Annotated in this window: 217 protein-coding genes, 1 tRNA gene, 3 rRNA genes, 1 other RNA gene, 8 pseudogenes and 1 other annotated feature (1 of these 231 cut by a window edge); of the genes and pseudogenes, 143 read left to right on the forward strand and 87 right to left on the reverse strand. The window is 51.4% G+C overall.

All coding sequences use genetic code 11. The features are described 5' to 3' along the window. Positions 1-23: 23 nt before the first annotated feature. Positions 24-461 (reverse strand): L-alanine exporter AlaE, encoded by a 438-nt coding sequence (gene alaE / locus P2W74_RS05255; protein WP_203360275.1) that lies wholly within the window; start codon positions 459-461, stop codon positions 24-26. A gap of 695 nt (positions 462-1,156) precedes the next feature. Here alaE and stpA point away from each other — a divergent pair. Continuing rightward, a complete protein-coding gene (gene stpA, locus P2W74_RS05260; protein ID WP_276294186.1) occupies positions 1,157-1,558 on the forward strand; it encodes a DNA-binding protein StpA in 402 nt (133 codons plus the stop codon). 95 nt (positions 1,559-1,653) lie between these two features. On the opposite strand, the gene P2W74_RS05265 is transcribed toward stpA, so the two are convergent. After that, the gene (locus P2W74_RS05265; RefSeq protein ID WP_276294187.1) at positions 1,654-2,181 is read right to left on the reverse strand and encodes a rhodanese family protein; all 528 of its coding nucleotides are present in this window, start codon (positions 2,179-2,181) and stop codon (positions 1,654-1,656) included. 9 nt (positions 2,182-2,190) lie between these two features. Continuing rightward, positions 2,191-2,490 carry an ArsR/SmtB family transcription factor gene (locus P2W74_RS05270; RefSeq protein WP_203360278.1) on the reverse strand — a complete coding sequence of 100 codons (300 nt, stop codon included), beginning with the start codon at positions 2,488-2,490 and terminating at the stop codon, positions 2,191-2,193. A gap of 183 nt (positions 2,491-2,673) precedes the next feature. On the opposite strand from P2W74_RS05270, the gene P2W74_RS05275 reads away from it, so the two are divergent. Further along, positions 2,674-2,832 carry a YqaE/Pmp3 family membrane protein gene (locus P2W74_RS05275; RefSeq protein WP_192613185.1) on the forward strand — a complete coding sequence of 53 codons (159 nt, stop codon included), beginning with the start codon at positions 2,674-2,676 and terminating at the stop codon, positions 2,830-2,832. A gap of 26 nt (positions 2,833-2,858) precedes the next feature. On the opposite strand, the gene csiR is transcribed toward P2W74_RS05275, so the two are convergent. From csiR to P2W74_RS05315, 8 genes are all read right to left on the reverse strand, one after another. Next, the gene (csiR, locus tag P2W74_RS05280; RefSeq protein WP_276294188.1) at positions 2,859-3,551 is read right to left on the reverse strand and encodes a DNA-binding transcriptional regulator CsiR; all 693 of its coding nucleotides are present in this window, start codon (positions 3,549-3,551) and stop codon (positions 2,859-2,861) included. 51 nt (positions 3,552-3,602) lie between these two features. Then, positions 3,603-5,003: a GABA permease gene (gene gabP / locus P2W74_RS05285; RefSeq protein ID WP_276294189.1), complete on the reverse strand. Its 1,401-nt coding sequence runs from the start codon at positions 5,001-5,003 to the stop codon at positions 3,603-3,605. 121 nt (positions 5,004-5,124) lie between these two features. Continuing rightward, the gene (gabT, locus tag P2W74_RS05290; protein ID WP_276294190.1) at positions 5,125-6,408 is read right to left on the reverse strand and encodes a 4-aminobutyrate--2-oxoglutarate transaminase; all 1,284 of its coding nucleotides are present in this window, start codon (positions 6,406-6,408) and stop codon (positions 5,125-5,127) included. A 35-nt stretch (positions 6,409-6,443) separates the two neighbouring features. Further along, a complete protein-coding gene (gene gabD, locus P2W74_RS05295; protein ID WP_276294191.1) occupies positions 6,444-7,892 on the reverse strand; it encodes an NADP-dependent succinate-semialdehyde dehydrogenase in 1,449 nt (482 codons plus the stop codon). A gap of 23 nt (positions 7,893-7,915) precedes the next feature. Further along, a complete protein-coding gene (gene lhgO, locus P2W74_RS05300; protein WP_276294192.1) occupies positions 7,916-9,184 on the reverse strand; it encodes an L-2-hydroxyglutarate oxidase in 1,269 nt (422 codons plus the stop codon). Between the two features lie 23 nt (positions 9,185-9,207). Then, a complete protein-coding gene (gene glaH / locus P2W74_RS05305) occupies positions 9,208-10,185 on the reverse strand; it encodes a glutarate dioxygenase GlaH (protein WP_276294193.1) in 978 nt (325 codons plus the stop codon). 305 nt (positions 10,186-10,490) lie between these two features. After that, complete coding sequence (locus P2W74_RS05310) at positions 10,491-11,921, reverse strand: DUF2272 domain-containing protein (protein WP_276294194.1); 1,431 nt, start codon at positions 11,919-11,921, stop codon at positions 10,491-10,493. Between the two features lie 41 nt (positions 11,922-11,962). Continuing rightward, complete coding sequence (locus P2W74_RS05315; protein ID WP_276294195.1) at positions 11,963-12,910, reverse strand: hypothetical protein; 948 nt, start codon at positions 12,908-12,910, stop codon at positions 11,963-11,965. A 542-nt stretch (positions 12,911-13,452) separates the two neighbouring features. On the opposite strand from P2W74_RS05315, the gene P2W74_RS05320 reads away from it, so the two are divergent. Next, positions 13,453-13,854, forward strand: coding sequence for a potassium channel family protein (locus tag P2W74_RS05320; RefSeq protein WP_276294196.1), 402 nt, complete (start codon positions 13,453-13,455; stop codon positions 13,852-13,854). A 112-nt stretch (positions 13,855-13,966) separates the two neighbouring features. Here the strand turns inward: P2W74_RS05320 and P2W74_RS05325 are convergent, their stop codons facing one another. Further along, the gene (locus P2W74_RS05325) at positions 13,967-14,878 is read right to left on the reverse strand and encodes a LysR family transcriptional regulator (RefSeq protein WP_276294197.1); all 912 of its coding nucleotides are present in this window, start codon (positions 14,876-14,878) and stop codon (positions 13,967-13,969) included. Positions 14,879-15,031: 153 nt separating this feature from the next. On the opposite strand from P2W74_RS05325, the gene speB reads away from it, so the two are divergent. From speB to P2W74_RS05380, 12 genes and pseudogenes are all read left to right on the forward strand, one after another. After that, complete coding sequence (speB, locus tag P2W74_RS05330; protein WP_276294198.1) at positions 15,032-16,009, forward strand: agmatinase; 978 nt, start codon at positions 15,032-15,034, stop codon at positions 16,007-16,009. A gap of 90 nt (positions 16,010-16,099) precedes the next feature. Continuing rightward, complete coding sequence (locus P2W74_RS05335) at positions 16,100-17,611, forward strand: aldehyde dehydrogenase family protein (protein ID WP_276294199.1); 1,512 nt, start codon at positions 16,100-16,102, stop codon at positions 17,609-17,611. A gap of 142 nt (positions 17,612-17,753) precedes the next feature. Then, a complete protein-coding gene (locus tag P2W74_RS05340; protein ID WP_276294200.1) occupies positions 17,754-19,295 on the forward strand; it encodes a purine-cytosine permease family protein in 1,542 nt (513 codons plus the stop codon). Between the two features lie 2 nt (positions 19,296-19,297). Continuing rightward, entirely contained in the window at positions 19,298-20,986 is a 1,689-nt protein-coding gene (gene betA, locus P2W74_RS05345; RefSeq protein WP_412767232.1) for a choline dehydrogenase, read from the forward strand. Positions 20,987-21,048: 62 nt separating this feature from the next. Then, a pseudogene (locus tag P2W74_RS05350) lies at positions 21,049-21,243 on the forward strand (myo-inosose-2 dehydratase); the annotation flags it as partial. A gap of 224 nt (positions 21,244-21,467) precedes the next feature. Further along, positions 21,468-21,680: a cold shock protein CspG gene (cspG, locus tag P2W74_RS05355; protein ID WP_192613158.1), complete on the forward strand. Its 213-nt coding sequence runs from the start codon at positions 21,468-21,470 to the stop codon at positions 21,678-21,680. Between the two features lie 10 nt (positions 21,681-21,690). Further along, the gene (ymcF, locus tag P2W74_RS05360; RefSeq protein WP_192614395.1) at positions 21,691-21,879 is read left to right on the forward strand and encodes a cold shock small protein YmcF; all 189 of its coding nucleotides are present in this window, start codon (positions 21,691-21,693) and stop codon (positions 21,877-21,879) included. An 80-nt stretch (positions 21,880-21,959) separates the two neighbouring features. After that, a complete protein-coding gene (locus P2W74_RS05365; RefSeq protein ID WP_276294202.1) occupies positions 21,960-22,187 on the forward strand; it encodes a hypothetical protein in 228 nt (75 codons plus the stop codon). A gap of 116 nt (positions 22,188-22,303) precedes the next feature. Next, positions 22,304-22,390, forward strand: a complete 87-nt coding sequence (locus P2W74_RS23450) for a hypothetical protein (RefSeq protein WP_407649584.1) — start codon at positions 22,304-22,306, stop codon at positions 22,388-22,390. Beyond that, positions 22,380-22,553 carry a GnsA/GnsB family addiction module toxin gene (locus tag P2W74_RS05370; protein ID WP_276294203.1) on the forward strand — a complete coding sequence of 58 codons (174 nt, stop codon included), beginning with the start codon at positions 22,380-22,382 and terminating at the stop codon, positions 22,551-22,553. Before P2W74_RS23450 ends, P2W74_RS05370 begins: the two co-directional genes overlap by 11 nt. 159 nt (positions 22,554-22,712) lie before the next feature. Continuing rightward, positions 22,713-22,865 carry a YnfU family zinc-binding protein gene (locus P2W74_RS05375; RefSeq protein WP_276295129.1) on the forward strand — a complete coding sequence of 51 codons (153 nt, stop codon included), beginning with the start codon at positions 22,713-22,715 and terminating at the stop codon, positions 22,863-22,865. Between the two features lie 190 nt (positions 22,866-23,055). Beyond that, positions 23,056-23,412, forward strand: a complete 357-nt coding sequence (locus P2W74_RS05380) for a DUF1294 domain-containing protein (RefSeq protein ID WP_276295130.1) — start codon at positions 23,056-23,058, stop codon at positions 23,410-23,412. Between the two features lie 36 nt (positions 23,413-23,448). Here the strand turns inward: P2W74_RS05380 and P2W74_RS05385 are convergent, their stop codons facing one another. From P2W74_RS05385 to P2W74_RS05395, 3 genes are all read right to left on the reverse strand, one after another. Continuing rightward, positions 23,449-24,147 carry an RluA family pseudouridine synthase gene (locus P2W74_RS05385; protein ID WP_276294204.1) on the reverse strand — a complete coding sequence of 233 codons (699 nt, stop codon included), beginning with the start codon at positions 24,145-24,147 and terminating at the stop codon, positions 23,449-23,451. Positions 24,148-24,247: 100 nt separating this feature from the next. Continuing rightward, positions 24,248-24,634, reverse strand: a complete 387-nt coding sequence (locus P2W74_RS05390; RefSeq protein ID WP_276294205.1) for a DUF7079 family protein — start codon at positions 24,632-24,634, stop codon at positions 24,248-24,250. Positions 24,635-25,007: 373 nt separating this feature from the next. Continuing rightward, positions 25,008-25,514 carry a hypothetical protein gene (locus P2W74_RS05395; protein WP_276294206.1) on the reverse strand — a complete coding sequence of 169 codons (507 nt, stop codon included), beginning with the start codon at positions 25,512-25,514 and terminating at the stop codon, positions 25,008-25,010. A gap of 1,217 nt (positions 25,515-26,731) precedes the next feature. Here P2W74_RS05395 and P2W74_RS05400 point away from each other — a divergent pair. After that, the gene (locus P2W74_RS05400; protein ID WP_276294207.1) at positions 26,732-29,551 is read left to right on the forward strand and encodes an autotransporter outer membrane beta-barrel domain-containing protein; all 2,820 of its coding nucleotides are present in this window, start codon (positions 26,732-26,734) and stop codon (positions 29,549-29,551) included. A 399-nt stretch (positions 29,552-29,950) separates the two neighbouring features. On the opposite strand, the gene P2W74_RS23455 is transcribed toward P2W74_RS05400, so the two are convergent. The 15 genes and pseudogenes from P2W74_RS23455 to P2W74_RS05470 form a co-directional block, all read right to left on the reverse strand. Then, the gene (locus tag P2W74_RS23455) at positions 29,951-30,067 is read right to left on the reverse strand and encodes a YnaM/YnfT family protein (protein WP_412767216.1); all 117 of its coding nucleotides are present in this window, start codon (positions 30,065-30,067) and stop codon (positions 29,951-29,953) included. Positions 30,068-30,352: 285 nt separating this feature from the next. Next, complete coding sequence (locus P2W74_RS05405) at positions 30,353-31,558, reverse strand: DUF4236 domain-containing protein (protein ID WP_276294208.1); 1,206 nt, start codon at positions 31,556-31,558, stop codon at positions 30,353-30,355. A gap of 184 nt (positions 31,559-31,742) precedes the next feature. After that, positions 31,743-33,118 (reverse strand): annotated as a pseudogene (locus P2W74_RS05410) (IS3 family transposase). Positions 33,119-33,453: 335 nt separating this feature from the next. Continuing rightward, positions 33,454-33,774, reverse strand: coding sequence for a TA system toxin CbtA family protein (locus P2W74_RS05415; protein ID WP_276294209.1), 321 nt, complete (start codon positions 33,772-33,774; stop codon positions 33,454-33,456). A gap of 19 nt (positions 33,775-33,793) precedes the next feature. Continuing rightward, positions 33,794-34,111 carry a type IV toxin-antitoxin system YeeU family antitoxin gene (locus P2W74_RS05420; RefSeq protein ID WP_276294210.1) on the reverse strand — a complete coding sequence of 106 codons (318 nt, stop codon included), beginning with the start codon at positions 34,109-34,111 and terminating at the stop codon, positions 33,794-33,796. A gap of 17 nt (positions 34,112-34,128) precedes the next feature. Beyond that, the gene (locus P2W74_RS05425; RefSeq protein WP_276294211.1) at positions 34,129-34,350 is read right to left on the reverse strand and encodes a DUF987 domain-containing protein; all 222 of its coding nucleotides are present in this window, start codon (positions 34,348-34,350) and stop codon (positions 34,129-34,131) included. Between the two features lie 8 nt (positions 34,351-34,358). After that, positions 34,359-34,835: a JAB domain-containing protein gene (locus P2W74_RS05430; protein WP_276294212.1), complete on the reverse strand. Its 477-nt coding sequence runs from the start codon at positions 34,833-34,835 to the stop codon at positions 34,359-34,361. 15 nt (positions 34,836-34,850) lie between these two features. Then, positions 34,851-35,309 carry an antirestriction protein gene (locus tag P2W74_RS05435; RefSeq protein WP_276294213.1) on the reverse strand — a complete coding sequence of 153 codons (459 nt, stop codon included), beginning with the start codon at positions 35,307-35,309 and terminating at the stop codon, positions 34,851-34,853. Between the two features lie 100 nt (positions 35,310-35,409). After that, entirely contained in the window at positions 35,410-35,649 is a 240-nt protein-coding gene (locus tag P2W74_RS05440; RefSeq protein ID WP_276294214.1) for a DUF905 domain-containing protein, read from the reverse strand. A 99-nt stretch (positions 35,650-35,748) separates the two neighbouring features. After that, entirely contained in the window at positions 35,749-36,657 is a 909-nt protein-coding gene (locus P2W74_RS05445; protein ID WP_276294215.1) for an Ivy family c-type lysozyme inhibitor, read from the reverse strand. A 62-nt stretch (positions 36,658-36,719) separates the two neighbouring features. Continuing rightward, positions 36,720-36,893: pseudogene (locus P2W74_RS05450) on the reverse strand (DUF4339 domain-containing protein); the annotation flags it as partial. A gap of 37 nt (positions 36,894-36,930) precedes the next feature. Further along, a complete protein-coding gene (locus P2W74_RS05455) occupies positions 36,931-37,626 on the reverse strand; it encodes a transcriptional regulator (RefSeq protein ID WP_276294216.1) in 696 nt (231 codons plus the stop codon). 226 nt (positions 37,627-37,852) lie between these two features. Further along, positions 37,853-38,680: a DUF932 domain-containing protein gene (locus P2W74_RS05460; RefSeq protein WP_276294217.1), complete on the reverse strand. Its 828-nt coding sequence runs from the start codon at positions 38,678-38,680 to the stop codon at positions 37,853-37,855. Positions 38,681-38,771: 91 nt separating this feature from the next. Beyond that, positions 38,772-39,635 carry a GTPase family protein gene (locus P2W74_RS05465; protein WP_276294218.1) on the reverse strand — a complete coding sequence of 288 codons (864 nt, stop codon included), beginning with the start codon at positions 39,633-39,635 and terminating at the stop codon, positions 38,772-38,774. A gap of 245 nt (positions 39,636-39,880) precedes the next feature. Then, positions 39,881-41,437, reverse strand: coding sequence for a hypothetical protein (locus tag P2W74_RS05470; RefSeq protein WP_276294219.1), 1,557 nt, complete (start codon positions 41,435-41,437; stop codon positions 39,881-39,883). Positions 41,438-41,829: 392 nt separating this feature from the next. Here P2W74_RS05470 and P2W74_RS05475 point away from each other — a divergent pair. From P2W74_RS05475 to P2W74_RS05495, 5 genes and pseudogenes are all read left to right on the forward strand, one after another. Next, positions 41,830-42,396 (forward strand): annotated as a pseudogene (locus P2W74_RS05475) (tyrosine-type recombinase/integrase). A gap of 339 nt (positions 42,397-42,735) precedes the next feature. After that, on the forward strand, positions 42,736-43,419 hold the full coding sequence (locus tag P2W74_RS05480; protein WP_276294220.1) for a hypothetical protein: 684 nt from the start codon (positions 42,736-42,738) through the stop codon (positions 43,417-43,419). A 566-nt stretch (positions 43,420-43,985) separates the two neighbouring features. After that, positions 43,986-44,585, forward strand: a complete 600-nt coding sequence (locus P2W74_RS05485) for a hypothetical protein (protein WP_276294221.1) — start codon at positions 43,986-43,988, stop codon at positions 44,583-44,585. Further along, the gene (locus P2W74_RS05490; protein WP_276294222.1) at positions 44,582-45,631 is read left to right on the forward strand and encodes a DGQHR domain-containing protein; all 1,050 of its coding nucleotides are present in this window, start codon (positions 44,582-44,584) and stop codon (positions 45,629-45,631) included. Before P2W74_RS05485 ends, P2W74_RS05490 begins: the two co-directional genes overlap by 4 nt. A 595-nt stretch (positions 45,632-46,226) precedes the next feature. After that, positions 46,227-46,618, forward strand: a pseudogene (locus P2W74_RS05495) (phosphotransferase family protein); the annotation flags it as partial. 143 nt (positions 46,619-46,761) lie between these two features. Here the strand turns inward: P2W74_RS05495 and P2W74_RS05500 are convergent. From P2W74_RS05500 to P2W74_RS05520, 5 genes and pseudogenes are all read right to left on the reverse strand, one after another. Continuing rightward, the gene (locus P2W74_RS05500) at positions 46,762-47,301 is read right to left on the reverse strand and encodes a hypothetical protein (protein WP_276294223.1); all 540 of its coding nucleotides are present in this window, start codon (positions 47,299-47,301) and stop codon (positions 46,762-46,764) included. Positions 47,302-48,370: 1,069 nt separating this feature from the next. After that, a pseudogene (locus P2W74_RS05505) lies at positions 48,371-49,487 on the reverse strand (IS3 family transposase). Between the two features lie 247 nt (positions 49,488-49,734). Further along, on the reverse strand, positions 49,735-50,433 hold the full coding sequence (locus P2W74_RS05510; protein WP_276294224.1) for an inovirus Gp2 family protein: 699 nt from the start codon (positions 50,431-50,433) through the stop codon (positions 49,735-49,737). Between the two features lie 243 nt (positions 50,434-50,676). Beyond that, complete coding sequence (locus tag P2W74_RS05515; protein WP_276294225.1) at positions 50,677-52,191, reverse strand: YfjI family protein; 1,515 nt, start codon at positions 52,189-52,191, stop codon at positions 50,677-50,679. Between the two features lie 26 nt (positions 52,192-52,217). Beyond that, a complete protein-coding gene (locus P2W74_RS05520; protein ID WP_032197603.1) occupies positions 52,218-52,430 on the reverse strand; it encodes an AlpA family transcriptional regulator in 213 nt (70 codons plus the stop codon). Between the two features lie 125 nt (positions 52,431-52,555). On the opposite strand from P2W74_RS05520, the gene P2W74_RS05525 reads away from it, so the two are divergent. Further along, positions 52,556-53,437 (forward strand): hypothetical protein, encoded by an 882-nt coding sequence (locus P2W74_RS05525; RefSeq protein WP_276294226.1) that lies wholly within the window; start codon positions 52,556-52,558, stop codon positions 53,435-53,437. A 63-nt stretch (positions 53,438-53,500) separates the two neighbouring features. On the opposite strand, the gene P2W74_RS05530 is transcribed toward P2W74_RS05525, so the two are convergent. From P2W74_RS05530 to P2W74_RS05545, 4 genes are all read right to left on the reverse strand, one after another. Beyond that, entirely contained in the window at positions 53,501-54,742 is a 1,242-nt protein-coding gene (locus tag P2W74_RS05530) for an integrase (RefSeq protein ID WP_276294227.1), read from the reverse strand. Between the two features lie 364 nt (positions 54,743-55,106). Further along, complete coding sequence (locus P2W74_RS05535; RefSeq protein WP_276294228.1) at positions 55,107-56,333, reverse strand: hypothetical protein; 1,227 nt, start codon at positions 56,331-56,333, stop codon at positions 55,107-55,109. Between the two features lie 6 nt (positions 56,334-56,339). Next, positions 56,340-57,356 (reverse strand): site-specific integrase, encoded by a 1,017-nt coding sequence (locus P2W74_RS05540; RefSeq protein ID WP_276294229.1) that lies wholly within the window; start codon positions 57,354-57,356, stop codon positions 56,340-56,342. A gap of 1 nt (position 57,357) precedes the next feature. After that, entirely contained in the window at positions 57,358-57,990 is a 633-nt protein-coding gene (locus P2W74_RS05545) for a phage repressor protein CI (protein WP_276294230.1), read from the reverse strand. 119 nt (positions 57,991-58,109) lie between these two features. Here P2W74_RS05545 and P2W74_RS05550 point away from each other — a divergent pair, with 119 nt between their 5' ends. The 13 genes from P2W74_RS05550 (at position 58,110) to P2W74_RS05610 (ending at position 65,957) form a co-directional block, all read left to right on the forward strand. After that, positions 58,110-58,352, forward strand: coding sequence for a hypothetical protein (locus tag P2W74_RS05550; protein WP_001397669.1), 243 nt, complete (start codon positions 58,110-58,112; stop codon positions 58,350-58,352). A gap of 32 nt (positions 58,353-58,384) precedes the next feature. After that, a complete protein-coding gene (locus P2W74_RS05555) occupies positions 58,385-58,894 on the forward strand; it encodes a phage regulatory CII family protein (RefSeq protein ID WP_276294231.1) in 510 nt (169 codons plus the stop codon). Between the two features lie 7 nt (positions 58,895-58,901). Next, the gene (locus P2W74_RS05560) at positions 58,902-59,102 is read left to right on the forward strand and encodes a phage filamentation protein Fil family protein (protein WP_276294232.1); all 201 of its coding nucleotides are present in this window, start codon (positions 58,902-58,904) and stop codon (positions 59,100-59,102) included. Then, positions 59,066-59,407: a DUF5347 family protein gene (locus tag P2W74_RS05565; RefSeq protein WP_276294233.1), complete on the forward strand. Its 342-nt coding sequence runs from the start codon at positions 59,066-59,068 to the stop codon at positions 59,405-59,407. The genes P2W74_RS05560 and P2W74_RS05565 overlap by 37 nt, the downstream gene beginning before the upstream one ends. A 67-nt stretch (positions 59,408-59,474) precedes the next feature. Further along, positions 59,475-59,708: a DUF2732 family protein gene (locus P2W74_RS05570; RefSeq protein WP_276294234.1), complete on the forward strand. Its 234-nt coding sequence runs from the start codon at positions 59,475-59,477 to the stop codon at positions 59,706-59,708. Continuing rightward, the gene (locus tag P2W74_RS05575; RefSeq protein WP_149382231.1) at positions 59,708-59,935 is read left to right on the forward strand and encodes a TraR/DksA family transcriptional regulator; all 228 of its coding nucleotides are present in this window, start codon (positions 59,708-59,710) and stop codon (positions 59,933-59,935) included. The genes P2W74_RS05570 and P2W74_RS05575 overlap by 1 nt, the downstream gene beginning before the upstream one ends. Then, the gene (locus P2W74_RS05580) at positions 59,932-60,228 is read left to right on the forward strand and encodes a DUF3850 domain-containing protein (protein ID WP_275371146.1); all 297 of its coding nucleotides are present in this window, start codon (positions 59,932-59,934) and stop codon (positions 60,226-60,228) included. Before P2W74_RS05575 ends, P2W74_RS05580 begins: the two co-directional genes overlap by 4 nt. Beyond that, the gene (locus tag P2W74_RS05585) at positions 60,225-61,082 is read left to right on the forward strand and encodes a DNA adenine methylase (RefSeq protein WP_276294235.1); all 858 of its coding nucleotides are present in this window, start codon (positions 60,225-60,227) and stop codon (positions 61,080-61,082) included. The genes P2W74_RS05580 and P2W74_RS05585 overlap by 4 nt, the downstream gene beginning before the upstream one ends. After that, positions 61,073-63,481 carry a replication endonuclease gene (locus tag P2W74_RS05590; protein ID WP_276294236.1) on the forward strand — a complete coding sequence of 803 codons (2,409 nt, stop codon included), beginning with the start codon at positions 61,073-61,075 and terminating at the stop codon, positions 63,479-63,481. The genes P2W74_RS05585 and P2W74_RS05590 overlap by 10 nt, the downstream gene beginning before the upstream one ends. A 161-nt stretch (positions 63,482-63,642) precedes the next feature. Next, positions 63,643-63,831 carry a hypothetical protein gene (locus tag P2W74_RS05595; RefSeq protein WP_097514310.1) on the forward strand — a complete coding sequence of 63 codons (189 nt, stop codon included), beginning with the start codon at positions 63,643-63,645 and terminating at the stop codon, positions 63,829-63,831. A 12-nt stretch (positions 63,832-63,843) separates the two neighbouring features. Beyond that, positions 63,844-64,077 (forward strand): DinI family protein, encoded by a 234-nt coding sequence (locus tag P2W74_RS05600; protein ID WP_097514307.1) that lies wholly within the window; start codon positions 63,844-63,846, stop codon positions 64,075-64,077. Between the two features lie 126 nt (positions 64,078-64,203). Then, complete coding sequence (locus P2W74_RS05605) at positions 64,204-64,923, forward strand: HNH endonuclease (RefSeq protein ID WP_276294237.1); 720 nt, start codon at positions 64,204-64,206, stop codon at positions 64,921-64,923. Positions 64,924-65,252: 329 nt separating this feature from the next. Continuing rightward, a complete protein-coding gene (locus P2W74_RS05610; RefSeq protein WP_276294238.1) occupies positions 65,253-65,957 on the forward strand; it encodes a DUF4145 domain-containing protein in 705 nt (234 codons plus the stop codon). A 3-nt stretch (positions 65,958-65,960) separates the two neighbouring features. Here P2W74_RS05610 and P2W74_RS05615 read toward each other — a convergent pair whose 3' ends face one another. Continuing rightward, positions 65,961-66,995: a phage portal protein gene (locus P2W74_RS05615; protein WP_276294239.1), complete on the reverse strand. Its 1,035-nt coding sequence runs from the start codon at positions 66,993-66,995 to the stop codon at positions 65,961-65,963. After that, entirely contained in the window at positions 66,995-68,761 is a 1,767-nt protein-coding gene (locus P2W74_RS05620) for a terminase ATPase subunit family protein (protein ID WP_276294240.1), read from the reverse strand. The genes P2W74_RS05615 and P2W74_RS05620 overlap by 1 nt, the downstream gene beginning before the upstream one ends. A 142-nt stretch (positions 68,762-68,903) precedes the next feature. On the opposite strand from P2W74_RS05620, the gene P2W74_RS05625 reads away from it, so the two are divergent. The 26 genes from P2W74_RS05625 (at position 68,904) to P2W74_RS05750 (ending at position 86,144) form a co-directional block, all read left to right on the forward strand. Continuing rightward, positions 68,904-69,737: a GPO family capsid scaffolding protein gene (locus tag P2W74_RS05625; RefSeq protein ID WP_276294241.1), complete on the forward strand. Its 834-nt coding sequence runs from the start codon at positions 68,904-68,906 to the stop codon at positions 69,735-69,737. Between the two features lie 16 nt (positions 69,738-69,753). Beyond that, a complete protein-coding gene (locus tag P2W74_RS05630; protein WP_276294242.1) occupies positions 69,754-70,833 on the forward strand; it encodes a phage major capsid protein, P2 family in 1,080 nt (359 codons plus the stop codon). A gap of 3 nt (positions 70,834-70,836) precedes the next feature. Further along, entirely contained in the window at positions 70,837-71,487 is a 651-nt protein-coding gene (locus tag P2W74_RS05635; protein WP_276294243.1) for a phage terminase small subunit, read from the forward strand. Between the two features lie 93 nt (positions 71,488-71,580). After that, positions 71,581-72,045, forward strand: coding sequence for a head completion/stabilization protein (locus tag P2W74_RS05640; RefSeq protein WP_276294244.1), 465 nt, complete (start codon positions 71,581-71,583; stop codon positions 72,043-72,045). Further along, positions 72,045-72,248, forward strand: a complete 204-nt coding sequence (locus P2W74_RS05645) for a tail protein X (protein ID WP_276294245.1) — start codon at positions 72,045-72,047, stop codon at positions 72,246-72,248. Before P2W74_RS05640 ends, P2W74_RS05645 begins: the two co-directional genes overlap by 1 nt. Before the next feature lie 3 nt (positions 72,249-72,251). Next, positions 72,252-72,467: an HP1 family phage holin gene (locus P2W74_RS05650; RefSeq protein WP_276294246.1), complete on the forward strand. Its 216-nt coding sequence runs from the start codon at positions 72,252-72,254 to the stop codon at positions 72,465-72,467. Beyond that, positions 72,448-72,960, forward strand: coding sequence for a lysozyme (locus P2W74_RS05655; RefSeq protein ID WP_276294247.1), 513 nt, complete (start codon positions 72,448-72,450; stop codon positions 72,958-72,960). Before P2W74_RS05650 ends, P2W74_RS05655 begins: the two co-directional genes overlap by 20 nt. 1 nt (position 72,961) lies before the next feature. Then, entirely contained in the window at positions 72,962-73,336 is a 375-nt protein-coding gene (locus P2W74_RS05660) for a DNZ54_00345 family protein (RefSeq protein ID WP_276294248.1), read from the forward strand. After that, the gene (gene lysB, locus P2W74_RS05665; protein WP_276294249.1) at positions 73,333-73,761 is read left to right on the forward strand and encodes an Rz-like lysis system protein LysB; all 429 of its coding nucleotides are present in this window, start codon (positions 73,333-73,335) and stop codon (positions 73,759-73,761) included. The genes P2W74_RS05660 and lysB overlap by 4 nt, the downstream gene beginning before the upstream one ends. Further along, positions 73,646-73,894 (forward strand): Rz1-like lysis system protein LysC, encoded by a 249-nt coding sequence (gene lysC / locus P2W74_RS05670; RefSeq protein WP_276295131.1) that lies wholly within the window; start codon positions 73,646-73,648, stop codon positions 73,892-73,894. Before lysB ends, lysC begins: the two co-directional genes overlap by 116 nt. Further along, complete coding sequence (locus P2W74_RS05675) at positions 73,857-74,288, forward strand: phage tail protein (protein WP_276294250.1); 432 nt, start codon at positions 73,857-73,859, stop codon at positions 74,286-74,288. The genes lysC and P2W74_RS05675 overlap by 38 nt, the downstream gene beginning before the upstream one ends. Next, the gene (locus tag P2W74_RS05680) at positions 74,281-74,727 is read left to right on the forward strand and encodes a phage virion morphogenesis protein (protein WP_276294251.1); all 447 of its coding nucleotides are present in this window, start codon (positions 74,281-74,283) and stop codon (positions 74,725-74,727) included. Before P2W74_RS05675 ends, P2W74_RS05680 begins: the two co-directional genes overlap by 8 nt. 68 nt (positions 74,728-74,795) lie before the next feature. Continuing rightward, positions 74,796-75,374 carry a phage baseplate assembly protein V gene (locus P2W74_RS05685; protein ID WP_276294252.1) on the forward strand — a complete coding sequence of 193 codons (579 nt, stop codon included), beginning with the start codon at positions 74,796-74,798 and terminating at the stop codon, positions 75,372-75,374. Continuing rightward, complete coding sequence (locus tag P2W74_RS05690) at positions 75,371-75,730, forward strand: GPW/gp25 family protein (RefSeq protein ID WP_276294253.1); 360 nt, start codon at positions 75,371-75,373, stop codon at positions 75,728-75,730. Before P2W74_RS05685 ends, P2W74_RS05690 begins: the two co-directional genes overlap by 4 nt. Further along, on the forward strand, positions 75,717-76,625 hold the full coding sequence (locus P2W74_RS05695; RefSeq protein WP_276294254.1) for a baseplate assembly protein: 909 nt from the start codon (positions 75,717-75,719) through the stop codon (positions 76,623-76,625). The genes P2W74_RS05690 and P2W74_RS05695 overlap by 14 nt, the downstream gene beginning before the upstream one ends. Beyond that, a complete protein-coding gene (locus P2W74_RS05700; RefSeq protein ID WP_276294255.1) occupies positions 76,618-77,223 on the forward strand; it encodes a phage tail protein I in 606 nt (201 codons plus the stop codon). Before P2W74_RS05695 ends, P2W74_RS05700 begins: the two co-directional genes overlap by 8 nt. After that, positions 77,220-78,290, forward strand: a complete 1,071-nt coding sequence (locus P2W74_RS05705; RefSeq protein ID WP_276294256.1) for a phage tail protein — start codon at positions 77,220-77,222, stop codon at positions 78,288-78,290. The genes P2W74_RS05700 and P2W74_RS05705 overlap by 4 nt, the downstream gene beginning before the upstream one ends. Further along, positions 78,290-78,889, forward strand: coding sequence for a tail fiber assembly protein (locus P2W74_RS05710; RefSeq protein ID WP_276294257.1), 600 nt, complete (start codon positions 78,290-78,292; stop codon positions 78,887-78,889). The genes P2W74_RS05705 and P2W74_RS05710 overlap by 1 nt, the downstream gene beginning before the upstream one ends. A gap of 139 nt (positions 78,890-79,028) precedes the next feature. After that, complete coding sequence (locus P2W74_RS05715; RefSeq protein ID WP_276294258.1) at positions 79,029-80,201, forward strand: phage tail sheath protein; 1,173 nt, start codon at positions 79,029-79,031, stop codon at positions 80,199-80,201. A 9-nt stretch (positions 80,202-80,210) separates the two neighbouring features. Next, positions 80,211-80,726: a phage major tail tube protein gene (locus P2W74_RS05720; protein ID WP_276294259.1), complete on the forward strand. Its 516-nt coding sequence runs from the start codon at positions 80,211-80,213 to the stop codon at positions 80,724-80,726. A gap of 54 nt (positions 80,727-80,780) precedes the next feature. Then, a complete protein-coding gene (locus P2W74_RS05725; RefSeq protein ID WP_271446060.1) occupies positions 80,781-81,083 on the forward strand; it encodes a phage tail assembly protein in 303 nt (100 codons plus the stop codon). Positions 81,084-81,097: 14 nt separating this feature from the next. Next, on the forward strand, positions 81,098-81,217 hold the full coding sequence (locus P2W74_RS05730; RefSeq protein WP_000763315.1) for a GpE family phage tail protein: 120 nt from the start codon (positions 81,098-81,100) through the stop codon (positions 81,215-81,217). Further along, positions 81,210-84,281: a phage tail tape measure protein gene (locus P2W74_RS05735; RefSeq protein WP_276294260.1), complete on the forward strand. Its 3,072-nt coding sequence runs from the start codon at positions 81,210-81,212 to the stop codon at positions 84,279-84,281. The genes P2W74_RS05730 and P2W74_RS05735 overlap by 8 nt, the downstream gene beginning before the upstream one ends. Next, the gene (locus P2W74_RS05740) at positions 84,278-84,763 is read left to right on the forward strand and encodes a phage tail protein (protein ID WP_276294261.1); all 486 of its coding nucleotides are present in this window, start codon (positions 84,278-84,280) and stop codon (positions 84,761-84,763) included. Before P2W74_RS05735 ends, P2W74_RS05740 begins: the two co-directional genes overlap by 4 nt. Further along, the gene (locus P2W74_RS05745) at positions 84,760-85,860 is read left to right on the forward strand and encodes a phage late control D family protein (protein WP_276294262.1); all 1,101 of its coding nucleotides are present in this window, start codon (positions 84,760-84,762) and stop codon (positions 85,858-85,860) included. Before P2W74_RS05740 ends, P2W74_RS05745 begins: the two co-directional genes overlap by 4 nt. A 68-nt stretch (positions 85,861-85,928) precedes the next feature. Continuing rightward, entirely contained in the window at positions 85,929-86,144 is a 216-nt protein-coding gene (locus P2W74_RS05750; protein ID WP_072133644.1) for an ogr/Delta-like zinc finger family protein, read from the forward strand. A gap of 18 nt (positions 86,145-86,162) precedes the next feature. Here the strand turns inward: P2W74_RS05750 and P2W74_RS05755 are convergent, their stop codons facing one another. From P2W74_RS05755 to smpB, 3 genes are all read right to left on the reverse strand, one after another. After that, complete coding sequence (locus P2W74_RS05755; protein ID WP_162382906.1) at positions 86,163-86,645, reverse strand: BRCT domain-containing protein; 483 nt, start codon at positions 86,643-86,645, stop codon at positions 86,163-86,165. A 124-nt stretch (positions 86,646-86,769) separates the two neighbouring features. Further along, positions 86,770-87,133: a transfer-messenger RNA gene (ssrA, locus tag P2W74_RS05760) on the reverse strand. A gap of 249 nt (positions 87,134-87,382) precedes the next feature. Continuing rightward, a complete protein-coding gene (gene smpB, locus P2W74_RS05765) occupies positions 87,383-87,865 on the reverse strand; it encodes an SsrA-binding protein SmpB (protein ID WP_276294263.1) in 483 nt (160 codons plus the stop codon). Positions 87,866-88,035: 170 nt separating this feature from the next. Here smpB and ratA point away from each other — a divergent pair, with 170 nt between their 5' ends. Both ratA and P2W74_RS05775 read left to right on the forward strand, forming a co-directional pair. Further along, a complete protein-coding gene (gene ratA / locus P2W74_RS05770) occupies positions 88,036-88,473 on the forward strand; it encodes a type II toxin-antitoxin system toxin RatA (protein ID WP_203360302.1) in 438 nt (145 codons plus the stop codon). Further along, positions 88,463-88,753 (forward strand): RnfH family protein, encoded by a 291-nt coding sequence (locus P2W74_RS05775; protein ID WP_276294264.1) that lies wholly within the window; start codon positions 88,463-88,465, stop codon positions 88,751-88,753. Before ratA ends, P2W74_RS05775 begins: the two co-directional genes overlap by 11 nt. Before the next feature lie 63 nt (positions 88,754-88,816). Here P2W74_RS05775 and bamE read toward each other — a convergent pair whose 3' ends face one another. From bamE to nadK, 3 genes are all read right to left on the reverse strand, one after another. Continuing rightward, positions 88,817-89,161, reverse strand: coding sequence for an outer membrane protein assembly factor BamE (gene bamE / locus P2W74_RS05780; RefSeq protein ID WP_192613139.1), 345 nt, complete (start codon positions 89,159-89,161; stop codon positions 88,817-88,819). A gap of 149 nt (positions 89,162-89,310) precedes the next feature. After that, entirely contained in the window at positions 89,311-90,972 is a 1,662-nt protein-coding gene (recN, locus tag P2W74_RS05785; protein WP_276294265.1) for a DNA repair protein RecN, read from the reverse strand. 85 nt (positions 90,973-91,057) lie between these two features. After that, positions 91,058-91,936, reverse strand: coding sequence for an NAD(+) kinase (nadK, locus tag P2W74_RS05790; RefSeq protein ID WP_203360305.1), 879 nt, complete (start codon positions 91,934-91,936; stop codon positions 91,058-91,060). 122 nt (positions 91,937-92,058) lie between these two features. On the opposite strand from nadK, the gene grpE reads away from it, so the two are divergent. Further along, on the forward strand, positions 92,059-92,652 hold the full coding sequence (gene grpE, locus P2W74_RS05795; RefSeq protein WP_276294266.1) for a nucleotide exchange factor GrpE: 594 nt from the start codon (positions 92,059-92,061) through the stop codon (positions 92,650-92,652). Positions 92,653-92,699: 47 nt separating this feature from the next. On the opposite strand, the gene P2W74_RS05800 is transcribed toward grpE, so the two are convergent. Then, the gene (locus P2W74_RS05800) at positions 92,700-93,989 is read right to left on the reverse strand and encodes an HlyC/CorC family transporter (protein ID WP_276295132.1); all 1,290 of its coding nucleotides are present in this window, start codon (positions 93,987-93,989) and stop codon (positions 92,700-92,702) included. A 19-nt stretch (positions 93,990-94,008) separates the two neighbouring features. Next, a complete protein-coding gene (locus P2W74_RS05805; protein WP_271444777.1) occupies positions 94,009-94,800 on the reverse strand; it encodes a cytochrome C assembly family protein in 792 nt (263 codons plus the stop codon). Positions 94,801-94,966: 166 nt separating this feature from the next. Between P2W74_RS05805 and ffh the strand changes: the two genes are divergently transcribed. The 7 genes from ffh (at position 94,967) to P2W74_RS05840 (ending at position 100,564) form a co-directional block, all read left to right on the forward strand. Further along, positions 94,967-96,328, forward strand: a complete 1,362-nt coding sequence (gene ffh, locus P2W74_RS05810; protein WP_276294267.1) for a signal recognition particle protein — start codon at positions 94,967-94,969, stop codon at positions 96,326-96,328. Positions 96,329-96,582: 254 nt separating this feature from the next. Further along, a complete protein-coding gene (gene rpsP / locus P2W74_RS05815; RefSeq protein ID WP_162382693.1) occupies positions 96,583-96,831 on the forward strand; it encodes a 30S ribosomal protein S16 in 249 nt (82 codons plus the stop codon). A gap of 18 nt (positions 96,832-96,849) precedes the next feature. Then, positions 96,850-97,398 (forward strand): ribosome maturation factor RimM, encoded by a 549-nt coding sequence (gene rimM / locus P2W74_RS05820; protein ID WP_192613133.1) that lies wholly within the window; start codon positions 96,850-96,852, stop codon positions 97,396-97,398. 30 nt (positions 97,399-97,428) lie between these two features. Further along, on the forward strand, positions 97,429-98,196 hold the full coding sequence (gene trmD / locus P2W74_RS05825; RefSeq protein ID WP_276294268.1) for a tRNA (guanosine(37)-N1)-methyltransferase TrmD: 768 nt from the start codon (positions 97,429-97,431) through the stop codon (positions 98,194-98,196). Positions 98,197-98,240: 44 nt separating this feature from the next. Continuing rightward, the gene (gene rplS / locus P2W74_RS05830; protein WP_004104634.1) at positions 98,241-98,588 is read left to right on the forward strand and encodes a 50S ribosomal protein L19; all 348 of its coding nucleotides are present in this window, start codon (positions 98,241-98,243) and stop codon (positions 98,586-98,588) included. A gap of 134 nt (positions 98,589-98,722) precedes the next feature. Beyond that, positions 98,723-99,133 (forward strand): DUF2946 domain-containing protein, encoded by a 411-nt coding sequence (locus P2W74_RS05835; protein WP_276294269.1) that lies wholly within the window; start codon positions 98,723-98,725, stop codon positions 99,131-99,133. Between the two features lie 63 nt (positions 99,134-99,196). Next, a complete protein-coding gene (locus P2W74_RS05840) occupies positions 99,197-100,564 on the forward strand; it encodes a PepSY-associated TM helix domain-containing protein (RefSeq protein WP_276294271.1) in 1,368 nt (455 codons plus the stop codon). 4 nt (positions 100,565-100,568) lie between these two features. Here P2W74_RS05840 and P2W74_RS05845 read toward each other — a convergent pair whose 3' ends face one another. From P2W74_RS05845 to P2W74_RS05860, 4 genes are all read right to left on the reverse strand, one after another. After that, the gene (locus tag P2W74_RS05845) at positions 100,569-101,054 is read right to left on the reverse strand and encodes an OmpA family protein (RefSeq protein ID WP_276294272.1); all 486 of its coding nucleotides are present in this window, start codon (positions 101,052-101,054) and stop codon (positions 100,569-100,571) included. Positions 101,055-101,069: 15 nt separating this feature from the next. Next, positions 101,070-102,293: a diguanylate cyclase DgcN gene (dgcN, locus tag P2W74_RS05850; protein ID WP_276294273.1), complete on the reverse strand. Its 1,224-nt coding sequence runs from the start codon at positions 102,291-102,293 to the stop codon at positions 101,070-101,072. Then, positions 102,286-102,804 (reverse strand): YfiR family protein, encoded by a 519-nt coding sequence (locus P2W74_RS05855; RefSeq protein WP_276294274.1) that lies wholly within the window; start codon positions 102,802-102,804, stop codon positions 102,286-102,288. Before P2W74_RS05855 ends, dgcN begins: the two co-directional genes overlap by 8 nt. 158 nt (positions 102,805-102,962) lie before the next feature. Beyond that, positions 102,963-103,337: a DUF2799 domain-containing protein gene (locus P2W74_RS05860; RefSeq protein ID WP_276294275.1), complete on the reverse strand. Its 375-nt coding sequence runs from the start codon at positions 103,335-103,337 to the stop codon at positions 102,963-102,965. Between the two features lie 214 nt (positions 103,338-103,551). Here P2W74_RS05860 and aroF point away from each other — a divergent pair, with 214 nt between their 5' ends. Beyond that, positions 103,552-104,622 carry a 3-deoxy-7-phosphoheptulonate synthase AroF gene (aroF, locus tag P2W74_RS05865; protein WP_276294276.1) on the forward strand — a complete coding sequence of 357 codons (1,071 nt, stop codon included), beginning with the start codon at positions 103,552-103,554 and terminating at the stop codon, positions 104,620-104,622. A gap of 10 nt (positions 104,623-104,632) precedes the next feature. After that, positions 104,633-105,754: a bifunctional chorismate mutase/prephenate dehydrogenase gene (tyrA, locus tag P2W74_RS05870; RefSeq protein WP_276294277.1), complete on the forward strand. Its 1,122-nt coding sequence runs from the start codon at positions 104,633-104,635 to the stop codon at positions 105,752-105,754. Between the two features lie 101 nt (positions 105,755-105,855). On the opposite strand, the gene pheA is transcribed toward tyrA, so the two are convergent. The 4 genes from pheA to bamD form a co-directional block, all read right to left on the reverse strand. Next, positions 105,856-107,016 carry a bifunctional chorismate mutase/prephenate dehydratase gene (pheA, locus tag P2W74_RS05875; RefSeq protein WP_276294278.1) on the reverse strand — a complete coding sequence of 387 codons (1,161 nt, stop codon included), beginning with the start codon at positions 107,014-107,016 and terminating at the stop codon, positions 105,856-105,858. A 22-nt stretch (positions 107,017-107,038) separates the two neighbouring features. Then, positions 107,039-107,164, reverse strand: a sequence feature (Phe leader region). Then, a complete protein-coding gene (pheL, locus tag P2W74_RS05880; RefSeq protein WP_102000890.1) occupies positions 107,116-107,163 on the reverse strand; it encodes a pheA operon leader peptide PheL in 48 nt (15 codons plus the stop codon). (Overlaps the previous feature by 48 nt.) A gap of 102 nt (positions 107,165-107,266) precedes the next feature. Next, positions 107,267-107,605, reverse strand: coding sequence for a ribosome-associated translation inhibitor RaiA (gene raiA / locus P2W74_RS05885; RefSeq protein WP_162382704.1), 339 nt, complete (start codon positions 107,603-107,605; stop codon positions 107,267-107,269). Between the two features lie 274 nt (positions 107,606-107,879). Next, a complete protein-coding gene (gene bamD, locus P2W74_RS05890; protein ID WP_276294279.1) occupies positions 107,880-108,617 on the reverse strand; it encodes an outer membrane protein assembly factor BamD in 738 nt (245 codons plus the stop codon). Between the two features lie 131 nt (positions 108,618-108,748). Between bamD and rluD the strand changes: the two genes are divergently transcribed. The 8 genes from rluD (at position 108,749) to kgtP (ending at position 120,240) form a co-directional block, all read left to right on the forward strand. Further along, complete coding sequence (gene rluD / locus P2W74_RS05895; protein WP_276294280.1) at positions 108,749-109,729, forward strand: 23S rRNA pseudouridine(1911/1915/1917) synthase RluD; 981 nt, start codon at positions 108,749-108,751, stop codon at positions 109,727-109,729. Further along, positions 109,726-110,457 carry a purine nucleoside phosphorylase YfiH gene (gene yfiH / locus P2W74_RS05900; RefSeq protein ID WP_276294281.1) on the forward strand — a complete coding sequence of 244 codons (732 nt, stop codon included), beginning with the start codon at positions 109,726-109,728 and terminating at the stop codon, positions 110,455-110,457. Before rluD ends, yfiH begins: the two co-directional genes overlap by 4 nt. Positions 110,458-110,586: 129 nt before the next feature. After that, positions 110,587-113,160, forward strand: a complete 2,574-nt coding sequence (gene clpB / locus P2W74_RS05905; protein ID WP_276294282.1) for an ATP-dependent chaperone ClpB — start codon at positions 110,587-110,589, stop codon at positions 113,158-113,160. A gap of 453 nt (positions 113,161-113,613) precedes the next feature. Then, positions 113,614-115,162: ribosomal RNA gene (locus P2W74_RS05910) — 16S ribosomal RNA — on the forward strand. An 85-nt stretch (positions 115,163-115,247) separates the two neighbouring features. Further along, positions 115,248-115,323 (forward strand) — tRNA-Glu (locus P2W74_RS05915). Positions 115,324-115,539: 216 nt separating this feature from the next. Further along, positions 115,540-118,457: ribosomal RNA gene (locus P2W74_RS05920) — 23S ribosomal RNA — on the forward strand. A 94-nt stretch (positions 118,458-118,551) separates the two neighbouring features. Next, positions 118,552-118,667 (forward strand): 5S ribosomal RNA (rrf, locus tag P2W74_RS05925). Together the 16S, 23S and 5S rRNA genes with 1 tRNA gene alongside form the textbook arrangement of a ribosomal RNA operon. Before the next feature lie 274 nt (positions 118,668-118,941). Next, positions 118,942-120,240, forward strand: coding sequence for an alpha-ketoglutarate permease (gene kgtP, locus P2W74_RS05930; protein ID WP_276294283.1), 1,299 nt, complete (start codon positions 118,942-118,944; stop codon positions 120,238-120,240). Here kgtP and P2W74_RS05935 read toward each other — a convergent pair. The 5 genes from P2W74_RS05935 to trxC all read right to left on the reverse strand — a co-directional run bounded on the left by P2W74_RS05935 (position 120,237) and on the right by trxC (position 125,958). Next, entirely contained in the window at positions 120,237-120,560 is a 324-nt protein-coding gene (locus P2W74_RS05935; RefSeq protein WP_276294284.1) for a YfiM family lipoprotein, read from the reverse strand. The two genes, kgtP and P2W74_RS05935, sit on opposite strands and share 4 nt — an antisense overlap. 44 nt (positions 120,561-120,604) lie before the next feature. Next, entirely contained in the window at positions 120,605-121,960 is a 1,356-nt protein-coding gene (gene pssA / locus P2W74_RS05940; RefSeq protein WP_276295133.1) for a CDP-diacylglycerol--serine O-phosphatidyltransferase, read from the reverse strand. A 114-nt stretch (positions 121,961-122,074) separates the two neighbouring features. Continuing rightward, entirely contained in the window at positions 122,075-124,735 is a 2,661-nt protein-coding gene (locus tag P2W74_RS05950; RefSeq protein ID WP_276294285.1) for a bifunctional acetate--CoA ligase family protein/GNAT family N-acetyltransferase, read from the reverse strand. A gap of 35 nt (positions 124,736-124,770) precedes the next feature. After that, complete coding sequence (tapT, locus tag P2W74_RS05955) at positions 124,771-125,469, reverse strand: tRNA-uridine aminocarboxypropyltransferase (protein ID WP_276294286.1); 699 nt, start codon at positions 125,467-125,469, stop codon at positions 124,771-124,773. Between the two features lie 69 nt (positions 125,470-125,538). Next, positions 125,539-125,958 (reverse strand): thioredoxin TrxC, encoded by a 420-nt coding sequence (gene trxC / locus P2W74_RS05960; protein ID WP_192613116.1) that lies wholly within the window; start codon positions 125,956-125,958, stop codon positions 125,539-125,541. A 208-nt stretch (positions 125,959-126,166) separates the two neighbouring features. On the opposite strand from trxC, the gene P2W74_RS05965 reads away from it, so the two are divergent. Beyond that, the gene (locus tag P2W74_RS05965) at positions 126,167-127,246 is read left to right on the forward strand and encodes a tRNA/rRNA methyltransferase (RefSeq protein WP_276294287.1); all 1,080 of its coding nucleotides are present in this window, start codon (positions 126,167-126,169) and stop codon (positions 127,244-127,246) included. 96 nt (positions 127,247-127,342) lie between these two features. Here P2W74_RS05965 and ung read toward each other — a convergent pair whose 3' ends face one another. Then, on the reverse strand, positions 127,343-128,032 hold the full coding sequence (ung, locus tag P2W74_RS05970) for a uracil-DNA glycosylase (RefSeq protein ID WP_276294288.1): 690 nt from the start codon (positions 128,030-128,032) through the stop codon (positions 127,343-127,345). 317 nt (positions 128,033-128,349) lie between these two features. Here ung and grcA point away from each other — a divergent pair, with 317 nt between their 5' ends. Continuing rightward, positions 128,350-128,733, forward strand: coding sequence for an autonomous glycyl radical cofactor GrcA (gene grcA / locus P2W74_RS05975; RefSeq protein WP_096756118.1), 384 nt, complete (start codon positions 128,350-128,352; stop codon positions 128,731-128,733). A 271-nt stretch (positions 128,734-129,004) separates the two neighbouring features. On the opposite strand, the gene srmB is transcribed toward grcA, so the two are convergent. Beyond that, positions 129,005-130,339 carry an ATP-dependent RNA helicase SrmB gene (gene srmB, locus P2W74_RS05980; RefSeq protein ID WP_276294289.1) on the reverse strand — a complete coding sequence of 445 codons (1,335 nt, stop codon included), beginning with the start codon at positions 130,337-130,339 and terminating at the stop codon, positions 129,005-129,007. A 131-nt stretch (positions 130,340-130,470) separates the two neighbouring features. Between srmB and trmN the strand changes: the two genes are divergently transcribed. Further along, positions 130,471-131,208 carry a tRNA(1)(Val) (adenine(37)-N(6))-methyltransferase TrmN gene (gene trmN, locus P2W74_RS05985; protein WP_276294290.1) on the forward strand — a complete coding sequence of 246 codons (738 nt, stop codon included), beginning with the start codon at positions 130,471-130,473 and terminating at the stop codon, positions 131,206-131,208. Here trmN and nadB read toward each other — a convergent pair. Next, a complete protein-coding gene (nadB, locus tag P2W74_RS05990; RefSeq protein ID WP_276294291.1) occupies positions 131,193-132,815 on the reverse strand; it encodes an L-aspartate oxidase in 1,623 nt (540 codons plus the stop codon). The genes trmN and nadB overlap by 16 nt on opposite strands. 273 nt (positions 132,816-133,088) lie before the next feature. Between nadB and rseD the strand changes: the two genes are divergently transcribed. From rseD to acpS, 12 genes are all read left to right on the forward strand, one after another. After that, positions 133,089-133,244, forward strand: coding sequence for a rpoE leader peptide RseD (rseD, locus tag P2W74_RS05995; RefSeq protein WP_276294292.1), 156 nt, complete (start codon positions 133,089-133,091; stop codon positions 133,242-133,244). Continuing rightward, positions 133,241-133,816: an RNA polymerase sigma factor RpoE gene (gene rpoE, locus P2W74_RS06000; protein ID WP_000003307.1), complete on the forward strand. Its 576-nt coding sequence runs from the start codon at positions 133,241-133,243 to the stop codon at positions 133,814-133,816. Before rseD ends, rpoE begins: the two co-directional genes overlap by 4 nt. A gap of 31 nt (positions 133,817-133,847) precedes the next feature. Beyond that, positions 133,848-134,498: an anti-sigma-E factor RseA gene (gene rseA, locus P2W74_RS06005; RefSeq protein WP_276294293.1), complete on the forward strand. Its 651-nt coding sequence runs from the start codon at positions 133,848-133,850 to the stop codon at positions 134,496-134,498. Next, complete coding sequence (rseB, locus tag P2W74_RS06010) at positions 134,498-135,451, forward strand: sigma-E factor regulatory protein RseB (protein WP_276294294.1); 954 nt, start codon at positions 134,498-134,500, stop codon at positions 135,449-135,451. Before rseA ends, rseB begins: the two co-directional genes overlap by 1 nt. Further along, positions 135,448-135,927, forward strand: coding sequence for a SoxR-reducing system protein RseC (rseC, locus tag P2W74_RS06015; protein WP_276294295.1), 480 nt, complete (start codon positions 135,448-135,450; stop codon positions 135,925-135,927). Before rseB ends, rseC begins: the two co-directional genes overlap by 4 nt. Positions 135,928-136,122: 195 nt before the next feature. Beyond that, positions 136,123-137,922 (forward strand): translation elongation factor 4, encoded by a 1,800-nt coding sequence (lepA, locus tag P2W74_RS06020; protein WP_276294296.1) that lies wholly within the window; start codon positions 136,123-136,125, stop codon positions 137,920-137,922. 15 nt (positions 137,923-137,937) lie between these two features. Next, complete coding sequence (gene lepB / locus P2W74_RS06025) at positions 137,938-138,912, forward strand: signal peptidase I (RefSeq protein WP_276294297.1); 975 nt, start codon at positions 137,938-137,940, stop codon at positions 138,910-138,912. Between the two features lie 224 nt (positions 138,913-139,136). Next, positions 139,137-139,817: a ribonuclease III gene (gene rnc / locus P2W74_RS06030; RefSeq protein WP_276294298.1), complete on the forward strand. Its 681-nt coding sequence runs from the start codon at positions 139,137-139,139 to the stop codon at positions 139,815-139,817. Beyond that, entirely contained in the window at positions 139,814-140,719 is a 906-nt protein-coding gene (gene era, locus P2W74_RS06035; RefSeq protein ID WP_276294299.1) for a GTPase Era, read from the forward strand. The genes rnc and era overlap by 4 nt, the downstream gene beginning before the upstream one ends. Before the next feature lie 13 nt (positions 140,720-140,732). After that, entirely contained in the window at positions 140,733-141,461 is a 729-nt protein-coding gene (recO, locus tag P2W74_RS06040; protein ID WP_276294300.1) for a DNA repair protein RecO, read from the forward strand. Positions 141,462-141,472: 11 nt separating this feature from the next. Next, a complete protein-coding gene (pdxJ, locus tag P2W74_RS06045; RefSeq protein ID WP_276294301.1) occupies positions 141,473-142,204 on the forward strand; it encodes a pyridoxine 5'-phosphate synthase in 732 nt (243 codons plus the stop codon). Continuing rightward, positions 142,204-142,584 carry a holo-ACP synthase gene (gene acpS / locus P2W74_RS06050; protein ID WP_203360382.1) on the forward strand — a complete coding sequence of 127 codons (381 nt, stop codon included), beginning with the start codon at positions 142,204-142,206 and terminating at the stop codon, positions 142,582-142,584. The genes pdxJ and acpS overlap by 1 nt, the downstream gene beginning before the upstream one ends. A gap of 12 nt (positions 142,585-142,596) precedes the next feature. Here acpS and P2W74_RS06055 read toward each other — a convergent pair whose 3' ends face one another. Next, positions 142,597-142,857 carry a YfhL family 4Fe-4S dicluster ferredoxin gene (locus P2W74_RS06055; RefSeq protein WP_276294302.1) on the reverse strand — a complete coding sequence of 87 codons (261 nt, stop codon included), beginning with the start codon at positions 142,855-142,857 and terminating at the stop codon, positions 142,597-142,599. A 191-nt stretch (positions 142,858-143,048) separates the two neighbouring features. Between P2W74_RS06055 and P2W74_RS23460 the strand changes: the two are divergent. Further along, positions 143,049-143,185 (forward strand): annotated as a pseudogene (locus P2W74_RS23460) (tyrosine-type recombinase/integrase); the annotation flags it as partial. 215 nt (positions 143,186-143,400) lie between these two features. Beyond that, positions 143,401-144,210 carry a CatB-related O-acetyltransferase gene (locus P2W74_RS06060; RefSeq protein ID WP_276294303.1) on the forward strand — a complete coding sequence of 270 codons (810 nt, stop codon included), beginning with the start codon at positions 143,401-143,403 and terminating at the stop codon, positions 144,208-144,210. Between the two features lie 137 nt (positions 144,211-144,347). Here the strand turns inward: P2W74_RS06060 and P2W74_RS06065 are convergent, their stop codons facing one another. Next, a complete protein-coding gene (locus P2W74_RS06065) occupies positions 144,348-145,196 on the reverse strand; it encodes a MurR/RpiR family transcriptional regulator (protein ID WP_276294304.1) in 849 nt (282 codons plus the stop codon). Positions 145,197-145,312: 116 nt separating this feature from the next. On the opposite strand from P2W74_RS06065, the gene murQ reads away from it, so the two are divergent. The 4 genes and pseudogenes from murQ (at position 145,313) to tadA (ending at position 147,580) form a co-directional block, all read left to right on the forward strand. Continuing rightward, positions 145,313-146,206, forward strand: a complete 894-nt coding sequence (gene murQ, locus P2W74_RS06070; RefSeq protein WP_276294305.1) for an N-acetylmuramic acid 6-phosphate etherase — start codon at positions 145,313-145,315, stop codon at positions 146,204-146,206. Between the two features lie 62 nt (positions 146,207-146,268). Continuing rightward, positions 146,269-146,355: pseudogene (locus P2W74_RS06075) on the forward strand (PTS transporter subunit EIIC); the annotation flags it as partial. A 30-nt stretch (positions 146,356-146,385) separates the two neighbouring features. Further along, positions 146,386-147,021, forward strand: coding sequence for a phosphatidylglycerophosphatase C (gene yfhb, locus P2W74_RS06080; protein WP_276294306.1), 636 nt, complete (start codon positions 146,386-146,388; stop codon positions 147,019-147,021). Positions 147,022-147,076: 55 nt separating this feature from the next. Continuing rightward, on the forward strand, positions 147,077-147,580 hold the full coding sequence (tadA, locus tag P2W74_RS06085; protein WP_276294307.1) for a tRNA adenosine(34) deaminase TadA: 504 nt from the start codon (positions 147,077-147,079) through the stop codon (positions 147,578-147,580). Between the two features lie 8 nt (positions 147,581-147,588). Here the strand turns inward: tadA and mltF are convergent, their stop codons facing one another. Then, complete coding sequence (gene mltF, locus P2W74_RS06090; protein ID WP_276294308.1) at positions 147,589-149,136, reverse strand: membrane-bound lytic murein transglycosylase MltF; 1,548 nt, start codon at positions 149,134-149,136, stop codon at positions 147,589-147,591. A gap of 256 nt (positions 149,137-149,392) precedes the next feature. On the opposite strand from mltF, the gene purL reads away from it, so the two are divergent. The 5 genes from purL (at position 149,393) to glnB (ending at position 157,781) form a co-directional block, all read left to right on the forward strand. Further along, a complete protein-coding gene (purL, locus tag P2W74_RS06095; protein ID WP_276294309.1) occupies positions 149,393-153,280 on the forward strand; it encodes a phosphoribosylformylglycinamidine synthase in 3,888 nt (1,295 codons plus the stop codon). Between the two features lie 566 nt (positions 153,281-153,846). Continuing rightward, complete coding sequence (gene qseE / locus P2W74_RS06100) at positions 153,847-155,277, forward strand: two component system sensor histidine kinase QseE/GlrK (protein WP_276294310.1); 1,431 nt, start codon at positions 153,847-153,849, stop codon at positions 155,275-155,277. A gap of 23 nt (positions 155,278-155,300) precedes the next feature. After that, positions 155,301-156,032 carry a two-component system QseEF-associated lipoprotein QseG gene (gene qseG / locus P2W74_RS06105; protein WP_276294311.1) on the forward strand — a complete coding sequence of 244 codons (732 nt, stop codon included), beginning with the start codon at positions 155,301-155,303 and terminating at the stop codon, positions 156,030-156,032. Further along, positions 156,032-157,366, forward strand: coding sequence for a two-component system response regulator GlrR (gene glrR, locus P2W74_RS06110; protein WP_328517918.1), 1,335 nt, complete (start codon positions 156,032-156,034; stop codon positions 157,364-157,366). Before qseG ends, glrR begins: the two co-directional genes overlap by 1 nt. A gap of 76 nt (positions 157,367-157,442) precedes the next feature. Continuing rightward, the gene (gene glnB, locus P2W74_RS06115) at positions 157,443-157,781 is read left to right on the forward strand and encodes a nitrogen regulatory protein P-II (protein WP_002914032.1); all 339 of its coding nucleotides are present in this window, start codon (positions 157,443-157,445) and stop codon (positions 157,779-157,781) included. A 95-nt stretch (positions 157,782-157,876) separates the two neighbouring features. Here the strand turns inward: glnB and hmpA are convergent, their stop codons facing one another. Next, entirely contained in the window at positions 157,877-159,067 is a 1,191-nt protein-coding gene (gene hmpA, locus P2W74_RS06120; RefSeq protein ID WP_276294313.1) for an NO-inducible flavohemoprotein, read from the reverse strand. 325 nt (positions 159,068-159,392) lie between these two features. On the opposite strand from hmpA, the gene glyA reads away from it, so the two are divergent. Next, complete coding sequence (gene glyA, locus P2W74_RS06125) at positions 159,393-160,646, forward strand: serine hydroxymethyltransferase (protein ID WP_192613087.1); 1,254 nt, start codon at positions 159,393-159,395, stop codon at positions 160,644-160,646. 65 nt (positions 160,647-160,711) lie between these two features. On the opposite strand, the gene P2W74_RS06130 is transcribed toward glyA, so the two are convergent. From P2W74_RS06130 to P2W74_RS06150, 5 genes are all read right to left on the reverse strand, one after another. After that, positions 160,712-163,603: an alpha-amylase family protein gene (locus tag P2W74_RS06130; protein WP_276294314.1), complete on the reverse strand. Its 2,892-nt coding sequence runs from the start codon at positions 163,601-163,603 to the stop codon at positions 160,712-160,714. Between the two features lie 72 nt (positions 163,604-163,675). Beyond that, a complete protein-coding gene (locus tag P2W74_RS06135) occupies positions 163,676-165,094 on the reverse strand; it encodes an OprD family outer membrane porin (RefSeq protein WP_276294315.1) in 1,419 nt (472 codons plus the stop codon). 72 nt (positions 165,095-165,166) lie between these two features. Then, positions 165,167-167,365, reverse strand: a complete 2,199-nt coding sequence (locus P2W74_RS06140) for an alpha-galactosidase (RefSeq protein ID WP_276294316.1) — start codon at positions 167,363-167,365, stop codon at positions 165,167-165,169. Beyond that, entirely contained in the window at positions 167,362-168,750 is a 1,389-nt protein-coding gene (locus P2W74_RS06145) for an MFS transporter (RefSeq protein ID WP_276294317.1), read from the reverse strand. The genes P2W74_RS06140 and P2W74_RS06145 overlap by 4 nt, the downstream gene beginning before the upstream one ends. Positions 168,751-168,936: 186 nt before the next feature. Continuing rightward, a complete protein-coding gene (locus P2W74_RS06150) occupies positions 168,937-170,133 on the reverse strand; it encodes an ROK family protein (protein ID WP_276294318.1) in 1,197 nt (398 codons plus the stop codon). Between the two features lie 115 nt (positions 170,134-170,248). Between P2W74_RS06150 and P2W74_RS06155 the strand changes: the two genes are divergently transcribed. The 3 genes from P2W74_RS06155 to P2W74_RS06165 all read left to right on the forward strand — a co-directional run bounded on the left by P2W74_RS06155 (position 170,249) and on the right by P2W74_RS06165 (position 175,622). Next, complete coding sequence (locus tag P2W74_RS06155; protein ID WP_276294319.1) at positions 170,249-173,515, forward strand: DUF5107 domain-containing protein; 3,267 nt, start codon at positions 170,249-170,251, stop codon at positions 173,513-173,515. Between the two features lie 44 nt (positions 173,516-173,559). Further along, positions 173,560-174,384, forward strand: a complete 825-nt coding sequence (locus P2W74_RS06160) for an aldose 1-epimerase (protein WP_276294320.1) — start codon at positions 173,560-173,562, stop codon at positions 174,382-174,384. An 89-nt stretch (positions 174,385-174,473) separates the two neighbouring features. Beyond that, complete coding sequence (locus P2W74_RS06165; RefSeq protein WP_276294321.1) at positions 174,474-175,622, forward strand: 3-phenylpropionate MFS transporter; 1,149 nt, start codon at positions 174,474-174,476, stop codon at positions 175,620-175,622. Here P2W74_RS06165 and csiE read toward each other — a convergent pair. From csiE to P2W74_RS06200, 7 genes are all read right to left on the reverse strand, one after another. Continuing rightward, the gene (csiE, locus tag P2W74_RS06170) at positions 175,617-176,894 is read right to left on the reverse strand and encodes a stationary phase inducible protein CsiE (RefSeq protein WP_276294322.1); all 1,278 of its coding nucleotides are present in this window, start codon (positions 176,892-176,894) and stop codon (positions 175,617-175,619) included. The two genes, P2W74_RS06165 and csiE, sit on opposite strands and share 6 nt — an antisense overlap. A 241-nt stretch (positions 176,895-177,135) precedes the next feature. Further along, a complete protein-coding gene (locus tag P2W74_RS06175; RefSeq protein ID WP_276294323.1) occupies positions 177,136-177,741 on the reverse strand; it encodes a KpsF/GutQ family sugar-phosphate isomerase in 606 nt (201 codons plus the stop codon). Continuing rightward, complete coding sequence (locus tag P2W74_RS06180) at positions 177,738-179,375, reverse strand: FGGY-family carbohydrate kinase (protein WP_203360399.1); 1,638 nt, start codon at positions 179,373-179,375, stop codon at positions 177,738-177,740. Before P2W74_RS06180 ends, P2W74_RS06175 begins: the two co-directional genes overlap by 4 nt. Positions 179,376-179,392: 17 nt before the next feature. Beyond that, positions 179,393-180,346 carry an ABC transporter permease gene (locus P2W74_RS06185; RefSeq protein WP_203360400.1) on the reverse strand — a complete coding sequence of 318 codons (954 nt, stop codon included), beginning with the start codon at positions 180,344-180,346 and terminating at the stop codon, positions 179,393-179,395. Position 180,347: 1 nt separating this feature from the next. Continuing rightward, on the reverse strand, positions 180,348-181,337 hold the full coding sequence (locus P2W74_RS06190) for an ABC transporter permease (protein ID WP_276294324.1): 990 nt from the start codon (positions 181,335-181,337) through the stop codon (positions 180,348-180,350). Continuing rightward, a complete protein-coding gene (locus P2W74_RS06195) occupies positions 181,330-182,838 on the reverse strand; it encodes a sugar ABC transporter ATP-binding protein (RefSeq protein ID WP_276294325.1) in 1,509 nt (502 codons plus the stop codon). Before P2W74_RS06195 ends, P2W74_RS06190 begins: the two co-directional genes overlap by 8 nt. A 102-nt stretch (positions 182,839-182,940) precedes the next feature. Continuing rightward, positions 182,941-183,924, reverse strand: coding sequence for an autoinducer 2 ABC transporter substrate-binding protein (locus P2W74_RS06200; RefSeq protein ID WP_276294326.1), 984 nt, complete (start codon positions 183,922-183,924; stop codon positions 182,941-182,943). Between the two features lie 416 nt (positions 183,925-184,340). Between P2W74_RS06200 and P2W74_RS06205 the strand changes: the two genes are divergently transcribed. Together P2W74_RS06205 and P2W74_RS06210 are read left to right on the forward strand one after the other, a co-directional pair. Beyond that, positions 184,341-184,979 carry a DUF1007 family protein gene (locus P2W74_RS06205; RefSeq protein WP_276294327.1) on the forward strand — a complete coding sequence of 213 codons (639 nt, stop codon included), beginning with the start codon at positions 184,341-184,343 and terminating at the stop codon, positions 184,977-184,979. Beyond that, on the forward strand, positions 184,970-185,950 hold the full coding sequence (locus P2W74_RS06210; protein WP_276294328.1) for a nickel/cobalt transporter: 981 nt from the start codon (positions 184,970-184,972) through the stop codon (positions 185,948-185,950). Before P2W74_RS06205 ends, P2W74_RS06210 begins: the two co-directional genes overlap by 10 nt. 89 nt (positions 185,951-186,039) lie before the next feature. Here P2W74_RS06210 and suhB read toward each other — a convergent pair whose 3' ends face one another. Then, complete coding sequence (suhB, locus tag P2W74_RS06215; protein WP_276294329.1) at positions 186,040-186,843, reverse strand: inositol-1-monophosphatase; 804 nt, start codon at positions 186,841-186,843, stop codon at positions 186,040-186,042. Between the two features lie 118 nt (positions 186,844-186,961). On the opposite strand from suhB, the gene trmJ reads away from it, so the two are divergent. The 11 genes from trmJ (at position 186,962) to sseB (ending at position 195,842) form a co-directional block, all read left to right on the forward strand. Then, positions 186,962-187,693 (forward strand): tRNA (cytosine(32)/uridine(32)-2'-O)-methyltransferase TrmJ, encoded by a 732-nt coding sequence (gene trmJ / locus P2W74_RS06220; protein ID WP_276294330.1) that lies wholly within the window; start codon positions 186,962-186,964, stop codon positions 187,691-187,693. A gap of 194 nt (positions 187,694-187,887) precedes the next feature. Next, on the forward strand, positions 187,888-188,379 hold the full coding sequence (iscR, locus tag P2W74_RS06225; protein ID WP_276294331.1) for a Fe-S cluster assembly transcriptional regulator IscR: 492 nt from the start codon (positions 187,888-187,890) through the stop codon (positions 188,377-188,379). A 232-nt stretch (positions 188,380-188,611) separates the two neighbouring features. Next, positions 188,612-189,826, forward strand: coding sequence for a cysteine desulfurase (iscS, locus tag P2W74_RS06230; RefSeq protein WP_276294332.1), 1,215 nt, complete (start codon positions 188,612-188,614; stop codon positions 189,824-189,826). A gap of 25 nt (positions 189,827-189,851) precedes the next feature. Continuing rightward, positions 189,852-190,238, forward strand: coding sequence for a Fe-S cluster assembly scaffold IscU (gene iscU, locus P2W74_RS06235; protein ID WP_002913991.1), 387 nt, complete (start codon positions 189,852-189,854; stop codon positions 190,236-190,238). A 19-nt stretch (positions 190,239-190,257) separates the two neighbouring features. After that, on the forward strand, positions 190,258-190,581 hold the full coding sequence (iscA, locus tag P2W74_RS06240; RefSeq protein WP_003037681.1) for an iron-sulfur cluster assembly protein IscA: 324 nt from the start codon (positions 190,258-190,260) through the stop codon (positions 190,579-190,581). Positions 190,582-190,673: 92 nt separating this feature from the next. Beyond that, entirely contained in the window at positions 190,674-191,189 is a 516-nt protein-coding gene (hscB, locus tag P2W74_RS06245) for a co-chaperone HscB (protein WP_276294333.1), read from the forward strand. 15 nt (positions 191,190-191,204) lie between these two features. Beyond that, a complete protein-coding gene (hscA, locus tag P2W74_RS06250; RefSeq protein WP_276294334.1) occupies positions 191,205-193,055 on the forward strand; it encodes a Fe-S protein assembly chaperone HscA in 1,851 nt (616 codons plus the stop codon). Position 193,056: 1 nt separating this feature from the next. Beyond that, positions 193,057-193,392 (forward strand): ISC system 2Fe-2S type ferredoxin, encoded by a 336-nt coding sequence (fdx, locus tag P2W74_RS06255; RefSeq protein ID WP_276294335.1) that lies wholly within the window; start codon positions 193,057-193,059, stop codon positions 193,390-193,392. An 11-nt stretch (positions 193,393-193,403) separates the two neighbouring features. Further along, a complete protein-coding gene (iscX, locus tag P2W74_RS06260) occupies positions 193,404-193,604 on the forward strand; it encodes a Fe-S cluster assembly protein IscX (RefSeq protein WP_162379114.1) in 201 nt (66 codons plus the stop codon). A 70-nt stretch (positions 193,605-193,674) separates the two neighbouring features. Next, positions 193,675-194,958: an aminopeptidase PepB gene (pepB, locus tag P2W74_RS06265; protein WP_276294336.1), complete on the forward strand. Its 1,284-nt coding sequence runs from the start codon at positions 193,675-193,677 to the stop codon at positions 194,956-194,958. 107 nt (positions 194,959-195,065) lie between these two features. Continuing rightward, a complete protein-coding gene (gene sseB / locus P2W74_RS06270) occupies positions 195,066-195,842 on the forward strand; it encodes an enhanced serine sensitivity protein SseB (protein ID WP_192613072.1) in 777 nt (258 codons plus the stop codon). A 36-nt stretch (positions 195,843-195,878) separates the two neighbouring features. Here sseB and timP read toward each other — a convergent pair whose 3' ends face one another. Together timP and sseA are read right to left on the reverse strand one after the other, a co-directional pair. Then, entirely contained in the window at positions 195,879-196,007 is a 129-nt protein-coding gene (gene timP, locus P2W74_RS06275) for a small toxic inner membrane protein TimP (RefSeq protein WP_328517879.1), read from the reverse strand. A 340-nt stretch (positions 196,008-196,347) separates the two neighbouring features. Continuing rightward, complete coding sequence (sseA, locus tag P2W74_RS06280) at positions 196,348-197,199, reverse strand: 3-mercaptopyruvate sulfurtransferase (RefSeq protein ID WP_276294338.1); 852 nt, start codon at positions 197,197-197,199, stop codon at positions 196,348-196,350. 209 nt (positions 197,200-197,408) lie between these two features. Here sseA and P2W74_RS06285 point away from each other — a divergent pair, with 209 nt between their 5' ends. From P2W74_RS06285 to P2W74_RS06335, 11 genes are all read left to right on the forward strand, one after another. Then, on the forward strand, positions 197,409-202,376 hold the full coding sequence (locus tag P2W74_RS06285) for an alpha-2-macroglobulin family protein (protein WP_276294339.1): 4,968 nt from the start codon (positions 197,409-197,411) through the stop codon (positions 202,374-202,376). Next, positions 202,377-204,689, forward strand: coding sequence for a peptidoglycan glycosyltransferase PbpC (gene pbpC, locus P2W74_RS06290; RefSeq protein ID WP_276294340.1), 2,313 nt, complete (start codon positions 202,377-202,379; stop codon positions 204,687-204,689). A gap of 174 nt (positions 204,690-204,863) precedes the next feature. Then, on the forward strand, positions 204,864-205,295 hold the full coding sequence (ndk, locus tag P2W74_RS06295) for a nucleoside-diphosphate kinase (RefSeq protein WP_162379108.1): 432 nt from the start codon (positions 204,864-204,866) through the stop codon (positions 205,293-205,295). Between the two features lie 168 nt (positions 205,296-205,463). Beyond that, complete coding sequence (gene rlmN, locus P2W74_RS06300; protein WP_276294341.1) at positions 205,464-206,630, forward strand: dual-specificity RNA methyltransferase RlmN; 1,167 nt, start codon at positions 205,464-205,466, stop codon at positions 206,628-206,630. A gap of 292 nt (positions 206,631-206,922) precedes the next feature. Next, positions 206,923-207,933: a cytoskeleton protein RodZ gene (gene rodZ / locus P2W74_RS06305; RefSeq protein ID WP_276294342.1), complete on the forward strand. Its 1,011-nt coding sequence runs from the start codon at positions 206,923-206,925 to the stop codon at positions 207,931-207,933. Positions 207,934-207,959: 26 nt separating this feature from the next. Next, complete coding sequence (gene ispG, locus P2W74_RS06310) at positions 207,960-209,078, forward strand: flavodoxin-dependent (E)-4-hydroxy-3-methylbut-2-enyl-diphosphate synthase (protein ID WP_276294343.1); 1,119 nt, start codon at positions 207,960-207,962, stop codon at positions 209,076-209,078. A 110-nt stretch (positions 209,079-209,188) separates the two neighbouring features. Further along, a complete protein-coding gene (gene hisS / locus P2W74_RS06315) occupies positions 209,189-210,463 on the forward strand; it encodes a histidine--tRNA ligase (protein WP_276294344.1) in 1,275 nt (424 codons plus the stop codon). A gap of 13 nt (positions 210,464-210,476) precedes the next feature. Further along, the gene (locus tag P2W74_RS06320) at positions 210,477-211,097 is read left to right on the forward strand and encodes a YfgM family protein (RefSeq protein ID WP_276294345.1); all 621 of its coding nucleotides are present in this window, start codon (positions 210,477-210,479) and stop codon (positions 211,095-211,097) included. Positions 211,098-211,107: 10 nt separating this feature from the next. Next, positions 211,108-212,286 carry an outer membrane protein assembly factor BamB gene (gene bamB / locus P2W74_RS06325; RefSeq protein WP_276294346.1) on the forward strand — a complete coding sequence of 393 codons (1,179 nt, stop codon included), beginning with the start codon at positions 211,108-211,110 and terminating at the stop codon, positions 212,284-212,286. A gap of 116 nt (positions 212,287-212,402) precedes the next feature. Next, positions 212,403-213,875, forward strand: coding sequence for a ribosome biogenesis GTPase Der (gene der, locus P2W74_RS06330; RefSeq protein WP_276294347.1), 1,473 nt, complete (start codon positions 212,403-212,405; stop codon positions 213,873-213,875). Between the two features lie 63 nt (positions 213,876-213,938). Beyond that, positions 213,939-214,160 (forward strand): zinc ribbon domain-containing protein, encoded by a 222-nt coding sequence (locus P2W74_RS06335; RefSeq protein WP_276294348.1) that lies wholly within the window; start codon positions 213,939-213,941, stop codon positions 214,158-214,160. A 5-nt stretch (positions 214,161-214,165) separates the two neighbouring features. On the opposite strand, the gene xseA is transcribed toward P2W74_RS06335, so the two are convergent. Further along, a complete protein-coding gene (gene xseA, locus P2W74_RS06340; protein ID WP_276294349.1) occupies positions 214,166-215,545 on the reverse strand; it encodes an exodeoxyribonuclease VII large subunit in 1,380 nt (459 codons plus the stop codon). A 161-nt stretch (positions 215,546-215,706) separates the two neighbouring features. On the opposite strand from xseA, the gene guaB reads away from it, so the two are divergent. From guaB to P2W74_RS06375, 7 genes are all read left to right on the forward strand, one after another. Beyond that, the gene (gene guaB / locus P2W74_RS06345) at positions 215,707-217,173 is read left to right on the forward strand and encodes an IMP dehydrogenase (RefSeq protein ID WP_276294350.1); all 1,467 of its coding nucleotides are present in this window, start codon (positions 215,707-215,709) and stop codon (positions 217,171-217,173) included. Positions 217,174-217,241: 68 nt separating this feature from the next. Then, positions 217,242-218,819, forward strand: coding sequence for a glutamine-hydrolyzing GMP synthase (guaA, locus tag P2W74_RS06350; RefSeq protein ID WP_276294351.1), 1,578 nt, complete (start codon positions 217,242-217,244; stop codon positions 218,817-218,819). Between the two features lie 737 nt (positions 218,820-219,556). Continuing rightward, entirely contained in the window at positions 219,557-220,489 is a 933-nt protein-coding gene (locus tag P2W74_RS06355; RefSeq protein ID WP_276294352.1) for a retron St85 family RNA-directed DNA polymerase, read from the forward strand. Continuing rightward, the gene (gene ptuA, locus P2W74_RS06360; protein ID WP_276294353.1) at positions 220,482-222,122 is read left to right on the forward strand and encodes a retron Ec78 anti-phage system effector ATPase PtuA; all 1,641 of its coding nucleotides are present in this window, start codon (positions 220,482-220,484) and stop codon (positions 222,120-222,122) included. The genes P2W74_RS06355 and ptuA overlap by 8 nt, the downstream gene beginning before the upstream one ends. Before the next feature lie 5 nt (positions 222,123-222,127). Further along, on the forward strand, positions 222,128-222,799 hold the full coding sequence (gene ptuB, locus P2W74_RS06365) for a retron Ec78 anti-phage system effector HNH endonuclease PtuB (protein ID WP_276294354.1): 672 nt from the start codon (positions 222,128-222,130) through the stop codon (positions 222,797-222,799). A 798-nt stretch (positions 222,800-223,597) separates the two neighbouring features. Next, positions 223,598-224,878, forward strand: a complete 1,281-nt coding sequence (locus tag P2W74_RS06370; protein WP_276294355.1) for a DUF262 domain-containing protein — start codon at positions 223,598-223,600, stop codon at positions 224,876-224,878. Next, a complete protein-coding gene (locus P2W74_RS06375) occupies positions 224,875-226,827 on the forward strand; it encodes a DUF262 domain-containing protein (protein WP_276294356.1) in 1,953 nt (650 codons plus the stop codon). The genes P2W74_RS06370 and P2W74_RS06375 overlap by 4 nt, the downstream gene beginning before the upstream one ends. Positions 226,828-227,463: 636 nt before the next feature. Here the strand turns inward: P2W74_RS06375 and P2W74_RS06380 are convergent. Next, complete coding sequence (locus tag P2W74_RS06380; RefSeq protein ID WP_276294357.1) at positions 227,464-228,657, reverse strand: hypothetical protein; 1,194 nt, start codon at positions 228,655-228,657, stop codon at positions 227,464-227,466. Between the two features lie 66 nt (positions 228,658-228,723). Beyond that, complete coding sequence (locus P2W74_RS06385) at positions 228,724-229,023, reverse strand: hypothetical protein (protein ID WP_276294358.1); 300 nt, start codon at positions 229,021-229,023, stop codon at positions 228,724-228,726. Between the two features lie 956 nt (positions 229,024-229,979). On the opposite strand from P2W74_RS06385, the gene P2W74_RS06390 reads away from it, so the two are divergent. Beyond that, positions 229,980-230,686, forward strand: the 5' portion of a protein-coding gene (locus P2W74_RS06390) for a NapC/NirT family cytochrome c (RefSeq protein ID WP_276294359.1). 388 nt of this gene lie beyond the right edge of the window; the window shows 707 of its 1,095 coding nt (coding positions 1-707); it begins with the start codon at positions 229,980-229,982; its stop codon lies beyond the right edge, outside the window.

Genomic DNA, 230,686 nt, shown 5'->3' on the forward strand with positions numbered 1-230,686 from the left:
CGGGGCCAGTCGCACATGATGACTCAGGCGTAACTGCTGACCTTAAACAGGCGACGGCAGTAATCGAGAAAATAACCGTACACTGCCCCCATCAACATCGATACCACGATATTCGAACTCACGGCGGCGGTGATTTGATGCCAGTCAGCGCCAACCGTCAGCAAAATAGCGACATAAACCGGCGACTGGAAGGTCACATAAGCCAGAATATCCGCCAGGTTTTTCACCCATCCTGCAGAACTTGCCTTGCGCGAAACGCGCATGAACAGATCCCGGTACATTCCATACGGCCATGCGATAAGGATGTTAACCGGGATGGCAACCAGTCTGGATGAAAGTGACTGTTCAAAGGTCATTCCGGAGAGGAATATCTCGATCAACATGTTCACGACAGAACAGTAAACAACCATCGCGAACGTGTCAGCGACAGCATGACGCAAGCGTGACTGCGGTGAGAACATGTTAATGCTCCTTGTCAAAGGGGATTAATCGTCGTTAAATACTTCCTTGTAGTGAATTAGCGAAGTCTTTTCGCTTTCGCATAGAGTATATCGCTATATAATAACTAGCAATTAGCGTAAAATTTTTATTTATGCGCTTTTTGTCGATAAAATGCTCTGCGATGGTCTGTTTTTTGTACGTTTCGGGATTTTCGGTGTTCATTCACAAGAAATGTATTTTAAATCAAATCGTTATGACGGCTTGTCTTTTCGGTTTTTTTGAGAATCATTGTGAATGTTGCCAGATTCAACAGAGAACTCGGCGACGCTGGTGATTTTTGTCTTACCAGCATGTTTAATGCTGCATTGGGTTATTTTGCAGCATAAAATTCCGTCTAAATGATGTGACTGATTATTCACTTTTTATAAATCTTTATTCGATAATTTTCAGTGGCGGATGAGTGACATACTCCGCCAGGCACTTATTTCGTGCGGATCGTCTGACATACTGTATGCAAATATATTTTTTTATTTATTCACAAAATGCAATTCGGCTGCAATATATTCACTGGCGGGTGTTTGATAAATAATCATTATAAAGTGACATTTCATAATATTCTTAAACACGCCTGGGTCTGGAAATATCATTAAATATCGAATACACTTCCTTCTGTAATACTGTTTTTGGCTTTCTGCGTTAAAAGGTTTTTATTATTATGAATTTGATGTTACAGAACTTAAATAATATTCGTACGCTGCGTGCAATGGCTCGCGAATTCTCCATTGACGTTCTTGAAGAAATGCTCGAAAAATTCAGGGTTGTCACTAAAGAAAGGCGTGAAGAAGAAGAAGAACAGCAGCGTCAGCGCGCAGAGCAGCAAGAGAAAATTAATACTTTTCTGGAGCTGATGAAAGCGGAGGGCATTAACCCGGAAGAATTACTGGGAATGCAATCGGCAGCACCTCGCGTAACGAAAAAACGTCAGCCGCGTCCGGCGAAATACCGTTTTATCGATTTTAATGGTGAAACGAAAACCTGGACCGGGCAGGGGCGTACGCCTAAGCCTATTGCTCAGGCGCTGGCCGCAGGTAAATCTCTGGATGATTTCCTGATTTAATTCTGGTCGTGATATGCCGGATGGCAGCGATAAACTGCCTCCGGTTTACTGCCGGAAACCGGGCTTCACAGTAAGAGCCTGACCTGCATGGGTCATTAATGTGCGCGACGGTTCCAGGGCATTTTATCGAGCAGACGCGCCATCCCGCAAAAACCGGTGAATCCGGCCAGCATCAGCCCCGCGCCGACAAAACCGCTCAGCAGGAAGAAGCCCTGACTGACGGCGTATCCCAGCACAACCCCGAGTAAAATCAGCCCACCTGCGGCAATCTGCACCTGACGCATTAGCGGCAACGGTTGCGATGTGTCCTTTGCGACGGGTAACGACGCCGCTTTCCAGCCATCAATACCGCCTTCCAGCAGCCAGACTTTTGCTGGCGCAGCAACCGCCTGCAGCCTTGCCGCATTGTTTTGCGTACGCCGCCCCGACTGGCAATGAAAGATAACGTACTCACCGCGAAGATGGTCAGGAAATGCACCCTGTTCAAGCGTAGTGAGCGGAACCAGATGGGCATCAGGAATATGTTCATGCAGATACTCATCGGCATCACGGATATCAATCAGGTTCGCGCCCTGCGCAATGAGCGCCTGCGCCTCACGTGGGGAAATCGTCCCGCTGGTCATAGTGGCTCCTTATGGGCAATACAGGGTTTTCAATGTGGCGATAAGTGAACCTACCGCCTCATTTTTAATGAAGTAATGAATACGCTGGGCATCCCGCTGGCTGTCGATAAGTCCTTCTTCGCGCATCCGCGCCAGATGTTGAGAGGTGGCGGAAGGACTGAGTCCCGTCGCCCGCGCCAGTTCGCCTGCACTGGTGCCCGGCGAGCCGCAGAGCATGCACAAAATCAACAACCGCTTTGGGTTACTCATGGCTTTTAGCAGAGCGGCGGCCTGTTCGGCGCTGGCCTGGAGTTGTTCGAGTTCAGTCATGGTTATTTAAGTATTATCTAAATTAAGGTAATTCTAAAGTAAGGGGCAACAGTATGCCAGCGTCAAGAGCGTAAAAGCAGGTAAACGAAAAGGGGGAAATTGGCAGAGTCGGCCAAACTGACTACGCTTAGAGAGAAAATCTCTTTTTTAAACAATGAGTAATTTTACTTTTTTGGAGTGTGTATGGGTTTCTGGAGAATCGTAATTACCATCCTTCTTCCCCCGCTTGGCGTGCTGCTGGGGAAAGGATTCGGCTGGGCATTTATCCTTAACATCATTTTGACGCTATTGGGCTACATCCCCGGCCTTATCCATGCTTTCTGGATCCAAACTCGCGACTGATTTTTGCTGTACAGCAAGAACAGACCTCAGGTCTGCTCTTGCTGAAGTTTGCCGGACATCGCCTGTTGAATAATCGGGATTGGCGTCAGTAAGTGTTGGCGCATTAACTCGCTGGCGCGTTGTGCATCCCGCGCCAGAATCGCCTCGGTGAGCGTCTGGTGCTGAATGTGTTTGTCCTCCAGCATTTCTACCGACAGGACCGTTTCGCGCAGCCAGATAAACCGATAGCGCGCCGCAAGATCAAAAAGGCGTTCGCGCATTTGCAGCAGATAATGTGAGCCACATCCGGCGACGATGGCGGAATGAAACGCCTGGTGACGCTGATCCCACTCATCCAGCATCCCTTCACTGGCATCGCATGATTCCAGTTTATTCAGCATATGCGCTCTGGCGAGGATCTCGGCTTCCCATGCGTCGTCTCCGCGCTCGATAGCCAGTCGAACCAGCATGGCTTCCGTATTGGCGCGGGCATCAAATATATCGAGCAATTCCTGCCCGGACATGGATGCCACACGGTAGCCTTTCTGATTGACGACGGTCACCAGCCGTTCCGCCACCAGTTGGGAAAGGGCTTCTCGTAACGGCCCCACGCCAAGTTCATAGCGTGAGGTCAGTAAACTCATTCGCAGTTTTTCATCGGGCTGATAAATACCGCGGATGATGTCATTTTTAAGCCAGTGGTATCCATCTATGGCCGTCGGTTGGGAAGTGGCGGTCATGGGTACGACTCCTTAAGAAAATCACTATCCCGGCTTGCGCCGGGAACAGGTCTAACGTGTATTTTGTAACGGTGCCTTTTGCCACGATAGCAGTTTTTTCCAGCGTGACATAATCGGGACCGTACAAATGATCCCCAGGCCCAGAAGCCCTGTGGATATCACCTCAAGCTGCTGTGCAGGTCTGAACAACATGGCGATCAGCACGAAGGCGATAAAGGCAATCACCAGCCAGGTTAACCACGGATAGAGCCACATTCTCAGTTTAATGTCGCTCCCCTGCGCCAACAGAATTTTGCGCATCCGCAATTGAGAGACGGCAATAACCAGATACACCAACAGCGCGATGGCGCCTGAACTGTCGATCAGGAATTTAAACACTTTCGCCGGGGCATAATAATTCACGACAACCGTTAAGAATGCTGCGCCTGTCGAGAGCAGCACCGCCACATAAGGCGTTTTGCTGCGGTTGGTTTTGCCCATAAACGCCGGCGCATCACCGCGATGGCTCAGGGAGTAGAGCATTCTGGAAGACGTATACAGCGCGGAGTTCAGGCAACTGGTGACCGACAGTAAAATGACGCAGTCCATAATCAGTTTGGCATACGGAATATTCAGCAGTTCCAGCACCGAACGATACGACCCCACACTCTTAAGACCCGGCATGTTCCAGGGGATCAGCGCCACTACCACGAAAATTGAGCACAGATAGAAGATAGAAATACGCCAGATCACCGAGTTACTCGCCCGCACGATGTGCTTATCCGGGGTGTCGGATTCCGCGGCGGCGATAGTGACGATTTCCGCCCCCATAAACGAAAACATCGTAATCAGCATGGCGCTCAGTACCGCGCCAAAGCCATTTGGCATAAAGCCGCCATGATCCCATAAGCGGGAAACACCGCCCACGTCGGCATACGGATAAAAACCACTGATCGCCACCGCGCCCAGCGCAATAAACGCCAGAATAGCAACGACTTTGCATAGTGCCAGCCAGAATTCAAATTCGCCGTAGTTTTTGACGCTCAGCAAATTGCTGCCCGTCAGGGCAAGTGTGATCACCAGTGAAAATAACCAGATAGGTATGCCTGGGATCCATGAATTCAAGATGATGGCGGCGATATTGGCTTCCAGCGGAATGACCAACACCCAGAACCACCAGTACAACCAGCCAATGGTATACCCGGCCCACGGACCGATAGCTTTATCCGCATAAGTGGAAAAAGATCCGGTGTCTGGCGTGGCGACAGCCATTTCAGCCAGCATACGCATGATCATCACCACCAGCAGACCGGCGAACAGATAAGCCAGCAGAACAGCAGGCCCGGCTTCAGCAATAGCGACGCTGGAGCCAACAAATAAACTCGCGCCGATAACACCGGCAATAGATAACATGGTGACGTGGCGTGATTTCAGCCCGCCCCCTAAAGCATGTGATTCTGACGATTGCCCCATCTTCTATCCTCTCGAAAGTGTGTCACTTGGGAGAGCACCCCGACATTTCCCGCGTCGGGGCACGCGTATTATTGTTGTATTTACTGCATCGTCATCATTCCGTTAGCAACGAGGTATAGCCTTAGCGTTGTTTAACCTCATCGAAACACTGGGCGATAATCTCCAGCCCCTGGCGGATCTGCGCATCTTCAATGGTCAGCGGTACCAGAATACGCAGCACGTTGTAGTAAGGGCCGCAGGAAAGCAGGATCAGGCCTTTGTCGCGTGCGCGGGCGACGATTTCTGCGGTCAGCTTCGCATCGGGTTTGCTGTGATCGCCGTTTTCAAATAGTTCGATGGCGATCATGGCACCCAGTCCGCGGACATCGCCGATTTCCGGGTGTGTTTCGGCAATGGCCAGCAGTCCTTCACGCAGGGTTTTGCCCAACGTGTTGGCCTTTTGCAGCAGATCTTCCTGCTCGAAGATTTTCAGAACTGCCAGCGCGGCGGCGCAGGCAATCGGGTTACCGGCATAAGTACCGCCCAGCCCACCAGGGGCAACGGCGTCCATCACTTCGGCACGACCAGTCACGCCCGCCAGCGGGAACCCTCCGGCAATGGATTTGGCAAAGGTCGTAATATCCGGGGCGACGCCCATTTGTTCCATAGCGAACAGCGTACCGGTACGACCTGCGCCGCTCTGCACTTCATCGGCAATCAGCATGATGCCGTGCTCGTCGCAGATGGCGCGCAGGCGTTTCATAAAGGACGGGGAGGTGGCATAAAAACCGCCTTCGCCCTGGACAGGCTCGATGACGATGGCGGCAATGTCTTCCGGCGCGGCATCGTTTTTGAAGATGCGCTGAATGCTGGCAATCGCATCGTCATCGCTGATACCGTGCAGCGCGCAAGGGTACAGCGCACGATAAACGTGACCCGGCATCAGTCCCATCCCGGCGGAGTACGGATTCACTTTCCCGGTCAGAGAGAGTGTGTAGTGGGTGCGACCGTGATAAGCACCGCTAAACGCAATGGTGCCGCTGCGTTTGGTGGCGGCGCGGGCGATTTTCACCGCATTCTCAACCGCTTCTGAACCAGTGGTCACCAGCAGGGTCTTCTTGGCAAAATCCCCCGGCACTTTCTGGTTCATGATTTCGCACAGTTCCAGGTACGGTTCATAGGCCAGCACCTGAAAGCAGGTGTGCGACAATTTTTTCAGCTGTTGTTCTACTGCCGAGACGATCCCCGGATGCAGGTGTCCGGTATTCAGCACCGCAATGCCGCCCGCAAAATCAAGAAACTCACGACCTTCAACATCCCAGACGCGGCAGTTTTCTGCGCGATCGGCAAAGATGGGGTGAATCTGCCCAACGCCGCGAGGAACGGCGTTACTGCGGCGCTGCATTAATTCTTTATTGGTGCTCATTCGCTTTCTCCAGTCTTCAATCAGGTAAGGTTTACTTAAAGGCCGATACACATGTATTTGATTTCTAAATAATCTTCGATACCGTATTTGGAACCTTCGCGGCCAAGGCCGGAGGCTTTGATCCCACCAAAGGGAGCGACTTCGTTAGAGATAATGCCGGTGTTGATCCCAACAATGCCGTACTCCAGCGCTTCGCCGACGCGGAATACGCGGCTCAGATCGCGGGCATAGAAATAGGCCGCCAGGCCGAACTCGGTGTCGTTGGCCTGGGCTATCACGTCAGCTTCATCGTGAAAGCGGAACAGCGGGGCGAGCGGGCCGAACGTTTCTTCTTTGGCCACTTTCGCATCACGGGGAACATCCGCCAGAATGGTGGGCTGGAAGAAGTTGCCGCCCAGCGCATGCGCCTGACCGCCCGTGATCACGCGCGCGCCTTTCCCAACGGCATCCGCGATGTGTTCTTTCACTTTGGCGACGGCTTTCTCATCGATCAACGGTCCGGTGGTGACGCCCGCCTGTAAGCCATCGCCGAGATGCAGTTTGTTCACCGCTTGCTGAAGTTTTTCCGCAAAGCGCTCGTAGACGCTGTCCTGCACATACAGGCGGTTGGCGCAGACGCAGGTCTGCCCGGCATTACGGAATTTTGAGGCCAGCGCCCCTTCCACGGCTTTATCCAGATCGGCATCGTCAAAGACGATAAACGGCGCGTTGCCGCCAAGCTCCAGAGAGACTTTTTTGATATCTTTGGCGCACTGTTCCATTAACTGACGGCCAATTTCTGTGGAGCCGGTAAAGGAGAGTTTGCGCACCAGCGGGTTGCCGGTCAGTTCATTGCCGACGGCGCTTGCTGATCCGGTAACGACGTTAAAGACGCCGGCGGGAACTCCGGCGCGATGTGCCAGCTCCGCCAGCGCGAGCGCGGAAAACGGGGTCTGGCTGGCGGGTTTGAGCACCATGGTGCAGCCCGCAGCCAACGCCGGACCGGCCTTACGGGTGATCATTGCCGACGGGAAGTTCCACGGCGTAATGGCGGCCGTGACGCCAATCGGTTGTTTGATGACGATCAGACGCTTGTCTGCCTGATGACCCGGAATGGTATCGCCATAAATACGCTTGCCCTCTTCGGCAAACCATTCAATAAAGGAGGCGGCATAGACGATCTCGCCTTTCGCTTCCGCCAGCGGCTTGCCCTGCTCCAGCGTCATCAGGCGCGCCAGATCGTCCTGGTGTTCCATCATCAGGTTGAACCAGCGACGCAGAATATTGGCCCGCTCTTTGGCGGTCAGCGCACGCCAGGCGGGGAGGGCGCGATTCGCGGCTTCAATGGCTTCGCGGGTTTCGGTGGCCCCCATTTTGGGGACGCTGCCCAGCGGTTGGCCGTTTGCAGGATTGTTCACTGCGATCACGTCGCCGCTGTGGGCATCGCGCCACTGACCTTCAATAAAGGCCTGCTGGCGGAACAAGGTTGGATCGTTAAGTTGCATGATTGCTTCCTGTCTCAAAGTGTTTAACGGGTAAATGCGGCGTGTAAGGTGTCCACGCTACGTGCCGCACGCAGCGTACGTCCGGTATTGTGTTGGCTCTCCAGTAGAGTCTGCACTTTGCTGACGATATGGGCACCGATCGGAATAGCCGATGTCGCTGCGGGAGAGGGGGCGTTACAGGTATGGATAGAGCGCGGTGTGGTCACAAACAGAAAGTCGTCGATAAGCTTTCCGTCTGGCGAAACCGCCTGCGCCCGTACGCCCGCAGGCCACGGCTGGAGATCGTTTAATGTCAGGCTCGGGCAGTATTTTTGTACCAATCGCAGGTAGCCGCTTTTGCACAGCGAGTTTTTCATTTCACTGAGGCCAGAACGCAGATTGTTTTGCAGTACACGACGGATCCCGGACGAACCGAGGATCTCCAGCGTGTCGCTGAAGGAGAAGTCGCGCTTGCGATAGCCTTCGCGTTTGAAGGCGAGCACGGCGTTGGGGCCGACCGTGACGCTGCCGTCGATCATGCGGGTGAGATGTACGCCAAGAAACGGCATCGCCGGATCGGGGATCGGGTAGATCAAATGGTTGACGATGTGATTATGCTCGGGCGCCAGGCGGAAATACTCGCCACGGAACGGGCAGATAATAAAACCGGGATCGACCCCCAGCATTTTGACCAGCCTGTCGGCCATCAGCCCGGAGCAGCTAATCAGCGTCGAGGCTTCAAATTCTTGCCCCTGTCGGGTATGGACGACCACGCCGGTCGCGTGCTCTTTCAGGGCGCTAACCTCGGCGTGATAAACAATGTCGCCGCCTTTCGCCTGGAAGATTTTCGCCATTGCTACGGTGACTTCGCGATAGCTGACAATCCCGCTGGAAGGCACAAAAATGCCGCCCAGTCCGGTAATGTTCGGCTCGCGTTCGCGCAGCGCCCCGGCACTGAGCCACTCGCGCTCAATCCCGTTGGCTGCCGTACGATCCCACAGCGCCCGCATCCGTTCCATTTCCAGTTCGGAGGTGGCGACCAGCATTTTTCCGCACTCGTCGTAGCGAATGCCGTTTTGATCGCAGAAGGCTTTGGTGGCCTTGTTTCCCGCCAGGCAAAACTGCGCTTTCAGGCTGCCAGGGGTGTAGTAAACCCCGGCATGAATTACGCCGCTGTTGTGGCCCGTCTGATGACAGGCCGGTGCAGACTCTTTTTCCAGCACCACAATTTTGGCGTCCGGGTAGACATCAATCAGCTGCATGGCGGTCGACATGCCGATAATGCCGCCGCCAATAATCACAAAATCATACATCCGCTCTGTTCCTCGGGTGGCGCTTATTGGTGCGTCTGGTAGCCGTGAGTGGCGTAGGCGAAATAACCGCGCTGGCGCATCAGTTCACGGCGCAAATCAGGATGCGCGGTAAAACGATCGCGTCCGTGCAGCCAGAACAGGTTGTTAATCAGCAGGAATTTGCCGACCGGAACGGGAACGGAAAGGATGTTTTTACTGGTTTCCAGCGCGTCCGAAAGGTCGCTTAGCCAGGTGCCTTCTTCAAAATCTTTCGGCTGGACGAACTGGTCGATGTAACGCATGACCGGACGGCCCAGTGGGTCGACGTCGAACACCGGGTGAAAGACATCGTGACTGACGTTTTTGCTTGGCGGTGCTGCCCAGCGCATCGCCCGGCGCGCCAGAGGGTGCGAGAAGTACTCGTCCAGATGTTCCCAGTCATCAAGGTGCAGCAGCAGCGAATTACCGCCTTCCATGTTCTGCTCATCGATTTTCATCATCAGCACGTAATCGGTGATTTCTTCGACGAACGTTCCGTCATTGTGCAATTCCAGCACGCGGTGAGGCTGGCGCAGGTAGCTGTCTGAACTGTCGACATTTTTCACCACAAACCGCGCATAGTATTGACCGCTCATCGCGTCATAATTGGAACGCCCAATCAGATGCGCCACGGCGGTGGCCAGTTTGACCATGTCGTCAGCCTGCGCCACGTTGTCGACCCCTTCAGCGCCGATCAACAGAGCGCCTTCGCCCCGCTCCAGCAGCGTTTTAATCAGCAGCGGTTGCAGCTGGTTGCCGCAGAGATCGTCGAGGATCTTGCTCACCTTAAAGCGTAAAAATGATTTGTATTCCAGCGCCTGCACCGGCCATTGCGCAACCTGCTGTAAGAATTGTTGGGTCGTGTCGGAGCTAAACGTCAGTTCCAGTAGTCGCGGTGATTGTGCGGACGGGGCGACGGTGAAACCGGTGTAGTTCCGGGCTGAATCCCCAGCGTTGGGTTTTACGGCAGTCAGTGCATTCATCAGAATCGATCCTCTCGGTAGATTGTCGTGGGAGACATGGCGATGCTCATTTCGTAGCCATAAATTAAAAATATCTACATTTTCAATAAACGCATACAAAACGGCCAATTTGTTTAATTTTTGTGATCAAAAACAACAAATATTTAACAATATGAGTTGTGTGGATAAAGGGGGAAGGGGCAGGGATTTTTCACTAAAGGTAATGTAAAACAATGCATTAATAGAAGGCGACCGCTGGGAGGAGAGCCCAGCGGTGCACCCATAGATCAGTTCCAGTCGGTGATCGTTCTCGTCGACACGCACCCTCAGCCAGCGCGGTAGCCCATAATGGCAAACAGCGTTTCACCGCCTTGCGCGCCTGCGGCCAGAAAACCCTCTGCGTTGAGCGCTAACGGGCGTCGTGTTACCGAGTTCCCGACATTACCGCCGATAATTTCAATTTCATCAGCCCCAACAGAAACCACTAAATCCGTATGGCTGCTGTAATTGCCAAGATGTTGATGATCGTAATCGACGACTTTATCGGGATCCCGATCCCAGCACACCAGATCGCCGACCTGGGGTTTACGCTCATTCAGTCTGTAGCCCCAATACAGCGCATTGGCGTTACCCTGATTTCTGTCGCGGATGGATTTACTGATGTAGGTCGCATGCGAGGCCGAGTAGGCAAACCGATCCCCGGCCCCCGCCTGGCGCATCACCCATGAAATAAATGCCGCTGACCACGGCCAGTCATGATCCCGTCCGTCCAGATCGTCTCGTCCGATCTTCGCCCAATACAGACCGACGCGCTGCCACCAGCCATCTTCACCCTCTTTACGCCCGGTATGGATAATGCCTCCGCTGCGGTTGTAACGCTGATCGCCGAAAAAGCGCCATTCTTCGGTTGCGATTGTCGCCGCACTGGCGGTTAAACCTGTAGCGGAAGAAACCACAAATTGGGGTTCTGACGCGGGTGCTGCTGCTCCGTTTCCACTTGTCGCTTCGTCAATAAACGGCACCGTGCCTTGCTCCGTGAGAGGCGTCGCGACCGGATTTACCGGTATTCCGGTCGCCGGATTCACCGGGATTCCGTGGGCATTAATCGGTACCTGCGAAAGATCCCAATTGCCACGTTCAATTTCGACGCGTAAACATTTTGTCCGGTAGACCGTCGGATGCAGTACCGGGTTACTATGGTTGGCAAGCCATGAATTTCGCACCCTGACATACTCGGAAATCCACGTGCGCTCATTACCTCCGCTGGCCGGAGGAACCTCACGAAACCGGGAACGCAGGAACGGTAAGATGCTGCCGCTATGGACAAAAGAGTCATAGATGACCAGCATGGAAAGGGCTTCTTTAAAGCCAAACGTTTGTGCCCATTTCAGCGCGGGAGTGAAGTAGCGCTCATCAAAAAACAGGTCCTGAACGGTCTTCATTATCGGGTCGTCGCTGCCAGCGCGACGAAGCAGACTCTTGAACTGCTCATGATCAACCAGAGGTGTATTTCCGATTAGAGGAACGAAGGGGGCAAGCTCGGCGCTGAATCGCCCGTTTGCATTGACGTATCGGGCCACCAGATCCTTAAGTTTGCCGTATTCGGTGGTTTGCGAACGGCCATAGGTCACCTGTCGAATCTGGTGCGGGCCATCATGAAATGTCGCAATGGCAGAATAATCACCCTCGGCTGAACCGGTTTCAAAAGCATTCAGGACGCGTTCACAAATACTTTTTTGTACGGGTGTGAGTAGCATAAAATCCCTCCTGTTATCGATAGTGAGTGAATACACATCGCTCATTTTTTCTTACGGGCGGGGTGGTCTGGATCGGAGGGTTTTGGGCCCGTGGAGCGTATCTGCATGACGCGCTGAAGTGTGTCGAACCAGAATTGGCCGCCGAGCGAGACCGCGAAAATGGTGACCAGCAATCCCGCTGCTTTTGCCAGGTATTCCCACACGTTTTGCGGCAAACCTTTCCATCCGAATGAGAGGCCGGTAGCCTGCAAGGCTGATACCGCACGGTCATATTGTGCTGTGGCATCTGTAACCTGATCGGTCGCTTGCTTAACGCTGACGTTTGTCGTTTTGTTATTCGCCTCTTTGGCCTGAGCTTTCGCATTAGTCAGTGTCTGCTGCGCGATATTCACCATTTTTTCGCGTGTTGCAGGATTTGAGGCCAGTACTGTCGCGATATTGATGGAGTCGACATTTCCGCTGAGAACCAGAAGCGCGGCGACGATAAGCGTGATGGTCTGTGTTTTGCGTTTGTACCAACCGGAGGCGCGGTCCATCACCGCATCAAACTGTTTTGCGACGGCCTGGCGAAACTGAGTTGCATCGTTTTCAGTCTGCATCACTACTGTTTCAAGGATCCCTTTTATACGGTTATTTTCCGCCGTCCCCGGCAGCGTATTCACCCCTGCGCAAAGCGTCGCCATGACGCTTTTCCCCACGACTAACGATTCCACAACCTGTCCGACAATTTCTGGGGGAATATAAGAGGGGAGACCGTTTTTGCCTTTGCTGAGGGATTGAATCAAAGGATGCGCATAAAATTGGGTAATAAACTGTTCATTCGGCGCCAGTTCTCCTGAAAATAACTCTTTCAGCGCCATTTCAAGATTTTTGCTGCGGATATTGGTCCAGGCAGAAATGGCTTCAACGATAGCGGTACAGGCAATTCCGAACGTAAAGTATACGGTCATAAGCCCAATCAGTACGTCGAGCGTCTCCAGTCCAAACATGTTGTTTTCCTCACCACCAGGCGTGTTCGGTCAACCGCTGCCGGAAATCGCGTAGATTTCTCCCTGAAAATATGAATCAGATAGCATAAATAATCGTTAATATTTTCGTCGTAATTTGTCGCGCGATATCAATCATTCGTCGCATCCCGCTGGGTTTCCCGTTTAGAAAACAGTGATGATGGTGATGCGTCAGTGAAACTGAATAATTTCTGAAGGGTGAAATGATGAGGTGCACTGGAAGATGGCGAGATGGTTAGCCGCCTGAACGATTAACGTATATTTTACTTTTGCCGCCTTTGTATTAATGATAAATAAATATTTCTGTAAAAAGAGTAAATGGCTTTTGTTGCAAACTTAATTTTATTGCAATGTTAACATCAGAATTACTAAGCGTTGCTTTGTTGATTTAAATACTATTTTTGCATACTGTTTGGGGCGGTCTTTTCGTTAAGCAGACCCAAGGGTAAGGAACTGTTGCTAAATCACAACAGATAAAAGGGAGAATACTATACTGACGTTATATACCTGTTCGAGTATCCACCATGCAACTTTTCAGTATCATCATTCTGTTAACCATTACGGTTATCATTCATTCGCTGTGGATGTTAGGTGTTATTAAATATATTAAATTTAACTATGGCAACGCCTGGCGAGTTGTTTTAGGTAATGTTGCATTTGTTATTTCGATGCTTTTTGCTCATTTGCTTGAGGCCTCTCTTTTTGCCGCGTTTTATCTTTCTGTCAATGCGTTAGACAATTGGGAAACCAGTTTCTACTTTTCGTTAGTGAGCTATGCCACCGTCGGTTACGGCGATGTCACCCTGCCGGGTGAATGGCGGATGGTCGGTGCGGTAGAAGGGCTGATTGGGGCATTGATGGTGGGATGGTCCGTCGCCGTGCTGGTCGCATTGTTGCAGCGGTTGAAGTTTTTAACTGAAAAATAAGGCGTTAACCGGAGTCGATTATTATTCATCATACCCGGGCATCGCCGGGAATTATCGGCGACTGCCCGGCGCACTGTCATTTCCGGCGCTTCTTTTTCCTCAATGTTATCAATCAGGCTGACGCGGAATAAGAATGGCTCATCAGCTCCTCCATAAACAGGCGAAGGATTGCCGGTTGCGTTGCTCCCCGTTTTGTTATCGAAGAAAACGGCCATGTTGAGCCAAATTGCTCAGGCTCTATCTGGCGCATTTGACCTGCGTTGACCCACTGGCGGGCATAATGCCTGGGGAGAAAACCGAGGTACGCGCCGGTCAGAATGAGAATAGCCTGTGCTTCGACATTGTCGACGGTGGCGGCGGCATAGCTTGATTTGAGCAATTGCAGATCGCGTTGTTGCAGAAAGCCGCGCGCGACAATTTGACTCTCACGGATCGCATTGATGAGGGCATCGCCGCCCGGAGGATTATCGAAAAGCGGGTGATAGCGACTGCAATACAGACCATCGGGTTCATCGTACAACTGCGTATAAGAGAGCCCTGCCACCTCAAACGGGAAATGGCCAATGGCGACGTGCAGCCGCCCGTCCAGGACGCGTCCTTCCAGCTCTGCGGGTGTGCCAATGTAGATATCCAGCTGCACATCGTGACCATGTGAAACGAACTGGCGCAACGTACGCGACAAAACGCTGTCGTTGTCGGTGGCGGTATTGTCAATGATGCCCAGATAGAGCTTGCCGGAAATGTGCCGCTTGAGCGCGGAGGTATCCATACAAAACGTATCCACAGCCAGAAATAGCCGCTGCGCCGCCTCGTAAGTGGCGGTGCCGTATTCCGTCAGTCGAAACCCACAACGCCCGCGTTCGCACAATTTGACGCCGAGGCGAGTCTCCAGGCTGGTCATATGTTCGCTGATCGTGGACTGGCTCACATTCAACGCCGCCTGAGCTGCAGAAAAACCGTTACATTTCACAATAGTCATGAAAATTCTGAGTAGCTTCAGGTCAATATTCTGCAGTTGATTCACGTCTCTATCCCCTTATGCGTTACTTCGGAAATGCCGATATGAACATCTGATGTTTTCTATTTTTATCATGCAAATTGTTGTCCATAGTCATTGTTATGGCAAGTGAACCTGTGCTTGGTCATTTCAGAAAATCCACAGATTGGGGGAGAGAGTATGGGGAACAATAACTACGAGTCTGGACGATTGAACCTGCCGTTTGTCGGCCATTGTACTTTTGCTAAAGCGCCGGTATGCCTCAACTGGGAAGAGATTGATGCCGATGTCGCGATCCTTGGCGCGCCCAACGATATGGGGACGCAATGGCGCTCTGGTGCGCGCTTCGGACCCCGCGGCATCCGCGAAGCTTCTACGTTATTTTCGTTTGGTCATGCCGGTGCCTATGACCATGAAGATGATGTGCTGTATCTGACACAAGACCAGGTACGGATGGTTGATGTGGGCGATGCGGACATCGTGCACACCGATATGACCAGCAGTAACGCAAACATTGAACTGGCGGTACGTAAGATCCTGGCTTCCGGCGCGATGCCGGTGGTGCTGGGTGGCGACCATTCCATTCACGCCCCGGTCATTAAGGCCTATGAAGGGCGCGGGCCGATTCACATCGTCCATTTCGATGCCCACCTCGACTTTGTCGATGAGCGCCACGGTGTGCGCTATGGCCATGGCAGCCCGCTGCGCCGCGCGTCAGAAATGAATCACATCACGGGCATGACGCAACTCGGTATTCGCAACGTCTCCTCATCCAACCGCAGCGACTACGACGCGGCGCGTGCGGCGGGTTCCAATATCCTGTCGGTACGCGACGTGCGCCGTTTAGGCGTCGAAGGCGTGCTGGAGCAGATCCCGCAGGGCTGCAACTACTACCTCACCATTGATATCGACGGTTTTGATCCGTCGATTGCCCCGGGCACCGGTACGCCGAGCCACGGTGGTTTCCAGTACTACGAGGTGCTGGAGATTATTCAGGCGCTGGCGAAACGCAGCGGCGGCAACATTATCGGTATGGATTTGGTCGAAGTGGCGCCCGCCTACGATCCCACCGGCGTGACCTCGATTCTGGCAGCCCAACTGCTGATGAATAGCATTGGTTTTATTTTCTACGAGCGTAAGCAATCCCAGGCTCGCTGAGCAACAAGTGGGTGGTTAAACCACCCCTCTGAACCCTACCTGCATAACCCGTGAGTTAAAAATCGGGTGTAAAAAAAAGAGGATCATCAAATGGATGCAGCAGTAACGCACTATCTCAATCGTTACGGTATTTTAGACGCGACACGGCGCTTTCTGAGCAAACCGCAGAAAATGTTTATTGGCGGCGAGTGGGTTGACGGTAGCGAAGGGGAGGTCAGCGCCGTTATCGAGCCTTCCACCCAGGGCGTGCTGACCACGATCCCGCTGGCTACCGCGTCTGACCTCGACCGCGCCGTGGCGGCGGCTCGTCAACAGTTCGACCACGGTGAGTGGCGTCGTCTGAAACCGCTGGAACGCGAGCGTATGCTGCATCGCCTGGCGGATCTGATTGAAGCCAATGCTAGAGAACTTGCCGAGATCGAATCCATTGATATGGGGAAATCGGTGACCCAGGCGCGCGACGTGGATATCCAGGGCACCATCGACACTTTTCGCTACTTCGCGGGCTGGGCTTCAAAGCTGCATGGCCGCACGGTAGAACCTTCGCTGCCGGGCAATTATCTGGCGTATACCCGCAAAGAGCCGATCGGCGTAGTGGCCGCGATTGTGCCGTGGAACTTCCCCCTGCAAACCATGGCGTGGAAACTGGCGGCGGCGCTGGCGGTGGGCTGTACTGCGGTGATTAAACCCGCCGAACTGACCTCATTGTCGACCCTGCGTTTTGCTGAACTGGTCCAGGAAGCGGGTATTCCGGACGGCGTGGTGAATATCGTCACCGGATACGGCAGTGTGATAGGCGCAGCCATGACCGCGCATCCGGGGATCGACAAAGTGACCTTTACCGGTTCGACGCCTGTCGGGCGTTCCGTCGGGCAGACGGCAGTTGAGAACATCAAGCGCGTGACCCTGGAGCTGGGCGGAAAATCCCCGGTTCTGGTGCTGGAAGATGCCGATATCCCTGCCGCCGCACAGGCGGTTGCCAACGGGGTATTTTTTAACTCCGGGCAGGTCTGCGATGCCGGTACCCGCGCCTATATTCACCGCAGTATTTACGACCGCTTCCTGGCCGCGCTTGCAGACTATACCGCCACGCTGAAAATGGCCCCGGGCCTCGATCCGGAATGCTTTATTAGCCCGCTGGTCTCAGCCAAACAGCAGGACACGGTGCTGTCATACATTGACGCTGGCGTGCGCGAAGGGGCGACCGTTTACTATGGCGGACGTTCCCAGGACCGGGAGGGTTTCTTCGTCGAACCGACCATTTTTGCCCACTGCCGCAATGATATGCGCATTGTGCAGGAAGAGATTTTCGGCCCGGTGCTGGTCACCGCGCCGTTCGATACCGTCGAAGAGGCGGTTGAGCTTGCCAACGACTCGCCGTTTGGCCTGGCCGCCGCAATCTATTCGAACGATCTGGCCCGCGTGCATACCCTCATTCCCCAACTACATGCCGGTTCGGTGTATGTGAACGCCCACAGCACCATCGACCCGGCGCTGCCGTTCGGTGGTTTCAAGGAGTCCGGCTTTGGTAAAGATCTCGGCCCCGAGCAGCTTGACTACCTGATGGAAACCAAAACCGTGTGGATCACCTTGCCTTCATAGTCCGGGTTATCGGCCCTTCCGGTGCAGCGTCATGCTGCCCGGAAGCGGCCTGGTACGGCACAACGCACTGAGCTAACGAGCCGGCGACCGCCTGGCTTAATGAATTCTTATTGCTTCACCCTTCTCTACCCTGGGGGACACTATGCAACCAGAATCAACCGCAGTGAAAGGGACAAGCAGTGAACAAAGTCCAATAGAAGGACGCTCGATCGACTTTGTGCCAGAACAGGAACGCACCGATAAACTCTCCAGTCAGGGACCCTTCTGGTTTGTCGGCAATTTTACTTTTTTTACCATGACCATCGGCTTTGTTGGGCCGAGCGTCGGACTTGATGCGCTATGGACCACGATTGCGGGCACCCTGGGCATTATGTTCGGGACCTTGTTCATGGCTTTCCACGGATCGCAGGGACCGCACCTGGGGCTGCCGCAGATGATCCAGTCGCGTGCGCAGTTTGGCTATCGCGGCGTGGTGTTGGTATTACTCGCCACGCTGTTTGTGTTTGCCGGCTTCAATATCGTCAACCTGGTGCTGATGATGCAGGGGTTGAAAACGCTGTTCAGCTGGAACCCGTTCCAGGTCGCGCTGGCCGTGACGGTACCGGCGACCATTCTGGCTATCCTCGGCCACCACTGGATGCACAAAACCTTCAAATGGTCGTTGTTTTTATCGTTGCCGTTGTACGGTCTGGTGACGCTGGCGGTGCTGATGGGCTGGGTTCATGACGCTCCGGTCGTTGAAGGGGCGGCGAAGGCGGCGCCTTTGGGCTTTAACTGGACAGGCTTTGTTGCTCAGTTTGCGGCGGCCGCCAGTTACAACATCGCTTACGCCCCGTATGTGTCCGACTATTCGCGCTATCTGCCGAAAAATACCTCCAGCGGTAAATTGATCGCCGCAGTGTTCCTGGGGGCATCGCTGTCAGGAGCCTGGATGATCTCGGTGGGCGGCTGGCTGGCATCTCATCTGCGCGCGACGGATGTGCTGGTGGCGCTCAATATGGTTGGCGCCAACTTTTCTCCTCATCTGGGAACTGCTGTTGTGGCCATCACTATCCTGGCGTTCCTGCCGGTGATTGCGATGAACATCTACAGCGCCAAACTGACCGCCATTACCAGCGTGGACTCCTTCAGGAAGATAGAGCCGACGACCAAAGCACGCATCGTGGCCATCATCTTTGTGGTGCTCCTGCAACTGGGTGTGGCGATGAGCATCTACAACTCCAGCTCGGGGTTGTCCGTGCTGAACATCTATCTGGTGGTGATGCTGTACTTCCTGGTGCCCTGGACGGCGGTCAACCTGACGGACTATTTCTTTGTGCGCAGAGGACGTTACGCCATCCCGCACTTTTTCCAGCCGCACGGCAACATTTATGGTCGTTGGGGCGCGCGTGGTTTGCTGTCCTACCTCGCGGGCTTTCTCGCGATGGTGCCGTTCTTCTGCATCTTCGACGGCGGTCGCGAGGTGTTTGTCGGGCCGATCGCCCGCGCAATGGGCAGCGTTGATCTGGCCTGGCTGGTGGGGCTTATTGCCTCCAGTATCGTCTACTACGTCTCCTGCCGTTCACTGAACCTGCATCATGAAGAAGCCGTGATTTCGCATATCGAATTACACATGCCGGAGTACACCACGGGTAATAAAGGTGTGCCTGTCGCAATTGTCCAGAACCAAAATGGAGCAAGATAATGATGTCTACTAAACAGTTCGACTACATCATCGTAGGGGCAGGATCGGCAGGTTGCGTGCTGGCAAACCGCCTGACTGAAGATCCGCGCGTGAACGTATTGGTTATCGAGTACGGCGGAAGCGATCGCAACATTATTATCCAGATGCCCAGCGCGTTTTCGATGCCGATGAACACCAAAAAATTTAACTGGCACTACGAAACCGAGCCGGAGCCGCATCTGGATGGGCGTCGTCTGCACTGTCCGCGCGGGAAAGTGCTGGGCGGTTCGTCATCGATCAACGGCCTGGTCTACATCCGGGGTCATGCTTACGACTTCGATGAATGGGAGTCGTTAGGGGCCAAAAACTGGGGTTATCGCAACTGTCTGCCCTATTTCCGTAAAGCTGAGAACTACAAATTTGGCGGCGATGATTATCGCGGTTCAGAAGGTCCGCTGAGCACCAACAACGGCAATAATATGCAGAACCCACTGTATGGCGCATGGGTTGAAGCCGGTGCACAGGCGGGCTACATCAAAACGGATGATACCAACGGCTATATGCAGGAAGGTTTTGGCGCGATGCACATGACGGTCAAGAATGGCGTGCGCTGGTCTACCGCAAATGCTTATCTGCGACCCGCCATGGCGCGACCTAACCTGACCGTCGTCACCAATGCGATGACGCGTAAGCTGGTACTGGCAGGTAAACGCGTTGTTGGCGTCGAATATGAGCAGGGGGGAGAAATTCACACCGTGCGCTGTACGCGAGAGGTGTTGATCTCTTCCGGTCCGATCGGTTCCCCTCACTTGTTGCAGCGCTCCGGTATCGGTCCGGCCGAGGTTCTGCGTAAGGCCGGTATCGAGGTGAAACACGATCTCCCCGGCGTGGGGGAAAACTTGCAGGATCACGCCGAGATTTATATCCAGTTCCAGTGCAAAGAACCGGTCTCGCTGAACAGCAAAATGGGACTGTTTTCGAAAGCGTTAATTGGCCTGCGCTGGCTGCTATTTAAAGATGGTCTGGGGGCGAGCAACCATTTCGAAGCAGGAGGATTCATCCGCTCAGAGAAGGGGCTGCGCTGGCCGGATATTCAGTTCCATTTTTTACCTGCGGCAATGCGCTACGATGGCGATAAACCGTTCAAGGGACACGGTTTTATGGTGCTGACCGGCCCGAACAAACCGAAGAGCCGTGGCTATGTGCGGGTACGTTCTGCCGATCCGTATGAGCATCCGGAAATTCGTTTTAACTACCTGGAGCGCGAAGAAGATCGTGAAGGCTTTCGCCGCTGCGTGCGCCTGACGCGTGAGATCATCGGTCAGCCCGCGATGGACAGTTTTCGTGGCGAGGAGCTGGCTCCTGGCCCGAAAGTGAACACGGACGAGGAGATCGACGCTTTTGTGCGTGCCAACATGGAAAGCACGATGCATCCGTGTGGCTCTTGCCGGATGGGGGAAGATCCGCTGGCGGTCGTCGATTCCGAACTGCGCGTGCATGGTCTGCAAGGGGTTCGCGTGATTGACTCTTCCGTGTTCCCAACGGAACCGAACGGTAACCTGAATGCGCCGACAATCATGCTGGCGGAACGTGCGGCGGATCTGGTTCGGGGTCGCACGATGCTCGCGCCGTCAGAGGTTGAGGTTGGCCTGGCAGACAAGTGGGAAACGCAGCAACGTACCCACGAACCTCGCCGTAAAGTGGCCGTCTGAACACGGTGTCGTAAAGCGTGTGGCGATGTTGATGGCCTCACTGAAAAGCCAGAAAACATCGCGCGGTTCAGCCGCATCTGACGCCACTGCGCGAACTGGGCGCAAAGGTGATGGTTTTCGCCAGGGTGAGCGGTTGTATTCATGGCGAACAGCAGACACCGGTGCGCTTCCCACAGGAGCGTTGGGCGGAGTACCCAACAGAGGGGGCGGCAGTGATTAGGGGCACTGCCGCCCGTTTTTTGGATATACCTTGGTATTGACGAGGAAGGATAAGAATTATTTTTTAGCAAAACTAAAGCTTGCTATGTTTGGTTAACCATGCGTTAATGACTGTGCGGTTTGATACAAAATTATCTGAAGTAGTCATTGTAATATTTCTCATCATGATTCCCTCTTGAGATTCCCTTTAGGTTTTTTTCTCTCTGATAAATTTTCTTTCGGACTATTTTGCCCAAGGGCTAACTCAATAAGGTAATAATTTATGTCTAATAAAATGACTGGTTTAGTAAAATGGTTTAATGCTGATAAGGGTTTTGGTTTTATCACCCCTAAAGATGGCAGCAAAGATGTATTCGTCCATTTTTCTGCAATTCAAAGTAATGATTTCCGGACGCTTAATGAAAATCAGGAAGTTGAATTTTCGGTAGAACAGGGCCCTAAAGGTCCAACGGCAGTCAATGTCGTGGCGCTCTAAGGTAGCTGATATTACTAACCATATTCACTTCCGGTGTCCATGTTGTCATGGTTCACAATACAGAACATCAACTTTTGATGTCACTGAAAGCAATCCCTTCGGCGCAAAATGTATTTTTTGCAAGTCGACAATGATGACATTCGATAATGTCGCGTTGTACGTCCGTTCCGGTCAGGCTCCATTAGATTTCAGAAAATAATGCATATTGGCTCCGCACTGGAGCCATATTTGATTTCAGTATGATAACAGATGGCCTGCAGAGGGCATCACGGTGGGGTTATGAAAAAAGTGATTGTATTTTTTAACACAGAACCTGCTGCTGTCGTTTCCGTCATGAGCGGTATCACGACAATATTACGTGAGTATCCCAACGGTGAGAAAACGCATTTGCCTATCATGTCTGCTGGATTTCCTTCCCTGACGGGCGATCATCAAGTCGTTCATGTTGCCTCCGATCGCGATATTAGCTCGGATGAAATACTGGATGCCGCGAAAAAGTTTCTTTAGCGAAACCGGACATCCCTTCCTCCTTCACTGCCGAGCCTTAAACTGTTTTGCCTAAAGAATGAGCATGGTCAGTTCTTGGGGTTATTGAATGTTTCAGTAGGATAGCTTATAAATATCTGTGCCTTACAGGCAAACTGAAATCATTAACCTTGCTGGCGCGTTGCTGCCTTTACAGACCAGAAGAGGTAAACAGTGAACATTGAAGACTTAAAAAGCAAAACAGAAGCGGATATATCGGAATTTATCACGAAGAAAATAGTAGAGCTGAAAAAGAAGACCGGGAAAGAGGTCTCTGATATTCAGTTTACCGCTCGTGAGAAGATGACCGGTCTTGAAAGTTATGACGTAAAAATTAAATTGATTTAATTCTGTTTTTTACTCTTCCATAGCACTACTTATATAAAACATCACTTTCATTTGAGGTGATGTTTTTTTGTTTTAGGCTGCATACGATTTGACCACCGCGTGATACGATGAAGCTCATTCATTGAAAGGTTAATCATCATGTCATTTTTCGATTACGCAATGAAATTCATTGGTGGTGCTTCTACAACTACCGTCACTTGCCCGGTGTGTGGCCTCAAGTCTTCCCAGTCCGCATCTAAAATTCGCCTGAAGCAGGCGATGCTTTGCCCCGGGTGTAAGGCCCTGTTTATTGCGCCGCGATCAGGCTCGTGATGCGGGTTAAATGACGCAAGACGGGATTTCAGAACCGGTATTTTAACAGGTGGGTGTTCCGAATTAACCGGGTGATTTTTTAGTCAGGGTGATTAGGGACAGTTTGACGATGGGAAATTAACGGGTGAAATGAGGTTCATTCCTGGATTATTCTTCGCATTCGAATTGATGGAGAGTGAAGACCGACAATATGAGAATCAATCAGCTTTGTTATAGTTTGCTGGCGCTTGCGTTGATAGCCAGTTTTTACGTTTCTCATTCGTTTTGGGTGTGGTTGTTACTGGTCAATCTATTCACTTTTCTGCTCTATGGCGCAGATAAATATGCAGCACGCAGCAACTGGCAGCGCGTACCGGAAAAGACGCTTCTGATCTTTGGCCTTGTGGGCGGTTGGCCTGGTGGTGCGATCGCGCAGCAGTTGTTTCGACATAAAACCCAGAAACAACCGTTCAAAACCTGGTTTATATTGAGTGTCGTTGCGAATGTGGTCGTGCTACTCGGTCTGGTGTATCAAAGCGAATTACTTGAACAAATAAGCGCACTGTGAGACTGGTGTCTGTTTCACGCTTAGAGACTAGTGGCTTCAGAACGGGCAGGCATGGCGGGCTGTGATCTTCTCCTGGCTAACGGGATGAACAAAATGCAACTCACTGGCGTGCAGCATCAGCCGTGGCGTCCGCTCGGTGCCCGGCAGTAGACGTCCGCCATACAGGTCGCAGCCCAAAATAGGGTGACCCAGCTGCTGACAGTGAATGCGTAGTTGATGGGTGCGCCCGGTCTCTGGGGTGAGCTGTACCCGCGTCACCGGCAGTAATGTCTGATCTTCCCGTTCGTGGTAAAAGCGCTCAATGACCCGATAGCGGGAGCGAGCGGGCTTGCCGTGGATTGCGCAAATCGACATCAGCGGGAACAGCGCGGGGTCTTTGGCAATCGCCGCGTCTATTACACCTTCATCGTCATCCAGATGTCCGCAAAGCAGTGCGCTGTACACTTTGGTCACTGTACGTTGACTAAACTGCTGGCAGAGTGCGGCATTGATAGCCTTATTGCGGGCAATCACCATCAGCCCGGACGTCCCGAAATCAAGGCGGTGGACCAGGGTGCAGCCGGGGAATAACTGTACCAGCCGATGATGTATCGAATCGATATTTTGCGGATTTTTCCCCGAGAGACTGAGCAACCCTGTGGGTTTATTGATAAGGACCAGATGATCGTCCTGATAGAGTATTTCTATCTGGTCATGGCACAGCGGGGCAATAAAGGAATCGAAAATCGTAGACATCAGGCTGCCCGGATGGAGAGTGAGGGCGGATAATAACGAATTTTTAGCTGACTGGCGAATCTTCAGTTTTATTGGGCGGGCTGACGGAGTATCGGTTTTGTCATGTGCCTTTATCCAGCTCAGCAGTGAGTTTTAGGATTTCATCCTGAATGTATTTTCGCCGCTGTTTAAACAAGAAACGGGAAGGGATAACCCTCTCAATCATGGTTGGTTTTCTGCTGACATATCGCGAGACTAGCTCTTTGATATCGTCCTCTGACCATTCGTCTATAACGGGAGTGGGGTTAAAAAGAAGGTTTGTCTGCAAGGCGGGAGCGACTTCCTCATCCAGAATCGTAAAGATCTCTTCCCGACTTAGCCCGGAGTCCTTCAGCACGTGTGCCATCCATCGGTAGTCATAGTCCTGAAGTTCACGCCAGGTGAAAAGTTCGGATAACGCATACCAGACAGGGGCGCGGGTAATCAGCTCGGCTTCGCTAAGATGCATAGATATTTTTCCCTGTGGTGAAACGTATCGGGTTCCAGTAAATGGAATACCGAACCGGGCGATAATTTAGCGGCTGAAATTATGCCGTGAAAGCAACGGGTTGTCTGATTCAGTGCAATTATAATAGCAGTGGATATCATCACGCCTAAGCATTTTACGTTCGAAGTAGCCTGATCGTGGGTTCTTTTTTACGCTGTTCGGGTTGGGGGTATCCATCGAAAGAATCTCTACAAGGCAGTCTACCGCATCACCGCGTTGTTATGTATAAGGCTTACACGAAATAAAACCCGCCGCCGGGCGGGTTTTATTGCGGCAATAAATCAAGGACTCCCCACTGCATATCAATAGCTCAGGGGGGGAACCAGAGTTCGGCTTACAGTTCGATCTTGCATGCCGTAATGAATTTTTTTACGGCATTTTTGGCAAACGATACAGATCCAGAGCCTGATGAGAGCTGATTTCCTTTACTGTCCATATCACCAATTAAAAAGTCTTTTTTGGAGGTTTGAGCCTGTAACTGCCTCAGGAGAGTCATAATTTTATCTTTTTCAGTGCTCGTAAGAGCTATTGACTCCGGGCTTCTTCTTATCAACGTCGTGTTCAATGCGACAGGCTGGTTATCATCAATCTTGATGAGCGTCTGAAAATTACTTGTTCCTGTGACAGCCGTATTTCTATCCGCTTCAACCTGACTGATCGCTAACTTTCCTTCAGAACAATCAAATACAACCGACTGATTTTCATTTGATATTTCGCCGATGAGTTCAGCTTTTTTGCCAGCAGAGAATATATCGTTCTCGACAACCGTTTTCCATGATGCCTGTGCAACGGGTAAGTATGTAAATGAAAATAAACTTATAAGCACTATTTTTCTTAACATTTAAGACGCCTTTTTTGGTTGTCTGGCGGTTCGTGTAACATGTTTCCGCAGTAGAATAGAGAGTGGTTCTGGTGTTGGGGCTTTCAGACCGGAGACATTCTAATAAATGTATTGGAAATTATTTTGCTTTTAAGTGGCTTACCGAAGCGGGTCGGTTGCTAACCAAACATCGTAGGACCAACGATAAACTCCAGGGTTATAACGGTGCTGGCTGTTACTACTCGTGGGATCTGTTTGTTCAGTTTTAATGTGTGGTGGTACGACGCTATGATCTGTTCCTTATTAAACCAGCATCCATAAGCCAACTCCATGTTGATGACGTTACGTTACAGATGCTTTTTAACGTCTTAACAGTTAAAAGGTATGATTCTGTGTATTGTTGAATCGGGATGTATTATTCAGGTTTGTGATGGATGACTTTGATTTAAAATATTTACTCCATAGATTGTTTTTGCTGGGTTATTAGTATGGTTTAGCGTTTACTAATTAGACGTAATGAAATTGTTCGCGCGTATCGCTAATAAACCCACCTACGTTGTGATTATTATCTTGATCTTCTTTCTGATTTAGCACTGTACTGAATTTGGGCCAGGGTCACAACAGGGGGGAATCGGGCATCAAGAACATTAAGTTGAGTGATATTTGACCGGGCTTGCTCTAATTACCTCCAGAACCCTCTGTAAGCAGTTGGTAAAAATTAAAGTGAAATGCCAATCGTTTTTAACTAATTAATGGAAAAAATTAATAGGCTGTAAAGAGGGAAATTTACATTCGATATTTCTGGACGAGTGAACAGTCGGTGAACACTTCACTCTCAACTATTCACCCTTTAATTTATTGTTTTACTTATATTTTTATACTGGGTGAACAGTAGTGAATAGTTATATGCAAAAAAACAAACAGAGAGAGGGGGGGGCCTGCAACCTTTCTCTGGCCAGCCGGATTTTTAAGGTCTGTTTGTACCAGTCCTGCCACATCTGCAACCAATCGTGTTGTTGTGCCGGGCGGCGCGGACTTATTCATAAGGGCGGGTGTCGGGTTAATAAACTATCAAAAAAAATGATGAAGCTAATCGAAAAATTTGATTGACAGGTTGAGAATTATGCATCTCGTTTTTTTTATAATAAAAAACATTATTTTCGTCTAAGTGTAAATATTTAATTTATTGATTTTAAACTCAGTATGGAAATAAGGCATGTGGGGGGCTATAAAATAAAATGATTATTAAATCATTGCATTTCGTGTCGATGTTAGCGTGTTATGTTCCTCTGGCATATTCTCAGGATTATTCAGGCACAACTATCAATAGCCAATTAACGCTGGATAGTGGAGATACTATTGTCTCGAGTGCTGTGATGGACCAAGGGCGTCTCACACTTAATGGTAATGCACAAAGCAATAATATTACCGTTTCATCTGGCGGTGCATTCGAAGTTAATAAAGACGCAACAGATGATCGCAGCACCATAAAACATGGAGCAATCCAGACTGTTGCTGGCCTTGCATCAAACACAAGAGTGGAAGGCGAGCAAACGGTTTCTGGAAGAACTGAGAATGTTACTGTAGATGGTGGCTACCAGAGCGTTTATGGTTCCGGTGTTTCGGAGGGAACCTCGTTGATAAATGGCGGAACGCAATACGTCATAGGGACTGTCAACAATACTAAAGTTGACTCCAGCACCCAACATATTCAAATCGGTGGGGCGGCTAAAGACACTTATCTTTCTGGTACAGGCATCCAAAACGTTGATGGTAAATCGGAGGGTTCTCATCTTCGGGATAATAGTTCAATCAACATTAATACTGGTGGAAAAGCAAGTAACATTAATGGTAACGATAATTCCGTTATTAATGTCAACTCTCACGGGACTGCAACAGACGTCTATCTCAGCGATAAAAGCACTATCCATATCGATGCAGATGGTGAAGCAAATAATATACAAACTTACGACAATAACATTGTTAATGTTAAATCTAACGGGAGTGCAACAGGCGTCTATCTCCGTAACCAAAGCTCTCTCAATATCGACTCGGGTGGGTCAGTAACTACAGGGGTAGCTTATGACAACAGTGTTATTAATATAAACAATGGCACCGTCACTGGTCTCCTGGCTTATGATAACGGAGCGGTTAACCTTAACTCGGGAAGTATTTCCGATTTTACTGTCTATGACGATGGCAAACTTAGCATCAACAGTGGTAGTGCCACAGATGGTCTTCTTTATAATAATGCCTCTGCCATTGTGGACAAAGGCGGTGTAATTAATGATGTGACGATGTATGACAACAGTACATTAGATGTCAAAACTGGGGGGCGTGTCTCAGATGTGGATATTAGGGATAATAGCATCTTATCTCTGAATGGCGGTTCTGTTGATGGTGCGAATTTTGATGGTGGCACATTTGACGCAAACGCTGGTGAAGTTGTAGGAAACTATTCGGTCAATAAGGGGAATATGAGACTAGGACGTGATGCGGATTCACAACAAGCAAACATAACAGTGGGTTCGCATGGCATTCTTCAACTCGCCAAGGATAACGCGAATGGTGCATATTCGCTCAATAATCTCCATTTGAGTAATGGAACGGTGTCATTTTATGACAAACCGATAAACAAAAACTATGGGTGGAATACGCTTCAAATAGGTGAACTGAGTGGTAATGGCCAATTTTACATGCACACCGACGTTTCCGCCCTTAAAGGCGATTTACTCAATGTAACTGGTCAAGCTTCTGGTTCATTTAACATTTTTGTTGAAGATACGGGCGTCAGTCCAACAACTGACCATAGCTTGGTACTGGTAAAAACCGCCAGTGGCAATGCCACCTTCGCGCTGGGGAATCAGGGTGGTGTGGTGGATCTGGGAACATGGGAATATACGCTGAAGGAGGAGACAAAGGGGTCATGGGCTCTCACGCCTGATTTAACATCAAACCCGAATCCGAATCCAGGCCCGAACCCGACACCGGATCCAAACCCGAATCCAGGCCCGAACCCGACACCGGATCCAAACCCGAATCCGGGCCCAAATCCGACGCCGGATCCAAACCCGAATCCAGGCCCGGGGTTACCACCTGAGCAGAAGCCAGTGGTCCCCCCACAGCCTGAAAATATTAAAAAGCGAATCACGCCTTCAACTGCTGCCGTCCTGAACATGGCTGCCGTTGAACCACTGGTTTTTGATGCAGAACTGGAAAGTGTTCGCGAGCGGCTGGATAACGACACGGCATTTAGCCGGGACGGCGCTGTCTGGGGTACATATTTGAATGCCCGTAACGATGCTTCAACGTCAGCAGGCGCAGGCTTTGATCAAACTCTCAATGGGATGACGCTGGGATTCGATCGTACCTTGCCGCTGGAAAACAGTGCGGTGACGACCGGTGGATTTTTCAGTTACTCCCACTCGAATGTCGGGTTTGATCGTGGTGGTAAAGGCGATGTGGACAGTTATTCACTCGGTGCCTATGCAGGCTGGCAGCATAACAATGGCCTGTATGTTGATGGTATTGTGAAAGTGAACCGCTTTGAAAATGATGTAAAAGGTCGTATGACCAGCGGTGGTGCAGCAAACGGCAACTACAGTGCCTATGGGGCAGGTGCTCACCTGGAAAGTGGGATGCGTTTGTCCAGTGGCAATCTTGCGGTTACGCCTTACGCTGCGTTCACGGGTTTCACCACCGACAGCAATGAGTACACGTTATCCAATGGAATGCGTGCCGACGTGGATAACACCCGTAGCTTACGTGCTGAAGCCGGTCTGAAGACGGACTACAGCGTTAAGCTGGATAACGGGGTTGAACTGCAGCCCTGGCTGAAAGCGTCGGTAAGACAGGAATACGCTGATAACAACGCGGTTAAGGTCAATAACGACGGGCACTTTGTGAACGATCAGTCCGGTACGCGCGGGGTGTATCAGGCCGGTATTCGGGCGAAGTTTACGGAAAATCTCAGCGGTCAACTTAGCGCCAGTTATGGAAACGGTGCCGGTGTTGAATCTCCGTGGAGTGCATCAGCAGGTATAAGCTGGTCCTTCTAAATGTGCTGGCTGACAGTGTTCAGCATCAACGAACACTGTCAGCCTATGCTAAACAGAGCAATCAGCGATCATTAAATTTGTACCCCCACCTATTAAATACACAGGTGGGACAAAACTGAGACACACAAAGCTTTGCTCTGGCTTGCAAGGCTTTGTGCTCTCCGACGCTGAGTGATGGGGCATATATGGGGCAAAGCACATAGCCTGCTCTACGGCGAACTACGATGCTTGATGTTTCAGTCAATTCTAACCGCCTGTTATCTAGTGTGATCTTGGGCGATCTTTGTTGTTTATGAAAAAAGCATGGTCTTATGAGATAGTTGCAGGTGATAAGTGGGGATTTAGTCACAGGGAGCCGCAGTCACGTCGTCTGCAAGAACGTCACTGCGGTTGGAGGGGTTAATTATCATTTCGGTCTGGATTGTTAGACAACCCAACCCCTACTTTTACCGCAGCGTATAACATGATACACAGAGCGGAAATTACTGCAAAAACCAATGAAAGGCTGGTTATCATAACGTTTCTTTATGTTCGATTGATCAATTTATCAGACTACTGAACAGGTAAAAAGTTCCTGAGAATTATTGTGATGGATATTCAAGACGGTATTAACTGCAACCCACCGTTGCAAGATGTAGAATGTGATCTGTTAATAGTTTCACCTCAGTAATTCCCCTGAGCTTCCCCGCTCAGAAAACAGGCATAAAAAAACCAGCCGTAACAGGCTGGTTCTTAGAGGATTTTGGGTCGGCACGAGAGGATTTGAACCTCCGCCCCCCGACACCCCATATTTGCGAGAAGTTAGGCCTGTACCAACGCTTCAGTTTCTGTGAGTGAGGTTTGATAGTGTTTTACTGCCTCAGCAAAGGCTTGCGCGGCATCTGCATTTGATGCCATATATTCTTCAGTTACCCCTGTTTGAGAATGGAAAGTAATATTTCCATAAATGCAAATAGGGATTTGGTAGTTGTCTTTAAATCGACGGTCTGGCGAGCCATTCTTATTCGTTTTCGCCCATGTATACCCATCTATGCTTGAGTCACTGGGAGCACCTTCTTCCTCATGGAATCTTCGATATTCTGAACTGATTTGTAATTCGCGTAAATCAATCAGAGCGAACGCCCCATCAGCTCGTGGTATGACTGCAACTCCAGGATAAAGCAAAATATCGTCGCCATTCACATTTTCAAACCGCATCGCGCGCCCTGTGAATTGAATGAGATCCGTTGAACTGAAATCAAAGGTAACTGGGTGACGATTAACAGAACGGGTTGCTAATGTTCTTTCGGCAAACTGATCTGTAGCTTTATCTGCAGTAATATCCCATTTTTTGACACTTGATTTTAACATATCAAATGCGCGGACCATCGCTGCATATGCGCGCCGTGATGTATCACTGCTCTCGAATGTTATGGCTATTTTTGTGTTGTCTTCCCAGGATACCAGGCGAGATATCTCAGCTTGGGTTAGGGGGAGTACTGTCTCAAGTTCTGCGATGCGTCGTTTGTAAAACCAACGGAATAGACTTGATTTGCGTCGAACCAGCTCGCTCTTTTGTTTTGATTCTTCAGCAAGAGCCTCTTGTAGATCTGCTTTTATCTCTGCCCTTTGTTCTCGCGCTTTAGCAATCAAATCTCGTAAAGGTAAAAGGGAGGTACTTGTCAGGACTTCTACCGAAGCGCTGGATATTTCATTCATGCCAGCCATTGGCATATATATTTTAGCGTTCGATGGTGTGTTACTTGGGGATGCCTCGGGCATTCCCAAATGAGGTTCTGTAGAGGCCGGATTTAATGGATTGGTAACTGAGTGCCCATCATCATAGGGCAGGGTAGGTGTAGTATAAGATAAGCCTGTGCTCGGTAGTCCGACGGTCGCTCTGACCCCTTTTTTTCCAACATTGACAGTTGCTCCAGGCACACCAATGCTTGCGCTTATTCCACGCTTGCCAATGTTGAGCCTAACGCCAGGAAACAGAGTAAAGGTTTGTCTGAAACGAAGAGACATAAAGTTATCCCTATGTAGTTTTGTTCACCAAAGTTCGAAATGTTTTTATATGAACATTGAGCTGATACAAAAGCTTATCCTTAGCTCATCTTCATACTGCCATGATACAGCGGTTTGCTTGCTGGTGAAGAAAAACGAAAAAGCCCGCATAATGGACTGACCCCATAAAGTTGGACAGTTCATGTTAAGCGGCTTTCAGGGCCTGGGTTCGGTATTCTACCGGACTCAGGCCTTTTAATTTCAGGCTTATCCGTTCGTTGTTGTAGTAATGGATATAGTCCTCTATCGCTTTCCTTAGTTCTTTGACACTGCTGAACTGACCCAGATAAAAACACTCCGATTTCAACGTACCGAAGAAGTTCTCCATCACCGCATTATCCAGGCAGTTTCCTTTGCGCGACATACTTTGCGTCATGCCCTGTGCCTTTAACCTGACCTGATAACCAGCCATTCGATAATGCCAGCCCTGATCCCGAGTGCAACAACGGGGTGTCCTTCTGGGCTGAGCTTCGAGAACGCATCGTGCAGCATCGTATAAACCATCTCCATCACCGGCCTTTCCGACAGGCTGTAGGAGATAATCTCCCGGTTAAACGAGATCGAGAACCCGGCGACAGGTACAGTTTTTTACCCTGCACCGAGAACTCTGTAACATCCGTAACCCATTTTTTCGTTGGCTTTTGAGGCACCGAAGTTCCCGACTCAGGATATTGGGCGCTGCCTTGCCCGCTTCCCCTTTCCAGGCTCGATATTTCTTCACCCTTATCAGAGACCGGAGCGACAACGCTGTCATCAGCCGCTGCACTGTTTTATGGTTTACCAGCACCCCCTGTTTCTCTCAGTGAGAGCGTGATCCTGCGGTAGCCATAGCGCCCTTTGTGATAGTGGTAAATCTCTCTGATTTTGTCTTTCAGCCCTGCATGCCTGTCCACTCGCTTCAGCGCATTCATATTGTGATACCACGTACTGCGGGACATATCCGCTGCACGCAGAAGGTCACTGAGCGCATACTCCAGCCTTAGCTCACTGATTATTGCGGCTTTCTGCCGTTTTTCTCGCTTTGAACTAAGGCCTTCAGCTTTTTTAGATAGGCATTCTCTGCTCGCAGGTAACGGAGTTCAGCCCGCAGTTTCTTCGGGAAGATAACTTTTCCAGTGCAGCATCGGTAAGTGGAAGTGTTTTTTTGGGGTTTTGTCATGTCCTTGCTCCGGCCAGGTTTTATGCTCAGAAGTCCTTTCTCACCTGCGTCTTTGTAGACATTCACCCAGTGCCGGACAACGGTTTCATTTGAGATATTAAACCGTGCGGCAGCTTCACGCATTGAAAAGTTCTTCATTGAGAACAGTCCTGGACAACAGCCATCCGGAACGCTGGAGAATGGCGGTTATTTTTCCAGGTTATGCCATCAATACCATGGAGTTGCCAGGCTCTTACCCAGCGTCGCACTGATGTTCTTTCAACACCAAAACGTTCAGCGGTACGATGTGTTCCATCGTTTCCGGCAAGGTAGTGATTGACTACAGCTATTCTGGTTTCGAGGGAATATTTTGGCTTTGCCATAAAAAACTGCACCTTACTCAGTTGGGTGTCCAACTTTTGGGGTACAGTCCATAAGCGGGCTTTTATGTCACTCGGGAGCCGCGGCTCCTTTGCGTATCCTTTTTTGTCCCCTCACCGTCTGGTCGGTGTCCTGCTGAGACTGCTAACTTCCTGTTATTGCTAGCGATGTCCTATCACTGTCCAGCTGGCGGAGTCTGAATTGGTGCTGTATTTATTTGAATTATATGATGTAAATTCTAATTCAACTTTGTGATGGTGCCTAATGTGGTGCCTAAAAATATTTTTACCTATTTTGCCCAGTAAAGAGATGGGTGTGGGAAGAAGGCTGACACAGATTAAGTTCTTGTTTCCCTCATAGTTCGTCTGGCTCTTAAAATGTCTACGGTAGTAATAAAAGGCGACTGTTCTTGCCAGCTAAACCCCTTACGATCGATGCGAACCAGTTCGTACTTTTCCACCAGAAAATTCACGGCATCGACTAAAGAGATACTGGCATCGATATGTTCCTTAATAACAGTTTCATCACTGAACGGCGTGTCGTTCAGTGTCAGGCCATAGTGCTGTTCCAGCAGGCGTGTCAGTAGCATTTGCCAGACAGCTACGGGCGACAGACAGGGCTTCGCCGCCCGCGAAATTGTAGCAGGTAGAGTTTTCATGCTTGCTCTCGTGAATTAGTTAGCGTTGAGTGAGATAAACAGCGATGTATACGTAGCCGCAACTACCAAGGGTATCGGCTTCGCAGGTGAAACCATTGTGGTACAGGTTGACGCAGTGGGCATGTCGGGGATTCAGTTCACCGGTGATCAGCATCAATTCCATCTGGCTGATAAAGTGCGGGAAAGTTTCATCCAGTTTCCGGCATTCGGCGTCACTGAACTTACCGATGATGCTGGCCCGGTCAGCCAGGTAATGCAGCCGGTTCCCCTCCTGCACAAGGCGGGCTCCCAGGCGCTGCGTGATATCCCGCTGCAGGCCCCATGTGGTGTTGCTCATTTATAACCTCTTTATTGTCAGTTCAGGGTGATACTCATCAGGCAGGCATACGGTCCGTTGTGGTCCTGGCGGCGTTGGGCGTATACCGCCAGCACACCGGGAATGTCAGGAACCACCTTACCGGTGTAATGACAGACACTGCCGTGCCACTGATATTTTCCGCTGCAGTAGCGAAAGATTCGGGACTCAGGATGCTGGCGGTATATCGTCATTGCCTGTCGTTTACTAATAATTTTCATGTAATACCTCACAGCAGACCGTGTTCTGCGAACGAATAGATTTGCCTGCCGCCGACAATCAGGTGGTCAGGGACACGGATATCCACCAGTTGAAGTACCTGAACCAGTCGCTGCGTGAGGGTTTTGTCAGCCTGGCTGGGCGTCGTCTCTCCGGAAGGATGGTTATGCGCCAGTATCACCGCCGCCGCGTTGAAGTACAGAGCACGTTTGACCACTTCCCGGGGATGGACCTCGGTGCGGTTAATCGTGCCGCTAAAGAGCGTCTCATGGGCGATAAGCTGGTTCTGGTTATCCAGATACAACACCCGGAACTCTTCCCGCTCAAGTGCGGCCATATGCAGCCGCAACCACTCTCGGACGGCATGAGTGGAGGTGAAAGCTACCCCAGGCTCATGCAGGTGCCGGTCCAGAGCCGTGAGCGCCCGCTGAATGAGACGCCGGTCCTGTGGCGTCATCTCGCCGGGTAAAAAGGAAAGCTGTTTCATCCGTTGTTCCTCCGTTCAGTCGATGATGCGCAGAATGGCGTGGGCTTCAGGATGCTGCAGGGCATAGTCCCGCAGGCGGTAATAGTGCGCGGTCATCGCGTCACACTCAGTACGGCAGGCATGATGGCTGTATTCAATCAGGGAGACAGCGATACCTGTGGCTTCCGCGCTCATTTCCGCACCATTGCCGTTCATGCTGTTGAACAGATGCCATTTATCGTCACTGTCAGCATCAGGGGCCATAAACGCTCCGCCATTGCTGAGTGTGTAAAAGGACCAGATACCGCCGCTGTACTCATCACAGAAGCGGTCCATCCAGGTGAAAATCCGTGGCTCCAGCGTTATCCACTGCGGAATGGAGCTGAAGTGCTGTGGCCAGAAGTTGATACGCTGTTCGTCGGGTACCAGCGTGGCACTGAGGGTGAACTGCGGTTCGTTAGCGGGAACAAACTCGTACTGTGTCTGTGTTGTCACAGGGTTTCTCCGTCAATAAAAAAACGCCAGCGGCGATGGCTGGCGTATGGGATGGGGTAATCAGGGTATGAAATGTATGCAGGTAAATGACTGCAGTCAGTCAGTCGGTGGATAATGCTCTGCAAATGCCATCCTGCCCGATATACCGGTTGAGGGCCGTACCGGCATCCGGTTCAAAGTTCCACGCCCGCCAGACCATCCGGCCTTCGGGGTCGCGAACCACCAGACGGAAGTGGCTGCCCTGGTCGTCTTCAATGGCGATGTTGTGATACCGGCGGGTAACAGCTTCGGCCTGCTGGCGAGTGAAAGGTCCTGGTGGCAACATGTGAGATTCAGGCATTCGGTGTACCTTAAAAGCAAAATCCCCTGTCGCAAAAGCGACAGGGGACTGAAAGAGAGGAAGGAAAAATAGGATATGTTTCGTGTCGTAACGATAACCCTACTGCTTAGCTGCCTGTTTTGCTTTTTCCCAGGATGGTCGGTTTGGGCCAGTGAACTCTTTCACATCTGACCAGTACCCGATCGGATATTGTATTACCGTTTCGTTGCCAACGCCGATGTCAACAGACAGATATTGACCACCTTTAATGGAGCCTTTGCGCACCCAGGCATTTGGACTACAGGTTCCAGTATCTCGCTGTTGCCAGGAACGGTCATCCTTGTCAATGATGTAAAAATCACCTAATGAACACCCACTTGCAGATTTGTGATTTAACACGGCGGCCACGTGTTTGGTATTACCAACAATCACACAACTGTTATGTTTACCGCCGCACATGTTCCACAGAGTGTCACCGTTACCCCCGGTAAATTCCCAGATGGTATTCGCTGGTGGTGCATCATTGGACGTGGTAGTGGCGGTTGGCGTGTGTGCTGGTTCCGCAGTCCCATTGACTAATGCACGTAATACTTTCAGCTCACCATCACTTGGGGTATTAACCCACTGCCCATCTTTACCGTTGCTGTAGAAGCCCACGAAGTTATGGAGGTCAGGCTGGTACAAGAATGTCAGATTGTGGTTACCACAGTTACCGTCTTCACACATAAAACCTTTCAGGTAGACTTTACCGTCAATTTTTACTGGTTCCATCGGACCCGCTGGACCATTCATCTCGTCGAGCATCGCCGGTAAACCATTCTGATTCATGGTCTCATCAAACGACTTTTTGTACGCCGGGTCGGTTTTGTACAGGTCGAAAGGATATGGGCAGGTATTGTTTTCTGACTGACAGTTCCTGGCTTCTACCGCCGTTTTGGCGGTTGCCTGGGCTGCAGTCGGGGCCATCAGTGCGACAGACAATGCCAACCAATTCCATTTCACATTTGCAGAGAAAAATTTTCTTTTCATTATAAGACTCCTTATAAAGCCCCTGATGCGTCAGGGGCTGTGGGCGTATGCTGGCGTATGGCGCTCTGAACTAGCACCGAAGCTAGTGGGGTGGCGGAGACCGGTTGCCACTCCGTCATTCCCTGTCGCCAAACCAGAGTGGCGGCAGTCAGTTCACCGTGAACAATCAGGCCGGTGATGTCGTCTTCGGTCACATTGTCGTGACGTACGCCATTTATCTCGTAATGCCAGGTCATTGTTTTTTCTTGTTAACAGAGGTCATTAAACCAAAGCTCATCCCGATCCCCCGTTATCGGCAGTCTGTGACAAAACTTCACGGATACAGCTGAAGTGAGGAAGTGCCCGGATAAAGCCTGCCTGAGTGGTTAACAGGCTGAGACGTTTTCGCGGGGTAAAAGTGGTGTTCAGGATTGTCACTGCATGGATGGTCGCCAGAGGATGCACGGTTATATGCCCGTTCAGTTCACCAGTGAGGTACCAGCAGCCGTCGAGAAATATCAGACGGTACGGGGCCAGTCCGTCACAACGTTCACCATCCGCGAGCAGCAATACACGCTGGCTGCCGGTGATGGCGCTGACCAGCCGATAAAATACCAGCGGGCTGGTGGCCGTTATCGGCTGTGGTGACTGCCACACCAGGCAGGGGGTTCCATCCGATCCCAGCAGTGCGCCCGCCAGACGCCTGTCCAGCCCCGGAAAGATATCGGCCAGCCCGGCCCGGTATGCAAAAGTCAGCACATCCAGTTCACCCTGCGGACCTGCACCGGTCCGCAGGCGATAGCATCCCTGATGACATTCGAGGTCCAGATACATCAGTCGTTCGCGAAAATCCCGGTACAGGGTACGGACTGACACATCAAACTCGGTCGCCAGTTTTTGCATCTCTAACGTTTCACCCGCCACAAGACGGCTGATAATCAGCGACAGCCTGACCGCCAGCCTGTCGTAGCGGCGCTCTGTCAGTGGCATGGAGGTTCCTCCGCATTGTTAACTGACTGAAAGAAATTAGATTCTAAAGGATAGGGTTGACAGGATATGTCCACGACGGGAATTAATTTGGGAAGCGCATGAAGCCCGTGATTATCAGACCTGCGCGGATTTCTGATTATTTAACCGGCAAGTTCTGTATACCCGAAATGACAGGGGGTGTCATTTATTCACATTTTAATAACCATGCCAGAGGTAAAATGTGAACTCACGCAGGTCGGAAACCACTGAGCATGGCTTCCGCCATCATCCACAGTGCCCGGTTAAGCTTCACATCACCGTCAATGCCGCGCACCGCACGGGTATGCGTTCGTCCGCCTTTCGCACTCCGGCCACTAAGCCCGCCTTTAATCAGGTTCTCCTGAATACGCTGATAGGTAGTCCACAAGTCGTTGCTCTCATCCTGCCAGCGACGTGAGGAGAGGATCTGCGACTCAGTAACCGGTTGGTGGTCTTCACCAAAGCGGTATGTGAGCGCAGCTTTTGCCAGTGCCTGCTGCGCCGGTGGTGGCAACAGCAACGACTGCATCGCATCCCGCTTTTCTTCCACTCGGTCAAAAATTCCCAGTACCTCATACGCTCCTTCTATTACCTGGCTTACCACGTCCCCCTTGTGCGGCACCCGTACCTCGCCAAACGACTCGCCGCAGACAAGACCATTCTGACAAACCGCACGAAATAGTCCCGGCAGCATCTGATACGAACTGGTGCCATCGTGAGAGTTGAGCAGGATAATTTCAGGTACCTGCTTACCGGTAATCTGCCCCTCACGCCGCAGACGCAGCATGTGCTTTGTGTGTTCGCGACGACCAGGGTCACGCACCCGGGTCTGACAGGCAAAGAACGGCTGAAAGCCCTCCCGTTGCAGGCTGTCGAGCAAGGAGATGGTGGGTATATAGGTGTAGCGTTCACTGCGAGATTCGTGTTTGTCCTCGCTGAATACGCTGGGTACCACGCGAAACAGCTCTTCATGGGTTAACGGACGATCACGACGGATAATATTTGCTGCGCCAAAGCGCGAAGCCAGACGGGTCATAAGCAGACTCCTCATAACGGGAAAAACAATAAAAGAAAACCCCGTCGCACAGGCGACAGGGTTAGGGAAATAGCAGGGATGGGTTACATACTCAGAAGAAGAAATTCCAGACGGCGCGGGCCACTGAGACTACGGTGGCGCGCACAGCCTGAATGACGGCCCGCACCGGGGCGGGAATAAGGGGAAAAGAACTGACGGTATCAAGTACCGCACCTACCGTTTCACCAAAATCGCTACGGGCCTGCTCCCGGACTACCGTTGTGCGAAAGGGATGCTGCAGTTGCGACACCACCGGGCTGCTGGCCTCACGCGGCAGGCAACGGATCATGCGCTCTGCCATCACCCGTAGTCCCCACTGCAGACGGACCGATACGGCACACACCGGATGCACGGGCTGGAACAGCTCATGCAACAGGCAGATTTTGCGGCTGATATTTTGCTTCTGCTCTGTGGATAATTGTTCTCCTCTGCTGGAGGGCTCGGCTTTGTCTGACTGGCTGATAACAAACAGCACCTTATGCCGGTATGCCTCTCCAATCACCTGACGGTAAAAATGCTCATCCACCGCCAGTGCCCGGTCATCGGCCTTAATCAGCCACAGTACCAGGTCGAGCCGGGGAAGCTGTTCGCGGTACAGCGCAGCATACTCCGTATCCCGTCGCTCAGTTTCCCCAACGCCGGGTAAATCCACCAGTGTCATATAGCGCTTTCCCACTTGCAGGCGAAAGCGTAAGGGTTCGCGTGTGCAGGCTGCAATATCACTGACCGGTGACACCTCCCCGGCAAACAGGGCATTGCACAAGCTGCTCTTGCCCGCGCCGGTTTTCCCCATAATGCCAATCACCGGCTCATAGTGAGTAAGCTGGTTTATTTGCTTCAGAATACGTTCTGATGCCCACTGTGGCAGGCCAGAAAGCGACCGTTGCAGCGACTGCAAGCCTTCAGATTTTTTCATCACTACTCCTCTGAAATGAAAACAAAAAAGGCAGAACCGTGAGGTTCTGCCTTTAATGAGGTATGTTCAGTTGAATGATATATATCTGAATATTTTTACAATGCTGATAGGCCGTTCTGTGCCAGAAGTGGACGTTTTCTAAATCGGCTTGTCATAATATATGGGGTAAGGGTCACACACTCAAAATTAATCCCAATTATTTATACTTTTTACTCCAACTCTATCATTTGTTTCAATAAAGGAATTCAATCAGGATTCTTTTTGACAAAATCGGTAAATTTCTTGACTATTTCCTTCCTTGCAGCTTTATCGGCCAAAATTTCATTAATAACATTCGGCAAGTCTTTTAAGAACTCATTTGCTCTCTGCTTACAGATTTTTCGACCATTTAGATTTTTGACGAACTTAACAATGTTGGATTCGTTAATGTCTTTAACTTCGGACTTCTTGACTTCATTGCGAAGGTAGGTCCAAAAATTATCGCTCGAAAGCTTGCTTTCGGCAGTCTGGATGTCATCAGCCAAATCATAAAAATCTGGGATAACTATATCGTATAAACTCATATACTTCATAAGACTTTCAAAATCATTACACAAAATTTTATTTAGCAATTTTATCTTTCTGAATACTGGTATTTCATCAGAAACAGCCATATCACAAACTGGCAGGAGATCTAGCATTAACATAATTGCTTCTTGTTCTATGTCTGCTTCAACTAGTTTTCCGTGAGCAACAATATTTCGTATAACAGGGAACTTGAAGGAGTAATATTCAAAATAAATGAAACCATGGATGCTATCTTTCAAAATTCTTAGCTTTTCATTGATTGATGATATATCAAGCCTTGATTCATCAATTCCTAATTCAGTGCATATGTCATGGAATATACCTTCAATTTGCATGGGAAGCATATTAACAACTGACACATAATCTTCATTCTTATAATGACTGATGATGACTGAGAGGACATCGCGCCTTTTTCCTATAATATGACTAGTTAAAAAATAACCTTCTATTTTATCGAGTGCACAGTCAAGTCCTTCAATCTCACCAGAAATGAATCCTTTTGCGAACTCATAAAATTTTTCTTTGTCATTTTTGTAGAGACTATTAATTAGAGTGTATTGAGGTAAAGGTAAATCTAGAAATTTGTTCGACATAACAGTCATTTGTTCAACATCAAATGAATCTAAATTAGAGAACATTATCCCGCGAGAATAGCTATAAGGCATTGGACCAGTAAAAAAACCCAACGTTGGTAGCAACGTATAATGATGTTGACATTTTAATAAGGCATAATCCTCCAGATCTTCTGCTAAAAACTTTAAAATTTCGTCTTTAGCCGATTGATTTTTATCTCTGTAGTACTCATATAAGTTTCTGTCATAACGCTCCTCACCATTTAACCAGCCGGATATTTTCTTTTTTTCCTCAAGCCCCTTAAGGTGAGCATTAATTAGTTTGAGTTGACTGTCGATTTTTTGCAGATCATCACTGGCGTGATAGAATAGGTCTAAAACCATATCGCGAGGTTCTTTCTCTAACCCCACATACCACTTTGCAATATATTTATAAAATTCGTTTTCATCTTCAGTCACATCCTGTATGCCAGACTCATTGATGAAGTTCAGGCGAACCTGAGAGAAATCAATTTTAAATGAATTTAACCCCAAGGTGTAATCAATAAATTGCCTTCCAATCTGCCTCAGTGTCATGCGGCTTTTATTGTGTTTTTCAAATGCATCATACGAAAGATGGTATAGTTCACCAATAGTTATTTCTTTGAGTTTTTTCTTACTCATAACCCCACCATTATATTTATTTCGTCAAATACAAAACTTAACAAAATCATATCACATTTTATGAATATTTATATAACAAATTGAAAAAACTTAATCGTATCATATCGCAACAATGTTTTCGGGATTGATTATTAGTCTATTGGAATGGAGTAATAGCTTCGAAAGAGAAGTAACCTGACGATAGGATAATATGTTATTAACTTTACAATGCACAACTAAATATACCAAAATATTGTCATGACTTAAGTTGCATCATGACCATCCCTGCTGACAGATGCAAATTTTTCGTTGTAATGTCATCATTGTGAATAAGCATCAAAAAGTTGAATGTCTTTTCTTCGCTCATAAGGGACAACCATACTCAAATCTCCCACATTGCAGGAGATTTGAGTATGAACACGTCACCGTGGAACAAAGACCGTATCATCGGCCAAAAAAGACCACTTCAGATATCTCATATTTGGGATATCCGAATCCGGCTTGAACTGGAAGGTAAAACGCGCGATTTAGCTCTGTTCAATATGGCCCTGGACAGTAAGCTTCGAGGCTGTGATCTGGTCAAACTCAAAGTATCTGATGTTGCATATGGTAGCTATGTTTCAAGCAGAGCAACGGTGTTGCAACAGAAAACCGGTAGCCCTGTGCAATTTGAGATAACCAAAGGGACAAGAGAAGCTGTTGCTTCATTGATAAAGCTTGGCAATTTGCATAGTAAAGACTTCTTGTTTCGGTCTCGGGTCGGAACTAATCAGCACATTTCAACCCGGCAATACAACCGAATCTTCCATGGGTGGGTAGAAAAGCTTGGTCTCGAAGATTCGCTTTACAGCACACATTCCATGAGAAGAACAAAACCTTACCTGATCTACAAGAAAACCAAGAACCTCTAGGTGATCCAAACCCTGTTGGGCCATCAGAAACTGGAAAGCACAGTCCGTTATCTGGGCATTGAAGTCTGAGGTTATCAGGGCTGCAACAGCAGCTCTGTGCCAATAGCGGACGCGGAACACCTCTGTTCGGATGCCAAAATTTAATAAACCACTTCAACCAGCCTGAACGGGGAAGTAGGTTGGCAAGAACATTATCGTGACAAGGATTATGTCTTCCTTGGCCGGAATCCTCTCCGGATGGTCAGACAGACCGCGCCGCCGTAAAAACAGCATCTACCGCCTCAACCGCGGCCACGGTGCTCGCTATAGTGCGTACACTGCCTGCCCCCCAAGCGCTGGGTGCGGCCGTTCTGCAACCTCGGATTTAATATCTCAGGAAATTCATCGTTGTATCAGGAGATACAGACCATGCCGTTTGACTGGAAAGATCTTATCACACCCGTCGTGACCGTCACTGCGGTCTGGCTCGGGGCCAGAATCGCATTAAGCAATGATATGCGTAAAAAAGTGATGGATCTGGAAACTACAAGGCTAGAACGGCTAGCACTTGAGTGCGACAGTAGTTTGAATAATCTGCACAAGTACTGCAGTCGGATCGAGAAAATTCTTGAGGATCTATCCGGAGGATATACCAAGAGAATCACCTTGGCGGACGTGACGCAATGTCTGAAAAAATCAGCGGACGCAGGAACCGTAATCGATATCAAATCAGCACAACAGTTTCAGAATACGCTGGAGCTTCACCGTCAGGCCGATTTTGAGGAATGGAAAGCGCTCATCCTTCCATTGCTGGTACACATCAACATAGTACTTGCCTCCCCATCGCTGTCTACCGATGACTGTACGGAAGAGCTAAGCCGTCTGTACTGGAGATCTGAACAGGTAAAAAGTTATAATGAAGCACTGGCTGTGCTGGCTGGTCCGCTGCCTAGTTACCGGCAACAGCTGTTTAAGCGCATCGGCTATGATTACCAAGCATTACTGCACCCCGCTCCCCTGAATGTATGGGTGATTACACGCAAAGTCTGCCACTCGATCCGGGATTTCGTCAAATACAGCCCGTCAGCGTCGCGAAACAATATGCGGCAATGATATCACTTTAGCTGGTAGCGTTTCACTCATGGCCTGCCTGCAATATGACGGTACCGCATGGTTATTTCCCGAAGTATGACCCTGGTGCTCCGGGGGAATTTGCTCCCTATATAAAAGTCAAGTAATCGGTGGTGGTTGATACATCGATGAATAAGCCACAACTGCGAAGTGTTCTGACCATAACTGGCGGTCCGTCCAGTTATGGTCTGAGGGGGGCGAACCTCCTCAGAGTGCCAGAAGCGGACATTGCTTACATCATTGTAAGTTTGTTTATGAAAAAATCACAGCGACCAAATGCCAAAAAAACACGAAATCAGTGATTTGTTAATTACTTAGCTCATGCTATATAAGTTCACAAGCTTACTATAAGGTAGTATTATCATTCTAAATTAAGCAAGCGGTTTTAGGGCCTGGAGACATGAGTCAAGTATCACTTAGTGTTAAAAATGTTGTCTAATTATAACATCGAATTTTTTGATGATTATAATTTCATTGTTTGAATAGGGTAAACGGTTATTAATTGATAGTTACATATTGTCGATAAGTTTAAATAAAGAGTGCATAACATGAGTAAAGACTGGCAAATATTAAAGAAATCCTTTTCCTATCCATTCGATGCGATAAGAAAAAACAAAAGAGAGTTTTTTATTTGGATCGTTTTTACAGTTATTTGCGGGCAAATGGGGATTATTGCAAATATAATCATAAGATATTATTCACATTCAATACCACTAGATCAATCTATTTACATAGAAGGTTCGTCAGGGAGTTTTTACACATTTTCCATTGCATTAATAGCTTCTGCCCTTGGGCCTATGTTTGTAACTTTTTTTAGTTCAAAACTTGAATTTAAAACAATAAAAATCATATCAATAATATTATTGATAATTTTATTGCAATTATCAGGAATAATATACGCTGCCACGCAATCAAAGGATTTAATCCTACCAAATTCTAATGATTTAACATTCGGTCTAACTCAACCTATAATTTATGTTATTTCTATAGTCTTAGTAGGCTATACATTTGGCGTATTAAAACTTAACGCTACTGCACATACAGATATAGATGATGAAAGTTATATAGAAAAAGAAGATGCAACAGTTATAGATCAGACAATGGCAACCAATGAAGTAACTGATGATGGTAAAGGAGTTATGATATGAAGTTGAAATATATTGAAGTTAATCAACCAATCGGTACTTTCTATTTAACATCAATAAGAGCCATTGACTTGCTCGATATAGTTAGAGTTGATCGTCGTAGAGATTTCGAGTTTGGTGTGCAAAGGGATATTTCATCATCAAGAGTTTCAGAAATCGCAAAGTACACTAGTGAGCCAGATGCGACTTTTCCAACGCCGATCATAATTTCCGTCGATGATTCATCCAATTTAAAAATGGATGATACCTATTTTTACTTTGAGTCTGAAGTGGTTATAGGTGATGTTATCGATGGTCAGCACAGATTATGGGGAATTAAAAATTCCTCTAATGCTAAACTTTTTGATCTACCTGTTGTTTTAATGTTTGATCTTACTGATGAAGAAAAAGCCTATGTTTTCTCAATTATTAATAGTAAACAAACTCGTGTAAATCCATCAATTGTATATGATTTATTTTCGCTTGCAGAACGCAGGAGTCCCCAGAAAACATGCCACGAAATCGCGAGAGGAATAAACAGTAATCCTGATTCCCCTTTTTATAAAAAGCTAAAAATGCTTGGAAAAAAGGAAATAAACCAAGATAATGCATCATTATCACAAAGCACTTTCATTAAATATCTTATCCAACATATTTCAAAAAAACCTGATGATGATGCAAGAATGTTAAAAATGGATCTGCCATTAACACCAAATGATCAGTGTATATTCCGCGATTATTTTATCGAAGAAAATGACGCTGTAATTCAAAAAATAATATTGAATTATTTTAATGCTATTAGCAATGTCTATCCAGTTGAGTGGAGTACACCAAGGGAATATTATTTAAGTAAACTCACAGGGTATGCAGCATTAATGAAAGCCTTCCCTGTAATATATTTAAAGGGCATTAAAGAAAAAACATTGAATTATGACTTTATGCTGAGTGAAGTAAGTAAAATAAAAAGAAATCTTGCAGCGAGAGGTATTAATTTTAAAGCGGGTGAATTTGGTACTAATGAATCTGAAATAAATAAGCTTGCGAAAAATATCATTGATTCATGTAGTTAAGCAAGTTACGTGGGCGGGGGAGTTTTTTTCTCCCCCGAACTGTTATTCTCGAATGCAAATCAAAAACTGCCAAGATTTGTAATTTATTGAAATTAATAAAATATTTTAATAAAAGAGAGTTAGCTTGTGATACATCAGATTAGTTGTGCTGTACGATAGAAAATGAGAGAACTCAAGTCCGCATTGTGAATGGTTTTTGAGCTGAAAACATCGCTAAGACCATGAAAAGTATTGGAGAAGCAGATTTTAATGTCCGTTCCTCGCTCAGAGCGGACCTTCTGCTCAGTGAGTTAGTCCGCTCCGTGCCAGAAGCGGAAGTAGCCTGCCTGACAATATGGGAATCACACTGCCTGCGAAACGAGCACTTGGCAGTACACTCAAAACCAGAGTAAATAATCCGCGACTACTGAAGAGATAAGCATGTCTGCCAGGGAATTATCCAAAATGGGCGCTGCGAAAGTGGCGCTAAAACAAGTAACTGCGGCCATTCTGTTATAGGAAAAGGGCTCGTTGGAGAGGTGGAGTACTGTTTTTATCACGACACCGCGGCGACGCTTAATCCGGCAGGTATTGCAACCTCCAAAGCTGTTGTTCGCGGATGTTTCAGAAGTGCAATGATGTTTTGTTTCGTTACCACATCTTGATCTCTGGCGACAGCAATGCGGGTAATTGGGAGAAGAAGGGAGAATGGCGATTTGGTGCTTTTCGATTGGGAGATATTCGGGAAAGGCAGTCCCGCTAAAGACCTGGCCTCTCTGATAAAAGGGATGGGAACCCGACAAATGTTTATTGATATTGCTGAGCGCTATTGCCAGCTATCGGGTCATCATGATTTTCATAGCCTGGTGAGAGAGATTGTTATTGCCAAAGCCTAGATCGTCACCGAAGTGATTGTGCTACTTTATGAGCGGCCAAACAACCGCCTTTCCCTTATATCTCAACTGGTACAGGGAGCACCTTCCAGGCCAATATGTTATGAATGATTAAGAAGCGTTAAAGGATGCGGCCCGTTATAAACAAAGATACGCCAGCGTAAGATTATTTCCCGGGCGCTTAGTCAGCCAGCCATCGTCCCGGGATGATTTAAATCATTCTCGACATTTTATTTCTGATTTTCGTTGGTCAGATTTTTATTTATCGATTAAACGGGCGTTAAGATTCCGATAAAGAACTTTCATTTTTCGGACATTCTCTTCATCGTAAGCCATCAGCACATCAGGTGTTAACAGCTGATGAGTAATGAAGACTAAATATTTAACCCCTTCGATGTTTACAAATTCAACATCTTTACTGAGGTAACCGCTGTACTCTTTCGTCTTAACGGCGTCACTGACGACTTCCACATCACCCGGTGAAGACTGCCAGGCCAGGAAACGATCAAATAATGCATCCCATGCAGGCAAAAGCGTCTTATTAGTATATCCGTGGTAGCCCATGCCGCTTCCTAAGTCGACCGCCAGTCTGGCATATTCTGGCGGATCCTCAACCCTGATAAGGGTTTGTCCACGATTAGGGTATTTTATCGTGCGATCTTTTGTCACACTGATATATTGAAAATCAGTACGGTAAAAATCAAAGGGTTCAATGCGCAAGCTTTTATATACAGAATGACAGCCAGTGACCAAAGCAGAAATGAGTAACATTCCAATTAAAAACGTTATTTTTTTCATGTTAAAATCCCTTGTAGTACGAATATCTTCCTTCAGGCCGACGGTAAACACTGAAGCTGATACATGATAAACTCCCCCAGTTTAAACGGGGTTAAGTCTATTTATCGGAAAACCGGCTGCTTTCTTTAGCAATATCAACATCCAATTGGGCAGGGCAGACATATCGCAATTCGCGTTACGTCTAAAAGCCTGATCCAATGAAATCTTTGTTTGGTCATTCACCTGGTCAGGGCAATTCCTCTCAGAAAAGCGTCAGCTTTCGTCTGGCGAAAACGTTATCTCCTCGCTCAAAGCAACCTGTCCGCTTGCCCATCATTTTTGTCGGCGATGGTCAGGTGAATAGGCAGACAAGCGAATGCAAATCCTCAAACGGCATCTCAATCAGGGTACTGGTAGCGAACCTAGAGCAGAGCGACCCGCGAAATGGGGATGCCAACTTGCTTAAGCTTCATTATGATAAATTGACCGTTTCAGGTAATTGAAAACATCAACACTGGTGCTTAAGAATGGCTATTAGATGTTTGACTAGGGGGGCCATGAGCAGGTTCAAGGATTTTATGAATAGTGATGCTGGCGCTCGCGCCCACTATGAGAAACGCAAACGGCAGCGCGTGTATATCTACATTGACAATATTGAGCCGTAATCAAAGAAAATGCCCGAAGCCGAACGGGATAAATTCCAAGAAGCGTTAGCCGAACAGCTAACCACTTTGAAACGAGCTACATTCACAGGCGACGTTGCACTGAAAATTGATCTTGCGACGACAAGTAAGAGCGCGCCGCAAGCACACACCATCGCTTAGAACTTGTTGGATCTCCTCGGTGTACGCCGCTCGAATGTGAAATGGCCACGCCGACACCTCTTGTATAAAGATGACCGACAAATTCAGGCACTCTCCGTTTGTTGTAGCCACGGAGAAACCTCTCCTGCTATCAGCCTTCAGGGTAAGCTCAGGATTAGCGGTGCTATTATTTCAGTGTGAATTTATATTGTGTATCAGTTCAGATAATTCCTATGCAACTCGTAATATTAAAGTTGCTGACCTGCCCCCAGTATTAGATACAACCATCAGTTAGTAATGTCGGTTTGTTTACCTTCACATTTCCCATTCCGCCACCGTGCTGCAAACTCTGATGGCGTCTGATAATTCAGTGCTGAATGTGGACGACACTCGTTATAATCCTGCCGCCAGTCATTAATGATTTTCCTGGCGTGAACGATATCGCTGAACCAGTGCTCATTCAGACATTCATCGCGAAATCGTCCGTTAAAGCTCTCAATAAATCCGTTCTGCGTTGGCTTGCCCGGATGGATTAAGCGTAACTCAACACCATGCTCAAAGGCCCATTGATCCAGTGCGCGGCAGGTGAACTCCGGCCCCTGGTCAGTTCTTATCGTCGCCGGATAGCCTCGAAACAGAGCTATGCTGTCCAGAATACGCGTTGAACGCCTGAAATCCCGAATGCGATGGTAATTGTCAGACACTCCTTAGTGAAGTCGTCCACACAGGTCAGGCACTTGATCCTGCGACCGGTGGCGAGCGCGTCCATGACAAAATCCATCGACCAGGTCAGGTTCGGCGCCGCCGGGCGGAGCAGCGGCAGACGTTCTGTTGCCAGCCCTTTACGACGTCGTCTGCGTTTTACGCCCAGCCCGCTCAGATGATAAAGGCGGTACACGTGCTTGTGATTAACATGAAGGCCTTCACGGCGCAGTAACTGCCAGATGCGGCGGTAGCCAAAACGCCAGCGCTCCAGTGCCAGCTCAGTGATGCGCCCTGATAAATGCGCATCAACCGCCGGACGCTGAACCTCATAGCGGCAGGTCGACAGGGACAAACCTGTAAGCCTGCAGGCACGACGTTGCGACAGACCGGTCGCATCACACATAAACTCAACGGCTTCCTGCTTCTGGTCTGTCGTCAGTACTTTCGCCCCAGAGCCACCTGAAGTGCCTCCTTATCCAGCATGGCTTCGGCAAGCAACTTCTTGAGTCTGGCGTTCTCTTCCTCAAGCGACTTCAGGCGCTTAACCTCGGGCACCTCCATACCGCCATACTTCTTGCGCCAGGTATAAAAGGTGGCGTCGGAAATGGCGTGCTTGCGGCAGAGCTCACGGGCAGAAACCCCGGCTTCAGCCTCACGGAGGATACTGATGATCTGTTCGTCGGAAAAACGCTTCTTCATGGGGATGTCCTCATGTGGCTTATGAAGACATTACTAACATCGCGGTGTATTAATCAACGGGGAGCAGGTCAGTATCATCGTAACTACTAACCCCTAAATGTATGTCCTGCTCTCTGAAGGCTGCTACAGCTGCTACATGTAGCAGGTTGTAGCAGGGTTCCGAGGTACATTATCGAATTTTTTACCGAGAAATGTGTCAATTATGTTAATTGACTGGGTGAGGATAAATACCTCACCCAGAGTGCTTTTAACAGGCTAATCCGCCTAAGCGTGGACACTGGCTTGCGCCAAAGTTGCGGTAACCGCTGTGGACATCCTTAGTTCTGGTTTTGGCTAAGTACGCCAGTCGAATCAGGAAATCCCAGTAGACTGGGCTACGATCCAAAGCATCGAATCTGCTAAACCTGTAAACAGCATTTGGTGGGAATTCAGCTAATGTTGAGTAATCTTCGTGAGCAAGCCCTATAGCACTGCACCAGGCTTTCTGTATTCGGGTTGCCATATTTTTAGCATTGAGTTCTTGGTAATTGCCCAAGTATCCATACACATCTGCATTAAACAACAACATCAGGTGGTAATGGGGATGCTCGCTTGTGTCACGTTCTCTGCACCATCCATAAGATAGCAACGTTGGGTTACCCGGTCTCCCGGACCGGTTATGATCTGCGCGTAGCTGGCTTTTCAGTGACTCGAAGGAGCGAGTTATTGCCTGTGCATCATCGCGCTGGAAGCACAGGGGTAGATCAGGTTCTCCCGGTACATGAGACTGGGCAAATCTCAGATCAGTACGAATACCTAGTATTCGGTTATTCTGCTCCAAAGTGCCGTAGACCATGTTAAGTAGTGGGTTGAGAATATTGAGGTCAATGGGTGATCTATACTTTCTGGAGGCTATTTCTACCAAGTCATCGGTTTCTTCGTTGGTAAGTGAATATTGTGATTCCATAATAATCCTTAAGTATGTAAATAATAATCTTTGGATAATGGGTAGCGTGAGGGCTACCCATGTGATAGCGGATATAACCCCTGTAGGGGAATGCAGGTATAGGGTTAGATCATTGATGAAGGTATATTACATATACCACGTAAACTCATGAATTGTTCTCCACAATAATTTAAACAAAAGCCGCAGTGTTGCTGACATTAACGTCAAAACATTAATTAGATAAAAAATAAAACTACTCTGAAGTTATTTAGGTATAGGGAGCTTATTCATTACAACTGATCCCGAGTTTATTAAAGGAATATTGGTCTTCTCGGCTAGTTCTTTAGGTTCCATTATTGAACCAATAAATTTTACATAATTAATTCCATTCCTTTCGAATAATTGCACCACTCCTTCAGATTCAAGCTGTTCTAAAGTAGGTATCAGGTTTTCTGAACTTCTGATCGAATATGGACCTTTTTTAATGAGGTCATTCCTTTTGTAGTCGTAAGAACCATTACTAACAAGATTATCCTCAAGGTACCATTTTAATTTTTCAGCCCTTGTAGGCTCTCGGGTAGAATCAACCTTAATGATTGAATGATTAAGAATCCATTGCATTAATTTAGATGCTGACATAAAAGTATCCTTAGTAATTATCGATGAGTCTGGTGTAATAAACATTTGCATTACTGCTGCGATTCTTGTTGTTTGTTCCATAAATCTGGCACCAAAATCATCATAGTAGTGCAGACTCTCTCCTAGTTTCATAAGCTCTGTAATTCTTTGGCTTTGTGTATCCCATACAGCCTGTGCTTCTACAGATAAAGTAATACAGATACGTTCTTCATTTTTTTCTCTACGCTCTATCCCGTCTTGCAAATGCTTAACGAGAATAGAGAAAAAACCATCAAGTCCTGGTTCATCAGACCATGAACACGCTTCAGGGATGTCACATAGTTCAGGGAGTTGCTCCAGATCAATCAATAATAAACGGGCTAAGAATCCTGAGTTTCTTAATTTTTTCCCCTGCTTACTTATAAAGTCGTTAAATAATTCAGGCTGTAACAACAGCAATACGGTCAGCCGGACATCATCAACATCGTAGCTGTCACGAGATGCTCTGCTGTCAGAGATCCTCCCTTCTCCCCAAAGAGAGTTGAGAACTGATATATTGCGAAAAAGATTGCTGTCAAACACCCCTCCAGCTTCATCAGAACCGAGCATCAATGATGGAGAACCCAGTGCTAATGCCTTTCTAAGTCCCTCACTTGTCGAATCGTTTTTTGTAAGATACTTTCTTTCTGGAGCTGATGGTTTTCTTCTTTGGCACTCCTCCAACGCCTCAAGTGCTTCAGTTACATCAGCCTTCTGACGAACAGCTTTGCCAAATTGTTTTTTAAGCTCCTTTAGCTCGGTTTCCCAGGATACTAGTTTAAGCTTATGAATTTTCTCTTTTAACAGAAAATCATTTCGCAGCTCTTTTTCCAGTTGATAAATTATCCCCATCAATAGCCTGAATACCGTTGATTTCCTGCTACCTGAGCGTGCCAATAGCATGAGATAAAGTGATGTAAAGGTTCTCCCATTTTTAAGCTGAACATCAAATTTGTCCTGGCAGGCAAGTGCCATTACCCCAAGTAGCACTATTAAAATAAGTTCAGCGGCGGCTCCTGTTTTATAATGTATGTAGCTTATTAACCGTTGTGCAAAAGTGGGAAGTGTCTGGAATTTTAGTCCAAGTTCTTTATTTTGTGTTGAGCTGTTTTTTTTAGACATACATCCTATCTAACTCCTCTTTAGAATTAATTAATGAGACTACGATGTAACAACCACTCATCAATTTCTGATTCAAGCCATCCAACAGATTGTGTTCCAAGCTTTCTTTTCTTAGGAAAAGTTGGATCATAACGTGGTGACCTCGGGTTCAGCCAGTCGTAGATTGTGGCTCGTGAGATACCTGTTTTATGGATAACAGCAGGTAAGCGGAGTATCCTGACTGACGAGGAAGTGTTCATACTTGTTTGCCTCTTGTTAGTTCAGTTTGGTTGCTGCAAAGAATAGCTGCAAGGATTCATCAAAAAAATACGGCTAGCAGAACTTTATTTTTAACGTGTTTAACTTGTTGATATTGTGGGGTTAAATGTTTTCTATTAAAGATTTTTGTGAAGAAATTAGACGAAAACGTAGTGATCTTACCCGTGGAATGAATGACTGTGGGTGGTGTATGTATGCTGGCATGTTGGATGAAGAGCATGCAGATATGCAGGCTGAGATGACTATGATGAAGGAAAAGGTATGGAACTCTAAAAAGTTTGGTCCCGGGATATTGTTATATTCGCCTTCTTATTTAAAAGAGCATGGATACACTGAATCTCATAAGGGCTTTCCGAGGGAAGAGGAAAGCATAAAGTTAGATAACCTTCTTAGTCAGTACTGGGTTAATTTGCAGGCTCGTATTATTTGCGAAGAAGTCGCTGTTAATATTCCTGAGTATCCCTCAATAGATGAAATATTTAAACTACAACTTAGATATGCTCTTAAGTGCTATAAGTTGGGTCGATTAATTATGTCAGATAGTGAGGATGTTGCATTTGAAGCATTTAAAAAAGCATCTGAGTTATTTGATAAAAGCATGGGGATGGTTTGGTATAAGATCTCTATAGATAAACAAACTAAACTTTTATCTACCAAGAATAGATCAGGAAGAAAAGGTGGGGTAAAAAAATCTGAAATGTATCGACCTATTCAGGAAAAACTGGTGGAACTTATAAATGATTTGGCTCCTGAAGAGGGATGGAGAAGTAAAGTTGCAGCGGTGAATGTTCTCATTGAACCTTTGTGGCTATTTATAGAGGAGTCAAAATTGATTGTTAATAAGCACGATAAAAAATACCGAATGCCAACTACCAGTCAGGAAGCCTTAGCCGATACTATTTTAAAATCGTGGTCTACAAATGTTGAAAGTGTGAAGCAGGCTTTCGAGGACACTGTAAGCAGAAAAAAAAGAACTGGTCAGTTGTAGTAATCTTTTATGTGAATTTGGATAATAAGAATAAGCGCTCCCTATGAAGCGCTTATTCGTGTATTAGCCGACAAGCCTTATACCTCGAATGCCATCTCCAATCATATTTCCGTGATCAGCAGCCATAACGAAGTCAGCCCACCATTGCATCATTGGACGACGCTGCTCGAGGTAATCGCTGCGGTTATAAGCACGACGAACCTCATTCTTATCCACGTGGGCCAGTGCTGCCTCAATAACATCAGGTGGAAAGCCTTGTTCATTAAGGGCTGTACTGGCGATAGATCGCAGTCCGTGTGAAACGAGCACCCCACCAAAACCTGCGCGTTTTAGCGATGCGTTTACGGTCTGACTGTTCATCGGCTGGTTTGGCTTGATGCGGCTGGGAAAGATAAATTCTCGATTTCCACTTAACGGCTTCATCATCTCCAGTATCGCAATTGCTTCATCTGACAATGGAACAGTATGGTCGCGGTTCATTTTCATGCGTGCTGCAGGAATCTTCCACTCTCGCGCTTCTATGTCTACCTCTTCCCAGCGAGATTCAGCCGCTTCGGCAGGGCGGGTAATAGTAAGAAGTTGCCACATGAACAGGCCGCGTGTGGAAAGGCTAATGCTGGCTGTTCGCATTGTCTGCATCAGTTGAGGTAGCTGATCCGGTCGAATGCTTGGCATGTTCTTCTTCTGCGGCTTCTCAAAGGCCTTGCCAATGTTGACACTAGGCACCGCATCAATCAGACCTGTATTTTGGGCATAGATCATGACCTCGTTAATGCGCTGGCACAGGCGACGGACGGTTTCCAGCGCTCCTCTGGCCTGAACCGGTTGGACGGCCTGAACCAGTGTGTGAGCTTTAATATCTGTAACGCTAACGTCGCCAATCGCAGGAAAGACATCTCTTTCAAGAGAGCGCCAGATATCTTCTGCGTAGTCCTCTGTCACACTGGCTTTCTTCACATTCCACCAACGTTCAGCCACGAGTTGGAAAGTATTGGTTTTGGCTTCCAGCGAACTGCGAAGTTGTTCTTGCTGATGTTCCTGTGGATCGATTTGTTTCGCAAGGAGAGAGCGAGACTCTGCCCTGTAGCTTCTGGCATCGGCAAGGGTAACTGACGGGTAGGGGCCTATGCTCTTCTTCGCACGTTTCTTGGTAACAGGTCGAATGTAGCGAAACTGCCAGATTTTGCTGCCGCTGGATTTGATGAGTAGCTCAAGGCCATCACCATCATAGAGAACGTAGTCCGCTTCCTTGGGCTTAGCAGATTCGATTTCTTTAACGGATAGAGGTTTGGTTTGTCTTGCCATAACCGGGTTTCCATAGTTTTAGGCACCTCAAAAACAATAAAGCTTTATGAGGTGCCTAACAAGGTGCCTAAAAGGTTCGGATTTAATTAGTTGGCATCAGACTTCGCGGGACAAATTGAGGGCACAAAAAAGCCCGCAGGGCTTGCGCCGTGCGGGCTCTTAGGACTTCATCGGATGACTCTGGTAATCACCGATGGAGAATTTTGGTGGAGCTGGCGGGAGTTGAACCCGCGTCCGAAATTCCTACATACCATTTTTAGTATAGTAAAAACAGTTATTTATATTTAAAAACAGCATGTTAGTGTTTTACAGTGTTTGTCCGTTTTATGCGTTTTTAATGCTATGTCGCCAAAGTGCCGCCACTTTATCCGCCAAAGATTTCGTCGTAAACCAGAATCTCATCCATGCAAACTTCAAGTTTGTAGAAGTCTGATAGTTTATAGATGCTCAAAATTTCATCATCAATATTCCCCATAATTTCCCAACTTTTTTTGCGTCTAAGTTCCTCACTCAAATTCTCTCTATCAGAAAAGGATTGGCGCAGAGGGACATACTCAAGGGTTTTGAGGACTTGCCATGAAACTGGCGGGGTAAATTTAAACTTATCTGAAAGCACAGGACAGAAATCGTAACCTTTTATATCCTCATATCGTGCCTTTGGAGGGAGAACTACATTTATACCTTTTCTGCTATCGGTATTTGCAGGAAGCTTAGTTGAACGATATGCAATTCCAATAATATTATTATTATTAATGTCTCTACTAATCCACTGCATTAGTAAATTGGGAATGATATATTCTTGTATAAATGAAGCATCATTATGTTTCTTTAAATAATTGCAGGCGAGTATAAGTGGCCACAAAGCCAAGTAGGATAGCATTGTACTGGTTGAGTATTTTTCTATCGGTTTTGGGGCGTTTTTTCTTTTTAAAAAAAGCCTAGTTTTGTAAAGAAAGTCAGCACTCAAATTCAATAGAAGTGATTTGTCGTCTTCTTTATCAGTAATGAATGAAGATATATATAGTTTATCAAAATCTGGCTTATCCATTTCACGCCAGCATATATATAAAGATGTACCAAGATACAGGCATGGTAATCCTGCAACTGAGTATCGCTGCGCCCTAACCAGATGGCGTTGATTAAATGGAATATGGAATATATCTTTTCTTGTGGATAAGGGACGGTCGGATTTCCTGACTCTAAATAATGGCCTTTGGCTATTGCACATCTCTGTTAATGGTATGCATATATTTTTTATATGCCGTGATACAAATTGTGGCTTAAGCATTAATTCAAAACAATCGTATGCAGATTTAATATCACCTGTAAGAAAGCATTCTAAGCAATTTATGATACCATCCTGTAGCGATTGGATGACTTTTAATCTGCTTCTAACTCTGTGGGCTAATATTTTATCATTATTGGTCAGGTATTCTTTGAGGCAATCTTTAAATTTCTCGCATTTAGAGTGAAAATCGCTGATAAGATCATTGTTTTTTCCGACTTCAATTGGTGGTCGAATTGATGATTTTCTTAAAATATTATCAAATAATTTTTCTAATTCTATGTTGATATTATTCTCTGTAATCATTGGGAATTACCTTAAATTAGCTAAAGGATTTTTTGAAACTGCATCTTCTAAGTGTTCTGGAGAAAAATGGGCGTAAATCATCGTCATTTTTATATCGGCATGGCCCAGAATATCGCGCAGTACCAGTATGTTTCCGCCATTCATCATAAAATGGCTGGCGAATGTATGACGCAGCACGTGAGTGCATTGGCCCTCTGGTAGCTCGATGCCAGCTCGTTTTACTGCTCGTTCAAAGGCTTTTCTGCACGGGGTGAATAGCTTCCCTCTGTTCTTGGGGAGTTCGTCATACAGATCCTGAGATATCGGCACGGTACGGTTTTTCTTGCCCTTGGTCTTGGTATAGGTGATTCGGTATTTCGATAACTGATGGCCCTGCAGGTTTTCGGCTTCACTCCATCGTGCGCCGGTGGCCAGGCATATTTTTGCAATCATCAGTAAGCTGGGGCTTTGAGAATCTGCGCAGGCATCTAATAGGCGCTTAATTTCTTCTGGTGTCAGGAAAGCCAGTTCGCCCTCTGCGATTTTAAATGTTGGCAGCCCGGCGAGCGGATTGGGCGCTGACCAGTGGCCCAGCTTTTTCAGGGTGCCAAAAACTGATGATAGGTTGCGCTGTTCAAGGTTTACTGTGCGGGGCTTAACGGGTGACATAAGCGCGCCATCTTCATTTCGCACTTCACCTTTTAGCCGCGCTTCGCGGTATTTCGTAAAGTCACCGGCGGTCAGTTCTGAGGCGATGGGATCACCTAGGCCATTACAGATAATTCTAAGTTTCGCCATCAGGCGTTTGGGGTCTGCAAGCGTCTGCCCGTAGAGTGAGTGCCATTGCTCTATCACTTCTGACAGATGTCGCCGATCCTCTTTTTCTCCTAGCCATGGTTTTTTGTTCACTTCATCCATGGTGAAGTTTTCGAATGCTACGGCCTCACCTTTCGTCGCAAATTGTTTGCGCACACGCTTACCGTCGCGCCCGTTCGGGTAGCACTCGCACAACCATTTTCCGTTTGGTTGCTTTCTGATGGTCATATCAAAGGCTCTTAATTATTTTTAATGCGCGGCCTACAACCTCGATATCATCAAGGTTGCACTCAAAGGATGATTCGTCTTGATGGACCACCAATCTGTTTCCTGGAAGCCGTGTTAGCTTCACGATGCTTTTTATTCCGTCGATATCTACCAACCACATACCGTTAACTGGAGGTGTTTGGCTGCGGTCCACTAAATAAGAATCTCCAGAAGTATTCACCAGTAATAGGTTGCTTGAGTCTGAGGGGAGCAGGCTGGTATCAATGATTGCTTTTCCTGCCTCGACCAATAAACCACTGCTGAGAGTTGCCTTGTCAATTTCAGGGGAAACAAGTTCCGAAAGAGGTTTAACTTTGCCAGAGTTCACGAAATTGATGTCTTTTTTATGGTCAATATTTGAACCTGGCTCTCCCTGCCCGGTAGTGAGCCACAGTAACGAAACTCCCGTTTCTAAAGCACACTGAATCACCCATTCCGCCGGAAAGCTATCTCTTAAGTATCTGTTTGCCATGGTGCTTTTGGATGCGCCCAGGTGATCACACAGTTGTTGTCTGGACTTAAAATCGTAGGCAGCCATTAGTCTATGGATAGCCTCTCTTCCCCCGGTATTCTCGCCAGCTTTCACCTGTATCATTTTTCAACCCTATTGACGTATCAAATATTGGATCGTAGTATCTCGATGTATCAATTATTGGATCAAATAAAACAAGATAAAACGACGTAAACCAAACCTTAACCGAGAGATATTGCACTATGAGCACTGATATTTCAATTCGTGTACCAAAAGAGATGGCTACGCCTGCAGAGTTCGCGGAATGGGAAGGAATTTCCCGCGGATCTGTATACCAAAAAATTCACCATGGTCATCTTGCTAAGTACATGGTCAAGAAAGAAAAAAACAAAGGTCGCGTAAGCCTGCGTTATCTGATGTACAAAACCGACCAGGTTCGTGAATCCCTTGGTCATTCCAACTTCCGCGTCATTGTTGGTCAGTAAGTTCAATTATGGGAACTTTATAAGGGGCTTACATGTTTGATTATAAGATTTCCAAACATCCGCACTTTGACGAAGCCTGCCGGGCTTTCGCGCTACGCCACAACATGGCGAAACTGGCGGAACGCGTAGGAATGAACGTCCAGACTCTGCGCAACAAACTGAACCCGGACCAACCACATCAACTCACTCCGCCGGAGATCTGGCTGCTGACTGATATCACAGAGGACTCAACGCTGGTTGACGGTTTTCTGGCTCAAATCCATTGCCTGCCGTGCGTGCCATTGAATGAAGTGGCAAAAGAGAACCTGCCGCATTACGTCATGAGCGCAACGGCTGAGATTGGACGAGTAGCAGCTGGCGCCATATCCGGTGATGTAAAAACCAGTGCAGGCCGCCGCGATGTTATCAAAAGCATTAACTCTGTAACACGCCTGATGGCACTCACTGCTGTTTCATTGCAGGCGCGTTTGCAGGCTAACCCAGCGATGGCAAGCGCGGTGGACACCGTGACGGGCCTCGGTGCTTCGTTCGGTCTGATCTGAGGTGGCTATGCTGACTAAAGAACCCTCTTTTGCATCGCTTCTTGTTAAGCAAAGTCCTGCAATGCACTGCGGACATGGCTGGATTATGGGGAAGGATGGCAAGCGCTGGCATCCAAGCCGCTCTCAGGATGAGCTGCTGGCTGAACTGTCTACTAAAAAGCAGGGGAAACCATGGCTATTGAAGGCGATGCTGCGACTGTTCCGCTAAGCGCTGGCCTCCGTCTTAATGGGTTAAACCACATCGCGGAATTAAGGGCGAAAGTGTTTGGCTTAAATATTGATTCAGAACTGGAGCGCTTTATTAGCGATATGCGGGACCAACGGGATATTAACCATGAGCAGAATAAACGCGCACTAGCCGCAATATTCTTTATGGCAAAGATTCCGGCGGAACGTCATAGCGTCAATGTTAGTGAGCTGACGACTGACGAAAAGCGGGAGCTGATTAAAGCAATGAACCATTTCCGTACAGTGGTGAGTTTATTTCCAAATCGGCTATCCATGCCGAATTAACCCACAACCGAAATTAAAGGCGTAAACCCGCCAGGCTTCTTATTGCCCAAATTCAGGAGAAACAACAATGCGAAATATTGAAACCCGTATCACCAAAACAGGGCCAGATGATGCTGGCCTTAACCAGATGTTGACTGATGCACGGATGGAAGAACGCCGCGCGCGTGCGGAAGTGATGGCAAGCCGCATGGTTAATCTGGTTAACCACATCAAAACCAATCAGCTCGACATTAACGAGGCGATGGATCTGCTGTTGCAGGAAAGCGAAATCTACCGCCATCAGGCTATGGAGTTGCACTAATGGCTGACTCAATGGACCTTGTACAACAGCGCGTTGAAGAAGAACGCCAGCGCCACATCCACACCGCCCGCAACAGAACGCCGGGTGTTTCCCGTGTGCTTTGCATTGATTGCGATGCACCGATCCCGCCAGAACGCCGCCGTGCCATTCCGGGTGTGCAGTGCTGTGTCACTTGTCAGGAGATTGCGGAGCTGAAAGGCAAACATTACGTAGGCGGTGCTGTATGAGCGTCATTCATAGCTTAAAAATTGCACCAGGACATTTTGCATCAGTTATTGCTGGAGAGAAAAAAGCGGAGTTGCGAATGAACGATCGCAATTTCAAATGTGGTGATTTTATTCTTTTGCGTGAATGGAGGGATGAGTTTACGGGCAATGTTTCGCTTGCCAAAGTGACTCACTTATTACCCGTGGGGGATTTCATTATCACGGGTGGTAATTGGGTAGTGATGTCTATTTCTTTGGTTGATGAGAAAGAGGTTCTTCCAATCCTTGCGGAAATCATGGGGGAAGGGAAATGAGCACCATCCTGAAATGGGCGGGTAATAAAACCGCTATCATGCTGGAACTGAAAAAACACCTTCCTGCTGGCCCGCGACTGGTTGAGCCTTTTGCGGGTTCGTGCGCTGTGATGATGGAGACAGACTATCCTCATTATCTTGTCGCGGATATTAATCCAGACCTGATTAATCTTTATCAGGTGATTAAGAATGATGTTGAATACTTCATCAAAGAAGGTAGGTGTATTTTTGAATCCCGTAATGATTCAGAGGCATATTATAAAACGAGACAAGAGTTTAACTTGCTCCATGGTGGCGCAATTGAACGCGCATTATATTTCTTATATTTAAATCGCCATGGTTATCGCGGACTTTGTCGCTATAACTTGAACGGTCATTTTAATGTTCCTTACGGTAATTATAAAAATCCGTACTTCCCTGAAAACGAAATACGCGCATTTGCAGAAAAGGCCCAGCGTGCAACGTTTATCTGCGCCAGCTACGATGAGACACTGGCGTTGCTGCAAGAGGGTGATGTTGTTTACTGCGATCCGCCCTACGACGGTACATTTAGCGGTTATCACACTGCCGGTTTTACTGAGGATGATCAGTATCGTCTGGCGTCTATTCTTGAGCGCCGGTCATCGGAAGGGCATCCGGTTATTGTGTCCAATAGCGACACCTCTCTGACACGCTCCCTTTATCGCAATTTCACCCGCCACCGTATCACCGTAAAGCGCAGCATGGGGGTGGCTGCCGGTGATGGTAAGTCTGCAGCGGAAATCATCGCCACCAAATCAGCAGGCTGGTTTGGTGTTGATTTGGTATCCGGTCCTGATATCTCGGTGGAAGCTGAGGTGCGGGTGTGGCAGTGAGTAAATTCACATTACCTATGGCACCAACCACCGGCGGCTCTGATGAGGCCGCCGTGGCCTTTCCATGGAATACCCCAAAAAAAGCGGTTAATCCGTATCTGGACCCGGCGGAAGTTGCGCCGGTGTCTGCGCTTTCAAACCTGATCACTCTTTACGCTACTGATAATGAGCAGGAGCAAAAGCGCCGTGAGGCGCTGAGTGATGAGGTTTGGGAACGCTATTTCTTCAATGAATCCCGTGATCCTGTCCAGCGTGAAATGGAACAGGATCGGCTGATTAGCCATGCCAAAATGGCCCGCGAACAACAGCGCGTTAACCCTGATTTGGTTATTCTGGCTGATGTAAGCGCCATGCCCACCCATATCAGCAAACCTTTGCTGGAGCGGATTAAATACTTCCATAGCCTGGGGCGCCCGAAAGCGTATTCCCGCTACCTGCGCGAAACTATCAGACCGTGTATTGAACGGCTGGAGCGCGTGCGTGATAGTCAGGTGTCTGCCTCATTCCGGTTCATGGCAAGCCATGACGGGCTGGAGGGGCTGCTGGTTCTGCCTGAAATGAGTCAGGATCAGGTCAAACGTCTTTCCACGCTGGTTGCGGCACACATGAGCATGTGTCTTGATGCGGGCTGGGGCGATCTGTCTGCAAGTGATGATGTAGAACTGGAAGAAATCAGGCTGATATGGGAAAAAGTCGCTGCAGAAACTATGCGACTTGAGGTTATACCACCTGCATTTGAGAAACTGCGCCGCAAGAAACGCCGCCGCAAGCCGGTGCCTTACGAGCTGATCCCGCCGTCGCTGGCGCGCATGTTGTGCGCAGACTGGTGGTATCGCAAATTGTGGCAGATGCGCTGCGAATGGCGGGAGGAACAACTGCGCGCAGTCTGCCTGGTCAACAAGAAAGCATCGCCGTATGTCAGCTATGAAGCCGTGATCCACAAACGCGAGCAGCGCCGCAAATCGCTGGAGTTTTTCCAGTCTCACGAACTGGTTAATGCAGACGGCGACACGCTGGATATGGAAGACGTGGTGAACGCCAGCAGCAGCAACCCGGCGCACCGTCGTAATGAAATGATGGCCTGCGTGAAAGGACTGGAGCTGATCGCGGAAATGCGCGGAGACTGCGCAGTGTTCTATACCATCACCTGCCCGTCACGCTTCCACGCAACCCTCAACAACGGCAGACCAAATCCAAAGTGGACCAGTGCCACTGTCCGCCAGAGCAGTGATTACCTGGTTGATACGTTCGCGGCTTTCCGCAAGGCAATGCACAAAGCCGGGCTGCGCTGGTATGGCGTCCGCGTTGCAGAACCGCACCATGACGGCACCGTGCACTGGCACCTGCTGTGCTTCATGCGCAAAAAAGACCGTCGATCCATTACCGCGCTGCTGCGTAAGTTTGCCATACGTGAAGATCGCGAGGAGCTGGGCAACAATACGGGGCCGCGTTTCAAGTCAGAGCTAATCAACCCGCGCAAGGGCACGCCGACCAGCTATATCGCCAAATACATCAGCAAAAATATTGACGGACGTGGTCTGGCTAAAGAAATCAGCAAAGAAACCGGCCGATCGCTGCGCGACAGCGCCGAGCATGTTAGTGCCTGGGCGTCACTGCATCGCGTCCAGCAGTTTCGCTTCTTTGGTATTCCGGGGCGCCAGGCATACCGCGAGCTGCGTTTGCTGGCTGGTCAGGCCGCGAGAGTGCAGGGCGAGCGCAAAGCGGGTGCGCCGGTACTGGATAACCCGCGTCTGGATGCGGTACTGGCTGCAGCTGATGCGGGCTGCTTTGCCACCTACATCATGAAACAGGGTGGTGTGCTGGTTCCCCGCAAGCATCACCTTGTCAGAACTGCCTACGAACTTAACGACGAGCCGAGCGCCTACGGCGATCACGGTATCCGTATTTATGGCATCTGGTCCCCGATTGCAGAGGGCAAGATTTGCACGCACTCGGTGAAGTGGAAAATGGTTCGCAAGGCCGTTGACGTTAAGGAGGCACCAGCCGACCAGGGCGCTTGCGCCCCTTGGACTCGTGGCAATAACTGTCCCCCTGTTGAAAATTTGAACCAATCAGGGGGAGATCTACCCGATATTAAAACCATGGATGAGAAGGAGTTGCAGGATTACCTACACAACATGAGCCAGAAGGAGCGGCGGGAGCTTACAGCTCGGTTGAGACTGGTAAAACCGAAGCGGAAAAAAGCATACAAACAGAACATTTCGGAACAGCAGCGCCTGCAGCTTGAGACAGAACTGAGTTCCAGAGGGTTCGATGGCAGCGAGGCACAGGTTGACCTGCTTCTGCGCGGCGGCAGCATTCCGTCAGGTGCCGGGCTGCGTATTTTTTACCGTAACCAACGGCTGCAGGAAGATGACAAATGGCGTCAATGGTACTGACCGCAAGGCTTTAACAATTCATGCTCTTAACGACCTGCGTCAGAGTGTTCTCATTGACGGATAAAAAATATTTTACATTTGAATATCAGGAGTATACTGTATATATAAACAGTGGATATAAATACAGGTATTGTGTATCCGTGGTCGTGATAGGAGGGAAGATGCAGGACTATCTTTTGGAGTCGTTGAAGCTCCAGCGCATTGATTTTTTTATTAAGCTTGTAGCGGCTAGTGAGTGCAGTGACGAAGAAAAGCGGCTGGCTATCCAGTGGGTATCAGAGTTGACTGACGAACTCATGGCGAAAATCCGCAGCCATGAATACAGCCGGTCCATGGATGCAATCAGTTAAAGGGGAATCAGTATGCGCATTGAAATAATGATCGATAAAGAGCAGAAGATTAGCCTGGCAACACTGGATGCCCTTGAATCCGAGCTTTACCGTAATTTGTGCCCTCTGTATCCCAAAACGGCAATTCGAATCCGCAAAGGCAGCGCCAATGGCATTGAGCTGAGCGGATTAAAACTTGATGAAGATAAAAAGCGAGTGATGGAAATTATGCAACAGGTCTGGGAAGATGACAGCTGGTTGCATTGAGGAACGTTGCTGGCGGTAGTACTTGATTCTACCGTCGGCAAGGTTGAACAACGAGCATAGCGAGGCGTTAGTTGATACATTTCTTAGTATAGAATTATCAACTTCCGTTTATTATAAGGCTAATTTATGACGTCAATTAATAAATTTGGGCTATCAAGAACTATTCCAGAGGCTGTTAAGTTAGAAGTCAGGCAGCGTTGTGGTTTTGGTTGTGTAATCTGTGCATCTCCTATTGTTGAATATGAACACGTATTTCCAACTTATGCAGATGCAAAGGAACATTCGCCAGATGCAATTGCCCTGCTTTGCCCTACATGCCATGCAAAAGTAACTAAGCGTATTTACTCAAAAGAAAAAGTTACTAACGCAATGCAATCTCCTGCTGCATTAAAGAATGGAAAAGTTGTCGATATATTGGATTTTTCGGACCGACATCCAGTGATAATTTTCGGTGGCGCTGTTTTTGAAGATTGTACGATTCCCATCATGTTCAAAAATGAGGCTTTGTTGACTATAGAAAAAGAAAGCAATGTCTTTCTAATTTCTGGTAAATTTTATGATAGTAAGGGAATCGTTAATCTTGAATTGATTAAAAATGAGTGGGTGTGCAGTGCACGGCATTGGGATATTCAAGTTGTTGGACCAAGAATTATAATTATAGAGAAAAAGAAAGGCCCTCGTTTAATTCTAAAGGTTGAAGCGCCTGAAAAATTAATTGTGCAAAAGCTCGATATGTTGGTTAAAGGTACAAGAATTGTCGGGGATGAGCACAGGTTAAGGGTTGGTCCGCATGTTTTTCAAAACTGTGAAGCTTCTAACTGTGACATTGGATTCTGCTTTGATTAATTTATCTTATTAAATAAAACTCTTTCCCATTTGCTGATTTAGCATTTAACTCCAGCAATGTGCTTATATTTGAGCTGATGCATACCTATGCCGCATGAATTCGCATGATCGTTTGATGATCGTTTTTGCTGAGGCCCGCCAGTTCTGGTGGGCTTTTGCTTATGTCATGCACCTGCATGAAAACCGCTACATAAAGCGGGCAGGCGTGGCGGGGATACGAGCGCGCGCTCGTGGTTGAGTTAATGGATTTGTGGTATCAAATGGGGCAAGTTTTCTAGCCGTTGGTTCTCAATGGTTATGCACATTTTTCCGATAGGAGATGGATTGGCATGGTGATGTTAGTTGATAACTGCCCAAGATGCAGATCACAAAAAATTGCTTTTGATGTTAATGGGTTGAACTGCATTAAATTTTATACAAGTTTGAGCGGTGATAAAACGTACGAGTACGAAGTGTACTGTGTTTGTCGCGAGTGTCGAAAAACGACTATGTTTCTTTGCAGACCCTTAGAAAAAAATATAACTTTAGATGGTTACGATTGGAAAAATGGGATTTTTGGTTTAAAGGCTGTTGCCGCTGTGGGCAGGCCCATTTCCCCAGCTGATTTAGCTGTAGAGGAACCACCAGAATTCTTACCCGAACATATAAACAGTGCATACGAGGAAGGAGCAAAATGTTTGGCTATTGGCTGCTTTAATGCAGCTGCAACCATGTTCAGGCTTTGCCTCGATTATGCGACAAAAGGGCTTGTCCCTGACGGTGAACAAGGGCCAGCGCAGAAAATAAAGAGAAGCTTGGGGCTAAGAATGGAGTGGTTGTTTGATAACCATATTTTGCCTGAAGCATTGAGAGAGTTGGCTGAATGTGTCAAAGATGATGGTAACGATGGCGCCCATGAGGGGATCTTGGATAAAGCAGCTGCAGAAGATTTGGAGGACTTTACCTACCTTTTCCTTGAGAGGCTCTACACTGAGCCTCAGCGCCTTGTTGAAGCCAGAGCAAGACGTGAGGAAAGAAGAAATAAAGGGAGCTGATTTTTATTCAGCATCAAGACTGTAGGGGCTAAAGGTTATTATTTCTTCGCCCAGCCAGCCGTTTAGTTCCTGCAGCCGCTTCTGCAGTGGCATCAATTCGTTGCGGACAAAGACGCGGCTGGCCTTCTCCACATCCCCAAAACCCCCAACATTACTCGGCATGATCCCCATCATCTGCGGTGGAACGCGGTGCGCTGCCATCATGTCATCCCGGCTCACGTTCTTGATATTCAGAAACTCATCTTTTGCAGCCACCTCTGACAGCGGTATTATCTGGATGCCGTCCTTTTTGCCGTTGGGCGAGTACATAAACAGGTTGCGGAAGTTGCCCGGCCCTTTGGCGCTTTTCATCGCCTGGCGGATGTTGTTCACGTCCTCTTGGTTCTGCGCGGCGTCGGTCATGTACATGATGAAGCCTGCGTGACTGCCGTTGATGTAATACTTGCGGCGGAACAGCGTAGCTGATTCGTTCAGCAGGGCGGAAGGGATGGCGGACAGGTATTCCGGTAGGCCGTAAATCTCCTGGTTTAAATCCGGCTCCATCAGGTGAAAAATGCTGCCTTTGGTGAACTCGTAGGGCTGCGTGGTCATACCGTACTGCACAAACCAGTAGGTATCGAGAGCCAGACCACGGCGGGTATATTTCGCCAGCGATGGTTCCAGCGACAGAATACCGCCGAGGCGGTTGGTGCGCTTCTCCAGATAGGCGTTCCCGAACACCAGATAGTCCTGCACAAACCGGCTGAATGCCTGCTGGCTCAGCAGCGGGTGCGGGATAAAGGTGCTGGTCAGAATATTGCGCTTAACGGCAATGGGTGAGCTGTGATGCACGGCCGCACGGTAGGTGCGCGCCAGCCCGTCAAAACTGACCGGTGGTTCATACCAGCGGTCCATCTGTACGCACTCCACGTAATCCAGCAGTTCGCGACGGTCCAGAACCGGGATCGGATCGCCGAAGCTGAATGCTTCTGCTGTTGTCGCGCCGCTGTGCTGAACGTTATGCGCGGCTGCAGCACGGTTTTTATTCCTCTTGCCCATTAAAAAATCTCCACAATATTGCTGGTATTGGCGGATTCGCCCTGCAGCGGTTCGTTAAACAGTGCGTGCATCGTTGCCCAGGCCAAATCGGCGTGGCTGGCTTCTTCGCTGCGGCTGGCTTCATAGGTTGGGCGGTTTCCGCTGGCGGTAGTAGCCCGGCGGATTGCCATAAAGGACTGCGCGATGTCGGTGTGTCCGGCGTCGAACTCCAGACGGCGGTGGCTGATAATGTCGTATGCCTTGAGCACCAGGGCGTTTTTCACGTTCGGGTTGTAGACGAACTCGCGCACGGCAGGGAAGAACGCTTTCACGTTCTCATAAACACCATGGCCTACGCCCGTTGAGTCAATGCCGATATAAGTCACGTTGTACTGCTGCGTGAGTTGTTTGATGGCGTCGGCCTGGGCGCGGAAATCCATCCCTCGCCACTGGTGGCGCTCCAGAATACGGAACTTGCCACCCGGCACGGTTGGCGGAGCCATGACCACGCACCCGGCGCTGTCACCGTTCTGCGTACCCTTTGCCGGGTCATAACCGATCCAGACTTCACGCCAGCCAAACGGGCGCAGGGCCAGGGCCTGAAAATCTGACCACACTTCCCAACTGTCCACCATGCACGCCTGCAGCTCACTGAGCGGAAAGACCGACGCGAGATCGTCGATAAATTCGCACATCAGCAGGTTCTGGTATTCGTCCGGGCTGTATTCCATGCGCAACTGGTCAATATCGAACAGGTTACACCCGCCACGCACCGCGTCTTCCACGGTGACGATCTGCCGATACTGCCCATCCGGGCAAAGCAGACCGGGGGCCAGACTGGCGTGGGTCAGGTCAATATCCACCTTGTCCGCTTTGGCACGGCCCCGGTTGAACAGCGCACCGGACCAGAACGGGTAGGCGCTGTGGGTCAGACTGGACGGCGTGGAAAAGTAGGTCTGGCGCCATTTCTTGTGAATGGCCATCCCGGAGGCCACTTTGCGAAGCTCCTGGAATTTCGGTATCCAGAAATATTCATCCAGGTACAGATTGCCGTGGTAGCTCTGCGCCGTGCGGGCGTTGGTGCCGAGGAAGTACAGGCACGCGCCGTTGCTGAGCGTCATTGGGTCGCCTTTCAGCTCAACATCCACCTCTTTTGCAAAGTCGATGATGTACTGCTTAAAGACGTGCGCCTGTGCCTTACTGGCAGAAAGGAAAATTTGGTTGCGCCCGGTGGTGATGGCATCAATCAGCGCTTCGCGGGCAAAAAAGTATGTTGCCCCAATCTGGCGTGATTTAAGCAGGTTGCGAATGCGGTGTTTTACGCCTGCCTGCCACCAGTGGCGCTGATATTCAAACATGCCATTGCAGAAGATTTCTTCCAGCTTTTCGATCTGTTCGTCGGTGAAAACGTTCTTTTCCGGCTGCTTGCGCGGGCCTTTGTTACGGTTGGCTACTTTCGGGTTTAAATCAGCTTCGTTCCCGCCATCGTTAAATTTGCCGATCCGGGCGTGGCGCTCTGACTGGCGCGCCAGCAGGTCAATTTCCTTAAAGTCTTTCCCTTCTTTCTGCTCCTTCATGATGAGCTGGCAGTAACGTGCGGCGGTGGTGAGCTGCATCTGATCCAGCGGCCCATAGTCGCCCCACTTGTCGCGTTTTTTCCAGCTGTGAACGGTTGCAACTTTTTCGCCCAGCATTTCAGCAATGCGGGCTACGCGGTATCCCTGAAAGTACAGCAGCATGGCCTGCCGACGGGGATCGAGGTCTGCGGGGGTCAGTGTCGTGTTCATGGCCCAAACATACGGCCTTGGATGGCGGCTTTCCCCGGCTGCGGTTTGTGTGGTTTACCGTACAAATACAGCGCGTTGTCTCACTCCCCTCATCACCGCAAACATAAGGCTCCAGTAAGTTATTTCTAACGGAGCACGGCTCATGACAGTGAAAGCAAAGCGTTTCCGTATCGGGGTGGAAGGTGCCACCACTGACGGGCGTGAGATCCAGCGTGAATGGCTGGTACAGATGGCTGCCAGCTACAACCCGACGGTCTATACCGCGCTGATTAACCTTGAGCACATCAAGTCTTATCTGCCGGACAGCACTTTTAACCGCTATGGCAGGGTGACGGGGCTGGTTGCAGAAGAAATCAAGGATGGGCCGCTGGCGGGCAAGATGGCACTTTATGCCGATATCGAACCCACTGATGCCCTGGTGGCACTGGTGAAAAAGGGCCAGAAGCTTTTCACCTCCATGGAAGTCAGCACGAAGTTTGCCGACACCGGCAAAGCCTACCTTGTGGGGCTGGGGGCGACGGATGATCCGGCGAGCCTTGGCACCGAAATGCTGGCATTCAGCGCCAGCGCCGCGCATAACCCGCTGGCAAACCGTAAGCAGAATCCTGAAAACCTGTTTTCGGAAGCTGTTGAAACGCTGATCGAACTGGAAGAAGTCCAGGGCGAAAAACCGTCCCTTTTTGCCCGCGTCACTGCGCTGTTCACCAAAAAAGAGCAGACCGACGATGCGCGCTTCTCTGATGTGCATAAAGCCGTGGAACTGGTCGCTACTGAGCAGCAGAACCTGAGCGAGCGCACTGATAAATCCCTGTCCGAACAGGACAAGCGCCTTTCTGAGCTGGAGTCTTCCCTGCAGGAGCAGCAGGCCGCCTTTGCCGAGCTTGAGCAGAAGCTTAGCAGCGAAGACATCCGCAAAGACTATCGCCAGCGCGCGCCGGGCGGTGACGCACCGGCAGGCACCCTGACCAATTGCTGATGGAGCATAAAACCCGATGAAAAAGAAAACCCGCTTTGCCTTTAACGCCTACCTTCAGCAGTTGGCGCGCCTGAACGGTGTGGAGATTGAAGAACTCTCCAGCAAGTTCACTGTGGAGCCGTCCGTACAGCAGACGCTGGAAGACCAGATCCAGCAGTCAGCCGCTTTTCTGACGCTGATTAATATCACGCCGGTCACTGAGCAGTCCGGTCAGTTGCTGGGGCTGGGCGTGGGTAGCACCATTGCCGGAACCACCGACACCACCACCAAAGAGCGCGAACCTACCGATCCGATGCTGATGGAGGACGCGGAATATAAATGCGAACAGACCAACTTTGACACGGTGCTGACCTACGCAAAACTGGACCTGTGGGCGAAATTCCAGGATTTCCAGGTGCGTATCCGCAACGCAATCGTCAAGCGGCAGGCACTGGACCGCATCATGATTGGCTTTAACGGCGTGAAGCGCGCCAAAACCTCCAATCGTGCTGAAAACCCGCTGCTGCAGGACGTCAATAAAGGCTGGCTGCAGAAAATCCGCGAAGACGCGCCGGATCATGTCATGGGCAGCACCACAAAAGACGGCGCAACGACTGCAGGCGCGGTCAAGGTGGGTAAGGGGGGCGACTATGCCAACCTGGACGCCGTGGTGATGGATGCCGTCAACGAGCTGATCGACGCGGTTTATCAGGATGATGACGATCTGGTTGTCGTCTGCGGACGTGAACTGCTGTCTGACAAGTATTTCCCGCTGGTCAATAAAGAGCAGGACAACAGCGAGAAAATCGCCGCCGATCTGATCATCAGCCAGAAACGTATGGGCGGCCTGCAGGCCGTGCGCGCGCCTTACTTCCCGGCAAATGCCCTGCTGATCACCCGTCTGGATAACCTGTCTATCTACTGGCAGGAAGACACCCGCCGACGTTCTGTTATCGACAACCCGAAACGTGATCGGATTGAAAACTTTGAATCCGTCAACGAGGCGTATGTGGTCGAGGACTATCGCTGCGCGGCGCTGGTTGAAAACATCGAAATCGGTGATTTCAGCGCTCCTACAGCGCCTGCTGCTGCCGCAGAAACAGGAACCGGAGAGTAACGCATGAGCCTGAGTCCCGCACGGCAGCACCGCCTGCGCATTCAGGCCGAACAGGCCGCCCGTGAGGGCGGCTGTGTTCGCCATGCCTCGGGCTATGACCTGATGCTGCTGCAACTGGCAGAAGATCGCCGCCGACTTAAAGGCATCCAGTCCACGGTGAAAAAGGCCGAAATCAAGGTGGAGCTGCTGCCGAAATATGCCGCCTGGGCAGAGGGCGTGCTGGCTGCCGGAGGTACACAGCAGGATGACGTGCTGATGTATGTGATGCTGTGGCGTATTGACGCCGGTGATTATGCCGGTGCGCTGGAAATTGGGCGTCATGCGCTGCGCCATGGCTGGGTGATGCCGCTGGGCAACCGTAACGTGCAGACCGTGCTGGCAGAAGAAATGGCAGATGCGGCACAGAGCGCCCTGCTTGCGGCTGCTGATTTTGATGCGGGTTTGCTACTGCAGACGCTGGACCTGACAGCCGATCTGGATATGCCGGACCAGTCGCGGGCGCGCCTGCATAAAGCCATCGGCGCGGTGCTGAGTGAAAGCAACCCGGCATCGGCCCTGAATCACCTTACCCATGCGCTGCAGCTCGATCCCCGCTGCGGCGTGAAAAAAGAAAAGCAGCAGCTGGAGCGCAGACTGCGCAATGACAGCCGCTAACGAACGTGCCCCGCGCACGGGCGGCACGGGATTGCGAAAGGCACAGCCACATCAAAATCCCGTCCACCGCCCACTTATTCAGGAGAAAACCGCATGAAGTTTGTTGCGCCAGAACAGGCACCGGAGCAGGCGGAGGTCATCAAAAATACGCCGTTCTGGCCTGATGTGGACCTGTCAGAATTTCGCACTGTGATGCGTACTGACGGCACGGTGACGCAGCCGCGTTTAAAGCAGGTTGTGCTGACGGCAATTTCTGAGGTTAACGCTGAGCTGTACGACTTCCGCAACCGCCAGCAGATGCTGGGCTACCGGGCACTGGCTGAGGTTCCGTCGGACATGCTGGACGGTAAAAGCGAACGTATCCAGCACTACCACAACGCCGTTTTTTGCTGGACGCGTGCCGTGCTCAATGAACGTTATCAGGACTATGACGCCACCGCGTCAGGTGTGAAGCGAGGGGAGGAACTGGCGGAGGCCAGCGGTGATCTGTGGCGTGATGCCCGCTGGGCCATCAGCCGGGTGCAGGATGCACCGCACTGTACGGTAGAACTTATCTGATGAAAGTGCGTGCGCATCAGTATGACACGGTGGACGCGCTTTGCTGGCGTTATTACAGGCGCACGCAGGGTGTCACTGAGCAGGTTCTGAAAGCAAATCCGGGGCTGGCAGAGTACGGCCCATTTTTACCGCACGGGCTGCAGGTGGAACTACCGGATATTACGGTGCCAACCACTACGCAGACCGTCCAGCTATGGGACTGAATTATGACACTTGAACGAATCAGCACCTTTATCACTTACTGCATCGCCGTGCTGCTGGCATGGCTGGGCGATCTGTCGCTCAAGGATGCATCAACGGTTGGCGGCGTGCTGATTGGTGTGCTGATGCTGGCTATCAACTGGTACTACAAACACCAGTCTTTCAGATTGCTGCGCGATGGCAAAATTTCACGGGGGGAATATGAATCCTTCAATCGTTAAGCGCTGCCTTGTCGGGGCAGTGCTGGCTATCGCCGCCACGCTGCCCGGTTTTCAGTCGCTCAAAACCTCCGTTGAGGGGCTGAAACTGATTGCCGATTACGAGGGATGCCGCCTGCAGCCGTATCAGTGCAGCGCAGGTGTCTGGACTGACGGGATCGGCAATACATCCGGGGTGGTGCCGGGGAAAACCATCACGGAACGGCAGGCGGCGCAGGGGTTAATAAACAATGTGCTGCTGACTGAAAAAAGGCTGGATGCCTGCCTGATGGTTAAGCCACCGCAACATGTCTACGATGCGCTGGTGAGTATTGGTTTCAATGTGGGGACCGGCGCTATCTGCAGGTCAACCATGGTGTCATATATCAATCGCCAGCAGTGGTGGCAGGCATGCAACCAGCTACCGCGCTGGATTTACGTTAACGGTGTGAAAAATAAAGGTCTCGAGAACCGCCGCGCGCGGGAAATGGACTGGTGCTTAAAAGGAGCATCTTGAAATGAAATGGTTAAAAAGTTACTGGCTGCCGCTTTCGGTTCTGGCGCTTCTTTTGATGGTTGATGTGATTTTTCCTGCCTCTCATGCGCTTTTCCCGCTGGCGCTGATCATGTGGTTTGAGTTTATCGCGTTTTCACTGGTCTGCTTTACCGGACTTTATTCCTGCACTCTGACAGGTAATGATCGGCTACGGGTTCGATACCTGCAGGGCAGGGCGCTGAGGATGATGGATGTAGTCCCGTTTACCTGGTATCAGCGCCTGGTTGTTGCTTTTGTGATGCTGCTTGCCGGGTGGAAGCTGACGGGGCTGGTTTATGTATTTACCGTTGCCATCGGCTTAGTCATCAAAGATGAATTAAAGGCACTGCGGGAATGAATCGCGCACTGGCGTTAGGGCTGGCGCTGGCTCTTGCGGTGCTGGGCTGGCAGTCGTGGCGGCTTAACAATGCCAGTCACACCATCGAGATACAGGGACGTGATCTGGAAACGAAAGCGCAGGAGCTGACGAAGAAGAACAGCCAGTTGATCAGCCTGTCCATTCTGACGGAAACCAACAGCCGGGAGCAGATGCGGCTTTATGCGGCAGCGGAAAAGACTACTGCACTGCTGCGAAATCGCCAGCACCGGATCGAGAAACTGAAACGTGAAAACGAGGATTTACGCCGCTGGGCTGACACTCCTTTGCCTGCTGACATTATCAGGCTGCGCGAACGTCCGGCCCTCGCCGGAGGCGCAGCTTACCGTGAATGGCTGTCCCAGAGTGACGCAGTGCCGCCTGGAAAGGTCAGCGCCGCGCAGTAACGGCGATCTGAATGCGGCGCTGGATGAAACAGAGGCCGCCTGGGCGGCCTGTGCTGACAAAGTAGACACGATCATTGCGTGTCAGGAGCGAAACAGTGAACAAACCGCAGTCCCTGCGCAGCGCCCTGAGTAAAGCGGTTCCCTATGTGCGTAATAACCCGGATAAGCTGCACCTTTTCGTTGATAACGGCTCACTGGTGGCAACCGGTGCCAGCTCCATGTCATGGGAATACCGCTACACCCTGAACGTGGTGATCGAGGATTTCAGCGGCGACCAGAATCTGCTGATGGCTCCCGTGTTGTTGTGGCTCAGAGACAACCAGCCGGACGCCATCAACAACCCGGAACTACGCGAAAAACTGTTTACCTTTGAAGTGGATATTCTGCGCAACGATGTATGTGATATCAGCCTGAATCTGCAACTGACGGAGCGTGTACTGGTCAGCACTGACGGTAACGTGTCGAGCGTTGAAGCGGTGCCGGAGCCGGATGGATTCGAGGAAATGTGGACGGTGAAGTGTGGATGAACTGCAGAGGGTGGATGACTGGCTGACGGCGCTGCTGGCAAATCTGGAGCCTGCAGTGCGCAGCCGCATGATGCGGCAACTGGCGCAGCAGCTGCGCCGGACTCAACAGCAGAACATCAGGCTGCAGCGCAATCCTGACGGCAGCGGCTTTGAGCCGCGCCGGGTAACAGCCCGCAGTAAGAAGGGGCGCATCAAACGCCAGATGTTTGCAAAACTGCGTACTACAAAATACCTGAAAACAGTAGCCAGTGCGGACTCTGCCAGCGTGCAGTTTGAGGGCAAGGTGCAGCGCATTGCCCGTGTTCACCACTACGGCCTGCGTGATCGCGTCAGCCGTAAAGGCCCGGAGGTTCGCTATGCAGAGCGCCGCCTGTTGGGCGTGAATGATGAGGTGGAAACCGTTACCCGTGACACTCTATTGAGATGGCTGGCGGGGTGATCTTTGTGTCACCGCTGGTACAAGTACCAAAACTGCCTCCCTTTTCCCACTGATGGCAACCTTTCGTTATGAATGCACAACTAACCGAAATCATGCGCCTTATCACCAATCTGATCCGCACCGGCATCGTGACCGAAGTGGACCGGAAGAAATGGCTGTGCCGGGTGAAAGTAGGCGAGCTTGAAACCAACTGGATTAACTGGCTGACGCTGCGCGCGGGCGGTGCCCGTACATGGTGGTGCCCGTCGCCAGATGAGCAGGTGGTGGTGCTGAGTATGGGCGGCAATCTGGAAACCGCTTTTGTGCTTCCCGCCATCTACTCCAGTCAGTTTCCGCCGCCGTCGGATTCTGTGGACGGCTGCGTGACGGAGTACCCGGATGGGGGCTGGTTTGAGTATGAACCCGCCTCCGGGCGATGGTACGTCCGGGGTATCAAATCCATGGTGATCGAGGCGGCGGACAATATCACCCTCAAAACCGGTGAGTTTGTGGTGGAGGCTGACACCACGCGCATTAACAGCGAGGTGGTGATCAATGGTGGCGTCACCCAGGGCGGCGGCGCGATGAGTTCCAACGGAATCGTGGTTGATGACCATGAGCATACTGGCGTTCTGAAAGGCGGTGCCAACACGGGAGGTCCTGTATGACGTTGTATATCGGCATGAGCCGTAATGACGGGCAGGCCATTGCGGATACAGATCATCTGCGCCAGTCGGTGCGGGATATTCTGCTGACGCCGCAGGGTAGCCGCCTTGCCCGACGGGAATATGGTTCCCTGTTGTCTGCTCTGATTGACCAGCCACAGAACCCGGCGCTGCGCCTGCAGGTAATGTCTGCGGTCTATGTGGCACTGAGTCGCTGGGAGCCGCGGCTTACGCTGGACTCCATAAACATCAACGGCAATTTTGATGGCTCTATGGTGGTTGAGCTTACAGGGCACAGCAATAACGGCGCGCCGGTTTCCCTTTCCGTATCAACAGGAGCTGACAATGGCAGTCATTGACCTTTCCCGGCTACCGCCGCCGCAGATTGTGGACGTGCCGGACTTTGAGGCATTGCTGGCGGAACGCAAGGCCGCCTTTGTGGCCCTCTATCCGAAAAATGAACAGGAGGCCGTTATGCGCACGCTGGCGCTGGAGTCTGAACCCATCGTCAAGCTACTGCAGGAAAATACTTACCGCGAAATCCTGCTGCGCCAGCGTATTAATGAGGCTGCGCAGGCGGTCATGGTGGCCTATTCCATGGGAAATGACCTTGAGCAACTGGCTGGCAACTGTAACGTGAAGCGCCTGACGGTAGTCCCTGCCGATAATGACGCGGTGCCGCCGGTCGCCGCAGTGATGGAAAGTGATGAAGCATTGCGCCAGCGCATTCCTGCAGCATTTGAGGGGCTGTCCGTTGCAGGGCCGACGGGAGCCTATGAGTTCCACGCCAGAAGTGCCGACGGGCGCGTGGCAGATGCCAGCGCAACCAGTCCGGCACCGGCTGAAGTGGTGCTTACCGTGCTGAGCCGCGAGGGTGACGGTACGGCAGAGGCAGACCTGCTGGCAGTGGTTGAGCAGGCGCTTAACGATGAAAAGGTGCGCCCGGTGGCAGACCGCTTGACGGTGCGCAGTGCTGAAATCATCCCGTACAGCGTGGATGCGACGATCTTCCTTTATCCGGGACCAGAGGCAGAGCCGGTGATGGCGGCAGCAAAAGCCAGCCTGCAGAAGTACATCGCCAGTCAGACGCGGTTGGGACGTGATATCCGCCGCAGCGCCATTTATGCAGCGTTGCATGTTGAAGGAGTCCAGCGTGTTGAACTGGCATCCCCGCTGGATGATGTGGTGCTGGATAAGACGCAGGCGGCGTCCTGTACACAGTGGAGCGTCACCAACGGGGGCACGGATGAATAGTCTGCTGCCGCCGGGTTCGTCGCCGCTTGAGCGCCGACTGGCGCAGACCTGCAGCGGGATTTCCGATCTACAGGTGCCATTGCGCGATTTATGGAACCCGGCAACGTGTCCGGTCGGCTTCCTGCCGTATCTGGCGTGGGCGTTTTCCGTTGACCGCTGGGATGAAAGCTGGACAGAAAACGTCAAGCGCCGCGTGGTGCAGGATGCTTTCTATATCCATCAGCACAAGGGAACTGCTAGCGCCGTGCGGCGCGTGGTGGAGCCGTTCGGTTTCCTGATCCGCATCATTGAGTGGTGGCAGACCGGGGAGGCTCCGGGGACGTTTCGCCTGGATATCGGCGTGCAGGACCAGGGCATAACAGAAGAAACATATCTGGAGCTGGAGCGCCTGATCAGTGATGCCAAACCGTGCAGCCGCCACCTGATCGGCATGTCCATCAACCTGCAGACCAGCGGGCTCTATTTTGTGGGCGCAGCCACTTATACCGGCGAAGAAATCACTATTTATCCGTATATCAACGACACCATTATTTCCGGCGGCACCGCTTACGAGGGCGGGGCGGTCCATGTTATTGACACTATGAGAGTGAATCCATGAGCGCAAAATTTTATACCCTGCTGACGGAGATCGGTGCGGCGAAACTGGCAAGCGCCGCCGCGCTCGGTGTACCGCTGAAAATTACCCAGATGGCGGTGGGGGACGGTGGCGGTGCGCTGCCCACGCCCAGCGCACAACAGATAAAGCTGGTTGCCGAAAAGCGCCGTGCCGCCCTCAATATGCTGTATATCGATCCGCAGAACAGCAGCCAGATTATTGCCGAGCAGGTGATCCCCGAAAACGAGGGCGGTTGGTGGATTCGCGAGGTCGGTCTGTTTGATGACACCGGCGCGCTGATTGCCGTGGGCAACTGCCCGGAGAGCTACAAGCCGCAACTGGCAGAGGGGAGCGGGCGCACGCAGACCGTGCGCATGGTGCTGATTACCAGTAGCACCGATAACATTACCCTGAAAATCGACCCATCAGTGGTGCTGGCAACGCGTGATTATGTCGATAACCTCATTGAAACCCGGCAGCAGAAAAGCGATACCCTGACCGCACTGGCGGAGCTGAAACCGGCTAAAGGAAAGCTGCCATATTTCACAGCAGAAAAGGCCGCCGCCCTGGCTGACCTGAGTGATTTTATTCGTCAGATGCTGGGTAAAACAGATGCTTCAGGTGTTCTCCAATATCTTGGTTTGGGGGAGGGTTCATCGTTACCTGTTGGTGTACCTGTTCCGTGGCCCCTTCCGAATCCTCCACAGGGCTGGTTGAAATATAACGGTGCGCCGTTCGATATAATTATGTTCCCCAAATTAGGTGCTATTTATCCAACTGGGGTTTTACCTGATTTACGGGGTGAGTTTTTGCGCGGCTGGGATGACGGGCGCGGTGTTGATAGTGGTCGTTCAATACTCACTTCACAGGCTGGGACGTGGATACAGCCAAACATCGAGAATAACCCTGAGTCCACAACAATTATGCTGGGCAATGGCGAGAATGCTTTTAATTTTGGTGAAAACAAGGGTGTTAATAATTTGCCAACCCATGGTTCAACAGGTCCGCGCACCCGCTGGTATATCCGCCCGCGCAACATTTCATTTAACTACATTGTGAGGGCTGCGTAATGGCGAAAGCGACGCTGAACAAAAACGGGATTGCCACAAAGGCGGGTGATATTACGGTCTATAACTACGACAGTGAAACGCGTGAATATCTGTCATCAGCAGTGGAGTTTCTCGCGGTCGGGGTGGGGATTCCGGCCAGCTCATGCACTGATGCGCCGGTCGACGAAAAAGACGGTTTTGCCATCTGCCGTACGGTCAGCCTGGACGGATGGGAATATGTTACCGACCATCGGGGGGAGACGGTTTACGATAAACAAACCAGCCAGCCTGTCGAGATTACGTCATTAGGTGATTATCCTGGCAACGTGACCACCGTTGTACCGTCAACGCCGTATGACAGGTGGAATGGCTCTGCGTGGGTTACAGATAAAACCGAAAAAACAGCAGCAGAGATTGCCGGTGCGAATGCAACAAAAGCGGCGCTCATCAAAAACGCCAGCGTGAAAATTGTCCCTCTGCAGGATGCTGTCGAACTGGATATGGCAACTGACGAAGAAAAGAGTCGCTATGATGCCTGGCGAAAATACCGTGTGTTACTGACGCGCGTGGATACATCGCAGGCGCCTGATATCAGCTGGCCTGAACCTCCGGAAGATTAATCTCTTTCCTGTCCCCGCGTCTGCGGGGATTTTTTCACCCCTTCCATTGTGTCATTTCCTGCACAACGCCCACCGCGTGCGCCGCGCGCATATCAACCAGAACATAGGCACACCCCCTGTAAACCGGAGAGACTGCCTTATGGCTCAGGATTACCACCACGGGGTGCGCGTTGTTGAAATCAACGAAGGCACCCGATCCATTACCACGGTGAGCACTGCCATCGTGGGCATGGTCTGCACCGGCGATGATGCTGATGCGTCCATGTTTCCCCTCAATACGCCAGTCCTGCTGACCGATGTGCTGGCTGCCAGCGGTAAAGCGGGCGAGTCTGGCACGCTGGCCCGTTCGCTGGATGCGATTGCCGACCAGGCAAAACCTGTGACCGTTGTTGTGCGCGTGGCGCAGGGTGACACCGAAGCGGAAACCACCTCCAACATTATTGGCGGCGTAACCGCTGACGGTAAAAAAACGGGCATGAAAGCGCTGCTGTCAGCACAGGCGAAGCTCAATGTTAAGCCGCGTATTCTCGGCGTGCCGGGACATGACACGCAGGCGGTTGCCACGGAACTATTGAGCGTGGCGCAGAGTCTGCGCGGATTTGCCTACCTGTCCGCCCACGGCTGCAAGACAGTGGAAGAGGCCATCGCCTACCGCGACAATTTCAGCCAGCGCGAGGGGATGCTGATCTGGCCTGATTTCATCAACTTTGACACCGTGCTGAATGCTGACACGGCGGCCTACGCCTCTGCGCGTGCGCTTGGCCTGCGTGCCAAAATCGACGAGCAGACTGGCTGGCACAAAACCCTGTCCAACGTGGGCGTGAACGGCGTCACCGGCATTTCCGCTGATGTGTTCTGGGATCTGCAGGACCCGGCAACCGATGCAGGGCTGCTGAACCAGAATGACGTGACCACGCTTATCCGCAAGGACGGGTTCCGCTTCTGGGGTTCCCGCTGCCTCAGCGACGATCCGCTGTTTGCATTTGAAAACTACACCCGCACGGCGCAGGTGCTGGCTGACACCATTGCTGAGGCGCACATGTGGGCGGTGGATAAGCCGCTTAACCCGTCACTGGCCCGCGACATTATTGAAGGTATCCGCGCCAAACTGCGTAGCCTGGTGAATCAGGGGTATCTCATCGGGGCTGACTGCTGGCTGGATGAGTCTGTGAACGATAAAGACTCCCTGAAAGCCGGGAAACTCACCATCGACTACGACTACACACCGGTGCCGCCACTTGAAAACCTGATGTTGCGCCAGCGCATCACCGATCAGTACCTGATGGACTTTTCCAGCAAGGTAGCCGCGTAAGGGGACACCATGGCATTACCACGCAAGTTAAAACACCTGAACCTGTTCAACGACGGGAACAACTGGCAGGGGATCGTTGAATCTCTGACCCTGCCAAAATTTACCCGCAAGTTTGAGAAGTATCGCGGCGGCGGTATGCCGGGCGCGGTGGACGTGGATATGGGGCTGGATGACGGCGCGCTGGACACGGAATTTTCAATCGGCGGCACAGAACTGTTGTTATTCAAACAGATGGGCAAAGCCACGGTGGACGGTATCCAGCTGCGCTTTACCGGCTCCATTCAGCGCGACGACACCGCAGAAGTGCAGTCCGTTGAGCTGGTTGTGCGCGGGCGCCACAAAGAAGTAGATTCCGGCGAGTGGAAGACCGGCGAAAGCAGCACCACCAAAGTCAGCAGCACCAACAGCTACGCGAAGCTGACCATCAACGGCGAGGTGCTCTATGAGGTGGATGTGGTCAACATGATTGAAATTGTTGACGGCGTGGACCTGATGGAAGCGCACCGCAATGCCCTCGGCCTCTGATTAACCCTGACGGCGCGGGCAGCCGCGCCAGTACCCCATTAACAGGAAACGAACATGAGCGACAAGCAGACTGAAAAGACCGTACAGCTGGATACTCCCATCAAGCGCGGTAAAACCGAAATCACCGAAATTGTGCTGCGCAAGCCGCAGTCCGGCGCGCTGCGTGGCACTCGCCTGCAGGCCATTATGGATATGGACGTGGGCGCGATGATGACCGTTATCCCGCGTATCTCCACCCCGACGCTGACCGCGCAGGAAATGGCAGAACTGGACCCCGCCGATCTCACCGCGCTGTCGGTGGAGGTGGTCACTTTTTTGTTGAAGAAGTCGGTGCTTGCCGGTTTACCGACAGCCTGACGGTTGATGATTTGGTGGCAGATATTGCCACCATCTTTCACTGGTCGCCGTCCATCACTGACGTTATGCCGCTGACTGATGTGCTGGAGTGGCGGCATAAAGCGATTCAGAGAAGCGGGGCCAGCGATGAGTGACAATAACCTGCGTCTGCAGGTGATCCTTAATGCGGTTGATAAGCTCACCCGCCCATTCCGATCCGCACAGGCCAGCTCAAAAGAGCTGGCTGCTGCCATTCAGCAAAGCCGCACCCGGCTGAAAGCGTTAGACGCCCAGGCTGGAAAGATTGACGGTTTCCGTAAGGCCAGCGCGCAGCTGGCGGTCACGGGTAACAGCCTCAAAGTCGCACGCGAAGAAGCGGCAAAACTTGCCACGCAGTTTACTGCCACCAACCGCCCGACGGCTGCGCAGGCGCGGCTGCTTGAGCAGGCAAAAAGCCGCGTCACTGAACTGCAGGGCAAATACAATGGCCTGCGTCAGTCGGTGCAGCGCCAGCGCCTTGCGCTGAATGAGGCCGGACTCGATACAAAGAAACTCAGCAGCGCGCAGCGGGAGCTGCGACAGAATGCCGATGACACCCGCCAGGCGCTGGACCGTCAGATGAAATCCCTGAAACGCCTGGGCGAACAGCAGGCGAGAATGAATGCGGTCCGTGACCAGTATTCCCGCCGTCTGGAAGTGCGGGACAGGATTGCCGGCGCCGGGGCGACGACGACAGCCGCCGGGCTGGCAATGGGCGCGTCGGTGATGGCGGCAGTGAAAAGTTATGCCAGCATGGAAGATGCCATGAAAGGGGTGGCAAAGCAGGTGAATGGCCTGCGCGATGATAACGGCAACCGCACCGCCCGGTTCTATGAAATGCAGGACGCCATCAAGGCCGCCAGTGAGCAGTTGCCGATGGAAAACGGCGCGGTGGACTTCGCCGCACTGGTCGAAGGCGGCGCCCGCATGAACGTGGCGAACCCCAGTGACAGCTGGGAAGACCAGAAGCGCGATTTACTGGCCTTTGCCAGCACAGCAGCAAAAGCAGCCACCGCGTTTGAACTGCCCGCCGATGAGCTGTCCGAGGGGCTGGGGAAAATCGCCAGCCTTTATAAAGTGCCGACCCGTAATATTGAACAACTGGGCGATGCGCTGAACTACCTGGACGATAACGCCATGTCAAAGGGCGCGGACATTATCGACGTGCTGCAGCGTATGGGGGGCGTGGCTGACCGTCTGGATTATCGTAAGGCGGCAGCACTCGGTTCCACGTTCCTGTCTCTGGGGGCCGCGCCGGAAATTGCCGCCAGCGCTTCAAATGCCATGGTGCGTGAGCTGTCGATTGCCACCATGCAGAGCAAGCGATTCTTTGAAGGTATGGATCTGCTGAAACTCAATCCGGCTGAGATTGAAAAGCAGATGACCACGGACGCCATCGGCACCATCCAGCGCGTGCTGGAGAAGGTGAACCATCTGCCGCAGGACAAACGCCTGTCTGCCATGACAATGCTTTTTGGTAAAGAGTTTGGCGATGATGCTGCAAAACTGGCGAACAACCTGCCGGAGCTGCAGCGCCAGTTGAAACTCACATCGGGCGGTGATGCGTACGGCTCCATGCAGAAAGAATCTGATATCAATAAAGATTCTCTGTCTGCGCAGTGGATGCTGGTCAAGACGGGCGCACAGAACGCGTTCAGCAGCCTGGGCGAAACGCTGCGCCAGCCGCTGATGGACATCATGGACTCCGTGAAAAGCGTCACCGGGGCATTGCGTCGGTGGGTGGAGGCCAACCCGCAGCTGGCAGGCACCCTGATGAAAGTGGCGGCAGCGATTGCAGCGATCACCGTTGCTCTCGGGACGCTGGCTGTGGCGGTGGCGGCAGTGCTGGGACCGCTGGCGGTGATCCGCTTTGGCCTGTCCATGCTGGGCGTGAAAACGCTGCCTTCTGTTACTGCGGCAGTAACGCGCACCGGCAGTGCCCTGTCATGGCTGGCGGGTGCGCCGCTTTCCCTGTTGCGTCGTGGTATGGCGTCATCCGGCGGCAGTGTCAGATTGCTGAGTGCGCCCCTTCATTCTTTGCGCCGTTCTGCCGGGCTGGCGGGCAATGCGCTGAAAATGGTAGCAGGCGCACCGCTGGCGATGTTCCGTGCCGGAATGTCCGGCATTCGCAATGTTATCGGCATGGTGATGAACCCGCTGGCAGCACTGCGGGGTGGACTGTCTGCCGCCGGTGGCGCGCTGCGTTTTCTGGTGACGGGTCCGCTGGCCATGCTGCGTGTTGCGCTGTATGGCATTTCCGGTCTGCTGGGCGCACTGCTCAGTCCGATAGGGCTGGTTGTGGCGGCACTGGCTGGCGTGGCACTTGTTGTCTGGAAATACTGGCAGCCCATCAGTGCATTTCTTGGGGGAGTGGTGGAAGGGTTCAAAGCCGCTGCTGCGCCCATCAGCGCCGCCTTTGAGCCGCTCAGGCCTGTATTTCAGTGGATTGGCGACAGGGTACAGGCTCTGTGGGGATGGTTCACGGATTTACTGACGCCGGTGAAATCCACGTCTGAGGAACTGAACAACGCCGCAGCCATGGGGCGCAGGTTCGGTGAGGCGCTGGCGGAAGGTCTCAGCATGGTGATGCATCCGCTGGAGTCGTTGAAATCTGGCGTATCGTGGTTGCTGGAAAAACTCGGCATTGTCAGTAAAGAGGCGGCAAAAGCGAAACTGCCTGAGCAGGTTACGCGGCAGCAAACTGCCACGGTGAACAGTGACGGTAAGGTTGTGTTACCGCCTGGCGGGTTTCCGTCAAGGGGCTTTGCAGGCATGTACGACAGCGGGGGCATCATTCCGCGCGGTCAGTTTGGCATTGTGGGCGAAAACGGTCCCGAAATTGTCAACGGTCCGGCAAATGTGACCGGCAGGCGGCGCACTGCCGCACTGGCTTCCGTGGTCGCTGGCGCCATGGGTGCGGCTGCTGCGCCAGCGGAGGCTGTACCGCTGCACCCGTTCAGTCTTCCGGTCAGTGCATACCAGACGCAGCCGGTGAAGGCTGAAAGCCAGCCGTCAGTCATTCGCTATGAGATAAACGCGCCAATCCATATCATCGCCCAGCCGGGGCAGAGTGCGCAGGATATTGCCCGCGAAGTGGCGCGCCAGCTTGACGAGCGCGAGCGCCGGGCGAGGGCAAAAGCGCGCAGCAATTTCAGCGATCAAGGGGGGTATGAATCATGATGATGGTGCTGGGGTTATATGTCTTTATGTTGCGCACCGCGCCGTATCAGGAGTTGCAGTATCAGCGCAGCTGGCGCCATGCAGTCAACAGCCGGGTGAACCGCCGTCCCTCCACGCAGTTTCTTGGCCCGGATAACGACTCGCTGACCCTGTCCGGTGTGCTGATGCCGGAAGTCACCGGCGGCAGGCTGTCACTGCTGGCGCTGGAGCAGATGGCGGAGCTGGGCAAGGCATGGCCTTTGATTGAGGGCAGCGGGACCATTTACGGTATGTTTGTGATCGAGGGACTGAGCCAGACGAAAGCAGAATTTTTCCGTGACGGGATGCCGCGCCGGATTGAGTTCACGCTGACCCTGAAACGGGTGGATGAGTCACTGACTGATATGTTCGGCAACCTGAGCGATCAGCTCAGTAACCTGCAGGACTCCGCAACCTCGGCGATTGGGAGTATTAAAAACACAGTTGGAGGGTTGCTGCAGTGAATGTGAGTTCTGATCTCCTGGACCTGAACAGCAAAAGCCCGGCGTTCAGTATTGTCATTGAAGGCAAAGACGTGACCGCCGCACTGGATGCGCGCCTGATGAGCCTGACGCTGACCGATAACCGGGGCTTTGAAGCGGACCAGCTTGATCTGGAGCTGGACGACGCCGACGGGCAGATTGTTCTGCCGCGACGCGGTGCGCTCATTCAGCTGGCGCTGGGATGGAAAGGCCAGCCGCTTTTCCCGAAAGGGGCATTTACCGTGGATGAGATTGAGCACAGCGGTGCGCCTGACCGTCTGACTATCCGCGCCCGTAGCGCTGATTTCCGTGAAACCCTCAATACCCGGCGTGAAAAGTCGTGGCACCAGACGACGGTGGGGGACGTGGTAAAGGACATCGCCGCCCGGCATAACCTCAACGTGGCGCTGGGGAAAGACCTGACCGACAAGGCGCTGGATCACCTGGACCAGACCAACGAAAGCGATGCGAGTTTCCTGATGAAGCTGGCGCACCAGTACGGGGCGATTGCGTCCGTTAAGAATGGAAACCTGCTGTTTATCCGGCAGGGGCAGGGAAGAACGGCGAGCGGTAAGGCGCTGCCGGTTATCACCATCACGCGTAAAGCCGGTGACGGTCATCGGTTTACCCTGGCCGATCGCGGTGCGTATACGGGGGTGATTGCCAGCTGGCTGCATACCCGCGAACCGAAGAAGAAAGAGACAACACAGGTTAAGCGCCGCCGAAAGAAAACTGCCGCACCGAAAGAGCCGGAAGCAAAACAGGGTGATTATCTGGTAGGAACAGATGAAAACGTGCTGGTTCTTAATCGTACCTACGCCAACCGCAGCAATGCGGAACGCGCTGCAAAAATGCAATGGGAGCGTCTGCAGCGTGGGGTTGCGTCATTCTCCCTGCAACTCGCTGAGGGCCGGGCAGATCTCTATACGGAAATGCCGGTGAAGGTGAGCGGCTTTAAGCAGCCCATTGATGATGCAGAGTGGACCATCACCACACTGACGCATACTGTCAGCCCGGATAACGGTTTTACGACCAGTCTGGAGCTTGAAGTAAAGATTGATGATCTCGAAATGGAATAAATGGTTCTCAATATTGAATAATGATGTATCATTGTTGCGAATGCAGCAAAAATGAGGAGAGTTGATAAATGATGAATTGTCCGTTGTGTGGTCAGGCCGCACACACACGCAGTAGTTTTCAAGTCTCCACTCAAACCAAAGAGCGTTACAACCAGTGCACCAATATTGAGTGCGGGCATACGTTCGTAACGCATGAAACCTTTGTTCGTTCTGTCTGCCGTCCCGAGAAAATCAGCGCCGCTCCACCGCATCCCAAAGGGATGCAGCAACAGCTTTCTTACTGACCCGCCACGGCGGGTTTTTTAATCTTCCGGAATCTCACCAGTTTCAAGAAAGTGCACGAATCCAGGCTCATCAATGACGACAGTTCCTTTCATACGTGCAGCTGTGACTTTAGAGGGGCCTGCATTATATCCGCAGCACAGCATTTGAAGATTTTGAGTGACCGAACTTCTCACTGTCAGCTTATGCGCTTCAGCGACTTCGACTAAGCGTTCTTTATCTGCCTTTTTAAATCCAGTAAAGCAGACGTCAAAGGTTGAAGCTCTGGGCTTTGTGGCTTTGGTCAGATGAATGTAGCCTTCAGGTTGAAAACTCTTACTGGCTTGTTGCGCCTCATCAGCGGAGGCAAATTCTTGAAGAATCCTGTCCCTGCGAAAAGTTCTGATTGAATGAGCGGATAAGCAGATGCCCTGAATATGATTTTCGCTCTGGCTGACGCTGGTTATTGAATGAGCACCAATACGTGCATTCGCATTGATGTATACAAAGTGCATTTCTTCCATGTGTTCACCTTTATAACAAGAACGGATACCGCAGTAGGCGACGAAGGACAAATTGCCTGTCGCCATTTTGCCGCCACTACCAAAGAAAAAGGGGCTACGTTTTCACGTAACCCCTTGTTTTATTTGGTGGAGCTGGCGGGAGTTGAACCCGCGTCCGAAATTCCTACATCCTCGGTACTACATGCTTAGTCAGTCTTTACATTCGCCTGGCACCTGCGGACAGACACGCCACTACCAGACTAGCCTGATTAGTTTTAACGCTTCAACCCCAGGCAGGGTCTCCACGCGATCTCTTTTGGGTTTGACCTCTCTTTGATCCCCGTCTTAAGAGCGGAAGCTAGGGAGAGAGGGCTCAGAGCAGGTTATTAAGCTGCTAAAGCGTAGTTTTCGTCGTTTGCGACTATTTTTTTGCGGCTTTTTACGAGGCCAACCGCCCCTCGGCATGCACCTTGGGTTTCGCGAATCCCGTCGAATCCAGAATCAGCCCCAATGTGTTAAGGTAAGTATAACAGATTTGTGAAGCTCAATACCAGCCTGTATCTGGGCGCTTAGCGCTATATAGCGCTTGTTTCATGCAGTTATGCGGCTTATTAAAGAGTCAGCGACGGTTTTTTCGCCGTTTGGCGATCAACGCAGGTCATCATTGCTGGTCAATTTTTTAGGGATGTTGCCTGGAGGTGAGTGCTGAGGAGTGACCAGTCGCAATCATGAAACTGGCCACAAAGTTTGGCTGGCGGTTATCGTCCTGCATTTTTCATGATACGGGCTTTATCCAACTGCCATTCACGCTCTTTCACATCCGAACGTTTATCGTGCTGTTTTTTACCTTTCGCGACGCCAATTTTCACTTTGCACCAGGCATTCTTCCAGTACAAAGAGAGTGCCACAACGGTGTAGCCTTCCCGGTTCACGCGACCATAGAGAGAGTCTAACTCACGCTGATTAAGCAGCAGTTTACGGGTACGGGTCGGATCGCACACGACGTGCGTAGAGGCTACAGCCATGGGCGTGAAGTTGGCGCCAAACAGGTATGCTTCGCCGTCTCTCAGGATCACATAGCTGTCGCCTATGTTGGCTTTGCCTGCACGCAGGGATTTGACTTCCCAACCTTGCAGGGCAAGTCCAGCTTCGAACTCTTCTTCGATAAAGTATTCGTGTCGGGCGCGTTTGTTAAGCGCGATAGTGGCTGAGCCAGGTTTGTGTGCTTTTTTCTTCGTCATAATGCCGCTCAGTATAGGTAATCTGGAATCGAAAAACACCCCATTATCATCCAGCGGGGGGAAGGCATTATCTTAGCATGAACCCGCAAGCACCTGACCGGAGGTATAGCGTTTTTTTTACCAGATGATAAATGGTATTATTTGTTCGATTTATGTTGATGGAAATAACTATGCCTCAGATAAGCCGGACAGCTTTAGTACCTTACAGTGCGGAGCAGATGTATCAGTTAGTGAATGATGTTCAGTCCTACCCCCAGTTTTTACCGGGCTGCATTGGCAGTCGTGTTCTGGAGTCGATGCCAGGGCAGATGACTGCGGCGGTGGACGTCTCGAAAGCGGGGATCAGCAAAACGTTCACCACGCGTAATCAACTGACGGATAATCAGAGCATCCTGATGCATCTGGTCGATGGGCCGTTCAAAAAACTGATTGGCGGCTGGAAGTTTACGCCGTTGAGTCATGAAGCGTGTCGCATTGAATTTCAGCTCGATTTTGAGTTTACCAATAAGCTTATTGAGCTGGCGTTTGGGCGTGTCTTCAAGGAACTGGCCTCCAACATGGTGCAGGCTTTCACCGTTCGCGCTAAAGAGGTTTACAGTGCCGGCTAAAATTGTCGTAGAGGTCGCTTATGCCTTGCCTGAGAAACAGTATCTGCAGCGTGTGACGCTGGCAGAAGGCGCGACGGTTGAAGAGGCTATCCGTGCTTCCGGGCTGCTGGAATTACGGACGGATATCGATCTCAAGAAGAATAAAGTCGGCATCTATAGCCGCCCGGTAAAACTGGCAGATGTGGTCCATGATGGCGATCGGGTTGAGATTTATCGACCATTAATTGCTGACCCGAAAGAGTTGCGGCGACAGCGCGCAGAAAAGTCGGGTAATAAATAGCTGTGAGAAAATAGCTACAATAAAAAAGGTGCTCATTGAGCACCTTTTTTGATATTTGCGACCTTATTTATTGCTGGTCAATGCAGGTTTGTTGTCGATGTTGGTTAACACGCCGTTGCTGTTAAAGGTCAGCGTCAGTGTTTGTTGCGTCACACCTTCGTGCCCTGGTTGCTGACGGAACACATAAAACCATGTGTTTGTGCCAAACGGATCGGACATCATTGGAGTACCCAGAGCATAAGCAACTTGTTGTTGCGTCATGCCGACACGCACTTTGGATACATCGTTAGGTGTCAGATAGTTCCCCTGGTTGATATCAGGACGGTAAACCACTCGCTCCAGAGTGGAACAGCCTGCAGTCAACATCAGTAGTACTGCTGCGGCAGCAGTCAGCGTTTTACAGCGCATAGTGATTTGATTCCTTTTCGGGCCCGAGCAGTACGCGGCTCATATGTAATATGCCGATGATAATAGACCTTTCACCACTTTAAAACCTTTTGGTGTCGGCTCTTACGGCGATTTCGTTGTGTACTCTGACCCTGAAGGTGAAAAAAAGTTTACGCCGCCAGCAGTTCTTTCGCGTTTGCGAGGGTATTGCGCGTCACTTCGCTACCGCCGAGTAAACGCGCTAACTCCTGCAGACGTGCACGTTTGTCCAACGGTTGCATGTGCGTTTCGGTCATTGCGCCGTCGGTTTCTTTGCTGACGAAGAAGTGTTGATGGCCACATCCCGCCACCTGCGGCAAGTGGGTAACGCACATTACCTGAGTGGACTCACCAAGCTGACGCAGCAGTTTACCGACAACCGCAGCGGTTGGACCACTGATACCGACATCCACTTCATCGAAGATGAGCGCAGGGGTTTCCATCTTACGTGCCGTGATCACCTGAATAGCCAGCGCGATACGTGAAAGTTCACCGCCGGAGGCCACTTTAGCAATCGGCTGCATAGGTTGCCCCGGGTTTGTGGTGACCTTAAATTCAACACGGTCAGCACCGTCCACGCTTAAATGATGCTCGTCAAACTTCACGTCGATGGCAAAAATCCCATGCGGCATGGAAAGGAGATGCATGCTTTCGGTAATGAGTTGCCCCAATTCCTGCGCATACAACTGACGCTGACTGTGCAGCGCTTTCGCGGCCTCCAGCGCCTGCTGATGATGTTTATTTACCGCCAGTGTCAGGGTTTCCAGAGAGTCAGCCTGGTCGTCAAGCTGCTGCTGTTCTTCCAGCAGAGACTGATAAAATTGCGGCAATGCTTCCGGGCTAACGTGATGTTTACGGGCCAGTGAGATCTGTTTGGAAATCCGCTGTTCCAGTTCGAACAGGCGATTGGGATCTAAATCCAGACGGTCACAGTAGTGGCGCAGTTCATCGCTGGCTTCAGTGAGCTGGATTGTGGCTTCTTCCAGCATGTCGAGAATACCAGAAAGTTTACCGTCGATGCCTGCCAGTTCACTGACCAGCTGTTTTGCCATATACAGCTGACTTTGCAAATTAACGTCTTCGCCATCGGCCATGATTGCCAGCGCATTCTGGCTGGTCGTGAGCAATTGCCCACTGTTGGCCAGACGCTTGTACTCTTCGTCTATTTGCTCAAATTCACCGGGTTGCGGATTGAATTCGTTAAGCTCTTTTAGCTGGTATTGCAGTAATTCGGCCCGGGCGGCGCGTTCCTGGCTTTGTTGTTGGTGATGCGCCAGATCGCGGCAGCTTTGATGCCACAGTTGATAACGTGCAGCCATTTCCTGAATCAGCGTGGGTTCATTCGCGTAGCCATCAAGCAGATTTTTTTGATGCTCAGACCTGGTCAGGAGCTGATGCGCATGCTGACCATGAATTTGAATGAGCAACTGGCCGAGTTCGCGCAGTTGCGACAGGGGAACGGCGGTACCGTTGATGAAGCCGCGTGAGCGACCATCGCTACTGATTACGCGGCGTAGCAAACACTCGCGGCCTTCTTCAAGCTGATTTTCCTCGAGCCAGCGTAGCGCGGCCGGGGTATCTTTCAGAGAAAAGCGGGCGCACAAATCGGCGCGTGAGGCGCCAACGCGTACCATGTCGGCGTCGGCCCGCCCGCCCAGACACAAGCCGAGCGCATCAATTGCAATGGATTTACCCGCCCCGGTTTCACCGGTGATGACGGTCATTCCGCTCTGAAAATCGATCTCGAGTTCACGAACGATAGCAAAATTGCTGATGGTCAGTTGTGCCAACATAGCTGTTTTCCTGTATGAAAAACCATAACTGTAATTACATACAGTATAAACGGGTTTTTTATACAGTAAAGAGCCTGGCGAAAAATTAGAATAATTTTTTTGACCAGCCCAGCTTGGCGCTTAATGTATTGAAATAGCTGTAATCTTTAGGGTGAATCAGATTCAGGTGATAATCACAGCGGCGAATCAGGACATCTTCTCCTTCCTGTATAGGAAGCGCAATCTGGCTGTCGCAGCTGATCTCAAGATCGTTACGGCGATGCGAAAAACGCAGGCGAATCGTACTGCTGCTGTTGATCACCAGCGGGCGAGCCGAGAGCGTATGCGGGAACATGGGCACCAGGGTGATCGCGTCCAGCGAGGGGGTCAGAATGGGGCCGCCAGCGGAAAGTGAATAGGCCGTGGAACCCGTTGGGGTGGAGATAATCAATCCATCGGAACGCTGAGAAAACGCAAAAATTTCGTCAATATAAACTTCGAACTCGATCATGTGCGCCACTTTGCCTGGGTGCAGAACCACTTCGTTGATGGCGGTACTGATGCGCTTCTGGCAGTTCTGCTGGCACACCTGGGCTTCAAGCAGGAAACGTTTCTCACTGATGTAGTGGCCTTCCAGTACGTCGGCTAATTGCTGCAGGGCGTTGTCAGGGTCAAGGTCGGTCAGGAATCCGAGGTTGCCGCGGTTGATGCCGATGACTTTGATGTCATAGCGCGCGAGGGTGCGCGCCGCACCGAGCATGTTGCCGTCGCCGCCGACCACCACCGCGAGGTCAGCCTGTTGGCCAATCTCCGCAAGCGTGCCGGTTTGCACATTGTTGAGCTGTAATTCATGGGCGATTTGTTGCTCCACGATGACCTCGTAACCTTTTGTGCATAGCCAACGGTAGAGCATTTCATGTGTTGTCAGTGCCGTGGGGTGACGTGGATGTCCCACAATGCCAATACACTTGAAATGATTATTCATTTTCTCGAGGTCCTTGTAGCGAAGATTGATGACAATGTGAGTGCTTCCCTTGAATCCCTGAATCTGATCCCCATAATAAGCGAAGTTAGCGAGATGAATGCGAAAAAAACGCGGAGAAATTCATGAGTAGTAAAGAACAGAAAACGCCTGAGGGGCAAGCCCCGGAAGAAATTATCATGGATCAGCACGAAGAAGTTGAGGCGGTTGAATCAGACGCTTCTGCTGAGCAGGTGGATCCGCGCGATGAAAAAATTGCGAATCTGGAAGCTCAGCTTGCTGAATCCCAGACGCGTGAACGTGACAGCGTGTTGCGTATCAAAGCGGAAATGGAAAACCTGCGCCGCCGTACTGAGCTGGACGTAGAAAAAGCGCACAAGTTTGCGCTGGAAAAATTCGTCAATGAGCTGCTGCCGGTAGTGGATAGCCTGGATCGTGCGCTGGAAGTGGCCGATAAAGCTAACCCGGACATGGCATCTATGGTGGAAGGCATTGAATTGACGCTGAAATCCATGCTGGATGTCGTGCGTAAATTCGGGGTTGAAGTGATTGCTGACGTCAACGTGCCGTTAGATCCGAACGTGCATCAGGCGATTGCTATGGTGGAATCTGAAGATGTTACGCCGGGCAATGTACTGGGTGTGATGCAAAAAGGGTATACGCTGAACGGCCGTACCATTCGCGCTGCCATGGTCACCGTGGCGAAAGCGAAGGGCTAATTGTCCATTGGCAGGCCGGGTATCGTACCTGGCCTGCCTGCTGCTATTTATTGTTCTGCCACACTTTCCCGCAGCGGTTTTACCGGCAATACCTGCACCTGTTTAATCATATTGTCCTGCACGTCGAGAATATCGATATCGTACTGGCCTATACGTACGCGGGTACCCGCTATCGGGATCTCTTCCAGCGCTTCCAGGATAATGCCGTTTACCGTCCGGGCATCGTCTTCGGGGAGGTGCCAGTTAAACGCTTTGTTGATTTCGCGAACGTTGGCGCTACCGTCAATGATCACCGAGCCGTCATTTTGCGGCGTCACTTCTTCTGCCAGAGTGGGGGACATGGAGGTCGTGAAGTCGCCGACAATCTCTTCCAGAATGTCTTCAACCGTTACCAGTCCCTGAATATCGCCGTATTCGTTGACCACCAGACCGACTTTCTTTTTATTGCGCTGAAATTTGACCAGCTGCGTACTGAGCGGTGTTCCTTCCGGGACGTAGTAAATTTCATCGGCGGCGCGCAGCATCGTCTCTTTGGTGAACTCTTTCTTTTCTGACATCAGTCGCCAGGCTTCACGAACCCGCAGCATGCTTATGGCATCATCCAGTGATTCGCGATAGAGCACGATACGCCCGTGCGGCGAGTGCGAAAGCTGGCGCACAATCGACTTCCAGTCGTCGTTGATGTCGATCCCGATAATCTCGTTGCGCGGAACCATAATGTCGTCAACGCTGACCTTTTCCAGGTCCAGCACCGACAGCAGCATATCCTGATTGCGACGGGAAATTTGCGAGCGCGATTCGTTCACGAGGGTCCGCAGCTCATCTTTACTAAGCGAACTACTAATAACAATATCCGTTTTGATGCCCATCATACGCATCAGCTGACGGGTAATGGTATTGAGTAGCCAGACCAGCGGCATCATCAGTATCTGCAATGGCACAAGCAGGAAGCTGCTTGGGTAAGCGACTTTTTCCGGGTACAGCGCGGCGATGGTTTTCGGTAAGACTTCCGCGAACACCAGCACCACGAAAGTTAGCACGCCGGTGGCAATCGCTACGCCAGCATCGCCGTATAGCCGCATACCGACAATCGTGCCGAGCGCCGACGCCAGAATATTCACCAGGTTATTGCCGATCAGTACCAGACTGATCAAACGGTCCGGCTTGCGCAGCAATTTTTCCACGCGTTTTGCAGGGCGGTTGCCTTGTTTGGCCAGATGACGAAGACGGTAGCGGTTCAGCGTCATCATTCCGGTTTCGGAACCGGAAAAATAGGCTGAAATAACCACCATGATGATCAGCGTGACGATCAGCGTGGTGGTGGAAATATGTTCCAGGGGAAACTCCTTAGAGGGTTTAGCTTACAAACTGCTGCAATACACGACTGCCAAAATAGGCCATCGTCAGAATGCCCGCGCCAGCAACGTTAAACCAGACGACACGGCGTCCGCGCCAGCCTTCATGGTAATGCCCCCACAACAAGACAATATAGACAAACCATGCCACGATGGAGAGCACGGCCTTGTCGATATTTTCCATGCTGAACAGGTTATGCATGTAAAACAGACCGGTACAAAGGGTCAGCGTCAGCAGTACGACGCCAATCTGCGTGATGTGAAACATTTTGCGCTCAATGCTCATCAGCGGCGGCATTTCATTACTGAAGGCCAGTTTTTTGTTCTTCAACTGATAGTCGATCCACGCCAGTTGTAAGGCGTACAGCGCAGCAATAATGAGCGTTGCGTAAGAGAACAGCGACAGTCCGATGTGTATCATCATGCCTGGCGTTGCTTCGAGGTGAGTAATGTACTCATTCGGCATGAATGTGGCGAAGGCCAGATTGATCAGCGCAAATGCGTAGACGATAGGCAACAAGAGCCAGCCCCGATTGCGTGAGGCAACAATGGTCATCACGGTGCAGATCATCAGGCTGACCAGCGAGCCAACGTTTAACAGGCTCAGGTTTTGCCCGCTGTCGCCGCCAGGCAGAATGCGGGCTTCCAGCGCGAACGCGTGACACACCAGCGCGATGACTGCGGAGAGGATGGCCATACGCCGCCAGCCGCTGTTTTTTTGCAGCAGACCAGGAACGATCAGCGCGAGGCTGATGGAATAGGCGACAAGGGCGAGCAGGGCAAAAACGGGCATATTATGTGTCGACAGTTAGCCAGTAAGAAAGAAAAACAGTATAGCGTTACGTGACCGCTGCTCCAACCGTTGCATAACAACAAAGACGGCTTCATGTTATACTGCGGCAAAATTCTGTAGATGTGTCGCGCTAGCGACCAACCGTTTCCACCCCAGGCGAGAGACAATGTTTGATAATTTAACCGATCGTTTGTCGCGCACACTGCGCAATATCAGTGGCCGTGGGCGCCTTACTGAAGACAACGTTAAAGAGACGCTGCGCGAAGTGCGCATGGCGCTGCTGGAGGCTGACGTTGCGCTGCCGGTAGTGCGTGAGTTTATCAATCGCGTAAAAGAGAAAGCGGTTGGTCATGAAGTTAACAAGAGCCTGACGCCAGGGCAGGAGTTCGTCAAGATTGTCCGTAACGAACTGGTTGCGGCAATGGGCGAAGAAAACCAGACGTTGAATCTGGCTGCACAGCCGCCGGCTGTCGTGCTGATGGCGGGGTTGCAGGGTGCGGGTAAAACGACCAGCGTCGGTAAGCTGGGTAAATTCCTGCGCGAGAAGCACAAGAAGAAAGTGCTGGTTGTCTCTGCTGACGTCTATCGCCCGGCGGCGATCAAACAGCTGGAAACGTTAGCTGAGCAAGTTGGCGTCGATTTCTTCCCGTCTGACGTGGGTCAGAAGCCAGTTGATATCGTTAATGCGGCGCTGAAAGAAGCGAAGCTGAAATTCTACGACGTGCTGCTGGTGGATACCGCCGGTCGTCTGCACGTTGATGAAGCGATGATGGACGAAATCAAACAGGTACATGCCGCGATTAATCCGGTTGAGACCCTGTTTGTGGTTGACGCCATGACCGGTCAGGATGCCGCCAATACGGCAAAAGCGTTTAACGAAGCGCTGCCGTTAACGGGTGTGATACTGACTAAAGTGGACGGTGACGCCCGCGGCGGTGCGGCGCTCTCTATTCGCCATATCACCGGTAAGCCCGTTAAGTTCCTCGGCGTCGGCGAGAAGACCGAAGCGCTGGAGCCGTTCCATCCGGACCGTATCGCTTCCCGAATTCTCGGTATGGGCGATGTGCTGTCGCTGATCGAAGATATCGAAAGCAAAGTTGACCGTGCGCAGGCTGAAAAACTGGCCAGCAAGCTGAAAAAAGGCGACGGCTTCGATCTGAACGACTTCCTTGAGCAACTGCGTCAGATGAAAAACATGGGCGGAATGGCGAGCTTGATGGGCAAGCTGCCGGGCATGGGGCAGATTCCTGACAACGTCAAATCGCAGATGGATGACAAAGTGCTGGTGCGTATGGAAGCCATCATTAACTCGATGACCCTGAAAGAGCGCGCCAAGCCGGAAATCATTAAAGGTTCCCGTAAACGCCGTATCGCAGCCGGTTGCGGCATGCAGGTACAGGACGTTAACCGTCTTCTGAAACAGTTCGACGACATGCAGCGCATGATGAAGAAAATGAAGAAAGGCGGTATGGCGAAAATGATGCGTGGGATGAAAGGGATGATGCCGCCAGGATTCCCTGGCCGCTAATCTTACAGGCCTGGCTTATTTGCCATTTCGGCACCGGGGTGTGCTCGCCATCCTCACGTACTGTGTGTACGCTCCGGTGGCTGCGCGCACGCCGGCACCGAACTGTCGGCATCGCCGACGGCCTTTTATAGCAGAGTGATTAACTGCTGATTGCAATTTCCCCAGAAATGAGTAAAATTTTCGGGCTTTTAATATGACACCCGGGCCCCGTCCCTCGATGGGGCCCGGGTGTTCTATTCACACAAGAGGATGTTATGGTAACTATTCGTTTAGCTCGTCACGGCGCTAAAAAGCGTCCGTTCTACCAGGTTGTTGTCACTGACAGCCGTAATGCACGTAACGGTCGCTTCATCGAGCGCGTTGGCTTCTTTAACCCAATCGCTAGCGAAAAAGAAGAAGGCACTCGCCTGGATCTGGATCGCATCGCTCACTGGGTTGGCCAGGGCGCGACTATTTCTGATCGCGTAGCTACGCTGATCAAAGAAGCAAACAAAGCAGCTTAATCTGTCACGGTGGTCATGATGAGCAAGCAACTCGCCGCACAAGTCCCTGTTGAACCCATTGTTCTGGGGAAAATGGGGTCTTCTTACGGTATCCGTGGTTGGCTCAGAGTGTTTTCTTCCACTGAAGACGCCGAAAGCATTTTTGACTATCAGCCCTGGTTTATCCAGAAGGCGGGTCAGTGGCAGCAAGTACAGCTGGAAAGCTGGAAGCACCACAATCAGGATCTGATCATCAAGCTGAAAGGCGTTGACGATCGTGATACTGCGAATCTGCTGACCAATTGCGAAATTGTCGTGGATTCTTCGCAGTTGCCTGCGCTTGAAGAGGGTACCTACTACTGGAAAGACCTGATGGGCTGCCAGGTAGTGACCACTGAAGGCTACGATCTCGGTAAAATCGTCGATATGATGGAAACCGGATCAAATGACGTCATCGTCATTAAGGCAAACCTGAAAGATGCGTTTGGTATCAAGGAACGTCTCGTGCCGTTCCTCGATGGGCAGGTTATCAAGAAAGTCGATCTCGCTACTCGTACTATCGAAGTAGATTGGGATCCTGGTTTTTAAACCACCGGATAAACGGTAAAAGACGGCGCTATGTGGATTGGCATAATTAGCCTGTTTCCTGAAATGTTCCGCGCAATTACCGATTACGGGGTAACTGGCCGGGCAGTAAAAAATGGCCTGCTGAGCATCCAGAGCTGGAGTCCTCGGGACTTCACGCATGACCGGCACCGTACCGTGGACGATCGTCCTTACGGCGGCGGACCGGGGATGTTAATGATGGTGCAACCCTTGCGGGATGCTATTCATGCAGCAAGAAGCGCGGCGGGTGAAGGCGCAAAGGTGATTTATCTGTCACCTCAGGGACGCAAGCTTGATCAAGCGGGCGTTAGCGAACTGGCAACGAATCAAAAACTGATTCTGGTCTGTGGTCGCTATGAAGGCATAGATGAGCGTGTGATCCAAACCGAAATTGACGAAGAATGGTCAATCGGCGATTACGTTCTCAGTGGTGGTGAGTTACCAGCAATGACGCTGATCGACTCCGTTTCCCGGTTCATTCCGGGCGTTCTGGGTCATGAAGCTTCGGCAACGGAAGATTCTTTTGCCGATGGATTGCTGGACTGTCCACACTATACCCGACCTGAAGTGTTAGAGGCGATGGAAGTACCGGCGGTGTTACTGTCGGGGAACCATGCTGAGATACGTCGCTGGCGTTTGAAACAGTCGCTGGGCCGTACCTGGCTTAGAAGACCTGAACTTCTGGAAAACCTGGCTCTGACTGAAGAGCAAGCAAGGTTGCTGGCGGAGTTCAAAACGGAACACGCACAACAGCAACATAAACATGATGGGCATGCGTAACACGCTCCCGATATATCAGTTTACCCAGGATAAGAGATTAAATTATGAGCAACATTATTAAGCAACTTGAACAAGAGCAGATGAAGCAGGACGTACCTTCCTTCCGTCCGGGTGATACCGTGGAAGTGAAAGTATGGGTTGTTGAAGGTTCCAAAAAACGTCTGCAGGCATTTGAGGGCGTGGTTATCGCTATTCGTAACCGCGGTCTGCACTCTGCATTCACTGTTCGTAAAATTTCCAACGGCGAAGGCGTTGAGCGTGTCTTCCAGACTCACTCTCCGGTAGTTGACAGCATTTCTGTCAAACGTCGTGGTGCTGTTCGTAAAGCTAAACTGTACTACCTGCGTGAGCGCACTGGTAAGTCTGCTCGTATCAAAGAGCGTCTTAACTAAGATATCGCTCAGGCGACATCCTGTTAAAAAGGGCTGGCCAATTGGCTGGCCCTTTTTTTATGGCTTATCAGTTCATTTTGTTAACTTTTAAATCACGTATCATTTACAATGCCTCCATTGTCGCAGGAGGAACCGTGGGTATCGGGACATTTCGCCAGTCAGGTCATCAATACAGCGCGGCATGGCTCGCGCTGTTCGCGATCCTGCTGGTTGTTGTCGCGCCGCTGATCTCCGTTTCTCTGCAAAAAGACCCTATGAGTACGATGCCGGGCATGCATCATGAGGTTAGCATGGTGGCTGAACCTGATGAGCATCATCAGCAGTCCGCAACCGCAACAACCCCCGTCGACCATGGTGAAGCGTGCGGCTATTGTGTCTTGTTCGCGCATGTTCCAGGATTGATTCTGGCGATAGTGCTTCTGTTGTGCGCAATACTGCTTCGGCAGAAAAGTGCGCCCCCGCGACCGATTGTTAAACACTGGCATTTCTTTCCCTGGCTTTTCCCCGATACGCGCGCGCCGCCGCGCGGGTCTGCTATTTCCTGATTCTTACAATAAGTTTGTGCGCGAAAGCGTCACGACACTCTTTTGCTTGTTCTGAGGAAAAGTATGACAACCTGCACCCCACGCGCGGCATGGATTACCCTACTGCGACGTCTTCATTTCTATATTGGTCTGTTTGTCGGGCCATTTATTTTCGTGGCGGCCTTAACGGGGACGCTTTATGTGGCGACGCCACAGCTGGAGGAGGCGCTCTATTCGCAAGCGTTGCAAGGCACCGTACAGGGTGAGAAGCAACCGCTGGCGGCCCAAATCGCAATTGCTGAACAGGTAACCGGGGGACAGTTGCGATTGCATGCTGTGCGTCCGGGGCTGGAAGCGGGGCAAACGACTCGCGTCATGTTTGCCGATCCTTCACTGAATGAGTCTGAGAACCGGGCGATTTTTATTGATCCGGTTACGCTGGCGGTAACAGGCGATATGACGGTCTATGGCACCAGCGGTATTTTACCGCTGCGACAATGGATCGACTATGCGCATCGCTCTTTGCTGCTCGGTGATGTTGGGCGAATTTATAGCGAGCTGGCCGCTTCCTGGATGTGGGTGGCGGCGCTGGGCGGCATTACGCTCTGGTATTTTACCCGCCCTAAACGTCGGCTGAAAAACTGCGTACAGAACCATCGCCGCCTACATGTCACGCTGGGATGGCTTTTGCTCGTGGGGATGCTGCTTTTCTCGGCGACCGGCCTGACATGGTCGCAGTGGGCTGGCGGCAACGTGGATAAAATGCGTGCCGCTTTTGGCTGGCTAACACCGCAGGTGAATACACAGCGGGATGGCGTTATGCCAATGCTGGATGAACATGCCGGTCATCACGCACATCATGCGGGAGTGCCGATACCTGCAAAAAGCGTTGATGCAAACGCGTTTGATGCTGTGTTGCATGTTGCGCAGGTGTCAGGAATCGATGCCAGCCGACTGGAGATCCGACCGCCAAAGGACACGCAACATGGCTGGACGGTGACGGAAATCGATCGTCGTTGGCCAACTCAGGTCGACGCTGTCTCTGTAGATCCGCAAACCCTGCGAGTGATTGATCGTACGCATTTTTCCGATTTTCCGCTCATGGCGAAACTGACGCGTTGGGGTGTGGATTTTCATATGGGGATACTGTTTGGCGTGTTAAACCAGATGGCGTTGATCGCGTTCGGGGTTGGGCTGTGTCTGATGATTGTAATCGGCTATCGCCTGTGGTGGATCCGTCGCCCAGCCTGTTCAGAAGTGAATCCTGCTCAGACGCTTGTACAGGGGGTTCTCGCGATAAGCTGGCAGGGAAGATGCGGCCTGGTGGTACTGGCTGTCGCGCTGGGGGTAGCGATGCCGGTGTTGGGATTCAGTCTCTTGCTGTTTATGGTTGTTGACTGGCTGCGCTGGTTCAGTGCTGCTCGTACTCTCCTCGCGCAGTCAGCCGACTAAATGATTAAGGCGTGCTGATAACGACGGCGACGCGGCGGTTTTCAGCACGACCTTTTGCCGTTTGATTACTGGCGACCGGGTATTTTTTGCCTAAACCCTGCGTCGTCAGGTTCGTACGCGGAACGTTCGCACCTTCAGCCCAGGCGTCTGCCACCACATTTGCGCGTTTGAGTGATAACGCTTCGTTGTAGCTGTCTTCGCCGTAGTTATCTGTGTGACCGTCCAGGCGGGCATGGTTCAGCCCGGTAGACGATAATCGGGAAGCCATACCCTGGATCTGCTTTTGGCTTTCAGGGCGCAGCTTGTAGTCATTTTTATCAAACAGAATGGTATCGGAAAGACCCAAAGACCAGTCTCCTGCGGATTCGGTAAATCCGTATGACTTCATCGCTGCAATCTGTTCGGGGGTAAATTTGCCCTGTGGCTGTGCCTGACAACCCGTCAAAATCAAGGTGGCCAGAATAAGTGGAGAAAAAAGACGCTTCATCATGTGTGTAATTCCTTATTATTTAATCCAGCGTGCAGAACGCTGATGTTTAGCCTGATACATATTACGATCGGCCAATTCTTGTAATTTTTCAGCGGTCGCATTTTCCCACGTCAGGGCAAAACCAATACTCAGCGTCATATTCGCCAGATGCCCATTAAGCAGATCAAAAGGCCGGGTAAATTCTTGCGAGAGCGCGGCGCAAATGCGCTGGACTTCATATTCTGAATGAACGCCATAAAGCACCATGGCAAATTCGTCCCCGCCGAGCCGGTAAGGGTGATGACGTGTACCGCCAAATTCCGCTAGCCTTTTCGCTACTTCAATTAAAACCCGGTCGCCTGCGGCGTGACCCCAGGTGTCATTAATAAATTTAAAATTGTCACCATCCAGGAATAACAATGCCGAGCTGCTACGGGCGGAATTATCGTTCATCAACGCGTTTATGCTGCTGCGAAATGCGGCCCGATTCGCAAGGCCGGTCAATGGATCGTGCAGTGCAGTACGCAACAACTGGGCATTTTTAGCCTGAAGTCGTAATTGCCACTCTTCCATTTCATCCAGCAGACTATTGAAATCCTGCGCAAACAGATGAAATTCTTCAATGCGCTCCTCGGAAACCCGACGTGAGAAATTACGATTAGTGCGCACGTCGTGTACCACGTCCGTGATATTTTGCAGTGCGTCAACCACCCCATTATGCAAATAGCGGGTGAGAAGAATCGCAATGCCTGCGGCCAGTAAAATACACCCGGTAAGGACCGCCAAAGACAACCAGATAAAATGGCTGATGAGGCTGTCACGGGCGGTCAGGCGAACTTCACCGATCACATTACCGTTATGCCAGACCGGTTGGGTGACCGGTAACGGAAACAGCCAGTGGTTGACTAAGCTGCTCAGCTTGTCGTCGGTGGCTCTGGCATCATAATGCCAGGTTGCGAGCAATTTTTGATTTTTATCGCGGACTTCTGCCGCTGAAAATTGGCCTTGTCGCCCCAACGCCGCCAGCGTTTCTGCCGCTGCAGTCCCATCAGAAAACACCAGCGCAGCCTCAAGGCTGTGGGTCATTGTGGCGGCGGTCAGATCCAGATTTTTTTGCGCATACTGTTTCAGCGTCAAAACAGACGCCACACACAATAGCAACCAGATCAGGGTCATCGTCACCACGACGCTGATCATACTGATGCGTCGTAATGTCCGTTTGAACGTCGGTCGCGTGATTGGGGAGAGATTCTTACCCATGCTTTTGATTCCGTGCAAGCATCAATACGTCCGGATTTACTCTGACGCCACTGCGCGAGAGTGCATCCAGATTAACGGAGAATCTGACTTCATCATTGTTAATAATCAAACAAAAAGCGCTGCCGATAATACACTCGGGATTTTGTTCTGCAATTAATAACAATGCCTTAGACGGATATTTATTCGTTAATTCCACCTGATATGTAGGGGATTCATTTCCGAAATAAAAACCATCGCAACGCGCGGTCAGGGCTTCCTGTTCCGAGCGGATGATAACAGGCTGGTAGGGTAATGACCCCGAATGACTATCTCCAAGTTCACTGGCGAAACGAGACGAGGAGAAAATACACAACCTTGGTGGTTCTGATAACGAAGGCCAGCGTGTATAGCTGACGATGCCAGAAACTATCGATCGTACAGATTTGGCTTCGTTTGTCATGCTCGCAGCGTAAAGTGGCAATCCCGCCAGTAATAGCGTGAGCAGAAATATGAGTCGGTGAGAAAATATCATGAACAGGTCCTCACCATCATCAGTCGTAAAGCATTTAAATACATCCGTGATCGTTTACAACAAAATAACATTGTTTTGCCTGGTAGTCATTACACCATGCAGGTTAATAGATGCCTCTTAAGGTAAATCTCATGCAATATTTATTCGTAAGGTTTTTATTAATTGAGCCGTATTGTGCCTGCACCTTCGTCGGCACCTTTTTGCCAGGCGCTGCGTATCTCACTGACATTTTCTACAGTATCGCAGCTGGCGGGGAATGTTTTCCCTGCCAGGCCTCTGGCATACGCTAAATCTTGCTGGCAGGTTTTTCGCTGGCCTTCCGCATAGCCTTTAAGGTATTGCGCCCGGTCGACTTCCGGGTCATTAAATGTATCGGCAAGCATGTCGTTATCTTTAACGGCATATCCTGCAATGGCATCTTCAATACCGGCATCGTACCAGTCAGTACCGGTCCAGGTAGGGGAGAATGTATAAGGATCTATCTGACATCCGCTGAGAAGTATTATGAGTAGTGCGCCTGCGAATCGCTTCATTGCCTGTTCTCCTGTGTTTTTCAAAGCATAGCGGATTCGCAAATATCGATGCGTAAATTTATTTGTACATAACAATGCCTGTAAATTGCACTAAAAATGGTTTGTGTAAATTAAAATTTACGGAATGTGGATTGAAATCTTTACCTGTTGTGGTATCGTTACGCCATCCTCACTGAGGAAAACTATCGCAAACGAGCTAAACAGGATCACCATCATGCAAAAAGACGCGCTGAACAACGTACACATCACTGACGAACAGGTACTGATGACGCCAGAACAACTGAAAGCGGAGTTCCCGCTGAGTTTGTCACAAGAGGCGCAAATCGCCCAGTCACGTCAAATCATCTCTGACATTATCGCCGGTCGCGATCCTCGTCTGCTGGTTGTGTGTGGACCGTGTTCTATTCATGATCCTGAAACTGCGCTGGAATATGCTCGTCGATTTAAAGCCCTTGCCGAAGAGGTCAGCGATAGCCTCTACCTGGTGATGCGCGTCTATTTTGAAAAACCCCGTACTACCGTTGGCTGGAAAGGGTTGATTAACGATCCTCATATGGATGGCTCTTTTGATGTGGAAGCCGGATTGAAAATTGCGCGTCAGTTGCTGGTTGATCTGGTCAATCTGGGACTGCCATTGGCAACAGAGGCATTGGATCCTAACAGCCCGCAATACCTGGGCGATCTGTTCAGCTGGTCCGCCATTGGCGCTCGTACCACTGAATCGCAAACTCACCGCGAAATGGCATCGGGTCTTTCCATGCCGGTTGGGTTTAAAAATGGGACGGATGGCAGCCTGGCGACAGCGATCAATGCGATGCGTGCCGCTGCACAGTCGCACCGTTTCGTTGGGATCAATCAGGCGGGTCAGGTCGCGCTGTTGCAGACTCAGGGGAATCCGGATGGCCATGTGATACTGCGCGGCGGCAAAGCGCCTAACTACAGCCCTGCCGATGTCGCACAATGCGAAAAAGAGATGGAACAGGCAGGACTGCATCCTTCTCTGATGGTAGATTGCAGCCATGGTAACTCGAATAAAGATTACCGCCGTCAGCCTGCCGTGGCTGAGTCTGTGGTTGCGCAGATTAAAGATGGAAATCGCTCAATCATTGGCTTAATGATTGAAAGCAACATTCACGAAGGTAATCAGTCTTCTGAGCAGCCGCGCAACGATATGAAATACGGTGTGTCTGTGACAGATGCGTGTATTAGCTGGGAAGCCACCGACGCACTGCTGCGTGAAATTCGTGGAAATCTCAACGGTCATCTGGCGGCGCGTGTAGCATAAGAGGCTTGTTATGGTTGCTGAGTTGACCGCATTACGCGATCAAATAGATGAAGTGGACAAGGCGTTGCTGGATTTGCTGGCGCGCCGTCTGGAATTAGTGGCTGAAGTCGGTGAGGTCAAAAGCCGCTTTGGACTGCCGATTTACGTACCTGAACGTGAGGCCACGATGCTGGCTTCGCGCCGTGCTGAGGCTCAGGCGATGGGGGTTCCACCCGATCTCATCGAAGATGTGCTGCGCCGGGTCATGCGTGAGTCCTACTCCAGTGAGAATGACAAAGGGTTTAAGACCCTTTGCCCTTCTCTGCGTCCGGTGGTTATCGTCGGTGGCGCCGGTCAAATGGGGCAACTGTTCGAGAAAATGCTCACGCTTTCAGGATACCAGGTACGCATTCTTGAGCAGCAGGACTGGGATCGCGCCGAGGAGATTGTTGCCGATGCCGGGATGGTGATTGTCAGTGTGCCAATCCACGTGACTGAGCAGGTGATCGCAAAACTACCGCGTTTACCGTCCGACTGCATTCTGGTCGATCTGGCATCGGTGAAAAACGGCCCTTTGCAGGCGATGCTGGCGGCGCATGCCGGACCGGTTCTTGGTCTGCATCCGATGTTTGGTCCGGACAGCGGCAGCCTGGCGAAGCAGGTGGTGGTCTGGTGCGATGGTCGCCAGCCGGAGGCGTATCAGTGGTTCCTGGAGCAAATTCAGGTCTGGGGAGCACGCTTGCACCGCATCAGCGCTGTCGAACACGATCAAAATATGGCGTTCATTCAGGCTCTGCGCCATTTTGCCACCTTCGCTTACGGGTTGCATCTGGCAGAGGAAAATGTCCAGCTTGAACAGCTTCTGGCGCTTTCTTCGCCGATTTATCGCCTTGAACTGGCGATGGTGGGACGCCTGTTCGCCCAGGATCCGCAGCTGTATGCCGATATTATTATGTCGTCAGAAAGCAACCTTGCGCTGATCAAGCGTTACTACAAGCGTTTTGGTGAAGCCATCGAGTTGCTGGAGCAGGGAGATAAACAGGCCTTTATCGACAGCTTCCGCAAGGTAGAGCACTGGTTTGGTGATTATGCCAAACGCTTCCAGAATGAAAGTCGCACGCTGCTACGTCAGGCGAATGATAGCCGTCAGTAAGTAAGATGCCTGATGGCAACGCTGGTGTGTCTTATCAGGCCTACATAAATTGCATGAATTGTAGGCCGGATAAGCGTAGCGCCATCCGGCATTGTTAAATGTTAGCTCGGATCCACTGGCACCACGTTCTCGCTGGGATAGCACCCCAGGACCTTCATTGAACGGGTGATCTCCCCCAACTCCTTCAGGGCTTTCTGCATCTCCGGCGATTCTAGGTTAGCCTGGATGTCGAGGTAAAACATCTCTTCCCACGGATTACCGTGGATCGGGCGCGATTCCAGTCTGGTCATGATTAGATTGTGGTTGCGCAGCACCAGCAGTGCTTCAACCAGCGCACCCGCCTGCTGGCCGGTTGCCATTAACAGCGTCGTTTTTGCCGGAACCTGATCGGAAACGTTGATTGCTTTGCGCGCCAGTACGACGAAGCGGGTAATATTTTGCGTCTGGTTCGCTTCAATACGCTCAAGTACCTGCAAACCGTGTAACATGCCACCGGCTTCACTTCCCAGCGCGGCTATGTGTGGGGAGTTTGCCTGTGCCACTTTTTCCATCGCCGCAGACGTGCTTTCGGTGTATTCGATTTTCCAGTGTGGGTGACGGCTCAGGAACTTGCTGCACTGCTGGAACGGTTGCGGGTGGCTGTATACCGTTTCGATGGTATTCAAATCGGTCGTGCCAGAAACCAGCACACAGTGGTCGATAGTGATGGTCATCTCGCCGACGATGGACAGCGTCGTGTGCTGCAGGAGATCGTAAACATCGTTGATGGCGCCGGAACTGGTGTTTTCAATCGGCACGACGGCGTAGTCTGCTTGTCCGGTTTCAACCTGATTAAAGATATCGGCAAATTTTGCACAACCGCTTTCGATAAACTGCTCAAAGTGGCGGGCGGCATATTGACGGGCGGCGAGATGAGAGTAGGAACCTTTGGGCCCAAGGAAAGCCACACGCGCAGAGTGGGGGTTAATCTTATTCAGATGTTGCTGCAGCAGGGCCTGTTGGGTAAGAACGGAGTCTTCAATAATGAGCTGAAACAGGCGGGTGATATAGTGTGCATCAAGATGATGCGCTTTGCCGAGCGTGATCAATCTATCCAGCAAATCACGTTCACGATCGATATCGCGCACCGGGCGATGAGAGAGCAGTTTGGCTTTGCCCACTTCAACCGCCAGCTCACGACGCTCGGCCAGCAAGGCCAGCAATTTTTCATCCAGCGAACTGATCTTCTCTCGCAGTACCAGTAACGGGTTTTCCGATGTCATAGTGTTGCCTTTCTTGTTATCAATAAAAAAGGCCCCCCGGTTTGGGAGGCCTTGTTGTTCGTCTTCGCATTCTTTTTCACACGACGAAACGCCTCCCATTCAGGGGAAGGTAAAAAAGAATGCGAAGAAGAACGGTGTTGGTTTCATGTCATTTTCCTTTGGTGACAAGAGTAAAGTACCCGCACTGTTTTAACCCTGTCAACAAAAAACGCGCCCGAAGGCGCGTTGGCGATACACTCAATGTAAGGGACTACTCTTCTTCTGCTTCGACGAAGTTGGCGTCTTTTACTGAAGTTGTTGCACGACGGGCTTCGCCTTTGTGCTGCACTTTATTGAGCTGCCGTTCCAGCTTGTTGATCAAATCATTAATGGCGGTGTACATATCTTCGTGTTTTGCGCTGGCGACCAGATGTCCGTTCGGTGTATTAATGGTGGCATCAGCAGTGAAACCCTGTGGCTCCTTAGACAGAATGATATGTGGATTAATTAAATGAGTTTGCCATTTATCCAGTTTGGAGAGACGGTCTGCGACATGCTGGCGAATTGCCGGAGTAATTTCCATTTGTTTACTGGTAATGTTCATTGTCATAAATTTTACCTCTTGTCTTTCCCGTCTTGGTGAACCCAGCATACCGTTCCTAATGTCAAAATGTGTGATTTAAATCACATTTTTTTGTCACTTTTTGTCAAGGGTATCTTTTTGTGAAGCATCGCAGGAACAGGGGATATTTTACTTGAGGAATACCTGAAAGCAGGCCATATTTGATAGGATGCGTTGCAGCTAAACCGCTTCAGTTGCGGCGTTTACGGACAAAAAAACGGCAGCCATTGGGCTGCCGTTTTGTTTTGCGTTCGGAGATGAATCAGGTGTTGCTGCTGTTAGCGGCAATAATTTTCGCCACTTTGTCAGCCTGAGCATTCATCTGCATCTGACGATAGGCATTTTCCATCAGCGGCAGAGCATCACGCGTTGCCTGGGTATCCGGGTAGTCGCGCATCATTCCTTCTACGCGGTTCACGACGGCAATCCATGCGCCACGCGCGGTGTAATAATCGGCAACAGAGTATTCGTATTTCGCCAGACGATCTTTCAGGAACACCAGACGCTTGGTGGCATCGGTTGTGTATTGGCTGTTCGGATAGCCACGCACCAGTTTGGAGAAATCGTTGAACGCAGCTCGGGCGTGTTGTGGATCGCGATCGCTGCGATCAACACCAAAGAAGCCTTGCAGCGCACTGTCATCCAGCGCCATATTGGTCAGGCCGCGCATATACATGACATAATCAATATTTGGGTGCGTTGGATTAAGGCGGATAAAACGATCGATAGCAGCCTGAGCCAATGGCAGATCGGCGTTTTTGTAGTAGGCGTAGATGAGATCCAACTGCACCTGCTGGGAATACGGTCCAAATGGATAACGGTTATCCAACGCTTCCAATTGCGTTATTGCCTGTTTCCAGTTACCGTCCTGCAGCTTTTGCTGAGCAGTCGCGTAGATTTCATTAGGCGGATTATCGGGCACCTCTTCCGTTGAACCAGAGCAACCCGCCAAAAACAGGCTCAACGTGGCTGCTGCCACCAGATATTTCATGCGCGTCATGACGTTTTGACTTTCCTCAAAATGTAATACGGGAGATTCTCTGTTCCTGCTCCCGGTTAAGACCAGCTACAATAGCACACTATATTAAACGGCAAAGCCGTAAAACCCAACGTTAAACGAAGAAGCAGTTTATGGCACAACGAGTAGAACTCACCGCAACAGTCTCCGAAAATCAGCTCGGTCAACGCTTAGATCAGGCTTTGGCCGAATTGTTCCCTGATTATTCGCGTTCACGCATAAAAGAATGGATCCTTGACCAGCGAGTGCTGGTAAATGGGCATCTTTGCGATAAACCGAAAGAAAAAGTATTGGGCGGAGAACGTGTCTCCATCAATGCTGAAATTGACGAAGAAATTCGTTTTGAAGCGCAAGATATCCCGCTGGATATCGTCTATGAAGATGACGACATTCTTGTCATCAACAAACCACGTGACTTCGTGGTGCATCCTGGTGCGGGTAATCCTGATGGCACGGTACTGAATGCGTTACTGCATTACTACCCGCCAATCGCGGATGTCCCACGTGCGGGCATTGTGCACCGTCTGGATAAAGACACCACCGGATTAATGGTGGTGGCAAAAACCATCCCGGCGCAAACGCGTCTGGTGGAGTCACTGCAGCTGCGTGAAATCACGCGTGAGTACGAAGCCGTGGCGATTGGTCATATGACTGCGGGTGGTACGGTAGAAGAACCGATCAGCCGTCATCCAACCAAACGTACGCATATGTCAGTGCATCCAATGGGTAAACCAGCGGTGACTCACTACCGTATTATGGAACACTTCCGTGTGCACACGCGTCTGCGGCTGCGTCTGGAGACCGGACGTACGCACCAGATCCGCGTGCACATGGCGCATATTACCCATCCGCTGGTGGGCGATCAGGTTTACGGCGGTCGTCCGCGTCCACCGAAAGGGGCATCGGACGAATTTATTTCTACGTTGCGTAAGTTCGATCGTCAGGCGCTGCATGCCACCATGCTGCGTCTTTATCACCCGATCTCCGGTATCGAAATGGAATGGCATGCACCGATCCCGCAGGATATGGTCGAACTCATTGAAGTGATGCGCGCTGATTTTGAAGAACATAAGGATGATGTTGCCTGGTTATGAGTACGCTAATTGTCCCGCAGTGGCCCATACCGGAAGGTGTTGTGGCCTGTAGTTCTACACGTATTGGGGGTGTCAGTTTGCCTCCTTACCATTCGCTGAATCTGGGTGCCCACTGTGGTGATAACCTGGAACATGTCGAAGAGAACCGAAAACGACTGTTTACTGCGGGCAATCTGCCTTCGAAACCGGTCTGGCTGGAGCAAGTGCACGGTAAGGATGTGCTGAAACTGACCGGTGCACCCTATGACTCTAAAAGGGCGGATGCGTCGTACAGCAATACGCCGGGCACCGTTTGCGCGGTGATGACGGCGGATTGCCTGCCCGTGCTGTTTTGTAATCGCGCCGGAACGGAAGTGGCGGCAGCCCACGCGGGATGGCGCGGATTGTGTGAAGGCGTACTGGAAGAAACGGTTGCCTGCTTTGCTGATAAACCGGCAAACATTATGGCCTGGTTAGGTCCAGCCATCGGCCCCGCAGCGTTTGAAGTAGGGCCAGACGTTCGTGACGCATTTATGGCGAAAGACGCGAAGGCGCAGGCTGCCTTTTTGCCACGCGGAGAAAAATATCTGGCGGATATTTATCAGCTTGCACGTCAACGCCTGGCGAACGTGGGGATCACCAACATTTATGGCGGCGACCGCTGCACATATAGTGAAAGTGAGACATTCTTCTCTTATCGCCGCGACAAGACCACTGGTCGGATGGCAAGTTTTATTTGGCTGATATAACCTAGAGAATCAAGACGATCCGGTTCGTGTAATTTTCTTTTCACATAATTCAGGTCATTCACCTTGAATAATTGAGGGATGACCTCATTTAATCTCCAGTAGCAATTTTGACCTGTTATGGGAGGAGTTATGCGTCTGGATCGTCTTACTAATAAATTCCAGCTTGCTCTTGCCGATGCCCAGTCACTCGCACTTGGGCACGACAACCAATTCATCGAACCTCTTCATCTAATGAGCGCCTTGCTGAATCAGGAAGGGGGATCGGTTCGTCCTTTATTAACATCTGCTGGCATTAATGCTGGCCAGTTACGCACAGCGATTGATCAAGCGCTAAGCCGTCTGCCGCAAGTGGAAGGTACCGGCGGCGACGTGCAACCGTCTCAGGATCTGGTGCGTGTACTGAATCTTTGCGACAAGCTGGCGCAAAAACGTGGGGACAACTTTATTTCGTCGGAACTGTTCGTTCTGGCGGCGCTTGAATCTCGCGGTACGCTGACCGACTTGTTGAAGTCGGCTGGGGCGACAACCGCCAATATCACTCAGGCAATTGAACAAATGCGCGGAGGTGAAAGCGTGAACGATCAAGGGGCTGAAGACCAACGCCAGGCCTTGAAAAAATACACCGTCGATCTGACCGAGCGTGCCGAACAGGGCAAACTCGATCCGGTTATCGGCCGTGATGAAGAAATTCGCCGTACCATTCAGGTGCTGCAACGCCGTACCAAAAACAACCCGGTATTAATCGGCGAGCCTGGTGTCGGTAAAACAGCGATTGTGGAAGGGCTTGCTCAGCGAATCATTAATGGTGAAGTGCCGGAAGGTTTAAAAGGCCGTCGCGTACTGGCGCTGGATATGGGTGCGCTGGTGGCCGGGGCAAAATACCGCGGTGAGTTTGAAGAACGTTTGAAAGGTGTGCTAAACGATCTCTCGAAACAGGAAGGCAACGTCATCCTGTTTATCGACGAATTGCACACCATGGTGGGCGCAGGTAAGGCCGATGGCGCAATGGACGCCGGGAACATGCTGAAACCGGCCCTGGCGCGTGGTGAACTGCACTGCGTGGGCGCGACGACGCTGGATGAGTATCGCCAGTACATCGAAAAAGATGCGGCGCTGGAACGTCGTTTCCAGAAAGTGTTTGTTGCCGAACCGTCAGTGGAAGATACCATCGCGATTCTGCGTGGCCTGAAAGAACGTTATGAGCTGCATCACCATGTGCAGATCACTGACCCGGCCATTGTGGCGGCGGCGACGCTGTCGCATCGTTATATTTCGGATCGTCAACTGCCGGATAAAGCTATCGACCTTATCGATGAGGCTGCATCCAGCATTCGTATGCAGATTGATTCCAAGCCGGAAGAGCTGGACAGACTCGATCGCCGTATCATCCAGTTAAAGCTGGAGCAGCAGGCGTTGATGAAAGAGTCTGATGAGGCGAGCAAAAAACGCCTCGATATGCTCAACGAAGAACTGGACGACAAAGAGCGTCAGTATTCGGCGCTGGAAGAAGAGTGGAAAGCCGAGAAAGCATCACTCTCCGGAACGCAAACCATTAAAGCTGAACTGGAACAGGCGAAAATCGCCATTGAACAGGCGCGTCGCGTCGGCGATCTGGCGCGGATGTCTGAACTGCAGTACGGCAAAATTCCAGAGCTGGAAAAACAGCTGGAAGCAGCGACCCAGTCTGAAGGCAAAACCATGCGCCTGTTGCGTAATAAAGTAACAGACGCGGAAATTGCCGAAGTGCTGGCGCGCTGGACCGGTATCCCGGTTGCCAGAATGCTCGAAGGCGAACGTGAAAAACTGCTGCGTATGGAACAAGATCTGCATAACCGCGTAATTGGTCAAAATGAAGCGGTTGAGGCGGTATCGAACGCGATTCGTCGTAGCCGTGCCGGTCTGGCTGACCCTAACCGTCCTATTGGTTCTTTCCTGTTCCTTGGCCCAACCGGGGTGGGGAAAACCGAACTATGCAAAGCGCTGGCGAACTTTATGTTTGATAGCGATGACGCGATGGTGCGTATCGACATGTCCGAGTTTATGGAGAAACACTCCGTGTCTCGTCTGGTCGGTGCGCCTCCGGGATATGTGGGTTATGAAGAAGGGGGCTACCTGACGGAAGCGGTACGTCGTCGTCCTTATTCCGTCATTCTGCTGGATGAAGTGGAAAAAGCGCACCCGGATGTGTTCAACATTCTGTTGCAGGTGCTCGACGACGGTCGTTTGACTGACGGGCAGGGGAGAACGGTCGACTTCCGTAATACGGTGGTCATCATGACCTCTAACCTGGGGTCTGATTTGATCCAGGAACGTTTCGGTGAACTGGATTACGGGCATATGAAAGACCTGGTGTTGGGCGTGGTCAGTCACAACTTCCGGCCGGAATTCGTTAACCGTATAGATGAAGTTGTGGTATTCCATCCGTTGGGTGAACAACACATTGCCTCTATTGCCCGGATCCAGCTGCAGCGTCTGTACAAACGTTTGGAAGAGCGTGGTTATGAAATCCACATCTCTGACGAGGCGCTTAAACTACTGAGCGTGAATGGCTACGATCCGGTCTACGGGGCACGTCCATTGAAACGTGCTATCCAGCAACAGATCGAAAACCCGCTGGCGCAGCAAATCCTGTCTGGTGAGCTGATTCCGGGAAAAACGATTCGTCTGGAAGTGAATGACGATCGCATCGTGGCAGTGCAGTAAGTCACAAAACAACAAAAACGAGCCCTGCGGGGCTCGTTTTTGTTTAAAAACCAGGCGAATATAGGCATCTACTGTGATTTTTGATGCAAAAGTAACCGGTTGATAAGTTTTTTGTATTTTTGGCTTGTCAGCCGGAAATAACTCCCTATAATGCGCCTCCACTGACACGGAACAACGGCACGTAAGCCGCCGGGTCAGCGGGGTTCCACTGAGAACCTCGTAGAGAAAAGCAAAATTAAATGCTTGACTCTGAATGAGGAAAACGTATTATACGGGACCTCGCAACGGTGAGCGAAAGCTGCGTTGCACTGCTCTTTAACAATTTATCAGACAATCTGTGTGGGCACTCGAAGATACGGATTCTTAACGTCGCAAGACGAAAAATGAATACCAAGTCTCAAGAGTGAACATACGTAATTCATTACGAAGTTTAATTCTTTGAGCATCAAACTTAAATTGAAGAGTTTGATCATGGCTCAGATTGAACGCTGGCGGCAGGCCTAACACATGCAAGTCGAACGGTAGCACAGAGAAGCTTGCTTCTTGGGTGACGAGTGGCGGACGGGTGAGTAATGTCTGGGAAACTGCCCGATGGAGGGGGATAACTACTGGGAAACCGGTAGCTAATACCGCATAATGTCGCAAGACCAAAGAGGGGGACCTTCGGGCCTCTTGCCATCGGATGTGCCCAGATGGGATTAGCTAGTAGGTGGGGTAACGGCTCACCTAGGCGACGATCCCTAGCTGGTCTGAGAGGATGACCAGCCACACTGGAACTGAGACACGGTCCAGACTCCTACGGGAGGCAGCAGTGGGGAATATTGCACAATGGGCGCAAGCCTGATGCAGCCATGCCGCGTGTATGAAGAAGGCCTTCGGGTTGTAAAGTACTTTCAGCGGGGAGGAAGGGGTTAAGGTTAATAACCTTAGCCATTGACGTTACCCGCAGAAGAAGCACCGGCTAACTCCGTGCCAGCAGCCGCGGTAATACGGAGGGTGCAAGCGTTAATCGGAATTACTGGGCGTAAAGCGCACGCAGGCGGTCTGTCAAGTCGGATGTGAAATCCCCGGGCTCAACCTGGGAACTGCATCCGAAACTGGCAGGCTAGAGTCTTGTAGAGGGGGTAGAATTCCAGGTGTACGAGGTGAAATGCGTAGAGATCTGGAGGAATACCGGTGGCGAAGGCGGCCCCCTGGACAAAGACTGACGCTCAGGTGCGAAAGCGTGGGGAGCAAACAGGATTAGATACCCAGGTAGTCCACCGCCGTAAACGATGTCGACTTGGAGGTTGTTCCCCTTGAGGAGTGGCTTCCGGAGCTAACGCGTTAAGTCGACCGCCTGGGGAGTACGGCCGCAAGGTTAAAACTCAAATGAATTGACGGGGGCCCGCACAAGCGGTGGAGCATGTGGTTTAATTCGATGCAACGCGAAGAACCTTACCTACTCTTGACATCCACGGAATTTAGCAGAGATGCTTTAGTGCCTTCGGGAACCGTGAGACAGGTGCTGCATGGCTGTCGTCAGCTCGTGTTGTGAAATGATGGGTTAAGTCCCGCAACGAGCGCAACCCTTATCCCTTTGTTGCCAGCGGTTCGGCCGAGGAACTCAAAGGAGACTGCCAGTGATAAACTGGAGGAAGGTGGGGATGACGTCAAGTCATCATGGCCCTTACGAGTAGGGCTACACACGTGCTACAATGGCATATACAAAGAGAAGCGACCTCGCGAGAGCAAGCGGACCTCATAAAGTATGTCGTAGTCCGGATCGGAGTCTGCAACTCGACTCCGTGAAGTCGGAATCGCTAGTAATCGTGGATCAGAATGCCACGGTGAATACGTTCCCGGGCCTTGTACACACCGCCCGTCACACCATGGGAGTGGGTTGCAAAAGAAGTAGGTAGCTTAACCTTCGGGAGGGCGCTTACCACTTTGTGATTCATGACTGGGGTGAAGTCGTAACAAGGTAACCGTAGGGGAACCCTGCGGTTGGATCACCTCCTTACCTTAAAGAACCTGCCTTTGTAGTGCTCACACAGATTGTCTGATGAAAAGTAAATAGCAAGGCGTCTTGCGATTGAGACTTAAGTGTCCCCTTCGTCTAGAGGCCCAGGACACCGCCCTTTCACGGCGGTAACAGGGGTTCGAATCCCCTAGGGGACGCCACTTGCTGGTTCGTGAGTGAAAGTCACCTGCCTCAGTATCTCAAAACTGACTTCCGAGTCATGTTTGAGATATTTGCTCTTTAAAAATCTGGATCAAGCTGAAAATTGAAACGACACACTGTGTCTGTTCTCCGTAATAAGAACAGATAAGCGGTGTGTTCGAGTCTCTCAAATTTTCGCAACACGATGTGTTTTACGAAACACCTTCGGGTTGTGAGGTTAAGCGACTAAGCGTACACGGTGGATGCCCTGGCAGTCAGAGGCGATGAAGGACGTGCTAATCTGCGATAAGCGTCGGTAAGGTGATATGAACCGTTATAACCGGCGATTTCCGAATGGGGAAACCCAGTGTGTTTCGACACACTATCATTACGTTGAATACATAGCGTAATGAAGCGAACCGGGGGAACTGAAACATCTAAGTACCCCGAGGAAAAGAAATCAACCGAGATTCCCCCAGTAGCGGCGAGCGAACGGGGAGCAGCCCAGAGTCTGAATCAGCATGTGTGGTAGTGGAACGGTCTGGAAAGTCCGACGGTACAGGGTGATAGTCCCGTACACAAAATCGCATGTGGTGTGAACTCGAAGAGTAGGGCGGGACACGTGGTATCCTGTCTGAATATGGGGGGACCATCCTCCAAGGCTAAATACTCCTGACTGACCGATAGTGAACCAGTACCGTGAGGGAAAGGCGAAAAGAACCCCGGCGAGGGGAGTGAAAAAGAACCTGAAACCGTGTACGTACAAGCAGTGGGAGCCTCTTTTATGGGGTGACCTGCGTACCTTTTGTATAATGGGTCAGCGACTTATATTCTGTAGCAAGGTTAACCGAATAGGGGAGCCGAAGGGAAACCGAGTCTTAACTGGGCGTTAAGTTGCAGGGTATAGACCCGAAACCCGGTGATCTTAGCCATGGGCAGGTTGAAGGTTGGGTAACACTAACTGGAGGACCGAACCGACTAATGTTGAAAAATTAGCGGATGACTTGTGGCTGGGGGTGAAAGGCCAATCAAACCGGGAGATAGCTGGTTCTCCCCGAAAGCTATTTTAGGTAGCGCCTCGTGAACTCATCTTCGGGGGTAGAGCACTGTTTCGGCTAGGGGGTCATCCCGACTTACCAACCCGATGCAAACTGCGAATACCGAAGAATGTTATCACGGGAGACACACGGCGGGTGCTAACGTCCGTCGTGAAGAGGGAAACAACCCAGACCGCCAGCTAAGGTCCCAAAGTCATGGTTAAGTGGGAAACGATGTGGGAAGGCACAGACAGCCAGGATGTTGGCTTAGAAGCAGCCATCATTTAAAGAAAGCGTAATAGCTCACTGGTCGAGTCGGCCTGCGCGGAAGATGTAACGGGGCTAAACCATGCACCGAAGCTGCGGCAGCGACACTATGTGTTGTTGGGTAGGGGAGCGTTCTGTAAGCCGTTGAAGGTGGCCTGTGGAGGGTTGCTGGAGGTATCAGAAGTGCGAATGCTGACATAAGTAACGATAAAGCGGGTGAAAAGCCCGCTCGCCGGAAGACCAAGGGTTCCTGTCCAACGTTAATCGGGGCAGGGTGAGTCGACCCCTAAGGCGAGGCCGAAAGGCGTAGTCGATGGGAAACAGGGTTAATATTCCTGTACTTGGTGTTACTGCGAAGGGGGGACGGAGAAGGCTATGTTAGCCGGGCGACGGTTGTCCCGGTTTAAGCATGTAGGCGGAACGATTAGGTAAATCCGGTCGTTTATTAACGCTGAGGTGTGATGACGAGGCACTACGGTGCTGAAGTAACAAATGCCCTGCTTCCAGGAAAAGCCTCTAAGCATCAGGTAACACAAAATCGTACCCCAAACCGACACAGGTGGTCAGGTAGAGAATACCAAGGCGCTTGAGAGAACTCGGGTGAAGGAACTAGGCAAATGGTGCCGTAACTTCGGGAGAAGGCACGCTGATATGTAGGTGAAACGACTTGCTCGTGGAGCTGAAATCAGTCGAAGATACCAGCTGGCTGCAACTGTTTATTAAAAACACAGCACTGTGCAAACACGAAAGTGGACGTATACGGTGTGACGCCTGCCCGGTGCCGGAAGGTTAATTGATGGGGTTATCCGTAAGGAGAAGCTCTTGATCGAAGCCCCGGTAAACGGCGGCCGTAACTATAACGGTCCTAAGGTAGCGAAATTCCTTGTCGGGTAAGTTCCGACCTGCACGAATGGCGTAATGATGGCCAGGCTGTCTCCACCCGAGACTCAGTGAAATTGAACTCGCTGTGAAGATGCAGTGTACCCGCGGCAAGACGGAAAGACCCCGTGAACCTTTACTATAGCTTGACACTGAACACTGGTCCTTGATGTGTAGGATAGGTGGGAGGCTTTGAAGTGTGGACGCCAGTCTGCATGGAGCCAACCTTGAAATACCACCCTTTAATGGCTGGTGTTCTAACGTAGACCCGTAATCCGGGTTGCGGACAGTGTCTGGTGGGTAGTTTGACTGGGGCGGTCTCCTCCTAAAGAGTAACGGAGGAGCACGAAGGTTAGCTAATCCTGGTCGGACATCAGGAGGTTAGTGCAAAGGCATAAGCTAGCTTGACTGCGAGAGTGACGGCTCGAGCAGGTGCGAAAGCAGGTCTTAGTGATCCGGTGGTTCTGAATGGAAGGGCCATCGCTCAACGGATAAAAGGTACTCCGGGGATAACAGGCTGATACCGCCCAAGAGTTCATATCGACGGCGGTGTTTGGCACCTCGATGTCGGCTCATCACATCCTGGGGCTGAAGTAGGTCCCAAGGGTATGGGCTGTTCGCCATTTAAAGTGGTACGCGAGCTGGGTTTAGAACGTCGTTGAGACAGTTCGGTCCCCTATCTGCCGTGGGCGCTGGAGAATTGAGGGGGGCTGCTCCTAGTACGAGAGGACCGGAGTGGAACGCATCACTGGTGTTCGGGTTGTCATGCCAATGGCATTGCCCGGTAGCTAAATGCGGAAGGAGATAAGTGCTGAAAGCATCTAAGCACGAAACTTGCCCCGAGATGAGTTCTCCCTGAGACAATAAGTCTCCTGAAGGAACGTTGAAGACTACGACGTTGATAGGCTGGGTGTGTAAGTGTAGCGATACATTGAGCTAACCAGTACTAATGAACCGTGAGGCTTAACCTTACAACGCCAAAGGTGTTTTGGCGAAGAGACATCAGATTCAGCTTGATACAGATTACATCGACAGACCGTAAGGTGTGTTGATAAACAGAATTTGCCTGGCGGCTGTAGCGCGGTGGTCCCACCTGACCCCATGCCGAACTCAGAAGTGAAACGCCGTAGCGCCGATGGTAGTGTGGGGTCTCCCCATGCGAGAGTAGGGAACTGCCAGGCATCAGACAAGTGAAGAAGCCCATCCTGACGGATGGGCTTTTTTGCGTCTGCGCTCTGTGAAAAATGCCGGATAGCGTCGTTTGCACGCCTTATCCGGCCTGCGGGTTATTGCATCCTGTTCTGGCTTATACCCCTAAATCGTTGGCCTGCTAATTAAAAGCTAGATTCCTGTCACATATTTATATATAACAACTATATAACATTTTGTTCACTTCAGGTGACAATAATAAGCGCCGATATTCTCGGTTCGATCTTTGGCAGGAGTACAATTCTAATGACTGAAAGCAGTGTAACTGCGAGCGGGTCGCTTACAAGCAGCGATACCCGTCGCCGCGTATGGGCTATTGTGGGGGCATCATCCGGGAATCTGGTCGAATGGTTTGATTTCTATGTGTACTCGTTCTGCTCTCTCTATTTTGCCCACATTTTCTTCCCATCAGGAAACACGACGACTCAGCTTTTACAAACTGCCGGCGTTTTTGCCGCAGGGTTTCTGATGCGCCCTATCGGCGGATGGTTATTTGGTCGAATTGCCGATAAACACGGTCGTAAAAAATCGATGCTGTTGTCGGTTTGTATGATGTGCATGGGATCGCTCGTGATCGCCTGCTTGCCCGGCTATGAGACCATTGGCACCTGGGCTCCGGCGCTTTTGTTACTGGCTCGTTTGTTTCAAGGCTTGTCTGTTGGCGGGGAGTACGGAACCAGTGCAACCTATATGAGTGAAGTAGCCGTAGAAGGCCGTAAAGGGTTTTATGCCTCATTCCAGTATGTCACGTTGATCGGCGGACAACTTCTGGCATTGTTGGTTGTTGTGGTTCTCCAGCAAACACTGGATGATGCCGATCTAAGAGCATGGGGCTGGCGTATACCATTTGCGTTAGGTGCGGCATTGGCCATTGTCGCGTTGTGGTTACGTCGCCAACTGGATGAAACTTCTCAGCAAGAAACACGCGCACTGAAAGAGGCGGGTTCTTTGAAGGGATTATGGCGTAACCGTAAAGCGTTCATGATGGTGCTGGGTTTTACGGCCGCTGGTTCGCTCTGTTTCTACACCTTCACAACGTATATGCAGAAGTATCTGGTCAATACCGCCGGAATGCATGCCAATGTGGCAAGCGGAATTATGACGGCGGCATTGTTCGTGTTTATGCTCATTCAGCCTTTGATTGGCGCGCTATCGGATAAAATCGGGCGCCGGACGTCGATGTTATGTTTTGGCTCTCTGGCCGCTATTTTTACTGTGCCAATTCTCTCGGCATTACAGAACGTAACTTCGCCTTATGCCGCCTTTGGACTGGTCATGTGCGCGTTGCTCATCGTGAGTTTCTACACGTCAATTAGCGGGATCCTGAAAGCCGAGATGTTCCCGGCACAGGTTCGTGCGTTAGGCGTTGGTCTTTCTTATGCCGTGGCGAATGCGTTGTTCGGGGGGTCTGCTGAATATGTTGCGTTGTCGCTGAAGTCCATTGGTATGGAGACGTCATTCTTCTGGTACGTTACGGCTATGGCTGTCGTGGCATTTTTTGTTTCGTTGATGCTGCACCGTAAAGGCAAAGGTCTGCGCCTTTAGTTGTGGGCCATTTGCCAGACGGCGTAACCTGTGGTTGCGCCTGCAATATCCCAGACAAAATCTTTCCAGCTCCAGCCGCTCCCTTCGGGGCGGCTGTCCCACCATTCTTTTGATGCGCCAAGGCCAATAGAAAACATCAAACCGAATGCAGCACTGCGATCGCGGCTCATTCCCTGGTGTTGAGCATATTCATTTCCTGCGGCTGAGAGCATAGCTGAAGCGATAAAATGTTGCGCTTTATCCTGCCCGCTCCAGCGGTCATTCGCCATATGGCTACAGCCGGTAAGAAGCAGAACAGCAATAAGGATAAAGAAGCGCACCGACACCTCCACAGGAAAAACCCCGTCACAGGACGGGGTTTTGTTTACAGAATACGGCTAATTAATTTGTCGATTCGAATGCGGCGTAGTCGACGGATCAGCTTGCGGACTTTAACGGGGTAGTCAGCAATACTCTGCAGGTCGCGATAATGCTTAACAATCGTGGTATGCGTGCGGATAAGCTCCAGCTCTTTCTCACGCTGAGGTGCTAACTCCTGTTTTGGATCGTGGATCAAAATCGCGTTTTCAAGATCCAGACGCCAGGCCCGAGGATTCAGGTTGTTACCGGTGATGAGCATCCATTTGTCATCGACCCACATCCCTTTCAGATGATAGGTATTGTCGTCATCCTTCCACAGGCGCACAACGAGTTGATCGGTATTAACGTAATACTGCAGGCGGCTCAGGAAGCGACGCAGGTTAATCTCGTAAAGATAAGGAAGCGCGCCGATGATTTTGAACGGTTCATTCTCGGGGATGAAAAAGTCGTTCGCCGTTTTATCACCGACAATGATCTCGACCTTTTTGCCATCACGCAGTAACTGAATAATGCTGCGCACCAGAACTGCAGGCAGGTTGAAATAAGGCGTACAAATAGTGAGCTTGTGCTCCGTGCACGGCATAAGATGGAAAATCGTCTTGTTCAGCAGACTGGATTTTCCTAATCCGACCAGTGGCGTCACGGACAGCTGTTCGTTATCGGCATCTCCCTGGAAATGGTATGACGCATCGCGTAGCTCCTGGCGGAACAAACGGATGTCATTTTTAATCTCAGGGCTTTTCGGACGATGCATATCATCCAGACGGTTCACGCCACGGCCGTTCATCAAATTCTGAGTGACCCACTCATACATGATGTCCACCATTTGCGCATTGCGAATGAGCTGATAACGGTCGTAACGGTATTTATCATGTTGATGCAGATAAACATCGTTCAGGCTGGCGCCGCTATAGATGACGCTGTCATCGATAATAAAGCCTTTAAAATGCAGGACGCCAAGTGCTTCACGCGTGTTAACCGGTACGCCGTAGACCGGAATCTCGATACCGGGATTTTCTTGCGCCATTCGGCAATACCAGTCAGCGTTGGTGTTGGACGCTGCTGCGCCAATACGCCCACGCTGCGCACGATGCCAGTCGACAAGCACCCGGACATCCAGCTCAGGACGCTGCCGTTTAGCCGCATAAAGCGCGTCGAGTATGCCCTTGCCGCCATCATCCTGTTCAAGATACAGGGCAATAATGCAAATACGTCGTGTCGCGCTGGCTATTTTCTCCAGCAGAGTCTCCCTGAAATTAGCGGGAGCATAAAAGAAATCTACATCATCAACTGACTGAGAAATCTTAGGTAGTTGGGCAAGGTGTTGTTGATGTTTATTACGCTTAAATTTTGACAACATCACAGTGCATTTCTTCTCTGTTCATTGAAGGGTCCTCTGTACTATGCAGACGACATAAGCGGGCAATGATAACATCAGTACCCGTTAAAGTGGTCAACATTTCCAGTACCTTACTCACGATTCCTCATATTGGGCAAGATTAAGCGTTAGCCCAACAATCCCGTCTTCGAGCTGGATATCAACCTCAAACCCGAGCTTTCTGGCCAGTGCCACCATGCCGCGATTGTTTGGCATCGTAATACCATTGAGGCGTCTCAGTCCGTGATCCCGAGTATAAGCAATCAATTTTTCCATTAATCGACGACCCAAACCTAATCCCTTGAGATCTGAGCGCACCAGTACAGCAAACTCAGCATCGATATTATCCGGGTCGGAGATCGCGCGCGTAACGCCGAGGATCTCCTCAGTGCGATCATGACGACGTACGGCGACAAATGCCATTTCCCGATCGTAGTCGATCTGCGTCATGTTGGCTAAATCTTCATGGGTGAATTCGTTGATCTCGCTAAAATAACGATAATAAAGATCTTCTTTTGTGACCTGGGAAATGAACTGCTGAAGCTGCGGTTCATCCTCAGGGAGAATAGGGCGGAACAGGCAACGTTCGCCATTTTTCATCTCCACCCACTCTTCGAGATGTTGCGGATAAGGACGTACAGCAAGCCGGCTTTCGTTATCACCTTCGAAAGGGGCGATATCCAGCGTCACATCAAGCGCCGTGAATTCGTCAGCGGATGCGAGCAACGGATGGATATCCAGACGCTGAATTTCCGGGCAATCGACGATCAGGTTCGACACCTGCACCAGCAACTGACTTAAACCTGCGACATCCAGCGGACGTAGCGCGCTCCGACCGCGGATTTTTTTATTTTTTATTCCCTGAATCACTAAATAGCGTGCCAGATTCATGTTTAGCGGCGGCAGCGCAACGACAGCCTGCTCTTCAGGACGCCACTCCATGCCACCTTCGCCAAGCATAATCAGAGGACCAAATACCGGATCGTGTTCCACCACCACACGCAACTCTTGCGCACCCGCACGGTTGGCCATGCTTTGTACCAACAGTCCGTGGATCCGCGCCTGCGGCCAGGCCATTTTTACACGATCAAATATGGCATTGGCGGCCTGCTGAACTTCATTTGCCGTACGCAGGTACAGCATTACCCCCTGAACTTCAGACTTATGCGGAATATCCGGAGAGCGCAGTTTTAACGCAACCGGATAGCCAATTTGTTCCGCGATATGCACGGCTTCCGCACTGTCACTGGCAATCCAGGTCGGCAACGTCTGCAAGCCGTAGGCCTGCAGAATAGGCTGAACTTCATGGGTATCCAGTGACGTTGCACCGTCATCAATGGCCTGCTGCAGTAGCTTGTGCGCCTCTGTCGTATTTGACGTCAGGTTTGTCGGTAGTGCTGGCGTTTCCCGCAGTTGCTTCTGGTTCCGGCGGTATTCGACCATGTGCATAAAGGCCGTAATCGTGCCTTCCGGCGTACGATAGGTGGGCAGTCCCGCTTCGCTGAACAATTTGCGAGCTTCCTGAGAGGAGAATTCGCCACACCAGTTGGTCAGCAACGAAACGTATTTCCCTCTGGGATGATGCTTCACCGCTTCAATCAGCGCGTGAGCGTTTTCGGTTCCCGGGGCGACGGCGCTGGGGGAGTGGATCACCATCAATGCATCGAAATCCTGGCTGGCCAGCAAAATGTCCACCGTTTTGACAAAATGATCGCTGCTGGCGTCATCACACAGATTCAATGGGTTAGCGATGTTGACGTGGTCAGGCAGCGCTTCTCTCAGTTTGCTGCATGTCTCTTCGCTCAACGTGGCTAATTTGCCATTACGTGACCAAAGCTCATCCAGCGCCAGGGCGGCAGGGGCTGCGCCATTACTGATGATCATCAGCCTGTCACCGCGCAGTGGGCGCATGTGGCTTAAGGTTTCGACCGCAGAGAAGAGTTCGTGGGTATCCCGGACGCGCAACAACCCCGCACGCTGAATCGCGGCATCCCATGCGGGGTCCATTCCCGCGCTGGTGTTGAGTAAACGCTGAGCTGCCGGACTACGGCCACTTTTAATGACCAGAATCGGTTTATTACGCGACGCGCTACGGGCGGCAGAAACAAAGCGCCGGGCATCGCTTAAATGTTCAAGGTAAAGCAGGATTGCGCTGGTCTTGCTGTCTCGCGCAAGGTAGTCCAGCAATTCATCAACATCAATATCCAGACTGTCGCCTAGCGCGATAAAGTAGGAAAAGCCCATTTCCCGCTGCTGCGCCCAGTCCAGAATGGTATTGGAGACTGCCGCTGACTGCGAAATAAACGCGAGCTTGCCGCGCTTAATCGGCACAGGCGAGAAACTGGCGTTCAGGCCCTGCCAGGGGGCCAGTAATCCCAGACTATTCGGGCCAAGAAGCCGCATGTTGAAACGTCGGGCGCAGGACTGAAGCTCAGCATGCTGAGACGCTGGAGCCGACAAAATAATGCAGGTTTTGCACCCTTTCTCTCCCAGCGCCTCCAGTAGAGCAAGATTGCGGCTGGCATTGGTACAAAGGACCGCGAGATCGGGCGTAAAAGGCAGGCTGGCAATATCGGGCCAGGCAAGAACGCCTAAAACCGCCTTCCAGGTGGGCGTCACCGGCAGGACGGGACCGTTGAAGCCTCCGGCCAGCAGGTTACGCATCATCAGATAGCCCGCCCGGTGGGGCTTCATTGACGCGCCAATCACCGCAATAGATTTTGGTCGCAGTAGCGCTTCCAGACCACGCTGACTCATATCGGCTTCCTTATGTCACCAGTGACCGAATGATTTTAAACGCTTTCTGATGAGTCTGCTGTGACGCTCCCTTGATGTTGCGTTTTTCCTGCCAGGTAACGCGTTTTAAAGCGAGAGAAGTGTTCGCCCAGGCTGCTTGCTGCTTTGGCGTCGCCAGCCAGATCCAGCAGCGCAATGGCCACTTCGGCGGTGCAGTATTGCCCCTGTGCATGGACTTCGCGCAGGTGGTAAGCGGAAAGCCGTGATAGATCGACTGAAATCACCGGCAGGTTGTCGAGATAAGGGCTCTTACGAAACATTTTACGCGCTTCCGGCCAGGTTCCGTCGAGCATAATAAAGAGCGGTGGTTTGCCTGTGGGGGGAGTGAAAATCACCTCACGCTCTTCATCTGCATAGGAGGCAGGAAACACCACCATCGGTTGATAATCCGGGTTTTTCACCAGATCGAGCAGCGCCTGAGGCGGTTCTGTGCGCGACCACTGAAATGCGGTGGTATCGGGTAAAATATCCGCAATTAAACGCCCCGTATTGCTGGGCTTCATCGGCTCGGTATCAAACATCACCAGACAAAAGCGACTTTTCGCTTGCGAAGGGGTTAGCGTATCGCACAGGCATTGTTTCAATGGCAGCAGGCATCGCTGACAGCGACGAATGCGGTTACCTCTGGCAAGAAAAGGACGCGTGGCGCGCGCGAGGCGTTCGGCGCGTAACTGGAGAACAGCGTTATCAGTCATGGGAGAATGCGTTGAAAAACGCTATTGTCGCAGAGGTGAAAACGGGGCACAAGATGCGCCCCGGAGAGATTACAGCGATTCGTTAAGCCAGCTATCAAAAGGGGCTTTTGGCACTGCGCCATTCAGCATATCGACAACTTCGCCTTTCTTGAAAATCATGATGGTTGGGATACTACGAATGCCAAAACGGGCGCTCAGTTCACGTTCCGCTTCCGTATTCACTTTTACAAAGCGAACTTTGCCGCTACGCTCTTCGGCGACATCTTCAAAGATCGGGGCAAAATTACGGCATGGACCGCACCACGGTGCCCAGAAATCAACCACCACAGGGAGATCGTCCTTCAGCAGTTTATCCAGCGTTTCACCGGTCGCATTGATCACTTCTCCGTCAAACAGGTCGTGACCACAGCGTCCGCATTTTGCCGCTTCCTCAATACGATCATCGGGAATGCGGTTGATAGCCTGGCAGCTGGTACAAACGGTATTCATAACTAACCTCTGGAAGAGTAGGGCAGACTTCCCGACAATCACGTCGGTATGTTTCTATTATGTTACATATTATCGGGGAGACTGTTTTAAACAACAATGTGTTTTATTCGATGAGTACAATAGTCATTAGCTTTTAAATGAAATAATGGCTAACCGATGGCACATCAGGTAATCTGCGCGCTTCGCGCAGCGCAGGTGGAGAAAAGAAATGAGCGACGAACTGAAGAACAAAAACGGCAAGGTCAAAGTGATGTACGTCCGCAGTGACGATGACTCGGACAAACGCACCCAAAATCCACGTACTGGTAAAGGCGGCGGTCGCCCCGGTACTTCCCGAGCCGAAGGCGGTCGTCGCCCTGCCCGTGATGACAGAAAGGGTCCGAACAGCGATCGCGGCCGTGAACGTGGTCGTGACCGCGATGTTGAACGCGACCGTAAACGTGAAGACTCACCGTGGCGTACGGTTTCCCGTGCCCCGGGCGATGAAACGACGGAAAAAGCCGATCACGGCGGAATCAGCGGCAAAAGTTTTATCGATCCTGAAGTATTGCGCCGCCAACGTGCGGAAGAGACCCGCGTCTACGGCGAGAATGCCTGTCAGGCTCTGTTCCAGAGCCGTCCGGATGCGATTGTTCGTGCCTGGTTTATTCAGAGCGTGACCCCGCGTTTTAAAGAAGCGCTGCGCTGGATGGCGGCAAACCGCAAAGCTTATCACGTGGTTGACGAAGCGGAACTGGCGAAAGCCTCGGGTACGGAACACCACGGCGGCGTCTGTTTCCTGATCAAAAAACGCAATGGTACGACGGTTAAGCAGTGGGTAGGTCAGGCGGGGGCGCAGGATTGTGTGCTGGCGCTGGAAGATATTGCTAACCCGCACAACCTCGGCGGTATGATGCGTAGTTGTGCGCACTTTGGCGTGAAAGGCGTCGTGGTGCAGGATGCAGCACTGCTGGAGTCTGGTGCGGCGATCCGTACTGCTGAAGGTGGCGCAGAGCATGTGCAACCGATCACGGGCGACAGCCTGGTTGACGTGCTGGATGATTTCCGTCAGGCGGGTTACACCGTGGTCACGACGTCCAGCGCTCAGGGTAAACCGCTGTTTGCTACCGCACTGCCTGAGAAAATGGTGCTGGTGCTAGGTCGTGAACGCGACGCCTTGCCGGAAGCAGCACTTTCTGCAGACGACCTGTGCGTTGCGATTGACGGTACGGGTAATGTTGACACGCTCAACGTCTCAGTGGCGACAGGTGTGTTGCTTGCTGAGTGGTGGCGTCAAAACAAAGCGTAATTGCGCTTTGTGTGTTAGCCGGATAAGGCGCTTGCGCTGCCATCCGGCGATGTGCCCGGTGGCGCGATGCTTACCGGGCTCACAACCTGCAATACGTTATTCACTCTTCTCCGGTACCACGGGCATCCAGTCAATTGGCTTTTCGCCACGCTGTTCCAGCCACTGATTTGTCAGAACAAAGTGATTGCTGCCAAAGAAACCACGATGCGCGGACAGCGGCGACGGATGTGGCGCTTTCAACACGTGGTGACGCTGTGTGTCAATAATGGCGCCTTTCTTCTGCGCGTGTGAACCCCAGAGTAAAAACACCACCCCTTCCCGATGTTCATTGATCAGACTGATGACCTTATCGGTGAATGTTTCCCAGCCGAGGCTGGCGTGTGAATGCGCCTGGCCCGCCCGCACGGTTAGCACGGTATTGAGCAGCAACACGCCCTGACGCGCCCAACTTTCCAGATAACCATGCGCGGGGCGCGTAAAGCCTGGTATTGAGGCCTCCAGCTCTTTATACATATTTAACAGCGACGGAGGTGTGGCGATCCCAGGAAGCACTGAGAAGGCAAGGCCATGCGCCTGTCCGGGGCCATGATAAGGGTCTTGCCCCAGAATCACGACTTTAACATCACCCAGCTCAGTGAAGCGGAACGCATTGAAGACGTCCTTTTGCGGCGGATAAATCGTCATTCCTGACTGACGTTCTCCAGCGACGGTATGTAGCGTGTTAACAAAGTAAGGCTGCTGTTTTTCATCAGCCAGTACGTCATGCCAGGTTAATTCGGTGGCCATCTCGCTCTCCTGCGAATTTTTCAATGCGCCTAGCTTAACTGCTTCTTTCTATGGTGCAAAATTCTGCATGCCGCAAAGCCGACCTTCCGCTAAAGAATGTTGAAAATTTATGTAAAAAGTTTATCGATGTATGGGATGTAAGTTGATGTAAAACAATAAAATCCACCCATCACCCTTTTCATGGTGTGGTTTTTATTGATTTAAATCAAAGAATCAAGGGTGTGTGAGGGGTATATATACACTCAAGCAACAATGGTTTTACCAATTGGCCGTGATAGGCCAACCGAAATCAAATAATTTTGCCGGGGAGGCATCACATGATTACAGGTATCCAGATTACTAAAGCTGCTAACGACGACCTGCTGAACTCTTTCTGGCTGCTGGACAGCGAAAAAGGCGAAGCACGCTGCATCGTTGCGAAAGCAGGTTTCTCAGCAGATGAAGTCGTTGCCGTAAGCAAACTGGGCGAAATCGAATACCGTGAAGTTCCGGTAGACGTGCAACCGGAAGTTCGCGTGGAAGGCGGTCAGCACCTGAACGTTAACGTTCTGCGTCGCGAAACACTGGAAGATGCAGTTAAGCATCCGGAAAAATATCCGCAGCTGACCATCCGTGTTTCTGGCTATGCCGTGCGTTTTAACTCTCTGACGCCAGAACAGCAGCGCGACGTTATCGCTCGTACCTTTACTGAGAGCCTGTAAGGCTCACGGGGGAATCCCCCAGTAATCCGATAATCAAAAGCGGAAGATGCAAGTGCATCTTCCGCTTTTTGCATTCCATCAGTAAAAAATCCGCGCGGCGTAGTAGACCAACAGCATTAAAGAACTGCCATTCAATACGACATTGCTTTCAATCATGGGCACCCTACGGGAAAAGCCGTCAGCCCGGCAATACAGATTTTTATGGCGTGCGTCGAGGCGTGTTTTGCCGCAGAAGATAAAAAAATGCCGGGCTAAATAACCCGGCGATTTTTTACTCTTCGCTCGTCTGCGGTGGCGTACCCGCGCTGGCAGGCTTGCGGCGCTTGCCGATATTTTTAGCGTCACGGTGACGTTTCTTCACACGTGGCTTCTCTTTGTCTTTCTCTTTTTTCTTCTCAGCGCGTTTAGCCAGCACTTTTTTAGACGGCTTACCGGTCAATTTCTCACTCGGCACACGCGTTGTCGGGCGAAGTTCATCAATGACACGCGCTTTCAGCGGTTCTTCAATGTAGCGACCGATCTTTAACAGCAGCAGATGATCGTGAGCTTCGACCAGAGAAATGGCGGTACCTTTGCGACCGGCGCGGCCTGTACGGCCGATACGGTGCAGATAGGTATCTCCACTGCGCGGCATATCAAAGTTAATGACGTGACTAACGTCAGGAATATCGATACCGCGCGCGGCAACGTCGGTGGCAACCAGTACGTTAACACGGCCGTCGGTGAGTCGCTTAATGCCTTCGTTGCGTTTGATCTGCGGCATCTCGCCTTCGAGATAGCAGTTGTTGATCCCTGCGGTACGCAGCATCCCGGCAAGCTCGTGTACGCGCTCGCGCTTACGCACAAACACGATAGTACGTGTGGCATCGTCCTGTTTTAGCAGGTGCTTCAACAGTTCGACTTTATGCTCTAAATTATCGGCACGGTAATACCATTGATGGATCTTTTTGCGCTCGCGAGTGGAAGGCGTGGCAGAGACTTCAACCGGTTCTTTCAGCAGGCGCTCAGCAAAATCTTTAATGGCTTCGCCTTCAAGCGTAGCGGAGAACAGCATCGTCTGATTACGCCAGCGTGTTTCCCCAGCGATATGTTCAATATCCTGAGCAAAACCCATGTCCACCATACGATCGGCTTCGTCGAGGATCAAGGTTTCGACGGCGCGGCAGTCGAAGTTTTCTTCTTTAATATACTGCAGCAGGCGACCGGTGGTGGCGACCACGATGTCCTGGTTTTCGCTAAACACTTCTGCGTGGTTCATGTATGCCACGCCCCCGGTGATGGTTGCGATATCCAGATGGGTGTTTTTCGCCAGTTCACGGGCGTGATCGGCAACCTGCATCGCCAGTTCGCGGGTCGGCGTCAGAATCAAAATTCGCGGCGGACCAGATTTTTTGCGCGGGAAGTCGAGCAGGTGCTGCAACGCTGGCAGCAGATATGCCGCCGTTTTACCGGTGCCTGTTGGCGCAGAACCGAGTACATCACGGCCATCGAGCGCAGGCGGAATGGCGGCAGCCTGAATGGCGGTCGGGCGAGTGAAACCTTTATCCTGGAGAGCTTCCAGCAGGCTTTCATCGAGTTCAAGTTCGGAAAAAGTCGTTACAGTCATGTTCTACCTCTGTGTGGGGCGCTGATTATAGACGTTACGGCTGCAATCTTCATCTGTTTGTATGGATATCGCTTCTCAGGTATTGTTTTCACTCGGTGCTATTGCCGTTTTTCCTGCAAGGTTGTGTTTTCATGCCCCAGTCTACCTCCGTCGTTCGTCGTAATGGATTTACTTTTAAACAGTTTTTTGTGGCGCACGATCGTTGCGCGATGAAAGTGGGAACTGACGGCATTCTCTTAGGTGCCTGGGCACCTGTCGCGGGCGTAAAGCGAGTCCTTGATATTGGTACGGGTAGTGGGCTGCTGGCGCTAATGTTAGCGCAGCGGACCGACGAAAGCGTCATCATTGATGCTGTAGAACTGGACGCTGAAGCCGCCGAACAAGCGCAGGAAAATATTGTGCAGTCACCGTGGGCGCATCGCGTGACGGTACACCCTGAAGACGTTCAGCAATGGGTTCCTCGTCAGACCGTTCGTTTCGATCTGATCATCAGTAATCCTCCTTATTATGAACAGGGCGTGGAATGCGCCACGCCACAGCGTGAACAGGCGCGTTATACCACGACGCTGGATCACCAGACGTTGTTAGCCAATGCCACGGAGTGCATCACGGAAGAGGGATTCTTTTGCGTTGTGTTGCCGGAACACATCGGCAACACATTCACACAACAGGCGTTAAGCATGGGTTGGCATTTGCGACTGCGTACCGATGTTGCGGAAACGGAAGCTCGCTTGCCGCATCGGGTGCTGTTGGCGTTTTCTCCGCAGGCCGGAGAGTGCTTTAGCGATCGGATGGTGATCCGTGGGCCAGACCAGCGTTACTCTGAAAGTTACACGGCGCTGACCCAGGCGTTTTATCTGTTTATGTGAGTGCTTAATGGAGAGAGCACCGATGGGCCGGATTCAGGCAACAAGGCTGGATAATCCAGCGTGTAATGCAAGCCCCGGCTCTCTTTACGTTGCATCGCGCAGCGGACGATAAGTTCAGCCACCTGCACCAGATTACGCAGTTCCAGTAAATTGTTCGACACGCGGAAATTGGCGTAATACTCGTCAATCTCCTGTTGCAGCATGGTGATGCGGCGCAGGGCGCGCTCCAGGCGTTTTGTGGTGCGGACAATACCGACATAGTCCCACATAAACAGGCGTAATTCGTGCCAGTTATGCTGAATAACCACCAGTTCATCCGGATTCTCCACGCGGCTTTCATCCCAGGCCGGGAGTTGGCTAACGCTACGGGCATAGGGCATACGACGGTCAATATCTTCAGCCGCTGACCAGCCGTACACCAGGCATTCCAGCAGCGAATTAGAGGCCATGCGGTTCGCGCCGTGCAGACCGGTGTAGCTCACTTCTCCGATCGCATACAGACCATCGACATCGGTTCGGCCAAAATCGTCCACCATAACGCCACCGCAGGTATAGTGCGCGGCAGGGACGATGGGCACCGGCTCTTTGGTGAGATCAATCCCCAGACCTAACAGTTTTTCATAAATCATCGGGAAGTGCTGACGGACAAACTCAGCGGGTTTATGACTGATGTCGAGGAACATACAATCGGCGCCAAGCCGCTTCATTTCATGATCGATGGCTCGGGCGACAATATCGCGTGGCGCCAGTTCGCCACGCGCATCAAAGTCCGGCATAAACCGTGTACCGTCAGGGCGTTTAAGGTGTGCCCCTTCGCCGCGCAGCGCTTCGGTGAGCAGGAAATTTCGCGCCTGTGGGTGATACAGCGCCGTGGGGTGAAACTGATTAAACTCGAGGTTGGCGACGCGACACCCTGCGCGCCAGGCCATGGCAATACCATCACCTGAGGAGATATCCGGGTTAGTGGTGTATTGATACACCTTTGATGCCCCACCCGTTGCCAGTACAACCGATTTGGCGTGGCAGGTCTCGACGGCTTCTTTATTACGATTCCAGATCCATGCGCCTACCACCCGGCGCGTTCCCGGCAAGCCAATTTTGTCGGAGATAATTAAATCAACGGCATTGCTGCGTTCCAGAACCCGGATATTAGGATGATTTTGCGCCTTGCTGACCAGCGTGGTCTCGACTTCTTTGCCGGTGGCATCGGCAGCATGCAGAATACGGCGATGGCTGTGTCCGCCTTCACGTGTCAGGTGATAGCTTTCTTCCCCATTAGCCTGAACATGAGTGTCAAACAGGACGCCCTGATCGATAAGCCATTGAACGCATGAGCGGGCATTGCTGGCGACGAACTCCACCGCGTGGCGATCGCAAATACCGGCACCTGCAATCAGCGTGTCTTCGACGTGGGAGTCAATACTGTCGGTCTCATCGAAAACGGCGGCAATACCGCCCTGCGCATAAAATGTCGAGCCTTCGCTGACAGGCCCTTTACTCAGGACAATGACCTGATGCTTTTCAGCCAGGCGCAGCGCCAGAGAGAGTCCGGCAGCACCGCTGCCAATAATCAACACGTCACAGGAAAGTTCAGGAATCGTATTCATTGTGTTTGTTTAATTTACTAAACAGTGTTTGGTCAGCATAGCACCACACTGCGCTTTACAGCACGTTTTATTTTTAGATGTGTTGCAACCACTAAACATGAAAGGAGAAGACTGTTGGATGTAAAATACGGAAAATATTTTGCGAAGCAGGTCGTTAGCGCCAGATTATGTGATGAAATAAAGGCGCTGTTAGGTTACTCTGCAAGCGACTAAATGGGCATTTCTAAACAGATAGTGCGTTGTTCAGACTCTGTAGACTTATAATGAGAGATAATGACCTGTCTACAACATGACAAACAAAAACAAATGCGTAACGGAACTTTACGAAACTCTGACACTCTAACCTGTTGCTTGCTCATAGTGCAGCTGATGGAGTGGCGTTTCGAGAGCGCGTGGAAATTTGGTTTGGGGAGACTTTACCTCGGATGAGCGAGCAGTTAACGGACCAGGTCCTGGTTGAACGGGTCCAGAAGGGAGATCAGAAAGCCTTTAATTTACTGGTGGTGCGCTACCAGCATAAAGTGGCGAGTCTGGTTTCCCGCTATGTACCGTCGGGCGATGTTCCCGATGTGGTGCAAGAGTCATTTATTAAGGCCTATCGCGCGCTGGATTCTTTCCGGGGAGATAGTGCTTTTTATACATGGCTGTATCGAATTGCAGTCAATACAGCTAAGAATTACCTGGTCGCTCAGGGGCGCCGCCCGCCATCCAGTGATGTGGATGCGATTGAAGCAGAAAACTTTGAAAGTGGCGGTGCGCTGAAAGAAATTTCGAACCCTGAGAACTTAATGTTGTCAGAAGAGCTGAGACAGATAGTTTTCCGAACTATTGAGTCCCTCCCGGAAGATTTGCGCATGGCAATTACCTTGCGGGAGCTAGATGGCCTAAGCTATGAAGAGATAGCCGCTATCATGGATTGTCCGGTGGGTACGGTGCGTTCTCGTATCTTCCGAGCGCGGGAAGCTATTGATAATAAAGTTCAACCGCTTATCAGGCGTTGACGATGGCGGGATACTGGAAAAGGTATTAGGCATGCAGAAAGAGAAACTTTCCGCTTTAATGGATGGCGAAACGCTGGATAATGAGCTGCTTCAAGCGCTGACTCATGACCCGGAAATGCAGAAAACATGGGAGAGTTATCACCTGATCCGCGATTCCATGCGCGGAGACACCGCTGATGTCCTCCATTTCGATATTTCCGCGCGCGTTATGGCCGCGATTGAAAGCGAGCCCGTACGCCAGGCGACGCCGTTGATCCCTGAGGCCCAACCCGCACCGCACCAGTGGCAAAAAATGCCTTTCTGGAAGAAAATGCGTCCGTGGGCGGCGCAACTCACCCAAATGGGCGTAGCGGCATGCGTATCGCTTGCAGTTATTGTTGGCGTCCAGCACTATAACGGACAATCTGAAACGTCCCAGCAGCCTGAAACGCCGGTATTCAACACCTTACCAATGATGGGTAAGGCTAGCCCGGTGAGTCTGGGGGTACCTTCTGATGCAACGGCCAGCGGTGGCCAGCAACAGCAGGTACAGGAGCAGCGTCGTCGTATCAATGCCATGCTGCAGGATTACGAACTGCAACGTCGACTGCACTCCGAACAGCTTCAGTTTGAGCAGGCGCAAACACAGCAAGCCGCTGTGCAGGTGCCAGGAATTCAAACTTTAGGAACGCAATCGCAGTAATGAAGCAACTTTGGTTTGCCATGTCACTTGTGACAGGTAGCCTGTTCTTCTCTGCTAACGCCTCGGCCAATCCTGCGTCCGGGGCGTTGTTGCAGCAGATGAATCTGGCCAGCCAGTCACTCACTTACGAGCTGTCATTCGTCAGCATCAATAAACAAGGCGTTGAGTCTCTGCGTTATCGGCATGCGCGCCTCGATAACCGTCCGCTTGCACAATTGTTGCAACTGGATGGCCCGCGCCGGGAAGTCGTCCAGCGTGGAAACGAAATCAGCTATTTCGAGCCTGGGCTCGAACCGTTTACCTTAAACGGTGACTACATCGTTGATTCCCTGCCTTCTCTGGTCTATACCGACTTTAAGCGACTCGCTCCCTTTTATGATTTTATCGCTGTCGGGAAAACGCGTATTGCTGACCGTTTGTGTGAAGTGATCCGTGTTGTTGCGCGTGACGGTACCCGCTATAGCTACATCGTGTGGATGGACACAGAGACCCGATTACCGATGAGGGTTGATCTACTGGATCGCGATGGTGAAACGCTGGAGCAGTTCCGTGTGATTGCCTTCAACGTGAACGATGATATCGGCAATACGATGCAGGCCCTGGCAAAAGCGAGCCTGCCGCCTCTGCTTTCCGTTCCTGCGGGAGAAAAGACCAACTTCAACTGGAGTCCATCCTGGCTTCCGCAAGGATTCAGCGAAATCTCCAGTAGCCGACGCCCGATTCCGACCATGGAAATGCCTATTGAGTCTCGTCTGTACTCCGATGGTTTGTTCAGTTTCTCGGTGAACGTTAACCGTGCGACGCAAGCCAGTACCGATCAACTGCTGCGTACCGGGCGCAGAACGGTAAGCACCAGCGTGCGCGAGAACGCAGAAATCACCGTTGTGGGTGAACTCCCGCCGCAAACGGCCAAACGCATTGCAGACAACATTAAGTTCAGGGCAGCGCAATGATCAAAGAGTGGGCAACGGTTGTCTCCTGGCAGGATGGTCAGGCGATGGTGAGTTGTGATGTTAAGGCATCCTGCAGCAGTTGCGCTTCCCGCGCGGGATGCGGCACTCGAGTGTTGAATAAACTGGGACCACAAACGACGCATACGATTGTGGTACCGAGTGCCGAACCGTTGGTTCCGGGTCAGAAAGTCGAACTGGGGATTGCCGAAGGGAGCCTGCTGGGGTCAGCGATGTTGGTATACCTGTCACCGCTGGCTGGACTTTTTCTGTTTGCTTCCCTGTTTCAGGTATTGTTCAGTTCAGATATCGCGGCACTGAGCGGTGCGATATTAGGCGGGGTCGGGGGATTTTTGATTGCACGTGGTTTCTCCCGCAAACTGGCAACGCGAGAAGCCTGGCAACCGGTGATTCTGAACGTTGCCTTACCGCCGGGAATGCTCCGCGTTGAGACCCCTCCAGCCGAAACGAGCCAGTGATTTCACTGGCTTTGTTGTATTTTGCATTGCAAAAGCGATGTTGTTTCCAGTTCCCGCTATCCTTGCTCTATGAACATTTCCTCGCCTCAGCGTTGTAGTGTAGAATGCGGCGTTTCACTTAAACAGACGTTAAGCTCAGAACAGCGACTTCTCAGAGCCTGTCGAACCAGGCGTAAGGCACAATAATTACTCTATATGAAGAACATACGTAACTTTTCAATCATAGCTCACATCGACCACGGTAAATCGACGCTGTCTGACCGTATTATCCAGATCTGCGGTGGCCTGTCTGACCGTGAAATGGAAGCGCAGGTTCTCGACTCGATGGATCTTGAGCGTGAGCGCGGTATTACGATCAAAGCGCAGAGCGTGACGCTCGATTTCAAAGCATCTGATGGTGAAACCTATCAGCTTAACTTTATCGACACCCCTGGCCACGTTGACTTCTCTTATGAAGTTTCCCGTTCACTGGCGGCTTGTGAAGGTGCATTGCTGGTGGTTGACGCCGGACAGGGCGTAGAAGCACAAACCCTGGCGAACTGCTATACCGCCATGGAAATGGATCTGGAAGTGGTTCCGGTCCTGAACAAAATTGACTTACCTGCCGCCGATCCTGAACGTGTGGCGGAAGAGATTGAAGACATTGTCGGTATCGACGCTACCGACGCTGTGCGCTGCTCCGCGAAGACCGGCGTTGGCGTACCGGACGTTCTGGAACGTCTGGTGCGTGATATTCCGCCGCCGGAAGGCGATCCGGAAGGCCCGCTGCAGGCGCTGATCATCGACTCCTGGTTCGATAACTACCTTGGCGTCGTCTCGCTGGTGCGTATTAAAAACGGTACCATGCGTAAAGGCGACAAAATTAAAGTGATGAGCACCGGGCAGGTCTACAACGCAGACCGTCTGGGCATCTTCACGCCGAAGCAGGTTGACCGTACTGAGCTGAAATGCGGCGAGGTAGGTTGGCTGGTTTGCGCGATTAAAGACATCCTCGGCGCACCGGTGGGCGATACGCTGACGCAGGCGCGTAACCCGGCGGAGAAAGCGCTGCCAGGCTTCAAAAAGGTTAAACCGCAGGTTTATGCGGGTCTGTTCCCGGTCAGTTCAGACGATTACGAAAACTTCCGCGATGCGCTCGGTAAACTGAGCCTGAACGACGCTTCTCTGTTCTACGAGCCGGAAAGCTCAACGGCGCTGGGCTTCGGCTTCCGCTGTGGCTTCCTGGGGCTGTTGCACATGGAGATCATTCAGGAACGTCTGGAACGTGAATACGATCTGGATCTGATCACCACCGCGCCTACTGTTGTTTACGAAGTCGAAACGACCAGCAAAGAAACTATCTATGTCGATAGCCCGTCCAAACTGCCGCCGCTGAACAACATCTATGAGTTGCGCGAGCCGATCGCGGAATGTCATATGTTGCTGCCGCAGGCTTACCTGGGCAACGTTATCACGCTGTGTATCGAGAAGCGTGGCGTACAGACCAATATGGTTTACCACGGTAACCAGGTGGCGCTGACCTACGAAATCCCGATGGCGGAAGTGGTGCTCGACTTCTTCGACCGTCTGAAGTCAACGTCTCGTGGCTACGCTTCGCTGGACTATAACTTCAAACGCTTCCAGACGTCGGACATGGTTCGTGTTGACGTGTTGATTAACAACGAGCGTGTTGATGCGCTGGCGCTGATTACCCATCGCGGCAACTCGCAAAGCCGTGGCCGTGATTTGGTTGAGAAGATGAAAGAGCTCATCCCGCGCCAGCAGTTTGATATTGCTATCCAGGCCGCGATTGGGACACACATTATTGCGCGCTCGACGGTGAAGCAGCTGCGTAAGAACGTGTTGGCGAAGTGCTATGGCGGTGATATCAGCCGTAAGAAAAAACTGCTGCAGAAGCAGAAAGAAGGTAAAAAACGAATGAAGCAGATCGGTAACGTAGAGCTGCCTCAGGAAGCGTTTCTCGCCATTCTGCATGTCGGTAAAGACAGCAAATAATCCTAAGGAGTTGGCATGGCGAATATGTTTGCCCTGATTCTGGTGATTGCCACACTGGTGACGGGCATTTTATGGTGCGTGGATAAATTTATCTTCGCGCCAAAACGTCGGGAGCGTCAGGCAGCGGCACAAGCCGCTGTCAATGAATCGCTGGACAAAGCCACGCTAAAAAAAGTGGCGCCTAAGCCAGGCTGGCTGGAAACCGGCGCGTCGGTGTTTCCGGTGCTGGCGATTGTGCTGGTTGTGCGTTCATTTATTTATGAACCTTTCCAGATCCCGTCAGGTTCGATGATGCCGACACTGTTAATCGGTGACTTTATTCTGGTGGAAAAATTCGCCTATGGAATTAAAGACCCGATTTATCAGAAAACCTTGATTGAAACCGGTCATCCAAAACGTGGCGATATCGTGGTCTTTAAATACCCGGAAGATCCGCGTCTGGATTACATCAAACGCGCTGTCGGTTTACCGGGTGATAAAGTCTCGTACGATCCGGTAGCGAAAGAAGTCACCATTCAGCCTGGGTGCAGCTCAGGTCAGGCATGTGAAAATGCGCTGGCGGTAACCTATTCCAATGTTCAGCCGAGCGATTTTGTGCAGACGTTTGCCCGTCGTAACGGAGGCGAAGCCAGCAGTGGATTCTTTGAAGTGCCGTTGAACGAAACCAAAGATAACGGTATTCGTCTGACTGAGCGCAAAGAGACGCTGGGTGAGGTAACACACCGGATTCTGACCGTGCCAATTGCACAGGATCAGGTCGGGATGTATTACCAGCAGCCGGGCCAGCAACTGGCAACCTGGATTGTACCGCCGGGACAATACTTCATGATGGGTGATAACCGTGATAACAGCGCGGACAGCCGTTACTGGGGATTTGTACCGGAAGCAAACCTGGTCGGTAAAGCAACGGCGATCTGGATGAGTTTTGATAAACAAGAAGGTGAATGGCCTACCGGCGTGCGTTTAAGCCGGATTGGTGGTATTCATTAATTCCTGATAAATGTTCATGTTGTCGTCGTAATGGCGACAACATGAATTATTTATTGGATAAATTTCCCCAGACTAACGACATCCTTTGTCGTTGTGTATAGAATATTCCCCCGAAGTTTAAGGTTGGCACCGTCTGGTCGCCACGGCACACGAAACAGCATTGGTTTCACATACAGGTCTGTTTCGTGTGCTGGATTGTTGACGCATTCATTTATTGGTATCGCATGAACCCCATCGTAATTAATCGGCTTCAACGGAAGCTGGGCTACACTTTTACTCATCAGGAGCTGTTGCAGCAGGCATTAACCCATCGTAGTGCCAGCAGCAAACATAACGAGCGTTTAGAGTTTTTAGGCGACTCTATTTTAAGCTTTGTCATCGCTAATGCGCTGTATCACCGTTTCCCGCGTGTGGACGAAGGGGATATGAGCCGTATGCGCGCCACGCTGGTGCGTGGTAACACACTCGCGGAATTAGCCCGCGAGTTTGATCTGGGTGAATGCTTGCGTTTGGGGCCGGGTGAATTGAAAAGCGGCGGCTTCCGTCGTGAATCTATTCTGGCCGATACCGTAGAAGCGTTAATTGGTGGCGTATTCCTCGACAGCGATATTCAGACCGTTGAGCAACTGATCCTTAACTGGTATCAAAGCCGTCTGGATGAAATTAGCCCAGGCGACAAACAAAAAGATCCGAAAACGCGCTTGCAGGAATATTTGCAAGGTCGTCATCTGCCGTTACCGTCTTATCTGGTGGTACAGGTGCGTGGCGAAGCGCATGATCAGGAATTTACTATCCACTGCCAGGTCAGCGGCCTGAGTGAACCGGTGGTAGGCACAGGTTCAAGCCGTCGTAAGGCTGAGCAGGCCGCCGCCGAACAGGCGTTGAAAAAACTGGAGTTGGAATGAGCGAAGATAAAACCTATTGCGGATTTATTGCCATCGTTGGTCGTCCGAACGTAGGCAAATCCACCCTGTTGAATAATCTGCTTGGGCAGAAGATTTCAATTACTTCCCGTAAGGCGCAGACCACACGTCACCGTATTGTCGGTATTCATACCGAAGGGGCGTATCAGGCTATTTATGTTGATACCCCGGGTTTGCACATGGAAGAAAAACGCGCCATTAACCGCCTGATGAACAAAGCGGCGAGCAGCTCTATTGGCGACGTTGAACTGATCATTTTCGTTGTAGAAGGCACCCGCTGGACGCCAGACGATGAGATGGTTCTGAACAAACTGCGCGACGGTAAAGCACCGGTTATCCTGGCCATTAATAAAGTGGATAACGTACAGGAAAAAGCGGATTTACTGCCCCACCTGCAATTCCTGGCGAGCCAGATGAATTTCCTCGATATTGTGCCGATGTCTGCGGAAACCGGTATGAACGTGGATACGGTTGCGGGCATCGTGCGTAAACACCTGCCGGAGGCCATCCATCACTTCCCGGAAGATTACATCACCGATCGTTCCCAGCGCTTTATGGCTTCGGAAATCATCCGTGAAAAACTGATGCGTTTCCTGGGGGCTGAACTGCCGTACTCCGTTACCGTTGAGATTGAGCGTTTCATTACTAACGAACGCGGCGGCTACGACATCAATGGGCTGATCCTCGTTGAGCGTGAAGGGCAGAAGAAGATGGTCATTGGCAACAAAGGGGCCAAAATCAAAACCATCGGTATTGAAGCGCGTAAAGATATGCAGGACATGTTTGAAGCGCCAGTACACCTGGAACTGTGGGTGAAAGTGAAATCCGGCTGGGCTGACGACGAACGCGCGCTGCGCAGTCTCGGCTATGGCGATGACGTGTAAGACGAAGAATATAATGGAAGGCTGGCAGCGCGCATTCGTATTGCACAGCCGTCCGTGGAGCGAAACCAGCCTGATACTGGACGTCTTCACGGAAGAGTCAGGTCGCGTGCGTCTGGTCGCCAAAGGCGCACGTTCCAAACGTTCTAATCTGAAAGGCGCTTTACAGCCTTTCACACCGCTCCTGCTTCGCTTTGGCGGTCGTGGTGAGGTGAAAACCTTACGCAGCGCAGAAGCCGTCTCCCTGGCGCTTCCTCTCAGCGGTATCACACTCTACAGCGGTCTCTACATCAACGAACTGGTTTCTCGTGTACTTGAGTACGAGACGCGCTTTTCTGAACTCTTTTTTGATTATCTGAACTGTATACAAACACTGGCAGGTGTCACGGGGACTCCCGAACCCGCTCTGCGTCGCTTTGAGCTCGCGTTGCTCGGTCACCTGGGCTATGGGGTGGACTTCACGCATTGTGCTGGCAGCGGTGAGCTGGTGGATGACACCATGACGTATCGCTATCGCGAAGAGAAAGGGTTCATCGCCAGCGTCGTGATTGATAACAACACCTTCACCGGACGACATCTGAAGGCGCTTGAGGCAAGAGAATTTCCTGATGTTGATACATTGCGCGCAGCGAAACGCTTTACCCGTATGGCGCTAAAGCCGTATCTTGGTGGTAAGCCGTTAAAAAGCCGGGAGCTCTTCCGGCAATTTATGCCAAAACGCGCAGTGAAAACGAATAACGATTAACGAGGATTGTCATGGCTGAATTACTGTTAGGCGTCAACATTGACCACATTGCTACTCTGCGTAATGCGCGTGGCACTGCATACCCGGACCCGGTACAGGCGGCATTTATCGCCGAACAGGCGGGGGCTGACGGTATTACCGTGCACCTGCGTGAAGATCGCCGCCATATCACCGATCGTGACGTGCGTATTCTGCGCCAAACGCTGGATACCCGCATGAACCTGGAGATGGCGGTGACGGAAGAGATGCTGGCGATTGCCGTTGAGACTAAGCCGCATTTTTGCTGTCTGGTACCGGAAAAACGCCAGGAAGTGACCACCGAGGGCGGTCTGGATGTGGCGGGTCAGCGTGACAAAATGCGTGATGCCTGTAAACGTCTGGCCGACGCAGGGATCCTCGTATCATTGTTCATTGATGCCGATGAAGAGCAGATCAAAGCCGCCGCAGAGGTTGGGGCGCCCTACATTGAAATTCATACTGGCTGCTATGCGGATGCAAAAACTGATGCTGAGCAGGCGCAGGAGCTGGCGCGTATCGCCAACGCGGCGACATTTGCGGCAGGTCTGGGGCTGAAAGTGAATGCGGGCCACGGCCTGACGTATCACAACGTGAAAGCCATCGCGGCGTTGCCGGAAATGCACGAGCTGAATATCGGGCATGCCATTATCGGACGCGCGGTGATGAGCGGCCTGAAAGAGGCGGTTGCTGAAATGAAACGTCTGATGCTGGAAGCGCGTGGCTAATGGCGATCCTGGGTTTGGGCACGGATATTGTAGAGATTGCCCGTATTGAGGCGGTTATCTCACGGTCGGGCGATCGTCTTGCAAGAAGAGTGCTCAGCGACAATGAGTGGGCCATTTGGGAAACGCACCAACAACCGGTGCGTTTTCTCGCCAAACGTTTCGCGGTAAAAGAGGCGGCGGCAAAAGCCTTCGGCACTGGAATTCGCAACGGTCTGGCGTTTAATCAGTTTGAAGTGTTTAACGATGAACTCGGCAAGCCGCGTTTGCGGTTGTGGGGGGAGGCGTTGAAGCTGGCGGAAACCCTCGGTGTGGCCAGTATGCACGTTACGCTGGCCGATGAACGACACTACGCCTGCGCCACGGTGATTATCGAGAGTTAAGCCTGGGCCGTTTTAGAGTTTGTCCGCGTGGTGCATCAGGACAAACTTATCCCACAACTGCTCCTGCGTTTCGACGTGTGCCGGATCTTTCAGAATTGTATTCGGGATCGGGCATACTTTCTGACAGGTTGGCGTGTCGTAATGGCCAACGCATTCGGTACATTTGTCGCTGTTAATCTCATAGATAGCATCGCCCATGGAAATAGCCTCGTTTGGGCATTCAGGTTCGCACATATCGCAATTGATGCAGCGTTTAGTAATGAGTAAAGACATTTCTGAAAATTACCGTTAAATCAGTTTGAAATCAGTAAATTATTGCTATTTTGCTTTATTTGCTTACGGTGCTCTATCCAGTGCATTTAACGCTGGCAAACTCAATCCTGTAACACAAAACTATTTGTCCGCTCGAAAAGACACCGCAACTGTGAGCCTGTTTTCAGAGCCTAAGCCGATAAGGAATGAGAATGCAGCGCACTGTAACACATAAACCGGATAGCCCCAATAATGACGATGTTTTAGCCGCAGCTGAAAAGTGGGATACCTGCAAATCTGCTATCCCAGTACAGACATTAAAATCTGTGTTGCTGCCGTCAAAACGATTCTCATCAGCCCACTGAATGGTCTGAACTCGCGATTCAACTGCCGTGCGATAAAGTATCAGGAATGGCTGCGGGTGGCCTGTGCGCCAAATCTGTTCGTGTTACGCCTAAACTAAAAGTTGCGATGATGTAGTGATATCATATTGTTATAGTTGATTAACGATAATACTTGGGTTATTGTTATTTAATATATGCTTATGGAAAAGACGACGAAGCTATGAGGGTTAAATTATATAAGTTTACTGAGGCTGGAAATAATAGCTATACGTTTCGCTGGACAAAAAGACATTATGAGTATTGCATGGATAATGATATATTTCTTAGCCATGGAAATAAAAAAATTTATAAGGAAAGGAATTTATTTCTTTTTTCAAAGGGCGATAAAATTAAAATTGAAGACAATGTTATCGCTGAGCAATACTCAACAATGCCGGTCAGGAACTTTTCCAGTGTTGGCGCGTTTTCATTTCCAACCTGTCATTTTTCAGGCAATGTAACTATTGGTAGGTTTTGCAGTATTGCATCAAATGTGAAGATTATGGGTGGCAATCATCCAATAAATCGCTTTACAACTCATATGGTTACTTATAATGGAGAGTTTGATAAGTATGCTATGAATGAGTTTAGTGGTTCATGGGAGTTGAAGCCGTTCATAACAAAAACCAACAACCCGATTATAGGTAATGATGTTTGGATTGGAAATGATGTCGTATTAAAAGGAGGGGTAAAGATTGGTGATGGGGCGGTTGTTGCGGCTAATTCAGTTGTGACTAAAGATATACCACCGTATGCCATTGTGGCAGGGATCCCTGCGAAAATCATCAGATACAGATTTGCATCTGATGTTATTGAGGAATTATTAAAAATAAAATGGTGGAACTATAATTACGTCGATTTACCTGACAATAATAAATGTGATGACATTAATTATTTTGTTAGGGAAATGAGTGATATGATTTCGGCTGGAAGCATAAAAGAAAAAATATATAAAAAATTTAATCTTTCAGAAGTATTCCGAACTCTTTGAACCACATTGGACTTTGCGGAATAACGCTGTTGAGTATCCAGAAGCCACAATTGATGCATTTTTTGGTGATTAACAGCGCCATCAGGATACTCTCAAAACATCACAAATCGGGCGGGCATTATACGCGCATTCTTTGCTCAGACCAGTTTTTTTACCAGCGCCTCGCTGTGTCTGATTCGTTCCGGCGCGTGTTCCAAATCCTGTTGAACCAGCGCCATAAAAAGCACATCGGTGAGCATCATTTGAGCATGCGTGGAAGAAATAGCCCCACTACGGGTGGCCTGCTCCTCCGCAATGGTATACAGGCAATGTGTGGCGCGCTGCTGCAATGCGTTAGGCGTAAATCCGGTGATGGCCAGGATTTTCCCTCCCACCAACAATGTTTCATCTGCCGCCAGATTAAGCTCTCTGCGCTCACCCGTGTAAGAGATAGCCAGCAGCAGATCCTCCGAAGAGAGCGCCTGAACCGTTGCCAGCAGGGCGTGCATATCGCGCTCGACGACAGCATTAAAGCCTATCTTCATGAGCTTCCAGGCAAAGTTTTGAGCAACAAGGCCAGACGCGCCAATCCCAGTCAGGACAATCCGGCGGGCGCGACGTAGCATCGTCACACTCTCTATCAGCTTTTCTTCACTGTTGACGTCGAGCGTAGCGTGCATCGCCGCCACATTTTCTTTAATCAGCTTTTCGCCAACCAGGCGCATGGGATCATCGCCACGGATCAGATTGTGGACGGGAACAGACTGAGGATTCGGATTACTCACCAGCGCTTCGCTGATCGCCAGTTTGAGTGCCGGAAAGCCTTTAAACCCCATTTTTTGCGCGAATTTCACCACGCTGGACTGACTGATGCCCACTTCGGCGGCAAGTTGCTGCGAGCTGAGATACCGCGCGTTATCCGGTTGCGAAAGAAGATAATCCGCAAGCTTCTTATCGCTTTGTGCGAGATGGGGATAACGCTGACGAATACGGATCAAACAGTTCATGGGCTCTCCTGGCGAAAACGTGATGGCGACAACGACACAAAATTTCACTCGCCTGAATGAATATAATATTCCATTATAGATAATTATTATGAATTAAAAATTCCTGAGGAGAAGAAATGAATCTCGGCGCGTTAGTTTCAGAAAGCCGTAATCCACAGACTATGGACCTCGATGCTTTATCCACGCTCGAGCTGGTTCATCGTTTTAATCAACAGGATACGCTGGTAGCGCTTGCAGTAAAAGAAACTCTGCCGGACGTTGCGCGTGCAGTCGATGCCGCTGCAAATGCGTTAAAGGCAGGGGGACGCATTATTTACATGGGGGCTGGCACCAGTGGACGGCTGGGTGTGCTTGATGCTTCTGAATGCCCGCCAACCTTTGGCGTACCGCATGGACTGGTCGTGGGATTGATTGCGGGGGGACCCGGCGCGTTGTTGAAGGCGGTCGAAGGGGCCGAAGATAGTCTGCAGTTAGGAGAGGACGACTTAAAAGCACTCAATCTGACCACGCAGGATCTGGTGGTTGGACTGGCGGCATCAGGTCGCACGCCTTATGTGATTGGCGGATTGACCTATGCCAACCAGACAGGATGCACCACGGTCGCGATTTCCTGTAATCCTGACTCTCCGATCGCGCGTGAGGCGGACATTGCGATTTCGCCGGTGGTCGGCCCTGAGGCGCTGACGGGGTCAACGCGACTGAAATCAGGTACTGCGCAAAAGCTGGTGCTCAATATGATCTCCACTGGCGCAATGGTGAAATTCGGCAAGGTATACCAAAACCTGATGGTCGATATGAAGGCCACCAACGTCAAGCTGATCGACAGGGCGTGTCGCATGGTGGTGGAAGCGACAGGGATTACGCGAGAAGAAGCACAAGCGCTACTGAAACAAACTGATTTTGAGGTTAAACCGGCCATTCTGATGGCGCTCTCCGGACTGGACGCGGCAGCCGCCAGAGAAAAACTGTCGGCTCACCAGGGATTTTTACGGGCAGCATTGGAAAACTAAAAAGACGAGCATGGCAGCGACGGGGGAGCGAGCTGTTCATCTTTGATGTGACACGACTGTGTGCATTAACGATTGTTGCCGGAAAAGTGATGTTCTATCTGTTAGGCTATTTAATAGCAGTTGTCGCCGGGTTTTTGCTGACCAGGTAGCCGGAGTTCAACGAACCAGAGGAGCAGGGTTTGACCAGCCACGAGCGTCGTGTCGTATTTTTTGATTTGGATGGTACGTTACACCAGCAGGATATGTTTGGCAGTTTCCTGCGTTATCTGTTGCGTCGCCAGCCGCTGAATGTGCTGCTCGTGCTGCCTTTACTGCCGATCATTGCGATTGCGTTGGCGATAAAAGGGCGGGCTGCTCGCTGGCCCATGAGTCTTCTGTTGTGGGGATGTACCTTCGGCCACAGCGAAGCGCGCCTGAAAGCGCGTCAGGCTGACTTTGTGCGTTGGTTTCGGGATAACGTCACCGCGTTTCCGATTGTGCAGGAACGTCTCACAACCTATTTGTTGAGTTCTGACGCCGATATCTGGCTTATCACCGGCTCTCCGCAGTCGCTGGTCGAGCAGGTCTATTTTGATACGCCATGGCTGCCGCGCGTTAACCTGATCGCCAGTCAGATCCAGCGAGGCTACGGTGGCTGGGTATTGCCCCTGCGTTGCCTGGGGCACGAAAAAGTCGCGCAACTTGAGCGGCAGATTGGCACGCCGCTACGTCTGTATAGTGGATACAGCGACAGCAAGCAGGACAACCCGTTACTCTACTTTTGTCAGCATCGCTGGCGCGTCACACCGCGCGGCGAGCTCCAGCAGCTGGAATAGTGCAAAGCAGAGCGTCTGTGTATAATGCGCCCGCTTTTATTACTGGAGTCTCCCTTTGTCTGAAGTCGAATTTAGCCACGAATACTGGATGCGTCATGCGTTGACGCTGGCGAAGCGCGCCTGGGACGAACGCGAAGTGCCGGTGGGTGCTGTATTGGTGTACAACAATCGCGTCATAGGCGAAGGGTGGAATCGGCCGATCGGTCATCACGATCCTACTGCGCATGCGGAAATTATGGCGTTGCGACAGGGGGGACTGGTGCTGCAAAACTACCGTTTGCTGGACACCACGCTGTACGTCACGCTGGAGCCTTGCGTAATGTGTGCGGGCGCGATGGTCCACAGTCGGATTGGTCGGGTGGTTTTTGGCGCGCGTGATGCAAAAACAGGCGCGGCAGGCTCGCTGATGGATGTCTTGCATCACCCTGGTATGAATCATCGGGTGGAAATCACCGAGGGCATCTTGCGTGATGAATGTGCGACGCTGCTGAGCGATTTTTTCCGCATGCGTCGTCAGGAAATCAAAGCGCTGAGAAAGTTATCGGCGACGCCTGAATAAGCGTCGCGTTAGTCTTCCGCTTTTTTCTTCGGCGGCAACAGTAAGGTCGGCGAAGGCATCAGGTAGGCCGAGGACGACTGAGACAAAAACGAGGAGAGGGAGAGCCTCTCTTTACCAAACTCCTCCGCAGACACCGCCGGGTAGTCCTGCGCCAGTTTCATCGTTGCTGCAGCCTGTTTTTCTTTCTCCTGCAGATAACCGACCAGGCTTATTTGATACTTGCGAATATTTTCCACATAGGCGTAAGCTTCATGCCCGCGCGCATAGCCATAGGTCAACTTACTGTAATACGGTTTCTGGCTGAGCAGCGGCAAGCGCTGCTTTACATCGGACCAACTGTCCGGATTCCCTTTGGTTTTTACCGTTAACGCCCGGGCGTCGAGCATGTGCGCATAGCCCATATTGTAAGCGATGAGCGCAAACCAGATACGCTCTTCTTCGGGGACGGTATCAGGGACTTTGCTCATCATATCCTGCAGATACCGCGCGCCGCCGCTGATGCTCTGTTCGGCGTCGGTCCTGTCGGTCAACCCCAGACTCTGGGCGGTATTCCTGGTGAGCATCATCATGCCGCGGACGCCGGTTGGCGAGGTGGCCTGCGCATCCCAGTGGGATTCCTGATACGCGATAGCCGCCAGTAAACGCCAGTCGATCTCCTGCGCATACTTCTGAAACAGTGGTTTCAGCTCCGGCAGCACGCTATCCACCGCGCGTAAGAAGGTGCGGGTATCAACATAATCAAAGTCGCCGCCGTGACCCAAATATTTCTCTTCCAGTCGCGCCAGAGAACCGTCTTCATTAATGGCGTTAAAAAAATCGAGCAGGGCTGCCGAGAGCGTATTGTCATCATCCAGTTGGCTGAACCAGGTGACAGGCTGCTCGTCGGTGATATCCAGCGCAACGGCCAGCTCAGGGTGTACGCGTTGGAACAAGCTGATGGCCACCGAGTCTGCGATGGTGTAGTCCAGTTCGCCGCTGATCACCGCTTCCATCAGTTCCGTTGTGCCTTTTTTGTCATCGACTTTCCAACTGAGTTCGGGGTACTTCGTCTCTTTCAGGGCGCGTAAGTGATTCACGACCACATGACCCGGCGCAATGGTGAGCTGGTTTTCATTCACGGTGGCAAGCGTTCGCGGGCGGTATTGTCCGACCCGATAGACCACCTGCTGAGAAACAGAGTAGTACGTTGGACCCGATTGGTAGTTTTTCACGCGCTCGCTGTTATAGACCAGACCTGCGGCCAGCAGGTCGGCATCGCCGCTGTCCAGATCGTCAAACAACTGGCTGATGTTCTGACGCACGGTGATTTTCAGCTTTACGCCTAAGTAGTTGGCGAACAACTGCGCCAGTTCATAATCCAGACCGAACTTTTTTCCATTGAGGGTTGAGTAGGTTAACGGTGAGTCAATGGTACTGACGCGCAGCTCTCCCCGCGCCTGAATGGCGGCGATACGATTATCGGCTTTACCGAACCAGGGGATTGATGGCCAGAGGGCCGCTGCCAGCAGCAGCGTCAGTATGCCGATGAACAGATAATTAATCTTTAATTTTTTCAATTAGTTAATTCTCTGAATCGTGCGTTTTCTCAGCCTGAAAATGTAGTGATTAAAGCCAGTGTGAGTCATTGATGTGCGGCATTTTGCGCAACAATACGACAGTTGGCAACTAATTCGGAATCAGTGTCGCATCGGATGATAAGAAACGGCTGTGATTTTATTTCGACGCAAACGGTTTCGTCAGCGCGCCAGATTCTTTATAATGGCGCCCGTTTCCCCACTTGGGCACACCGAAAGCTTAGAAGACGAGAGACTTATGATGGAAATTCTGCGTGGTTCGCCTGCACTGTCTGCATTCCGTATTAACAAACTGCTGGCGCGTTTTCAGGCTGCCAACCTCCAGGTCAACAATATTTACGCTGAGTATGTCCATTTTGCCTGCCTGAATGCCCCGTTGAACGACGATGAGCACGCGCAGCTTGCCCGTTTGCTGAAGTATGGCCCGAGCTTACGCAGCCATACCCCGGAGGGAAAACTGCTGTTGGTTACCCCTCGTCCTGGCACCATCTCTCCCTGGTCTTCCAAAGCAACGGATATTGCACACAACTGCGGCCTGCAACAGGTGAGCCGTCTGGAACGTGGCATTGCCTGGTACGTTGACGCTGAGCCACTGACCGCTGAGCAGTGGCAAAGCGTTGCCGCTGAACTGCACGACCGCATGATGGAGACGATTTTCTCCTCGTTGAACGACGCAGAAAAACTGTTTGTTCACCACCAACCGGCACCGGTTGCCAGCGTTGATGTGCTGGGCGAAGGTCGTCAGGCATTGGTTAACGCTAACCTGCGTCTGGGCCTGGCGCTGGCGGATGACGAAATTGATTATCTGCATACTGCCTTCAGCAACCTGGGCCGCAATCCAAACGACATTGAGCTTTATATGTTCGCCCAGGCGAACTCCGAACACTGCCGTCACAAGATTTTCAACGCCGACTGGATCATTGATGGCGAGCAACAGCCGAAATCGCTGTTCAAGATGATTAAAAACACCTTCGAGGCCACGCCGGATCACGTGCTTTCTGCCTATAAAGATAACGCGGCGGTAATGGAAGGTTCTGAAGTGGGGCGCTACTTTGCCGACCATGAAACGGGTCGTTACGACTTCCATCAGGAACCTACACACATCCTGATGAAAGTAGAAACCCATAACCACCCGACGGCGATTTCGCCGTGGCCGGGTGCGGCGACTGGCTCCGGCGGTGAAATCCGTGATGAAGGCGCGACCGGGCGCGGTGCGAAGCCGAAAGCCGGTCTGGTCGGTTTCTCCGTTTCTAACCTGCGTATTCCGGGCTTTGAACAGCCGTGGGAAGAAGATTTCGGTAAGCCGGAGCGCATTGTTACCGCGCTGGACATCATGACCGAAGGCCCGCTGGGCGGCGCAGCATTTAACAACGAATTTGGTCGTCCGGCGCTGAACGGTTACTTCCGTACGTATGAAGAGAAAGTGAACAGCCACAACGGCGAAGAGCTACGCGGCTATCACAAACCGATCATGCTGGCGGGCGGGATCGGCAATATCCGCGCCGATCACGTACAGAAAGGCGAGATCGTCGTTGGCGCGAAGCTGATCGTACTCGGCGGTCCGGCGATGAATATCGGTCTCGGCGGCGGCGCGGCGTCTTCCATGGCGTCCGGCCAGTCTGATGCCGATCTCGATTTTGCTTCCGTCCAGCGCGACAACCCGGAAATGGAACGCCGCTGCCAGGAGGTTATCGACCGTTGCTGGCAGTTGGGCGACGCGAACCCGATTCTGTTTATCCACGACGTTGGCGCGGGCGGTCTCTCTAACGCGATGCCGGAACTGGTGAGCGACGGTGGGCGCGGCGGCAAATTTGAACTGCGTGACATTCTCAGCGATGAGCCAGGTATGAGTCCGCTGGAAATCTGGTGTAACGAATCGCAGGAACGTTATGTTCTGGCGGTTGCTGCCGATCAGTTGCCGCTGTTTGATGCGCTCTGCAAGCGCGAGCGTGCGCCGTACGCTGTGATCGGTGAGGCGACCGAAGAACAGCATCTTTCGATGAATGACCGTCATTTCGATAATCAGCCTATCGATCTGCCGCTGGATGTCCTGTTGGGCAAAACGCCGAAAATGACCCGCGATGTGCAGCGGCTGCAAGCAAAAGGCGACGCGCTGGATCGTCGTGATATTACCGTTGCCGATGCGGTCAACCGCGTCCTGCATTTACCTGCCGTGGCGGAAAAAACGTTCCTCGTCACCATCGGCGACCGCACCGTCACCGGCATGGTGGCGCGCGATCAGATGGTTGGCCCGTGGCAGGTTCCGGTGGCGAACTGTGCGGTAACCACCGCCAGCCTGGACAGCTACTACGGCGAAGCCATGTCGCTTGGCGAGCGTGCGCCGGTCGCGCTGCTGGATTTCTCTGCTTCCGCCCGTCTGGCGGTTGGGGAAGCGCTCACCAACATTGCGGCGACGCAGATTGGTGATATCAAACGTATCAAACTGTCTGCAAACTGGATGGCGGCAGCAGGCCACCCGGGCGAAGACGCTGGCTTGTATGAGGCCGTAAAAGCGGTGGGTGAAGAACTCTGTCCGGCATTGGGTCTGACCATTCCGGTGGGCAAAGACTCAATGTCGATGAAAACCCGCTGGCAGGAAGGCAACGAGCAGCGTGAAATGACCTCGCCATTATCGCTGGTGATCACCGCGTTTGCCCGCGTGGAAGATGTTCGTCACACCATCACACCGCAGCTCTCCACGGAAGACAACGTGCTGTTGCTGATTGACCTTGGCAAAGGGCACAACGCACTGGGCGCAACTGCGCTGGCGCAGGTTTACCGTCAGCTTGGCGACAAACCGGCAGACGTGCGTGACGTCGCACAGCTGAAAGGCTTCTATGATGCGATGCAGGCGCTGGTGGCGCAGCGCAAACTGCTGGCTTACCATGACCGTTCTGATGGCGGTTTGTTGGTGACGCTGGCTGAGATGGCCTTTACCGGTCACTGTGGCATTCAGGCGGATATCGCTGCTCTGGGCGACGATCGTCTGGCCGCGCTGTTTAACGAAGAGCTGGGGGCTGTCATTCAGGTTCGTGCGGCGGATCGTCAGGCCGTCGAAGCAGTGTTGGCACAACATGGTCTTGGCGACTGCGTTCACGCGTTAGGTCAGGCCGTTTCCGGTGACCGTTTTGTTATCGAAGCGGAGGGTCAGGTTGTCTTCAGCGAAAGCCGTACCACATTGCGTACCTGGTGGGCTGAAACCACGTGGCAAATGCAGCGTCTGCGTGACAACCCTGAATGTGCCGATCAGGAACATAATGCGAAAACCAATGATGCCGATCCTGGCCTTAACGTGAAGCTGTCGTTTGATATCAGCGAAGATATCGCTGCGCCATATATCGCGACCGGTGCGCGTCCAAAAGTTGCGGTGCTGCGCGAGCAGGGCGTCAACTCGCATGTGGAAATGGCTGCCGCCTTCCACCGTGCGGGCTTTGATGCAATCGATGTACACATGAGTGACCTGCTGGCGGGGCGCACGGGCCTTGATGACTTCCAGGCGCTGGTGGCGTGTGGCGGCTTCTCTTACGGTGACGTGCTGGGGGCGGGTGAAGGTTGGGCGAAATCGATCCTCTTTAACAACCGCGTGCGTGATGTGTTCGAAACCTTCTTCCACCGTCCGCAAACGCTGGCGCTTGGCGTGTGTAATGGCTGCCAGATGATGTCCAATCTGCGTGAGTTGATCCCGGGCAGCGACCTGTGGCCGCGCTTTGTGCGTAACCATTCCGACCGTTTTGAAGCGCGCTTTAGTCTGGTGGAAGTGACCCAAAGCCCATCCCTGTTACTGCAGGGAATGGTTGGCTCACAGATGCCGATTGCGGTTTCTCATGGGGAAGGGCGTGTGGAAGTGCGTGACCATACGCATCTGGCTCAGCTTGAGAGCAAGGGGCTGGTGGCGCTGCGCTATGTCGATAACTTCGGCAAAGTGACCGAGACCTACCCGGCGAACCCGAACGGCTCGCCGAACGGGATTACGGCGGTGACCACTGAAAACGGCCGCGTCACCATCATGATGCCGCATCCGGAGCGCGTTTTCCGCACGGTGAGCAACTCCTGGCACCCGGAGAACTGGGGGGAAGATAGCCCATGGATGCGCATCTTCCGTAACGCGCGTAAGCAGTTAGGTTAATCAACATCTGCGAGAGGCCCGGTAGCATGATGCTTACCGGGCCCGCTAAACGGCAGGCCGGATAAACCGAAATAGCCAACCGTGGACGCTTTTTTGTCGTGGTTCCGCGACAAATGCCAGATCGCAGTGTCTCCAAAAGGAGACGTTTAATTGATTGATTTTTATAGAGTGTGCTGAGTTTGAGATTGGCTGTCTCTTTTTGACGACACAATGGCGAAATCTTACTCACTTTGGCTTTGCTGCTTTTTTGTCGTAAAGTTAAATAAAATCATGATGTTAATATAATGCTTTAACTATTGGCATGGTTTCTGCATAATGCTAAGCAGTGGCTCATTCACCTTCTTATGTCAGCCCCTTCGGGACGTGCTACATAAACTTCGAATGACGCACAACAAGGTGCCTGCCGTCCAACATCTGATAATAGCACTGCTTTATCAACCATCGGGCGAAACGTCGAGTTAGGCACCGCCTTATTCCATAACAAAGCCGGGTTAAGCCCGGCTTTGTTGTATCTGAGGTTTCCCTCAGTTAGCATCCTTCTATTCGTCTCCGATGAGAGTAACGCTTTGAAGCGCTGGTCTGTATTTCCCCGGTCATTACGCCAATTGGTTATGCTGGCATTCCTGCTGATCCTGCTCCCTTTACTAGTGCTGGCATGGCAGGCATGGCAAAGTCTCAACGCCCTGAGTGCGCAGGCGGCGATGACCAACCGCACAACCCTGATTGATGCCCGTCGCAGCGAGGCGATGACCAATGCGGCGCTTGGGATGGAGCGCAGTTATCGTCAGTACTGTGTGCTGGACGACCCCACTCTGGCAAAGGTCTATCACGGCCAACGAAAGCGCTACAGTGAAATGCTGGACGCGCATGCCGGCGTATTGCCGGATGACAAGCTTTATCAGGCATTGCGTCAGGATCTGAACGCGCTCACCCAACTACGCTGTACAAACAGCGGTCCGGATGCGGCGGCAGCGGCGAGCCTGGAAGCCTTTGCTCACGCCAACACCGAGATGGTACAGGCGACACGAACCGTTATTTTCTCTCGCGGACAACAGCTTCAGCAGGAAATTGCCGAGCGCGGACAGTTCTTTGGCTGGCAGGCGCTGGTGCTGTTTCTGGTCAGTCTGGCCATGGTGCTGCTCTTCACCCGCATGATCATTGGGCCTGTAAAAGGGATTGAGCGGATGATCAATCGACTGGGGGAAGGGCGTTCGCTGGGGAATGCCGTTTCGTTTACCGGTCCCCGTGAACTACGCTCAGTGGGCCAACGTATTATCTGGTTGAGCGAGCGTTTGTCCTGGCTTGAATCACAGCGTCACCAATTTTTACGCCATCTCTCACATGAACTGAAAACCCCGTTGGCCAGTATGCGCGAGGGAACAGAGCTGTTGGCCGATCAGGTTGTGGGTCCGTTGACGTCGGAGCAAAAAGAGGTGGTCGGTATTCTCGACAACAGCAGTCGCAACTTACAGAAGTTGATTGAGCAACTGCTTGATTACAACAGAAAACTGGCAGATAGCGCCATTGAACTGGAAAGCGTTGAGATTGAACCACTGGTCGATATGGTGGTTTCCGCTCACAGTTTGCCAGCCCGCGCTAAAATGATGCATACCGACGTCCGACTGGTTGCGAACACGTGCCTGGCGGAGCCGATGCTATTGATGAGCGTGCTGGACAATCTTTATTCCAATGCGGTGCACTATGGTGCTGAATCCGGTAACATTTGTATCAGTAGTAGTCTGCATGGCGCCACGGTGCATATTGATGTCACAAATACCGGCACCCCGATTCCAGAAGCAGAAAGAGCCATGATTTTCGAGCCGTTTTTCCAGGGAAGTCATCAGAGAAAAGGGGCTGTGAAGGGCAGCGGACTGGGATTAAGCATCGCCAGGGACTGTATCCGTCGTATGCAGGGAGAACTTTATCTGGTCGATGAGAATGCGCAAGAAGTGTGTTTCCGCATAGAGCTGCCGCTATCTGCATCGAAAAACCATTAAAAATGAAGCTAAGTCTGGTGAGTATGCCACACGTTTTTGTTCGAGTTTTTAAACGACTTTTTTCCCGACGGGTGTTATTCGCGAGCGTGCCGTGTCTGGCGCTGATAGGGTGCGCACCGCACGCGGCTAAACATCTCGTCGGCGATCCGTCTCAGGAAAAAATCCCGCCTTATCAACTGGCGGATTACCTTTCTACCGAGTGTGCTGATATTTGGTCATTACAAGGGAAGTCCACGGAGAGCAATCCGCTTTACTGGCTGCGGGCGATTGACTGCGCCGACCGTCTGCTGCCGATCCAGTCGCGTAACGAGGCGCGCGCGCTTGAGGATGACTCCTGGCAGAGTGCCTTTAAGCGTGGAATTTTACTGGCGGATGCCAAAATATCGCCCATTGAGCGACGCGTTTCCGTGACCCAACTGGACGCCCTGAGTTCACAAATCCCCGCCCAGGTTCGCCCTCTTTATCAACTTTGGCGCGATGGGCAGATGCTGCAATTACAGCTTGCCGAAGAACGGCAGCGCTACAGTAAGCTTCAGCAAACGACGGACAGCGATCTCGACACGTTGCGTCAGCAACATCAGCATTTACAGGCACAGCTCGATCTCACCACCCGCAAGCTGGAGAATTTGACCGATATTGAGCGCCAGCTTTCCACGCGTAAACCCGCCGGTAACTACAATCCTGACGTGATGCGCGGCAACGACAAACCTGACGAAACGACGCCTGCGTCATCACAAGATGAGGTAACGCCATGATCAGCCGCAAACCGGCGCATTTACTGCTCGTGGATGACGATCCGGGCTTGCTAAAACTGCTCGGGATGCGACTGACCAGTGAAGGTTACAGCGTCGTAACGGCAGAAAGCGGCCAGGAAGGACTGCGCATACTGAATCGCGAGAAAGTGGATTTGGTGATAAGCGACCTGCGCATGGACGAAATGGACGGCATGCAGCTGTTTATCGAGATCCAGAAAGTACAGCCGGGTATGCCGGTCATTATTTTGACCGCTCACGGTTCGATTCCCGATGCGGTAGCCGCAACCCAGCAAGGTGTTTTCAGCTTTCTGACCAAGCCGGTGGACAAAGACGCGCTGTATAAGGCGATCGACGAAGCGCTGGAGCAATCGGCTCCCGCGACGGACGATCGCTGGCGTGAATCTATCGTCACCCGTAGCCCCTTAATGCTGCGCTTGCTGGAGCAGGCGCGCATGGTGGCGCAGTCGGACGTCAGTGTCCTGATTAACGGACAAAGCGGCACCGGGAAAGAGATCTTCGCGCAGGCTATCCATAACGCCAGTCCGCGCAGCAGTAAACCGTTTATCGCGATTAACTGCGGCGCATTGCCGGAGCAGTTGCTGGAGTCCGAATTGTTTGGTCACGCGCGCGGGGCATTTACCGGCGCGGTAAGCAATCGCGAAGGCCTGTTCCAGGCGGCGGAAGGCGGCACACTGTTTCTTGATGAGATTGGCGACATGCCCGCGCCGTTACAGGTCAAACTGCTGCGTGTCCTGCAGGAGCGCAAAGTCAGGCCGCTCGGCAGCAATCGCGATCTCGATATTGATGTGCGGATTATTTCTGCCACCCACCGCGATCTGCCCAAAGCGATGACGCGGGGCGAATTCCGTGAGGATTTATACTATCGCCTGAACGTGGTGAGCCTGAAAATTCCCGCGCTGGCCGAGCGTGCGGAGGACATTCCACTGCTGGCGAATCATCTGCTGCGTCAGTCGGCAGAGCGGCATAAACCGTTCGTACGCGCTTTTTCAACGGATGCTATGAAACGTCTGATGACGGCTGGCTGGCCGGGGAACGTCCGCCAACTGGTGAACGTTATCGAACAATGCGTGGCGCTCACCTCTTCGCCGGTGATCAGTGATGCGCTGGTGGAACAGGCGCTGGAAGGGGAGAATACGGCGTTGCCAACCTTCGTTGAAGCGCGCAACCAGTTTGAGCTGAACTATTTGCGAAAACTGCTGCAGATCACCAAAGGTAATGTGACCCATGCAGCGAGAATGGCGGGGCGCAACCGGACCGAATTTTATAAATTACTCTCCCGTCACGAGCTGGATGCAAACGACTTCAAAGAGTAGTTTTCATGCCGTAAAGTAACGTGAATTGTGGTACGGTAACCCGATTAAAAGACAGGCGACCTTTTCAAGGAATAGCATGAAAAAGATTGATGCGATTATTAAACCCTTCAAGCTGGACGACGTCCGTGAGGCGTTGGCAGAGGTGGGTATCACCGGTATGACGGTTACGGAAGTGAAAGGTTTTGGCCGCCAGAAAGGCCATACCGAACTGTACCGTGGCGCGGAATATATGGTGGATTTTCTGCCGAAGGTGAAAATTGAAATTGTGGTGACTGACGACATCGTGGACACCTGCGTCGACACCATTATTCGTACTGCACAGACAGGTAAAATCGGCGACGGTAAGATCTTCGTCTTTGACGTGGCTCGCGTGATCCGTATTCGTACCGGCGAAGAAGACGACGCGGCGATTTAATGCCGCGTGAGTTTTGCCGGATGGCGCCTTTTCCGGCCTACAGGGTTTCATTCCCCGTAGGCCTGATAAGCGAAGCGCCATCGGGCGATTTACAACTACAGCACCTTATGCGGGCCGAAGCATTCGTAATGAATGTTTTCGTTTTTCACACCGAGATTCACCAGTTGCTTCGCAGCAAATTGCATAAAGCCGACCGGACCGCAGAGGTAAAACTGCATTGACGGGTCGCTGATTGCCCCTTCCAGTTTGTTTAAATCCATCAGACCCTCGCTATCGAAACCACCTTTGGTACGATCTCCTGCGGTCGGCTCACGATACCAGGTATGTGCGGTAAAGCGTGGCAGCGTCTTGCCCAGTGCGTTCACTTCATCAGCAAAGGCATGTACATCGCCATTTTCCGCCGCGTGGAACCAGTTCACCTGCGCGGTGTGATGCGTTTTCGCCAGCGTGTCCAGCATCGCCAGCATTGGTGTTTGCCCGACGCCTGCGGAAATCAGAGAAACAGGGGTATCGTTGGCAACGGCCATAAAGAAATCCCCCGCCGGGGCCGCTAAATGCACCACGTCGCCCACGTTTGCATGGTTGTGCAGCCATGTTGAAACCTGACCGCCATCTTCGCGTTTAACGGCAATACGATAGCCTTTGCCATCTGGCTTGCGGGTCAGTGAATACTGACGAATCTCCTGATGCGGGAAACCTTCCGGCTTCAGCCAGACGCCCAGATATTGCCCTGGATGGTATTCTGCGACGGCGCCGCCATCGACAGGCTCAAACTCAAAACTGGTGATCAGCGCGCTACGCGGGGTTTTATTCACGATACGGAACGGGCGCGTCCCTTCCCAGCCGCCGGTTTTTTCTGCGTTCTCGCTGTAAATTTGCGCTTCACGATTGATAAAGACGTTAGCCAGTACGCCGTAGGCTTTTCCCCACGCATCCAGCACGTCCTGACCCGGGCTGAACATCTCATCCAGCGTCGCCAGCAGATGGGCTCCCACGATGTTGTATTGCTCAGGTTTGATCTGGAAACTGGTGTGCTTCTGCGCAATTTTCTCAACCGCAGGCAGCAGGGCAGGCAGGTTTTCAATATTGCTGGCATACGCGGCAATCGCGTTAAACAACGCTTCGCGCTGATCGCCATTGCGTTGATTACTCATGTTAAAAATTTCTTTGAGTTCAGGGTTATGCGTAAACATGCGATCGTAGAAATGGGCGGTCAGTTTAGGACCCGTTTCGACCAGCAGGGGAATGGTGGCTTTTACAGTGGCGATGGTTTGGGCGTCAAGCATGCGGGCTTCCTTTTATTTAAATCTTTAATGATGTATATCAAATGCATCTTATAAAAATACCCCTGCATTGTAAATGGTTCTTTGTGATTTTGCGTTTGTAACGTTACAAAATGAAAAGTCTGCATCACAAACCTGAAAAGAATTCCGCTAAAATCCATAAGACCTTAATTCGACAAAGCCTTGCTCTGCCTGAAGGTAATCGTTTGCGTAAAATCCTTTGTCAAGACCTGTTATCAATGAATGATTCAGTTATACTGTTGGTCGTTGTCCAACGGGACTGCCTTTTAAGGCCAAATTTTATCGTTAGCTGAGTCAGGAGATGCGGATGTTAAAGCGTGAAATGAACATTGCCGATTATGATGCCGAACTGTGGCAGGCTATGGAGCAGGAAAAAGTACGTCAGGAAGAGCATATCGAACTGATCGCCTCCGAAAACTACACCAGTCCGCGCGTCATGCAAGCGCAGGGTTCTCAGCTGACCAACAAGTATGCTGAAGGATATCCGGGCAAACGCTACTACGGCGGTTGCGAATATGTGGATGTCGTCGAGCAACTGGCGATCGACCGCGCGAAAGAACTGTTTGGCGCTGATTACGCTAACGTCCAGCCGCACTCTGGCTCTCAGGCGAACTTCGCGGTCTACACCGCGCTGCTGCAGCCGGGCGATACTGTTCTGGGGATGAACCTGGCGCAGGGCGGTCACCTGACTCACGGCTCTCCGGTTAACTTCTCCGGTAAGCTGTATAACATCGTGCCTTACGGCATCGATGAGTCCGGTAAAATTGACTACGCCGACATGGCGAAGCAGGCTCAGGCGCACAAACCGAAAATGATCATTGGCGGCTTCTCCGCTTACTCCGGTATCGTTGACTGGGCAAAAATGCGTGAAATCGCAGACAGCGTTGGCGCGTACCTGTTCGTCGACATGGCACACGTCGCGGGTCTGATTGCCGCTGGCGTTTACCCGAACCCGGTTCCACACGCTCACGTTGTCACCACCACCACCCACAAAACGCTGGCTGGCCCGCGCGGTGGCCTGATCCTGGCGAAAGACGGCAGCGAAGAGCTGTACAAAAAACTGAACTCCGCAGTCTTCCCAAGCGCTCAGGGCGGCCCGCTGATGCACGTAATCGCGGCGAAAGCTGTGGCGCTGAAAGAGGCGATGGAGCCTGAGTTCAAAACCTACCAGCAGCAGGTAGCGAAAAACGCCAAAGCGATGGTGGAAGTGTTCCTGAACCGTGGCTACAAAGTGGTGTCTGGCGGTACTGAGAACCACCTGTTCCTGCTGGATCTGGTCGACAAAAACCTGACCGGTAAAGAAGCGGATGCGGCGCTGGGCCGCGCCAACATCACCGTCAACAAAAACAGCGTACCAAACGATCCGAAGAGCCCGTTTGTGACTTCCGGTATCCGTATCGGTTCTCCGGCTGTCACACGCCGCGGCTTTAAAGAAGCGGAAGTGAAAGAGCTGGCGGGCTGGATGTGTGACGTGCTGGACAACATCAACGACGAAGCGGTTATCGAACGTATTAAAGGTAAAGTGCTGGATATCTGCGCACGCTTCCCTGTTTACGCGTAATTCTGCCTTGCAGAATAAGAAAAGGCCGCGAAAGCGGCCTTTTTTCATGGTTGATATCCCTGACGCTATTTGCCCGCGCTGTAAACAGTGAACAGCAAATTGTGCGAGGGCTCATCCTGCCAACTCACTCCCCCATCGACAGTGCGGCGAAGTTTGCTGCCTTCGTTATGGGCTTTAGGACGACTTAGCGTGCCGTAGCTGTTCGTTCCCCTGGAGTCACTGGCTTCAGATCCTTGTGAGCTGAAAATAATCGCGTAACGCTTGTTGATATCCAGCCCGGTTAAACGCGGCCAGACCGAATAAATCGCAGGCGAAGCAGGCAGATTGAACGGCGGCAGCGCGGCGCTAAATAGCTGCTTCGTCGGATTATCTTGTTCATCGAGCTGGACAATCTGTACCCGGAAATTATCGGCGGGTACGGCGTTGACGTAGTTTTCAAACAGCCAAAAATCCAGCTTCGGCAGATCAGTGTGCGTCAGGGTAAAGGTTTGCATAAGCTGATTTTTCCCCTGCAAATCGAAGCGTTTTTCGCCGAATTGTGGACTGTCTTTGACAATATGCATTGAGGGGACTGCGGAGGTAGTATCGTAAACTTTTATCCGCGGCATCTGCACTTTCCCTTTGGCGTCGAGATAGCTTAAACGCAGTTGCGTTGTGGAGACTGCAGGAAAGCTCATCGTGCGATTATCACCAATGAGATAACCGCGCGTCAGCGGACGCCATTGTTTACCGTCATGCCATGACAGCGTGTAGTTACGTATGGTGAAAGGCGCAGGCTCCTCGATCACGACCTGGTTAACACGCGTTGGTTGTGAGAGGGTGAGTGTATACGCTTTGTCTTCTGCCGTGAGGCTCGCCCCTTTCGCGATATCGGGCGGTGGAAGTGTTGGTTGCAAAGTTGTACGCGTAAAATGCAGAATCGCCGTTCCGCCTGCAGGAAGTTGATAGCGAATATCATCTGAATTTTGCTGCCAGCGTATACCCTCATACAGGCTGGTTACCTGCCATGGCGAGCTGCCTTTCAGTCCCAGTGTGCTTGCGGAAAGCTGCCACTCTTTATCCTTATCTCCCCAGTTGGTTAGCGCGACATAGACGCTACTGTCGTCGGCATGTTGTACCAGTACCTCAGGACTGTGTTCGGCAAGATGATAAACATTGCTCATTGTCAGTGGACGTGCGGCACGGCCGCTGGTGGCCAGTTTTAGTAACGACGTATTTTCAAGCCACGCGCTGCGATCTTCGTCAGTAAAGGGGAAATTATCGCCCGCCAACCAGTGGCCGCCATCCATAGCGACGGCGGTAGCCAGTCGTAGCGCCGCGCGTTGTCCGGAGCGAGAGTCACCCTGTAGCAGTTGTTCCGGCATAAACATATCCGCATCGTTAAAGCGATAAAGCGTGTTGTTACTCCACCAGGACAACGCAGTGTTAAAAGCCTGACGCTCAATACCGCTGTAATTAGCGACGCCCAGGGAAGTATCGCAGGCGGTTCTTCTCCCTTGGGTAAAGGCGGCGGGCAGCAGAGGAGAGATAGAGGCATCAAGGAAAATCGGGCGCTGCGCTTTTAGTACCTCATCACGCATAATTTTCATGCCAATACGGTAATTTTGTATCCCGTTTACGGCGCTATCGTGATGCTGTCCTTCGTATAATCCCATATCAAGGAAATCAAGCTTGATGTAGTCGAAGTCCCAGTCGATATAGTTTTTGATATTTCGTCGCACAATATACTGCGCTGCAGGGTGGGACATATCCAGTGCATAGCTGTTGAGATAGGTCTTAACCAGTTTGCCGTTGCTGTCCTTCAGGCAGGCGTCACGATGGGTATAACCTGTATTATCTACCGGAAGATCCAGCCAGTTTTCATAGATGGTAAAGGGGGTCAGGTAACCACCTGCCTTGAGACCCTTCTTGTGTACATAGCTGGTGAAGGCGGTCATTCCTTGCGGATAACCGTCGGGTTGAAAGCCGCCATCCATGTTGACGTACTCATAGCCCAGTGGTTTGAGCTGTTGTGCAATGTAGTCGGTGATTGCATACATATCACTCGCTTTGCCGTAACTGTCGTGGGAATAAAATGCGTTAAATCCCATTGGCGCAGTTCCCTGCCAGGACATACCCGGCTCCCCCTGGTTATAGACTTTTCCGTATGTTTCCAGTCCATCACGATAGTCAGAGAAGTAACCGATAAAAAACAGATCGGAGGCCACCTGTTTTCCTGTTTGCTCGCCCCCCCAGTTATATAGCGCAAAACGACTGAGTGGCCCGTTGACCCGATCCGCTTCTCCTAATTGCTGGCTGCTTTTCCATTTTTGCACCGTGGCTGCACCGGCTATCAGACCATGGTGATTCTGGTTATCAAACAGTGCGGTCACCCAATGGCTGATACCGTTGAATGTCACCATCGGCTCTTGCGGATTGGCAAAACGGTCAGTGCCGTTCTGGCTCTGTCCAAACTGATTGACTGGCGCAACACCAAAATCAAAATTATTGGTGTAAGGTGTTGTATAGATACGCTTGTCGTCACCGGATGCAATATCTGCAAAAGCAGCGGTAATCGGTAAGAGTTTTGTTACCGTCAGCGCTGAAGAAGCCGAGACCTCCATATCAGTGAGTAGCCAGGGGCTACGATCGAAAAACCAGAAACGCGTCGTCAGTGTCTGCCCGTCGGCAAAATGACTGGTCAGCACCAGTTTATTCCCTTGCCCCCAGCGTTTGTCGGTAACGGTTTGCCACTGAGGTGTACGTTGCGTTGCTTGTGTGCTGTTAAGCGTGTATGTAGGGCGTTGCAACTGCGCTTCGCTATGAAACTGCGTTATCAACGGCGTGCTGCGCCACAGTAAATCACCTTCGCCTTTTTCCAGGTTATATCGCAATGTGTAATCACCATGCTGGATGGTGACATGGTTACCCTGCTGCTGAAATTGCGCAGCGTAGGCGCAGGGAATGAGAAAAAACATCAACAGCCCAGCGGCCAGTCTGCTGGGGCGTCTACCATTTTGTTTCATAGCATTCGTGTCCTGTGTAAAGAATTAAAAGATGGTAAAAGGCGCCATGACGTTGAATTTAATGTCAATTTCATCCTGGAACATGTTGTTGTAACCCCCACTGTAGTTCGGGTTACTGCCATGGTTGTCGTAGCTGATGTAGTGGAGGTTGAAAAGTGCCCCTTTGAGGCGGCCAGTTTGCACGGTGTGTGCAATATTGAGCGTCCAGGCGGATTCATCAATGCGCTGATTCTGGTCGGCAAGTTCGCCATCAACAGTACAGGTGGTACACGGCTTGGCGTTCCAGCCATAGATATAACCGACACCGACTGCCCAGCCAGGCAGATCGTAGTTTTTCAGATCATAAGTGACGGCGGCAAAAGCGGAGGTTTCTCCGTTGGCGTTAAAATCGGATGCGGCATCCCACCAAATATCCAGACGGCCGTTGGAACTGGCATACGCAGGAGTTATACGCTGCAGGAAGAAACCCTGATTTCCTTCCGCTTTAACCGTTTGCGCTTCCAGGCGGAAATCCAGAGTATCGACGGTATAACCAAAAGTGACCCCCTGAAGCCAGGCTAAACCGGAATACTCATCATTAATTGACCCATAAGCACCTTGCGTGCCGTCGCCAACCTTATCTTTTGCACCATAGAACTGATAGCTGGTACGCAACATGTTTCCGGCAACTGGGAAACTGTAAGATACTTTCCCGAAGTACTGATCTTTAAATCCTTCGGCTTGTGCCCATGAGGCTTCTAACAGTAGGTTATTTTTAAAGTCATATTTAAAACCCAGTGAATGAATATAATCAATTTTGGTTTTATTATCTGCGCCGCGAAATTCATACATTTCGGTATACCACGGCGCTTTATATTTATCTGTCCATAAATAAGAGCTGGACAGCGCGCCATACTTACCAAAATCCCATGTGCTACCGATTTCACTCCCCTGATAGGCCCCCGGCACAAAGCCCCAGTGAGTGGCTAATAATGTTTGTCCGGATGGTTGAATATAACCAGAGCGCATCCAGTAATTATCATGCTTAAATTTTAATGCGGCTTTATATAGGTTAAAACCACCTTTATCTCCGGACCAGTCCTCTCCCCAACGCTGGTTTGCAGAGCTGAGACTGATTTCATTTGGGTGTGCGGCATTGCCGGTTGAAAGGTTAGCTGCGGCAAATCCTGCTATATCGAAGCCAATAAAATCAGCGGCATAACCAGAGATGAAATCCAGGTTAGCATTAAAGGTACTGTGATGGAGATCTTCTACATAATCCCCATAATTTTCGCTGCCCGGCGTCATATCTCGTTTATCACGATAGCGCTGGGAATAGTATATTCCACCGGTCAGGTGTGAATCATCCCAGAATCCTGCGGCCTGTGCTGGAGAAATAAAAAATTGAGTTGTAAGTGCTAAGCTAATGAGACTAAGCAGAGGAAGTTTATTATTTTTGGACATAAAAAACCCTACTTTACGACGAAGAATAAGAGTGTTGTTTTATTAGTAGGGGGAGATTTCTCCCCCTTAACTTTACGATATACGCGTCAGATGCCAGACCCTGCTGGTGTAATCGCGGCTTAGTGGGGGATCTATCCACAGCCCTCGATACATTAACTCGTCGCCGCCTGCTGTTTTCTCAGTGTCGTCAATACGGTAATGGGCATCAGGCGCGAGGCCAGCCAGACGTAGCAGACGAAGCGGCGCAGAGGCCTGGCTTACCAGTGAAAAAGCCATAACCAGCGCTTCGCTTTGATCCGGAGAAACAAACATCCATGCGGCAAAGTCGGTGTTTTCCCACGGGCTTACCAGACGCCAGAAGGTTCCGAACTGGAGCAACTGACGATACTGCTTATAGAAGCCAATTTGTTGTTTCACCGCTTCATCGCGTTCGCTGTCGCTGCGCATTAAATCCAGCATCAGGCCATAGTTGCCGCTCATAGCGACTGCGCCGCGCATGTCCATGCTGGTGCTGCGACCCATTTGATGGTTTGGCACTTCAGAAACGTGAGCACATTGCATCACCGGTGGATAAAGCAAACTGGTGGAGTACTGAATGTGAACCCGCGAGGCAGCATCGGTGTTATCACTAACCCAGGCCTGCGGCATGTAGTAGAGCATCCCGGGGTCGAAACGCCCCCCACCGCCTGCGCAACATTCAAACAGAATGTGTGGGAATCGGGTGGTCAGGGCGTCGAGTAGGGCGTAAAGGCCGAGAATGTAACGGTGAGCGGTCTCCTGTTGGCACTCTGGCTGCGCTGTACTTGAGCCGACCTCGGTCATATTGCGATTCATATCCCATTTGATGTAATCGATGGGATGCTCATCAAGAAATGTGCTCATTTGCGCCAGGATGTTGGCGCGTACTTCTTCGCGCCCAAGATCCAGAATGTATTGATTTCGCCCTTCGGAGAGAGGTTGTTCACCGGCATTGAGTACCCAATCCGGGTGCAAGCGGAACAGCTCGCTTCGCCGTGAGATCATTTCCGGTTCAAACCACAGCCCGAACTTCATATCCATAGCGTGGACACTATCGATCAGCGGTTGCAGGCCATCCGGGAATTTTTGTCGGTTAACGAACCAGTCGCCCAGCGATGAGGTATCGCCATTACGCTCACCGAACCAGCCGTCATCCAGCATCAACAGTTCAACCCCCAGTGCTTTGGCATTAGAGGCAAACTTCAGCAATTTTTCTTCATTAAAATCGAAATAGGTGGATTCCCAGTTATTGGCGAGGATAGGGCGTAACTGGTGGCGGTGCGGACCGAGCGCCAGGTTATCGCGGTATAAGTTATGCAGAGTTTGCGACAGGCCGTTTAACCCTTCATCTGACCAGGCAAGCACCGCTTCCGGAGTCTGGAACTGCTCGCCGGGGGACAGCTGCCAACCAAACCCGTGTGGATTTATCCCTAACAATAAACGGGTTTGCTGATAAGCACCCACTTCAGTACGGGCGGTAAAGTTACCGCTGTATACCAAATGTATCCCGCAAGCTTCCCCCTGCATTTCAGTCGTTTCTGGGCGAACCAGACCAATAAATGGCTGCTGATGTGTGCTGCTGGCGCCACGTTTGCTGTCCAGGACGTTAATTCCGGGGTTAAGCGCCTGACGATGCCACTGACGTTCGCGCGCCCATGCTCCGGGAAACTGAATCTGCTGCCAACGAGCATCCGGCAGGTCGAGACTGCAGCTTAATGCTCTTAATACGCGCAGCGGTTGAGTTGCCTTATTTGTTAATTTGGCCGATCGCGCGATAGCCGCATGCTGGCGAAAAATGGTGTAACTTAGTTCCGCTTGCAGATGCGTCACCGGGTCTGCGAGGGTAATAATTAATGTCTGCGCATCATTATCTTGCTCGACCCAGGTAGCGGGTAATCCGTGCAAATCCGGCTTACCGGCAACGATACGGTGCGAGACGTAATGCAAATTACTCACCTGATGACCGTCAACATAGCGGACCTCAAAAGCCGGTTCCCGATAATCGCCTGCGCCATGTCCGGGATACTCCTGTAGGGCGGTATCCAGAGAAAAGGTTCTGTCTGGCCAGGCGGCGGGTGTTGGCGAAAACGAAGAGCGATCCAGCGCCGGGTAGTCGTAGCCACGACTCCATGTCGTTACTCTCTTACCCCAATAACCGTGCGTCAGATAGCGACCATGAGCGACGGTCAGCACATAACTAATATTGTCGTTCTGCAGATGAAAAGTCTGCGTTTGTTCATTCCAGCTGATCATTGCGTCACTTCCTGCGGGTTATTATTGCGATGATGGATATCGTCAAGAATTTCGAAAAAACGTTTTTCTGTAATTTCGTATTTTGCCAGTGGGACTAAACTTAAAATGGTGAGGAGGCCGGGAATTAAAGTGAAAAATAATCCAATCCACAGTGCGGTTTGTGATGACTGAACGGCATGAGGTACATAGCCAGCCCATGATAAACAGAATCCACCAATGGCACCGCCAATTGCCCCTGAGAGTTTGGTTTTAAAAATATTGAGTGAAAATACCATCCCTTCAGAGCGGTTGCCGCTTACCCATTCACCGTACTCAACGCAATCTGCAACCATTGAATAAAGAGCAATTTGTCCTACACCACCTAAGAAAGGTGCCAGCGCCCCAATGATAAATACCAGTGTGATATTATCCTGGAAGAAAAATAATCCTATACACGATAACGACATTAAGAAGCTGCTATAAATTGCGGTGTTCTTTTTGCCAATTTTTGCAGAAACAAAAGGAGAGACGATTGCACCCGCAACCTGAGCGACTTGCGATACTGTCAAAAATGCAGCGAGGGCCATTTCTGCATTTAAGTTATAAATAAAGAAATATAGCTGGAATGTGCCACGGATAATACCGATAAGCTCCAGCATAAACATAGCAATCAGCAGGTAGCGTAATGGTCTGTTTTGTTTTAGTAGCGTCCAGAAACCTTTGAATGTTTGTCTTTCTTTACGTGGTACAGTATATTTTTCTTTAACGCCAAAAAATGTTATTAACATGCATATGAGGAAGATGGCACTGAAAATTAATGCGACTCCCCACCAACTTCCGACAAATTTCACAAGCCACAATGTGGATGCGCTCACTGTCAGAAAACCCAGTGTGGCAATCGTTCTTGGAATAGTGATGACTTTCGTTCGTTCAGTAGGATCTTGCGTGATGGCCGCTGATAGTGACCAGTAGGGAATATCAATAATTGCGAAACATATACTCCATAAAATATAGGTTGAATAAGCGTAAACGAGTTTACCGGCTTCAGACAGATCTGGACTTAAGAAACAAGCAACGGTAGTTAGAGAAACCAGTATACTTCCGACAAGTATCCATGGGCGAAACTTACCCATTTTAGTATGTGTATTATCGACCAGAATACCTAACGCAATATCAGTTGCGCCATCAACCAGTCGGGCCACTAAAAAAAGTAAACCAACAGCTGCGGCTTTTATTCCGAAGCTATCAGTGTAATAAAGCATTAAATATATGGCAATAAACGCATACATCACGTTAGCGCCATAGCTTCCTAAACCATAAGATATCGCTGTAGTCCACGAAACCCTGTCTCGCGGGTAATGTTTTTTTTCTACTGTCGCTTCTGCACTTGCGCTGGTTAACCCCATTTGAGTATCCCTGAATTGAATAAATGATCGGATATAACGACAATGAACATCAACTTTCGGGGGGTAGCGTAGAGCAACAAGCGCAGGCGGACTTTGCGCCGAGATTTATATTTCAGTAAACAAAGATTACTAATCGTCTTTAGCACTGATGGTGTAAATCCATCGCCATCACCAACGACAATGGGTTCACGCTTGTGCCAGTGCGTCTTCGACAAATAAGTAGCCGATACCGGTTATTTGTTGTTGCCGGGTCAGATTACCAAAACCGATTTGTGTCTGGCGTGTACGAATGGCATCACCGTGATCGAACGGGGTAAAACCGATTTGCTGGTAGATAGTCTGCAACCATTTTTCACCGAATTCGCAGCTACGACCGTAAAACCAAATTTGGTTAATATTTAGAATATTTAATAAATTATAAAGTGTCAGCCCGATTGCATTCGCTGCTTGTTCAACCCACTGAACGGTCTGCTTGTCACCCTCGTGCCAGGCGTCAATAAGTCGGCGGATAGAAATGGTCTCCGGATCCAATGCTGACTGTGTTGGCTGCGACTTCAGCCATATGCGCGCTTGTTTTTTGAGCGATGAAAGCGATGCCACAGTCTCCAGACAACCATAACGTCCACAGTCGCAGGCAATACCGTCCCTGTCGAATATGGTATGTCCAATTTGACCGCTACCGTTCAACATGCCGCGATAAATTTGGCCATTGATGACGAAGGACGAGCCAATACCATAATCGACATTGATGATACAAAAATCCTGACGATTGCTGTCGTTTTGCCACTTCTCCGCCAGTGTCAGCATAATACAGTCGTTATCTACCCGTACTGAAACGCGCAGTTTCTCTTCCAGTAGATACTTTATTTCAATCGGTTTTTTCCACGGTGCCTGCGGCATGGTCTGTGATACACCGGTGACTGGATCAACCTGACCATGCACTCCCAGCGCTAAGTTGATTTGCTTTCCCGGCCAGCATTTTTGTTGTTGTCGCCATAGTGCTTCGATGGCCGCCAGGAGCGCTTCCGGCGTCGGAGCGTTTACTTTGATGTGGGAAAAGTCGCCAACAGGCGTCATCTGGGCATCAATCAGTTGACTTTCAATGCAGGTAGGGGTGACGTCCATGCAGAGGATCAGTGCGCCATCAATGGGGATCTGATAATGACCACTGTTAATGCCCCTTGAACTGAGGTTCTCACTGGAGTGGCTGAGTTTACCTTCGCCAACCAGTTCATCAAGAATTTTACTAATGGCTGGAATGGATAATCCCGTATGCGCGGCAAGTTGGGATTTACTCAAACGTTTGTAGCGCCAGGTCAGCGCCATAATCGCCCGACGATTATGTTGCCTCACCGTTTGGTTATTCAGGCCAGCTATTTGCATCTTACTAAACCTTGTTAATAGTAATGCGTGAGCATCACATAATTTACCGGAAAATAACTTCTCTACACTGCCATCCTATCGTATTTCACTGTGTTTTGTTTACTGGAGAATGGTTATGTACGGAGTGGTTAAAGTCTGGCAGGAGACCCTTACGTTGCCGACGTGGACTGCGGGCAATGAAGACGTAAACCCGATGTTCCTCGAAAAACGCGTTTACCAGGGATCGTCAGGTGCTGTTTATCCCTATGGTGTCATTGATACGCTTACTGGTGAGCGGGAGATGCGTGAATATCAGGGGATCTGGATGGAGAATGATTTCATTCGCATCCTGCTCTTGCCGGAACTGGGTGGACGAATCCACCGTGCCTGGGACAAGGTTAATCAGCGGGACTTCGTCTACTACAATGACGTCGTCAAACCTGCGCTGGTTGGGTTGTTGGGGCCATGGATCTCCGGCGGCATTGAGTTCAACTGGCCGCAGCACCACCGTCCGACCACTTTTATGCCCGTTGACTTTACCATTCAACCGGGTGAACACGGTGAACAAACAGTGTGGATGGGTGAAGTCGAGCCGATGCGCGGGTTGCAACTAATGGCGGGATTCACGCTCTATCCAGACCGGGCGTTGGTGGAGATTACCGGTAAAGTGTTTAACGGAAATGCCACGCCGCGTCATTTCCTGTGGTGGGCAAACCCGGCTGTGAAGGGGGGTGATGACCATCAAAGCGTTTTCCCTCCAGACGTCACTGCAGTATTCGATCACGGGAAGCGTGACGTGTCGGCGTTTCCGATTGCGACCGGCACCTACTACAAAATTGACTACTCTGCGGGCGTGGATATCTCGCGCTATAAAAACGTGCCGGTGCCAACCTCCTACATGGCTGAAAAGTCGAACTACGATTTTGTCGGTGCCTGGCATCACGGGGAGAACGGTGGCCTGCTGCACGTTGCGGATCACCATATTTCACCGGGGAAAAAGCAATGGTCGTGGGGGCACGGTGAATTTGGCCAGGCCTGGGATCGCCAACTGACTGACGAAAACGGCCCTTACATTGAGCTGATGACGGGCGTTTTTACTGATAATCAGCCGGATTTTACCTGGCTTGCGCCCTATGAAGAGAAGGTGTTTGTGCAGAATTTTCTGCCGTATAGCGAACTCTCTTCTGTGCAGAACGCCAGCACCCGTCTGCTGATGCGTCTGGAACACAAATCACCGCAGCTGGTGGTGGGACTGTATGCTGTTGCGCCGCTTCATGACGTGCGCGTGGAGATTCGCGAGGCGGGGAAAATTTTGTGGTCCACTCATGTGACATTGGAGCCGGGGCAAAGTTGGCAGGAAACGTTGGATGAATGCTGGCCGCAGCGCCTGACCATGACTGTGTTTGATAGCGACGAACGCATACTGCTGCAATATGAGGAGCATATTCCTGAGGAGACACCGCTTCCGTCCGCCGCAAGTGCACCAAAACAACCGCAGGAGTTGGATAACACCGAGGAACTCTATTTTATTGGTCAGCATATTGAGCAGTACAACAACGCCAGTCGTTATGCTGAAGATTATTATCTCCGGGCAATTGCGTTGGATACAGAGGACTACCGCAACAATGTGGCGCTGGGTCATTTGGCGCTGAACCGTGCCGACTGGACGCTAGCGCAGCGCTGCGCTGAAGCCGCATTGGCGAGGGCTCACAAGTTAAATAAGAACCCGCGCGACGGGGAGGCAAGTCTGTTGCTGGCTGCAGCACTGGAGCGTCAGGGAGAAGATGCCAAAGCATGGGATCATTATTACAAGGCGACCTGGAGCGGAAACAGTCGTGATGCGGCATTTTACTCTCTGGCATGCCTGGCGATGAAACGCGGCGATGATGCCGAGGCGTTGGCAAAAGTGGAGCTAAGCCTGCAGTTCAACGGCAGCAATAATCTGGCGATGGGGCTGAAAGCGCTGGCGATGGCGACCACACACGACACGCAGTCTGCGCTGAACTATATCGATCAGGCGCTGAAGACTCATCCGCTGAGCTACGCACTGCACTATGCACGCTGGGCCATCAGCCACGATCTTGCGGATCGTGATGCGCTGCTCAACATTACCGGGCAACGAGGCATTAATGCCAGTATCCTAGCGGGCTGGCTGGTTTCACTCGGCAACAAGCAGGCCGCCCGCGAGTTACTGGAGTTGCTCGATAGCCAGGAGACGCTGCCGATGCTTTGGCTGGCTGCGCTGAGTGAAAATCCGCAGCCGTATCTGCAAAATGCGCAGCGTTGCTTCGCTAACCGGGTGCGTTTCCCCAATACCCTTGATGAAGTGGTGATGTTGCAATCCCTGCAACAAAACGCGTTCGTTAGCTATCTGTTGGGGTGTTTCTGGTATAGCAAACGTCGCTATGATGACGCGGTTTCTTGCTGGAAGCATACGCTGGCACAACAGCCTGACTTTGCGCCTGTGCACCGCTTGCTGGGGATCTATGCATGGAACAAGCAGCATAATGCGCAGACAGCATGTCAGTATCTGCAATGTGCCGTTGCGTTGGAGCCGGACAACGCACGTTTCTTGTTCGAACTGGATTACCTGAATAAGCAGCAGGGGCAAAGCATGGAGGCGCGACTGGCGCTGCTGACGACGCGTCTCCATGTGGCGCTGAAACGCGATGACCTCACCGCCGAATTACTGAGCTTGTGGAACGGTCTGGGGCAGTATGAAAACGCGGCAGAGGTACTACACGAACGCGAGTTCCACCCCTGGGAAGGGGGGGAAGGGAAAATCACCGGTCAGTATCTGCTCAACCAGATCCATCGCGCACTGGATGCCATTCGTGAGGGGCAGTACGCGCATGCCATTGAACTACTCCAGTTGGCGCTGCATTATCCGCTAAATCTTGCAGAGGGGCGTCTTCCAGGGCAAACCGATAACGATATTTGGTATCTGCTTGGCTATTGTCATCAGTGTCTGGGGGAGATGGTGCTCGCAGGCAAGGCGCTGGCCCGTGCTATGCATGGCTATTCCACCCTGAGTGCTGGGCGGTACTACAACGACCAGCCAGCGGACTATCTGTTCTGGCAAGGGATGGCAATGCGGGCAAGCGGCGAACGTCAGCAGGCGGATACTCACTTCCAGAATTTCCTCGACTGGGTGGAACATCATCGGGACAGAGTGCCGGAAACAGATTTCTTTGCGGTCTCATTACCGGATCTTGTCGCGTTGGATGCCAGTCCTGCACTGCGACATCAGCAGCACTGCTTGTTTATCGAAGCGTTGGGTTATTTCGGGCTAGGGAACCGTGAAGCCTGCCAGCGTATGCTGGATATGTTGCTGACACTGAATCCGGCTCATGACAAAGCGCTACTGATGGTACACGTTCTGGCTGGCGATATTTTCGACTAACAAACCTGCCGGGCGGGGCTGCCCGGCAATATTCCGGAGTGGTCGTGAATTTAATCAAGTTACAAAACGAAGCCCTGGAAGCCTGTATTGATGTGCAGGGTGGGAAAGTTCATCGCTTACTATCCCGCGATCTGCAGGTTCCTGTGTTACATGAGAATCCATCAGGCGCTCTGTTCCCCATGCTGCCGGTCGCAAACCGGGTGGCGGATAATCGCTTTAGGTTGCATGACGATGCGGTGATTTTGCCCAATCATAATGCGGATGAACGCTTCTTTCTGCACGGTGACGGTTGGCTGAAACGCTGGGATCTCGTCACCGTTGCCGGTGACCGTTGTGTGTTGCGATTGCGAAGTCGGCTGGCATGCGGCTACGACTATCTGGCGGAACTTCATTATCAACTTGAAGGTACGACACTCAACGCCTCGCTGACGATAACGCATCTGGGGGAACACCCGATGCTTTACGGCTGCGGATTTCACCCGTTTTTTGTGTTTGATGCGCAAAGTCGCGTGCAGTTTTCCGCCAGCGGGTATTGGCCGGAAGATGAACAGCACCTGCCGTTGGCGTGGCAGGCGAAAATCCCCGGGGCTGCGAATTTCGCCCATGCGCAATTTGGCGAGGATGCCTGGTTAAATGTGGGATATTCCGGCTGGAGCGGGAAGGCGGTCATACAACGTGATGTGATGCGTATCACGCTTTTAGCGCAAACTCCGTGGCTGATGCTTTTCAGAATGTCGGGTGGTGGGTTCCTTTGTCTTGAACCGCAGTCGCATCCGGTCAATGCCCATAATATGCCGGGACAGCCGGGGCTGCAGGTCTTGGCGCTGGGTGAGAGCTGTCATTTCGCCATGCAAATCATCGTCGAATAGCGTAAAAACACATGTTATATCACTGTTAATACTCACTTGCGCCAGCCTGCGTTTATCGCCAGACTATCGCCTCCTAACGGGAGGGAATCATGGTTTTGCACTCCACGCGCTGGCTGGCGCTCGCTTATTTCACCTATTTCTTTAGCTACGGTATTTTTTTACCTTTCTGGAGCGTCTGGCTCAAAGGTCTGGGATTAACGCCTGAAACCATTGGTCTTCTGCTGGGCGCAGGACTGGTGGCGCGTTTCCTCGGTAGCTTGCTGATTGCCCCCCGCGTGAGCGATCCTTCCCGTCTGATTTCCGCTTTGCGTGTGTTGGCTTTGCTGACGCTGGTCTTTGCCCTGGCGTTTTGGGCGGGAACACACGTTGCGTGGCTGATGGTGGTGATGGTCGGTTTTAACCTCTTTTTCTCGCCGCTGGTGCCGTTGACGGATGCGCTGGCAAACACCTGGCAAAAGCAGATAACGATGGACTATGGTCGGGTCAGACTGTGGGGCTCGATTGCGTTTGTGATTGGTTCCGCGCTGACCGGTAAGCTGGTGAGTCTATTCGACTATCAGGTCATTCTCGCACTACTGAGTCTTGGCGTGGCGTCTATGCTGTTGGGAATGCTGTTGCGCCCTGGCGTGCTACCGCAAGGGGAAAGCCGCCACCAGGAGAGCGCAGGCTGGCCAGCCTGGCGCACGTTGATAACACAAAGCTGGCGTTTTCTGGCCTGTGTGAGCCTGCTGCAGGGGGCGCACGCCGCGTATTACGGCTTTAGCGCGATTTACTGGCAGGGGGCGGGGTACTCCGCGTCGGCTGTCGGCTATTTATGGTCGCTGGGCGTGGTCGCGGAAGTCATCATCTTTGCGCTCAGTAATAAGCTGTTCCGTCGTTTTAGCGCCCGTGATTTGTTACTGCTTTCCACCGTTTGTGGGGTTGTGCGCTGGGGGTTGATGGGCTGGAGCACCGCGTTGCCGTGGCTGATTGTGGTGCAGATCCTGCACTGCGGAACCTTTACCGTTTGCCACCTGGCGGCGATGCGCTACATTGCCGCTCGTCAGGGTAGCGAAGTGATCCGCCTGCAGGCCATTTATTCCGCTGTGGCAATGGGCGGGAGTATTGCCATCATGACCGTCTTTGCCGGGTACCTCTATCAGCATCTGGGGAGCGGCGTGTTCTGGGTGATGGCACTGGTTGCGCTGCCCGCGATAGCCATCCGGCCAAAAGTGGCAGCGCGCTCGCCAACGCTATGATTCGAGGATACGGCGGATCTGCTGTTGCTGATGCGCCGTCAACGCCTGCTCGGCATGAATCAGCGGGGGTGAGAAAAGTGGGAGCGGGGTGGTGTAGGGGGTAACAATCAGCGTCACCCCACGCAGCGAACCCTCTTTTTGAAACGCCAGCATGGGCATGCGTTTAATATTGAGCGGCAGAAGCGTGAGTTCACGCAGTTGCTGCTCAATGTCTTCCTCGCGGTTTTTGTCATTGCCCGTCAGGAGAACAATTTGTTTTTCGTGCAGATCGTTTTCCTGCATCAGCCATGCGCCGAAAATCACCGCGACCAGTCCGGACTCTTCTTCAGAAAACTGTACATTGTATTCCGCTTCAAACCCACTGAGCGCATCGCGGGTGGTACGCACCAGTCGCGGGTAAAGCTTTGCGAACTCTTCAGGTAACGTATTATCGATACCGATAGCGAACATGCTGCGGTGCAGCGCCTGCGCGAGATGGATGTAGAGTTGATCGTGCAACCCTTGTTCATCGCGAAAGCGTGTGTTGCCCTTCTCTCTAAAGCGCAACACGAGTCTGGCGACGGCCAGGCGCAGCTGTCGATCCTGCTGATGGTTGTCGCGGATGGGATCAGGGATCCGGATCATTGAAAACAGCAGGGCGATAAACAGCGACTCATTCAGCGGCGCATGTTGCATCACGCGACGTTGCCAGTGGCGGCCAATCTCCAGGGCGAGTTGATACTCAGCACAGGATTGCGCCCACTGCTGCTGTATCGGGTTAAATTCCGGGGAGATACCGGCATGGTGTTGCAGCAGGCAATACTGCAAAAACAGTCGCAGAAACTGGATATCACGGCACTCAAACGGTTTTTGCAACCGCCGCGAGCAGAGATTAATCAGCGCATGAAGATTCGCGTCATCATATAACGTGCGCGCAATACCTCGCTGTTTAAGCTCGGTTTTCAGCGCATGCGTAAACTGTTGCGAAACAAACGTCGGACACAGTCGTAGACCGCGTCGTAACCACTGTACCAGGCACAGACGTTGATTGAGCGCTGTCCCTTCAATCCGGTAGCGACCGTTTTGGCCAGTGGTGATGGTGAGCTGATGATAGCGCTGGATTTCCAGACGGGTTTCGGTGATATCCTCACGGACAATCTCATCATCAACGCCATTTAGCGTGCTGAGTGTTTCCGTAGTGGCATGTTGCCCCGGCTGGAAAAGCGTCAGTAGCACCTGGCAGCGGCGCTGGGGACCGGAAAGTACAGATGGTGTAGTGAGTGTTGGCATCATCCGTCAGGTCTCCCGTTAGTATGTTAGATAAGGATAGCTAAAGTTTGCCTGTGAAAGTTGGTACAGGGGCGCTTTACACCAGGAATGCTGAAGAGCATCACAGAATTTTTAACGTGAGGAACAGATGGCGGCAGTGAAACGCAGCGCATTAACACGCTTTTTCGCTGTTTTATCTTTTGCTTGAGGTAAAAAAAACCGCCAATCGCTGGCGGGGTCGGGAAGGTGAGTAGAAATGCCCTTTCTATATTTTCTGTTCCTGGCTCAGCGTTAATCCCACATCACCGCCGGGATGCACGGCCAGCAGGGTTTCCTTTGAGTATCCACTCTCGCTCATCAGACAAGCGCAGGCGGCATCAAATATCGCCAGTACCAGAATAATTGAGGTGGTTGCCAGCATATTCAGCGGATCGGCCTCGCGCTGTACTCCCGTGGAAATAACCAGTCTGGAAGCGCTGGCGATGGCTGAGTTCGGGTTTTCAGTCACGCTAATTATCGGCACATTTTTTTCGGTAAGCCCTGGCAACAGACGGGTCAGTTCATCCGAATTCCCTCCGCGTGAAAGCATGATCACCAGATCATCGGTGCGTAAAAAACCCAGGTCGCCATGAGCTGCATCAGTGGCATTGAGGTAAATCGCCGGACGTTCAACGCAGGCGAGCATATGCGCCACTTTACGCGCCGCAATACCGGAGGTGCCCACGCCGGTCACCACGATTTTCCCTGTGCAGCTACGCAGTTCGGCCATTAAAGACTGCCAGATCTGCTCATTCAGATGCTGCTGCAGACCGGCGAGGGCATCACTGTAGAGATGCCACACGCGGGTGGCCTGAGGCCATGAATCACTCATGCCTCCTCCTGCATCAGTTGGCGGTATTTCATATGGTCCTGATACATCTCGTGGAAAACCCGATATTTGCGATCGTAATACTGCTTAATTCGGTTGGTTTGCGGGGTGACCGTTTTACCAATTCGGCTCATGGCCGACATCGCTTCAGGGAAGGTATCGAATACGCCCGCCGCGATAGTCCCCATCATTGCGCCGCCCAGCAGCATGGCTTCACTCTCTTCCGGCAGCAGCATGGCGCAGCCGGTAGCGTTGGCATGTTCCTGAACGAAAATCGGGTTTTTGGTGCCGCCGCCGCTGGCCATAATCGTATCAATGGTGTAACCGCTTTGATTCATCGTTTCGATGATATGACGAGTCCCCAGGGCAATGGACTGGATGGTCGCCAGATACTGTAGCGCCATATCCTCCGGCGTGCGGGACAGCTTAAGTCCGGTGATAGCCCCCGTGAGTGTCGGGTTTGCACGCGGTGAGCGGTTGCCGTGGAAATAGGGGAGAATATGCATGTCGCGAGTCAGAAACGCGATATCTTCCGGCTCGCCGGCCATTTTGCGCAACAGCGCATTCAGCACTTCGTAAATGGTCTGTCCCTGCGATTTTGCCTGTGCCAGCAGGGTATCGTAGCAAGGGTGCGACTGAATAACATGGTCGATTAACGCCCCTGTTGCTGACTGCCCGCCTTCGTTGAGCCAGTATTCCGGCAGGACGGCAGAGTAGTAAGGACCCCAGACGCCGCCGATAAAACGCGGTTCTTTGGAAATTGCCATATGACCGGTGGAGGTACCGCCAATCAGCGCAACACGGCGGTCGAAATCTGCTACCTCGCCAGAAACGCCGCAGGCACCAAGGGTGCCGAGCGTACCGGCGTGTGCGTCAATAATCGATACGCTGACCGCGGTTCCTGGAATCAGCCCCATTTCGCTGGCGGCACGCGTGGAGAGTCCATGACCGAGCGGTTCACCCATGGTTTTTACGTAGCGGCCAATTTTTTCCGCATCGTGCTCCAGCAAGTCTTCCAGCCCAATCTGGCGGAAATAGCTGGCATCCCATTTGTCCTCATGGCCCATATAGGTCCATTTACACACCGTTGAGCACAGTGAACGTGTGTCATCCCCGGTGGCGCGCCAGGTCAGGAAATCAGGCAAGTCAAAATAGTAGCCCGCATTCGCCCAGGTGTTGGGCATATGCTGTTTCAGCCACAGCAGTTTTGGCGTTTGCATTTCCGGCGAAATAATCCCGCCGACGTAGTCCAGCACCCGATGATGCAGCGCGTTAATTCGCTCTGCCTGGGTGATGGCGCGGTGATCCATCCACACAATAATGTTCTGCTCGCTGCGCCCGGAGGGGCTGACAGTCAGTGGTTTACCGTCTTTATCCAGCACCACCAGCGAACAGGTGGCATCGAAGCCCAGACCTTTAACCTGAATCGGGTTGATATCTGACTGGTTAATCGCATCGCGAACCGCGTTACACACGGCCTGCCAGATGTTATCAGAGGACTGCTCAACAAAATCAGCCTGCGGGCGGTAAATCTCAATAGCCCGACTGGCCTGACCGACCATCCTGCCGTTGAGATCAAACACGCCAGCACGGGCGCTCCCGGTTCCTACATCCACACCGATAAAGTAACTTGCCATAATTTTTTCTCCTGAAATCAGGCTTTACGATTCTGTAATGCAATAAAGAGGATCAGCACCGCGCCCCAGAGCGCCATCGTCAGATAGCTACTGACCCCCAGCAAGTTAAGGCCGCTTTCCAGCATTTGCAGCACAATGAGCGCCAGCACCAGGCCGATAATGCGCCCGAAGCCGCCATCCGGGTTGATGCCGCCAAGTACGGAGGCAAGGATGGTGACCAGCAGGTATGATTCACCGTATCCGGCTTTTGCCGAGTTGAATTTTGCCATCATCAGAATGGCGGCAACCCAGCCGAGCAGGGCAGAAATGACGTACACGGAAATCTGCACCCGAACCGTATTTACACCGCTATAGCGGGTCGCCTGTTCATTGGAGCCGACGAGGTAAAGGCTGCGTCCCAGCGTGGTGTGCTCCAGCAGAACCCACAGCAAGATGGCCACCAGCAAAAAGAGCAACAGCGCCACAGGGATACCAGCAATCGTGGCGTTACCGAGGTATTGAATCGCGGCCGGGAACCCGGATATGACCGTCCCGTTGGAGAGCAGAATATTAAGCCCGGAAATCAGCGTCATCGTGCCGAGCGTGGCGAGAATAGGCGAGACGCCGACCCAGGCGATCAGCGCGCCGTTCAGCGTGCCAATGGCAACCGCCACGGCGGCACCCGCCAGCAGGGCGAGAACCAGAAACAGTGGGTTATCCGGATGAGTGACGATCACCGCCGCCATCACCAGTGAGCAGGCGTTAGCCCCGGCGATAATCGACAGGTTAATGCCGCCGGTCAGCATGGTCATACCCATTCCCAGTGCCAGCATCCCGAGGATCGGTAACTGCGAGCCGATGGACTGGAAGTTGGCGACGCTGAAAAAACGGCTGCCGAGCAGGGCCGAGAAGACCAGCGCCACGACGATAATAATCACGCATTGCAGACGAATGATGGCATCACCGGGTAAAAATCTGGCGAACGTTTTCATCTCAAAGCTCCCTTGCCAGTTTGCGTTTTTCGTTCCAGGCCGTGGCGCTAATGCTGACCAGAATAATGGCGCCGCTGAAAACGGTGTGCCAGTAAGAGGAGACGCTCAGCAGCGTCAGACCGTTTTGTAAGAAGGCCAGCAGAATAACGCCCAGCAGCGTACCGGTGAGCGTACCGCGCCCACCGCTCATGCTGGTACCGCCGAGTACCACTGCCGCCAGCACCGTTAGCTCAAAGCCGAGCAGAGAGTTGGGCGCGACGGATTGGGTGATCTGCGCCTGCACCACGGCGGCAACGCCCGCCAGAATGCCCATGTAGCCATACACATAGAAATGTAGCTTCAGCAGATTCAGTCCCAGGCGTGACGCCGCGTCGCGGTTGCCGCCCATGGCGTAAACCTGGCGACCGAGGCGGGTATAGTTCATCAGCACGGCGGTAAAAATAATCACCGCTGCCAGGCACAACAGGGGCAGGGTAAGGCCGTAGTCGTAGCCGTCCGCCGCGGTGAACGAGAACCAGTTGATGCCGTTCATAAACCAGTCCGGGAAGCCGTACAGCCAGGTGCCTTTGGTGGTGTAAACCAGCAGACCGTAGTAGACGTTCAGCGTGGCGATGGTAATGATGATCGCCGGAACGCGTAGCCAGTAGACCAGAAAACCATTGATAAGCCCGAGCAGCAGCCCGACGGCAATGGCGATAACCAGCGCCAGCGCGAAGTTGCCGCCGTGGCCGATAACCCAACTGGCCATCGCATACTGGGCTATGGCGGTCATGGCCGGAAATGAGATGTCGATACCGCCAGAGATCAACACCACAAACAGCCCGCAGGCGAGGATGCCGAGTATGGCGTAGCTGGTGGCAACATCCGTCAGGTTCCCCAGTGACAGGAACTCATCGGTGCTGACGCTCAGGCCGACGGCGAGGGCAACCACCAGCAGCCCCAGCCAGAATTCATGTTGCCCGATTAAACGAGAGAAACGCAGACTATTCATTGATTACCTCGACCACTTCAGCAATCTCCTCTTCACGACAGTGATGAGGATTAAATTCCGCCACCAGTTTGCCGCGACGCATCACCAGCACGCGATGGCTGTTGTAATACGCTTCCGGAATTTCATCGCAAATCATCAGCACCGCCATCCCCTGTTCGGCCAGATCGCGGGCAATCTGGTAAATGCCCTCTTTGTTGGCGATATCGACGCCAACGGTGGGGGAGTCAAGGATCAGAATGCGCGGATGGGTTGCTACCCATTTGGCAATCGCGATGCGCTGAGCATTTCCGCCGGAAAGCGTTTTAACCGGCAGGTGCGGATCGGACACTTTAATATTCAGTTCGCGGATAAGGTCGGCAACACGTTGTTGCGCTTTGCCGTGATCGAGCAGACCGCTGCGGGTATGCAGTTTGTCGAATATTGTCACGATGGTATTGTCGTAGATCGACTGCTCCATGATAAGCCCCTGGGTCAGGCGATCTTCCGAGACATAACCGATCCCGTGTTTGATGGCATCGTGATTATTGCGAAGCTGGACGGGCTGACCGTTAATACGTATTTCACCGCTTTCCGGGGGCGTCATGCCAAACAGGCTGAGGCAAAGCTCGGTACGCCCGGCGCCAAGCAGGCCGACAATCGAGACAATCTCGCCGCTGTGCAGCGACAGATTAATGTTCTGGTATTTTCCTCGACGACTCAGGTCGCGCAGCTCCAGCAGCGGTTCCTGCTCAATGGCCGGTTTCTCTGGCAGCGGGCTGTAGTGGAAGCGCTGTCCGGTCATCAGGAAGGCCAGTTCGTTGCTGTCCAGCTCGCTGGCAGGGAAAGTGCCCACCAGTTTACCGTCGCGCATGACGCTAATGCGGTCTGCTACTTCCATGACTTCATCAAGACGGTGGCTGACAAACACCACGCAGATTCCGGCGGCTTTCAGTTCATTAACCACCCGCAGCAGGCCGTTGACTTCCTGTCGGGTTAACGAGGCGGTAGGTTCATCCATGATAACCAGACGTGCGTCGGCGGCAATCGCGCGGCAGATAGCCACCAGCTGACGGTCAGCGATGGAGAGTTTCTCGACTTTTTTATCGGGATCGATCGTCACGCCGATGCGCTTCATTGCGGCCAACGCCTGCTGCTTCATGGCACCGCGACGCACCCAGATATCGCCACCGGGCAGGTAGCGATTTACCGCAATATTTTCCGCGACGCTAAAATTGGGAAACAATGACAAATCCTGGTAAATAACCTGAATGCCGTAATGTGAAGAAAGCTGTGGCGTCAGGTGATGGAACAATTTGCCGTCGAGTAAAATCTGCGCCCCTTTTTCAGGGTGATAGACGCCAGAGATCACTTTAATGATGGTGCTCTTGCCGCAGCCGTTTTGGCCCGCCAGACAGTGAACTTCGCCTTTTTTCAGCGTCAGATTCACGTTATCCAGCGCCAGCACGCCCGGGAATTGTTTGCTGATATTCTCAAGGGTGATAAATGCGGTGGTGTCTGTCATGGACAATACCCCTGCGAGCGTCCTGGTGGACGCTGAGTGTTAGTGTTGTGGATAACGCCGACCAGGCGGTCGGCGTGAGGTTCCCTGGTGTTGGCTAAGGCCTTAGAAACCGAGTGATTGTGCGTTGTCTTTGGTGACTTCGAGGATCTTGTTAAAGCGGATCACTTTCTTCTCCATGTCGATATCGGCTTTCCCTAAACCATCAATGCTCAGATCGGCGTTGACTTCTTTGCCCTGTAACAGTTGGTCAGCAACCGTGACCAGCGCGTAGCCCGCGTCTTTCGGATCCCACAGCAGCGCTTTTTTGATATCGCCGCGCATCAGGTAAGGTGCAGCCTGTGCTGGCATGGCAATACCGACGACGGCAATCTTATCCTTGGCGCGTTTTTTCTGCACCGCCTGTCCTGCACCGATTGGTCCCAGCGAACCGAAACCAATAATGCCCTTCATCTGCGGATAGGTTTTCATCAGGTCAAGCGTTGTGGAGTAGGACTTATCGATACTCTCTGCGACCGGCAGGCGTGAGGTAACTTCGAACATCTCTGGGTATTTTTCTTTTTGATACTTAATCGCATAGTCAGCCCACGCGTTATGCAACGGCACCGTCAGCGATCCGACATAGATGGCATAACCCCCTTTACCACCCATATTTTTCGCCAACTCATCGACGTTGGCCTGCGCGTATTTTTCACTGTCGATGGTTTCGATATCCCACTGACCGATGTGCTCGTCCGGGGATTCGTGCGTCAGGACGACGATGCCTTTATCGCGCGCTTTTTTCAGTACCGGCTCAAGGACTTTGGCATCATTCGGTACCACGATGATCGCATTGACGTTTTTGGCGATCAGATCTTCAATCACTTTCACCTGCTGCGCCGGATCCGGCGTAGAAGGACCGGTCTGGTAGGCGTTCACATCCAGTTTTTTTGCTGCTTCATTGACGCCGGTTTCCATCCGGTTAAACCAGGGAATACCGGTGACTTTGGCAACCACAGCAATCTCATATTTTTCCGCCGCAAAGGACGTGCCGGACAACATGCATGCAGAAACCAGGGTTGCACTGAGTAATGCGAGTTTGAATTTCATCGTTGTACCTTTAGTAGGGGGCAGGGCATGTCACGGCGTGAGGTTAACAACGAAGGGAAGAGGGAATGAATCATAGATTTTATAAATGTGATCTATGCCCATTTTTGTAAATTTATCGATAATTCACTGTTATTGTTTGGTTAAATTTGAATGCATTGGTATTCACGTGATTAAATTTATTGTTAATAAAACATTGAAATGAAATCATATATTAACAATTTATTATCATTTGACATAAGTTAACGCGTTCATGACGCCGTTTTCGTTTCACCGTCAGAAAAGAAAGTTTCAGAATTGAGAACTGAATCGAGACCGGAAAACGGTGCTCAACATTTTTTCGTTCAATGATATCCTCACAGCACTTTCGCCAACGACGTCATTTCCGTGGCGGTCTGGATTTTTCTCGTGGAGAACTCATGCAACGCGTTAAATGTATTGCCGTAACGTTGTTTCTCGCGGTCCTGTCGTTTGGAGCCGGAGCGCATCCCCACAGCTTTATTCGTCTGCAAACAGAGATCGTTAGCGAAAATGACCAGTTCGTGGCGCTGAAAATGCGCTGGACGATGGACGAAATCACTTCTGCCGATCTGCTTTATGATGCGGGCAATGCGAAACCCGGTGATGAAATCTGGAAAAAGCTGGCGGCGGAAGTGATGGCCAACGTACTTGGGCAGCACTACTTCACCGAGGTCTGGCATCGCGGACAAAAGGTGAAGTTTAAAAATCGCCCGACGGAATATGGTATGGAGCGTGAGGAACACCAGGCGGTGCTGACGTTCGTTTTGCCTCTGTCCCAGCCGCAACCGCTTACCGGACAGACCTATCTCATTTCCACGTTTGACCCCAGCTACTACGTGGACATGAGCTATGAAAAGGACAGCGATGCGACGTTGCCGCAGACGTTGAGCATGCAGTGCCAGATAGCGATGCACACGCCGATGCCCAATGAAGAGACGCTGAGCTTTGCCCAGTCGCTCGATAAAGAAGATGCCCCGCCGGAGGATATGAATTTGGGTCAACAGTTTGCACAGAAGGTGACGCTGACATGTCAGTAATGTACTCATTACGTCGTCGCCCGCGACGTTGGTGGGCACTGTGGCCGCTGGCGCTCTTCGTATTACTGGCCGTCGGCGGCGGATATTGCTTGTGGCAGAACTGGCCGCAGGTGATGGTGAAAAGCATTCTCTGGCAACGAGAAGTGAACCAGCAGATAAGCGGTTTGCTGAAAGCGGTGGCGGAGAACCCGGCACAGGCAGGTGGTTCGCTACTGTTGTTTAGTTTTACGTATGGCGTGCTGCATGCGCTGGGACCGGGGCATGGAAAAGTGGTGATCACCACCTGGCTGGCGACACATCCCTCAAAGCTGAAATCCAGTATCGGCCTGACGCTGGCCTCTTCCTTATTACAGGGACTGGTGGCGATTGGGCTGGTGGTTGTGGTGCTAACGGTACTGCAACTGCCCGCGCGGCAACTGCATATGAGCAGTTTCTGGCTGGAGAAAGGGAGTTATGCGTTGGTTGGCGTACTGGGTATTTTGCTGTGCTGGCGGGCGTTGAAAAAATTACGCATGCTGCTGCGTCGACCGAAATTTACCGCCTTCGCGCCGCATCATGTGCATCATGAAAACTGTGGTTGTGGACATCAGCATTTGCCCAATCCTGAACAGATGCAGAGCGGGGATGACTGGCGCGCCCGGCTGATGATTATTCTGTCGATGGGGATGCGTCCCTGTTCTGGCGCGATCATGGTGCTGTTGTTCAGCAAAGTGATTGGCGTCTTTAGTTGGGGAATGGCGTCGGCGCTGGCGATGGCGGCAGGCACCTCTTTAACGATAACCTCTCTGGCCTTGCTGGTGCACAGTTTTCGTACGCTGGCGGTCAAGTTGAGTGGTAACCGAGCGCCGGTATTATGGCGACAGGTTGGCTGGACAACGCTGGCATTAGCCGGTGGTGCGGTTTTGATTGTTGCTGCCGTAGTAATGTGGGTGAGTGCGGTGCCGGTGGGAAGGGGATTACGACCGTTTTAAAAAAGCCGGATAGTGGCTGACGCCTTATCCGGCTTACGTGAACGGTATGCATTGATGGCCGGATAAGACGTCTCCGGCACAACAACAGATTAGCGCTTCAGCGCCTCGCTCAGTTCTTCACGCATGTTCGCCAGCATAGCTTTCACGACGCGTGGGTTGCCTGCAACGATGTTGCCGGTCGTCATATAGTTATGACCGCCGGTAAAGTCGCACACCAGCGCGCCTGCTTCACGGGCAATCAGTTCACCTGCGGCAAAATCCCACGGCTTGAGGCCGATTTCGAAGTAACCGTCAACGCGAGCGGCGGCAACATAGGCCAGATCCAGCGCAGCGGAACCGGTGCGACGGAAGTCGGCGCATTCGGTATACATTTTGCCGAGAATCTTCATATAAGAAGGAGCGTGCTGTTTGGCTTTGAACGGGAAGCCGGTGGCGATAATGGTGCCATCCAGATCGCGAGCGGTGCTGCCGCGCAGACGGTAACCGTTCAGCTGTGCGCCCTGACCGCGAGTGGCGGTGAACAGTTCGTTACGCATTGGATCGTAAACAACGGCGACTTCAGTACGACCTTTAATGCGTACTGCGATGGATACCGCGAAGTGCGGCAGGCGTTTTACGAAGTTAGTGGTGCCATCCAGTGGATCGATAACCCATTGAACATCCAAATCTTCACCAATATGTTCACCGCTTTCTTCGGTGATGATGGTGTGCTGAGGGTAAGATTTGCGGATCGTTTCGATAATAATCGCTTCGGCGGCTTTATCGACGTTAGTCACGAAATCATTGCTGCCTTTCTGGCTGGTTTCTACAGAGTCTGGGGTTTCGTAGTGTTTGGCAATTACATTACCCGCCTTGCGCGCTGCGCGCACGGCGATGGTCAGCATCGGATGCATCGGTCTCTCTCACTGGATGTTAAAGAACGGGAAAACGGCGCAGAGTATAGCAGTGGGATCGGAATATGTCTTCGATTTATGATAATATGGCCGAATAATCTTTAGCTGAAGAAAGACAATGCTGCAAAATATTCGAATTGTACTGGTGGAAACCTCCCACACGGGCAACATGGGCTCTGTTGCCCGCGCAATGAAAACCATGGGGCTAACCAATCTGTGGCTGGTGAATCCGTTGGTAAAACCGGACTCCCAGGCCATCGCCCTGGCGGCGGGCGCCAGCGACGTGATCGGCAATGCGCAAATCGTTGACACGCTGGATGAAGCGCTGGCGGGATGTAGCCTGGTCGTAGGCACCAGTGCACGTTCTCGTACGCTGCCGTGGCCGATGCTCGATCCGCGTGAATGTGGTTTAAAAAGCGTAGCCGAAGCCGCGAATACCCCGGTGGCGTTGGTGTTTGGTCGCGAGCGTGTTGGCCTGACCAACGAAGAACTGCAAAAATGCCATTACCACGTCGCCATTGCCGCTAATCCGGAATACAGTTCGCTCAACCTGGCGATGGCGGTACAGGTCATTTCTTATGAAGTGCGTATGGCCTGGCTGGCCACGCAGGAATCCGGCGACGCAGTGGAACATGAAGAGACGCCGTATCCGCTGGTGGACGATCTGGAACGTTTTTATGGTCACCTGGAGCAAACGCTGCTTGCAACCGGCTTTATTCGTGAAGGCCATCCGGGGCAGGTGATGAACAAATTGCGCCGTCTGTTTACGCGCGCGCGTCCGGAAAGCCAGGAGTTAAATATTCTGCGCGGGATTCTGGCGTCGATTGAGCAGCAGAATAAAGGAAAGTAAGTGCGCCGTAAGGTCGGATCAGCGAAGCGGCATCCGACAGATGAAAATGGCACTGAAGGTTAAATACCTGACTAAATCAGTCAAGTAAATAGTTGACCAATTTAGTCAGGAATGTCAGACTTGGCCCTGCTATGCAATACCCCCATTTTACAATAAAAACCCCGGGCAGGGGCGAGTTTGAGGTTAAGTAAGACATGAGACTGACATCTAAAGGGCGCTATGCCGTGACCGCAATGTTGGACGTTGCGCTCAACTCTGAAGCGGGCCCGGTACCGTTGGCTGATATTTCTGAACGTCAGGGAATCTCCCTTTCTTATCTGGAACAGCTGTTTTCGCGTTTGCGGAAAAACGGTCTGGTTTCCAGCGTACGTGGACCTGGCGGTGGTTATCTGCTGGGCAAAGATGCAGGCAGCATCGCAGTAGGTGAAGTGATCAGCGCTGTTGACGAGTCGGTTGATGCGACCCGTTGCCAGGGCAAAGGCGGTTGTCAGGGCGGCGATAAGTGCCTGACGCATGCGCTGTGGCGTGATTTGAGTGACCGCCTGACCGGTTTCCTCAACAATATTACCCTGGGCGAACTGGTGAATAACAAGGAAGTGCTGGATGTGTCTGGTCGTCAGCACACCCATGACACCCCGCGCAGTAGTCGTACACAAGACGCAATCAACGTGAAGTTGCGCGCCTAATTTTGTTTCGGGTTGCATCCGTGTTGGCTGCACGTGTTCACCCCAGTCACTTACTTAATGTAAGCTCCTGGGGACTCACAAGTTTGCCACCTTGCTGAAACCAGAAACAGTTAGCGTAAAGATAAAAAGAATTCAGAGTCAGGCCGGGGTGTGCCACATCCCGTTAACGCGGTCGTACATCCAGCCGGTTGCCTGACTCCTTGCATTGAGTGATGTACGGAGTTTAAGAGCAATGAAATTACCGATTTATCTCGATTACTCCGCAACCACGCCGGTGGATCCGCGTGTTGCCGAGAAAATGATGCAGTGTCTGACTCTGGACGGAAACTTTGGTAACCCAGCTTCCCGTTCACACCGTTTTGGCTGGCATGCTGAAGAGGCGGTTGATATCGCCCGTAATCAGATTGCTGACCTGGTGGGTGCCGACCCGCGTGAAATTGTTTTCACCTCCGGTGCAACCGAATCCGACAACCTGGCGATCAAAGGTGCAGCCAACTTTTATCAGAAAAAAGGCAAGCACATCATCACCAGCAAAACCGAACACAAAGCTGTGCTGGACACCTGTCGTCAGCTGGAGCGCGAAGGGTTTGAAGTGACCTACCTGGCGCCGCAGAGCAACGGTATTATCGACCTGAAAGCACTTGAAGCGGCGATGCGTGACGACACCATCCTCGTTTCTATTATGCACGTGAACAACGAAATCGGCGTGGTGCAGGATATCGCGACGATCGGCGAAATGTGCCGTGCGCGCGGCATCATCTACCACGTTGATGCGACCCAGAGCGTGGGCAAACTGCCTATCGATCTGAGCCAGCTGAAAGTGGACCTGATGTCCTTCTCCGGCCACAAAATCTATGGTCCGAAAGGCATCGGCGCGCTGTACGTACGTCGTAAGCCGCGTATCCGCATCGAAGCACAGATGCACGGCGGCGGTCACGAGCGCGGTATGCGTTCCGGTACGCTGCCTGTTCACCAGATTGTCGGCATGGGTGAAGCTTACCGTATCGCGAAAGAAGAGATGGAAACCGAGATGGCGCGCCTGCGTGGTCTGCGTAACCGTCTGTGGGACGGCGTGAAAGATATGGAAGAGGTTTACCTGAACGGAGATCTCGAGCAGGGCGCGCCGAACATTCTTAACGTCAGCTTTAACTATGTTGAAGGCGAATCGCTGATTATGGCGCTGAAAGATCTGGCCGTCTCTTCCGGTTCCGCCTGTACGTCTGCAAGCCTCGAGCCATCCTATGTGCTGCGTGCGCTGGGGATGACCGACGAGCTGGCACATAGCTCTATCCGTTTCTCTTTAGGTCGTTTTACTACCGAAGAAGAAATTGATTACACCATCGATCTGGTTCGCAAATCCATTGGTCGTCTGCGTGAACTTTCTCCGCTGTGGGACATGTTCAAGCAGGGCGTGGATCTGAACAGCATCGAATGGTCACATCATTAATCGGTACCGATAAGGAGAATTCATCATGGCTTACAGCGAAAAAGTAATCGATCATTACGAGAATCCACGTAACGTGGGTTCTTTTGACAACAGCGACGAGAACGTGGGCAGCGGTATGGTGGGTGCACCAGCCTGTGGCGACGTGATGAAGTTGCAGATTAAAGTCAACAATGAAGGTATCATTGAAGACGCGCGTTTCAAGACTTACGGCTGTGGTTCCGCCATTGCCTCCAGCTCCCTGGTCACCGAATGGGTAAAAGGGAAATCGCTGGACGAAGCACAGGCAATTAAAAACACAGACATCGCAGACGAGCTTGAACTGCCACCAGTGAAAATTCACTGTTCCATTTTGGCAGAAGACGCAATTAAAGCCGCCATTGCGGACTACAAAAGCAAACGTGAAGCAAAATAAAAAGAGTTGAGGTTTTGTTATGTCGATTACACTTAGCGACAGTGCAGCAGCGCGAGTTAATACCTTTCTGGCCAACCGCGGTAAAGGGTTTGGTCTGCGTCTGGGTGTGAGAACCTCTGGCTGCTCGGGTATGGCTTATGTACTGGAATTTGTCGATGAACCGGCGGCTGAAGACACCGTGTTTGAAGACAAAGGCGTAAAAGTAGTGGTCGACGGCAAGAGCCTGCAATTTCTGGACGGTACGCAACTGGACTTCGTGAAAGAAGGTCTGAACGAAGGGTTTAAATTCACTAACCCGAACGTAAAAGATGAGTGTGGATGCGGCGAAAGCTTCCACGTGTAACGCGCTTACCGATAACCCCACCGTGGTCGCCTGCGCGTGGGGTTTGTTTTACCTGACTCTCTGTGAAAGAGAATCGCTGCCCTGAGAATGTTATGGACTACTTCACCCTCTTTGGCTTACCGGCGCAATATCAACTCGATACTCAGGCGCTGAGCCTTCGTTTTCAGGATCTTCAACGTCAGTATCATCCTGATAAATTCGCCAGCGGCACTCAGGCGGAGCAACTCGCTGCCGTACAACACTCCGCCAACATTAACCAGGCCTGGCAAACGTTGCGCCATCCTTTGATGCGTGCCGAATACCTGTTGTCACTGCACGGTTTCGATCTTTCCAGCGAGCAGCACACCGTGCGCGATACCGCGTTCCTGATGGAACAGCTCGAACTGCGTGAAGAGCTTGATGAAATCGAACAGACGAAAGACGAAGTGCGGCTGGAAAGCTTTATTAAGCGTGTGAAAACGATGTTTGAGACCCGCCGTCAACTGATGGTGGAACAGTTAGACAATGAGACGTGGGATAGGGCGGCAGACACCGTGCGTAAACTGCGTTTTCTCGATAAACTGCAAAGCTCAGCAGAACAACTCGAAGAAAAGCTGCTCGATTTTTAATTTTCGGAAGCGAATATGGCCTTATTACAAATTAGTGAGCCTGGTCTGAGTGCTGCGCCGCACCAGCGTCGTCTGGCGGTTGGCATCGACTTAGGCACTACCAACTCTTTAGTGGCGACCGTGCGTAGCGGCCAGGCGGAAACGCTGGCCGATCACGAAGGCCGTCATCTGTTGCCGTCAGTGGTTCACTATCAGCAGCAGGGCCACACGGTCGGTTACGACGCGCGCACCAATGCCGCGCTGGACACCGCCAACACCATCAGCTCAGTTAAACGTATGATGGGCCGTTCTCTGGCGGACATTCGTGCACGTTATCCGCACCTGCCATATCAGTTTCAGGCAAGTGAAAACGGCTTGCCGATGATCGAAACCGCGGCAGGATTGTTGAATCCGATACGTGTCTCTGCCGATATCCTGAAAGCGCTGGCGGTGCGGGCAACCGAATCGCTGTCGGGCGAACTCGACGGCGTCGTCATCACGGTTCCGGCGTATTTCGATGACGCACAACGTCAGGGCACCAAGGACGCCGCGCGTCTGGCGGGCCTGCATGTGCTGCGCCTGCTTAACGAACCGACGGCGGCGGCGATAGCCTACGGACTGGACTCGGGTAAAGAAGGCGTCATCGCAGTTTATGACCTGGGCGGCGGCACGTTTGATATTTCGATTTTGCGCCTGAGTCGCGGTGTGTTCGAAGTGCTGGCGACCGGCGGTGATTCCGCGCTGGGCGGCGATGACTTTGACCACCTGCTAGCGGACTACATTCGCGAACAAGCCGGTGTTGCTGACCGTAGCGATAACCGTGTACAGCGTGAACTGCTGGATGCCGCGATTGCGGCAAAAATCGCGCTCAGCGATAGCGACGTTGTCACCGTGAATGTGGCGGGATGGCAGGGTGAAATTACCCGCGAACAGTTTAACGAACTCATTTCCGCACTGGTCAAGCGTACCCTGCTGGCCTGCCGTCGCGCATTGAAAGATGCCGGTGTTGAGGCGCAGGATGTGCTGGAAGTGGTGATGGTCGGGGGATCCACTCGTGTGCCGCTGGTGCGTGAACGGGTGGGCGAATTCTTTGGTCGTCCGCCGCTGACCTCGATCGACCCGGATAAAGTGGTCGCCATCGGCGCTGCAATCCAGGCCGATATTCTGGTTGGTAACAAGCCGGACAGCGAAATGCTGCTGCTGGATGTGATCCCGCTGTCGCTGGGTCTTGAAACCATGGGCGGCCTGGTGGAAAAAGTGATCCCTCGCAACACCACGATTCCGGTGGCGCGTGCGCAGGACTTCACCACCTTTAAAGACGGTCAGACCGCCATGTCTATCCACGTGATGCAGGGCGAACGTGAACTGGTGCAGGATTGCCGTTCGCTGGCACGCTTCGCGTTGCGAGGAATTCCGGCGCTGCCTGCGGGTGGGGCGCATATTCGCGTGACTTTCCAGGTCGATGCCGACGGTTTGCTGAGCGTCACCGCGATGGAGAAATCCACCGGCGTCGAGTCGTCTATCCAGGTTAAGCCTTCGTACGGCCTGACGGACAGCGAAATCGCCTCCATGATCCAGGACTCCATGAGCTTTGCCGAGCAGGATGTAAAAGCCCGTATGCTGGCAGAGCAAAAAGTCGAAGCTGCACGCGTGCTGGAAAGCTTGACCAGCGCGCTCATTGCGGATGCCGCGTTGCTCAGCGCCGCAGAGCGTCAGGTTATCGACGATGCCGCCGCGCACTTGAGCGTGGTTGCACAGGGCGATGATGTTGACGCCATTGAACAAGCCATTAAAAACGTAGACAAACAAACCCAGGAATTCGCCGCTCGCCGCATGGACCAGTCGGTCCGTAGCGCGTTGAAAGGCCAATCCGTGGACGAGGTTTAATATGCCAAAGATTGTTATTCTGCCTCATCAGGATCTCTGTCCCGATGGCGCAGTTCTGGAAGCGGATCGCGGAGAAACCATTCTCGATGTTGCCCTGCGTAACGGTATCGAGATTGAACACGCCTGTGAAAAATCCTGTGCCTGCACGACCTGTCACTGCATCGTGCGTGAAGGTTTCGACTCCCTGGCCGAAAGCACGGAAGACGAAGACGACATGCTGGATAAGGCCTGGGGACTGGAGCCGGAGAGTCGTTTAGGCTGCCAGGCGCGCGTCACTGACGAAGATTTAGTGGTCGAAATCCCACGTTACACAATCAATCATGCGCGTGAGCATTAACAGAGGGTAGTATGGGACTGAAGTGGACTGATAGCCGCGAGATTGGCGAAGCGCTGTATGATGCCTTCCCCGACCTTGACCCAAAAACCGTTCGTTTCACCGACCTGCATCAATGGATCTGCGAGCTGGAAGATTTCGATGATGACCCGCAGGCATCAAACGAAAAAATTCTTGAAGCCATCCTGCTGATCTGGCTGGACGAAGCTGAATAAGTAAACGGGCTGCCCACGGGTGGCCCGTTTTTCTGTATGTGCGAATTATGTGCGAATAAGGAAAATAACAATGACAGAAGCCATGAAAATTACGCTTTCCACGCAACCTGCTGACGCTCGCTGGGGAGAAAAAGCGACATACAGCATTAATAATGAAGGCATTACCCTGCATCTCAATGGGAAAGACGACCTTGGTGTGCTCCAGCGCGCGGCGCGTAAAATCGACGGTCTGAGTATCAAACATGTACAGCTGACCGGAGAAGGCTGGGATGCGGATCGCTGCTGGGCATTCTGGCAGGGTTACAAAGCGCCGAAAGGCAGCCGTAAAGTTGAATGGCCAGATCTGGAGGACGCGCAACGTCAGGAGCTGGATAACCGTGTGACCATTATCGACTGGGTGCGCGATACCATTAACGCGCCAGCGGAAGAGCTCGGGCCGGAACAACTGGCGCAGCGTGCGGTAGATCTGCTGTGCCGCGTGGCGTGCGACCACGTCTCTTATCGCATTACCAAAGGCGAAGATCTGCGCGAGCAGAACTATATGGGTCTGCATACGGTGGGTCGTGGTTCCGAACGTCCGCCAGTCCTGCTGGCGCTGGATTACAATCCGACGGGCAGCAAAGAAGCGCCGGTGTATGCCTGCCTGGTCGGTAAAGGGATCACCTTTGATTCCGGTGGTTATAGCATCAAGCAGAGCGCGTTTATGGACTCAATGAAGTCCGATATGGGCGGTGCGGCAACGGTGACCGGCGCGCTGGCGTTTGCCATCACCCGTGGTCTGAACAAACGTGTGAAGCTCTACCTGTGCTGTGCAGATAACCTGATCAGCGGCAATGCGTTCAAACTGGGCGATATTATTCGTTATCGCAACGGCAAAAACGTTGAAATCATGAACACGGACGCAGAAGGGCGACTGGTTCTGGCGGACGGGTTGATTGATGCCTGTGCGCAAAAACCGGAGCTGCTCATTGATGCCGCGACGCTCACGGGTGCGGCGAAAACCGCGTTGGGTAATGACTATCACGCGCTGTTCAGCTTTGATGATCAACTGGCGGGGCGCCTGCTGGCGAGCGCGACGGCAGAAAACGAGCCGTTCTGGCGTTTGCCGCTGGCTGAGTTCCACCGTAGCCAGTTGCCGTCTAACTTTGCGGAACTGAACAACACTGCCAGTGCGGCGTACCCGGCAGGGGCGAGTACGGCGGCGGGGTTCCTGTCGCATTTTGTGGAGAACTACCAGCAAGGTTGGCTGCATATCGACTGCTCCGCAACCTACCGTAAGGCACCTGTGGAGCAGTGGTCCGCAGGAGCAACAGGACTGGGTGTCCGCACGATTGCTAATCTACTGACTGCCTGAACGGTGTTTTTGTAGGCCGGGTAAGCGAAGCGCCACCCGGCATTTTGCCTGATGGCGACGCAGTGCGTCTTATCAGGCCTACAATCCATATATAATTTGTGATCTCTATGTCTGAAACAAAAAATGAATTAGAAACCCTGCTGGAGAAGGCGGCCACCGAGCCCGCGCATCGTCCGGCATTTTTCCGTACTTTACTGGAGTCTACTGTCTGGGTTCCGGGCACCGCTGCAGAAGGCGAAGCGATTGTTGAAGACAGCGCGCTGGATTTGCAGCACTGGGAAAAAGAAGACGGCACCACGGTAATCCCGTTTTTCACCTCGCTTGAAGCATTGCAGCAGGCTGTGGAAGAGGAGCAGGCATTTGTGGTGATGCCAGTGCGTACCTTATTTGAAATGACGCTGGGCGAGACGCTTTTTCTCAATGCCAAACTGCCGACGGGCAAAGAGTTTATGCCGCGTGAAATCAGCCATTTGATCGGCGAAGAAGGCAATCCGCTGAGTACCCAGGAGGTACTGGAAGGGGGAGAGTCGTTGATCCTGTCTGAAGTGGCAGAACCGCCCGCGCAGATGATTGATTCGCTGACAACGCTGTTTAAAACCATTAAACCGGTAAAAAGAGCGTTCCTCTGTTCGATCAAAGATAGCGCAGAGGCACAACCCAACCTGCTGATTGGTATTGAAGCGGATGGCGATATTGAGGAGATTATTCAGGCGGCAGGCAGCGTGGCGACCGACACGTTACCGGGCGATGAACCGATCGATATCTGTCAGGTGGTGAAAGGCGAGAAAGGGATCAGCCACTTTATTACTGAGCACATTGCGCCGTTCTACGAGCGCCGCTGGGGCGGGTTCCTGCGCGATTTTAAACAAAATCGGATTATTTAAACAAAGGAAAGCCGCCCCGAAGGGCGGCATCCTCGCTTACTTGCTCTGGGCGTAGGGCGTTACGAAAATAGAATTACCTGGGTAATTCTGATCTCCGTGAAGACACAACGCACCAGAAACAACAAGCACGATACAGAAGTACCGTATCTTCATTGTGCGGTCCATGCGAAGACCGCATCACAGCGTTACCACTGGCGATAATGCCGTGACAGCAAGCACTACGGTGCGCCTGCGTTTACGGTCATTGGACATCCTTCCCTAAAGCCAGTGCCCGTTTGCGAAGCGGCGGAAAGGGCCGGGAAGAATAATACATCAACTATTGAATAGTTATCTGGCTAATTAACTTGACATCATCTCCCTTAAAAGGGAGTATTATTTCACTACGGTGTGCCTGCGTTGCATTGGCAACACAAGCCAGTTGGAAAGGCCGCGAACCGGACCAGCACAAAAAAACCGCTTAAATGAGCGGTTTTTTTGTGGGCAAAATAAGAGAATAACTCAGGATTTATTTAGCTTCTGTCGGCTCTACCGGTAAATCGGCGCGAGCGCCCCATTCACTCCACGCACCGTCATACAGCGCAACGTTCTGCACGCCGAGCGTAGTCAGCGCCAGAACCACCACGGCCGCCGTGACGCCTGAACCGCAACTTGCGATGATCGGTCTGTCAAAACTCACCCCGTGGCTGAAGAAAATAGTGTCCAGCTCGTCAGTCGTTTTTAACTCGCCATCACGGACCAGCTCACTCCACGGTACGTTTAGCGCGCCGGGAACGTGACCGCGTCTCAAGCCTGGGCGTGGTTCGTCGACTTCTGCATTGAATCGTGCCGCCGGGCGGGCATCGACAATCTGGGCGGTTTTTTCGTGGCTGGCCAGCAGTACATCGGTCAAACGCACGACCGCCTCTGGGGTGAATTTAACCTCAAACTCCCCTTCAGACCAGGCGGCTTCCCCTTCCTGCAACGGCAATTCTTCACGCTGCCAGCCTGCCAGACCACCGGCGAGAATAGAGACATTTTCCACTCCGAAGGTGCGGAGCATCCACCACGCTCGCGGCGCAGAGAAGAGGTTGCCGTCGTCATAAACCACCAGATGTTTATCCTGAAAGACACCCAGTTCGCGCATCGCCACGGCGAAAGCTTCCGGGCGCGGCATCATGTGCGGCAATGGCGAGGTATGGTCGGAGAGCGCTTCGATATCGAAAAAAACAGCGCCGGGAATGTGCCCTGAACGGTATTCGCCCGCAACGTCACGGTCTTCTTGTCCGGGGGGAGCCATACGGGCGTCAATGATTTGTATTTCCGGGTCATCGATATGTTCAGCAAGCCAGTCGGCTGCAACAAACCAGGGGGTAGTCATAGGCGTCTCCATTTTTACCAGTGCTTTGGCAAATTGTCGGCCGTTTGCCGTAAAGGAACAAGTAAAAGAGGCTGATTTATCAGGCGGAGCCACATTTCTCACCCAAAAATCAGAATTCAACCCCCTGATACAGACTTACACAACTGATAATCTCGCGCATAATATCTTATCAACAGTGGCTAACGGGCCTGAGTGGCCAGGGATGAACAATGAAACACTTACGTGTAGCAGCCTGTTTGCTGATGGCGGCGCTGGCTGGATGCGACAACAGCGACAACGCAACGACAGCAGCAAAAAATGCCGCCCCTGCGCCGCAGGCGACAAAGGAAAAAAATGCTGTCCCTGCGAAACTGGCGGCAGCGGTGAAAGATCCCGCGCAGTTGCAGAAGCTGGTTCAGCAAAGTCAGGGGAAAGCGCTGACGCTGCTGGATGCATCGGAAGTCCAGGTGGATGGCGCGGCGGCGCTGGTGCTTACATTCTCGATCCCGTTAGATCCTGAGCAAGATTTTTCCCGTACCGTACATGTGGTTGATAAAAAAAGCGGCAAGATTGATGGTGGCTGGGAGCTTGCGCCAAATCTGAAAGAATTGCGTTTACGGCATATTGAGCCAAATCGGGATCTGATCGTGACCGTTGAACGCGATGTCAAAGCGTTGAATAAAGCCACTTTTGGCAGCGATTATGAAAAAACTATCACGACGCGGGATATTCAGCCGAGCGTTGGATTCGCCAGCCGCGGCTCGTTGCTGCCGGGGAAAGTGGTTGAAGGCTTGCCGGTGATGGCGCTCAACGTGAACAATGTGGATGTTAATTTCTTTCGTGTAAAACCCGAATCGCTGGCGGCGTTCGTCAGCCAGTGGGAATACCGTAACGCCCTGTCTAACTGGGAGTCCGACAATCTGCTAAAAATGGCGGATCTGGTGTATACCGGCCGCTTTGATCTGAATCCTGCCCGCAATACGCGTGAAAAACTCCTCTTGCCGTTAAGCGAGATTAAGCCATTACAGCAGGCTGGGGTCTATGTGGCGGTGATGAATCAGGCGGGCCATTATAACTACAGCAATGCCGCTACGCTGTTTACGCTCAGCGATATCGGTGTTTCTGCGCACCGTTATCACAATCGTCTCGACGTTTTTACGCAAAGCCTGGAGAACGGTGCCGCGCAACAGGGCATTGAGGTCGCTTTACTCAATGACAAGGGGCAAACGCTGGCGCAAGCGACCAGCGATGCACAGGGACATGTCCAACTGGAGACGGACAAAAACGCGGCGTTATTGCTGGCGAGAAAAGACGGGCAAACCACGCTACTGGATTTGAAATTACCGGCGCTGGATCTGGCTGAATTTAATATCGCGGGCGCACCCGGTTACAGCAAACAGTTCTTTATGTTTGGTCCCCGCGATCTCTATCGTCCTGGCGAAACGGTGATCCTCAATGGGTTACTGCGTGACAGCGACGGCAATGCGTTGGCCGATCAACCCGTCAAACTGGAAGTGGTGAAACCGGATGGCCAGGTGTTGCGTACGGTCGTGAGCCAGCCAGAAAACGGGTTGTATCGCTTTACCTACCCGCTGGACAGCGGTGCGACGACCGGCATGTGGCATATCCGCGCGAACACCGGCGATAACCAGTCGCGGATGTGGGATTTCCACGTTGAAGACTTTATGCCCGAGCGGATGGCGCTCAACCTGACGGCACAAAAAACGCCGATAGCCCCTGCCGATGAGGTGAAATTCTCTGTCGTCGGCTACTACCTGTACGGCGCACCGGCAAACGGTAATGCGTTGCAAGGGCAACTGTTTCTGCGCCCGCTGCGAGACGCGGTACCGGCGCTGCCAGGATTCCAGTTTGGCAATATTGCAGAAGAGAATCTCTCCCGCAGTCTCGATGAAGTTCAGCTCACGCTGGATGATAAAGGCCGCGGCGAGGTGACCACGACGAGCCAGTGGCAAGAGGCGCATTCGCCGTTGCAGGTGATCCTGCAGGCAAGCTTGCTGGAGTCGGGGGGACGTCCGGTGACGCGCCGTGTTGAACAGGCTATCTGGCCGGCGGAGACGTTGCCTGGCATTCGTCCGCAATTCACCGCGAAAGCCGTGTATGACTACCGCACGGACACCACGGTGAATCAGCCGATTGTTGACGAAGGCAGCAATGCGGCCTTTGACATTGTCTACGCCGATGCGCAAGGCGTAAAAAAAGCGGTTTCAGGATTACAGGTTCGTTTGATTCGCGAGCGACGTGATTACTACTGGAACTGGTCAGAAAGTGAAGGCTGGGAATCACAGTTTGATCAAAAAGATCTGGTGGAAGGGGAGCAGTCTCTCGATCTTAACGCGGATGAAACCGGTAAAGTCAGCTTCCCCGTTGACTGGGGTTCCTATCGTCTGGAGGTGAAAGCGCCAAACGACGTGGTCAGTAGCGTGAGATTCTGGGCCGGATACAGCTGGCAGGATAACAGCGATGGCAGCGGCGCAGCGCGTCCGGATCGTGTAACGCTGAAACTGGATAAACCGACCTATCGCCCTGGCGACACCCTCAAATTACATATCGCGGCACCTGCTGCGGGCAAAGGGTATGCGATGGTGGAATCGAGCGACGGTCCGTTGTGGTGGAAGGAAATTGATGTCCCCGCAGGGGGACTTGAACTTGCGATTCCGGTCGATAAAACCTGGAATCGCCACGATGTATACCTGAGTGCGCTGGTGGTGCGCCCTGGCGATAAATCACGTTCAGCCACGCCGAAACGCGCCGTCGGGTTATTACATCTACCGTTAGGGGACGAAACCCGCCGTCTGGACCTGAGCCTGGACACGCCAGCCAAAATGCGACCCAATCAGCCGCTGACCGTGAAAGTAAAAGCCAGCGTCAAACAGGGCGAGACACCAAAACAGATCAATGTGCTGGTGTCTGCCGTGGATAGTGGAGTGCTGAATATTACGGATTACGTGACGCCGGATCCGTGGCAGGCGTTCTTCGGACAAAAACGCTATGGCGCAGATATCTATGATATTTACGGCCAGGTGATTGAAGGTCAGGGGCGTCTGGCGGCGCTTCGCTTTGGTGGTGATGGCGATGCCCTTAAACGTGGCGGTAAACCGCCGGTCAACCATGTGAACATTGTGGCGCAGCAGGCGCTGCCGGTGGCGCTCAATGAACAGGGTGAAGGCACGGTGACTCTGCCTATTGGTGATTTTAATGGTGAACTGCGGGTGATGGCGCAGGCGTGGACTGCCGGAAACTTTGGCAGCAGTGAAAGCAAGGTGGTGGTGGCGGCGCCGGTCATTGCGGAGCTGAATACCCCGCGCTTTATGGCTGCTGGCGATACCTCACGCCTGACGCTGGACGTCACGAACCTGACTGACAAACCGCAAACGCTCAATATCGCGCTGACCGCCAGCGGATTACTCGAATTGGTGAGCCAACAGCCTGAGCCCGTTAATCTGGCGCCGGGAGTCAGGACAACGTTGTTCATTCCCGTTCGTGCTCTCGAAGGCTTTGGCGATGGCGAGTTGCGGGCGACCATCGACGGAGTGAACCTGCCGGGTGAAACCATTGTCGCGCAGAATAAACAGTGGAAGATAGGGGTACGCCCTGCCTGGCCTGCCCAGACGGTAAACAGCGGCGTCACCCTGCAACCCGGAGAAACCTGGCATGCGCCAGCGCAGAATCTGGAGAATTTCTCTGTGGTTACGCTACAGGGGCAATTGCTGTTGAGCGGCAAACCGCCGCTGAATCTGGCGCGTTATATTCGCGAATTGAAAGCTTATCCGTATGGGTGTCTTGAGCAGACCGCCAGCGGGCTGTTCCCATCACTTTATACCAATGCGGCGCAGTTGAAGGCGCTGGATATTGTGGGCGATAGCGATGACCAACGTCGTGCGGCGGTCGATATCGGTATTTCTCGTTTGTTGCAGATGCAGCGCGATAACGGCGGTTTTGCACTGTGGGATAAAAACGGTCCGGAAGAGTATTGGTTGACGGCCTATACGATGGACTTCCTCGTGCGTGCTGGCGAACAAGGGTACAGCGTGCCAACGGAGGCGGTTAACCGTGGCAATGAACGTCTGCTCCGTTATCTGCAAGACCCGGGTATGATGTCGATCCGCTACAGCGACGATACCCCAGCCAGCAAATTTGCTGTTCAGGCTTACGCCGCGCTGGTACTGGCACGCCAGCAAAAAGCGCCTTTGGGTGCGTTGCGTGAGATCTGGGAACGTCGTGCTCAGGCCGCATCAGGTTTGCCCTTGCTGCAATTGGGCATTGCGCTGAAAAACATGGGCGATGCCACTCGCAGTGAACAAGCGTTAACGCTGGCCCTCAAGACGCCACGGCGTGATACACAGCAATGGATGGCGGATTACGGCAGTTCGCTGCGCGATAACGCGCTGATGTTGTCGCTGCTGGAGGAGAATAAACTCCAGCCGGATGTGCAAAATACCTTGCTGAACACCTTGTCTGAGCAGGCATTCGGCCAGCGCTGGCTTTCCACTCAGGAAAGTAATGCCCTATTCCTTGCGGCGCGAACCTTGCAGGACTTGCCGGGGAACTGGCAGGCACAGACTTCGCTTTCAGAGCAGCCGCTTGTGGGCACGAACGCGCAAACGCGTAATCTTGACGCTGACCAGTTATCGACCCTTGCCGTCACCAACAGTGGCAATCAACCGCTGTGGCTGCGTCTGGACAGCAGCGGCTATCCGGATTCAGCCCCTGCGTCGACAAGTCACGTTCTGCAAATTGAACGCCAGATCCTGGGAACCAACGGTCACAGTAAATCGCTCTCCTCCCTGCGCAGCGGCGAACTGGTGCTGGTTTCGTTGACGGTGAAAGCCAGCCAGAATGTACCTGATGCTCTGGTCGTGGATTTATTACCTGCCGGGCTTGAACTGGAAAACCAGAATCTGGCGAACGGCAGCGCCAGCCTGCAGGACAGCGGCAGCGCAGTGCAGAATCTGTTGAGCCAGATGCAGCAGGCGGACATTCAACATCTGGAATTCAGAGACGACCGCTTTGTTGCCGCCGTCGCGGTAAATGAAGGACAGCCCGTAACGCTGGTCTACCTCGCGCGAGCGGTGACGCCGGGGACTTATCAGGTTCCGGTTCCGCAGGTGGAATCAATGTATGTTCCACAGTGGCGGGCGACCGGGACAACCGAAGGACTCCTGATTGTTACACCGTAAATGATCGGCTTTCGAGGAAAACGCGGCGACTGGATTGGGCTGGTCGCCGCACCGCTTTTCATTCTCTTTTTGGTCTGGGGGGCAGATAAAATCTGGCCGCTGCCGCTCAGGGAGGTGAGTCCTGCACGGGTGGTGGTGGCGCATGACGGCGTACCGCTTTGGCGTTTTGCCGATGCGGACGGCATCTGGCGTTATCCAGTAACGATAGAAGAGGTGTCGCCCCGATATCTGGAGGCGCTCATCAATTATGAAGATCGCTGGTTCTGGAAGCATCCGGGGGTAAACCCGTTTTCGGTATTACGCGCCGCCTGGCAGGATCTCTCCTCCGGGCGCGTGGTGTCTGGCGGCAGTACGCTCACCATGCAGGTCGCAAGGTTGCTTGATCCTCATCCGCGCACATTCGGCGGCAAGTTTCGCCAGCTTTGGCGCGCGCTTCAGCTTGAATGGCATCTCTCCAAACGCGATATTTTGACGTTGTATCTTAACCGCGCGCCCTTTGGGGGAACGCTGCAAGGCATTGGCGCAGCAAGCTGGGCGTATCTCGGCAAACCGCCAATGCAACTGAGCTACTCGGAAGCGGCATTGCTGGCCGTTTTACCGCAGGCGCCCAGTCGTTTGCGTCCCGATCGCTGGCCGGAACGCGCACAAGCGGCGCGAAATAAAGTGCTGGAACGGATGGCGACCCAGGGCATCTGGTCAGTAAAAAGCGTGCAGGAATCCCGTGAAGAACCGGTCTGGCTATCGCCCCGGAAAATGCCGCAGTTGGCGCCGCTCTTCTCGCGCATGATGCTCGGGAAAAGCAAAAGCGACAAAATCGTCACCACGCTGGATGCGGGGTTACAGTATCAACTGGAAGAGCTCGCGCAGACCTGGAAAGGCAGGCTTCCCGCCCGCAGTTCACTGGCGATGATCGTTGTTGATCATACCGATATGAGCGTGCGCGGCTGGGTGGGATCGGTGGACCTGAATGACGACAGTCGCTTTGGTCATGTCAATATGGTCAATGCTACCCGATCGCCGGGATCGCTGCTCAAACCGTTTATCTACGGTCTGGCGCTGGATGACGGGCTGATCCATCCGGCGTCATTATTACAGGACGTACCGCGCCGTACCGGAGATTATCGTCCAGGGAATTTTGACAGCGGCTTTCATGGTCCGGTCAGCATGAGCGAGGCGTTGGTGCGTTCGCTGAATTTACCCGCAGTACAAGTGCTGGAAGCGTACGGTCCAAAACGTTTTGCCGCCAAACTCCGTAATGTGGGTTTGCCGCTCTATTTACCCGCCGGGGCTGCCCCCAATCTTTCACTGATTCTGGGGGGCGCAGGGGCGAAGCTGGATGAGATGACCGCGGCCTGGAGCGCTTTTGCGCGTCATGGCAAAGCTGGTACTTTGCGGCTTCAGCCTGACTCCCCGTTACAAGAACGCCCGCTGATGTCGCCAGGCGCGGCGTGGATTATCCGGCGAATTATGGCGGATGAGGCGCAGCCTTTACCGGATAATACGCTGCCGAGGATTGCGCCGCTGGCATGGAAAACAGGCACCAGCTATGGCTATCGCGATGCCTGGGCCATCGGCATTAATGCGCGCTATATCATTGGAGTCTGGACAGGCAGGCCGGACGGCACGCCCGTTGTGGGACAGTTTGGATTCGCAAGCGCCGTCCCGTTACTGAATCAGGTGAACAATATTTTGCAGGCGCGGACGACGGTTCAGCCTGAGGATCCGCGCCCGCCATCGGTCAGTCAGGGCGTGATTTGCTGGCCAGGGGGACAATCACTTCCCGCTGGAGAGCCGAACTGCCGTCGCCGACTGGCCACGTGGCTACTGGACGGTAGCCAGCCGCCAACGTTGTTACTCCCTGAACAGGAAGGGATTAACGGCATCCGTTTCCCGGTCTGGCTGGATGACTCGGGAAAACGTGTCGCGGCTGACTGTCCGCAGGCGCGCGAGCAAACGCTGATTGTATGGCCTTTACCGCTTGAACCCTGGCTTCCTGCCTCCGAACGCCGCGCATCGCGGCTTCCACCCGTTTCAACCACCTGTCCGCCGTTGGGGCAGGGGGCGCTTTTACCCCTCCAGTTGACAGGGGTTCTCGACGGCGCGATTCTGAGACGCTTACCCGGAACGCCAGAAGCCTCTTTACCGATCCAAACCCGCGGTGGAACGGAAGAGCGCTGGTGGTTTTTGAATGGTGAACGGCTGCAAGAGCGCGGGCGGAATATCACATTACGCGTGGCGGAAAAAGGGGAGTATCAGCTCCTGGTGATGGATGATGCGGGGCAGGTGGCGACAGTCAGATTTACCTTGCAATAGCCGGACAGTAGACCAGATCGCGTAGAATTGTTGCTAATACTCGTTTTATTTTAAAAAAATGTTACCTCTGTCAATGGTCAATTGGCTGGAGGGCCATTATAATCCGCGCCAGGTCGTACATACGTATATAAACCCTGGCGGGTATACAACAACAGAACATATTCAGAGGTAATCATGGCTATTGAACGTACTTTTTCCATCATCAAACCAAACGCGGTGGCAAAAAACGTTATTGGCAACATCTTTGCGCGCTTTGAAGCAGCAGGGTTTAAAATTGTCGGTACCAAAATGCTGCATCTGACCGTTGAACAGGCGCGCGGATTCTATGCAGAGCATGACGGTAAACCTTTCTTCGACGGCCTGGTTGAGTTCATGACCTCTGGCCCGATCGTCGTTTCCGTACTGGAAAGCGAAAACGCCGTTCAGCGTCATCGCGACCTGCTGGGCGCAACCAACCCGGCTAATGCGCTGGCAGGCACCCTGCGCGCTGACTACGCTGACAGCTTCACTGAAAACGGCACTCACGGTTCTGATTCCGCTGAGTCTGCCGCGCGTGAAATCGCCTATTTCTTTGGCGAAGGCGAAGTGTGCCCGCGTACTCGTTAATCGAGCACGCTTTTACACATTATTTTCGCTAATGTCTCGCGCAAGCGTGGCATCCTTGCGATAGAATTTGTACAATGCAGCGCCCCCGGACGAGCACCGCTCACCGGGGCGTTTCTTTTTTCAACCCTCCAGGGGCCATAACGTGTAATAACGAGGCCGGAATCGATTATGTCTGAACAAATTGTCACGTCTGAAAGCATCACCCCAGTAGTCCCTAATAAAGAGGGTAAAATTAATCTGTTGGATCTCAACCGCCAGCAGATGCGCGAGTTTTTTAAAGAATTAGGTGAAAAGCCCTTCCGCGCCGACCAGGTGATGAAGTGGATGTACCACTACTGCAGCGATGACTTTGATGATATGACCGATATCAACAAGGTATTGCGTGGTAAGCTGAAAGAGGTGGCGGAAATCCGCGCGCCAGAGGTGGTTGAAGAGCAGCGTTCATCTGACGGCACCATCAAATGGGCGATCGCGGTTGGCGATCAGCGTGTTGAAACGGTCTACATCCCGGAAGACGATCGCGCCACCCTGTGCGTCTCTTCACAGGTAGGTTGCGCGCTGGAGTGTAAATTCTGCTCAACTGCGCAGCAAGGTTTTAACCGTAACCTGCGAGTGTCGGAAATTATCGGCCAGGTGTGGCGAGCGGCGAAGATCGTCGGCGCCGCGAAAATCACCGGGCAACGTCCTATCACCAATGTGGTGATGATGGGGATGGGCGAGCCATTACTTAACCTGAACAACGTCGTTCCCGCCATGGAAATCATGCTGGATGATTTCGGGTTCGGTTTATCAAAGCGTCGCGTTACGCTGTCTACTTCCGGTGTTGTACCCGCGCTGGACAAGCTGGGTGATATGATTGACGTTGCGCTGGCAATTTCCCTGCACGCGCCGAACGATGAAATTCGTGATGAAATCGTCCCTATCAACAAAAAGTACAATATCGAAACGTTCCTGAGCTCGGTTCGTCGTTATCTGGAGAAATCCAATGCGAACCAGGGGCGCGTCACGATTGAGTATGTCATGCTCGATCATGTTAACGACGGCACCGAACATGCGCATCAACTGGCGGAATTGCTGAAAGATACGCCGTGCAAGATTAACCTGATTCCGTGGAACCCGTTCCCGGGCGCACCGTATGGACGTAGTTCAAACAGCCGGATTGACCGTTTCTCCAAAGTGCTGATGGGCTACGGCTTCACCACCATCGTGCGTAAAACCCGCGGTGATGATATCGATGCAGCCTGCGGCCAGTTGGCGGGTGACGTGATTGACCGTACTAAACGCACCCTGCGTAAGCGCATGCAGGGTGAGGCAATCGACATTAAAGCGGTTTGATGTTAGTTACGCTGCGGTATAATTAATCTGCCGCAGCACTAAGGTAAGCTATTTTGAAGGTATTGCTGTATCTCTCTGGTCAATAATAACGGTGCGTTTTTGTCGACTTTAGGGCAGTATGTAGCGGTGCAACAATAGTTTAGCCTTAGGCTTTAGCTGTTTTGTCATGAGTAACCTGACAGTCTTATACTGTCCGACTAAGGTTAACTGACCTGATGTTTCGCGGTGCGGGTGGGCATTGTGGCTCACCGGCACCTGAACCCTTATTTACACGTACCTGCAGCTGTAGCGAATGAATACTGAAGCCACGCACGACCAAAATGAAGCACAAACCACCGGCGTTCGTCTGCGCAATGCCCGTGAACAACTCGGACTCAGCCAGCAGGCAGTCGCGGAGCGACTTTGCCTGAAGGTTTCCACGGTACGCGACATTGAAGAAGATAAGGCACCAGCCGATCTCGCTTCAACGTTCCTGCGCGGGTATATCCGTTCTTACGCACGTTTGGTGCATATTCCTGAAGAAGAGCTGCTGCCAGGGCTGGAAAAGCAGGCGCCGATTCGACCGGGCAAAGTCGCCCCGATGCAAAGTTTTTCTCTCGGCAAGCGTCGTAAAAAACGCGATGGCTGGTTGATGACTTTCACCTGGCTGATTCTGTTTGTGGTTGTTGGCCTGACGGGCGCCTGGTGGTGGCAAAATCACAAGGCGCAGCAGGAAGAGATCACCACGATGGCCGATCAATCCACCGCTGAACTGAGCGCCAGTAACGAGAGCTCGCAGAGCGTGCCGCTGGATACCAGCGCGACGGCAAGCCAGAATAACGCACAAGCGCCTGCGGACGCCGCGAACGCGGCGGTGACAGCTGCGCCGCAGACGCCGGAAACGGCATCCGCTGCGCCGACGGCAGATGCGCAACAAAATGCGGTTGTTGCTCCTTCCCAGGCTAACGTTGATACCGCAACGACGGCTCCCGCTGTTGCTCCAGCCGCCCCGGGTACGCCATTGCCGGCTGACCAGGCTGGCGTAACGACACCTGCGGTTGATCCCAATGCGCTGGTCATGAACTTCACTGCCGATTGCTGGTTAGAAGTGACTGATGCAACAGGTAAAAAGTTGTTTAGCGGTATGCAGCGTAAAGATGGCAATTTAAACTTAACGGGCCAGGCGCCTTACAAGCTTAAAATTGGCGCTCCGGCCGCGGTACAGATCCAGTTTCAAGGAAAGCCGGTCGATCTTAGCCGTTTTATCAGAACTAACCAGGTTGCACGTCTGACCGTTAATGCCGAACAATCACCGGCTCAGTAACAGACGGGCAATGCGGGAGATTTTTCATGCATAACCAGGCTCCAATTCAACGTAGAAAATCGAAGCGTATTTACGTTGGGAATGTGCCGATTGGCGATGGTGCTCCCATCGCCGTACAATCTATGACCAATACGCGTACCACGGATGTGGCGGCGACGGTCAATCAAATCAAAGCGCTTGAACGCGTTGGCGCCGATATTGTTCGTGTCTCTGTACCGACAATGGATGCAGCCGAAGCGTTTAAACTGATCAAACAGCAGGTCAACGTACCTCTGGTTGCCGATATCCATTTTGACTATCGCATTGCGCTAAAAGTGGCGGAATACGGTGTCGATTGTTTGCGGATTAACCCAGGCAATATTGGCAGTGAAGAGCGTATTCGCATGGTGGTGGATTGCGCTCGCGACAAAAACATCCCGATCCGCATCGGCGTTAACGCCGGATCGCTGGAAAAAGATCTACAGGAAAAATACGGTGAACCCACACCGCAAGCGTTGCTGGAATCCGCAATGCGCCATGTGGATCATCTCGATCGTCTCAATTTTGAACAGTTTAAAGTCAGCGTTAAAGCCTCCGATGTCTTTTTGGCGGTTGAATCCTATCGTTTGCTGGCGCGTCAGATTGAACAACCCTTGCATCTCGGGATCACCGAGGCGGGCGGCGCACGCAGTGGCGCAGTGAAATCAGCGATTGGCCTGGGGTTACTGCTGTCGGAAGGGATTGGCGATACGCTGCGCGTTTCGCTGGCTGCCGATCCGCTGGAAGAGATCAAAGTCGGTTTCGATATTCTGAAATCACTGCGTATTCGTGCCCGCGGAATCAACTTTATCGCTTGCCCAACCTGTTCTCGTCAGGAGTTCGACGTCATCGGTACGGTGAACGCGCTGGAACAACGTCTGGAAGATATCATTACGCCAATGGACGTTTCGATTATCGGCTGCGTCGTAAACGGACCGGGCGAAGCGCTGGTTTCTACGTTGGGTGTGACGGGCGGCAACAAGAAAAGCGGCCTCTATGAAGACGGCGTGCGTAAAGACCGACTCGACAACGACGATATGATCACGCAGCTTGAAGCCCGCATTCGTGCGAAAGCCAGCATCCTGGATGAAGCGCGTCGAATTGACGTGCAGCAGGTTGAAAAATAATAACGTGATGGGAAGCGGCGTGCTTCCCGTGTATGATTGAACCCGCATGGCTCCCGCACCGTTTGGGGAAGCGCTGAGGGTTCATTTTTATATTCAGAAAGAGAATAAACGTGGCAAAAAACATTCAAGCCATTCGCGGCATGAACGATTATCTGCCTGGCGAAACCGCCATCTGGCAGCGCATTGAAGGCACACTCAAAAACGTGCTCGGCAGCTACGGTTACAGTGAAATCCGCTTGCCGATTGTAGAGCAGACCCCGTTATTCAAACGCGCGATCGGTGAAGTTACTGACGTGGTTGAAAAAGAGATGTACACCTTTGAGGACCGTAACGGCGATAGCCTGACATTGCGTCCCGAAGGGACGGCGGGCTGTGTACGCGCCGGCATCGAGCATGGTCTCCTGTACAATCAGGAACAGCGTCTGTGGTATATCGGGCCGATGTTCCGCCACGAACGCCCGCAGAAAGGACGTTATCGTCAATTCCATCAGCTGGGTGTCGAAGTGTTTGGCCTGCAAGGTCCGGACATTGATGCCGAGCTGATCATGCTCACTGCGCGCTGGTGGCGTGCGTTGGGTATTTCTGAACATGTCAGCCTTGAGTTGAACTCTATCGGTTCACTTGAAGCCCGCGCTAACTATCGTGATGCGCTGGTTACCTTCCTCGAACAGCATAAAGAGAAGCTGGACGAAGACTGCAAACGCCGTATGTATACCAACCCGTTGCGTGTCCTGGATTCCAAAAATCCGGAAGTGCAGGCGCTGCTCAATGACGCGCCAGCATTGGGTGATTATCTGGATGACGACTCACGCGAACACTTCGCAGGTCTGTGTAAGCTGCTTGAAGCCGCAGGTATTGCCTACACCGTCAACCAACGTCTGGTGCGCGGCCTTGACTACTACAACCGTACCGTCTTTGAATGGGTCACCAACAGCCTGGGCTCGCAAGGCACCGTATGTGCGGGTGGTCGTTATGACGGTCTGGTGGAGCAACTTGGCGGTCGCGCAGCCCCTGCAGTCGGTTTTGCCATGGGTCTGGAACGACTTGTTTTGCTTGTTCAGGCAGTTAATCCGGAATTTAACGTCGATCCTGTTGTCGATATATACCTGGTAGCTTCAGGCGTGGATACGCAGTCTGCTGCGATGACCTTCGCTGAACGTCTGCGTGATGAAATTCCAGGCGTAAAACTGATGACAAACCACGGCGGCGGCAACTTTAAAAAACAGTTTGCCCGTGCCGACAAATGGGGCGCCAGCGTTGCACTGGTGCTGGGTGAGACTGAAGTGGCCGACGGTACTGTTGTCGTGAAGGATTTGCGCTCTGGTGAGCAAACGACAGTCGCGCAGGATAGCGTTGCCGCACATTTGCGCACTTTGACTCGTTAAGGAGAAGGACAGCGTGGAAATTTACGAGAACGAAAACGATCAGGTTGATGCGATCAAACGTTTCTTTGCTGAGAACGGTAAAGCGCTGGTTGTTGGGGTTATTTTAGGGGTTGGTGCGCTGGTTGGTTGGCGTTACTGGACCAGCCATCAGACGGAGTCTGTACGTTCTGCTTCTCTGGCCTATCAAAATGCGGTAACCGCGGTGAGTGCGGGCAAACCGGATAGCCTTCCCGCTGCGGAGAAATTTGCTGCGGAAAATAAAAATACATACGGCGCGCTGGCTTCCATGGAACTGGCGCAGCAGTTTGTTGATAAAAATGAACTTGAGAAAGCCGCTGCCCAGTTACAACAGGGGTTGACGGCCACCAGCGATGAGAATCTCAAAGCGGTGATCAATCTGCGTCTGGCCCGCGTTCAGGTGCAACTCAAGCAAGCGGATACTGCGCTGAAAACACTCGACACCATCAAAGGTGAAGGGTGGGCAGCCATTGTCGCCGATTTGCGTGGAGAAGCATTGCTGAGTAAAGGTGATAAACAAGGCGCGCGTAGTGCATGGGAAGCAGGCGTGAAGAGCGACGCCACCCCAGCACTGAGCGAAATGATGCAGATGAAAATCAATAATTTGTCCATCTGAGAGGGACCCGATGCAATTGCGTAAATTACTTCTGCCAGGGCTGCTTTCCGTGAGCCTAGTGAGCGGCTGTTCACTGTTTAGTGGCGAAGAAGATGTCGTTAAAATGTCCCCGTTACCTGTGGTTGAAAATCAGTTTCAACCGTCTACTGCCTGGAGCACCTCTGTAGGCAACGGTATTGGTGATTTCTATTCCAATCTTCATCCTGCTCTGGCGGATAACGTCGTCTATGCGGCCGATCGTGCTGGCGTTGTTAAGGCACTGAATGCAGACGATGGCAAAGAAGTCTGGTCTGTTAATCTGGGAGAGAAAGACGGGTGGTTCTCCAGAGCCTCTGCGCAACTCTCTGGCGGTGTGACCGTTTCTGGCGGCCATGTTTATATCGGCAGTGAAAAAGCGCAGGTGTATGCCTTGAATGCCAGCGATGGCACACCAGCATGGCAGACGAAAGTCGCCGGTGAAGCGTTGTCTCGTCCGGTGGTGAGTGATGGCGTGGTGCTGATTCATACCAGCAATGGTCAACTCCAGGCGCTGAACGAGGCCGATGGTGCTATCAAATGGACCGTTAACCTTGATATGCCGTCGCTCTCTCTGCGCGGTGAGTCAGCCCCAGCGACCGCTTATGGCGCGGCGATTGTGGGTGGCGATAATGGCCGTGTAAGTGCGGTACTGATGCAGCAGGGCCAGATGATTTGGCAGCAGCGTATTTCGCAAACCACGGGGACGACTGAAATTGACCGCCTGAGCGACGTTGATACGACGCCGGTCATCGTCAATGGCGTCGTTTACGCTCTGGCTTATAATGGTAACCTGACGGCGCTTGATCTGCGCAGCGGTCAGATTATGTGGAAACGCGAGCTGGGTTCGGTAAATGACTTTATCGTTGACGGCAACCGTATTTATCTCGTTGACCAGAATGACCGTATCATGGCGTTGACCACTGACGGTGGCGTAACCCTGTGGACGCAAAGCGATCTCTTGCACCGTCTGCTGACCTCACCTGCGCTGTATAATGGCAACTTAGTGGTCGGCGATAGCGAAGGATATCTGCACTGGCTCAACGTTGAAGATGGTCGTTTCGTGGCTCAGCAAAAAGTTGACGGCTCCGGTTTACTGACCGAACCGGTATCGGCTGATGGTAAACTGCTGCTCCAGGCAAAAGACGGCACGCTGTATTCTATTACGCGTTAACCGTCACGGCCGCTCGCTTTGAAAAACGGCTCCTGGTGCAGGGGCCGTTTTACTGTTTTTAACAACGGCATAAAATGTGCGCGTTGTCTGATGATTTTTTAAATGAGGCTTTAAACATGGTACCTGTGGTCGCGCTTGTCGGGCGCCCTAACGTCGGAAAATCCACGTTATTTAACCGTCTAACTCGCACCCGAGATGCGCTGGTTGCGGATTTCCCGGGTCTGACTCGTGACCGTAAGTACGGTCGTGCGGAAGTTGAAGGCCGCGAGTTTATCTGCATTGATACCGGCGGTATTGACGGCACTGAAGACGGCGTCGAGACGCGTATGGCGGAGCAGTCGCTGCTGGCGATTGAAGAGGCCGATGTGGTGTTGTTCATGGTCGATGCGCGAGCAGGGCTGATGCCTGCCGATGAAGCCATCGCGCAGCATCTGCGTTCTCGTCAGAAACCAACGTTCCTCGTGGCTAACAAAACTGATGGCCTTGATCCTGACCAGGCGATTGTCGATTTCTATTCTTTGGGTTTAGGCGAAATCCACCCGATTGCTGCATCTCATGGGCGTGGCGTACTGAGTCTGCTGGAACACGTGCTGCTGCCGTGGATGGATGATGTCGCCCCGCAGGAAGAAGTGGATGAAGATGCGGAGTATTGGGCGAAGCTAGAAGCCGAAGAAAACGGTGAAGAAGAGCCGGAAGATGATTTCAACCCGCAAGACTTGCCGATCAAGCTGGCTATCGTCGGTCGCCCGAACGTAGGTAAGTCCACACTCACTAACCGTATTTTGGGTGAAGATCGTGTTGTCGTCTATGACATGCCGGGCACAACGCGTGACAGCATCTATATTCCGATGGAACGCGATGAGCGTGAGTATGTACTGATTGATACTGCGGGTGTTCGCAAACGCGGTAAAATTACTGACACGGTAGAAAAATTCTCCGTTATCAAAACGTTGCAGGCGATTGAAGACGCCAACGTGGTGATGCTGGTGATTGACGCGCGCGAAGGTATTTCCGATCAGGATCTGTCGCTGCTGGGCTTCATCCTCAATAGTGGGCGCTCACTTGTTATTGTGGTGAACAAATGGGATGGCCTGACTCAGGAAGTCAAAGAGCAGGTAAAAGAGACACTGGACTTCCGTCTGGGCTTTATCGACTTTGCCCGCGTACACTTTATTTCTGCCTTGCACGGCAGCGGTGTGGGTAACCTGTTTGAATCTATCCGTGAGGCGTATGACAGCTCAACGCGTCGCGTGAGTACGGCGATGCTGACCCGTATCATGACGATGGCGGCAGAAGATCATCAGCCGCCGCTGGTGCGTGGTCGTCGCGTGAAGTTGAAATATGCCCATGCCGGTGGTTATAACCCGCCAATCGTGGTGATCCACGGTAACCAGGTGAAAGATTTGCCGGACTCCTACAAGCGTTATTTGATGAACTACTTCCGTAAGTCGCTGGAAGTGATGGGGACGCCGATCCGCATTCAGTTTAAGGAAGGGGAAAACCCGTATGCCAACAAACGCAATACGCTGACCCCAACCCAGATGCGTAAGCGTAAGCGTCTGATTAAGCACATCAAGAAAAGTAAGTAATCTGACTTTTTCACCCTCTCCGTTCCGGGGAGGGTGTCATCAACAGGAATGTGAGGAGGATGTATGGAACTCATTTGTCCCGTCTGTCATCAATCACTGGAACGCAATGGCGACGCAGCGCATTGTGCAACGTGTGAAAAAGATTTCATCCTTCAGGCGTTATGCCCTGACTGTCATCAGCCCCTGCAGATTTTAAAAGCCTGTGGCGCGGTGGATTATTTTTGCCAGAATGGTCACGGTCTTATTTCAAAAAAACGGGTTGAGTTCGCCATTAGCAACGAATAACGCGATTACTTACTCGCGGGCTTGCGTTTTCGGGGTGATTTCACTGGCTTAACGTCGGTTATCTGGCTCTCTACCCAGCCATCTTCCAGGCGAGTGGTCATTATTTCGCCCGTTTTCACCTGCTTAACCCGCTTCAACACAGCACCATCGGCAGCGCGGGTCACGCTATAACCGCGCGCCAGTGTGGACAACGGACTAACGGCCTCAAGGTGGGTCACGGCGTTGCCAAAGCGTTCACGCGTGGCGCTGAGCTTCGCGCGGAACGTTTCCGCCAGGCGATATTCCAGTTGCTGGATACGCGTCTGGGCGCGATGAATTCGCGGCTGCGGACTCTGCTGATTCAGGCGTTGAACCAGACGCTGCTGTTGCGACGACGCGCGTTTGAGCTGGTTCTCCAGGGCAAAACGCATCCGTTTTTGCAGACGCTCCAGCGTGGTTTGCTGACGCGCCAGCCGTAGCTGCGGATGCTGCTGCTGTAAGCGGTGATGAAGCTGTGTAAAACGGCGCGTACGGTTGGCGAGATAATAATCCATCGCCATCTCCAGGCGCTGTTGCGCAGACTGAATCTGACGCAGCAATTCCTGCTGATTGCGGCTGACGATTTCCGCTGCAGCAGAGGGGGTCGGTGCCCGCAGGTCGGCAACAAAATCGGCAATCGTGACGTCGGTTTCATGGCCGACGGCGCTGACCACCGGAATCTGGCTGGCAAAAATGGCCCGAGCCACGCGCTCGTCGTTGAAGCTCCATAAATCTTCCAGCGAACCGCCGCCGCGCCCGACAATCAACACGTCACATTCGTTGCGTGCGTTCGCCAGTTCAATCGCGCGGACGATTTGCCCCGGCGCATCATCACCCTGTACGGCTGTCGGATAAATGATCACCGGCAGCGACGGATCGCGACGTTTCAGGACGTGGAGAATATCGTGCAGCGCAGCCCCGGTTTTAGAGGTAATCACCCCTACGCAGTGTGCGGGAGAGGGAAGTGGCTTCTTTAACTGTTGATCGAAAAGACCTTCAGCCTGCAACGTTGCTTTTAGCTGCTCATATTTTTGCTGAAGTAACCCTTCACCCGCGGGCTGCATACTCTCGACAATAATTTGATAGTCGCCGCGCGGTTCATAGAGCGTAATATTGGCGCGAACCAGCACCTGCTGACCGTGCTGTGGACGAAAGGTGACGCGGCGGTTGCTGTTGCGAAACATGGCGCAGCGGACCTGAGCGGTATCGTCTTTTAGCGTGAAGTACCAGTGACCGGAAGAGGGCTGGGTAAAATTTGAGATTTCGCCGCTGATCCATACTTGCCCCATTTCCTGTTCAAGCAACAAACGAACCGTCTGGTTGAGGCGGCTAACAGTAAAAATTGAGGTGGTTTGAGCGGATAACATGTGAGCGGGATCAAATTCTAAATCAGCAGGTTATTCAGTCGATAGTAACCCGCCCACAGAGGAGCGCAAGTATTATTTGCAAAAAAGTGTGGAAGCAATCGGTTCCGCTCTGTATAATGCCACGGCAATATTTAACCACCCCCAGGTCAGAGATATTGCCCATGCTACGTATTGCTAAAGAAGCTTTGACGTTTGACGACGTCCTCCTCGTTCCCGCTCATTCTACCGTTCTGCCGAATACTGCCGATCTCAGCACGCAGTTAACGAAAACCATTCGCCTGAACATCCCTATGCTCTCTGCAGCAATGGACACCGTGACGGAAGCGCGTCTGGCGATTGCCCTGGCGCAGGAAGGCGGCATCGGTTTTATCCACAAGAACATGTCTATTGAGCGCCAGGCTGAAGAAGTTCGCCGTGTGAAAAAACATGAGTCTGGTGTCGTGACCGACCCACAGACTGTCCTGCCTACCACCACGCTGCGTGAAGTCAAAGAGCTGACCGAACGTAATGGTTTTGCCGGTTACCCGGTTGTCACTGAAGACTACGAACTGGTCGGTATTATCACCGGTCGTGATGTCCGTTTTGTGACCGATCTGAGCCAGCCGGTGAGCGTTTACATGACGCCGAAAGAGCGTCTGGTCACCGTTCGTGAAGGCGAAGCCCGTGACGTTGTGTTAGCGAAAATGCACGAAAAACGCGTTGAAAAAGCCCTGGTGGTTGACAGTGGTTTCCATCTGCGCGGCATGATTACCGTAAAAGACTTCCAGAAAGCGGAACGTAAACCGAACTCCTGTAAAGATGAGCATGGCCGCTTGCGCGTTGGCGCGGCAGTCGGCGCGGGCGCGGGCAACGAAGAGCGCGTTGATGCGCTGGTGGCTGCCGGTGTTGACGTGCTGCTGATCGACTCCTCTCACGGTCATTCTGAAGGCGTTCTGCAGCGTATTCGTGAAACCCGTGCAAAATACCCGGATCTGCAAATCATCGGTGGCAACGTGGCGACTGGCGCTGGCGCACGTGCGCTGGCTGACGCTGGCGTGAGCGCAGTGAAAGTCGGTATCGGTCCTGGTTCTATCTGTACTACCCGTATCGTTACTGGCGTAGGGGTTCCGCAGATCACCGCCGTATCTGACGCGGTTGAAGCGCTGGAAGGTACTGGTATTCCGGTTATCGCTGACGGCGGTATCCGTTTCTCCGGCGATATCGCGAAAGCGATCGCAGCAGGCGCGGCTGCCGTGATGGTGGGTTCCATGCTGGCAGGTACCGAAGAATCTCCTGGCGAAATCGAACTGTACCAGGGCCGTTCTTACAAATCTTACCGCGGTATGGGTTCTCTTGGCGCGATGTCCAAAGGTTCCTCTGACCGTTACTTCCAGAGCGATAACGCCGCTGACAAACTGGTGCCGGAAGGTATCGAAGGTCGCGTTGCCTATAAAGGCCGCCTGAAAGAGATCATTCACCAGCAGATGGGCGGCCTGCGCTCCTGTATGGGGCTGACCGGTTGTGGTACCATCGACGAGTTGCGTACCAAAGCAGAGTTTGTACGCATCAGCGGTGCGGGCATTCAGGAAAGTCACGTTCACGATGTGACGATCACCAAAGAGTCCCCGAACTACCGTCTGGGCTCCTGATTTTCTTCGCCCGACCTCGTGTCGGGCGATTTATTTAATCTGTTTCACTTGCCTCGGAATTAGCGTCAATGACGGAAAACATTCATAAACATCGCATTCTCATCCTGGATTTCGGTTCTCAGTACACTCAGCTGGTTGCGCGTCGCGTGCGTGAACTTGGCGTTTACTGCGAACTGTGGGCGTGGGATGTTACGGAAGCACAAATTCGCGAATTCAATCCAAGCGGCATCATCCTTTCCGGCGGTCCGGAAAGTACCACTGAAGACAATAGCCCACGCGCACCGCAGTACGTGTTTGAAGCGGGTGTTCCGGTCTTCGGCGTTTGCTATGGCATGCAGACCATGGCAATGCAGTTGGGCGGTCATGTTGAAAGCTCTAACGAACGTGAATTCGGTTACGCGCAGGTTGAAGTGAAAACCGACAGCGCCCTGACGCGTGGTATTGAAGATTCCCTGACCGCAGAGGGTAAACCGCTGCTGGATGTGTGGATGAGCCACGGCGACAAAGTGACCGCGATTCCGGCTGACTTTATCACGGTCGCCAGCACCGAAACCTGCCCGTTTGCCATTATGGCCAACGAAGAAAAACGCTTCTACGGCGTGCAGTTCCACCCGGAAGTGACTCACACGCGTCAGGGCCTGCGTATGCTGGAGCGCTTTGTGCGCGATATCTGCCAGTGTGAAGCGCTGTGGACCCCGGCGAAAATTATCGACGACGCCGTTGCCCGCATCCGCGAGCAGGTGGGCGACGATAAAGTGATCCTCGGTCTTTCCGGTGGCGTGGACTCCTCTGTCACTGCAATGCTACTGCATCGCGCTATTGGCAAAAACCTGACCTGCGTCTTCGTGGATAACGGTCTTCTGCGTCTGAACGAAGCCGAGCAGGTGATGGACATGTTTGGTGACCATTTCGGTCTGAACATCGTTCACGTGGAAGGCGAAAAACGCTTCCTCGATGCGCTGGCGGGTGAAAACGATCCGGAAGCGAAACGTAAAATTATCGGCCGCGTCTTTGTTGAAGTCTTCGACGAAGAAGCACTGAAACTGGAAGACGTAAAATGGCTGGCGCAGGGTACCATCTACCCGGACGTTATCGAGTCTGCGGCTTCCGCGACCGGTAAAGCACACGTCATCAAATCTCACCACAACGTGGGCGGCTTGCCGAAAGAGATGAAGATGGGGCTGGTTGAGCCGCTGCGTGAGCTGTTCAAAGATGAAGTGCGTAAAATTGGTCTGGAACTGGGCCTGCCGTACAACATGCTCTACCGTCACCCGTTCCCGGGACCGGGTCTCGGCGTTCGCGTGCTGGGCGAAGTGAAGAAAGAGTACTGCGACCTGTTGCGTCGTGCGGACGCTATCTTCATTGAAGAGCTGCATAAAGCTGACCTGTACAACAAAGTGAGCCAGGCGTTCACCGTTTTCCTGCCGGTACGTTCCGTGGGTGTGATGGGCGATGGCCGTAAGTACGACTGGGTTGTTTCCCTGCGTGCTGTTGAAACCATCGACTTCATGACTGCGCACTGGGCACACCTGCCGTATGACTTCCTGGGCCGCGTCTCCAACCGTATCATCAACGAAGTGAACGGCATCTCCCGCGTGGTGTATGACATCAGCGGCAAGCCGCCAGCTACGATTGAGTGGGAATGATTTCACGTCTTGCAACAGCCTGCACGTAAAAGCAGTAAAGTACCTCTAAGCCCGCGTAACTGCGGGCTTTTTTGTTTTTGTGTCTGGCACTTTCTGGCAGATGTTAGCAACGGGATGTTGAAGATATCATCTCCGGTATGCGTCGTCTTAGGGATGATGAGGCTCGCGTTCTTGCTGACATATTTGGGACTGATGAGGATTTCTGGAGCAATCTTCAGATGTTGCTAGATCGGAAAGAATGACGGCAGAAATGATAGCTCATATGCCATGATATCTGCAGCCCCTCAAGTGTCATGACAGTAGTCCTTTAAGGCATAGCAACTTGAAACGCTGACAAAGCACACTCTATCTGAGAGCCGAAAGGGTTATACTCAAGGTAGCTAAATCAGTTTCCCTTCAGGATAAACCTGCTCAACAACAATCTTGATCTTGGCTTCACAGCTTGGTGGAGTGGGATGCTCCGTTTACGACGCATTATGAAGAGTAGAGCAACTACAACATGAAATTGAATAACCCCATACACTTATTGTATAATCAAAGAGCTCTTTAGCTTAGGACGAATTCGTCTAGTCGGGTGTTTAGCCAGACTCTAATTTATTGAACGGTTTTATGGTTGCGATAGGTTCGCAACCTGATCTCTTCACTCCGTTCGTCAATCAGGTTGCGAACCTATCGCTTCCTTTAGTAAAGAGTTGAGCCCAAGAGTGTTACTCTTGGGCTCTTTTATGGGAGTAGATATGACTTTGATAGAGCAGTTAGCATTAGGGTTGCAAAAGAGCGAAGCCGAAGTAGCTCGCTTTCTCCTGAGTGCACCTAAAAGGTACAAAGTCTATACTATTCCAAAGCGTACTTCTGGGCATCGCGTTATAGCTCAACCTTCTAAAGAGTTGAAAGAATATCAGCGTAACTTTCTAGAAATTCAGCAGTTTCCTATCCATAGTTCAGCGATGGCTTATAGGAAAGGTATGAGTATCAAGCAGAATGCAATTGCTCATAAAAATAACCCTTACCTACTTAAGTTGGATCTCGAAAACTTTTTCAATTCTATATCTGATAAAATGTTTTGGGAAGTTTGGGAGTCAACACTACCTTTACCTTCAGACCAAGATAAACATACTTTAGAAAACTTACTTTTCTGGTGTCCAAGTAAAAAAACTGGAGGTGCATTAGTTCTCAGTATAGGAGCACCAAGTTCTCCACTTGTGTCTAATTTCTTTATGTACCAATTTGATTGTGCTGTTAGCAATTTATGCGTTGGAAAAGAAATTGTTTATACGCGGTATGCTGATGACTTGACCTTCTCGACCAAGAACAAGGATTCTCTCTTTGTCGTTCCTAAGCTTGTGAAAGAAAAGTTGGCTGAATTATTTAGGGGGGCGATAAGAATCAATAGAAAGAAAACTACGTTCTCATCTAAAGCCCATAATAGACATGTTACAGGTATAACCATTACTAATGATGGCACGCTCTCTCTGGGAAGAGAGCGTAAAAGATATATCAAACATTTAGTACATCAAGTTCAACTAAATAAACTTGATACTGAGAATAGACAACACCTTAGAGGTCTTATTGCTTTCGCTAAGCATGTAGAACCTATGTTTATTCAATCATTGAAACGAAAATATACTTCTGATTTAATTACTCAAATCATTGAGGAATCAAATGGTTAAGTTACGCAAAAATAGAAGCAGGTCTGTTAAACATCTAGTTCAAAGCTCAGATAAAGGTAATTTTCAATCTTCGTATCAGTTGTATCGAAACTACTCTGAAGGTAAGAATGTAGAGCATAAAAATGAGAGCTTAGCTTATCAATATTTGAACAAAGTAGAATCTGCACTTCTTGAAAAGAAACTTGTTTTATCTTCAGTGCACCTAACTGATTTTAGAAGATTTAGAGATCTTGATATTTCATTTAATGATAAATTTACTGTCCTTATAGGTGCCAACGGCGCTGGTAAAACGAGTATTGCAGATGCTATTGCGAAGACATTGTCATGGTTGAATAATAATCTGGAAAAAACAGACGTAGTTGGTAGGCCAATTACAGAAAGTGATATCCATGTTGACTCTATAGAATTCAGTGAAGTAACGACTAAATTTAAATTTGATAATCAGAATACCTTTGATGTGAGTATTGGTAGTACTGTTTCGGGATATGAGGGGAGTTCTCCTACTGATGTGGTTGCTATAAGACAAATTGCCGACATGTATAAAAGCACTGCAAGAAATCCATCAATACATATTCCACTTTTGGTATTTTATTCAGTTGAACGTTCAGACTTTTCATTGTCTTCAACTATCACGGAAATAGCCTCAGGAGATAGTGCCAGTAATAGATTTTCTGACCTTAAGACCGCTTTAGATGGAAGCGGAAAACTGGACGACTTTTCTAAGCTTTATATCGAACTCGTGAATAGGGCTAAAGGTGAAGAGAATAAGGAAGTTCAAGAACTGAAGGTTCAGATCGCAACGTTGCAGGCCACTATTGATGATGTATACGCTGGTCAAGTGCCTCCAGTAAATGATGTATTCAATGCCAAGTTAAGTACTAAAAAGCAAGAATTAGAAAATTTAATAAAAACTAAATCTTCAGAAAAATATCAGCGACATTTAGATCTAGTCAATCGAGCAATAGAAGCACTTGTTCCAGAAGTGAAGAATCTCGAGGTAGATCGTAGTTCAGGAAGAGCTAGACTAATGGTTGATAACTTTGGGAATAGAGTGAATATAGCCCAGCTATCACAAGGCCAGAAAATGTTGGTAGCCCTATCTGGAGACTTGGCAAGGCGTTTAGTTAAACTAAATCCTGACTCTGATACTCCTTTACATAGCCATGGAATTGTGATCATTGATGAAATTGAATTACACCTTCACCCAAAATGGCAACAAGAAATTCTAATAGGCCTTCAAAAGACGTTCCCTAACTTACAGTTCATCGTGACCACTCATAGCCCTCAGGTACTCTCTACTGTAGATAAAGATTGCATTCGTATACTTCGATTTGATGATAATGGAGTTGCTTTTATAGACAAACCAAGATTTCAGACCAAAGGTGTATGCAGCTCTGATGTCCTAGAACAGATCATGGAAACATTTTCTGTCCCTCCGGTATGTGAAGCAAATTGGATTTCTGACTATTCGAGTTTGGTAGCAGAGAACCTCTGGCAGTCGGAGGATGGCATAAAGTTATTCGAAAAAATAATTAAGCATTTCGGCACTGAACATCCTGAGGTCGTGAAAATTAAAGGAGATATTAGAACTCAAGAATTCAAATCAAAGGCCAAAGCACTAAAAGGAAATTGATTCTGATGAAGAAATTAGTTCGTGGTGATTTGCCCCTGTGTTTAGCTCAGTTTATGCATGGTCGAGATAATTGGTCTGTTATTTCAAAAAATGGCTTAACTAACGACATTTGGGAAAAGCTCAACATCATGCAACGTGGTTTTTGTGCATATTGTGAGTGTCAGTTACAAGAGGATAATACCAAAAGACATATTGAGCATTTTATTCAAAAGGATCGAGTTCCGAGTGTGACATTTGACTGGGATAATTTATTTGGCTCATGTAACAATCCGAATCGTTGTGGGAAGTTCAAAGATGAGGATTCAGAAGCTAAAAAAATAGATTTAGCTAAGGTATGTAAACCTGATGTAATGGATCCTAGTGAATTAATACTGTTCCTTAATTCTGGAAAAGTTAGACCTAGAATTTCTTTAACGCCGGAAAAAAAAGAGATTGCTGACAACACCATTGCTATTTTCAATCTTGATGGTGATAGTACACTAGAAAACTCTCGAAAATCGGCTATTGCGGGAGAAAAGAGTTTGGCAGATACTTATTGGGAGATGTTAGTTAATGATGATAACGGTGAGTTGGCTGAACTTTTGGAAACGGAGTTATCTGAAGCATTAAAAAGAATTCAAGGTGTCCCGCATTCAACGGCATTAGAACATTTGTGGATGCATAACATACAGTTTTAAATGGTTAACCAGTCATAACATGAATGGTTTTAAAGGTTTGTATCAAAAAAATCTAAAAAATACCCCTAACGTTTCCTGCTGATAACTCACATTTTGATGACGTAGATCTTTACAGGTAGGCAACGAGCACTGTTATGAAATGATGCGCCCCTGCAGGTGACCCATTCGATAACTGCCCCAGTGTTTTCATGCTCTCCTTTAATGGGGGCCGCATTTACTTACCACTGAAGATAAACAAGAGCTCCATCGTGATATGGCTTAATCCTCCATCTATGCCAAAGCCGAACTAAAATGTCGACAATTAGCAAAAAAATCATGTAAATGGTATAGATGATGGTATATAGAAAGGCGATTTTTCTAACTAGCTGTTATATAAATGTATTTTATTGCTATTGCTAATCGAGTAGGAGTGAGGCTATTATTTAAACTATTGTTTTATTTGATTTAGTGAGTGCCATTGATGTCATTGACTGCATTATCAATGGCGTTTTTCATGGTATAAGGCCGACGCTGAATCGAAGATATAGCAAATACCATGTGACCGTATCAGCAAATGCCATGGTATCGACAACCGGGTGCATTGCAGCGCTGTGCTGATGCCATCGATGCCCGCTTTTGGTCAGAACCGCTCTCTCGACCCAAGCCTCCAGATCGTTAAATATGCGCCAGAGGAGCACCTCGTGATCGAAATTGTGAACAAGACAGCCGCCGCTCGGAATCGAAGTATCCATATGGGTGAATAAAGTTTGCGGAAAACACGCTGAGAAAATAGAAAAGCGTCAATGAATGGACATAGCAATGGCGATTAACGGAGAGGACGGTGTTAGTGCAGTCACCGTGGATGAACTACTCAAGCAAGGCCTTCGGATACCGAACTATCAACGCCCATACAGTTGGGAGGTATCGACCGCTCTACAACTGGTGGATGATCTCAGCGAAGCTCTTCGAGATACCGAAAGAAAAGATATTCCCTATGTTTTGGGTGCAATCATTCTTCACGATGATGGTGAGTATCTCAATGTAGTCGACGGACAGCAACGTCTGCTGACTTTGCGAATGATTCTTGCGGCCTTAGATCCGATAAATCATCAGATTTCGGTGTCTGGTAACAGCGAAACCCCTGTCTCCCTGGTTTGGATAGAGCTTCAAAGGCGCCTGTCGCAGTTGGAAGATAAAAAAGAATTTTTGGATTTTATCTGTCACAAATGTCAGTTGGTGCGTATTGTGACGGACGATATTGATGAGGCATTTCGTGTCTTTGATTCCCAGAACTATCGCGGCAAACCGCTTGCCCCTCATGACTTGCTCAAAGCACACCACCTGCGCGAAATGCACGATGAGTCCGCTGCTATGAAAGTGGCTGTCGTTGAGGCTTGGGAAGCCGTAAATGATGAGGATCTGGACAGGCTTTTTTCTACTTTTTTATACCGGATATCCAAGTGGTCACGAGGCGAAAGCTCGCTCGAATTTGCTATTCGGGACATCGGCATGTTCAAGGGAATTTCATCACGATCCCACAGATCATTTTCGCCAAATCTGCGATATCACCTTGCAGCACAAGCCGCTATGCCACTTCTAAGTGCATGGGCGGTGTCCTCTATACATGATGCACGAAATGCCTGGCGCAGCCGCTTTCAGCTTGATGCCCCGATAATCGCTGGGCGCTCATTTTTCGAGATGGTGACATTCATGCTTGACGAATTGAAGATACTGGAAAAAGAGGTTATCGACAGAGGTTTCAAAAACTTTGGCCCATCTCAAAGTCGCTACCGCTACGTGTACGAATTGTTCATTGCCGCGCTGCTTTGCTATACAAACAAGTTTGGCGATGAAGATGTGGATGAAGTGCGAAATAGGTTATTCGCATGGGCATATGCCTTGCGGGTCGAGTTACTTCGTGTGCAATTTGTATCTGCTGACAACCGAGCTCGAGGTAAAAACGATGCAAATAAATCGCCTTTTGTTTTGCTACGCAACGCGATGACTGGAAGTGTTGTCCGCAAACTTCCAATAGCAAGTCAGCCATACAACGATAACCACGAAAAGGAACTCGTTGCTTTTATTAAGGGGCTGCAATGAGCAAGAAGGAGTTGAAACCCGAACTGCTAACAGTAGGCAAGCTATTCACGGACAATTATCTGATTCCTATTTATCAACGGAACTATGCTTGGCGGGCCGAACAGATTGAGCAACTTATCAGCGATATTCAAGACTCGGTGGTTGGGGGCCAGGACGACTATTTTCTTGGGAACCTTGTTGTAATCAAGCGGGGTAGAGAGGACGAGTTCGAGGTCATAGATGGACAACAACGACTTACAACCCTCTATCTGCTTCTGACCTTCCTGGAGCAAGAAGGTGAGAGTGGGAAGCCGTCGATTGGCCATGCAGGCCACTTGCAATATGAGTCGCGCGCACGGGCAACGGAAGCCCTGCGGCGAGTAGCACAGGAGGCGGCTAAGGGGCACGTCCGACCGCAGGGCTCCACGAGTAATGCAGATGCTGGCATCCATGAAGGCTACAGCATCATCAATCAGTTCTTCAAACAAAATGAAACCCTTAATCGCTCACGCGAAAAATTCTCCGATTTCTTGCTAACGAAGGTTACTGTCGTCCGTGCCTCGCTGCCACCCAATACCGACCTCAATCGCTACTTCGAGATCATGAACACTCGTGGGCAGCAACTCAAGCAGGTTGATATTGTTAAGGCTCGCCTGATGAGCAAGCTGCCCAATCAATATGAACGCGAATGCTTCGCGTGGGTTTGGGATGCCTGTGCTGACATGGATTCTTATGTCCAGATGTCTCTGACCCGTGGTGACACCAGTTTGCGAAACAAAGTATTTGGCGATGAATGGTCTTGGCTGGAGGTGACCAGCTTCGCGTCGCTAATGGAAAGTCGTCCGCAATCCGACATCAATTCATCAAGGCAATCCTCCGAAGGGGTATCGTTGTCCTTGGATGAGGCGTTGTCAAAATACGCTAAAGAGATCGAGTCAAATTCCACTGAAGACGAGGGCAACGAGCGGTTTCGTTCGACTATTGAGTTTCCGGCCTTTCTGCTGCACGTTCTAAGAATTATGAAAGGCGATGAGGTCGAAGACGAAGGCCAGCTTGACGACAAGCGCCTCATCAAGTCATTTGACGACGCCGTAAATAATGTACCCGATGCTAAAGCCGATTGGGTGCGTAGCTTTGCATTTATGCTTCTTAAGTGCCGCAACCTCTTCGATGGCTTCATCTTGAAGCGTCAATTCACGGCGAACATCGGTGACGATGGCGATTGGTCTCTCCAGCGATTGAAGAAAGGCGGCGCGGACAAGAAGCCAGCCCCGACGTACATCCATGTTTTCTCGGCCAGCAATGGAAACTTGGAGGAGGACAGCGGTGCTGACCCACATACCCGAGATGTATTGTTGCTTCAGTCCATGCTTCGGATTACCTACACTTCTCCGCGAACGATGCACTGGATTACCAAAGTTCTTCGCTGGCTATCCGTTAAAGCCCCTCAAGACGCGAAACATGCGGATCTTGCCGATTTGTTGAAGGGGTATGCCCGCAGCAAGGTTAAAGAGACATTCCCCTTTGAGGAAGATCAGCAACCACAAGGGTTTGGTATCAGCCGTATCGTCTTTTCATACCTCGACTATCTTCTGTTGAGTGATTCCTCAAAACGAGATTTCAAATTTCAGTTCAGAACTTCCATTGAGCACTTTTATCCACAGCATCCGGACAAAGAACAGTCGGGCGCGGCTGTTTCAGGTTCTAGCCTTAACCTGCTTGGCAACCTCGCGCTCGTAAGCGTCAGCGCGAACTCAAAATTCAGCAATAGCCTTCCCAGAGCGAAGGCCGAAAACTTCAAGGATACGATTGAACTTCAAAGTCCCAAGCTCAAGAGAATGGCGGAAATCACTCGAAATACAAGCTGGGACGATCAGCAGATAACAGCACATCATGAAGAGATGGTGACATTGCTTCGTGATGATGTAAGTCTGGTGGAGGCAAGCGGAAGATCCTACCCGGGGCGTTGACTTCTTTGAATAACCGCTTTTGGACGAATGTCCCTTGTGGAGTGCAAGTTGTCAGTCTAAAAGCGTTTTGCGTCGGGCGATACGATCAGTACAGCTCCCAGGTTTTCTTACCATGGTATTTTGTGTGGTATCGACATGCAAAGATAATGCTATTCTGTTGATTTTACAGTGTTTTAAGGCGGCACTGATCATCGAGTGGGAATGAGTTATTTCGTAACTAATTGATTATAAATAATTACTCTATGCCATTGATGATTTTGTTCACATCATCAATGGCGTTTTTTATGGTACTTCACAGAGGACCATATTGCCAAGACCGATAATATGTGATTGATCTATTAAGATTCTGGTAGCATTTTCGGTTGTGGGATGGCCGAATGCTTGTCTCTGTGTGACGTTTATTAGGGGCTTCGCTAGTGTATTGTGCCAAAGTCGAATAATGTTAGTGGCGGCGGAGAAAGGGGCGTCAATTTACACAGTGCGAATGTGAGACTAGTGCTAATGGCCCATCCGAACACTCGGGGCAAAACCTTGATTGACCGTTATGCGTTTGGAACCGATGGCAACTGTCCTCAGCTCTGATGCTTAGTTTTGGCGAGGTAGGCCGCGAAGCAATATCAACCTAGGTACAAGCACTCATGGAAGCCAGCCCGTCAAAATCAGAATGATCGTCCTTAAGTCATGATCATCAGGTAACCTTGAGGGAACTGATTCTGGATAGTTCAACCCATTATGTAGTGTCTTCATCGCCTCTTCACCCAGTACCGAGAGCCAGTCATTGACCCGTAAGCTCTCGCACAGTCGCTGCGCGCTATCGTATATGACATCGTAATGACGTTTCTGATCCTCCATCAATTGAACTTCAAAAGCACTAACTTTATCGGTGACTAAGGCCTCGTCAAGATGCTGTTTGACTCGTAACTCTGTCTGGTAAAGGAATATCAGATGTGCGCGCAGACAATGACCACGTGATTGAATGTGTGGCATATTGTCGGTCTGCCAATCAGTGTAGGTGCTCGAAAGGGAGGGGAATCGTTTCAAATACTCCAGAGCCTGTAGGTGATAAAACCCAACATAGATCGCACGCAGTATTCGTATAGGGTCTTCACCGTCTATGAGACCTTCAGCCAATACAAAATCTGAGGCGAAGATGTCACAAAATACCTCCTCTTCAGTTTGTGATTTAGCTAGCGAGGAAAGTTGTGCTTGTCTAAAGCGCTGACCCTCCTCAGATTCTAGTCCCAATCTGATATCACGAATTGCAGCATCGAAATCTTGATGATGCAGGGCTGCAGAAGGTCTATCGCGGAACGACTCAAGCGCTTCATTCAGCGGTTTTTTTTTCACTTGAACTTGGTGCTGAATGAGGAATTGTACGTGCTCACGCATAACTGGTAAGAGTGTGGGCTTTGAGAAAACACGATGCCCAAGTTCGTGGTAAAGCAAGAATCGCTCATGGGTCCGTGTCAGCAAGTTGCGCCAAGTCTCGTCTGAGTGTCTAGGATCTAGAACTTCACGCGAGGAGTGGTATACCGACGCACAATGTAATGCGTTAGCTAACTGCCCAACATCAATAAGTCTCTCTGCCAACACTTTGTGAAAATAGACAAGCGATGGGTGCGCATCCTCCGACTCTATGAAAAGCCTGTTCAGCATATTCATCGTCTGACCGATGTACTGGTCATAAATTAACCAAGACACTCCTGACACAGTAACGTGTTCTACCCTTCGCGTCGATGAGTACACGATTTTGATATCGAGAGGTAAACCTAACTGTTCTGCAATCGACTTCAGGCGCAGGATTGTAGTTTCGTATAGCGTCTCGTTCACTCTTGCTCCAATGTTTAGGCGCGTAGCAGTGATGAGTCGGTCAATCGACGAGGTTTTCTTCATCGGCTAATTGTGGGGTTTGTTGACGACATTACTCTTGAGGATATCCATAAGGGTTTTTTCGCTAACACCATGGATCTCAATACCATCAACAAGTACCCGTACATGCTTCTTCGCGGCAATCTGTGCTAGTACAACTTTGACAATGCCGGTAATTACCAATGGTCCCAGCGTCATCACCGCAGTGAAAAGCTGGACACCATCTATTCCTTGGTGCTCAGAAGAAAAACCATCGGAATCCTTGCCAAGTAATTCTAATTGCTCCAAAACCTGCACATCAGAAACCTCAATTGCAATTTCAGACATTCTATTCCTCGTAAAATGTTCGCGCCGATCTACTAAAAGTGATCCATGGTGCTGATTGAAAGCTATGCCAGATCGTCAAACCGCGTGAAGGTTTGTAAGGTTGCGGGCAATCTTACATGATATGACTATTGAGCCGCAATCTGTGTAGGTCAGGAGTGTAGAAGTGATCGTAGTGCTGCTTGTTGAGGCTGGTCGGCAAGCACCGTTAGTTGTCGCAGAAGTGAGTGTTGTCTGAATGCAACTGTAGGTGGTGTTTTTCGTGGTATCTGCTAAGTAATTACTTTCAGTGTATTGATTTATTTATATTTTATCTCATCATTGATAGCTGAGTGGGAATAATCAGATAACCCCTCTTGCCTGTTCATGACAAGGCAAAAATGCAATCAACCCTCTGTTTTTACAGAGGGTTTTTTTATGTATGGTCATGAAGTTTCTGGATAGCGAAAGTTTTTCCAAATAAATATATTTTTGAAGATTATTAAATGAAACGACGGTATTTAAATAATCTATGTATGATGACGGAATTATCCCGTAATCAGCGTTGTGGCTAAATTTTTACGTTTTTGGATGTTTTAACTATATTATTGGAATGTTTTTCAACTATAAACGAAGTGAATTTTATAAAGTGTCTGGTCCTGGGGGAAAACTCATTGTATATTTTATTATATAGCGACATGTATTTTTAAGATGCAGATGATAATATTTGTCGCTGTCAAAATTTTATTCTTGGTAATGCTTTTAATTTAGCTTGATAATCCATAAATGGTAGTTTAACTCACTATTTTTAATGATTTTTTTGTTTGAATCTCTCGCTGTTTTTGAATTTGAGACGCCCTTCATAGTTTCCTCTTTGTCTGTTTCTTCTTGCTTTCCATTTGATGAATATCAATAAGTCACCTGTGGCGCCTATTTAATGTCTACCTATAAAAGGGTATTTGGGTTTGCCAGGGTATACGATGAAAAAAATAAATAGAATAGTGATATGGATGGTGCTTCTGGGGGCCATTCTTGGTGTGTTCGTTATTTTTGCCGCGCAATGGACATTACATAAAACGTCCAGTACGGAATTTTGTTTGTCATGTCATACGATGCAGGCTCCTTATGAGGAATATCTGGGGTCCAAACATTTTCAGAATCAGAAGGGAATCCGTGCGGAGTGCGCAGATTGCCACATTCCGCAAGGTGGCATGGATTACCTGATCGCTAAACTGCGTGCTTCGAAAGATATCTATCACCAGTTCATTACCAAAAAAATCGATACCCCCGAAAAATTTGAGGACCATCGTTTGGAAATGGCACAAACGGTATGGGCACAACTCAAAGCCAATGACTCAGCGACCTGCCGCAGTTGTCACAGCATGGATGCCATGGATCTCGAAGCGCAAAGCGCGGATGCCCGAAAGATGCATGAGATGGGCGCTAAGGAAAAACAAACCTGTATCGACTGCCACAAAGGGGTCGCCCACTTCCCTCCAGAAATAAAAATGGACGATACCGCGTTACAAGGGCTTGAAGCACAGGCGGCCTCAATACCTGCATCAGCGAAAGAGCTCTATGTTGTCAGCGCCAGCGCGCTTGGCGATCTGGCGACGCTTTATCCGGCGACGCAATTACATGTGTTGAAAACCACGGGGACCTCGCGTCGTGTCGAAATTCGCGGCAG

This window comes from Citrobacter enshiensis, from assembly GCF_029338175.1.
GTDB classification, from domain to species: Bacteria; Pseudomonadota; Gammaproteobacteria; order Enterobacterales; family Enterobacteriaceae; genus Citrobacter_D; species Citrobacter_D enshiensis.

Excerpts from the sequence above, each read along its gene's own strand:
- nadB (WP_276294291.1), bottom strand. The coding sequence starts at position 132,815 with ATGAATACGATTCCTGAACTTTCCTGTGACGTGTTGATTATTGGCAGC.
- rlmN (WP_276294341.1), top strand. The coding sequence starts at position 205,464 with ATGTCTGAACAAATTGTCACGTCTGAAAGCATCACCCCAGTAGTCCCT.
- trmD (WP_276294268.1), top strand. The coding sequence starts at position 97,429 with ATGTGGATTGGCATAATTAGCCTGTTTCCTGAAATGTTCCGCGCAATT.
- recO (WP_276294300.1), top strand. The coding sequence starts at position 140,733 with ATGGAAGGCTGGCAGCGCGCATTCGTATTGCACAGCCGTCCGTGGAGC.
- P2W74_RS05430 (WP_276294212.1), bottom strand. The coding sequence starts at position 34,835 with ATGAAACAGCTTTCCTTTTTACCCGGCGAGATGACGCCACAGGACCGG.
- nadK (WP_203360305.1), bottom strand. The coding sequence starts at position 91,936 with ATGAATAATCATTTCAAGTGTATTGGCATTGTGGGACATCCACGTCAC.
- rluD (WP_276294280.1), top strand. The coding sequence starts at position 108,749 with ATGGCACAACGAGTAGAACTCACCGCAACAGTCTCCGAAAATCAGCTC.
- gabP (WP_276294189.1), bottom strand. The coding sequence starts at position 5,003 with ATGGGGCAATCGTCAGAATCACATGCTTTAGGGGGCGGGCTGAAATCA.
- rseD (WP_276294292.1), top strand. The coding sequence starts at position 133,089 with ATGACCTGTCTACAACATGACAAACAAAAACAAATGCGTAACGGAACT.
- P2W74_RS05735 (WP_276294260.1), top strand. The coding sequence starts at position 81,210 with ATGAGTGACAATAACCTGCGTCTGCAGGTGATCCTTAATGCGGTTGAT.
- P2W74_RS06055 (WP_276294302.1), bottom strand. The coding sequence starts at position 142,857 with ATGTCTTTACTCATTACTAAACGCTGCATCAATTGCGATATGTGCGAA.
- P2W74_RS05705 (WP_276294256.1), top strand. The coding sequence starts at position 77,220 with ATGAGCGCAAAATTTTATACCCTGCTGACGGAGATCGGTGCGGCGAAA.
- P2W74_RS06335 (WP_276294348.1), top strand. The coding sequence starts at position 213,939 with ATGGAACTCATTTGTCCCGTCTGTCATCAATCACTGGAACGCAATGGC.
- yfiH (WP_276294281.1), top strand. The coding sequence starts at position 109,726 with ATGAGTACGCTAATTGTCCCGCAGTGGCCCATACCGGAAGGTGTTGTG.
- P2W74_RS05525 (WP_276294226.1), top strand. The coding sequence starts at position 52,556 with ATGTTTTCTATTAAAGATTTTTGTGAAGAAATTAGACGAAAACGTAGT.
- P2W74_RS05555 (WP_276294231.1), top strand. The coding sequence starts at position 58,385 with ATGTTTGATTATAAGATTTCCAAACATCCGCACTTTGACGAAGCCTGC.
- P2W74_RS05615 (WP_276294239.1), bottom strand. The coding sequence starts at position 66,995 with ATGGGCAAGAGGAATAAAAACCGTGCTGCAGCCGCGCATAACGTTCAG.
- P2W74_RS05540 (WP_276294229.1), bottom strand. The coding sequence starts at position 57,356 with ATGACCATCAGAAAGCAACCAAACGGAAAATGGTTGTGCGAGTGCTAC.
- P2W74_RS05840 (WP_276294271.1), top strand. The coding sequence starts at position 99,197 with ATGACAACCTGCACCCCACGCGCGGCATGGATTACCCTACTGCGACGT.
- P2W74_RS05610 (WP_276294238.1), top strand. The coding sequence starts at position 65,253 with ATGGTGATGTTAGTTGATAACTGCCCAAGATGCAGATCACAAAAAATT.
- P2W74_RS05575 (WP_149382231.1), top strand. The coding sequence starts at position 59,708 with ATGGCTGACTCAATGGACCTTGTACAACAGCGCGTTGAAGAAGAACGC.
- pheA (WP_276294278.1), bottom strand. The coding sequence starts at position 107,016 with ATGACATCGGAAAACCCGTTACTGGTACTGCGAGAGAAGATCAGTTCG.
- P2W74_RS05265 (WP_276294187.1), bottom strand. The coding sequence starts at position 2,181 with ATGACCAGCGGGACGATTTCCCCACGTGAGGCGCAGGCGCTCATTGCG.
- rpsP (WP_162382693.1), top strand. The coding sequence starts at position 96,583 with ATGGTAACTATTCGTTTAGCTCGTCACGGCGCTAAAAAGCGTCCGTTC.
- P2W74_RS05530 (WP_276294227.1), bottom strand. The coding sequence starts at position 54,742 with ATGGCAAGACAAACCAAACCTCTATCCGTTAAAGAAATCGAATCTGCT.
- srmB (WP_276294289.1), bottom strand. The coding sequence starts at position 130,339 with ATGACTGTAACGACTTTTTCCGAACTTGAACTCGATGAAAGCCTGCTG.
- P2W74_RS06175 (WP_276294323.1), bottom strand. The coding sequence starts at position 177,741 with ATGAGTGATTCATGGCCTCAGGCCACCCGCGTGTGGCATCTCTACAGT.
- pbpC (WP_276294340.1), top strand. The coding sequence starts at position 202,377 with ATGATCGGCTTTCGAGGAAAACGCGGCGACTGGATTGGGCTGGTCGCC.
- P2W74_RS06155 (WP_276294319.1), top strand. The coding sequence starts at position 170,249 with ATGTACGGAGTGGTTAAAGTCTGGCAGGAGACCCTTACGTTGCCGACG.
- cspG (WP_192613158.1), top strand. The coding sequence starts at position 21,468 with ATGTCTAATAAAATGACTGGTTTAGTAAAATGGTTTAATGCTGATAAG.
- glyA (WP_192613087.1), top strand. The coding sequence starts at position 159,393 with ATGTTAAAGCGTGAAATGAACATTGCCGATTATGATGCCGAACTGTGG.
- rpoE (WP_000003307.1), top strand. The coding sequence starts at position 133,241 with ATGAGCGAGCAGTTAACGGACCAGGTCCTGGTTGAACGGGTCCAGAAG.
- P2W74_RS05460 (WP_276294217.1), bottom strand. The coding sequence starts at position 38,680 with ATGACCCGTCTGGCTTCGCGCTTTGGCGCAGCAAATATTATCCGTCGT.
- P2W74_RS05655 (WP_276294247.1), top strand. The coding sequence starts at position 72,448 with ATGAATCCTTCAATCGTTAAGCGCTGCCTTGTCGGGGCAGTGCTGGCT.
- glaH (WP_276294193.1), bottom strand. The coding sequence starts at position 10,185 with ATGAATGCACTGACTGCCGTAAAACCCAACGCTGGGGATTCAGCCCGG.
- trxC (WP_192613116.1), bottom strand. The coding sequence starts at position 125,958 with ATGAATACCGTTTGTACCAGCTGCCAGGCTATCAACCGCATTCCCGAT.
- P2W74_RS05405 (WP_276294208.1), bottom strand. The coding sequence starts at position 31,558 with ATGTCTCTTCGTTTCAGACAAACCTTTACTCTGTTTCCTGGCGTTAGG.
- ffh (WP_276294267.1), top strand. The coding sequence starts at position 94,967 with ATGTTTGATAATTTAACCGATCGTTTGTCGCGCACACTGCGCAATATC.
- betA (WP_412767232.1), top strand. The coding sequence starts at position 19,298 with ATGTCTACTAAACAGTTCGACTACATCATCGTAGGGGCAGGATCGGCA.
- bamB (WP_276294346.1), top strand. The coding sequence starts at position 211,108 with ATGCAATTGCGTAAATTACTTCTGCCAGGGCTGCTTTCCGTGAGCCTA.
- P2W74_RS05395 (WP_276294206.1), bottom strand. The coding sequence starts at position 25,514 with ATGTTAAGAAAAATAGTGCTTATAAGTTTATTTTCATTTACATACTTA.
- iscX (WP_162379114.1), top strand. The coding sequence starts at position 193,404 with ATGGGACTGAAGTGGACTGATAGCCGCGAGATTGGCGAAGCGCTGTAT.
- P2W74_RS06150 (WP_276294318.1), bottom strand. The coding sequence starts at position 170,133 with ATGCAAATAGCTGGCCTGAATAACCAAACGGTGAGGCAACATAATCGT.
- xseA (WP_276294349.1), bottom strand. The coding sequence starts at position 215,545 with ATGTTATCCGCTCAAACCACCTCAATTTTTACTGTTAGCCGCCTCAAC.
- P2W74_RS05685 (WP_276294252.1), top strand. The coding sequence starts at position 74,796 with ATGAATGCACAACTAACCGAAATCATGCGCCTTATCACCAATCTGATC.
- P2W74_RS05515 (WP_276294225.1), bottom strand. The coding sequence starts at position 52,191 with ATGTCTAAAAAAAACAGCTCAACACAAAATAAAGAACTTGGACTAAAA.
- P2W74_RS05365 (WP_276294202.1), top strand. The coding sequence starts at position 21,960 with ATGAAAAAAGTGATTGTATTTTTTAACACAGAACCTGCTGCTGTCGTT.
- P2W74_RS05335 (WP_276294199.1), top strand. The coding sequence starts at position 16,100 with ATGGATGCAGCAGTAACGCACTATCTCAATCGTTACGGTATTTTAGAC.
- P2W74_RS05580 (WP_275371146.1), top strand. The coding sequence starts at position 59,932 with ATGAGCGTCATTCATAGCTTAAAAATTGCACCAGGACATTTTGCATCA.
- P2W74_RS05855 (WP_276294274.1), bottom strand. The coding sequence starts at position 102,804 with ATGATATTTTCTCACCGACTCATATTTCTGCTCACGCTATTACTGGCG.
- P2W74_RS05485 (WP_276294221.1), top strand. The coding sequence starts at position 43,986 with ATGAGTAAAGACTGGCAAATATTAAAGAAATCCTTTTCCTATCCATTC.
- csiR (WP_276294188.1), bottom strand. The coding sequence starts at position 3,551 with ATGACCGCCACTTCCCAACCGACGGCCATAGATGGATACCACTGGCTT.
- P2W74_RS05550 (WP_001397669.1), top strand. The coding sequence starts at position 58,110 with ATGAGCACTGATATTTCAATTCGTGTACCAAAAGAGATGGCTACGCCT.
- kgtP (WP_276294283.1), top strand. The coding sequence starts at position 118,942 with ATGACTGAAAGCAGTGTAACTGCGAGCGGGTCGCTTACAAGCAGCGAT.
- P2W74_RS05560 (WP_276294232.1), top strand. The coding sequence starts at position 58,902 with ATGCTGACTAAAGAACCCTCTTTTGCATCGCTTCTTGTTAAGCAAAGT.
- trmJ (WP_276294330.1), top strand. The coding sequence starts at position 186,962 with ATGCTGCAAAATATTCGAATTGTACTGGTGGAAACCTCCCACACGGGC.
- P2W74_RS05605 (WP_276294237.1), top strand. The coding sequence starts at position 64,204 with ATGACGTCAATTAATAAATTTGGGCTATCAAGAACTATTCCAGAGGCT.
- P2W74_RS05415 (WP_276294209.1), bottom strand. The coding sequence starts at position 33,774 with ATGAAAACTCTACCTGCTACAATTTCGCGGGCGGCGAAGCCCTGTCTG.
- fdx (WP_276294335.1), top strand. The coding sequence starts at position 193,057 with ATGCCAAAGATTGTTATTCTGCCTCATCAGGATCTCTGTCCCGATGGC.
- lepA (WP_276294296.1), top strand. The coding sequence starts at position 136,123 with ATGAAGAACATACGTAACTTTTCAATCATAGCTCACATCGACCACGGT.
- P2W74_RS05595 (WP_097514310.1), top strand. The coding sequence starts at position 63,643 with ATGCAGGACTATCTTTTGGAGTCGTTGAAGCTCCAGCGCATTGATTTT.
- lepB (WP_276294297.1), top strand. The coding sequence starts at position 137,938 with ATGGCGAATATGTTTGCCCTGATTCTGGTGATTGCCACACTGGTGACG.
- recN (WP_276294265.1), bottom strand. The coding sequence starts at position 90,972 with ATGTTGGCACAACTGACCATCAGCAATTTTGCTATCGTTCGTGAACTC.
- P2W74_RS05520 (WP_032197603.1), bottom strand. The coding sequence starts at position 52,430 with ATGAACACTTCCTCGTCAGTCAGGATACTCCGCTTACCTGCTGTTATC.
- raiA (WP_162382704.1), bottom strand. The coding sequence starts at position 107,605 with ATGACAATGAACATTACCAGTAAACAAATGGAAATTACTCCGGCAATT.
- ispG (WP_276294343.1), top strand. The coding sequence starts at position 207,960 with ATGCATAACCAGGCTCCAATTCAACGTAGAAAATCGAAGCGTATTTAC.
- P2W74_RS06185 (WP_203360400.1), bottom strand. The coding sequence starts at position 180,346 with ATGAAAACGTTCGCCAGATTTTTACCCGGTGATGCCATCATTCGTCTG.
- P2W74_RS05535 (WP_276294228.1), bottom strand. The coding sequence starts at position 56,333 with ATGATTACAGAGAATAATATCAACATAGAATTAGAAAAATTATTTGAT.
- ptuA (WP_276294353.1), top strand. The coding sequence starts at position 220,482 with ATGGTTAAGTTACGCAAAAATAGAAGCAGGTCTGTTAAACATCTAGTT.
- P2W74_RS05390 (WP_276294205.1), bottom strand. The coding sequence starts at position 24,634 with ATGCATCTTAGCGAAGCCGAGCTGATTACCCGCGCCCCTGTCTGGTAT.
- P2W74_RS05380 (WP_276295130.1), top strand. The coding sequence starts at position 23,056 with ATGAGAATCAATCAGCTTTGTTATAGTTTGCTGGCGCTTGCGTTGATA.
- P2W74_RS05720 (WP_276294259.1), top strand. The coding sequence starts at position 80,211 with ATGGCATTACCACGCAAGTTAAAACACCTGAACCTGTTCAACGACGGG.
- hmpA (WP_276294313.1), bottom strand. The coding sequence starts at position 159,067 with ATGCTTGACGCCCAAACCATCGCCACTGTAAAAGCCACCATTCCCCTG.
- P2W74_RS05480 (WP_276294220.1), top strand. The coding sequence starts at position 42,736 with ATGCCGTTTGACTGGAAAGATCTTATCACACCCGTCGTGACCGTCACT.
- lhgO (WP_276294192.1), bottom strand. The coding sequence starts at position 9,184 with ATGTATGATTTTGTGATTATTGGCGGCGGCATTATCGGCATGTCGACC.
- P2W74_RS05645 (WP_276294245.1), top strand. The coding sequence starts at position 72,045 with ATGAAAGTGCGTGCGCATCAGTATGACACGGTGGACGCGCTTTGCTGG.
- P2W74_RS05585 (WP_276294235.1), top strand. The coding sequence starts at position 60,225 with ATGAGCACCATCCTGAAATGGGCGGGTAATAAAACCGCTATCATGCTG.
- P2W74_RS05490 (WP_276294222.1), top strand. The coding sequence starts at position 44,582 with ATGAAGTTGAAATATATTGAAGTTAATCAACCAATCGGTACTTTCTAT.
- tapT (WP_276294286.1), bottom strand. The coding sequence starts at position 125,469 with ATGACTGATAACGCTGTTCTCCAGTTACGCGCCGAACGCCTCGCGCGC.
- hscA (WP_276294334.1), top strand. The coding sequence starts at position 191,205 with ATGGCCTTATTACAAATTAGTGAGCCTGGTCTGAGTGCTGCGCCGCAC.
- P2W74_RS05270 (WP_203360278.1), bottom strand. The coding sequence starts at position 2,490 with ATGACTGAACTCGAACAACTCCAGGCCAGCGCCGAACAGGCCGCCGCT.
- P2W74_RS06060 (WP_276294303.1), top strand. The coding sequence starts at position 143,401 with ATGAGGGTTAAATTATATAAGTTTACTGAGGCTGGAAATAATAGCTAT.
- ung (WP_276294288.1), bottom strand. The coding sequence starts at position 128,032 with ATGGCCACCGAATTAACCTGGCATGACGTACTGGCTGATGAAAAACAG.
- P2W74_RS06135 (WP_276294315.1), bottom strand. The coding sequence starts at position 165,094 with ATGTCCAAAAATAATAAACTTCCTCTGCTTAGTCTCATTAGCTTAGCA.
- rplS (WP_004104634.1), top strand. The coding sequence starts at position 98,241 with ATGAGCAACATTATTAAGCAACTTGAACAAGAGCAGATGAAGCAGGAC.
- P2W74_RS06140 (WP_276294316.1), bottom strand. The coding sequence starts at position 167,365 with ATGATCAGCTGGAATGAACAAACGCAGACTTTTCATCTGCAGAACGAC.
- stpA (WP_276294186.1), top strand. The coding sequence starts at position 1,157 with ATGAATTTGATGTTACAGAACTTAAATAATATTCGTACGCTGCGTGCA.
- P2W74_RS05400 (WP_276294207.1), top strand. The coding sequence starts at position 26,732 with ATGATTATTAAATCATTGCATTTCGTGTCGATGTTAGCGTGTTATGTT.
- grpE (WP_276294266.1), top strand. The coding sequence starts at position 92,059 with ATGAGTAGTAAAGAACAGAAAACGCCTGAGGGGCAAGCCCCGGAAGAA.
- rseC (WP_276294295.1), top strand. The coding sequence starts at position 135,448 with ATGATCAAAGAGTGGGCAACGGTTGTCTCCTGGCAGGATGGTCAGGCG.
- P2W74_RS05320 (WP_276294196.1), top strand. The coding sequence starts at position 13,453 with ATGCAACTTTTCAGTATCATCATTCTGTTAACCATTACGGTTATCATT.
- P2W74_RS05725 (WP_271446060.1), top strand. The coding sequence starts at position 80,781 with ATGAGCGACAAGCAGACTGAAAAGACCGTACAGCTGGATACTCCCATC.
- P2W74_RS05600 (WP_097514307.1), top strand. The coding sequence starts at position 63,844 with ATGCGCATTGAAATAATGATCGATAAAGAGCAGAAGATTAGCCTGGCA.
- P2W74_RS06190 (WP_276294324.1), bottom strand. The coding sequence starts at position 181,337 with ATGAATAGTCTGCGTTTCTCTCGTTTAATCGGGCAACATGAATTCTGG.
- pdxJ (WP_276294301.1), top strand. The coding sequence starts at position 141,473 with ATGGCTGAATTACTGTTAGGCGTCAACATTGACCACATTGCTACTCTG.
- P2W74_RS05710 (WP_276294257.1), top strand. The coding sequence starts at position 78,290 with ATGGCGAAAGCGACGCTGAACAAAAACGGGATTGCCACAAAGGCGGGT.
- P2W74_RS06200 (WP_276294326.1), bottom strand. The coding sequence starts at position 183,924 with ATGAAATTCAAACTCGCATTACTCAGTGCAACCCTGGTTTCTGCATGC.
- P2W74_RS05620 (WP_276294240.1), bottom strand. The coding sequence starts at position 68,761 with ATGAACACGACACTGACCCCCGCAGACCTCGATCCCCGTCGGCAGGCC.
- P2W74_RS05635 (WP_276294243.1), top strand. The coding sequence starts at position 70,837 with ATGAGCCTGAGTCCCGCACGGCAGCACCGCCTGCGCATTCAGGCCGAA.
- gabD (WP_276294191.1), bottom strand. The coding sequence starts at position 7,892 with ATGCAACTTAACGATCCAACCTTGTTCCGCCAGCAGGCCTTTATTGAA.
- dgcN (WP_276294273.1), bottom strand. The coding sequence starts at position 102,293 with ATGGGTAAGAATCTCTCCCCAATCACGCGACCGACGTTCAAACGGACA.
- P2W74_RS23455 (WP_412767216.1), bottom strand. The coding sequence starts at position 30,067 with ATGATAACCAGCCTTTCATTGGTTTTTGCAGTAATTTCCGCTCTGTGT.
- bamE (WP_192613139.1), bottom strand. The coding sequence starts at position 89,161 with ATGCGCTGTAAAACGCTGACTGCTGCCGCAGCAGTACTACTGATGTTG.
- csiE (WP_276294322.1), bottom strand. The coding sequence starts at position 176,894 with ATGATGCCAACACTCACTACACCATCTGTACTTTCCGGTCCCCAGCGC.
- iscS (WP_276294332.1), top strand. The coding sequence starts at position 188,612 with ATGAAATTACCGATTTATCTCGATTACTCCGCAACCACGCCGGTGGAT.
- P2W74_RS05500 (WP_276294223.1), bottom strand. The coding sequence starts at position 47,301 with ATGAAAAAAATAACGTTTTTAATTGGAATGTTACTCATTTCTGCTTTG.
- P2W74_RS05715 (WP_276294258.1), top strand. The coding sequence starts at position 79,029 with ATGGCTCAGGATTACCACCACGGGGTGCGCGTTGTTGAAATCAACGAA.
- qseG (WP_276294311.1), top strand. The coding sequence starts at position 155,301 with ATGCCACACGTTTTTGTTCGAGTTTTTAAACGACTTTTTTCCCGACGG.
- rimM (WP_192613133.1), top strand. The coding sequence starts at position 96,850 with ATGAGCAAGCAACTCGCCGCACAAGTCCCTGTTGAACCCATTGTTCTG.
- P2W74_RS05440 (WP_276294214.1), bottom strand. The coding sequence starts at position 35,649 with ATGCCTGAATCTCACATGTTGCCACCAGGACCTTTCACTCGCCAGCAG.
- P2W74_RS05570 (WP_276294234.1), top strand. The coding sequence starts at position 59,475 with ATGCGAAATATTGAAACCCGTATCACCAAAACAGGGCCAGATGATGCT.
- alaE (WP_203360275.1), bottom strand. The coding sequence starts at position 461 with ATGTTCTCACCGCAGTCACGCTTGCGTCATGCTGTCGCTGACACGTTC.
- P2W74_RS05700 (WP_276294255.1), top strand. The coding sequence starts at position 76,618 with ATGAATAGTCTGCTGCCGCCGGGTTCGTCGCCGCTTGAGCGCCGACTG.
- P2W74_RS05385 (WP_276294204.1), bottom strand. The coding sequence starts at position 24,147 with ATGTCTACGATTTTCGATTCCTTTATTGCCCCGCTGTGCCATGACCAG.
- der (WP_276294347.1), top strand. The coding sequence starts at position 212,403 with ATGGTACCTGTGGTCGCGCTTGTCGGGCGCCCTAACGTCGGAAAATCC.
- bamD (WP_276294279.1), bottom strand. The coding sequence starts at position 108,617 with ATGACGCGCATGAAATATCTGGTGGCAGCAGCCACGTTGAGCCTGTTT.
- P2W74_RS05310 (WP_276294194.1), bottom strand. The coding sequence starts at position 11,921 with ATGCTACTCACACCCGTACAAAAAAGTATTTGTGAACGCGTCCTGAAT.
- P2W74_RS05845 (WP_276294272.1), bottom strand. The coding sequence starts at position 101,054 with ATGATGAAGCGTCTTTTTTCTCCACTTATTCTGGCCACCTTGATTTTG.
- tyrA (WP_276294277.1), top strand. The coding sequence starts at position 104,633 with ATGGTTGCTGAGTTGACCGCATTACGCGATCAAATAGATGAAGTGGAC.
- clpB (WP_276294282.1), top strand. The coding sequence starts at position 110,587 with ATGCGTCTGGATCGTCTTACTAATAAATTCCAGCTTGCTCTTGCCGAT.
- P2W74_RS05565 (WP_276294233.1), top strand. The coding sequence starts at position 59,066 with ATGGCTATTGAAGGCGATGCTGCGACTGTTCCGCTAAGCGCTGGCCTC.
- P2W74_RS05630 (WP_276294242.1), top strand. The coding sequence starts at position 69,754 with ATGAAAAAGAAAACCCGCTTTGCCTTTAACGCCTACCTTCAGCAGTTG.
- P2W74_RS05470 (WP_276294219.1), bottom strand. The coding sequence starts at position 41,437 with ATGAGTAAGAAAAAACTCAAAGAAATAACTATTGGTGAACTATACCAT.
- P2W74_RS05315 (WP_276294195.1), bottom strand. The coding sequence starts at position 12,910 with ATGTTTGGACTGGAGACGCTCGACGTACTGATTGGGCTTATGACCGTA.
- P2W74_RS06165 (WP_276294321.1), top strand. The coding sequence starts at position 174,474 with ATGGTTTTGCACTCCACGCGCTGGCTGGCGCTCGCTTATTTCACCTAT.
- glnB (WP_002914032.1), top strand. The coding sequence starts at position 157,443 with ATGAAAAAGATTGATGCGATTATTAAACCCTTCAAGCTGGACGACGTC.
- pssA (WP_276295133.1), bottom strand. The coding sequence starts at position 121,960 with ATGTTGTCAAAATTTAAGCGTAATAAACATCAACAACACCTTGCCCAA.
- P2W74_RS06375 (WP_276294356.1), top strand. The coding sequence starts at position 224,875 with ATGAGCAAGAAGGAGTTGAAACCCGAACTGCTAACAGTAGGCAAGCTA.
- gabT (WP_276294190.1), bottom strand. The coding sequence starts at position 6,408 with ATGAGCACCAATAAAGAATTAATGCAGCGCCGCAGTAACGCCGTTCCT.
- P2W74_RS06145 (WP_276294317.1), bottom strand. The coding sequence starts at position 168,750 with ATGGGGTTAACCAGCGCAAGTGCAGAAGCGACAGTAGAAAAAAAACAT.
- P2W74_RS05375 (WP_276295129.1), top strand. The coding sequence starts at position 22,713 with ATGAAATTCATTGGTGGTGCTTCTACAACTACCGTCACTTGCCCGGTG.
- sseB (WP_192613072.1), top strand. The coding sequence starts at position 195,066 with ATGTCTGAAACAAAAAATGAATTAGAAACCCTGCTGGAGAAGGCGGCC.
- P2W74_RS05625 (WP_276294241.1), top strand. The coding sequence starts at position 68,904 with ATGACAGTGAAAGCAAAGCGTTTCCGTATCGGGGTGGAAGGTGCCACC.
- P2W74_RS06195 (WP_276294325.1), bottom strand. The coding sequence starts at position 182,838 with ATGACAGACACCACCGCATTTATCACCCTTGAGAATATCAGCAAACAA.
- purL (WP_276294309.1), top strand. The coding sequence starts at position 149,393 with ATGATGGAAATTCTGCGTGGTTCGCCTGCACTGTCTGCATTCCGTATT.
- P2W74_RS05690 (WP_276294253.1), top strand. The coding sequence starts at position 75,371 with ATGACGTTGTATATCGGCATGAGCCGTAATGACGGGCAGGCCATTGCG.
- P2W74_RS06210 (WP_276294328.1), top strand. The coding sequence starts at position 184,970 with ATGTCAGTAATGTACTCATTACGTCGTCGCCCGCGACGTTGGTGGGCA.
- guaB (WP_276294350.1), top strand. The coding sequence starts at position 215,707 with ATGCTACGTATTGCTAAAGAAGCTTTGACGTTTGACGACGTCCTCCTC.
- P2W74_RS06355 (WP_276294352.1), top strand. The coding sequence starts at position 219,557 with ATGACTTTGATAGAGCAGTTAGCATTAGGGTTGCAAAAGAGCGAAGCC.
- acpS (WP_203360382.1), top strand. The coding sequence starts at position 142,204 with ATGGCGATCCTGGGTTTGGGCACGGATATTGTAGAGATTGCCCGTATT.
- P2W74_RS05660 (WP_276294248.1), top strand. The coding sequence starts at position 72,962 with ATGAAATGGTTAAAAAGTTACTGGCTGCCGCTTTCGGTTCTGGCGCTT.
- murQ (WP_276294305.1), top strand. The coding sequence starts at position 145,313 with ATGAATCTCGGCGCGTTAGTTTCAGAAAGCCGTAATCCACAGACTATG.
- ptuB (WP_276294354.1), top strand. The coding sequence starts at position 222,128 with ATGAAGAAATTAGTTCGTGGTGATTTGCCCCTGTGTTTAGCTCAGTTT.
- P2W74_RS05750 (WP_072133644.1), top strand. The coding sequence starts at position 85,929 with ATGATGAATTGTCCGTTGTGTGGTCAGGCCGCACACACACGCAGTAGT.
- P2W74_RS05455 (WP_276294216.1), bottom strand. The coding sequence starts at position 37,626 with ATGCCACTGACAGAGCGCCGCTACGACAGGCTGGCGGTCAGGCTGTCG.
- rseB (WP_276294294.1), top strand. The coding sequence starts at position 134,498 with ATGAAGCAACTTTGGTTTGCCATGTCACTTGTGACAGGTAGCCTGTTC.
- P2W74_RS05695 (WP_276294254.1), top strand. The coding sequence starts at position 75,717 with ATGGCAGTCATTGACCTTTCCCGGCTACCGCCGCCGCAGATTGTGGAC.
- ratA (WP_203360302.1), top strand. The coding sequence starts at position 88,036 with ATGCCTCAGATAAGCCGGACAGCTTTAGTACCTTACAGTGCGGAGCAG.
- P2W74_RS05950 (WP_276294285.1), bottom strand. The coding sequence starts at position 124,735 with ATGAGTCAGCGTGGTCTGGAAGCGCTACTGCGACCAAAATCTATTGCG.
- grcA (WP_096756118.1), top strand. The coding sequence starts at position 128,350 with ATGATTACAGGTATCCAGATTACTAAAGCTGCTAACGACGACCTGCTG.
- smpB (WP_276294263.1), bottom strand. The coding sequence starts at position 87,865 with ATGACGAAGAAAAAAGCACACAAACCTGGCTCAGCCACTATCGCGCTT.
- guaA (WP_276294351.1), top strand. The coding sequence starts at position 217,242 with ATGACGGAAAACATTCATAAACATCGCATTCTCATCCTGGATTTCGGT.
- P2W74_RS06065 (WP_276294304.1), bottom strand. The coding sequence starts at position 145,196 with ATGAACTGTTTGATCCGTATTCGTCAGCGTTATCCCCATCTCGCACAA.
- pepB (WP_276294336.1), top strand. The coding sequence starts at position 193,675 with ATGACAGAAGCCATGAAAATTACGCTTTCCACGCAACCTGCTGACGCT.
- suhB (WP_276294329.1), bottom strand. The coding sequence starts at position 186,843 with ATGCATCCGATGCTGACCATCGCCGTGCGCGCAGCGCGCAAGGCGGGT.
- P2W74_RS05420 (WP_276294210.1), bottom strand. The coding sequence starts at position 34,111 with ATGAGCAACACCACATGGGGCCTGCAGCGGGATATCACGCAGCGCCTG.
- timP (WP_328517879.1), bottom strand. The coding sequence starts at position 196,007 with ATGGACCGCACAATGAAGATACGGTACTTCTGTATCGTGCTTGTTGTT.
- P2W74_RS06130 (WP_276294314.1), bottom strand. The coding sequence starts at position 163,603 with ATGTTTTTTCTCATTCCCTGCGCCTACGCTGCGCAATTTCAGCAGCAG.
- P2W74_RS05425 (WP_276294211.1), bottom strand. The coding sequence starts at position 34,350 with ATGAAAATTATTAGTAAACGACAGGCAATGACGATATACCGCCAGCAT.
- speB (WP_276294198.1), top strand. The coding sequence starts at position 15,032 with ATGGGGAACAATAACTACGAGTCTGGACGATTGAACCTGCCGTTTGTC.
- trmN (WP_276294290.1), top strand. The coding sequence starts at position 130,471 with ATGCCCCAGTCTACCTCCGTCGTTCGTCGTAATGGATTTACTTTTAAA.
- P2W74_RS06370 (WP_276294355.1), top strand. The coding sequence starts at position 223,598 with ATGGCGATTAACGGAGAGGACGGTGTTAGTGCAGTCACCGTGGATGAA.
- ndk (WP_162379108.1), top strand. The coding sequence starts at position 204,864 with ATGGCTATTGAACGTACTTTTTCCATCATCAAACCAAACGCGGTGGCA.
- P2W74_RS05510 (WP_276294224.1), bottom strand. The coding sequence starts at position 50,433 with ATGGAATCACAATATTCACTTACCAACGAAGAAACCGATGACTTGGTA.
- P2W74_RS05465 (WP_276294218.1), bottom strand. The coding sequence starts at position 39,635 with ATGAAAAAATCTGAAGGCTTGCAGTCGCTGCAACGGTCGCTTTCTGGC.
- lysB (WP_276294249.1), top strand. The coding sequence starts at position 73,333 with ATGAATCGCGCACTGGCGTTAGGGCTGGCGCTGGCTCTTGCGGTGCTG.
- P2W74_RS05860 (WP_276294275.1), bottom strand. The coding sequence starts at position 103,337 with ATGAAGCGATTCGCAGGCGCACTACTCATAATACTTCTCAGCGGATGT.
- P2W74_RS05445 (WP_276294215.1), bottom strand. The coding sequence starts at position 36,657 with ATGAAAAGAAAATTTTTCTCTGCAAATGTGAAATGGAATTGGTTGGCA.
- era (WP_276294299.1), top strand. The coding sequence starts at position 139,814 with ATGAGCGAAGATAAAACCTATTGCGGATTTATTGCCATCGTTGGTCGT.
- P2W74_RS05275 (WP_192613185.1), top strand. The coding sequence starts at position 2,674 with ATGGGTTTCTGGAGAATCGTAATTACCATCCTTCTTCCCCCGCTTGGC.
- P2W74_RS05755 (WP_162382906.1), bottom strand. The coding sequence starts at position 86,645 with ATGGAAGAAATGCACTTTGTATACATCAATGCGAATGCACGTATTGGT.
- sseA (WP_276294338.1), bottom strand. The coding sequence starts at position 197,199 with ATGACTACCCCCTGGTTTGTTGCAGCCGACTGGCTTGCTGAACATATC.
- P2W74_RS05545 (WP_276294230.1), bottom strand. The coding sequence starts at position 57,990 with ATGATACAGGTGAAAGCTGGCGAGAATACCGGGGGAAGAGAGGCTATC.
- iscR (WP_276294331.1), top strand. The coding sequence starts at position 187,888 with ATGAGACTGACATCTAAAGGGCGCTATGCCGTGACCGCAATGTTGGAC.
- P2W74_RS06385 (WP_276294358.1), bottom strand. The coding sequence starts at position 229,023 with ATGTCTGAAATTGCAATTGAGGTTTCTGATGTGCAGGTTTTGGAGCAA.
- P2W74_RS05965 (WP_276294287.1), top strand. The coding sequence starts at position 126,167 with ATGAGCGACGAACTGAAGAACAAAAACGGCAAGGTCAAAGTGATGTAC.
- P2W74_RS05650 (WP_276294246.1), top strand. The coding sequence starts at position 72,252 with ATGACACTTGAACGAATCAGCACCTTTATCACTTACTGCATCGCCGTG.
- P2W74_RS05740 (WP_276294261.1), top strand. The coding sequence starts at position 84,278 with ATGATGATGGTGCTGGGGTTATATGTCTTTATGTTGCGCACCGCGCCG.
- rodZ (WP_276294342.1), top strand. The coding sequence starts at position 206,923 with ATGAATACTGAAGCCACGCACGACCAAAATGAAGCACAAACCACCGGC.
- P2W74_RS06285 (WP_276294339.1), top strand. The coding sequence starts at position 197,409 with ATGAAACACTTACGTGTAGCAGCCTGTTTGCTGATGGCGGCGCTGGCT.
- iscU (WP_002913991.1), top strand. The coding sequence starts at position 189,852 with ATGGCTTACAGCGAAAAAGTAATCGATCATTACGAGAATCCACGTAAC.
- aroF (WP_276294276.1), top strand. The coding sequence starts at position 103,552 with ATGCAAAAAGACGCGCTGAACAACGTACACATCACTGACGAACAGGTA.
- P2W74_RS05805 (WP_271444777.1), bottom strand. The coding sequence starts at position 94,800 with ATGCCCGTTTTTGCCCTGCTCGCCCTTGTCGCCTATTCCATCAGCCTC.
- hscB (WP_276294333.1), top strand. The coding sequence starts at position 190,674 with ATGGACTACTTCACCCTCTTTGGCTTACCGGCGCAATATCAACTCGAT.
- P2W74_RS06180 (WP_203360399.1), bottom strand. The coding sequence starts at position 179,375 with ATGGCAAGTTACTTTATCGGTGTGGATGTAGGAACCGGGAGCGCCCGT.
- P2W74_RS05340 (WP_276294200.1), top strand. The coding sequence starts at position 17,754 with ATGCAACCAGAATCAACCGCAGTGAAAGGGACAAGCAGTGAACAAAGT.
- P2W74_RS06205 (WP_276294327.1), top strand. The coding sequence starts at position 184,341 with ATGCAACGCGTTAAATGTATTGCCGTAACGTTGTTTCTCGCGGTCCTG.
- rseA (WP_276294293.1), top strand. The coding sequence starts at position 133,848 with ATGCAGAAAGAGAAACTTTCCGCTTTAATGGATGGCGAAACGCTGGAT.
- P2W74_RS05640 (WP_276294244.1), top strand. The coding sequence starts at position 71,581 with ATGAAGTTTGTTGCGCCAGAACAGGCACCGGAGCAGGCGGAGGTCATC.
- rnc (WP_276294298.1), top strand. The coding sequence starts at position 139,137 with ATGAACCCCATCGTAATTAATCGGCTTCAACGGAAGCTGGGCTACACT.
- iscA (WP_003037681.1), top strand. The coding sequence starts at position 190,258 with ATGTCGATTACACTTAGCGACAGTGCAGCAGCGCGAGTTAATACCTTT.